This window comes from Ruegeria sp. AWH4_226, from assembly GCF_056159225.1.
The window spans coordinates 2,588,976-2,816,007 of sequence record NZ_JBSWUU010000001.1 but is presented as its reverse complement, the minus strand read 5'-3'; the positions used below and the strand labels follow the sequence as shown (position 1 = coordinate 2,816,007).

Sequence of the window (227,032 nt, the reverse complement as noted above, 5' to 3'; positions counted from 1 at the left end):
AGCCGCAGTTGGTGGTTCGCCCCATTTGACAAACTAAGGGCAAGGCACATCTCTGCGCCTTGCCCAATCCGTTTTCGATGGCGTTTGATTTTACTCTGGCGTCCAGCCGCCAACGGCTTTGACCTCAAGAAAATCCTCAAGACCCCAAACGCCGCCTTCTCGCCCATTGCCCGATTGCTTCATGCCGCCAAACGGCGACCCGGCGCTGCGTGACTGACCATTCATCTCGACCATGCCCGACCGCAGGTGACGCGCCATCCGGTTGGCCCGCGCGCCGTCCTGAGTCTGGACATAGTTGGTCAGGCCATACGGCGTGTCATTGGCGATCTCGATGGCTTCATCCTCGGTATCGAAGGGGATCATGGTCAAGACCGGACCAAAGATTTCCTCGCGCGCGATGGTCATCTGGTTGTTGGCATCTGCAAACACTGTAGGGCGCACGTAGTACCCTTTGTTCAGCCCCTCGGGCCGGCCTGTGCCACCTGCAACCAGACGCGCGCCTTCGTCGATGCCTTTCTGAATCAGATCCTGAATCTTGGTCCACTGAACCTCGTTCACGACCGGGCCGATATGGCGTCCTTCCTCGGACGCCGGTCCAACGGTGACCTTGCCAGCCACTTCGGCGGCGGTCTCGACCGCCTGATCATAGATTGGGCGCTGCACCAGCATACGGCTTGGGGCGTTGCAGCTTTGGCCGGTGTTCTGCATCATGTGCAACACGCCGCGCTTGACCGCCTTTTCGTCGGCATCGGCAAAGATCACGTTCGCGCCCTTACCGCCCAGTTCCAGATGCACCTTCTTCAACGTATCTGCAGCATTCTTGGAAATCGCAGTACCGGCGCGGGTCGAGCCGGTAAAGCTGACCATGTCCACGTCCGGATGGCCCGAAAGTTGTGACCCAACTCCGGCGCCATCACCGTTCACCAGATTGAACACTCCGGGTGGGAAACCGGCCGCATCCATCATCTCGGCAAAGATCATTGCGTTCAGCGGGCTCTGTTCGGACGGTTTCAGAACCATGGTGCATCCCGCAATCGCTGCAGCACCCACCTTGAGCGTGATCTGGTTCATCGGCCAGTTCCACGGCGTAATAAGAGCAGCTACCCCCACGGCCTCATGGATAATCCGGTCATTGGGGGCGTGATCACCCAGCGGGCGTTCGAACTGAAATTCACGCGCCGCGCGGATGAAGTTTTTCAGATGGTATATCCCCGCGCCCGATTGCGCCGTGCGCGACAGATCAATTGGTGCGCCCATCTCAAGCGACATGGCCTGCGCCAGATCTTCGGCGCGGGACTGGTAGATCTCGGCCAGTTTTTCGACCAGGGCAATCCGGTCCGCGACCGGGGTGGCCATCCACCCTGGCAAAGCCGCCTTTGCTGCAGCCACAGCAGCATCCGTATCGGCCTGCGTGCCGAGTGAGATGACCGCACATGGCTCTTCGGTCGAGGGGTTGATGACGTGAAAGTCATTGCCCGACGCGGGGGCCACCCACTGACCGTTGATGTAAAAATCGCGTTTTTCGATCATGGCGTATTCTCCTGTGCCCGCAGCCAAAATGGCGTAGTTGCGGCCACTCTGGCACCGGCAACAGGGCGCGGCAAGACATGATTTGATCAAATCATTCCGCGCGATTGCAAGGTTTAACAATCGCGGAAAGTGTTTAGGTTGACGGCAGCCGAATCGGGCTTTTACAGCAAAGGAGCTTCACAATGGGTTTGCGCATCAACGATACGGTTCCGAACTTCACCGCAGAGACGGACCAGGGCACCATCCAGTTTCACGACTGGATCGGCGACAGCTGGGCAATCCTGTTCTCGCACCCCAAGGATTTTACACCTGTCTGCACGACCGAATTCTCGGCCGTCGCGCAATTGAATGACGAATGGGCGGCCCGCAACACCAAGGTGTTGGGCGTGTCGGTGGACGGCGTCGAAGACCACAAAAAGTGGAAGAAAGACATCGAAGCCTATGGCAACGCCAATCCCGGCTTTCCCATCATCGCCGATGACGGGTTAGCGGTATCCAAGGCATTCGACATGCTGCCAGCCGAGGCATACCTGCCCGATGGCCGCACACCCGCAGACAGCGCCACCGTGCGGTCGGTCTTTATCATCGGGCCGGACAAGCGGCTGAAACTGTCTATGACCTATCCGATGACCGTGGGCCGGAACTTTGCCGAGATTCTACGCGCGCTGGACGGTTTGCAAATGTCGGCCAAGGGTGTGGCCACACCAGCAAACTGGATACCGGGCGAGGACGTGATCATCCCCCCTGCGGTGTCAAACGACGAAGCGAAAGAAAAGTTTGGGGAGTTCAAAACGGTCTTCCCGTATCTCCGCACGACGAAGGCACCGTCGTAAGACGAGTTTAGGTCTTGGGGGCTGACTTGGCCCCCAATCGCGCGGTCGGGCGCTTTTAGGCAAAGTTGTTATCCCGACGCAGCGGGCGGGCGCTGAGGGTGTAGGTGAAGCTGTGCCCGATAGGCGGCACGCTTGAACTCTCGGGTCAGTTTATCAGACAAAGGCGGCTTGCTCTGAATGGTCGAACCGCCAATTTCTCCCGCAATTTCCTGATTACCACTGCCTTGCAACGCATGGATGGGCTGGCCGGTCAGCCAGTGCATCTGAAGAAACGTATCCACGGGCCGGTCGATCTGAGTGGTGGCAGCCAGCAGACGGTTGGCCGCGCGTCGCCCCACCAGTTGACAGACACATTGCAGGCCGATCACCTTGGGCAGGATCAGACACAGCCCGTTTTGGTTTGCAAGGGTGTGGGCCGGGACTTCGCGCTGCTTCACGGGGATGCGGATGTAGTGATCCGGCGTGGCGATCGGTTCTAGCATCTCCAACGCCTCGGCCATACGCGGGGCGTCGATACGCAGGTCATCTTCGGTGATGATCGCCAGATCAATTTCTTCCTCGACCATCTTGCGCCAAATACGGCGGTGGCTTTCGAATACGCCGATCTCTGCCGGCTGCAACGCAAAGGGATAATGCGGTCGGTGCAGGTTACCAGGGTGAAGCTGAACTCCGGCAATCTGGCTGGGGTCGCGGCCATTTACTGCCTCGAAAAGCTCGGCATTGGGAAGGTCGGCGCAAAGCTGTTCGGCATTGGGCCGCCGGGCTGTACTTGAGGACATATGAATGACGAAAGATCGCATAACGCTTTGCATAGATCACAGATGCTTGCAGGGAAAGCGAAACTCTGCGCTGCGCGTTTTCAGAACCCGCAGGGCGAGCCGGATTTTAGGTGAAGGCACCGAAAGGCACGGACATCAGTTCGTGATTTGCCCCTTGTATGGTAGGGTAGCGGCGGCAGACTCGCATTCAGGCAGACCCTCGACCTCGGGCATACAGGCCGTGCAAGACAGGAGAGGACGATGGCATTCACAGATTGGTACGTTGAAGGCGACGCTTTCGGGAACTGCAATTGCGGCTATGCCTGCCCCTGCCAGTTCGAGGAATTGCCAACCCACGGTCATTGCCGCGGATTCGAGGTTTTAGAGATTTCACAAGGCCATTTCGGACGCACCGATCTGGCGGGCGCAAAGGCTGCTCTGATTTATGCTTGGCCGGGCCCAATTTTTGAGGGCGGTGGCGAGATGCAGGTGATTATCGACCCCAGCGCCTCTGCTCCTCAGCGGGTTGCACTGGAAAAGATCTTTCATGGGGAAGAGACCGAGGAAATGGCAACCCATTGGTTCGTCTTCCGTGCGATGTGCAAAACCGTTCACGAAACGCTGTTTCTGCCCATTGACTTTGAAATGGATATGGAGGGGCGCACCGCGAAGGTCGCAATCGGGGATGTCTTGAACTCGACCGGTCGCCCAATTCAGGCGCCCCACGGTGGTGGCGAACATCGCGTCCGGATCGACATCCCCGGCGGGATCGAGTTCACCCTGGCCGAAATCGGCAGCGCGTCGACCAAGGCGGATGCTGCGATCAAGCTGGACCTGACCGACAGCTACGGGCAATGGCACGTTATGAAGCACGGACCGTCAGGCGTGGCGCATTAGCGACGCACGTCATGACCGAAGCGTGCAAGACAGCGATGTTTTTGCGGAAGCTATCCGTCGACTGACGAGGCACCGTTAAAGTTTTCGAAACCGTCAGTGGTCTCAACCACCTCTGCCTCGAAATGGGCGATCATCGACATTGCGATTGGTTCGATCTGGTCATGCCAGACCTGCCCGCCGTAGAAATCGCCCTTTATCTTCTCTCGTGCCTCCAAAGAAGGAAAGGCGCGCATCCAGTGAACCTTGTCGGCGTCTTCCAAGTCCCGAAGCGGGCCGAAAACCAGCATACCAGCGTCGCGCAGTGCTGAGCGGTTATGCTTTTCAAAGAATGTGATAAACTCCTCTCGGCGTCCGGGCTTAAGGGTATAGTGACGTATTTCAAGGATCATGGAAGGGCCTCATAGAACAGTCCATTTACTGTCGGGGTCGCCCATCGACATTTCAAGAGGCGGCAAAAAAAGCCCTGACAAAAAAGACCCCGATCGAAACCGGGGCCTTTCGGGTTAAAAAGGCGTGCAGATTACTCTGCGCTTTCCTCTTTCTTTTCTTTCTTCTCAGGCACAACCTCTTCGCCGGTTTCCTGATCGACGACTTTCATCGACAGCCGGACCTTACCGCGGTCGTCAAAGCCCAGAAGCTTGACCTTTACTTCCTGACCTTCCTTCAGAACATCCGACGGATGATTCAGGCGGCGGTTTTCGATCTGGGACACGTGCACCAGACCGTCGCGCTTGCCAAAGAAGTTCACGAAAGCGCCGAAGTCGACGATCTTGACCACTTTACCGGTATAGATCTGACCTTCTTCCGGCTCGGCCACGATCGAATAGATCATGTCATAGGCCTTCTTGATCGATTCACCATCGGGCGAGGCGATCTTGATGACACCATCGTCGTTGATGTCGACCTTGGCGCCCGAGGTTTCCACGATCTCGCGGATAACCTTACCGCCCGAGCCGATCACTTCACGGATCTTGTCGGTCGGGATGTTCATGGTTTCGATGCGCGGGGCATGGACCGAGAATTCGTTGGTCTCGGACAGGGCTTTGCCCATCTCGCCCAGGATGTGCATCCGACCGTCCTTGGCTTGCGCCAGGGCTTTCTCCATGATCTCGGGCGTAATGCCTGCGACCTTGATGTCCATCTGCAGCGAGGTGATGCCGTTTTCGGTGCCAGCCACTTTGAAGTCCATGTCGCCCAGGTGGTCTTCGTCACCCAGAATGTCCGACAGGATCGCATAGTCGTCGTCATCTTCCAGGATCAGACCCATGGCCACACCGGCAACCGGTGCTTTCAGCGGAACGCCCGCATCCATCATCGACAGCGAACCGCCACAGACCGACGCCATCGAAGACGAGCCGTTGGATTCGGTGATCTCCGACACGATGCGGATCGTATATGGGAAGTCCGTCGCCGCAGGCAGAACCGCCTGAAGAGCGCGCCATGCCAGCTTGCCATGACCAATCTCACGACGGCCCGGGCCCCCCACGCGACCAACTTCACCAACCGAATAGGGGGGGAAGTTGTAGTGCAGCAGGAAGTTCGATTTGAAATTGCCATGCAGCGCGTCGATGAACTGCTCATCGTCACCGGTGCCCAGCGTGGTCACGGCCAGAGCCTGAGTTTCACCACGGGTGAACAGGGCGGAACCGTGTGTACGGGGCAGCAGCGAGGTTTCGGCTTCGATCGCGCGAACATCGGTGGTTGAACGACCGTCGATGCGCTTGCCGCCTTTGACGACATCACCGCGCAGAATGCCGGCTTCCAGCTTTTTCATCGCCGAACCAAGGTTGCTGTCTTCCAGCTGTTCCTCGGTCAGTGCTTCCTTGATCGCTTCACGGGCCGCAGCAACAGCGGCGGTGCGCTCTTGCTTGTCGGTGATCGCGAAGGCGGCGCGCATTTGCTCTTCACCGGCTGCTGCAACGGCAGCGTACAGGTCCGAGTAGTCGGGCGCTTGGAAATCGAACGGCTCTTTCGCGGCTTCTTCGGCCAAACCGATGATCAGATCGATGACCGGCTGAATCTGCTCATGCGCAAAGTTAACTGCGCCCAGCATTTCAGCCTCGGACAATTCGTAGGCTTCCGATTCCACCATCATCACGGCGTCTTTGGTGCCGGCAACAACCAGGTCCAGACGCTGTTCGGGGTTCAGGCGCAGGTCCTGCATGTCGTCCACGGTTGGGTTCAGGACGTACTCGCCATCCACGAAACCAACACGGGCACCGGCGATTGGGCCCATGAACGGCGCGCCGGAAATAGTCAGCGCAGCCGACGCCGCGATCATCGCAACGATGTCGGGATCGTTGACCAGATCGTGACTCAGCACGGTGCACATCACCAGCACTTCGTTCTTGAAACCATCGACGAATAGCGGGCGGATCGGACGGTCGATCAAACGCGCGGTCAGCGTTTCTTTCTCGGTCGGGCGCGCCTCGCGCTTGAAGAAGCCGCCCGGAACCTTACCGGCGGAATAGTATTTCTCTTGGTAGTGTACAGTCAGCGGGAAAAAGTCCTGGCCGGGCTTTTGCTCTTTGGCAAAGGTCACGTTTGCCATGACGCTGGTTTCGCCCAGCGTGGCAATCACGGTGCCGTCGGCCTGACGGGCAATCTTGCCGGTTTCCAGTGTAAGCGTTTCTTCGCCCCACTGCATTGATTTCTTTGTTACATCAAACATATGCGTATCCTAAAAGGGAGCACTCCCAGGCGCATCCCGGGTCTCCCGTTTGCTTGGCGGCCCCATTGCCGCCGACCCCACTTTATCTTCCATTCGAGTGCCGGGGTCGGGGCACAACGTCTCAGATGTCTGGCGCATACATGAGAATGGACCCAAAGGAAAGCGAAACCGAACGGCCAGACGGTCTTGCTCCGCTTGTGATTTCGTGATGATCCCGACGTGGACGCGCTGCGCCAAAACCCGCTAAGATACGGTGGAATTGAGCGTTTTGGGCAAGGTATGCGGACAAAAACTTGGGTGACAATCGCATTGCTGGCATGGCTAGGCCTTTTGGGTCCGACATTTGCCGCACCGGGCGCTTTGATTGATTGGACAGCTTTGCCGGATCCGGCGGCGCAGAGCTTTGACGACCCGTTTCGCGCGCTCACGCCGGAACAACGTGACGACATCTTGTTTGCAATCCGTCTGCGCGGTCGGTTGCAAACGGATGTTGGCAGTCCGGATGAGCGGCAAAGATGGCATATGCTCCTGGCCGAGACCGAACAGGCGCTAGCCGTCGATCAGATTGATATCGATGGGTTGCTCTCACAGCGCGAGGTCGTATCCCAGCTTCGCAATAAAGCCGACACCGCTGGAAACCCCAAACTGGACGGACAGGTCGTCACCGTGACAGGCTTTGCCCTTCCGGCACCCCCGGACAAAAACGGGCAGCATGTGGCCTATCTGGTACCCAAACCGGGAATGTGCAGTCATTTGCCACCCCCGCCACCAAATCAGATGATCCGGGTGAAACTCCACGACGCCTGGACGCCCGCCTACGACCACGAACTGGTACGTCTGACTGGACGATTGGTCATCGATCCATCGGATCACGTGGTGGATGTAGTAGACGGTATGATGCCGATGCACGCGACCTTTCGAATGGACGCAGAACTGGTCGAATCGCTGGAAGTGCTATCCGGTCAAGAGGCTTGGCCTTTGGCTCTGAAAGAACGTTTTCGCGCGGCGCACAACCGTAAAACGGGTGGCTTTAAAGCGCAGGATTAGAAGGCACGGGACGTTCAGACGCTCCGAAACATATTCTCTAATATGAATGAATTTTGCGAATTTATGGCGAAGGTGTAGAGTCCTCCCCTAAGACCCGCGGTCGAAATGACGGAAAACGCGCCAAGGGGAAACCGAAAACACAGCCGTCTCTCGACCGATTACCTTGGCGTTTGCTCGCAGCGAACAGAGGGAAAGTCGAATGGCACAAACAAAGAAGATGTTGGATCCGGACCCCCGGATTTATGATTTCGAAACCGAATACGAGTTGGGCCAGGACAATGTCCGACCACTCGGTCTGGACATCCACAACCCGGTTTTTCTGATCTCAAGCATACTGATTTTTGCGTTCGTTCTGATCGCATTGGCCAACCAAGAGGCTGCGGCTGCGTTTTTTGGCTGGCTCCGGCCCTGGCTGACCAGCACGTTTGACTGGTTTCTGGTCTTGTCCGTGGATCTGATAACGCTGTTCTGCCTTGTGTTGATCGTCCTACCCGTCGGTAAGGTACGCATCGGTGGCAAGGACGCCACACCCGACTACTCCTATGCCGGCTGGATCGCGATGATGTTTGCCGCCGGCATCGGTATTGGCTTGCTGTTTTTTGGCGTGATGGAGCCGGTCTATTACAACTTTGCAGAGGATGGTAACGCCCGCCCGCTGGGCATAGATATCGCTGTGCCCGGCAATGAGTATATTGGCATCGTCGGCACGATTCACCATTGGGGGCTTGAAGGCTGGGCGGTCTACGCTGCTGTTGGTCTGAGCCTGGCGATCTTCAGCTACAATCTCGGTCTGCCGCTGACGCTAAGGTCTGCGTTCTACCCACTATTGGGTGAACGCGTCTGGGGCTGGTGGGGCCACATCATCGATACGCTGGCGGTCTTTGCAACACTGTTTGGCCTGACCACCTCGTTGGGTCTGGGCGCTCAGCAGGTTGCGGCAGGACTGTACGAAGTGTTCGGCATCGAACCCAGCTCGACAGTTACGGTGTTTTTGATCATCGGGATCACGATGATCGCCTTGGGCTCGGTCTTGTTGGGCATGGATGCCGGCGTCAAACGCCTGAGCGAGATCAACATGATCATGGCTGTTGGTCTGTTCATCTTTGTCATCGTCGTGACCGGAGTCGGCACTGCCATCGCACGGTATTTTAACGTCATGGTGGACTACGTGTTCCACCTGCCCGCCTTATCCAATCCCTTCGGGCGCGAAGACACCAGCTACTTCCACGGTTGGACAACGTTCTACTGGGCATGGTGGATTGCATGGTCACCTTTTGTCGGCATGTTCATCGCCCGTATTTCCAAAGGTCGCACCGTGCGAGAGTTTGTTACATGCGCCCTGCTTGCCCCAACGGCGGTCTGTGCCCTGTGGATGTCCACCTTTGGCGGTGCGGCCATTGACATGCTGAACGCAGGCGGTGCCGAAGGCGTACGTGCAACGGTGATCGACAGCTATGCCCCCGAAGGCGCGCTGTTCGGCTTCCTGAAGGAGCTACCGCTTTATGGCATCATCGCGCCTATCGCGCTGATCCTGATCGTGGTGTTCTTTGTCACCTCGTCCGACTCGGGCTCGCTGGTGATCGACACCATTACCGCAGGCGGCAAAATGGACGCCCCGGTGATCCAGCGCGTATTCTGGTGCACATTGGAAGGTTTGGTTGCCATCGCACTGCTTTTGGGCGGCGGTCTTTCCGCCCTACAGGGCGCAGCCGTGTCAACTGGCATCCCCTTCACGTTGGTCGTTCTGATGATGTGCTATTGCCTCTGGCTGGCATTGAAGTCTGAAAAAGCGAAAATGTAGCCAAACCCCGAAACAGGCCAGGCGCCCGTATCATCACGGGCGCTTGGTTTTTTAGCTTATATGTCCAACATCATTAAGACTGTTCCTAGACGTTCTACTTTGGTAGGTGACGCGTTACCGAAAATCTAAACGTCATTGAAGTAATCGCGCCGGGAACAGGCAATGATAACGATTGAGCAAATGGCAGAGGCAACCGCGCTGCCAGAAATTAAAGGATTGAGTTTCAAGGCATTTTCCCACAAAGACGTGATAAACCTGATTATGCAGCGATCAGAGATTATTCACGATCAACCCAGATCAGCAAAAATCATCAGATCGTGGATAGCCGGGGACTCCGGCCCTGCCGCATCCCTGGTTGACCAGAACAGAGATGAACTTGTCCGACGTGCAGCTGCCATCATCTATCTGGAATACCAGCAACTGAGGCGCGCCATTGCGAATTGCGCACCGAAAGCAATTGCAGATATCGGCTGTGGCTATGCGATCTTTGACCTTTTCCTTTGGCGCGACACCGCTTGCAAATTGGTCCTGATCGACCTTGAAAAAACCGACGAAAGGCACTTTGGATTCACCAAAACTGGGGCGGCATATTCGAACCTTTCAACAGCCAAGGCGTTTCTGATCGAGAATGGTGTTGAACCCGGACAGATTCATTGCCGAAATCCAGCGGTGGATGATCTGAACACAGACGCGCCCGTTGATATTGCGTTCAGCTTTATCTCTTGCGGGTTTCACTACCCTGTTGAGACTTATCTTAGCTATTTCAAAGACGTTGTGGCCGAGGACGGGTCAATCATCCTCGATCTCAGGGCAAAAAAAGCGCACCAAGGCAAAAGACTTTTGGACAGTGTCGGCGACGTTTCCGATCTGGTGGATGCCGCGCGTGGCAATGCCAAACGTGTTCTCGTCCAGAAAGCGCATGGCTGATAACAGCGTTTCGCGATGCCCTGCCCGTCCGGCGATCAGAAAAAGCAAACGCCCGCCAAAATGACGGGCGTCAAACCGGAAAATCCAGTTTCAAGTCTTGTGCAAAAAGCGCTTAGCGGCGAATGCCCAGCTTTTTGATCAGGTCCTGGTAACGCGCTTCTTCCTTGCCCTTCAGGTAGTCCAGCAGCTTACGACGCTGGGCAACCATCTTCAGCAGACCGCGACGACCGTGGTTGTCTTTCTTGTGGGTTTTGAAGTGCTCGGTCAGGGTGTTGATGCGCGAAGTCAGGATGGCAACCTGGACTTCAGGCGAACCGGTGTCGCCGTCTTTGGTTGCGAATTCCTTCATGACGCGTGCTTTTTCAGCGGCAGTGATCGACATCGGGGTCTCCTTTAAAGGTTAGCGTGAATGGCGCAGGCCGGGATGTCGTCCAGCGCAGGCCCATGGAGAAAACCGCACCGATTCCGATGCGGATGGGCGCGTATAAGCGCATTTTCTTCGAATGGCAAAGGGATTCTTAAATCAGCTTAGCGCGGTCAGGTGCGCCAGTTCTGCACCAGAGATCAATTGAATGTCGTCTACGGTCAATCCTTCTGCACCAAGCAACTGCGCAACACCCTGCCCGTCAACAAATACATGGACCAGATTTTCGTTCTCGGTGTCGGTTTCAATCCGAATTTCCGGATCATCCTGACCATCCCAGGACACGAACAGCTTATCCTGACCAGGTTGGAAATCCATCACGGTCACCGCTTCATCCTCAGCATCCGGGTCAAGAATGATGTCATCTGCACCGTCGCCACCTGTAACGATATCGCCGCTGTCTGCCAGAATTTGATCCTCTCCGGCACCGCCGTTCAGAAAGTCGGGGGCGTGTTCGCCATAGGGGTCCTTACCGGTCAGCACATCATTGCCATCGCCGCCAAACAGAACGTCCTCGCCCGCGCTTCCGTCCAGGATATCGTCGCCGAAACCGCCATGCAGTGCGTCACGCCCGTCACCGCCAAGCAGAGTGTCATCGTCCTGCCCGCCGTAAAGGGTATCGTCGCCCGCCCCCCCTTCCATCTGATCCGCGCCGAAATGGCCGTAAAGCGTGTCTTCGCCTTCGTTCCCAGCCATCAGGTCGTCCCCATCCTCACCGTGAAGGATGTCATCTCCTTCACCGCCAAGAATAATGTCTAAACCTGCGCCCCCATGCAGCACATCATTGCCTTCGCAGCCGTGAATGACGTCATCGCCGGCAAAGCCATTGATCTGATCATTGCCATACTGCCCGGTTAAAATATCCGCGTCCGAAGTACCGGAAATGACCAGATCGCCTTGATACTCGGACACAATCGTTCCGGTTGAGGGCGTTCCGGTTGAGAAATCTACAGTTTCGGGCTGGTCTTCGGAGTCGAGCTGATCTTCGGTATCGGTCGGCTCTGCAGGTTCAATCTGCCCTGAAGGTTCGAGCGTGCCTTCCTCAGGCGTGTCGATTTCAAGGAAATTCCCTTCTGAGATTTCGTCGGGCTGGTCATCAATGCTGTCATCCTCTTCCGGCGCGTCATCTGCGACAAACGCGTCACTCAAGGCAAAAGCTGCACCACCCACAGCGGCAAGGCTCAGCAATCCGAACAGAAACATGGGAACCCTCCGTGAACGCATCGCCCCAAGGGTAAATATCTCATGCAATCAACCGCTTGGTCAAAGCCAAGCTGACCTTGTGGTTAACCCTTTGTCACCACGGTTCGGGTTGCTGAGTATACGCGATATAGAGCGGATGTTTCGGGTGCCCTTCCTTGGTCAATCCCAGATGAAACAACGGCAGACCCGTTCCACGCAAAAGGGTTTCGACCGCAGGGCCACGCTCCAGATGCGCGCCGTGGGTGCCCCAGGCGGCAATGATCTGATCGGCCCAATCTGCTCCGTCCAGAATGGCGGCATCGTTTTCCTGCCCCACCGGATCAGCCGCGGCGCGCATCTTGCGCGGGTCGGTGTCGCGCCAGGCAAAGATGTTGGTGACTTGAAACGCGCCGAACCCCAGCGCCCGCGCGCGCCGTTCACAGCGCTCGACGGTCGGGTCATTCTGCACCTCGGTCGCGGTCGATGGGTTCAGCATCACGAACAGCGCCTTGCGCCCCTCAGGGTCCCAGATACGGGTCAGGCTATAGCGATACTTCTCGCAGTCGGAATAGATGGCGGTCGAGGGCGCGTCGCCCTTGGTATGGGAGCGGGTGATCATGTCCTTCGCCTAACACGGAGTTCAGGTGACGAACACCCGGCTTGGGTGGAGCTCGCCAGATTTATATATGCCAACCGCAATGGCCTTGCCGTCGAGCGAAGCCCATGCCTCATCGCCATATTCCACGTTACCAGCCAGAACCATGCCCGGATTGCCATTGCGCAGACGGGTGGCGCCCTCGGGGGTGCACTTCAGCTCTGGCAGGTCGGTCAGGCCGGTTTCCAGCGGGTGTAGATACTCATCCAGCGCGGGTGTCTTGGCCATCTCGTCGATCTGCTCGATGCTCAGGCCATCTTCCGCCTCGAACGGGCCGGACCAGATGCGGCGCAGTTCTTTGACGTGGCCGTAGCACCCCAGTGCTTCGCCCAGATCGCGGGCAATCGAGCGGACATAGCCGCCTTTGCCGCAGGTCATCTCTAGCAGAATGTGGTCTTGATCAGGGCGGTCGACCAGAACCAGTTCCTCAACCCAAAGCGGGCGGGCGGACAGTTCCACATCCTCGCCATCGCGGGCCAGCTTGTAAGCACGCTGTCCGTCGATCTTCACGGCCGAGAACTTGGGCGGCACCTGCATGATGTCGCCCAGAAACGGGGCCAGCGCCTGCTTGATCTCGTCATCCGACGGGCGCGCATCGCTTTGCGCAATCACTTCGCCCTCGGCGTCATCGGTGTTGGTGGCCTGCCCCAGACGCACGGTGAAGGTGTAGGCTTTCAGCGCATCGGTGATGTAGGGGACGGTCTTGGTCGCCTCGCCGAGGGCCACGGCCAGAACACCGGTTGCCTCGGGGTCCAATGTACCTGCATGACCCGCTTTCCGGGCGTCCAACGCCCAGCGCACCTTGTTGACCACAGCGGTCGAGGTCATGCCCGCAGGCTTGTCGACCACCAGCCAACCGGAAATGTCGCGGCCCTTGCGTTTGCGTCCCATCTTGCACCTTGATCCTTGCTGAGGCGCGCGACCTAGCGGATCGCTCTGCCGCTGTCAATTTCAGGGCGCGTCTTCTACCACCCCCACAATGGGACCCAGCGAAAACCCGATGTCAGACCGATTGCTGGCCCGCTCGTACATTCGGGAAATATTGCCGTCGAGAAACAGCGCGTTCGGAGTTTTCAGCACATCGCGAAACAGGCTGCCAAACTCGTGGAAGGTGACATAATCGTCCGAGATTGCAAACACCGCCCGCGTCCCATCCGCGCTGGTACCCACGCCATTGCGCACATAGAGCGAGGTCGAATCGGGAAGAAAACGCGGGTGAAGTTCCCCATCGATGACCAGCATCGGGCCGGATTGGGTGGCAAAGCGGCACACGGGCGCCCGATCTACATAGTCCAGCGTTTCGAAAACGTCGGCGCGACCGTCGCGGATGCAGAACACACCGTTCGGCAGCAAGCCGAAATTGCCCGGCCCTGCATTGGGGATCACGCGCATCTGCTCGCGACCGTCTTCGACGTAATGGCCAACGGGTGAGCGGTCATCGTGGTACATGCCCGCGTTCATTGCGAAAGCGAGACGTTTGCCGTCGGCGGCCAGCACTTCGTTCACCGATGAGAAATGCCCCAGCACCTCGCCATTTTCATCCTTCAGAAACAGGCGAAGGTCTGCCTCGGACGCATCCACTTCGCAAACCGTGTAACGCTTTTCTTCATGGGTCACCTTTTCGCAGGTCACCGCAGCAGCTTGCGCGGCCCAAAGGAAGGCACCCAAGAAGATAAGTGCGCGTATCACTCGTCCAGATCGCGGCGCACCGCGTCCTGTTCAAACATGCGGCGTGTGTCGTCCAGACGGTCAAACGTGTCATCCAGACGGAACCGCAGATCGGGCGAGAATTTCAGGCCGACCTTCTTGCCAACCACGCGCCGCAATTCGCCCTTGTTGCGGGCCAGCAGTTCGATCACGTCCTCCTGCCCTTTGCCACCTAGGGGCAGCACATAGGCAGTGGCGATCTTCAAATCGGGCGAGGTGCGCACCTCGCCAACGGTGATGGACATACGGTTCAGGTCGGGGTCGTGGATATCCCCGCGCGCCAGAACCTCGGACAGGGTGCGACGGATCAGTTCGCCGACACGCAGTTGTCGTTGGGACGGACCGGGGCCATCGTGGAATTTGTTCTTTGCCATATCCCCGATCTAAGCCCAAAGCAGGGCTTTGCCAAGCGGGCGCGAACGGGGTAGGAGGCTTTGAGCCGACAAATGCGAAAGGACCAGCACAATGACCCATATTCCGGGGATCGTTATCACAGGGGCTTCGGGCCGCATGGGGCAGATGCTGATCAAGACCGTATCGGACAGCGATCAAGCCCGTCTTGTTGGTGTGGTCGAGCGTGAGGGCCACGATTGGGTCGGTCAGGACGTAGGCGAAGCAATGGGTGGTCAGGCGCTGGGTGTCAAAGTGACCGATGACCCGCTGGAGGCTTTCGCGCAGGCTCAGGCGGTGATTGATTTCACAGCGCCTGAGGCAACGCTGGGAATTGCTGCTCTGGCGGCACAGGCGCGTTGCGTGCACGTGATCGGCACAACCGGCATGACCGAGGACCAGATCGCAGCGCTGGAGCCTGCCGCGCGCCATGCCGTCATCGTACGAGCGGGGAACATGAGCCTTGGTGTCAACCTGTTGGTTCAATTGACCAAAAAGGTCGCCGCCGCGTTGGATGAGGATTTTGATATCGAGGTGATCGAAGGCCACCACCATCATAAGGTCGATGCGCCCTCGGGCACAGCCCTGATGCTGGGTGAGGCCGCCGCCGAAGGGCGCGGCGTCATGCTGGCAGATGTGGCCGACAGGGGCCGTGATGGCATCACCGGCGCGCGCAAAAGGGGCGACATCGGGTTTCACGCCATTCGCGGCGGTGACATCGTGGGTGAGCATGACGTTCTTTTTGCCGCCCCCGGTGAACGGATCGTGCTGCGCCACCTTGCCACTGACCGCGCCATCTTTGCTCGCGGCGCACTGAAAGCAGCGCTGTGGGGTCAAGGCAAGGCGCCCGGTCAGTACGATATGGTTGATGTGCTTGGGCTATGAACCGGTCACGGCACGGCCTGCACAACGGGCGGTGCGCGTTGACTCAAATGTACGACACGACCGGTTTAGCGTCTTTTTCGCGCGTCACCGGGTCAGAGGATCAGAAATCGATCGCGATGCCTTTTTTCTCCCAATCGCCATAGCGTGCAGGGTCGGGCCCATCGCGACCACCCAGTTCCTTCGGCATCTTTTTGGCTTCGGCCTCGGCCTTCTTGCGGCGCTCTTCCGCCTCGGCCAATGCGCGTTGGGCGGCAGGGGGCAGGTCTTTGCGGTCGTCACTCATGACATCGGGTTCCTTTCCGTGCATGGGCTTGATATACGCCTGCGTCCGCTGTTGGCAATGCGGACGCGTTTATAATCAAAGGCGGTTCTATGTCCGACAACGCAACGGCGGCGCGACGCAGCGCGATCTATCTGCTGGATCAAATACTGGGCGAAGGGCGGCTTTTGCCTGAATGCCTGGCCGCCGGCGCGTTAGACCGGCTGGCACCGGACGATCGCGCCCGGGCGCAACGTCTGACCTTGCAAACCCTTCGCGGGCTTGAACGCGCCGACCGGTTGCTGGACAACCATCTGAACCGTACGCCCGCTTTGACCGTGCAGAATGCGCTGCGTCTGGGCGCGGTTGAGCTCTGCTTGGGTGAAGCTGCACATGGCGTGGTCAATTCCATGGTCGAAATCGTGGGCCGGTCGCGCAAGCATGGGCGGCTCAAGGGTCTGGTGAATGCGGTTCTGCGTAAAGTGGCCGACGAAGGACCCGAGGCCTGGCCAAAAATGCGCGTTCCACGTTTGCCCGAATGGCTGCGCGAGCCATTGATCGCGGCCTGGGGGGCGGATGCCGTCGCAGAGATGGAACGGGCCCATTTCACAGGTGCTCCACTGGATATCACGCTCAAGCCGGGTGCAACCGGACCCGGAGAGGCGCTGCCGACCGGGTCACTACGTGTTCACGATGCGGGGCAAGTCTCGACCCTGCCGGGGTTCGCCAAGGGTGACTGGTGGGTGCAGGACGCCGCGGCGGCTTTGCCGGTGCGCATTCTGGCGCCACAGGCCGGGGAAACCGTACTGGATCTTTGCGCGGCGCCCGGTGGCAAGACGCTGCAACTGGCCGCTGCCGGGGCGACTGTCACAGCGCTGGATATCTCGGAATCGCGTCTGGAAAGAGTCCGCGAGAACCTCAAGCGCACAAATCTGCAGGCAAATGTTATTGCAGGCGATGCGCTAGAGCATCAGGGCCAGTACGACGCCGTCCTGCTTGACGCGCCCTGCTCTGCCACGGGCACGATTCGACGGCATCCGGATTTGCCCTTTGCCAAGGACGGATCGGAATTCGCCGAACTGATCGCGTTGCAGACGCAGATGCTTGCTCATGCCTGGACCTCACTGAAACCCGGTGGGCGGCTGGTCTACTGCACCTGCTCGCTGCTGCCGGACGAGGGGGAGGTACAGATTGAAGAGGCATTGGATCAACACCCCGACATGACGGTTGACCGCGATGCGCTGAAGATTGCCGGTGTGGATCAGGAATGGATTACGCAAGAGGGCGGCTTGCGCCTGCGGCCCGATTACTGGGCAGACCTCGGCGGGATGGATGGCTTCTATATCGCCGGCCTGAACAAATCCGCCTAACGGCACGCTTTTCGGTGACTTGACGACCAGCGCGGTCTATCGTTGGGTCTCAGGCGCCAGCAGAGCGCAAGGGGCAGAGTAACGAGCGTCATGTCGAATACAGATACCATGACAAACCGGTGGACGCGGTTTCAGAACCGCCTGTACGCGCGGCTCAGCCAGAGACGCAAGGCAGTCACCGGCTTCGTGACCGAGCCTGAACCCCGTACCGTTGGATCTTTTGCGCGCGGGCGGCAATTGGTTGCGGGCAATCTGCTGTTTGCCGGATATCTGGTCGAGGCAGAGGACACCAACCTCTGGGACGTAACCGCGCCTAGCACCGGGTTTGACAACGAGCGTCATGGGTTTGCCTGGCTGGATGATCTTGCCGCAGTCGGTGACATGCGGGCGCGCGACAAAGCGCAGCGTTGGGTTTGGGGCTGGATCGATGCGCATGGACGCGGGCAAGGGCCGGGATGGGTTCCTGATCTCACGGGGCGACGCGTAATGCGTTGGATCAACCACGCGGCCTTCCTGCTGCGGGGTGCGGATGAAAAGCGAACCCGTCTGTTCTTCCGCGCGTTGGCACAACAAACATGGTTCCTGTCAAAGCGCTGGCACGCAGCCACGCCGGGCCTGCCGCGATTCGAGGCGCTGGCCGGTTTGGTGCAGGCCGGTCTGGCGCTGAACGGGCTGGAACACATGTCAGACCCGGCCCTGCGCGCCCTTGCAAAGGAATGCGAGAAACAAGTTGACCGGCAGGGCGGGATTTCCACCCGCAATCCCGAAGAACTGTTAGAAGTTTTTACTTTGTTGTCCTGGACCTCGGCCGCGCTCAGCGCTTTGGGACGGGGGACGCCCGGCGCGCAGGCCGACGCGATCAAGCGCATCGCGCCCACCTTGCGCAGCTTGCGCCATTCCGATGGCGCCCTTGCCCGGTTTCACGGAGGGGGCCGCGGCGTCGAGGGACGGTTGGATCAGGCCTTGGCCCAAAGCGGCGTTCGACCCCAGCCCGCATCCGGTCTGGCAATGGGCTACGCACGCCTTTATGCGGGGCGCACCAGCGTGATTCTGGACGCCAGCGCGCCACCCACAGGGGCTGCATCTTACAATGCTCACGCGTCGACCCTTGCCTTTGAACTCACATCAGGCCGGCGGCCGTTGATTGTGAACTGCGGGTCCGGTGAAACTTTCGGTGCGGAATGGCGGCGGGCCGGACGGGCGACTCCGTCTCATTCGACGTTGTGCCTTGATGGGTATTCCAGTGCCCGTTTGGCGAATGCAGGACCCAGCAGCGACAGCGAGGCACTGGTGGACGCCCCCAAGGATGTACCGGTGGAGTTTGAAGAAGCGATGGAAGGCGCACGCTTCATGGCCGGGCATGACGGTTACACCAAGGTTTTCGGCCTGACCCACGCTCGCACGTTCGAACTGCGCTTCGACGGGCGCGAGCTGACGGGCGAGGATATTTTGCTGACCGCCAGCGACAAGGCCAAACGGCAATTTGACAGGGCGCTGGACGCGTCGGGCCTGAATGGGATTGGTTATGACATCCGGTTTCACCTGCATCCGGATGTCGATGCGGCTATTGATCTGGGCGGTGCGGCGGTGTCAATGGCGCTCAAAAGTGGGGAAATCTGGGTGTTCCGTCATGATGGTGCGGCAAAACTCACTGTTGAACCAAGCGTTTATCTCGAAAAAGGCCGGTTGAAGCCACGCGCGACAAAACAGATCGTTCTATCCGGGCGCGCAATGGAGTATGCGACGCGCATCCAGTGGACGTTGAGCAAGGCACAGGATACAGCCTATGCCGTGCGCGACCTGCACCGGGACGAGCCCGATTTCGACTGACGCCAAAAGGACCTTTGGACCCATGACTGATCTTCACCCCGTGCGCCGCGCGCTGCTTTCCGTTTCCGACAAGACCGGTCTGGTCGAACTGGGAAGGGCACTGGCCGATCGCGGGGTTGAGCTGTTGTCGACCGGCGGCACGGCCAAAGCGCTGCGCGATGCTGGGCTTGCGGTGAAGGACGTAAGCGAGATCACTGGCTTCCCCGAAATGATGGATGGCCGGGTCAAGACCCTGCACCCGATGGTGCATGGCGGGTTGCTGGCCCTGCGCGACAATGACACCCATGTTGCGGCGATGGAGGAACACCGAATTGGCGCGATCGACCTGCTGGTTGTGAACCTCTACCCGTTTGAGGCAACAGTGGCCAAAGGCGCGGGCTACGATGAATGCATAGAAAACATCGACATTGGCGGCCCGGCGATGATCCGCGCGGCCTCGAAAAACCACGCCTTTGTAAACGTGGTTGTTGATGTCGAGGATTACTCGTCCCTGCTGGATCAGTTGGAAGAGAATTACGGCAAGACATCGTATGGTTTCCGTCAATGGCTGGCGCAAAAGGCTTACGCGCGCACGGCTGCCTATGACACTGCCGTGTCGAACTGGATGGCTGATGCGCTGCAACTGGACACGCCCACCCGGCGCGCCTTTGCCGGAGAATTGAAGCAGCCCCTGCGCTATGGCGAGAACAGCCATCAACAGGCCGCGTTCTACACCGATGGAACCAACCGTCCCGGTGTGGCGACCGCCGTGCAGCATCAGGGTAAAGAGCTGAGCTACAACAACATCAACGACACCGATGCTGCGTTCGAGTTGGTTGCTGAGTTCGATCCGTCAGAAAGTGCAGCCTGTGCCATTATCAAACACGCCAACCCCTGCGGCGTGGCCAAGGGTGCGACCTTGCTTGAGGCGTATAAAGCCGCCTTCGACTGTGACCGGACCTCGGCCTTTGGTGGCATCGTTGCGTTGAATCAACCGCTTGACGCCGCAACCGCGCAAGAGATCACCGGTATCTTCACCGAGGTTGTGATCGCCCCCGGTGCATCGGATGAGGCAAAGGCGATCTTTGCCGCCAAGAAAAACCTGCGCCTGTTGACGACCGAGGGTTTACCGGATGTGACCGCAGGTGGCAAAACCGTGCGGCAGGTGGCCGGTGGCCTGCTGGTGCAGGACAAGGATAACGGCTTTGTTGGCTTGGATGATCTGAAAGTCGTCACCAAGAAAGCCCCGACAGACGAGCAGAAGCGCGATCTGCTGTTTGCCTGGAAAGTGGCGAAACACGTCAAGTCCAACGCCATCGTCTACGTTAAGGACGGCGCAACCGTCGGTGTGGGCGCGGGTCAGATGAGCCGGGTCGACTCGGCCCTGATCGCCGCCAAAAAGGCTGAACGCATGGCCGATGCGCTGGGATTGGCGCAACCTTTGACCATCGGCTCTGCCGTGGCGTCGGATGCATTCTTCCCCTTCCCCGATGGTTTGTTGGAGGCCGCCGAAGCCGGTGCTACTTGCGTGATTCAACCCGGTGGCTCGATGCGTGATGATGAGGTGATCGCCGCCGCGGACAAGGCAGGCCTTGCCATGGTCTTCACCGGCATGCGTCACTTCCGTCACTGATGCGTTATCGGCTTCTGCTCTGGGCGGCGCTGGCCGCATTCCTGATCGACCAGATCAGCAAGTATCTGGTCGTCCACGTTTTGCGCGTGGCCGAGGGCAATATCGACATTCTGCCGCCGCTTCTGGTGTTCAAATACGGCGAGAATCGGGGCATCAATTTCGGCCTGTTCCAAGGAAACTCCGAGGCTGCCCGCTGGATGCTGATCGGCATTTCGTTGGCAATCTCGGTCGGTGTTCTGGTATGGTTGATGCGGGCAGCACCCACGAAACTCATGCTTGTCTGCTGCGGGCTGTTGATTGGCGGCGCGCTTGGAAACGTGGTTGACCGGGTGCTCTACGGTTTTGTGCTGGATTTCCTGAACATGTCCTGCTGCGGCATCACCAACCCGTTTGTCTTTAATCTGGCCGATGTGTTCATCTTTGCCGGTGCCATCGGCCTTGTGGTGTTTGATGGGAAAAAGCCCTCGTGACCTCCTCCGAGAAATGGGATAAAAGCGCCACAAACAGGCTGGAGACTCTGATGCGGTTGCCGCGTTCCATACTTGCTGTGACATTGGCTTTGACGATTGCCGGATGCTCGAACATCGGCCTGCGCCATCTTGAGGCGCCCGGAGACGGCCCGGATGAGTTCTCGGTCATGCCAGTCAAACCGCTGACGCAGCCCAAGGATTACCAGTTCCTGCCTGCCCCAACGCCGGGCGGCGCCAACCTGACCGACCCGAACCCCAAAGCGGATGCCATCGTGGCATTGGGCGGCAGCGAGGCGGCTTTGAACCCCAATACGTCCATCCCATCCAGCGACGCCGCGCTGGTCACTGCCTCTAGCCGTTACGGCGTTCCCGCCAACACGCGGCAGGTCATTGAAACAGAAGATGCCGAGTTCCGCAGGAAACAAGGCCGTTTGACGCGTCTGCGCCTGTTCAAAGTCGATCGGTACGAGCAGGTGTATCGCCGCGAAGCACTTGATGCTGCCGCGCAGAACGAAGCCGCGCGCCGGGCCGGGCTCGAAACGCCTTCCGCGCCTCCGGCGAATGAATAAATCTTAACTTTCCGTCATCGGCCTTGAACCTGCGCCGCACCATCGTAGTTTGAATAGCACCAAACGAAACGGAGGATGCCCCATGGTTCGGGCTTTGGCATTATCTGCCGCCCTGCTCGCCGCCACCCCCCTGATTGCCAAAGAAGGGCATGAGGCGGTTACAACGTTCACGCTGGACAACGGCATGGATGTCGTCGTCATCGAAGATAACCGCGCACCCGTTGTGCAGCATATGGTCTGGTATCGCGTCGGATCGGCGGATGAGCCTGCGGGTACGTCCGGCATTGCACATTTCCTTGAACATTTGATGTTCAAAGGCACGGACACGCTTGCTCCGGGTGAGTTTTCGGGCACCGTCGCGGCCAATGGCGGGAATGACAACGCGTTCACGTCTTATGATTACACCGCTTACTTCCAACGTGTCGCTGCAGATCGATTGGAATTGATGATGCAGATGGAAGCGGACCGGATGCGCAATCTGAGTCTGACCGAAGAAGACATCACCACCGAGCGCGGCGTTATCCTCGAAGAGCGGAACCAGCGCACGGACAACAGCCCCCGCGCCCTCTTCGGCGAGCAGATGAACGCCGCGCAATACCTGAACCATGGCTACGCTGTGCCAATCATCGGCTGGCGGCATGAGATGGAGACATTGGGTATGGAAGATGTGCTTTCCTTCTACCGTGCTCACTATGCACCTAACAACGCCATTCTTGTGGTGACCGGTGATGTTAAACCCGATGACGTCAAAGCCCTGGCTGAGCAGTATTATGGTGTTATCCCGGCCAACCCGGATGTATCGCAACGGGACCGCGCGCAAGAGCCCCCGCAAACAGCAGCACGACGGCTAACATACAAAGATCCGCGTGTGGCGCAGCCGTATGTCCAACGAAGCTATCTTGCACCCGAGCGTGATCCGGGTGCGCAGGAAAAGGCTGCAGCGCTGTATCTGCTGTCTGAATTGTTGGGCGGCGGCACCACGTCGTATCTGAATGAAAAGCTTCAGTTCGAACAGCAAAAGGTTGTCTATGCTGGCGCGTTCTATCGCGGCGTTTCACTGGACGACACGACCTTTGACCTGTTGGTTGTTCCGGCGCAGGGCGTTTCGCTGCAAGAGGCCGAAGATGCCATGGATCAGGCCGTTGCCGATTTCATTGCCGAAGGCGTGAACCAAGACGATCTGGACCGGATCAAAATGCAGCTGCGCGCCGCGCAGATTTACGCGCGCGACAACGTGGACGGGATTGGCAACCGCTATGGCCGCGCTTTGACCAGTGGCCTGACGGTCGAAGACGTGCAAGCCTGGCCTGATATCCTGCAAGCCGTGACAGGGGATGAGATCATTGCAGCCGCGCGCGAGGTTCTGCAGCTTGAAACTTCTGTCACTGGCTGGTTGATGAAAGACGATGAGGTGACGCAATGAAACGGATCTTCGCAACCCTGATTGCCTTTGTCATCGCGCTGCCCGCTTGGGCCGCTATTGAGATCAAGGAAGTGACCTCGCCTGGTGGTATCACCGCTTGGCTGGTCGAGGATCATTCGATCCCGTTCACCGCTCTGGAACTGCGCTTTCGTGGCGGCACGTCGCTGGATGATCCGGACAAACGTGGCGCTGTTTACCTGATGAGCGGCCTTATCGAAGAAGGCGCGGGTGACATGGACGCCCAGACTTACGCGCGCGAAGTTGAAGCTTTGGCCGCTTCCTTTCGATATGATGCATCGGATGACTCGGTGTCGATCTCGGCGCAATTCCTGACCGAAAACCGCGACGAAGTGATCGACCTGCTGCGCACGACAATCCACGAACCGCGCTTTGACGAAGATGCTGTGGAGCGCGTAAAGGCGCAAATTTTGTCTGGCCTGCGGTCGGACCAGACCGATCCCAACGATATCGCGGGGCGTAACTTTGCACGGATGGCTTACGGCGATCACCCCTACGGATCCGAGGGCAAAGGCTCGATCGAAAGTGTCGGCGCGTTGACGCGCGATGACGTAGTGGCCGCTTATGACGGCGTTTTTGCCAAGGATAGGCTCTATGTTGGTGCCGTGGGCGACATCACTGCCGAAGAACTTGGCGCGCTGCTGGACACGTTGCTGGCCGATCTTCCCGAGACAGGCAAACCCATACCAGAGCGGGCCGAGGTAAACATCTCCGGTGGTGTAAGCGTGGTTGAGTTCGACACGCCGCAATCGGTTGCGCTGTTTGGTCATGCTGGAATTGATCGCGACGATCCTGATTTCTTTGCCGCCTTCATCCTGAACCACATTCTTGGTGGCGGTGGGTTCGAAAGCCGCCTGATGCAGGAAGTGCGCGAAAAACGCGGCCTGACCTATGGAATTGCAACCTACCTAGTGCCGAAAGATCTGGCTTCGGTCTATCTGGGGTCGGTCTCGTCCTCCAATGATCGTATTGCCGAAGCGGTTGAGGTGATCCGCACGGAATGGGCTCGCGCCGCGACCGAGGGCGTTACCCAGAAAGAGCTGGACGACGCCAAGACCTATCTGACTGGTGCTTATCCGCTGCGGTTTGACGGAAACGGTCGTATTGCCGGGATCATGGTCGGGATGCAGATGGAGAACCTGCCCATCGACTATATCGCCACGCGGAACGACAAGGTGAACGCGGTGACGCTGGAAGAGGTGAACCGCGTCGCCAGTGAATTGCTCAACCCCGACGGCCTGCATTTCACAATTGTCGGAAAGCCCGAGGGGCTGGACGGCTAACCCGTTCGCCCCGCAACGGGCTGCGATCTTCTCATCAAGTCACGCGAGTGACTTAAAAACATGTGCCGCGCGTTGAGAAATGTGCGGCACATGCTCTTTCTGCACAATCCTGGACCGAGAGCGTCATTCTGACCGATGAGCGCTGATTTTAGCGCAAAGGACTCGAAAAAGAACAAAACGTGAATATAATGTGGATTCGCCATGTATGCCGAGCTGTCGATCACATCGAACTTCACCTTTCTCACCGGGGCTTCACACCCCGAGGAGTATATGGAGCGTGCCGTCACTCTGGGCCTGCCCGCCATTGCCATTGCCGACGATAACTCGGTCGCCGGAATCGTCCGCGCCCACACCCAGGCGCGTGAGATCGCCCGCAAGGTTCGCGAACGTGTGGAATGGGAGGCCCAAAACACCTCGATTGGCCCACCCTGCCCCGCCCATATTCCCAAACCGTCCTCCTACCCCATTCATGCCGTACCACGGTTGATCCCGGCGGCGCGGCTGATCTTCACCGACGCGCCCACCATCACCGCCCTGCCGCTCAACCGTCAGGGCTGGGGTAACCTGTGCCGTATTCTCTCCGCCGGCCGTCTGCGCGCCGAGAAAGGTGACTGCATCCTGCACCTGTCGGACCTGATGGAATTCTCAGACGGTCTTCATCTGCTGCTCTGGCCACACGCGACCCGGTCCCCGAGCGGCGCGAACGCTTGGCGGACACAGGCGCAACAGCTGGCGCGCCGCTTTGCCGGACGGATGCATCTACTGATGCATCCGCGGTATGATGGGGCAGATACTGCATATTTCAGCTTATTAGAGACTGAATCGAAGCAACTTGGCATCCCCACGCTCGCCAGCGCCACGCCTATGATGCACCATGGCACCCGCCGCAAACTCGCCGACGTGCTGACCGCCATCCGCCTGCGGCGCAAGGTCGACGATCTGGGTCGTGAGGCGCTTGCCAATGGTGAACAGCGTCTCCGCTCTGAACCAGAGATGTTGCGCATTTTCAAAGGGCATGAGGGGGCCATCGCCCGCGCGCATGACCTTAGCGAACAGCTCACATTCTCGCTCGACGAACTGCGCTATGAATACCCCAGCGAGGGTAGCGAGCGGGAAAGCCCGACCGAACGTCTGCACCGTCTGGCACATGAGGGGTTGAAATGGCGTTACCCCGCAGGCGCGTCGGAAAAGGCCAAGAAGATGCTGGCCCATGAGCTCACCCTGATCGGCAAGCTCAAATACGAACCCTACTTCCTGACCGTCCGTGACATCGTCAAATTCGCACGGTCCCGCGATATCCTGTGCCAGGGGCGCGGCTCGGCGGCCAATTCGGTGGTCTGCTACTGCCTTGGCATCACCGAAGTCAGCCCCGAACTGGGCACGATGGTCTTTGAACGCTTCGTCTCCGAGGCCCGCGACGAACCCCCTGATATCGATGTGGATTTCGAACATGAACGCCGCGAAGAGGTGATCCAGCACATCTATGATCGCTACGGCCGGGACCGCGCGGGCCTCTGTGCTACGGTGGTGCATTACCGTGGTAAGCGCGCCATTCGCGAGGTTGGGCGCGCCATGGGCCTGACCGAAGACACGATCTCGGCCCTGTCATCGCAGCTATGGGGCTTCTTCTCGACCGTCGGACTCGAGGCGCACCGGATGCGCGAGATTGGCTTGGACCCCGAAGATCACCGCCTGAAACAGACTCTATCATTGGTCTATGAGATCGATGGCTTCCCCCGCCACCTCTCGCAGCACGTGGGCGGGTTCATTATCACCGAGGGGCGTTTGGACGAACTTGTCCCCATCGAAAACGCCACCATGGAAGACCGCACCGTCATCTGCTGGGACAAGGACGATATCGACTCTCTGGGCATTCTGAAGGTCGATGTTCTCAGCCTTGGCATGCTCACCTGCATTCGCAAGGCGTTCGATCTGATCGGACAGCATCATCAGACCCGCTATACCCTTGCCACCCTGCCGCCCGAAGATCCGAAGGTTTATGACATGCTGTGTAAGGCGGACTCGGTGGGCGTGTTTCAGGTGGAATCACGTGCACAGATGAATTTCCTGCCTCGGATGCGGCCGCGCAATTTCTATGATCTGGTGATCGAGGTCGCCATCATCCGCCCCGGCCCCATTCAGGGCGACATGGTCCACCCCTATATCCGGCGGCGAAATGGTGAGGAAGAGGTCAGCTTCCCCTCGGACGCGCTGGGCGAGGTGCTGGGCAAAACACTGGGCGTGCCGCTGTTTCAGGAGCAGGCGATGCAGATCGCCATTGTCGGTGCAGGATTCACCCCGGAACAGGCGGACCGGCTGCGGCGGTCTCTGGCGACCTTCAAGAAGCACGGCAATGTCAGCGAATTCCGCGCGCTTTTCTTACGCGGCATGAAGCGCAACGGCTATGACGACGATTTTGCCGAGCGTTGTTTCTCGCAGATCGAAGGGTTCGGGTCCTACGGATTTCCCGAAAGCCACGCGGCCAGCTTTGCGCTGCTGGTCTATGCTTCGGCCTGGATCAAATGCCACCATCCGGGCATTTTCGCCTGCGCGCTGCTGAACTCACAGCCGATGGGGTTCTACGCCCCTGCCCAGATCGTGCGGGATGCGCGCGAGCATGGCGTGCAGGTTCGCCCTGTCTGCATCAATGCCAGTTTCTGGGACAATGTGATGGAGCCTGACGGCCATGGCGGTCTGGCCCTGCGATTGGGGTTCCGCCAAATAAAGGGTCTCAGCGAGGAAGACGCCAGTTGGCTGACTGCCGCGCGCGGCAATGGCTACCATCAAGTCGATGACGTCTGGCGCCGTGCCGGGCTTGGTCCGGCGGTGATCGAACGGCTGGCCGAGGCCGATGCCTTCGCCGCCTGCGACCTGACCCGGCGCGAGGCTCTGTGGCAGGCCAAGGCGATTGCAACCGCCAAACCCTTGCCGCTGTTCTCGCAGGATCTGGAGGGCGAGGTGCTGGATGAACCCGAGGCCTATCTGCCCCAAATGACCCTGGGCGAACAGGTGGTCGAGGATTACGTTGCCACGCGCCTCAGCCTGCGGGCGCATCCGGTGGCCCTGCTGCGGCATCTTCTGACGCCGGACCCGCGCGACAAAACCACTCCTGTCGTGTGACCCCTGAACCGGATATGGCCCTGATCAGAGTCGAAAACCGAGAGCTTAATGACCAGACCCACCCTGCCGCCGCGCTTTCCTGCAACGCCGGACCAGATCAACGCACAAGTCCATGCGTTTTACGCCCGCGTGCGCAAGGACGCGGTGCTTGGCCCCGTTTTTAACACGCACGTCCACGACTGGCCCGCGCATGAGGACAAGATCGCCGCCTTCTGGCGAAACGCCATCCTGTTCGAGCGCTGCTATGACGGCAATCCGCAGCGGGTTCATATCGAACGCCCCGACGTGAAACCCGAGATGTTCGCCCATTGGCTGGACCTGTTCGAAGAAGTCGCCACTCAGACGTTGCCACCGGAAACGGCTACTCCGTGGAGTGCGCTAGCCCGTCGGATCGGGGCGGGCATGAAGGCGGGGGTTCAGTCTGCACGTCAGCCTAAAGACGCGCCGCCGGTCCTGCGATGATTCCGGTACATAGCGGGTATGCAATGTTAGCGGTAAATTAGGGGCTATGCGCCCCACTGAAATGTGTTTACTCAAAGACACGACAGCCGGACCCCCCCGCGCTGCGACAGTAACGCCGATACATCACTTGAGGCCGCAGCGATGAGCACTCAAAACACCACCCTTCGCGGCCTTGGCTATGCGTTTCTGGGTTTTGCTGTCTTTGCCAGCCATGACGCCCTGATCAAGGTATTGGGTGGCACGTATTCGGTGATGCAGATCATCTTTTTCGCCACGCTCTTTTCCTTTGTGCCGATGGCTGTGACGATCCTGACCGACCGGACAACGGGCAACTTCCTGCCGCATCACCCTTGGCTGGTTATGCTGCGTTCAGGCTTGATGGTGACGTCCATGGTCTGCGCGTTCTATGCGTTTTCAGTGCTTCCGCTGGCCGAGGTATACTCGCTGCTGTTCTCCTTCCCGCTTATCGTGACCGTCCTGTCGATTCCGGTTTTGGGAGAGGTGGTTCGCGGCCAACGCTGGGCGGCCGTTGGCGTCGGTATGATCGGTGTTCTGATCGTCCTGCGCCCCGGCGCAACCGAAATCACCCTGGGCCACCTTGCGGCGCTGACGGCTGCGTTTTGCAGCGCCTCTGCATCCGTTCTGGTGCGAAAAATCGGGAACGAGGAACGGTCGGCCGTGTTGATCCTGTATCCGATGCTGCTGGCGATCGCAGTCATGAGCCTGGCACAGCCCGCCGTCTATCAACCTCCGTCACTGCTACATCTGGCGATGATGGCATTGGTTGGAATCTTTTCGGTTGTCGCGCAACACCTGATCATTCTGGCCTACCGCGCGGCCCCTGCCGGGGTTGTCGCCCCCAGCCAGTACAGCCAGATCATCTGGGCAACGCTGTTCGGCATGATCTTTTTTGGCGAACGCCCGGACAGCTGGGTCGCCGTGGGGGCAAGCATAATCATCGCATCTGGTGTGTTTGTCGTCTGGCGTGAAAGCCGGTCGAACACGTCAGCGAATACGCCGGTCTTACGCGTGCGGTCACCGCGGTCGGATACGGGGGCATCAGCTCGACCAGAGTCTTAGCGCGGCCGCGATACGTAAACCCTTACCTGTCCTTTGGTCTGATCTTAAGGCCCCCGTTTTCGCTGGATTCTTCGAACTTCCCGGTTGCACGTACCAAGTCACTCAAGCGCTTGAATCCGTAGGTGCGCGTGTCGAAATCCGGGTAGTTCATGCCGAGTTGGCTACCAACCCCGCTGAGTCCGACCCAACCGTCCGGGTCTTCAGATTTGAGCACAACATTCCGGATCAGCTGATATGCGTGGTTCAGATCCTGTTTGACAGAAGGCTTCTTCGCTTTCCCTTCGGTGCCGCTGGTCTGCACTTCGTCTTTTTTGATATTCTCGATGTAGATAAACCGGTTGCAAGCCGCGACAAAAGCTTTGGGCGTCTTGCGCTCACCAATCCCGAATACGCTCAACCCTTGTTCGCGGATGCGACTGGCCAGCCGGGTGAAATCGCTGTCCGAGGACACCAGAACGAACCCGTCGAAGCGGCCAGAATGCATAATATCCATTGCATCGATCACCAGGGCAATGTCTCCGGCATTTTTGCCTGTGGTGTTGGCGAATTGCTGGTGAGGAACGATGGCGTATTCCGCCAGTTTCTCAGCGCTCCAGCCTTGCGGGGTGCCGCCCGAAAAGTCACCATAGATTCGGCGCAGGCTGGCCTCACCCAAAGTGGCGACTTCTTCAAATATCTCGGCAACATGTTTCGCCGGGACATTCTCGGCGTCAATCAGAACAGCCAAGCGTTCCGTTGTCTTGTTGGCCAATTTAGTCCCTCAATTCAGAAATTTACAATGACCTGAAGGTAAGAAACAAAAAGGGCGGGTCAAACCCCGCCCTGTCAAATTAGGGTTGTTAATACACAACAACCGACCGGATGCTTTCACCCCGGTGCATCAGATCGAACCCGTGGTTGATGTCCTCCAGCCCCATGGTGTGGGTGATCATCGGGTCGATCTCGATTTTGCCTTCCATGTACCAGTCGACGATCTTGGGCACATCGGTTCGGCCCCGCGCTCCGCCGAACGCGGTGCCGCGCCATGAGCGGCCAGTCACCAGCTGGAACGGACGGGTGGAAATCTCGGCACCAGCAGGCGCCACACCGATGATGATCGACTCACCCCAGCCCTTATGCGCCGATTCCAGCGCATCGCGCATCACACCAACATTGCCGGTGGCGTCGAATGTGTAATCCGCCCCGCCCTTGGTCAGGTTGACCAGATAGGGAACCAGATCGCCCTCGACCTCTTTGGGGTTCACGAAGTCGGTCATGCCGAACGCGGTCGCCATATTAACCTTCGACGGGTTCAGATCGACACCAACGATCTGATCGGCTCCGGCCAGACGCAGACCCTGGATCACGTTCAGGCCAATGCCGCCCAGACCGAACACGATGGCCCGGCTGCCAATTTCCACCTTGGCGGTATTGATCACCGCACCGATGCCCGTGGTCACACCGCAACCGATATAGCAGATCTTGTCGAACGGCGCGTCTTCACGCACCTTGGCCAGCGCAATTTCCGGCAGAACCGTGTGGTTCGAGAAGGTCGAGCAGCCCATGTAGTGCAGGATCGGGTCCCCATCCAGCGTCGAAAACCGCGAGGTGCCATCGGGCATCAGGCCCTTGCCCTGGGTTTCACGGATCGCCTGACACAGGTTTGTCTTGGGATGCAGGCAGTACTCACACTCACGACATTCGGGTGTGTAGAGCGGGATGACGTGATCGCCCGGCTTCAGGCTGGTCACACCAGCGCCGATCTCAAGCACAACGCCCGCACCTTCGTGGCCCAGAATGGCAGGAAACAAGCCTTCCGGGTCTGCACCTGACAGGGTGAATTCATCGGTGTGGCAAATGCCGGTCGCTTTTATTTCAACCAGAACCTCGCCCGCCTTGGGGCCTTCAAGGTTTACGTCCATCACTTCCAAAGGTTTGCCCGCCTGAACGGCAACGGCGGCACGGGTACGCATGGTGCTTGTCTCCCTGTCTTGTTTGACCCGACCCTGCGTCAAATACAGGGTATTTTCAACTGCACTTTCATGGCAGGCTCTGTAAGCTTTTGATATTTCAGAAACGACATTGTTCAAAAGAGGAGCGCCAATGCACCGGTTTATCCCGATCCTGATTGTCCTTGCCGCCTGCGCTGAAACCGACCTGCCCGAGCCCGGCCCTGCTGAGCCTGAAGCCGCCCCGGTGGACCTGGCCTTCTGCAAAGGGGAACCCTTTGCCGATTCCGTGGGCCAGCCGGTCTCGGCCATTCAGGCCAGCCTGCCGGAACGGACCCGCGTGCTGGGCCCCGATGACTTGGCCACGCAGGACTATCGCATCGACCGGCTGAACATCTATGTGAACGGCTCCGGGATCATTCAGCGGCTGACCTGCGGGTAAGTGCGGACTCGACTCAGGGCATGATTCTCATTTAGAACAAAGTAAGAACATTTTGATGTCTGCCCGATGCCAAAACGCCGAATATTATCCCTGTGGTTTCCCCGTTTGGGGGCTGAACGGCTGATCCGCGCTGCGCGGGGGCTGCAGGATGGGCCTTTGGCTGTGGTGGCGGAACAATCGAATATGCAGGTTGTCACGTCGCTGAACGCCGAAGCCCAAGCCGCTGGGTTGCGCGTGGGCCAGCCCGTGCGCGATGCCCATGCCATGTGCGCAAACCTTGTGACACGCCCCCGCAACACCCCGGCCGAGGCTGCATTTCTGACCGCGCTGCGCCGCTGGGCGGGCAAGTTCAGCCCGTGGGTTGCCGAAGAATCCCCAGATGGCCTGATCGTCGACCTGTCGGGCTGCGCGCATCTGTTTGGCGGGGAAGAGGCGCTGCTGAACGTTCTTGAGGTCGACTGCGCCGATATGGGTCTGAGCGTGCAGATGGGCATCGCCGACACGCTGGGTGCGGCCTGGGCTTTGGCGCGCTATGCCGGGCAAGAGGCCACATCCGACCGCAACGGCGACGCCATCAGCCAAGAGGCCCGCGCCACCCGCGCCCGGGCGGGCAAGCGGCGGCACTGGACCAAGGGTGGAACCGCACCACAGGTGATGACCTTGGGCGGTGGTGCACGGATTGCCGCGCCGGGGCAGTCCTATGGTGCGCTCAGCCCTCTACCTATCGCGGCGCTGCGGCTTGAAGATCAAGTGGTCGCGCAGTTGAACCGCCTGGGGCTGCGCCGGATCGGCGATCTGCTGGGCCAGCCGCGCGCGTCGTTGGCCCGCAGGTTTGGACGCGGGCTGGTCCTGCGGCTGGATCAGGCCATGGGCAGCGCGCCCGAGCCGATTTCGCCCGCGCGGCCCCCGCATCACTTTGCGGTGCGGATGACGCTGCCCAATCCGATCGGCCTGATCGACGACGTGATGGCCGCCATCGACCGGATGCTGCCGACGCTCTGCACCAAGCTGGAAGAAAAGGGGCGCGGCGTGCGGACATTACGGCTGGAGGCGCACCGCGCCGATCAGGCGGCTGAGATTGTCGAGGTCGGTCTGGCCCGTCCAACCTATGACAAACACCGCATTCGCCCTTTGTTAGAGATGAAGATCGACGAGATCGATGCGGGCTATGGTATCGACATGCTGCGGCTGGAGGCGATCCACTCCGAGCCCATCCACGCCCGTACCATGGCAGGCCATGCCGAGGCCCGCCGCGTGGCCCGCGAACGATTGGAGGGTAACAGAGCTGTCGATGACCTCATCGGCAAGCTGGGCGCACGGGTGGGGTTGGAGGCGATCACGCGGCATCATCCCGTGGCCTCTCATATTCCCGAAAAAACCGCGCAGACGCTGGCGGCTGCATGGTCGGAACCGGCACGCGACTGGCCCCCGTCGCCCCGCCCGCGACCCTTGCTGATGTGGCAACCCGAACCGGTCATGGCCCCGGAAACCCCGACAGTGCCCAGCGCCTTTCGCTGGCGTGGGCGTGACTGGCAACTGGCGCAGGCCACCGGCCCAGAGCGGATCGCACCGGAATGGTGGCTGGACGACCCCAATTGGCGCAGCGGCGTCCGGGATTACTGGGTGGTGGTGACGGAACAGGGGGAGCGGTTGTGGCTGTTCTACGGCCATGGCGGCACCATGTCGGCGGGCTGGTTCTGTCAGGGGCAGTTTGGTTAGAGTCTATTTTCCGCGATAGACCATCAGATCCGGCAGGTAATCCAGCAAGCGAATTCCCCAGGAAAACGGCGCTGGGAAGTCCGTGCGAAAGCGACGTCGTGACATCGCCTTGGCCACCCGCTCGGCTGCATCTTCGGGCGTCATTAGCATCGGCATCTTGAAATCGTTCTTCTCGGTCAGTCTGGTCTTGATAAAACCCGGGTTGACGATCCGCACGGTTACGCCAGTTCCGGCAAGATCGAACCGCATCGTCTCTGCCAGAGAAATCAGGGCTGCTTTGCTGGCCGCATACCCCACAGCTCCGGGCAACCCACGATAGCCTGAAAGCGATCCGATCAAGGTGATATCCCCCCGGCCCGAGCGCACAAACCCCGGCACTGTTTCACCCAGGACCCGCAACGCGCCAGTATAGTTCACGTCTGTCATCGACAATACCGCCTCGGTATCCCAATCAGCCGTGCGCATCGGCTCATAAGCGCCCGCATTGTAAACTAGCCCATCAACGTCAGCGACCTCGACCGCAGCGCGGCGCACGGCGTCCAGATCGGTGACGTCAAACGGTACGGATTGCGCATTGGGCAGCGTATCGCAGATTTCAGCCAGGCGGTCTGCATTCCGGGCAGACAGTATCAGCCGCGCGCCCTGACGGCTTAGCGTCTCAGCCAGCGCATGGCCCAGCCCTTCGCTGGCGCCAATAATCCAATAGGTTTTTCCGCTGAAACTGCTCATTACTCGTCCGTTTTCGTTGTGATGGGTGTTTTACGGTTGGGCAGAACGTCTGGATCACATCCCGGGCAACAGCGCATCAGCCCACCAAGAAAACATTCAACCCGATTGATCCATCCCCGCATACGATGCGTATGTTATTGTAAAATGTCGCATATAGAGGATGGCATGTTCGACGAAACCCGAGGCGTACGCAAGAAAATCGCAGTAGTAGGTGCAGGTATCTCCGGTCTGTCGGCTGCTTACTATCTTTCAGAAAACAACGATGTGACCGTGTTTGAGGCCGAGCCGCGCCTTGGTGGTCACGCGCGCACTGTTCTTGCTGGCAAGAACGGTGATCAGCCGGTCGATACCGGTTTTATCGTCTTCAACTATGTCACCTATCCGTATCTGACTCGTCTGTTTGACGAACTAAACGTGCCGGTGATCAAATCTGAAATGAGTTTTGGAGCCACGATTGACGACGGTCGTATCGAGTACGGCCTGAACAACCTGCGCACCCTGACAGCGCAGAAGCGCAATCTTGCACGGCCGGCTTACTACAAGATGATCGCGGACATCCTGCGGTTTGGAAAAGAAGCGCCCGAGGCCGCCAAGGATGATGACACCACGATCGGAGAGTTGGTCGATCAGCTTCGCCTTGGATATTGGTTCCGCCACAATTACCTGATGCCCATGTGCGGTGCCATCTGGTCCACCCCGGTGGAGTTTGTCGACCAGTTCCCGGCCCGCTCTTTGGTGCAGTTCTTCCGCAATCATGCCCTTCTGGCGAGCGGACGGGCCAATCAGCATCAGTGGTACACAGTAAAGGGCGGAAGTATCGAATATGTCCGCCGGATTGACGCTGCTTTGCGGGCGCGTGGCAGTGAAATACGCCTGGCCTGCCCGGTTGATCACATTCACCGGGACGAAACCGGCGTAACGGTACACAGCCAAGGACAGGCCGATCTGTTCGATGAGATCATTCTTGCCACCCATTCCGATCAATCGCTGTCGATTCTAGGCGAGGCCGCAACGGATGCAGAAAAGACCGCATTAGGGTCAATCCGTTATCAGCCAAACACCGCAATTTTGCACTGTGACCCGGGCCAGATGCCACGGCGGCGCGCCTGCTGGTCAAGTTGGACCTATCGGTCACAAGCCGGAAATGTCGGTGTGACATATTGGATGAACCGGCTGCAGAACATTCCGGACAGCGACCCGCTGTTCGTGACGCTGAATGCGTCATCGGAAATTCCCGCGGATAAAATCTATGACAAGGTCGAATTCGCCCATCCGGTGTTTGACAAAGCCGCCCTGAAAGCCCAGGGGCAAATCCGCGAGATGCAGGGACAGAACCGAACTTGGTTTGCCGGCGCCTACAATCGGCACGGCTTTCACGAAGATGGGATTGCCAGCGCGATGCATGTTGTTGAGCGTTTGAATGGCACCCCACAAACACTCGGAGCTGACAATGGAACGCTTGAAAAAGACCCGGTCATTCCTGCTTAGGCTGATACCTGACCTCCGCAGCGCGGCGCTGGTGTCAATTGTTGCCATGGCACCGGGCGTTGTGTCGGCGTCGCCTATCACGCAAACACTGTCGGACGCGCAGCTTAAGGGCAGCGCGACATTCCGCTTTTTGGGTGTGCCGGTTTACGACGCCAAGCTTTTCACCCCGCAGGGTGACGCGTTCAATTGGAATGAAGATTTTGGGATTCAACTGACCTACCGCAAGAATCTAAAACAAAAAGCCCTGGTAGAGTCGACGCTCGATGAGATGGCGCGTCAGGGCAATCCAGCGCCCACCGCAGGTCAATTGGAGCAGTGTTTCCAAGGCGTCAGCCGGGGCGATAATTACGTGGCCATCTCAGAAGGCGCGAACCAGGTTGGATTTTGGCGCAACGGCCAAAAAACCTGCACCCTGTCTTACCCGGGGGCCAAGCGGGCATTTATGTCCATCTTCCTTGGCAATGACACCAGATCAGCCAGCTTCACCCGGCAATTGAAAGGCCAGTGATGCTTTACCCCCGGGTCAGCCTATACGCCCTGATGTTGGCGGCAGCAGGTATTCCGCTGTATATCCATTTGCCACGATTTGCCGCCGTCAATCTGGGTATCGGATTGGCTGTGATCGGTACCGTTCTGCTGGTAATCCGACTGGTCGATCTGGTGCAGGATCCGTTGATCGGCTGGGCCATCGACCGTTGGCCGCGCGCGCAAGCCCTGTTTGCTGCTGTCGCTGCGTTTGGCCTGGCGCTGGGTTTTCCCTTGCTGTTTGGTTTACCCGAGGGGGCAAGTATCTCTGCATTAGTGTCTGTTTTGATCCTTTTGTTCTCGGCCTACAGCGTGGGCACCATATTGTTGTATGGCCGAAGCGCGACCTTGGCAAAACGCACTGACCCGAAAGAACTTATGACACTGGCCGCCTGGCGCGAAGGCGGACAATTGACCGGAGTTGTTCTTGCGGCAAGCGCCCCGGCCTTGTTGGTGGCATTGGGGGCCAGCGCACAAGGCTATCCCGCGTTTGGTCTGTTTCTGGGGGTACTGGCAATTTTTACCCTGATCATGACGCTTCCAATGTGGCGTCGCGCACCGATCACGGGTGAAGGACTTTCATTTGCGGGGCTTGGTCAAGCGGGCGCCTTGCGCCTTTTGTTTCTGGCGCTGATCAACAGCCTGCCAGTCGCCATCACATCAACTCTGTTTCTGTTCTTTGTTGAGGACCGCCTGCAACTGCCTGGTAAAGCCGGACCACTGCTGATCCTGTTTTTCCTAAGCGCCGGGGCGACCGTGCCGCTCTGGGCTAAACTCAGCAACCGAATTGGCGCGAAACAGACATTGATGATTGCCATGCCACTGTCGATCGCCGGTTTCGTCGGTGCAGCCATGTTGTCGGCGGGGAACCTGACAGGCTTTGCCCTGATCTGCCTCGCCTCAGGTGCAGCGCTTGGGGCGGATATGGTGGTGCTGCCCGCCATGTTTTCGGTCGTGCTGACGCGTGCGGGACTGAACGCCTCGGCCGCGTTTGGCATCTGGTCTTTTGCAGGCAAGCTGGGCCTTGCGCTGGCTGCCTTTTTCACCCTGCCGTTGCTGGAACGCAGCGGTTTCACGCCGGGGCAGGCGAATTCCGCCGAAGCCTTGCGGACGCTCACCATCGCGTATGCCGTACTGCCCTGCATCCTGAAACTTGGCGCGTTCGGGTTGGTCCTGACGTTGCCCACGGAGGTTACAGCCAAATGAATACGCTTGTTGTTTTCTTGCTCGCAATCCTCGTTCTTCTAGCCGTCAAGAACCGTTTCCTGAGCTTCAGATCGCAATCACCCACCGATTATTCCGGCACCGGCCCTGAGTTCAGAATGAAAGAGGTTCTGAACGGTGAAATCATGTCCGAAGGGTTGATCTATGGGCCCAATGGCAAAATGTCGAACAGCTTTGTGGCCCGCATGGTCGGGGAATGGAACGGAAATACCGGTACATTGGCCGAGTATTTCACCTATTCCAACGGCAAGAAAATGACCCGAAAATGGCATTTGACGCTTGGGACCGGCAACACGTTTACCGCCACGGCAGATGATATCGTTGGCGAAGGCAAAGGAACCATAGCGGGTTCGACCGTCAAGCTAACCTATCGCATAATCCTGCCGCAGGACGCGGGCGGGCACACGCTGGATGTCACCGATTGGATGTATCTGACTGAAAATGGCGTGATCATGAACCGGTCGGAAATGCGCAAGTTTGGCCTCAAGGTTGCTGAACTGGTCGCCACAATGCGTCCCGCACCGGACACCAAATCCGCCCATATCAGCGGTACCAACGGTTATGACGCGGCGGCGGAGCAGAGGACCGTTCAATGATTGCACGCCGCGTTCTGATCCTGGGTTTTGCCATCGCGGGGCTTGCGGCTTTGGCCGCCTGTTCCGCGAAACCGCGCGTCCCCAAGACATTTCTGTCCGACCGGCAACTGAACCTTGAAGAGTTCTTTGAAGGAAAAACTGTTGCCTACGGTCAGTTTCAGGATGTTCTGGGCAATGTACCCCGCCGCTTTACCGTCGACATCGACGGAACCTGGGATGGCGAAACCCTGACCTTGGTCGAGGACTTTGTCTATGACGACGGTGCTACCGAACAACGCATCTGGACATTGACCAAAACCGGCGAAGACACCTGGACTGGTACGGCACCCGGCGTGCTGGGCACCGCCAGCGGGGTCGAGCGTGGCGATACGTTCAACTGGAAATATAAGATCGACCTGCCGGTGAAAGACGGCACGATGCGCGTGAACTTTGATGATTGGATGTGGCTGCTGACCGATGATCGTCTGCTGAACCGCGCCTATGTCTCGCGCTTCGGCGTCCGTCTGGGCGAGGTCATCTTGTTTTTCGAAAAGAAATAGCCCGAAAAAAGGGCGGGTTCGAAAACCCGCCCGTTCAACTGATCAAGTCAGGTCAACTTAGAAGTTGAAGCGGACACCGAAGTCGGCACGGATAATACCATCCTCATCGCCTTCTTTGATCTCGCCAACACCGCCGCGCAGTGAGGCGCCGCCACCCAGATCATAGATTGCACCGGCACCGATGAAACGCTCATCATCTTCAGCCGAACCGTCACCGTATGCAAGTTCCAGCGTGGTCGCAGCACCTACGTTGTAGGCAACCGAGAAACCGTACGCCGTGCCGTTTTCGTCGTCATTGTCAACATCATCATCAGCCAGGAACAATGTGCCGTAGAAATCTCCCATATCTACACCCAGGGTGAAGAGGGCCAGGCTTTCGTCACCGCCAGTTGCCAAGTCGGTTTCACCGTAGAGCAACGATGCAGTAATGAAGTCGTTAAAAGTGTAGCTCGCGCCAACGTCCCAACGGTCTGTGCTGTCTTTTCGGCCATTCACACCAATCGTATTTTGGTCATACGATCCGTATACGGACAAATCACCGACGCTATATTCGACAAATACCGCGTTCGCGCCGGACCCTGTCGAGGTGTACTCGAGGAAGCTGTAGTTCACGCCTGAATACTGCCCCAGGAAGTCTTCCAGACCGATTTCGGTGCCGAAATAATCATCCAGATTGTCGAACGAACCGGCAACGTTACCGGCATCTACACGCAGGCCACCGTAGATGACCGAGAAGCGAGCGCCGTTCAGACCAGCCCTTTCCTGTTCGCCGATTGATGGGTTGTCATCAGCTTGCAAGCGAACACGGGCTTCAAAGCGAATGCCGCTGTCCGTCTCAGTGAAGCCGTCAATGCTCAGGCGGAACCGCGATATCAGGGCGGTGTTGTCGGTATCGACAGTGGCAGTATCAGTGGACGTGATCACACCACCAACTGTGTTGAAGTTTTCGACGGTGCCGGTACGGTCTTCCACGTAGCCAAGACCAAAACGGGCGTAGCCGCCAAAGTTGACGCCGGATTCAGCCGCTGCAACGCTTGCGGTCGCCATCAGAGCGGTCGATGCAATGAGAATCTTTTTCATGGTAGTTCCATTTAGTTTGAGAGGAGTCGCCACAGAGCGTGGCGATTGCCTAATCGAACAAACTCAGCGGCCAGACAACCGCATGGGAAAATCCGAACTTTCCAGTACAGTCTTGCGTTGCAGCTTTGCACACAGCTCTGAAAATGAGATTTCTTTGTTTGTTTGTTTTCAATTGTTTAAATAATTTCACGCCCGCTTAACAAAAAGTTGAATTCAGAAAAATGGCCGTTGGTCTTTAAATCTTTCAATCATTAACGTCCTGCCGCAACGCTCGCGTTTTTGTCCGTTACAAACACATCTGCGCGAGGTCTGGCCGCCCTGTTCGAAGACAAATGCCAAGTCGAATCAGTTTGAGACCAGTGCGTCCGATCAGTTGCTGGAATATACAAAAGAGAGTTTGCGGCTCACGCCTCCGGGTGGTTTTGGAAAGGGTGAGGCCGCGCGGACCTGCGCCTTGGCAGCGCGCTCGACATCCGGCGTGCCATTACTGTCAACGACATCAACCCAGGCAAGGGTTCCGTCCGGGTTGATTTCAAAAAACACTTTCGCAAACCCGCGTGCCGCCGTGTAGACGATCGGCGCGCGGTTCAGGTGGACCAGAACCCGCCCGGCATAATTGGTTCTGTCCGAGTTTCCGGGTCCGCGCCCGCCAGACCGGGTTCCACTATCGCCCGAGGTGAATGTATCGACACCCCGGCGTCTGTAGGTGGTCAGAGGCGATTCAATTTCACGGGACGGGAACCGAAGGGCACTAAAATCACGGGCTCCGTTCAGTGTTCCTTGTCGGTCAGGCTGCGAAGGGCGATCCAAACGCGGCGGGCGGATCGAAGAGGTTACGGCCAGCTCTGAGGTTTCAGTGTTCTCGGATGCGTCTGGCACTGGCTCGACCGGCGTCGCGGCAATTTCGGCCTCCTCCGTCTCGCTTTCCAACGGAACAACGGGAACAACTGATGGCACGGTTTCGTCGGTCGGGTCCGGTAGGGCGGCAAGCTGCTCGGTCTCGGCAGGTTGGGATGCGGCGGGGACCTCGTCGACCGGCTCGGTAACTTCAGGGTTGCCCTCGGGTGTTTCGACAGCCTCTGCGGTCTCGGGCGGTGTCTCGTCCGCGTCGTCACTGGCGCTCTGATCACCGTCGGTGGTGTCTTCGGATTCGGGAGTGTCAGCCTCCACCGGCTCGGGTGCGACAGGCTGCAATACCTCCGAGGTGCCTGTATCCGGCGCAAATGTGCGTTGTGGATTGTCCGAGGCCACGTGTACCTCGCTGGTCGGAATCTCAGCGGGTTCGGGCGCAGGTTCGGGCGGTTCGTCGACAGGCGGTTCAGGTGCTTCCACCGGTTGCGGTTCAACCGGTTCCGCAACAGCGTCGACCAGATCCTCAAAGCTGCTTCCAAGTTCAACCTTGTCTGGCGCACCGCTGGCGGTTGGCTGGTCTGCCAATCTGGGCGCGGTCAGACTTAGCCCCATCAGGTGCAGTAACAACGACAGCAGAGCAGCAAAGCCCGCAACGATCACGGACCCCCGGATCATTCCAGTGCCTTTTCTGTGACAACAAACACCGATGATGCACCAAGTCGGCGCAGCGCGCCTGTCACCTCCATCAGCCGGGCACCCGGTGCGTCACGATCAGGAACGATACGCACCGGCCCCGGGTCGCGCCCAGCCATGTAGGCTTCGGGGTCTACTGGCGTGCCCCGAAAGCTGAGCCGCCCATCCCGATGCAGCACCAGCGCGTCGGGCGGCTCGCGCCCCTCAAGTTCAGATGTATCGACAAGATTCAGGTCTGGGTCCAAAGGCGTCGCCACCGTACCCGCGATCAAGAAAAAGATCAGCATCAGAAACACGACATTGATCAGCGCGATAGTCGAGTCGCGTTTGCGGCGGGGGCGGCTATAGCGGATCATTCCAGCACCAAGACACTCAGACCTTCACGCCCGCGCAGCAGAACCAGCACGTCCACCAGCCGCTGTGCCGTTGTGTCGGGATCAAGGTCGATTAACACCTGACCTGTAGTCACCTGCGCCGTCAGATCGTCCAGTGTTACCGGCGCACCGTTCAGAACCAGCGTGTCAGCCCCCAACTGAACAAACGCCCGATCCTGAGGCACGTCAGATGTCGCACGCCCGCCTGTCGCGCCGCTCAACTCAATCTCACCATATTTGGAGAAGGTCGAGGTCAGCATGAAGAACAACAACAGCAGAAAGATCACGTCGATGAGCGGCGTCATCGCCAGCGGCCGTCTGACAAAGGGTGCGATGTTACGCATGTCCGGGCGTGGTCGCCAAGCTCTGCGCGTCTTCGGTCAACGAGATCGCTTGCCCCGGCACCAGAACGGTGCGCAACGCCTTATCGGCAAAAACCCGTTCGCGCGCGGTACGGCTTTCGAACCAGGACAACACCATCGAGGTTGGCATCGCCACAGCAAGGCCCACAGCGGTCGTTACCAGCGCCACCCATATTCCCCCTGCCAACAAAGACGGATCAACTGAGGAACCCGCAGCTTGCAGGCTACGGAATGCTTCGATCATGCCCAACACGGTTCCGAACAAACCCAGCAACGGCGCCAGTTGCGCCACCGTGTCCAGCAGGCGAAAGCCACGTTCAAGCCCGGCCAGCGCCAGCCCCGCCTCAGCGTCCAATCGCTGATCCAAACCGGGCGTGTCGGGCGCATCCATTGCAACACCGACGAGCGGCGCAAGATAGCTGTGGCTTTCTGCCAGCCGCGCGCGGGCGGTCTGTTTGTCCCCGGCGTCCCAGGCCTGCAACGCCTGCGATAGCACCCTGTGCCGCCCTACACCTGATGCGGCGAACTGCCAAAGCTTGTAAAACGTGACGGCCAGCGTCACCACTGACATCGCGATCAGGACTGCCACCACCGGCCCGCCCAGGGCCAGGATTTCGCGCAGGGCGTCAAGAAAACTCATCCCAAAAGCTCCACTTCTGTACGGCTGTTCAGGGTCGGTGTTTCGTCGCAGATATCGCTTTCTGCGCCTTCGACGGTACAGCCGCTTAGACCATTGATCAGAACCCGCCCTAGGTTTTCACAGGACAGGCCGCGCACATCGAATTGGCGCACGCGCGGACGCTGCGCCGGAAGATCCCTGAACCCAAAAAGGGTCAGGCGCTCAAACACACCCGAGGCATCGAAGATCACAACCTGGTAATCGGCCGTATCAATCGCGGTTTCAGTTTCGTTTTCGACCAGAAAAGTTAGCCGACAGGCACCTTCGACAGTCTCAACTGCGTTCAGCTCGATCATGAGCCCCGGCGTGTCTTGCGTGGATTGAGCTTGAACCGCAAAAGGCAGCGCGCAGAAAAGAGCTGCAAACACCGGACGACGATACTTCATGAATGCGCTCCTGGTTAACTGAGTCAGACTAAGCTCTGACGGCGCTGCAACCGTCTTATCCAAGACCGCTGGGGCGCGAAAGGGTTGCCGCTGCCTATATGATAAAGAGCGATTTTTGGCCCGTTCAACCCTGTAGGGGCAGCAGGGTCTGCGATGAAAAATATCACTGAGACGGTTCAGGACTTCCCGCGTTAACCATGGCGCAGGCCACCAGCCACTCCAACGCGTTGGACTTCACCCCATGTTCAGAGCAAATCGCAATGCTTTGGCTTTCGAAAATCTGCGCATAAATCGGCCAGTCGTCTTGATTGGGTGGGTAAATCGCACCCGACGTCTTGCGTTCTTCCCATTGGTGAAGCTTGCCGCCTGCAACGCCAAAGCTGATCTGCCCGGGTATCGGAGATTTGCCGTTTTCATCTGTCATCAGCGGGTCGGCGAAGTCCCGGTGCCCCAACCCTTGCACAAAACTGGTGTTCGACGGATTGCAACCCAGGCCGAACCACATCCCTTCGGTTACGGCATCCCACATTTCCGGTGACAACTGCTTGCTCATCGAGAAGAACATCGCGATTTCTCCGGCCCGCCAATTGGATCCGGGACCAAACCGCAGCCACCCCCGCCCCCACGGATAGGTGTCGGTATTGTGCAGGCCGAAATCAGCCCCCATGCGTTCCGAGCGTCTGGCGCGATACCTGATCCAGCCTTCGATTGCGTCAACGATTTCCGGATCTGCCAGCCTCCTCTCCCGCGCCGCCAGCACGTATTCGAGGTAAGCGTGGGAGTATATTCCCCTTTTGACCCCCTCTGCCGGGGATTCAGCCCGTGGTACAAAGGGGTTGTGCGCTTCGAACACATCGCGGGCCGCTGTATCGCCGCTGGCCCGATATACAACCGCAGCCGAAGCCACGCGCGACCGATTGATGACTTCGACCGCGTTGGGATCGCGCGGTTCGGCAGTGTCGGAGAGAAAATCCTGTTCTGCCCAGTGCCAGGCCCGCGTGGCCTCTTGTATCAAGGCGCCGCCCAGTGCGGAATCTCCGCAAATCTGTTTGATGACATGACCCAGCTTTGCCGCGCTCAGCGCGAAATTATATGCAGCCCAATCCTCGGGGGCGTAGGCATAGGTCAGTTGCACGGGGTTCCATGACACCGATCCGAAAATGCCTGGATTGGAATACTCCACGCCACCTATAATCGCCCCGTCTTCACCCTGGGTTCTACGCCACAATGAGATGCCCCATAGCGCTTCGTGTATAAGGTCAGGCAAAACAGTCATCCCGTCACCGCGATCAGTCGCGTCCTTGCGCGCCTTTACATCAGGGTGAGCGAACGGCTTGCCACTTTCGGGCAGGTTCAGGTGTAGCGCGCGGGTATAGTCGAAAGCCTCGATGATATTGGCCATGTGATAGACGACATCCATGTGTTGAATGCGCCGATCCCAGTCCCCGGCGTCATGCCATCCACCCCAGGCATCGGGATTGTCCTGCGCGCGTGCCGATACAGGAACATTGTCGAAACCAGTCACACCTACGGGCTGTTCAGACAAAAGCCCACTTGCCCCGGCCTTGCCATACCCTTCACCGGTGTTGCCCAAGCGAATTTCGGTTTGCCAAACGGTCAGGCCATCCTCGGGGTGGCCGTTGCGCGGACGGGTCCGGCCTTCGCCGAAGGGTTCGGCGATCTCGCACCCCGACCTTTGATGAAAATACCAACGTGCCGCAAGTCGCAGCGTTTCCGCATAGGGCGCGGCTGAGACCCGGAATGGAAACGACCGACCGAAACCGTCGACCTGAAGGATGAATTCTCCGTCCTCGTCCAGGTCCGAAAAATCCGCCTCGTATATGTCGCAGCCATTGAAATTCTGACCGTTCCGATGCGGCTCGGACGCGGGTTTGGCAAGGGTCAGTCTGCCGGTGCGAACCGTCGCGCCGTCTGCGATTGAAAGGACTGCCCATTCGGTATTCTGGGACAATAGCGCATCGGTGCTGCCCGACTGACCCACATTGTCGTGCCCCCACCATGCCCCAATGTAAGCTTTCTTCGGGCCTTTTAGCGGATACCCTGCGTGACACACATGCAGCGCTTCGTTGAAGACTTCGGGCGACTTGCGCTGACTGACCGCTGGCACCGATGGCCCCTCAAGCACAACTACTGCGCCCTCCGGGATGGAACGGTCCAGCATCAGGGTCAGGTTGTGCCGCTTGGTGCTGTCCCACTTGCGTTTGGCAACTGCCCTCGTGCGGATTGGTACGGATTTGCGATAGACCGACACGACGTTCGCCGGACTTCCGTCGATGGTAACGCGCCATTGGTCGGGTTGATCAACGGGGATATGCTTTTGAAACACTCCCGTGGTCATCTGGAACCCAGACCGCCGGGTGTCGCTGATCACCCTCGGCCATTCGGTAAAACCCTGCGGCAGCGCGGTATTGGCAAACCCCGAGAAATACCCTTCTACACCGTTGAGCTGCCCGAGCGATCCAAAACTATCCGTCGGATCGGGGTACCACGCCCGGTCATCCCGCTGGGTTACCGGACTCACAGGCGAGATTTCAAATAACGTATCAATGACGGTGAGCTGAACGATGTCCTCACCCACAAATCCGACCATGCCATCGGCGTCTGGCTCTGCCAGGGCCATCTGGTTCAGAAACGGAACGGACAGAGCAAGCGCTGTGCCCTGCAGCAAAACCGCACGTCGGGATATCCTCATTTGTCAGTGCCTCCCTTCGCTTTTACCGGGTGTAACGGTCCCTTGATTTGCGCGGCGGTCCAAACTTTTCAGGAACCGCCAGATCAGTTTTGGTCGCAGCAGGCTATCGGGATAAAGAACCGCGCCGCACAGGCCTTCGAAAACGGCGGTCGACTTGCGCCCATATTGGAATTGGTTGCGAACGCCTGACCAAAAGATATCAATCTGACGCTTGCGCAAAAGTCGACGCAGCCTTGACCCGTAGCGCGCCTTCATATCCGCATTGGCCGCAACCTTCTGAATGCTGGGCACACGGCGGGCAAAAACGGACCCGCGCGCCTGATGATTGGCCCCGCTGGCCACCTGTCGGTAACGCAGCAGCGGCGGCCCTTCGACCACGGCGAACTCTCCCAGCAGCGCGATACGGCACCAGAACTCCCAATCTTCGCCTTTTACAAGGCTTTCGTCATATCCGCCTACCCGCTTTGCACTGTCAGTCCGAAGCGCCAGAGCACCGCCATTCACCACAAAATTCTTGCACAACAGCGCGTCCAGCTGATCCTGAGCAGGAACCAGTGCCCTGTTATCCGTGCCGCGCATGACATGGCCGTCGACAGACATACGCTGCACACCGGCCAGCGCGCCCACTGCTTCGGTGCGTGTCAGAGTGTCATAGTAGCGCTGCAACGTTTCGGGGTGCAGCAGATCGTCAGCATCAAGAAACAGAACAAAGGCCGTATTCACGTGTGTTAGGCCCATGTTTCGCGCTGCGCTGACACCCTTTGACGGCCCTTTCACCACGCGAAAACGGACGTCGCGCCGGATAAAGTCTTCAATGATGCGGGCCGTTCGGTCAGTCGAGCCGTCATCGATGCAAATCACCTCGAATGCCCCAAAGCTCTGAGCGCTGACGCTGTCCAGCGTTTCAGCGATGTACGGCTCCATGTTTCGGGCCGGGATGATGATCGAAAACGTGGTGTGCTGCATGTTATCGGCCCCCGACCCGGTCGACCTTTACAGCTGTGTTGCTGTATTCAGCGAATTCAAACCGCAACAAGCCAGCTATCATGCCAGCGCCCCGAAATATCTCCAGCAGGCCGCGAAACCACCTGGCCTGCGAGCCGAAGCCAAGACACAGGCACATCGTGCACCCCCACCCCAAGGCGCCAAGGCTTTTGACCACCCGCATCCCAACAGCCTTGCGTCGGATCAGGGCAATGCGGCTCAGCGTGTTGCCCTTGCGAAACCAACGCCGCCCCAGCCACCGGATCGTGGTGCGGTTTTCGGGAACGTCATCCCAGACCAGAGCATCTGCCGCCGCGCGGATCGTGCCACCACCGTCGCGCAGACGGGTAAAGAACTCTTCGTCCTCACCGCCCGTGATGTTGAAACGCGGATCGAACCGCAGCTTTCGATCACGGATGACGGCCGCCCGCACCATCGAATTGTTGGTCGCCGCCGACACCAATTCCACCCCTTGATCATAGGGTCCCATACGAAACAAGCTCAGGGTATCAACCCAGGCTGGCGGGGCTTGCCTATAGCGCGGCTCAACCGGGCCCTGAACTGCGACCGTGTCGGGCAGGCGCATAGTTCTGAGCATTTCTGCCAGCCAGACTTGCGAAACCTCTTCGTCATCATCAAGGAAAGCAACAAAATCGGCATCCCGGGGTACTTCGGACAAAGTGCGATTCCGGGCCGCCACGATACCTCGAGTCGGCTCGGTCACATAGATCACCGGCCAGTTCGACAGGCTTTGGATATCCCCCAACGTTGCTTGAGCCGTGGCTTCGGGCGCGTTGTCGGCGATCACCAGCGTCACATGTACCCGTTCATCGATAATGCTTTGCGCGTTCAGGCTTTCGATCAATGCCCGCAGCCCCTGCGGACGCAGATACGTTGCGACGCAAATGGCCACATGCGGGCCGGGTTGTGTTCTGCGTTCACCGCTCATACCCGGCAAGCTCCAATGCGCGCCCTGCCAGCCTGTCGAACCGGGCTTTGTCTGCCTTCGACCAGGCCGCCCAGCGCTTGACCGGGTTAAAATCTGCGGCTTTTGCCTGCGGCTGCCACCGCGCGTCGTCTGACGCGTTTGACCGTGACGACCCGCGCACCGGCAACTGATCGACCCTATCCCAGGGGAAAACTTCCGGGTTCAGCCCGGTATGGGCCAGCATGTTCGTAACAAAAAGCTGCGGGTCAGCGACAATATCCTCATACCGCACAACCACCGCGTCTTCGGTCTCATTCGCGCCGCCTTCGGCGAAGGTTGTTATGGCCTCGGTTCCAAGTCGCCACTCATCCGCCAACTGGCGGAAGGTTTTGCGAGTCACGGAATACCGCGAAAAGGTATTGAGCGTTGAGTCCACCACATCGCGCCCATCCCTGAGACACAGGATCAGTTTGGCGTCCGGGAAGATATAGGGCGCGAGGGTCAGGTTATGCACATGTGGACATTTCAGCAGGATGTGCTTGTCCGGCGCCTGCGCCTGCAATTCCCGAAACCACGCCCCGGCCAACATCGCCAGAAGATCGTATTTCTCAAGAACCTCGCCGTTTCGCGGAAAATACCTGAGGAAATCCCGCCCAAACGCTACTGCATCATCCGCCGCATGCAGTAGTGGAAACTCATAAAGCCGTCCGGCATCCGCCGCCACATCCGGGTGCATGGCCACCAGATCGCGAACAAAATTCGTGCCCGAGCGCGGCATGACCCCGAGTACGAGGATCGGAGTGTTGATCTTGCCGCGTGCACTGCGTGCCAAGGCTGCAAGGCGCACGCCCTCATCCGGGGAAATCGGTGGCAAGAAGTCTTCGATGTCCAGAAACCGGGCACCGAGAAGGCGCCGCGCGATATGACCCATCTGGTTGATGCGCATCTCTCCGAAGGTCTGGGCGGCCTGACTCAATCGCATGGGTTACACGTCACCCTTCCGCTCGCGCCAAGTCTGCCAGGGCAATTCCGAACGGCCCGTGACCTGCGCCACAAACTCCATATCGGGAGTGAAGAGGTCGGTCAGCCTCTGGCGCGTCTCATCCTTTGGCGGTGCTATTTTGGTTTTCAGATGCTCTTTGTTCATGGACAATGCGTGTTTCAGGCCCGGCAAACCCTTCACCGTCCGAACAGCACTTCGCATTCCCAGGGACCGCATCATATCACCTCCACGGCGTAGAGTACGCTGCACAGCAGGGTTCCGATACGTTACGGTTTCATGTTGGCGATCAGACAGCGAAGCCGGGTTCGGGTCGGGTGCAATCGCAAGGTGGCGGCAGATTTGATCGTATGTTCGCTTGGGGTTTTCCGAAACATCCTCGGAAAACAGCAACAACAACGCGCTTCGGTCAAAACAGGCAAGCCAACGTTCAAGGTTCGTTTTATACTGGCTTTGCCGCGCATAGGCCGGATTCCTTGCCAGAGCGTCTTCGAACGAGATGGAGGATGCGATATGCCCTTTGCGGATTTCATGCAAATGGTTGGAATAAGCTCTTTCAACCGGATCGCGCAGGATGCAGATCAACTTTAGGTCTTTGTTGTAGTCCCTTGCCCGCTGCGGGGCGTCCAGACTGAAAAAATATGTCGGAGAGCACTCGCCCTTGATCGTACCGGCGGGGCCATCAGCGAAACAGCTTTCATACCAGATGTAGCCCCTGTCGTAATTTGCGGTAAAGAAGTTGAGCTCTTTGGTGTCGCCCATGGTCACGGCGGAATGATCCGACAGGACATGATGCAGCCAGGTCGTCGCAGCTTTCTGCGCACCGATTCCAATGAACTCGACCTTACTCACAGCGAACCTTTCAAAACACACCAACCGACCGCGGGTGGCGGTAAGACTCAAACCTATGGCGGCTGTCTGCCCCTACCTGCGGCCAAAACGACTGGGGACGTCCTTGCGCAACACAATGCTGAGCGCATGAGGCAGGGTCCGCATGTATCTGCGAGCCAGATGGCGCGGGCCTGTGGCGACACGGTGCAACCACTCCAATCCAAGGTTTTGCATCCATTCCGGAGCGCGTGCATAATCGCCAACAATATAGTGGAAACACCCGCCACAGGTCACGATCCAGGCACAATGCGTCAGTTTTGTCGCAACCCGTTCCGCAAAAAACTGTTCTTTCGGCTTACCCAGCCCGACCCACAGGATATCTGCACCGCTGGCATTGATGTCAGCCACGACTTCGTCTTCTTCGGACGGATCAAAATAGCCATGTCGCCGTCCGGCTATGGTCAGGTCAGGATACATCCGGGTCAGCTTTTCGGCACAGTCACGGTTGATTTCTTCAACACCGCCCAGCAGATAAAAACTCAGACCGTTCTTTGCAGCGACCTTGGCCGCCGAGTGGATGAAATCCGTTGTCGCGGTTCGTTCGGGGATGCCAAAACGGCCATATGACAAGCGCGACGCCCAGACAACAATCTGGCCGTCCGCATGGATAATATCGGCCAAATCCATTGTTTTGGCGAAATCTACATCGCTCTCATACAGCGAAATCGCCTGTGCGTTTGACGAAAAGACAGTCGTCGCACGATTGAGTTTACCGCACCGCCGCCGCTGCACGTCCTCAAGCATGACGTCTGTCAATTCGTCGGCACCCGCGATTGCAACTTGCATGCCCCCGACAAAGGCATGTGGTAGGCGTCTATCAAGGATCTTATTCATGTACAAAGCCAACTGGTAACAAACAACGAAAGTGAAATCAGGTTAACAGGCCCATCGATTCTTGCTAGGAAATTCATCGGTTCTAAGCCGGATTGTTTCGAATACTGTGTGTATTTGCGCGTTTTCTGTCAAACTTGCTTACTTTTCACCGTCAATTGTGGTTTGCTCTACGCATTGTTGAATTTTTCTGGCCCGCAGACTGATGGCGGTGACGCAATGTGTTGTCCGCCAGACGCGACCGGGCTGACCTGTACTATATCTGTGCCAAATGTTGTTATGAGTTATGACTGATCAGTATCGCAGAGGACTGGACGTAGAGTTATCGGGTGTAGGGCAAGCCGCTGCCGGCGATCCCGAGCTAAGAATGCTGTCCAATGTTGCCTGGGCCGTCCGCCGATCCATTCTGTGGATTCTGGCGCTGGCTTTTGGCGGTGGGGTTTTGGCATATCTATTCACCTACACGACCGACACACGCTTCACCTCAAGCGCCAAGGTCATGATCGAAACCCGTGTGCAGACGGAAACGGCGTTCACGCCGCAGGTCTCGGGCTTGCCGCTGTCGCTGACATCCCTGGAAAGCGAATTGCAGCTGCTGCGGTCCACAGACCTGATTGAAAGCGTAGTCGAACGCCTGAATTTGCAAAACGATCCCGAGTTTGCCGGAGAGGAAGGCGGAATTACCCTGAACCCGATCGCGCTGGCGCGCGGGTTAAAGAATGCTTTGGTCGATACGTTCTCGGGCGGTGACGATGCGGCTGCTGACGGCGATACACGTTCCGAGGAAGAGATACGCCGCGAGGCGGCCGTTGAAAACCTGCTAAGATCAAGGCGTATTGAACAGGTCGGGGACCTATCGGCCGTATACGAAATTCGAGTGACCGCCAAGTCGAAACACAAGGCCGCTGAGATCGCCAATAGCCTGGCATCGGAATACCTGACCGTTCTGACCAGAATGAAGCGCGAGGCGCTTGGGCAATCGCAAGGCTGGTTGGCCATACGCATAGGTCAGTTGCGGGAGGATTTGAACAAGCTCAGCTCGGACCTTGAGACGCACTCTATCGAAACGCCGTATTCCCCTGATGAGTATGCAACCATCAAGGCACAAAGAATCAAGGCGGAACGGCGATCTTCACTGGCCAACGCATCCCTGCTTGAGCTTCAAGAGCAAACAAACACGATCACCGAGTTGCGCAATCAGGGCAATCTGCGCGAAGCAGTTGATTATGCCGCCCAGGTCGGGCTGTTGTCACGCAGTGCCAGCAGCGACATCACAGACGATGCGGCCATCACCGCGCTGGATGCGATACAGCAATCCGCCGAACGGAATATAGATCAATTGAATGCCCAACTGGTCGGCCTGCAACAAAGTATCGAAACCTTCCGCGAACAGCAGGCTCGGCAAGTGCAGCACGACTCGGTCACCAAACGGATAGAAAACGAGATCCTGGTAACCGAAACTATCTACCGGGATTTCGTTTCACAGCTGGGCCGTAGGGCGGAACAGGCCGACTATCTGGATGCGGGCGCGCATATCATCGAACGGGCTCGGCCTGCTATTGATCCGTCGGAACCCAGACGCTCGCAAACAGCGATCCTTGCCATGTTCGCGATCGTCTTCTTTGGTCTGATCGGAGTCATTCTGCGTGAGGTCTTCCAGAAACGGCTCAGGACCACATATGAATACGAAAGCACAACCGGGGCCAAGCTGTCTGCGATTGTGCCCGAGGCCAAAGAAGACCCGCCGTTTGAGACCTTTTTTATCCATGACGGCAAGCTGGACCCGGAGATGCAGCATTTCGGTCGCAAGCTGCTTGCCAGCAGCGATGTGGGTCTTCGCGTTTCGAACACGCAAAGCGAGCCTGCGGCACAAACCAGCATGATTTTTTCGAACCGTTCGGATGGAAAGAACAAGCTTTCCAACTCAGACACGCAATGCGTGATCTTTTCGGGTGCTTCCGCGCTGCCGGACGAGGGCAAAACCTCATCACTTTTGTTGTTGGGCGCTGTCTGCGCCAAGGCGAATTACCGTACTCTGATTATAGATTGCGATACGCTGACCTCGGCCTATCGCGACTATTCCCGACTAACGCCCGACGCATTGCAACACGCCGGAACAGATCCGGAGTTTCTTTTGAACTATGTTGTCGGTAGCCCGCAGGCGGGGCTGGATATCCTGCCGCTGATCTGCGGCGAGGGAGAAGAGGCCCAAACAGTCGCCGCAGATTTTTTATGCTCACCGGCGTTCCTTGATCTACTGTATTCGCTGTCGAATATGTATGACGTCATTCTTCTGGATACCCCGCCGCTGCTATCGGCTGTGGAATCGGCTTATCTGTCGCAAATCTCCAACCGCGTCCTGTTGTTTACCCGATGGAACAGTACCCGCGAGAATTCGATGTTGCAGGCGATCCGAGAACTGGAAAATGTGGGCGTGCGACCATCCGCATTGGTGGCGACACGCGTCGACCTGAAGAAGGCAAAACTTTATGGCGACCCAAATTTCGGTTGAGGGGCTCATATCCTATCTTAGGTCTACCGACCCACCGTCTTTTGTGAGGATTGAGCACCTAAACCGGAAAAAATCATACGGTCGTTCAAAGGTATCGATTACCATTACGGCACCGCCGAACGACCGTTTTTTTGAAAAGTGAGTAACCAGTTTGCAGGTTTTAGCGAGTGAAGTAGATTTCGATACTTACGATGTGATTGTCGCGGGCTCCGGTCTTGCCGCCTATGCAATGGCACACCGTCTTGGTGTTCACGGCAAGACCGTCATCATGCTAGAGACCGGAGAAGCCGACTACAACGAAGACGTCCAGTCCAATTTCGCCAACATACGGGGTCGCGGGCATCTGGAAGGATCGCATTGGCCGTTGCATTGGGTGCGCGCATTGGGTGGGACGTCAGCCGTTTGGGCGGGCCACTGTTCGCCGATGACCGAGCGCAACTTTCAGCAATGGCCAATTGCGCGCAAGGACTTAGAGCCCTACTACGGTATCGCCGCAACGCTTTTGGGCAGGGCTGATCCGTTTCTGACCTATTCCTCTGCATTTGCGCCCGGTTTCATGTATCGGCCAAAGTCCACCGAGGAGGCTCTGCGCCTGATCCGGGAACCGCAGCTATATGAACAGCTTCCCACAGCGGATATGGCACTTGGAACGACGCTGAGTCAGTTGCACCCCAGGGGCGACCGCCGCGGGGTCGAGGCCATTTCGATCTACACGCTCGGGGGTGAGGTCAAGAAAATCAATCTTCGACCGGGACAAGCCGTTGTTCTGGCAGCCGGCGGCATGGGTAACGCCCAAATTCTTCTCAGCTCGCAACCTGAAAGCGGGCCTGCAGTCGGCAATGAGACCGATCAGGTTGGACGCTACTTAATGGAGCATCCTCATTTTCCGGATTGCGCAAAGCTAATCGTCAACAGCAACTTCCAGCTTCCGGCGGTTCCTGCTGGGTTTGGTGAGCGGCTGGATGTGCTTGAGGCTGACGAAGACCTGTATCAAAAAGTCGGCGGGCTGGACGTGTCCATCGCCCTGTACCAGGGACGTCTCAATTCCGACGATCCCGTCGAAGCGATGTTTGCCCGCAAATGGGGGGAAGACGCTGTTGCATACGGAACCATCGTTGTGGCGGAAATGGACCCCGAGCCGGAAAACAGAGTCACCGTGACGCAAGGAACTGATCCTTCAGGCTTGAAAAACCTGCGGACGTATTTCCATTTCGGCACACGCAGCTTCCGGGCCGCCGATACCTTTGTTGAGACCTTGGGCGAACGTCTGATTGCCTCTGATTTCGGGCGGCTCCGCATCTCAAACGAAAAGATCGTGTTCGGCGTTTCCGGGGGTGGCCATACGATGGGAACCACGCGGATGGGGGCCTCGCCGCGCACAAGCGTCGTTGATGCGGATTGCCGCGTACATGGTTATGAGAATTTGTTTGTGGCCGGTTCGTCGGTGTTTACGACCAGCGGCCACGTCAATCCAACGTTGACCCTGATGGCTCTTGCGGCGCGTTTGGGTGATAAACTGGGAGTGCCGAATGATGTTTGACAGGTTATCTCGCAGAAACCTTTTGTTTGGAGTTGGTGGCTTCGCCGTTGGCAGTGCCGTAACAGGTGTTGTTGGTTTTCGATTTCGCGACGAAGTTCGGAGACTTCTTGGCGTATCACGCCCGAATATCAATCAGCTTGCCTCGGCAATTCGGGAGGATGACGAATGGCTTCTGACCCCTGAAGACCGCGAAGAACTTGGACGTCAGATCGCGGAAAGGAAGGCATCTGAATAGACCGCCCCGAAACAGCGGCACAATCCTTATTTTGGGACGTCACCCTCATGCAGAATACGGCGTGAGAACAGAAAGTTGATGACCATCCCTGCAAGTGTCGACGGCACCAAAGCAAGCACAGGATAGGTGCTGGCGATATCATTCACCCTGATCACGGCGACAAAAACAGTATAGTTCACTGCCATCCCGAAACTCATCGCCAGAACATAGCTGATAAACTCTTTCACGGACGGGGACACCTTGGTCGCAAACGTATAGGTTCTGTTCAGATACCAGGTCGTGGTCACAGCCCCCAAAAAGGACAGCAGCCGTGCAACCTCTGGCGCCCAGTTCAAACCCTCTGTCGCGATGAGCAACAATCCGGCATCCACCACAAAGGCAACTGCACCCACGATCGCGAATTTTAAGAACTGGAACGAGGGCATCCTTGGAAATCCGCCTTTACACTCTGTTTTTTCGACGCACGTTCACGCCGACCGATGAAATCCCCCATATAATGAGGCTAAAGCCTTGCATCGGAGTTTTCATCGGAAGATTTGGTCGGAATCGGTTTAGTATGTTGAGTGCGTTGAAACACAAGCAATGTTGCCAGGAAAGGCAACAACCAGATGACCCGCGCCTGATATCGGTGGTGCGGGTCCGACAACACGCCGCAGATCACGGCGTTCATCAGCAGTGTTGCCAGGATCAACACGGTCAGCGCCACCGCCGTGTTTGATAATGAACGGCCACCAAACATGTACGCAATGGCGATCAGACTGACAACCGCAGACGCATAGACAAGCGTCGACAGGAATGTGAAGGGATAGCCACCACCAACGGCTAGCGATGCGCTAAATCTGCTCAGGCCAGAGCCAGTCATGAAGTACGGCGCGCTTTCAGCCAAGACCCGTTTGGCAGTGTCGAACTCGTACAAGCCGAACATGCCAAATTGTCTTGCCGCATTCCCAACCGAAGCCTTTATCTGCATCATCGGGTCTGCAAGCGCGGCAGTCAGGAAGACCGAGAAATCTTCGTCACTCAGCCTTCGCTTCGTAGCTTCATCCGCAGACTGGTAATAGCCGTTCCTGTCCCAAAGAAAGAGTTGCGAACTTCTGGTATCCAGAGGCGCGGCGTCGCAGATTGCAAACGCGTGCCCGCCGCAATCATTTGCTACCATCTCGGCCACCGGGCCATCCTCGATTCCTCGGGCTGTCAGGAACGGCAGGCTCTGCGGCCAACTGCCGAACACGACTTGCGAAACGACAGCAAAGACAAAGATTGCCGACACCCCGGTGCCCAAAGCCAAAACGGACATGAGCCAACCGGATAGCAGTGGCTTAACGCGTGGCCACAGCCACATGAGCGCCAACAGCACCAACAGACCGAAAGTCAAAAGAATGTGGCTGTTATGAATGGCAATCGCTGCAACCAGAATGACCCAGCAAACTGCAACTTGAACCCTCGTCAGGCTGCTTTTCGAAAAGCACAGCAGAAACAGGCACAGCGGCACCACTGCAGCAAACACATCAGGCATGGCATACGCCGTAAAATAGGGCAGAGGTGTTACTGCAGCACAGATTGCACCCGTAACCAAATAAGGTTTCGCGGGGTTTTCCGGACAAATTTGCCGCACCACAAGCCAAGCTACGTAGCCAACGATCAGCGATTGAATCAGCACCAGGAGGAATGCTTCGGCTTGCAAAGACACAAAGACCAAAGCGCCGTAGTAAGGTGATCGGTACATCGGAATGGCGCGCTGTTCGGGTGCGGCCGTTACAGTCTGTTCGACCGAAGTATCAACCTCCGGGGCGGCGGCCTTGGCAACCGGCGCATCATCGACCCACAGCTTTCCCGCTATGGTTTCTACCACCGCCTTGCCGGCATTGTTGTAACCGCGCGTATCGAAGAAAATAAAGGGGAAGCCATTTATCGCCGCAGGCACAGTCTGCATAACCGCAAAGCACAGCACCAAGATGCACGCCTTAAACGTCGTCAGGTTTGCGCCTTGCGAATGAGGCGCGGCCTTAGCTTTGAGATACGCCATTAAAAAACTTCACTTTTTTAAACCGCCTCAAAACCCGCAAAACACGCGGACCTTGGGCCAACTCTTTACTTACACATGACCTGATCCGTGCCGCAGGTCGTTACTCAGTCAATTGTGTTGTTTGCTGTATGGTCTGCTGTGTCACCTGCTCTACCGAGATTTCGACACTGTCGCCTGGAAGCAACTGAGTCATTTTCTCAGCCCGAAGTTCCTGCAGCTCACCGTCGACAACCCGGAATATCGTAACCGAGTAATCAATATCACTGATCAGGCTTTCGGTGCCGATCTCGCTGGACGCACCAGCCAAGTATTTTGCAATCGTATCCATTTGCAAGCTGGCATCGCGAAGGGCCAAATGCGCATCACGACGCTGCTGCAACAACACAAGGGATCGCTGCTGTTCGTACAGCTCACGGTCGCGTTTTAATCTGGTCAGAACCAGATTTGTGGCAGCCAGATCTTCTTCCACCTCCAACAAACGCGTAGCGGACAACACGGTGGTCCGGCGCGTATCGGCAATCCTTGATCCCGCGGCCAACCCACGTTCGATCAGGCTAATCACTCTGGCCTCTTCCTCTTCATCGGACGCCAAAGCCTTGGCCAATTCGACTTCCTGCTCTTTCAGGATTTCAATGCGTTGCTCGGCCTGATCCTCGGCATCTTCGAAATAGCGCCGCTCACCGGCTTCGTTCTCCTGATTGACGGCTCGGATCCTGATCTGCTCGGCAATCAACTCGTCCAGAACCGCGTTGGACACCGAGACTTGGGCGTGGGCCGGTGGCGGCATGTCCAGGTCCTGCCGCAACTCGGACGTTGTGCGCCAGACCTGAACGATTGCCTGAGCGTGTTGCAGCGCTGCTTGCCCATAGGTGGTTTGCCACCGCATCAATTGTATCGGGTCGATAGTGACATCATCTGCCAACAGCATGCTGCGGACACCGCCAGCAAGCGCCACAGCTTCACGTGCGGTGATGGCCGGACGGAAATCAATCTGCCCTGTGCGCGCGACATCGCCGCCGATTATGATGGGCCGATATCCGTTGCGGGCGACCTCAATCTCATCCCCATCCAGCTGAATGATATAGATTTCACCATTCGCATTATACTGTTTGACAATTTTGCCAGCCGCATCCAACCGAACGAGGCTTTCTAACTCATCAGCCAGCAAACCCTTAGCTTCAAAATGGCCCAACCATTTCAGATTTACGTTTCCATGCGCATCAACGACCGCATCGAAAGACAAGCCGTCGAGGCCGGTCAAGGACAAAGTAATCTGGTCTCCGGGCTCAAGCCTGTAGTCCGCAGCGGCAGGACCGTGCGTCAAAAAAAACAAGCAAACCCCTACACACAGGGTATGAACCCAGGATGAAAACCTGAACTTGGCAGGCTCGGAACAAAATACTCTTTTACTGGTCAACTTCATGATTCTAGCATCACTCTGTTAGTTTTAGCTGTGGCGCTACCGTTCAACGACCTGTGCCGTTGCAAACAGCGCCAACGGTTTGAAACAAGATCTTAACATCCACCCACAGACCAACCTTCTGCGCATATTCAGTGTCGAACACGGCGCGGTGCGAAAACTCGACATCGTTGCGTTCAGACACCTGCCACAATCCGGTGATCCCCGGTTTCATTAGGTTGTAGTCACTACCTGGATACAGCACCTGTTGCTGCGGAAGCATCGGGCGGGGGCCAACAAGGCTCATGTCACCGATCAAAACATTCCAGAGTTGCGGCAGTTCATCCAACGAGGACGCACGGATAAACCGCCCGACCTTGGTAACACGCGGATCGTTTTCTAGCTTTTGCCGGGCTTGCCATTCTTCGGCGGCAGCAGGGCATTCCCTGAGATGGTCCAGGAAAACCTGATCTGCGTCAGTCATCATGGATCTGAATTTTAGAAAATCGAACTCGCGCCCACCCAGGCCAACACGCCGTTGTCTGTAAATCGCCGGCCCGCCGTCCAGTTTCACGCAAATCGCAATCAAGAGCATGAGAGGCAGCACAAATGGCGCGCCTATCAAAACCAGTGCGATATCCAACAAACGCTTACCCTTGGCCGCATAGAAACCTTCGAGATTTGCGCGATTTTGTGAAGCAGGTATAAAATGTTGTCTTGTATTATATATTTCGGTCTCTTCTATCGGAAAAGAACCTCGATTGTGGTTCATAATGACCCCCAAACTTACGCACTGACTACTCAAAAAAACGCCTTAAACCAAGGCGCAGCATAACTTATTCACCCGCGCGCTTTCCCTGAAAGAGGCGAAAGCCGTGAGTTTGAAACTTCTTTTGCTCAATAGATCAACGGCGCAACGCCACCACTTCCGTTGCCCCGTTTTGTCTTGCTTCCCGACTCAATGCCATAAAACGGCCGGGTTTCTGCCACAAATATGTTTGCATTAATTGCCCGGGGTGACAACTTGTTTGTTAACTTTTCCACAAGCCTCACGCATTTGGCCTTGTTTGTGGAAAACCAATCAAACCCGATATTTGCCTATGTAATCATGACTGTAAGACGCGCCCGCGCGTCGCATTCCAACGGGGACGTCAAAATTTCACCGAAGCGCCTAAAAAAACAGCCCGTTACTGTCCGGTTTTGACAGGTAATTTGTTGATAATCTTCACACGCAACTTGCTTTTGGACGCAAGATACAGAAACGCAAGCAGGACGGGCGCACAGAAACCAGCAGCCAGGCCACCGGAAAGAGCCGCAATCGAGCTTGCATCGGAAATCGACAATGCCGCGAAGACGATAGCGGCAAAAAGAGGACCTGACAGTAAATAGAAAATTATCATTCCAGCCTCAATTCGCTTGGATAGCTCTCATCCACTTGTTTCACGCACTGTCCCGATTTTACGCATCATTGTGTCAGTTTTGGGGCAGCACCCTCTTGGTACATGCTAATCCTGGTCACCGACACAAAAAGAAACTCATTAAGAAGGCCTTAACCTTAACATCAATCAGTTCTGTCCACGATACATGGGCGCGCTTTTCCCGGATTTCCAGAACCTATCGGCGATTTAGCACCACCCGATTGGTAAAATCTTGCCCACGGACCCTCAAACTCTTGTTATATTTCGATGTTTTTCGCTCAGGTTTTTGCCCATGACACAAAGCCGCATGCCCTGTTCCATAGGTCGGCCGCCGCAACTTGCCCAAGCCGCACGAGCACCCAAAACATAAAAAACAAACCAGCCGCAAGAAACGTAAGTTGCAGCGTCAGATTCGCTGACGTCGCGGCGGCAATACAAAATGGCGCATATGCTATCGCACCAAGAATGCCGTATTTGAGCTCTGTCGATGACACCCTTAACGGGTCGACCTTTTGACCGATGTAGTAGTAAGCCGCAAAGCTAACGACACCACTGATCAGGAACGCAATCGGGGCACCGGGTGCGCCGAACAGATAGATGATGGCAAGCGACAACAAAGCGTGCACCACAAGTGACGCAACACTCACGCCAAGCTGCAACCCGGTTTTCTTGGACCGCATGAAGGCGTAGCTGAAATAGGCCCCCTGCAAGCCGACAATGAAAGCGGCAGGGGAAAGCAATCTTAGGTACAGTGTGGTTTCGTCGGCAAAGCTCTGTTCGAACAGCAGATGCGTGAACACGTCCGCAGCAAAGACGAGCGCAACAACAATTGGCATTGAAATCAATACGAGGAACGAGAAGTAACGCTCCAGCACGGCGTCGGATGATCGGAGCCCGTTGGTCTCATGCGCTTCGAAGACACTAGGGGCTACGACACGCGACAGTGTCGTCATCGGTAATTTCAGCGCTTTGGAAGCAAGCGTTTGTGCCGCTGCAAAGTATCCGGCCGCATCCATCCCCGCGAAGAGGGCCAGAAGGGACTGAGACGACATCGCAAAGAACGAGGCGCTGGACGACACCACCGCCAATGGGAATCCGAACCGGAAATATGTTCTGAGCGAACCAAGGGATGGCACCACGATGCCGGACCGGCGCAGCGCGAAGACAAGGGCATAGGCACCTGTAATCGCCGCGCCCATCGACATTCCAATCACCGCACTTGCATAGCCCCCGCCATAAACCACAAACGTCACGGCCAGTGACACGCCCAACGCCTGGCGCAGCAAGGTCACGGCGGCGAATTTCGGCCCCTCATTATATTGCCTGAGGCAAACCGTTCCCAGTTCATACATCGCGTGGCTGGTACAAAACACAACGGCCAGGAAGAAACTACTAACCCAATCCGCCGGCAGAACCATCCGAACCAGACCGACGAGACACAGAAGAAACACCCCCAGCAGAGCCGAAGCCCCAAGGACCGTCGCAATTGTCTGCCCCTCAAACTCTGGTGCGTGATGGAATCGCCCGACCGATATGGCCAGCCAATGGAATGTAAACGAAAACAGCAACATTCCAGACAAAAGCGTAAGATTGTATCGCCCGAAGTCCGCAGCGCCCAAAACGCGGGTCATGACGATAAGAATCACAATTGCGATAAACGCCGACAGCATTCTTGGAACAAAATACCATGTCATTTCGGATTGTATCCCATGGTCGGCAACTCAAAACTCACAAACGTTCAACATCCCGGATCAGGCTCGAACTCTCAAAAACTCACCAATTTTTTGCACGCTGGCAATCGTATTGGCAGCGCGCGTTTCCCAATTGGACATGCTGACACCTGTGCATGCCTGCGGAAAACAATACCCCTGATGACAGCCGTACAGCATCCCACTTAGCCGCGACAGGGCTTTTGATCGCATTTGACCTGTCGACGCGTGAGTCTGCTACATTATTATACAACAAGACGGCCTTGCTGCACCCCTACGCTCTGCCGAGATAGACAATCCACATATCGCTGCGTAAGCTTGGGGTGTCCGTATTTTCCGCAAGTCCGCTGGTTTGATCGTTCAACCCGGAGCATTTTCAATTGGTCTGACAGATTTAACAATGACCGCGCTGAGCCAGAATTACGTCCATCAAAACGCGTCGGACCTGCCGTTCCGACACATGATTCTTGCATTGAGTCTGATGCTATTGGTTTTTTTCGGTACGGATTTTTTCAACATTGTGCTGTGGCAGAATAATCTGGCAAACAAGCTGGAAATCCTGATGCTGCTGCCTGCGATGGCAATTACCGCATTGTATTACCGGCATCTTGTTCGAGGAGCGTTTGCAGCCCCAGAGCTTGCGATCCTTGTAATCTGGGCTCTGGTCTCGACCACATTAAGCAGCCTTCCGGCCTATTCATTCGAGCGATGCGTGCCTTTGGTCGTAACAACCGCTTTCGCTCTTTTTCTGGGTAGCATCATGTCGCTGCGTGGGTTGCTGTTGTTCATGGCATCGTTTTACGCGGTCGTAATGATACTAACCATGGGCGCCATTGCCGCCTTGCCACAAGCCCGCGGAATACCTCCCTGGGGTGATACGTGGAACGGGATTTTTCTTCACAAGAATGGCCTGGGTGCAGCCTGCGTGATGACTTTGTTGACTTCGTTTTATGCGATCGGTCAGGTGAAAGGAAAACTGAAGCTGGTGTTTCAGGTCACATTCTTCCTAGGCCTGCTGTTGCTGGTCGCCTCTGAATCCCGCACATCACAAGTGGTTGCCTTGGTCTCGATGAGTGCGTTGGTTGTCAGTCGAATCGTCCCTCGGTTTGAGGTCATCTGGGCGATCTGCTTTATTGTGTTTTCGGTCCTACTGGTTGGTTTAATCGCCTTTTTACTTTCCTCACCGTTGGCTGATCCGCTGTTTGCCCTGATAGGCCGCAAACCAACCCTGTCCGAGAGAATCCCTATATGGGAACTCACCTGGCCCTACGTTATGGACCGATTCTGGCTTGGTTGGGGCTATGGCGTGTTCTGGCACCCTGACTCCAGTCATCTCGCATTGTTTGCCAACAGGGCCAATCTGGGTTTTGCACCATTTTATTCCCATAACGGGTTGATCGAAACCTGGCTGAATACCGGCTTTCTGGGTGTTGTCCTGCTGGGCACCGCCATCGTGCGTTTTTTTATTTCTGCGTTTTATTCCATGCGGTTCGTCGAACACCGCGCCAGTCTTGTCTGCGCGCTGGCGCTGATGGTCACCTACATGCTGGCGAATATTACCGAAAGCACCTTACTAGGCCGTCTTGAGGCTAACTGGATGTTCTTTGTTGCCTACGTCACCAAAATGAACCTTGTGGCAAGGGCGATCAGAGACGATGGCAAGTTCCGGAATTCAACCGCCGCACGTGATGGCGGTACAGCCAAAACACTTGGTCCGGCACTCACCAATCGACCTGTGAATAGCTAAAATCAAAAATTTCTGCGTTTTCTGCGCCTGCCGTGACCACAAAGATTGACAGCAGCCGCCTGCGTAGTGTCGAATTTGAATGTTCCTACTTTTAATAGTTTTTGCAGTAATCAGTTCCGTTGGGAGGCACCATTGAAAACAGCCATATTTGCAGGTGGTAAGGGCTCTCGCCTGATCGAAGAGACCCGGGTCCGCCCCAAGCCTTTGGTTGAGATCGCCAACCGGCCGATCCTTTGGCATATCATGCAGCACTATTCGACCTACGGACATCACGAGTTTGTCCTGGCGCTTGGGTATATGGGTGATCTGATCAAGCGCTACATCTCAGAACTGTGCCAGTATCAGGGAAACCTGCGTATTGATTTCGATCAGCGCGAGCTGTTCGGCGAACCCGACTATGCCAACGGTGGGCCCGAGCCTGAGACGCCGCCCTGGACCGTGGATCTTATCGATACCGGCATGGACACTATGACGGGCGGGCGTCTGGCCCGGCTGCAACCTTACCTTGGCAATGAGACCTTCATGCTGACCTATGGCGATGGGGTTTCGAACGTCGACCTGGATGCGCTTATCGCCTTTCACAGGTCACATGGAAAACTCGCCACCATCACCATGGTGCGTCCGCTGACCACCTTTGGCCACCTTCAGGTGCGCGAGGATGGGTTAGTCGAAGGTTTCATGGAGAAACCTGAAACCGCGGCCGATTGGATCAATGGCGGCTTTTTCGTACTGGAACCCGGCGTTTTTGCCGCCGTCGCCAGCGTAAATGGCGATGAGATTATGTGGGAAGAAGGCCCCCTACCCAAACTGATGGAGATGGGTGAGTTGATGGCCTATCGCCATCCGGGATTCTGGTATTGCATGGATCACCTGGCGGACAAACGCCGACTTGAGGAGATGTGGAAAAATGGCAACCGTCCGTGGGCAACATGGGAACATTCAAAAAGTTCTGTTAACGGGTCATCTCGGCTACGTGGGGACGGTGACCGCCCCGGTATTGGCCGAGGCGGGAATCCAGGTGACTGGGTGCGATATAAATCTCTTTGACCGCGCGGACTTTGCCCCAGGCGGCTCTGTTCCGAACATCCCCAACCTGGGTAAAGACATTCGTGATCTGACGGTCGAAGACCTGAAAGGGTTTGACGCGGTCGTACATCTGGCGGCCCTTTCAAACGACCCCCTCGGCCAATTGCGGCCGGGTCTGACGCAACAGATAAACCACGAAGGCACGATTCACGTGGCAAAGCAGGCCAAGGCGGCGGGGGTGTCCCGGTTCGTCTTTGCCTCATCCTGCTCCAACTACGGTCGCGCGGGTGAGGGTTTCGTTGACGAAGAAGGCAAGTTAAACCCACAGACGGATTACGGCGTCTCAAAGGTTCTGGCCGAGCGCGACCTGAAACCGCTGGCCGATGATAGTTTCACACCCACTTTCCTGCGCTTTGCCACCGCATATGGCATCAGTCCCCGGATGCGGTTTGACATCGTGCTGAACAATCTGATCGCGCACGCCTATACCTCGGGGCGTATCCTCATGATGTCGGATGGCACGCCATGGCGACCGATCATCCATGTCGAGGATATGGCCCGCGCCTTTCTTGCCACGTTGGAAGCCGACCCAAAGGCCATTTCGGGTGAGGCCTTTAATGTCTGCCGGACCGAGAACAACTATCAGATTCGTGACCTGGCCGAGATTGTCGCCAAGACGGTGCCCGGTGCACATATAGACTACGCGGCGGACGCAGGACCAGACAACCGGTCATACCGTGTCAGCTCGGCCAAAATCGAAAAGTCCATTCCGGGGTTCAAGCCAAAATGGGACGCAGTCCGGGGCGCGCAGCAAATTTATGACGCGGTCAAAGCCTGTGACCTCAAGGTCGAGGATTTTGAGGGCCGCAAATACAAACGCCTTGCCCAGCTTGAAGCTCTGCTTCAGGAAAACCAACTAGACAAGGATTTCCGCCGGACCGAGCCTATCGTCTGACGGGGTTTAAAACGGGGCGCTTAAACCAGCGCCCCGATCTTTTCCAGCACGGTGCGGGCGCCGCGCTCACCTGATTTGAAGGCCTCGTCCGTCCACTGATATCCCCATTCCCCAAAGCGGCCAACATAATGGATACCGGCCTGATCCAGCCAGTCATGGACAATCGGCAACGCCTCTTCCCGGTCGAGGTCAAAGATGATGTTCGCATGGGTGATCAGGCGGGCATCGGTGTGCAGGATTTTCTCATCTTGCTCGATCAGACCAATCTTCACCAAATCGTCGATCACAGGTTGAATCAGGTCATCCGGTGACACATCCAGCGGGCGGTATTTGTGAGAATAATAGCATTCCGCCTGAATTGATCCGCAGCCCGGTGGACAGGTTTTTGTCGACATTTTGTGCGGAAAGCTGAGACGGGTAAAGACGATGTCCTCGTCATAGATATAGGTCCATGTGGCCGGAGTGAAATCATCCCGCGCGAGGCCGATATTCACCGTGATACAGGTGGTGCAGGCCAGCTTCGCCGCTGCCTTGCGCACATGATCCGGCGCGCCTTTGACCATCGGGATCAGGTCAGGCAGCGGGATCGAAGAAATCAGGTGGTCATAAGTCTCGGTCACACCGTTTTCGAATTGCACGGTGCGCGCTTCGGGGTCGATGGCGACAACTTTGTGATCCAGATGAAGATCGGTCTTTTCCATGAATGGCTTGAGGTACGAGATAAACCCGCCCTCGGTCGGATAGCGGAAATCCGTAATGTAATGTACATCGGGGGTCTCGGCAAAAATTGCGCCGCGGATGACCTCGTCCATCGAAGGCCGGTAAAGCCGGGGACCCATCCAGACGGTGCTCATCTGATCAGCATCGACCGTGTGGTATTTCTTGCCGTAGACTGCCGGAAAATGGGTGGCGAAGGTCTTACCAAAGACCGAGATCAGCCACTCAAGGTAATTTGCAGGCTTTTCCACCACATCCTGTTTCGAGGCCTCGATAAAATCCAAAATGCACTGTGTTTTCAGCTCGTCCGGCAGGTTGTGCAAATTGGCCTGCGCCGGGTGTTTGACCCATGCGCCATGATAATAGTTGTTCACATAGGCTTGGAGTTTTTCGTATTGGCCACCGACGTTTTCGGCGAACAGGTCTTGAATGCGCGGATCCTTCGAAAAGGAGATATGCGGCCCGTCATCGAAGATGAAACCACTATCATGGGTAAAGGTTGCTGTATGACCGCCGGGAAAGGCGTTCTTGTCATACATTCTGCTGGACACGCCGGCACCGTGCAGGTGATGGGCCGCGCCCAATCCGGACATGCCGGAGCCCAGGATAACAATATTTTTGTCACTCATATCAACGTTCTCTCACAATTTCGCGGCGCCACCAGGCGATGGTATCCGCAATTCCGGTTTTCAATGTAAATCTGGGAGTCCATTTCAGTTGGTCGTGCAGCCGGGTGATGTCGGCTTCGACCAACGGTGGATCGCCCGGGCGGGCTTCGCGGGCACCCAGACGGATCAGATCATCGGCCTTGGTCTGACGACCGATCTCATGGATCAGATCGGCCAGTGGGATTGCCGTTCCGCTGCCGATATTGACTGGCCCCTGCAGTTCGCTCAGCAGCAAGGCGACCATAGCGGTAGCAACGTCCTCAACATGCAGAAAATCGCGCTTCTGTTGCCCATGAGTGCAGAGCGCTTCTTGCCCCTGCAGCAGCGAGCGGATGACATCCGCCGCAAGCCGCCGCGGGTTCTCGCCCGGACCATAAAGGAAAAACGGCCGCGCCCATGACCCGGACAGGTCCAGCGCCTTGCACATAGGGCCAAAGGCTGTGAACAGCGCCGCCTTGGCTGCCCCATATTCAGTGGCCGGAGTCAACGGCGTGCTGTCTTCGCGCAGCTTGTCTGTGCCGGACCAATCATACTCCATACACGACCCGCAGAACGTTACACGTTTGCCGCCTGCGCTCGAGAAAGCGAACAAAAGGTCAATTGAATGCTGAATCCAGCGAAAATTCTCTGGCGACTGCTGGTTTCCTGGCCCCATGTACCAGGCCAAGGCCAGCAAGTGGCTGGGCCGGTGCAGATGGATGATTGCACTGACATCCGAGGCGTTTGTCACGTCAAGCTTGACCCAATGCACATCGCCGTAGATTTTGGGGCAAGGGTCGCTCCGGTATGTGGCGATCACGCGGTGCCCTTGGCGGGCAAGCGCTTGGACGGCAGCGCGACCGATGAAGCCGCCGGCCCCCGTGACCATTACCGTTGTTTTATGTTCTGTCGAACGTGTCATGCAAAGTTTGTCTGTCCTTGGATTCGCGGTCGGGAGTCGCGGTGGAGCTTAGCGCTGAATCAGCGGCCACCCCGCGTCTTTTTCAGAAACAATCGTTACAGGTTGCGGCCATTGTATACCAAGAGCCGGATCATCGTAGCGCAACCCATGCTCAACGCCGGGGGTGTAGAATTCGCTGGCTGAGTAATACGCCTGTGCGCCATCCGTCAGCGCCAGATAGCCGTGGGCGAACATTTCGGGCACGTAAAGCGCGCGCCGGTTTTCCACCGACAACTCTGTCCCGAAATGCTGAAGGTAGGTGTCGCTGTCCGGGCGCATGTCTACAATCACGTCGTAGATTGCGCCGTTGATACACCGCATGAACTTGGCCTCGGTCGCCGGGGCCTGCTGGTAATGCAGACCACGCATCGTGCCTTTTTTCTCGTTAGATGAAAGGTTTATCTGCGCGATTGCCGGTTTCAAACCATGCTTTTCAAACTCTTTTGCGCAAAAGGCCCTGGCAAAGAACCCACGATCGTCCGAGATTTCCTGCAAGTCTACCAGATAAGAGCCACGCAAATGCGTTTCTGTGAAAATCATTAAAACCCGCCTCTACTAGACCGCAACCAACTACACACACTGCGCCTTGTTCAAAAAATTCCGGCCCGGCAATGCTGGTCAAAATCAGCCATGCGTTATTTGGCTTTCGAAGGCACGCCGAAAGCTAACCAGACAATAGGTTCATTTTCCATGATTCTCGGTTTTTTCTGCACAAAACTGTGCCTTCGAACGGCGCAACGGACCGCGCTGCGGAAAAACTGTTTAAAATTTGACACTCTGTGTGTGTAATGCGGGCTGGTTTATTGCTGACAAAGGATAAGCACTTGGCGTCTTCAGACCGAAAAGTCCTGATTTTCTCGCAACGCAACCTCAATGACAATGTATCCCGCTGTTCAGGGTTCGAGTTCGAGGACGTCATTTCCGACATTGAAAATACGCAGCTTGTGGCACCCCACCTCAGGACCAGTGGCAAAATTCCATTGAACCCCAAACGGTGGCTGTCGCGGCGCAGCGCTCTGTTTCAGTACTGGCCATCCGGGGTGGAGAAAGCCCCACTGACGCGGAATTATGACCTGTTCTTCTGCAATGCACAAAAGCCTTTGGAGTTGCTGGCGTTGGATGCAATCCCAAATTGGCGTGACCGGTGTGGTCTTGCGGTCTGTGTGCTGGAAGAGGTCTGGAGCAGCGGTCTCGATCAGTATTTGCCGCTGATAAAGTCACTGTCGAAATTCGACCTGATTGCCAGCGCGTTTGCCGAATCCTGCGATGCATTACACCGGATCACCGGGAAACCCGTTATTCACCTGCCCGGAGCCGCCGACATGGTTCGGTTTGCGCCTTATGCTCTGACTGCGGACCGCCCGATTGACATATATTGCATGGGACGCCGCCGCCCCGAACTGCATGACAGGCTTTTGACCACATTGGCAGAGCGGCGCGGTTTCTATCTATATGACTCGGCGACCAAACCGCCGACCACGGCGCAGCACAAAGTTCACCGGGACTTACTGGCAAATCTGATCCAACACTCGAAACTATTCATGGTCGACATCGCCAAGATTGGCCACGACGATCAGAAAAAGGGCAATATTGCCTGGGGGCCCCGACATGTCGAAGGTCTCGCAGGTGGTGCCATTCAAGTTGGGTATGCGCCTGAAACAACGGATTATCTGCGCTATTTCGATTGGCCTGAGTCTGTAATCCGGCTGCCCGAAGACCCTGACAAAGCCTTGGACGCAATCGTTTCGATCCTTGACGACTCGGCTGAACAAGACCGTATGCGCAAGATCAACATGAAACACGCCCTTCTAAAACACGACTGGTTACACAGGTGGTCAGATATCCTGACGCATCTAAACCTGCCGGAAACCCCAAACATGCTTCGGCGGCGGGAAACCCTGTCACGCATGTCGTCTAACTTCGTCGAGACCCCTTAAGGGCGCAGCTTTGTAAAGCACAATGCAACCGGTGTTTCCGGCCTTCTCAGCGGCCGCGCTGCGTGTCCCTTGGGCTTAGCTCTCAAGTCGAATTGGCCGTGAAAAATCAAACAAATTTGATCACAAGTGATCCAAATCCGCTTTGCAGTCGAAAAAAGGCTAAGATCGAAACAGACTGCGACTGGGTTTGTGGCGCGACCGGTTACGCGCTGTATGGCCCGACCAAAGCGCCGGTGTGACCTATTGAACGATAGTTTTGAAATAAGCGATATTGATAAATCGCTCTGGCGTGCGTCCGAAAAATGGCCCGATCGCGTTGCATTCAGCTGCAACGGGCAATCCCTTTCTTGCGTTGAACTGCGCAGGAAAGCCGAGGCCATGGCCGTAACCTTGCGTTCAGCAGGTGTCAAACCCGGTGATCGTGTTGCATTGGCGTTGTTCAAAGGTCTGGAAATGCCCGTCGCCATCCACGCGGTTTGGATAGTTGGGGCAGCGTTCGTGCCGCTCGACCCCACTGCCCCTGTGGCGCGCTTGGTCCGGATCATTTCAGACTGCGCTATTTCGGTTGTGATTGGCGCCCCGCGAAGTGAGGCGTTGATAAAAAAGATTGTCGCCGAAAAGTCCGTTCATGTTGTTGGTTTAGAAATCCCTGGTTGCGACTGCTCGATGCCAGATGAGCAGGCGAACGGTTTTGAGTGTCATGAAAACAGACGGGATGATTTGGCCTATATCATCTTTACATCTGGCTCCACCGGCACGCCAAAAGGCATTTGTCACACATTTGCCTCGGGCAGCGCGTTTGCCCACGCTTGGATAAGGCACTATGGGTTAGGTCCTGACGACGTGTTCTTTAACACCGTACCGCTGCATTTTGATTTCTCTCTGGCCGATTTCTTTACCCCTGCAATGGTGGGCGCATCGACCGAACTTGTCCCAGAGCCAGCGCTGCTGTTCCCCGCAAGCCTTTCAAAACTTTTGGAAGACAGTGGCGGGACGGTTTGGAGCTCGGTTCCCTACACTTTCATGCAGCTTTGCCAGCGCGGCGCGCTTGATAAGCGGGATGTGTCTCGCCTGCGATGGCTGATTTATGGGGGCGAACCGATGCCGCCATCAGCGCTGCCGCTGTTGCGCGATGCTTTTTCTGCAAAAATATCAAATTCGTATGGACCGGCTGAGGTCAATCAGGTTTCGGAATACACCGTTCCTGACACCCACCCCGCCAACGAGCCAATACCGATCGGCCGCACTATGGATCACGCAACGTTTGTGCGCGCAAGCGACGGTGAACTGTTGGTGTCATCCAGTTCCATGATGACCGGGTACTGGAACAAGCCCGAACAGAATGCCCGATCATTTACGACATTGGACGGCAAGCGTTTCTATCGGACAGGGGACAGAGTCGAACAGGATCCATCCGGGCTATGGGTTTTCCTTGGCCGTGAAGATCGCCAGGCCAAGGTGCGGGGTTATCGTGTCGAACTTGATGAGGTTGAGTTGGCAATGAACTCTCATGCATCTGTTGCAGAGGCGGCAGCTGTTGTCTCGTCAGACGGTGCCAAAATTCTGGGGTTTGTCACTTTGCTGGAAAACCAGGAGTTAAGCGCGGCGGATTTGAAGTCATTTCTACAGTCCAAACTTCCTGGCTACATGGTTCCGGACGAAATAGAGTTCAGAACGGCGTTCACCAAAACAAGCACGGGCAAGATCAATCGAAGACAGCTATTGGAGGCTGACAATTGAGCAGCATGAGTGAGCAGGGTATCGCAAATTTTATCTCGGGCACCATTCTGGACGGTCGGCAGGTTACACCGACTGATGAGTTGCTTATGTCAGGGCTTTTGGATTCACTGGCCGTCATGACCCTTGTTGCGCATTTAGAAACGGAATTGCAGGTCGATATACCGGCAGACAAAATCACGTTCGAAAACTTCAGCAGCGTGCAAAATGTTATGAGTTTGTTGAAGACTCTCTGACCCCGCTCAAACAATAGGTGTGTTCCGATGCGACCGATTGGTGAAAAGTGCGAAAACTTCCGCAGCCTCGGTAAAGAGGTTCTGAGCGCTGATGTAGAAGAGCGCGACAAACGTGGCGCCAAAGACGTAGCTGATTGGCGGACCCTTTGGCGTGCGGCTGCCGACGCCGGGGTTCTGGCGTTAACCGTGCCAGAACAGTTCGGCGGCGAGGGTCGATCGTTTCTGGACGCTGTCCAGGCGCTGCACGCGCTCGGCGAAGGGTGTCGGGACAATGGCATGTTGCTTGGCCTGAACGGCCAGCTTTGGGCAATGCAGAAGTCCATTCTGGAGTTTGGCAGCGAGGAACAGAAATCGGCATGGTTGCCGATCCTGATCAACGGTGATGCAATCTGTGCGCATGCTGTGACCGAGACGAACAGCGGCTCAGACGTGACGGGAATTCGCGCGACGGCTCAAAAAACGCAAAACGGGTATGTTCTGAACGGTGAGAAGATTTGGATCGGGATGGCTCCTGCCGCCGACGTGGCCCAGGTTTTTGCACTAACCAACCCGGATCTCGGGGCTTGGGGAATGTCAGCGTTCTTAGTTGATCTGAACCTGCCCGGCATTTCGAGAAGCGCGCCGTACGAAAAGACTGGTCATCGAACCGTACCCACCGGGAAACTGACATTTGAAAACGTCGAAATTCCCCAAACCTCCCTTTTGGGGTCGGAAGGGTCCGGGCATGCTATCTTCAACCTTTCGATTGCGTGGGAACGAAGTTTCATTTTCTCAAGCCATGTCGGGGCGATGAAACGGCAGTTGGACGAAACGGTGTTGTTCGCCCGTGATCGCGCGCCGAACGGTAAGCCAATCATCAACAATCAAACCGTTTCCAATCGTCTGGCCGATATGCAGGTCCGCTATGAGATCGCCCGTCTGTTGATCGAAAACGCGGCGCGAGAATTGGATGCCGGCATTCAAGACCGCATGACCCCGTCAGTGGCAAAGCTGCAGGTTGCGGAATCTCTATTCCAGAATGCCCTGGACGCACAGCGGATCAGAGGCGCAAGCGGCTACTTGACCGGAGAATGCGAACGGATGGTTCGCGATATGGCAGGCACGATTACGCTGGGCGGAACGTCGGACATTCAACGCCTCCTTATTGCAGCCTACCAAAAAGGATCGGTAAAGGCCTGATAGCTGCGTCAGGTGATGCTGTACGGCTACAGGTCAAGTTTCAATTTGGTCCAAAACGGCCACCAGCCGTCCGACAGCACCGAATCTCGGCAAATATGCGCTGTCCACGAAGCGAGTTTCCGCAACGTAAACCGACCCTCCCTTTTCGAGATTCCGGATCTGATCTATCTGCACTGTATCGGGCATTTTGGTGGGGGCCATAATGAAACTAAGCGTGTGGGAAATAATTTGCATAACCCTGGCAAGCGCAGCCGCATTGGCCGGATTTGCGGGCGCCGCCAACGTTTTGATCTCTGTGCTGTAAGCTGCGCGAGGTGGAAATACTAAAGAGCTGTGCAAGAAATCCGGGTCACTACGCCGCTAATTGTCGTGACAATCTACCCAATAGGATACTATTGCGTCTGCGGATTTGCCTGACCAAATTCTGATGCAAATATATCTGTCGCTTGGCAGAACGTATCCAGCCTCTTCAACGCCCACCAAAGCTCAGGCAAGACCACCTGTCCCACCAGTTTCCCAACCTAGACCAAAGCCGCATCTACCGCAGGGCTTTGGTCATGAGAAAATCTTCGCCAAAATTCTCTCGCGTTCGTTCCGAAAGCGACCTCGCTGCGAAAGAAGGTAAACAACGACTGTAATAGGTTTTGTTTACATCCAAAAAGTGGTGAGCCGTGCAGGATTCGAACCTGCGACCCACTGATTAAAAGTCAGTTGCTCTACCAACTGAGCTAACGGCCCACTCTTTGTTCGATCTTTCGATCTTGAGCGCTCACTAAGACAGTTTCCCAAATGGGTTCAAGCCCTAAATCTGCGCATCGTTCTGCCGTTTCACAGCGTGTTTCCGGCGTCCCGATAGGCGGCCTAATTAGGCAGGTGGCGCGGGGGGGTCAACCCCTTTTTTCAGGAATCTTCACCGCAGGGTGGATTCCTTTCTGGCGCAAGGTTATATGCGCGCCATGCAAGGAATATTCACCTCTGGTTTGCCCTTCATGAAAATGCACGGGCTGGGCAACGACTTTGTTGTTGTGGATGCGCGCGCGCAAACGGTTGAGATTACGCCCGCTATCGCTCAGGCGGTCGGGCACCGGCATTTTGGTGTTGGCTTCGATCAGCTTGCCCTTATCGAAAACGGCTCTGCGGATGCGCATTTGGTGTTTTTCAATGCAGACGGTTCCTCCTCGGCCGCTTGTGGGAATGCGACCCGCTGTATCGCCCGCTTCCTGATGGAGGAAACTGGCAGGTCCGAACTAACCCTGACCACTGAGCGCGGCACGCTTCATGCGCGCGGTGCGGGAGATGGTCTGACCTCGGTCAACATGGGGCAGCCGCAAGTGGCCTGGCAGGACATTCCGCTGGCTGAAGAGACCGACACGCTGGAACTGCCGATCGAGGGCACACCAACTGCCACTGGGATGGGCAACCCCCACTGCACTTTCTTTGTGGAAGACGCCGAGGCGATCCCCCTGGCTGAGTTTGGGTCGCGGTATGAGCATCACCCGCTTTACCCCGAACGTACTAATGTTCAGGTGGCGCAGATCATCGGGCCGGATCACATCCGCATGCGCGTATGGGAACGTGGCGTCGGGATCACGCTGGCCTCTGGGTCATCGTCCTGCGCGACGGCAGTTGCTGCCGCTCGGCGTGGTCTGACCGGGCGCAAGGTACAGATTGATCTGGATGGCGGCACCATCTGGGTCGACTGGCGCGACGATGGCGTTTGGATGACCGGGCCCACCTGTCATGTCTTCTCGGGTACGCTGACACCCGAGTTTCTGAGGACGCTGGGATGAGTGCCCCGAAATTCACCACTCTGGGCTGCCGTCTGAACGCCTATGAAACTGAGGCGATGAAAGAGCTGTCGCAGCAAGCGGGTCTGTCCAACGCGGTTGTGGTGAACACCTGCGCAGTAACCGCCGAGGCCGTGCGGAAAGCCCGGCAAGAAATCCGCAAACTGCGCCGCGAAAACCCCGATGCCCGGCTGATCGTGACCGGCTGTGCCGCACAGACCGAGCCTGAGACGTTTTCAGCGATGACAGAGGTCGACGCTGTCATCGGCAATACCGAAAAGATGCAGCCTGACACCTGGAAAGGTATGGCTGCGGATTTCATTGGCGAGACTGAGGCCGTGCAGGTCGATGACATCATGTCGGTCACTGAAACTGCCGGTCATCTGATTGACGGGTTTGGAACGCGGTCCCGGGCCTATGTGCAGGTCCAGAATGGATGTGATCACCGCTGCACCTTCTGTATCATCCCTTATGGCCGTGGCAACTCGCGCAGCGTCCCTGCGGGCGTGGTGGTGGACCAAATCAAACGATTGGTGGACAAGGGATACAACGAGGTCGTGCTGACCGGTGTGGACCTGACCTCATGGGGTGCGGACCTGCCCGCACAGCCCAAGCTGGGCGATCTGGTAATGCGTATCCTCAAACTGGTTCCCGACCTGCCGCGCCTGCGGATCAGCTCGATCGACTCGATCGAGGTGGATGAGAACCTGATGCAGGCCATAGCAACCGAGCCGCGTCTGATGCCGCATCTGCACCTGTCACTGCAGCACGGCGACGACCTGATCCTGAAACGGATGAAACGCCGCCATTTGCGTGACGACGCCATCCGTTTCACCGAAGAGACGCGCAATCTGCGCCCTGAGATGACCTTCGGCGCCGACATCATCGCCGGTTTCCCGACCGAGTCTGAAGCGCATTTCGAGAATTCGTTAAAGCTGGTTTCTGAATGCGATTTAACCTGGCTGCACGTCTTTCCCTATTCCAAACGCGAAGGCACTCCGGCCGCCCGCATCCCGCAGCAGATCAACGGCAAGACTATCAAGGGTCGGGCAGCCCGCCTGCGCGCCGCCGGTGAGGCGCAGGTTACCAAACACCTGACCGCTCAGATTGGGAAAACCCATCACATCCTGATGGAGAACCCGCATATGGGCCGGACAGAGCAATTTACCGAAGTGGTATTTGCATCGCCTCAGCACGAGGGGCAAATCGTGACGGCAAAAGTGCTGGGCTCAAACAAAACGCAGTTGATTGCCTGAGGCAGCCTTATTCAGCCATGGCGGCGGCGACCGCAGCGGTATCGTAGAATTCATCATACTCGCAGATCAGACCATCGTGGAACCTGCATATAATCACGATGGGCGTTTCCATCGTCTTACGGGTGCCTCTATGCCTCCAGGCGCAGACACCGATGCCAACGACGCGGTCATCCTGTGCGATGGTGTCTTTTAGCGTCCAGTGCTGCATCTCGAATGTGGTTGTCAGCTCTGCAAGGTATTCCAGCATCTGGGTCTGGCCATCGCGTGCGCGGCTGAAATCCAGTCGGTTTTGCCCCTGACCCAAGGAGCGCAATCTCAGATCCGTGGTTGTGTATTTTTCCCACATCCTGATATCCGACGCCTTGCAGTCATTCCATTCTGTGAAGGCTTTCCGCATCGTTTCAACATTGCTTTGCGTGCTCATGATCAATCCTCCCAATGAATACAACTGAAATGCACCGACCCCAAAATAAGAAGGGACCGGACGAGTATAGCACCGGGAAACGGGCAAACAAAAAAGCCCGGTGCTGTGCACCGGGCCAATTAGGATTTATCGAGCTTCTCGATCAGCTGATCTTTTTGCCTTTATGCGGTGCCCACAGGCGCTTGTTCACCAGATACAGAAGCACCGACAGCACCGACAGGAAGATCACGCCGACAAAGCCTGAATACTTGCGCTCCATCATCTTTGGCTCGGCTGTCCACATCAGGAAAGCAGCGATATCCTCGGACATGGCTTCAACGGTTGCCGGATGACCATCAGCAAATTCCACCTGATCTTCGACCAGCGGCGGCGCCATCGAAATCCATCCACCGGGGAAGGCTGTGTTTTCGTACAGGATAGTGCCCGCCTCTTCCTTTTCCTCGCCGGTATAGCCATCCAGCAATGAGGCGATGTATTCCGGGCCACCCATGCCTTTGAGCAGCTGGTTTATGCCCAGACCGTAAGGGCCATGGAAACCAGCGCGAGCCTTGGCCATCAAACTTAGGTCAGGCGCGCCCAAGGCATCGTTTGCCGGGAAATGATCCGTCGGGATCGCCGGGCGGAAATCGTCCAGCTCAGGATCGAACACTTCGAAATTGTCCGCCGAGTAGGCGATCACTTCTTCTTCCGAATAGCCCAACGCTTCCAAATCGCGGAGCGGAACGTATCTCAGGCCGTGGCAGGCTGCGCAAACCTCGGTATAGACCTGAAGGCCACGCTGCAACTGGTTCTGATCCCAGGTGCCGAACGGTCCTTCGAACGAGAAATCGAAATCCTCGACATGGGTGTCTTCGGCCCCTGCCGCGAAAGACGCAGCAGGAGTAAAGGCCAGAGCAAACGCGGCGCCGATTGCAAGTTTCTTGAACATGTTTCCGGTCCCTCTTGTCATTCGGCCGGGGCCGCTGCGGGTGTGGCATCGGCGTCTGCCTTGCCATAGTGCGCGTTGAAGTCTTCTTCGATGGTCTCGGGCTGCGGCAGCGGCTTCTCGATGACGCCGAGGATCGGCAGGATCACCAGGAAGTAGGCGAACCAATAAGCCGAAGCGATGAGCGAGAAGGTTGCATAAGGCTCTTCCGCGGGCATCGCGCCCAGCCACATCAGCGCAAAGAAGTCGATGACCAACAGGTAGAACCACCACTTGAACATCGGGCGATACTTGCCCGAACGCACGGTCGATGTGTCCAGCCAAGGTGCCAGAGCCATCGCCAGGATCGCACCAAACATCGCCAGAACACCAAAGAACTTGGCATCGATGATACCGCCGGTGATGAAGCTGGCGAACTGTACAACCCAAACCTCGGACGTGAAGGCCCGCAGGATGGCATAGAACGGCAGGAAGTACCATTCAGGGACGATGTGTGCAGGCGTAACCAGCGGGTTAGCCTCAATGTAGTTGTCCGGGTGGCCCAGATAGTTCGGCATAAAGCCGACAATGGCCCAGAACACGACCAGGATTACGGCAAGCGCAAACAGATCCTTGATCACGAAGTACGGCCAAAACGGCAACGTGTCCTTCTCGGCCTCTGCTTTGGAGGTCCGACGCACTTCAACACCGGTTGGATTGTTATTGCCGGTGGTGTGGAAGGCCCAAATATGAACAATTACCAGTCCGGCAATGATGAACGGCAGCAGGTAGTGCAGCGAGAAAAAGCGGTTCAGCGTCGCGTTGTCCACGGCGGGTCCGCCCAACAGCCAGGTCTGGATCGCCTCGCCCACAAACGGGATTGCGCCAAACAGGCCGGTGATCACGGTCGCACCCCAGAAGGACATCTGACCCCAGGGCAGAACGTAGCCCATGAAGGCGGTGCCCATCATCATCAGGTAGATCAGCATGCCGATGATCCACGTGATTTCACGCGGGGCTTTGTATGAGCCGTAGAACAGGCCGCGGAAGATGTGGATATACACGGCGACAAAGAACAGAGACGCACCGTTTTGGTGCAGATAGCGGATCATATAGCCGCCATTCACGTTTCGCATGATGTGTTCAACGCTGGCAAAAGCCAGGTCAACATGCGGCGTGTAGTGCATCACCAGAACGATACCGGTGATAATTTGCAACGCCAGGCAGAATGTTAGGACGATGCCCCAGATCCACATCCAGTTCAGGTTTTTGGGGGTGGGAATCATGAGGGTGTCGTAAAGAAGGCCGACAATGGGCAAGCGGCTGTGCAACCACTTTTCGCCGTTTGTCTTCGGCTCGTAATGATCGTGGGGAATTCCGGACATGAGTTGGGTCTCCCTTAGCCGAGTCTGATGGTGGTTGAGTCAGTCCATTCCGCAGGCGGAACAGGCAGGTTCTCCGGGGCGGGGCCTTTGCGGATCCGCCCGGCCAAATCATAGTGCGATCCGTGGCAGGGGCAAAACCAGCCGCCAAAATCACCGGCATCGCCAAGCGGGACGCAACCAAGGTGGGTGCAGACGCCCATCTGGACCAGCCATGCGCCTGCCACTTCGCCTTCGGGCGACGGCATCACACGGTTCGCGTCGGTCGCGGGCGCATCTGCAGGCAGGTTCACGTTACGTGCCAGTGGGTCAGGCAGCGACTCTACACCGTCGGCGTCTTGCTCTTGCGCCGCCTGGATTTCGGCTTCGGTGCGGTGACGAATGAATACAGGTTTCCCCAGCCATTTCACCGTCAGCTGCGTACCCTGTTCGACGCCGCTGACATCCACGCGGATCGAGGACAGCGCCTGAACGTCTGCCGAGGGATTCATTTGGTTGATCAGGGGCCATACGGCTGCACCCGTGGCAACGACACCTGCGCCGCCAGCGACGTAGTAGAGGAAGTCTCTGCGGGTGCCTTCGTTGTCTTCTGCGTGGGACACGAGGTTCTCTCCGATTTGTAGCGCCCGAGCACGGGCATATAGCTCGCGCACCGCACGTGTGCGGTGTCTCAAAACGCGTATCTATCCGGCAGAAATCGGTTCGTCCAGCGGTCATAGGCGCGCACTACGCCGCATCTGGGCATTCATTTCAGTATTAGGCGCCAAATTTTCAATGCTTGGCCCGGTTTATCGAGGGAAATCCGGGGTTCAACCAGATTTGGGACCATTGTGATTCGGTGAAAAAATTCGCTGCCACAAACGCCTGAAACGGAACCTGCCGGCCAAGGCGGAGTGACCGGGCTTGAAATACCTGCCGCTCAGCGGCGCGCTTTCACGCATCGCCAATTCCAGCTGCCATACGAGATCTTTCGGCGTGCTGCCTAGCTTGGCGGGCGGGTGGCGACCATGCTGGGTCGTTCGCTGAATGCGGTATACCAAGCCGCCAGCGCATCATTGCCGGCGCGCCAACCTCGTGCATCATGGCGCAGGTCCAGATAGCCCAGTGCACAAGCCACCGCGATCTGACCCATATTCAGCGAACCTGACAAATGCGCCATCCAGCGCTGGTTCAGTGCAGCACAGGCGCGTTCAATCTTAACCCATTGCGCCTCGACCCACTCATCCCATTGCTTGTCCGCGGGGCGTAGGCGGGCTTCGTATGTCATCAACAAAGCAGCATCCAAGATGCCGTCGGCCAGGGCTTCAAGCGTCAGAACATCCCAACGCCGCGCGCTTTCCGGATAAAACCCCGCTTCGGCGCGCGCGTCGAAGAACGCGCAAATCACCCTGCTGTCAAACAGGGTTGGCCCGTCCGAGCGTTCCAACGCCGGAACTTTCGTCAACGGGTTTTTACCTTCCAGCGGCGCAGCGGGCGAGAGCGGCGTTCCCGCAACCGTTTCCAGCTCAACATCCTGCAACTGGTTCGTTTCGTGCAACAACACCATGACCTTGCGCACATATGGTGAAGTCTGGCTGTGATAGAGTTTCATTCGCGCTCTCCTTGGTTGGGCCGACCTTACAGCACGGCGGCTCAAACGAAACCCGCCATTTTGGCGCCGTATACCTCTTGCAGAAGCCCACCTACCTCGGCAAAGTCGCGGCGTTCTCAGGGCGGGGCGGAATTCCCCACCGGCGGTATGCGGGCGATGACCCGTAAGCCCGCGAGCGGCCTTGGACCTGTCCGAGGTGTCAGCAGATCTGGTGAGAGGCCAGAGCCGACGGTTACAGTCCGGATGAAAGAGAACGTGCAACGCGCCGTGGATGCGGCGTGTCTGCTCGTGATCGCCTTGGGTGACGTGTCTGTTTTGCTAAGGAGATCATAATGACACACACCCGCTATGCCTTCGTCAAAGCCAACTGGCATTCCGATATTGTCGACCGCGCGCTCGATGGGTTTCTGCAACTCATCCCCGCCGGGCAAGTCGATGTGTTCGACGTCCCGGGCGCGTTCGAGATGCCCCTGCTGGCGCGTGATCTGGCCCAAACCGGGCGCTATGCCGCTATTGCCTGTTCTGCTTTCGTGGTGGATGGCGGTATCTACCGGCACGACTTTGTGGCGCAGGCCGTGGTTGATGGCCTGATGCGGGCCGGATTGGATACAGGCGTACCGGTGCTGTCTGTGTCTTTGACCCCGCATCAGTATCAGGAAACCGATCACCACAACGCCATTTACCGCGATCACTTTGTGCAAAAGGGTCGCGAAGCAGCCCAAGCGGCGCTGCAAATCACCAAAACCCGCGCCGGATTGGCCGCTGCCGCGTGACGTGACCAAAGGTTGAGGCTGCAACGCCTCAACCGCAAATCCTCTTGAGGCCGCGGGCCTTGCCCGCTAATCACGACGCGCAAAGGAGCACGCCCCATGTCGATGAACAGTTTTGGACATCTTTTCCGCGTCACCACTTGGGGCGAAAGCCACGGACCCGCCTTGGGCGCCACGGTGGACGGCTGCCCGCCGGGCGTGGAAATTGACGAAAGCATGATTCAACACTGGCTGGATAAACGCAAACCGGGGCAAAACAAATTCACCACGCAGCGGCGAGAGCCCGATCAGGTGAAAGTCCTGTCCGGCGTGTTTGAGGGTCTGACCACCGGAACACCCGTCCAGCTGATGATCGAGAACACCGATCAGCGCTCGAAAGACTACGGCGATATCATGGACAAGTTCCGACCGGGCCATGCCGATATTACCTATTGGCAGAAATACGGCATCCGGGATTATCGCGGCGGCGGGCGCAGTTCGGCCCGCGAGACTGCGTCGCGGGTGGCGGCTGGTGGGCTGGCACGCGAGGCCATCAAACAGATCGCACCGAATGTTCAAATCACCGGCTACATGGTGCAAATGGGACCGCGCACAATTGACCGCGACAATTTCGACTGGTCGCAGATCGAACAAAACCCGTTCTGGACGCCCGACGCACAAGCTGCCGAAGACTGGGCGACCTATCTGGACGACCTGCGCAAATCCGGCAACTCGGTCGGCGCGGTCATCGAAGTGGTCGCGCGCGGTGTACCTGCCGGGATCGGAGCGCCCGTTTACGCCAAGTTAGACACTGATCTAGCCGCAGCGATGATGTCGATCAACGCCGTCAAAGGTGTTGAGATCGGCGAAGGTATGGCCGCCGCGGAACTGACGGGTGAGGCCAACGCAGACGAGATTTTCATGGGTCAGGACGGCCCGCAATACAGCTCGAACCACTCCGGCGGTATTCTGGGTGGGATTTCGACCGGGCAAGACATCGTCGTGCGGTTTGCTGTAAAACCGACCTCGTCCATCCTGACCACCCGCAGGACGATTACCAAATCGGGCGAGGAAACCGAAATCATCACCAAGGGCCGCCACGATCCCTGTGTCGGCATTCGCGCGGTGCCGGTCGGTGAGGCGATGATGGCCTGCGTAATCCTCGACCACCTGTTGCTGCATCGCGGCCAGATCGGAGAGAACCGTGGACGGATCGGCTGATCTGCGTTCACGCCTGCGCGCCGTGGTCGCGCAGCGGATGGAGACCGATCCAGCGCATGATCTGGCGCATTTGGATAGGGTTTGGGTGAACGCTCAGGCCATTGCAGACGCGCAGACCAATCTGCCGGTTTTGCTGGCGGCCAGCTATCTGCACGATTTGGTGAATCTGCCTAAGGATGATCCCCAGCGGCACCTGGCCTCTCGGCGCTCGGCTATAGAATCAGAGCCTATACTTAGCAAATTTGGCTATAGCGGGGATCAAATCCAGGCCATTCAGCACGCGATCGAAGCGCATAGCTTTTCGGCGAATATCATGCCTGTGTCACCCGAGGCCTGTATCCTGCGCGACGCGGACAAGCTGGATGCGCTGGGTGCGATTGGCATTGCGCGCAACTTTTCCGTCTCGGGCGCGTTGGGAAGGGCTTTGTACGACCCGGCCGATCCGTTTGCCGCGAATCGCGACTTGGATGACCTGACCTACTCTCTGGACCATTGGAAGGTAAAGCTGCTGGCGCTGCCCGGCGACATGCTGACAGACGGAGGCCGCGCAATCGCTCAGAGGCGTGTTCAACGCATGATCCGCTTTCTCGAAGAGTTTTCAGAAGAAATTGGCACCGTCTTGCCCACCGATTGGATCACGCGTTAAACCCGCGGACTTGCCGTTGATCTTTTACCCTTAAAGGCGCAGGGTCGCGCGCATGGTGAAATCGTTAACATCGCATCGACCTCTGTTGGCCGTCGCTCTTAAGGTGAGCGCGGTGTTTCTGTTCACCGTCATGGCCGCACTGATCAAAGCTCAGTCTGACCACTTCCCACCGGGTGAGATGGTGTTTTTTCGGTCTTTGTTTGCCATTCCGATCATCGTGATCTGGCTGGTCGCGCGCGGCGAGTTGGCGCAAGGCTTTGTCGTGCGCAAACCGATGGGGCATTTCTGGCGCGGTGTGCTGGGGACCACCGCGATGGGGCTGACATTTACTGGCTTGGGTCTGATCCCGCTGCCTGAAGCGACTGCCATTGGCTATGCCACCCCGATTTTCACCCTTGTTCTGGCAGCGATCATGCTGGGTGAGCGTATCCGCGCAATTCGGATCGCCGCGGTCTCAATCGGATTGCTCGGAGTTCTGATCATGATCTGGCCCCGTTTTGGCGGCGACACAATGCAGGCAGCAGCCACTCTGGGTGCCCTGTGTATTCTGTGTGCTACTGTTGCCCGCGCCTTTGTGCAAATCCACATCCGGCAACTGGTACAGTTCGACCATCCCGCGGCAATTGTATTCTATTTTTCCATGACGGCGACCATCCTGTCGGGGTTGACCGTCTTCTGGGGCTGGGTGTTGCCGACATGGGATCAAGCCGCCGTGCTGATTCTGGCCGGCCTGATCGGCGGGGTGGCGCAAATTCTTGTGACATCTTCCTACCGCTTTGGTCAGGCCTCGATGCTGGCGCCTTACGACTATACCTCGATGCTGTTTGCCATCGTGATCGGCTATGTCTGGTTCAGCGAGTTGCCAACCCTGGTCATGCTGGCCGGTGCAGCACTGGTGATCGCCGGCAATATCGTGGTGATCAGGCGCGAACATCAGTTGGGGCTTGAACGCGGCAAGGCCCGCGCCGTGACGGATCCCAAGGCGTGACTTTACCTTTGCCGAACTTTCCCTAGGGTGTGCCCAGCATAAGATGAGGGTTCCCCATGAGCAACGCACAGGATCACAAGGAAAAAATGCAGAAGGTGCAGGCCCAGCACCGCAAGAAAGTGTCCGAGGCGGTCGATCCGGAACGCGGACTGGTTCTGATCAATACCGGCAAGGGCAAGGGTAAGTCTTCGGCCGCCTTCGGCGTGGTGGTTCGGGCGCTGGGTTGGGGTCAGAAAGTGGCCGTGGTGCAATTCATCAAGGGCAAATGGAAAACCGGCGAACGTCGCTTTTTCCAGGAACGAGACCTGGTGACATGGCATACGATGGGCGAAGGTTTCACCTGGGACACGCAGGACCGTGAACGGGATATCGCAGCGGCCAATTCTGCGTTTGGTAAAGCCTGCGAATTGATGGCCAGCGGTGCGTATGATCTGGTGGTGCTGGACGAAATCAACATTGCGCTGCGCTATGAATATCTGTCGGCCGAACAGGTAACTGATGGCTTGAATGCACGTTCGGACAAAACCAGCGTGTTCCTGACCGGGCGGGACGCCCCGCAAGCCCTTCGCGATTATGCGGATCTCGTCACCGAAATGACCGAGGAAAAACACCCCTTCCAAGCGGGAATCAAAGCCCAGCGCGGTGTGGATTTCTAGAAACTGAACCCATGCAACGGTGACCGGGGCCGTTAGCGGCCCACGGTTTCTGAGCGATTCTCGTAAAGAAAACGAACGGAGCCGCGGCGACTGGCGGCGCTTTCTGGCAACCGGTCTGCGCGTTTGGTGTTGGCGTTGGTTTTTTTCTTGTCGAGATAGGCGCAGAAGTCGTCATCACAGCAACACCCGCAAGCGGTTGCTGCTTCGTACCGTGCCAGGATTTCATCCAGCGAATCGTCCATCTTCAAACTCTTACCTTGCCCAGTAGCTCATCGTTTCCGAGGCGGCGGCGCGCTCTCACCAATTTATGCGCTAAGCTCGCAAACCGCCTCGAAACTCTGTGCCGGATTGCTGTGCATCCGGCCTTTACGGTTATCTGACTGTTTTAGTCAGAAAATGCAAGCGCAAAGCGACCGCACCATAGCAAGGCATGGGTGAGATTTACGTGATCAAAGATCACGAAGTTGCGGGTCGAGCGTGACGGACCACAGTTCGGTATCGGCGCGGTCCATCAGACGCACCGTCATCTGCTGCGTCTCCCCGTCGATATCGACAAGGCCGAAGAATTGCAGCCCGGCGCTCGGGGGTAAATTAGGACCCTGCGCTCTGGTCGGTGCTTTGAAAAATTTTGCTTCGGGCCCAAAGGTTCCGTCAAGCACCCGCGGCCCAAATGTCCCTGCATGCAACGGACCCGAGACAAATTCCCAGAAAGGCTCAAAATCCTGAAATTGGGCTTTGTTAGGGTCATAGTAGTGCGCCGCGGTATAGTGAACATCCGCGCTGACCCAGACGGTGTTTACGATACTCTCAGTTTTGATAAACCGCAGCAGGTCCGCGATTTCCAACTCGCGGCCCATCGGTGGTCCGTTGTCCCCGTTCGATATCGCCTCAACCCATTTTTCTCCTTTCCAACGATCCCAAACGATCAACCCAATCGGCATATCCGACGCGATCACCTTCCAGGTGGCCTGCGAAGCAGCCAGCGCACGTTTCAACCAAGCCAGTTGTTCCGCCCCAAGAATACGGGACTGATCCGTAATCTCTGCTTCCATCGATGGCCCATTCGGCCCGCGATAGCTGCGCAGGTCCAGAAAGAACACATCGAGCATCGGACCGTAGGAAATTTTGCGGTAAACCCGACCCGGTTCAGCTGGGGTGAACCGTAAGGGTGTCATTTCATGGAATGCCCGGCTGGCACGAGATTGCAGCACGTGAACCGATTTCTCGTTGTATCGTTCATCCTCTGTCAGATCCTTGGCGTCAGACCAATTGTTGACTACCTCGTGATCGTCCCACTGGAAAAAGGTCGGACAGACAGCATTCATCGCGCGCACATGCTGGTCCATCATGTTGTATTTCCACTGGGCACGGAATTCGGGCAACGTCTCGGCCACCTTGCGTTTTTCGTCGATCAGGGTGGTGTTTTTCCAGATCAGTTGCCCCTCCTTTTCGACCTCGTCCTGCATAGGATTGTCGGCATAGATGGTGTCGCCGGAGTGGATGAAGAAATCTGGCCTGTGCTGCAACATTGTGGCATAGGTGCGCATCCCCTCGTCATCAATGCCCCAGCCCTGACCCGCCGTGTCGCCTGACCAAACGAAACGGATGTTTCTGCGGCTAGTGGGCGCGGTACGGAATTGGCCTGTAATAGGCTCTGACAGCACGTTTATGTTGCTCAGGTCCGCTGCAACGAACCGATAGAAGATATCCTGACCCGAGGGCAGCCCTTCGATTAGTCGTTTGACGGCAAAATCGCTGTTTGGGATAGCATCTATTGGGGCCAACTTGCGGGCATTGGCAAAGCTTTCGGTGGTCGACACCTCCATCATCACGCGGGCCGGACGGTCGGTTCGGGTCCAGATCATGCCGGTTGTCGTGTCAACATCTCCGGATTGTACGCCATGCGTAAACACCGGTCGCGCGCTGGCGCGACTGATCGCAGGCATAGACAGTGACACCCCAAGGGCGACGCTGCCGGTCAAAACGGCACGGCGGTTGGGGCGAAGAATTCGGCTCATTACTGCGCTCCTGTCTGGCGACCGTTTCCAGTCCCCGCGATTGGTGAGCGGCAGTGAGCCGCCTGTCAGACAACAGGCGGCCCATAATCATGAAAGTATCACGACGGTGAGGTGATACTGCTTGGAAAAACCACTCAGGCAGTTGCCCTTTGTTCCGGCGCACTGAGTGAGATAACGGCGACCACCGCCGCGCCGTTCAGCCAGTAGTATATCGCATCAATGCCCGAAAACCCAAACAGGCTGGGTGCGGCCAAGAATGTAAGCCCAACCAGCAGATCAACAGCTAGGTGGAATTTATAAGGCAGCACCCGCCACATTCCCAGGTGGTGATCGGTTAGAACGGTCAGTACAAACGCCGCCACACCGGTGACAACCGACAACCAGAAAGCCATCGGGTTCGAGTCCCCAAGACCCAGAACAAAAGGCAGCGCCATCAGCGCCACGGCCACTGGATAGTCCAGATAGGCATGAATGGTGCGGGTAACGAAACGAACGGACATTAAGATTTCCTTTCCTTGCTTGGCATGGCTTCAAGCTAGGTTAGGAGTTCCGTACGTTTAAGTCTGGATCGTCCAGAAAACCTTGCAGATCGTTCAGAGTTAAGTCCGATCAGTACATTGACCGGTATGCCGCCGGTGACAGGCCAATCTGTTTCTTGAAAACACGGGAAAAGGCGGCCTCGGACGCATAGCCAACCTCTGCCGCCGCATCAGCCACGTTCCAACGATTTTCGGTCAACCCGTGACAGGCGATCTGCATCCGCCAGTCGGTCAGGTATTGCATTGGCGTGGTTCCGATCTTCTCCGCAAACAATTGCGCGAAAGCCGTGCGCGACATGCCTGCTTCTCGCGCCAACGATTCGACGCTCCATTCCTGCGCCGGGGATTGGTGAAATGCAGTCAGCGCCCGTGAGACGCGGGGATCGGCAAAACCAGCAAGGGCAGTATCACTGGGGCTTTGACGCTCCAGATGTGCGCGGATGGCTTGTGCAAAAAGCACTTCGGACATTTTCATCGCGATCAGGTCGCCACCGATCCGCGCGCCGTTGATCTCCGACCCGATCATCCGCAAGGTGGCTTCGATCCAGATGCCTGCTTCTTCGCCATAGTTTTCGATCAAAATGTAGGGTGGCAGGCGGTCGATCAGCATATGCCCGGTGCCTTGCCGGCCCGGCGGGCTGGTGAACGAGAAATGGCCACAGATCAGTTGCGTATCACGGTCTTCGTCCCCGCCACCGTGGATCAGAACGCCGTCACCCTTGTAACCCGCGTCTTCCAGAACCTGCTCTAATGGCAGTGCATCCAGTGGCGTGACCTCGTTGCACAGCAATGCATGTGCCGATCCATGTGGGATCAGGATCAAGTCTCCTTGCTTCAGACGCAGTGTTTCCCCAGTGTTAGACACGTGCACCTTCAGCTCACCGCGTTGTACGAAATGGAAACGCGCTACGTTCTGAAAGGCCGGAACCTGAATACCGAAAGGCGGCGTAAAGGACGTTCGAAAATAGAACGTCCCACGCAGAGACAGGCGAGTCAGGATATCGCTGAGCAGGTCCAACATGAGAGTAACGTACACGCGGCTGCCCATTCGTCCAGCCGTTTGAACCATCTGCACAAAAGCTTGAACGGCTGGCAAAGAAAAACCCCCGCGGACAGCGGGGGTTTTGGGAAATTGCCGATATCGCAGATCAGGAGCGGACCAGCGCCTCGTAATCTGCGGCGATCTCGCGGGTGATATCACCCACCTCGAACGTGTAATCACCGATCTGACCGACGGGCGTGACCTCGGCTGCGGTACCGGTCAGCCAGCATTGTTCAAAGTCAGCCATCTCTTCGGGTTTGATGTGACGCTCGATCACGGTGATGCCCTTGTCTTTCAGCATCTGGATCACCGTCTGGCGCGTGATGCCATTCAGGAAGCAATCCGCCAGGGGTGTGTGAACCTCACCATCCTTGACGAAAAACACGTTGGCGCCCGTCGCCTCGGCGACGTAACCACGGTAGTCCATGAACAGAGCATCCGAACAGCCTTTGGCCTCGGCCTTGTGTTTCGAAATCGTGCAGATCATGTAAAGACCCGCCGCCTTGGCATGGACCGGGATGGTTTCGGGGCTGGGACGCTTCCATTCGGCGATGTCAAGCTTGGCACCCTGCATCTTGGCGTCGCCGTAATAGGCACCCCAAGGCCAGACCGCGATCGCCATATGCACCGGGTTTCGGGCGGACGCCACGCCCATATCCTCACCCGATCCGCGCCAGACCAGAGCGCGAACATACGCATCCTGCAAGCCGCTGGCTTCCAACGCCTCGTTCTTGGCAGTTTCGATCTGATCAATGGTGTAGGGTATCGGCATGTCCAGAGCCTCGGCCGACGCAATCAGCCGTTTGGAATGCTCACGGCTTTTGAAGATCTTGCCGTTATACGCACGCTCACCCTCGAAGACCGAGGATGCATAGTGCATTGCGTGGGTCAGGATGTGAACATTGGCTTCACGCCATGGCACCAACTTACCATCCATCCAGATCACGCCATCACGATCATCATACCCCGCCATCCGAAACCTCCTGAACCGGGTTGAATTTTTCGGTTGTTGCGCCATTTTACACGGTTGCGAAAGTAAAGTTGCGCAGAAATTGCGGCTCGATACCTGTCCACTCTTGGAATGTCAATAACGCTGACATAAAGTCGACTTATGCAACGAATGAGGCAAACTATGTCGGATACGCGCCCCGCCCAAGTCTTTGGCGGAGAAAGCCTTTTGTTTTTGACTGACGAACAGTTGCGACAAGGGATCGAGGCGATGTTTTTCGCTTACCGCGGGTTCACTGCCGACCCCGACCGTATTCTGGCGCAGATGGCCTATGGTAGGGCGCACCACAGGGCCGTTCATTTCATCAACCGCGCGCCCGGCACAACGGTCAACAACTTGCTGGCCATTCTCGGGGTTACGAAACAGTCGCTGAACCGCGTTCTGCGGACCCTTATCGAAGATGGCCTTGTCGAAAGCCGCGTGGGCACCACCGACAAGCGCGAGCGGCATCTGTTTCTGACTGAAAAGGGCAAAGCGCTTGAAGCTCGGCTATCTGAAGCCCAGCGTGTGCGGATGCGGGCCGCCTATAAGGAAGCCGGTCCCGAAGCCGTTTCGGGATTTCGCAAAGTGCTTGAAGCGATGATGGATGCTGATATGCGTCATGCCTATACAAAACTGCGGGACACGACCTCATGAGCGATATGGACGCCCATCTGCTGATCGTCGACGACGATGAGCGTATCCGTGATCTGCTCAAGAAATTCCTGATGAAAAACGGGTTTCTGGTGACGGCTGCCCGTGATGCCGCCCATGCACGGCGGGTCTTGTCCGGCCTGGATTTCGACATGATCGTTCTGGACGTGATGATGCCCGGTGAGGATGGCGTAAGTCTGACCAGAACGCTGCGCGAGACACATACGACGCCGATCCTTCTTTTGACCGCGCGCGGCGAGACCGAGCATCGCATAGCCGGGCTAGAGGCTGGGGCAGACGATTACCTTGCCAAACCGTTCGAGCCGAAAGAACTGCTTCTGCGGATCAACGCCATCCTCAGGCGCATGCCGGAAACGCCTGCGCAGGATGCCGCAAGCAAAATCCTGAACCTCGGCCCGATCCGCTATGATGTTGAGCGCGGCGAGATGTGGCAAGGCGAAGACCCTGTGCGCCTGACCGCAACCGAAAGCCAATTAATGAAGATTTTCTCGACCCAACCCGGTGAGCCGATCAGCCGGGCCAAGCTGGTCGAGGATTTGGGGCGCGACAAGGGTCAGGCGCAGGAGCGTGCCGTTGATGTCCAGATCACTCGCCTGCGTCGCAAGATCGAACAGGACCCAAAACAACCGCGATACCTTCAAACGGTGCGCGGCGCCGGATATATGCTGGCACCGGATTGATTTTGTTACCAAAGACGGTTTTATGTCCTCTGCATAAGTTTTTTACGCGAATGAACAGGGGATCGTGATGAAGACCGCGCTTTTGACCCATGCGGATTGTCTCAGGCATGTGACACCGGACGGGCATCCTGAACGGGTGGCGCGGCTGGAGCATGTATTGCACGCGCTGGAACCGCTGGACCTTCGCCGGACTACAGCGCCATTGGCCGCCGATGACGATCTGTTGCGGATACATCCGGAAAGCTACATCCGGGAAATTCGCGAGTCTTGCCCCATTGATGGTTTTGCCCAGATTGACGGCGATACATTCATGTCTGCCGGTTCGGTCGATGCCGCATATCGGGCAGCAGGGGCTGTGGTGCGCGCGGTGGATATGGTGCTGGGCGGAGAGGCTCCGAATGCGTTTTGTGCGATCCGGCCTCCCGGGCACCACGCTGAATCAGAGACTGCAATGGGTTTCTGCCTGTTCGGCAATGCAGCGCTGGCGGCCAAGCATGCGCTGGACCATCACGGGTTGAACCGGGTCGCGGTGGTTGATTTCGACGTACACCACGGCAACGGCACGCAGGATTTACTATGGGACGAACGTCGCGCGCTGCTGATCACCAGCCAACAGATGCCGCTTTGGCCCGGTTCCGGGCGAGCGGATGAGACAGGCGCGTATGAGACCGTACTCAACATACCACTATCACCGGGAACCGGCGGGGCCGAAATGCGTGCGGCCTATGAAAATCAGGCCTTCCCCCGCCTGCGTGCCTTCAAGCCCGAATTAATCATCATCTCTGCCGGTTTCGACGCGCATCAGGACGATCCGCTGGCAAATCTGAACTGGTCGACCGGCGATTTCGCCTGGATCACGGCCGAGCTGTGCAAGATCGCCGATGAGATGTGCGACGGACGTATCGTCTCGACTCTGGAAGGCGGGTATGATCTGAACGCATTGGCCGAGGCCACACGCGCCCATGTGGAAGAATTGATGAAGGCAGCCCGATGACCGATACCCCCGTAGACCAGATGACATTCGAACAGGCTATGAAAGAGCTTGAAGCCGTGGTTGGCCAGCTTGAGCGCGGCGACGTGGCGCTGGATCAGTCGATCGCTCTTTACGAGCGCGGTGCGGCGCTAAAAAAGCGATGCGAGGATGAGCTGAAGCGGGCCGAGGAAAAGGTCGCCGCGATCACCCTGGATGCCAATGGACAGCCAACCGGGACAACGCCTGTCGAAGGTCAGTAATGTTTCGCGAAAGACTGGCGCAGGATGCGGCACGGATTCAGAAGCAGTTTGATCTGATTCTGGGCGCGCTGAGCGACGTGGATGTCGCACAGGCGATGGCCTATGCCACGCAAGGGGGCAAGCGGTTGCGCGGGTTTCTGGTGCTTGAAAGCGCGCGCATGCATCAGGTGGACATCGACCGCGCGATCTGGCCCGCCACGGGGATTGAGGCATTGCACGCTTATTCGCTGGTGCATGACGATCTGCCCTGCATGGATGACGATGACCTGCGTCGTGGTCGACCAACTGTGCATATGAAATGGGATGAGGGCACGGCCGTTTTGGCGGGGGATGCGCTGCACACGCTGGCATTCGAACTTTGCACGCGGCCCGAAGTTGGCACAGCCGACGTGCGTGCTGATTTGGCCCTGACACTCGCCCAGGCCAGCGGCGCTCAGGGGATGGTGCTGGGGCAAGCCTTGGATATTGCCGCTGAGACGGCGGCGTCCCCGCTTACGCTGAGCGAGATCACGCGTTTGCAGGCCGGCAAGACCGGCGCATTGATCGAGTGGTCATCCTGCGCAGGCGCGAGGCTGGCACAGGCCGACCCTGCGCCGTTGCGCCAATATGCCCGGGCGCTTGGCCTTGCCTTTCAGATCGCAGACGACATTTTGGATGTCGAAGGTGATGCCGAAAAAGCCGGGAAGCGCCTGCAAAAAGACGCCAGGGCCGGTAAAGCCACTTTTGTTTCGTTACTGGGTTTGGATGCGGCCAAGGCCCGGGCTTCGGAACTTGTGGAAGAGGCCTGTGCCGCCGTTACAGACTATGGCGCATCGGCTGAAACCTTGAAGGATGCCGCCCGCTTCGTTATTGCCCGGGACAGCTAAGCCAGGATCGCCAATGACTGACCGCCCGAAAACGCCTCTGCTGGACCTTGTGAACCGACCTGCGGATCTCAAGCAATTTTCAGATGCGCAACTGACCCAGCTTGCACAGGAATTGCGGTCCGAGACGATCTCGGCCGTTTCGGTCACAGGTGGACATCTCGGCGCCGGGCTTGGCGTGGTGGAACTGACGACTGCGTTGCATGCCGTTTTTGATGCCCCGCGTGACAAGATCATCTGGGATGTGGGGCATCAGTGCTATCCCCACAAAATCCTGACCGGGCGGCGCGACCGTATTCGCACCCTACGCATGAAAGACGGCCTGAGCGGTTTCACCAAACGCAGCGAAAGCCCCTATGACCCGTTCGGCGCGGCACATAGCTCAACCTCGATCAGCGCAGCGCTTGGGTTTGCGGTTGCCCGCGATCTGGGCGGTGTCACATCGGAGGGGCTGGGTGACGCGATTGCCGTGATCGGCGATGGCTCAATGTCGGCGGGCATGGCTTTTGAGGCGATGAACAACGCAGGCCATCTGAAAAAGCGCCTGATCGTGATCCTGAACGACAACGACATGAGCATCGCCCCACCTGTTGGCGCGCTGTCGAACTACCTGTCACGTATCTATACCGAAGCCCCGTTCCACGAGTTGAAAGCCGCCGCCAAAGGCGCGGTGTCGCTGTTGCCCGAACCGTTCCGCGAGGGTGCCAAGCGTGCCAAGGAAATGCTGAAAGGTATGGCCGTGGGCGGTACATTGTTCGAAGAGTTGGGGTTTTCCTACATCGGCCCGCTTGACGGGCATGATATGGACCAGCTTCTGCCGGTGCTGCGCACGGTAAAGGCACGGGCGACCGGCCCGATTCTGATCCACGTGCTGACCAAAAAGGGCAAGGGCTATGCCCCGGCGGAGCAGGCCCGCGACAAGGGACATGCCACCGCGAAATTCGACGTGGTGACGGGTGAGCAGAAAAAGGCGCCGTCCAACGCGCCATCTTACACCTCAGTCTTTGGCAAGACGCTGGTTGAGGAAGCCGGACGCGACGACAAGATCGTTGCCGTCACCGCCGCAATGCCAGACGGAACCGGCCTGAATCTGTTTGCGGAACGCTACCCTTCACGCTGCTTCGACGTCGCGATTGCCGAGCAGCATGGCGTGACATTCGCCGCAGCGCTGGCTGCGGGAGGGATGAAGCCGTTCTGCGCGATCTATTCCACCTTCCTGCAACGCGGGTATGATCAAGTGGTTCATGATGTGGCCATTCAGCGCCTTCCGGTACGTTTTGCCATCGACCGCGCCGGTTTGGTCGGTGCCGATGGGGCAACCCATGCGGGGTCGTTCGATATCGCCTACCTGTCCAACCTGCCCGGTATGACAGTCATGGCGGCTGCGGATGAAGCCGAACTGATGCACATGGTCGCCACTGCGGCGGCTCATGATGCAGGCCCCATTGCCTTCCGCTACCCGCGCGGTGAAGGCGTGGGCGTCGATCTGCCCGAGCGTGGTGAGGTTCTTGAGATCGGCAAAGGCCGCCTGATTCAACAAGGCGCACGCGTGGCGATACTTTCGTTCGGAACCCGTCTGGCAGAAGTTCAGAAAGCGGCTGAGGCTCTTTCGGCCCGGGGCATAACCCCAACCATTGCCGATGCTCGGTTTGCCAAACCACTGGACCGCGATTTGATCCTTGATCTGGCCGCGAACCACGAGGCTCTGATAACCATCGAAGAAGGTGCCATTGGCGGTTTCGGCAGTCACGTCGCGCAGCTTTTGGCGGATGAGGGCGTATTCGATCGCGGGTTGAAATACCGCTCGATGGTGCTGCCGGATACTTTCATTGATCAGGCCAGCCCATCCGATATGTACACTGTTGCGGGCCTGAACGCCCAACAGATCGAGGCCAAGGTTTTGTCGGTGTTGGGCGTTGCGTCCCTGGATGAAAAACGCGCATGAGACGTCGGAACCGTCACGGATCAAAACGCAACTACTGTTGTGATTTCTTTCTCTGCTGCACCTCAGGTTGAGCGCCTGCCTTTGAGGCCCAACGCGCCGCTACGGCCCTGATTGCGGAGGCAGGCCGATTCCCTTCGGGTGAGTTATTGAGAACACAGGATTCTCTCATGTTTTTTGACAGCGTTTTTGCGTCCGGGTTTTTCTGCTACAGGTAGTCAAAACAAAAAACCACCCTTGAGCAGGCGGGCGGATGAGAAACATGATTGCGGCGCTGGTGGCATGCTTTCTGACGAGCGTGCCAGCGGCATCAAGAGATATACAGGTCGGCAACGATTCTGGCGGGCGTATCTTGGACCGTTTGGTCCAGATTGAGATCGCCAACCGAACCAATACACAGTTCCGGATAACCGGGGACTTTTGTCATTCCAGCTGCACCATGCTGCTGGGTGCGGATGATGTTTGCATTTCTCGCAAAACAGTATTTGGTTTTCACGGCCCCTACCGGATGAATCGCACGGAAATGACGGCCAGTGAATTCGAAAGAAAAAGCGCGTCTCTATCCAGCTACTACCCGACTCCGGTCAAAAACTGGTTTATGTCCAAAGCCAGATACGCCGGACCCAGCGAACTTTTCCTAGTTTCCGGTGACTATCTCATACGCCTTGGCGTGCAGGAATGTCTTTAGCCGCGGTTGCGCTTTGAGCCTTGGTAGACAGTTACCCACGTAAATTTTTCTCAAACTTGTGAAAATGGTGCCTCAAGAGGGACTCGAACCCCCGACCTTGTCCTTACGAAGGACCTGCTCTACCAGCTGAGCTATTGAGGCAGGCGATCGTTCTTTAGTCGGTCAGGTTGGAACACGCAAGCCTTCTTGTTCGGGTTTATGCAAGGTGTCGAAACAGGTCCTTGGAGACCGTCAAATACGACACAGCAATGTTGAAAGGCAAAAGCCCAGTCTACCCCGGTTTTGCATTTGTGAATTTTATGTAACGGAGCCGAACCGGTATTGAGGTATAATCTATATTTCGATATTTCATGAATTATGATAGAATCAATTGCAGACCAACTGGCCATTCTCGGCCACCCGCAACGTATTTCGGTGTTTCGCATGTTAATGCGACGCTTTCCTGACACTGTGCCTGCGGGCGAACTGTCAAACGAACTGGGCATCAAACCCAGTACGTTGTCGAACTATCTGAACGCGCTTCAACGCTCGGGCCTGGTAACGCAGGAACGGTCAGGAACCTCTCTGCTTTATTCGGTGGAAATGAAGAACGTGCAGCAGATGCTTGGCTTTCTGCTGAACGATTGCTGCCGGGGTCGCCCGGATATCTGTATGCCCTTACAGCAAGGAAAAGGCACAATGACAGATCGGAAGTTCAACGTATTGTTCATTTGCGTCGGGAACTCCGCGCGCTCCATCTTCGCTGAATCGCTTCTGCGGGATTTCGGCGGTGACCGGTTCAACGTCTACTCAGCCGGTACAAGGCCTTTTTCCGAACTGAACCCGTTTGCGGTGCAGGTTCTGGCGGACAAGGGGCACGACACGTCCTTGCTCCGGTCCAAGACAGTGTCAGAGTTTTCCGGCCCTGACGCGCCAGAAATGGATTTTGTGTTCACCGTCTGCAACAAGGCCGCAAATGAGGAATGCCCAGCGTGGCAAGGGCAGCCGATCAGCGGCCATTGGGGCATGGAAGATCCGGTGAAAGCTGAAGGCACGGATGCTGAAAAAAGCCTCGCGTTCCAAAGAGCCTATGGCGCACTCAAGCGCCGGATACAGGCCTTCACTGCACTTCCCGTCGAAAGCCTTGACCGGATCGCACTGCAATCCGCAGTCGATGACATCGGCAGAACACCTGTTGAGGACATCAAATGACGACGTTTGCGGTAAACGGTCTGGGCCGGATCGGAAAGCTGGCGTTGAAACCGTTGCTTGAAAAGGGTGCCAAGATCGCATGGATCAATGATGGTGTCGGCGATCCGGCGATGCATGCGCATCTATTTGAGTTCGACACAGTTCACGGCCGCTGGGATGCGTGCTTCGAACATGACACCAATAGCGTGACAATCAACGGAACCCGACTGCCTTTCATTGGCACGAAGGAACTTGGCCAGTTACCGCTGGACGGCGTCGACGTGGTGATCGATTGCACCGGTGTCTTCAAGACCGAGGCCAAGCTGGCCCCCTATTTCAAAGCCGGGGTGAAAAAGGTTGTGGTGTCGGCCCCGGTAAAGGACGGCCCGACCGCAAATATTGTCATGGGTGTTAATGATAGCATTTACGATCCTGCTGTTCATCACATCGTCACGGCAGCGTCCTGCACCACGAACTGTCTGGCGCCGGTGGTGAAAGTGATCCACGAAAACCTGGGCATCCGTCACGGGTCGATGACGACAATCCACGACGTGACCAACACCCAGACCATCGTAGACCGACCCGCGAAGGACCTGCGGCGCGCGCGATCAGCATTGAATTCTCTGATCCCGACCACCACGGGGTCAGCCACAGCGATTACATTGATTTACCCCGAACTCACCGGGCGTTTGAACGGTCATGCAGTGCGCGTGCCGCTGCTGAACGCCTCGCTGACGGATTGCGTGTTCGAGGTTGAACGGGAGACCAGTGTTGACGAGGTCAACACATTCTTCAAAGCCGCAGCCGAAGGTGAACTCAAGGGTATTCTGGGCTATGAGACGCGCCCGCTGGTCTCAACTGATTATACCAACGACGAACGGTCTTCGATCATCGACGCGCCCTCAACCATGGTGGTGAACGGGACGCAGGTGAAGGTTTATGCGTGGTATGACAACGAGATGGGCTATGCCCACCGCCTTGTCGACGTTGCGTTCATGGTTGGAAACACGCTGTGACACAAAGACCCGAAGGTCTGTCGGCCTATATCGCCGTTACCGCGGCGTACTGGGCGTTTATGCTGACCGACGGGGCCCTGCGCATGCTGGTGCTGCTGCATTTTCACACCCTGGGCTTCTCACCGGTGCAGCTGGCCTACCTGTTTGTGCTGTATGAGATCGCGGGTATGGTCACAAATCTTACCGCCGGATGGATCGCGGCTCGGTTCGGTTTGACCTCGACCCTGTATGCCGGTCTGGGGCTTCAGGTCGTGGCGCTTTTGGCGTTGACGCAATTAGACCCTAATTGGGCGATCGGCGCTTCTGTTACCTTTGTCATGCTTGTGCAGGGTGCCAGCGGAGTGGCGAAAGATCTGGCTAAAATGTCCTCAAAATCTGCCGTCAAACTCTTGGCCCCGCCCGAGGGCGGCGGACTGTTCCGCTGGGTCGCGATGCTGACCGGCTCAAAGAACGCGGTCAAAGGGCTGGGCTTTTTACTCGGGGCTGCGCTGTTGGCCACATTGGGTTTTGTCTGGGCTGTGCTGGTCATGGCGATTGTGCTGGCCGTCATCCTTGCGGCGGTCATTCTGTACATGCCACCTGGCCTGCCGAAAGGGCGTAAAGGTGCAAAGTTCTCAGAGGTGTTTTCGAAATCCGCCAACGTGAATTGGCTGTCGGCGGCGCGGGTTTTTCTTTTTGGCGCACGGGATGTGTGGTTCGTCGTTGGTATACCGATTTACTTTTATGCTGTGTTGTCAGACGGCACCGAAGATGGAAACCGCGCGGCGTTCTTCATGATCGGCACCTTCATGGCCGTCTGGGTCATCCTTTACGGCGCCATTCAGGCCATCGCACCTGGTATCCTTCGCGCATCCCGGCGCAGCGAAGGCGACCTGATCCGCGCCGCGCGTAAATGGGCCGCAATACTGTTTTGTGTTCCCGCCGCTTTGACGGTTGCAGTGCTTGCCTCATCTGGGCCCGAGGCATGGCTGACCATAACGCTTGTCATAGGTTTGCTGGTGTTCGGGGCAATTTTCGCTGTGAACTCATCTTTGCATTCCTATCTGATCCTGGCTTTCACCAAGTCTGAGCGTGTAACGATGGATGTAGGGTTCTACTACATGGCCAACGCGACAGGCCGCCTTGTGGGCACTGTTCTGTCTGGCCTGACCTACCAGATTGGCGGGCTTCCACTGGTTCTGGGCACGTCTGCTGTGATGATAGCATTGGCGGCACTGACATCCGGCAAGCTGACGGATCAAACAAATGAGGCCTATGCATGAGCATCTTCGAACGCTACCTGACCGTGTGGGTCGCTCTGGCTATGGTTGGTGGTATGCTGATCGGCCTCGCCGCACCCGGTTTCGTTCAACTGACTGCCTCGGCTGAGGTGGCCAGCGTCAATCTGGTGGTGGCCGTCCTGATCTGGGCGATGGTCTACCCGATGATGGTCGGTGTCGACTTTGGCGCAGTAGCGGGGGTCGCGCGCCAACCGAAAGGTCTGATCGTGACGCTCGTTGTCAACTGGCTGATCAAACCCTTCACCATGGCCTTTCTGGCCGTTGTGTTTTTCAACTATGTCTTTGCGCCCTGGATTCAGCCCGAAGACGCCGCACAATACATAGCCGGCCTGATCCTGCTGGGCGCGGCCCCCTGTACCGCGATGGTGTTTGTTTGGTCCCAACTTACCAAAGGGGATGCGACTTACACGCTGGTGCAGGTCTCGGTGAACGATCTGATTATGGTCGTGGCTTTTGCCCCAATAGTGGCGTTCCTGCTGGGCGTAACTGACATCGAGGTGCCATGGCAAACACTGGTTCTGGCGACGGTGCTTTATGTTGTGCTGCCGTTGATCGCCGGGCTGATCACGCGCCGCAAACTGGGTTCACAAGACGCCATTGATGCCTTTTCATCCCGCGTAAAGCCATGGTCGGTCATGGGCCTGATCGTCACAGTCGTTATCTTGTTCGGTCTTCAGGGTCAGACTATTCTGGCCAAGCCGTTGGTGATCGCGCTGATCGCGGTTCCGATCCTGATCCAGAGCTACGGCATTTTCGCGCTGGCCTACGGGGCGGCCTATGCTCTGAAAGTCCCCCATCGAATCGCAGCCCCATGCGCCATGATCGGTACGTCGAACTTCTTTGAGCTGGCCGTCGCTGTCGCCATCAGCCTGTTCGGCCTGAACTCAGGCGCTGCTTTGGCGACAGTCGTTGGGGTTCTGGTCGAGGTTCCGGTCATGCTGTCGCTTGTTGCTTTTGCCAATCGTACCCGCTCGCGGTTTCCCGAACCTGAAAGGTCAGGAGTGACCGGCACCAAGTCCTTGAGGTCTTAGAAAAGCCAACTCTCCTCTTACAAAATGATTAATTTTTACAGTTTGTTAACCATAAAACAGGGGAAGCGAAGAAAAATAAGGCTCACTTAGATTTTATTAAGAGCCAATCGTGCAGTGTCCGGTGGAATTTCGAAAACCACGGGAGAATACCAATGCTTCTTAAAAAGACGATGCTCGCCGCGGGCATCATGGCGACTCTGCCTTTTTTCGCTGCGGCTGAACAGGGTGTTACCCGCAACAGCGTTACATTTGCACAAGTTGCCGCATTCGAAGGACCCGCCTCGGCACTGGGCACCGGCATGCGGCTAGGCTTGACCGCCGCCTTTGAAGAGGTGAACGCAACCGGCGGTGTGCATGGCCGGAAGATCAAACTGGACAGTATGGATGACGGCTATGAGCCAGACCGCTCTGCAGATCTGGTGAAAACGGTTGTCGCAGACAATAAGCACATCGGCCTGATCGGTGCCGTCGGGACGCCAACCTCTTCTGCCACCCAGCCTATTGCCACCGAAGCCGGCCTTCCTTTTATCGGGCCGTTTACGGGTGCCGGGTTCCTCCGCGACGCGGGCCACGGCAATATCTTCAACGTGCGCGCCACGTATTCTGCCGAAACCGAAGCGTGGATTGAGTATCTCGTTGATCAGCAGGGCATGAAATCCATCGCGCTTCTATATCAGGATGACGGGTTTGGCCGCGTCGGTTTGAATGGGGTCACCGCCGCACTGGAAAAACGCGGCATGACGCTTGCCGCAGAAGGCACCTACACCAGAAACACCACGGCCGTGAAAAAAGCACTTTTGGCGATCCGCAAAGTCAAACCGGACGCCGTGGTCATGGTAGGCGCTTACAAGCCAGTTGCCGAATTCATCAAACTTGCGGGCAAAATGAACCTCGACGCAACTTACGTGAATATCTCATTTGTGGGATCAGACGCACTGGCGAAAGAACTTGGCGATGCGGGCGAAGGGGTGATCGTCAGCCAAGTGGTTCCATTCCCGTGGGATGATTCTAATCCGCTGGTTGCCCGCTACAAAACCGCGCTGAAGGCCGTCGATGCAGCGGCAGGACCTGGGTTTGTCTCGCTCGAAGGGTATATCGTGGGTCGCCTCGCGATTGAAGCGCTGGAAGATGCGGGCAAGAACCTGACGCGCGAAAACTTTTTGATGTCACTCGCTGCGCTGACCACGGTCGATCTAGGCGGTGTGACCCTCGACTATGGGCCGGACGATAACCAGGGCATGGATGAGGTCTTTCTGACACGCATCACCGCTGACGGCACGTTCGAGCCGGTCATATCCGGCGGCGGCTCATAGCGGATTGGTGGCACCGCGTGCCGCGCGTTGCCTGTCTGCAAACATCCTGCCCGCCAATCGGGCAGGACTAAATGCCATCCAGATAAATCACCAAGGATATGCATATGCTTCGCTTCAAAGGATCCGCTTTCTTGCGCCGCCTCAATCTACTTTCCAGCATTCGCGGCAAAATTACCTTCATCCTTGTTGCGCTGTCCGCTGTTGCAGGCGGAGCAGGCTACCTGACCTATCAATCCTTCAGCCGGGTGGCTGTCAGCGCAGACAACATGACGGCGCGGGACCTGCCGATGCTAAGCCAAAGCACTGCTCTGATTTCAGCCGCCAGCGCCACCAAAGACGCAATGATTCTCACCCTCATGCAACAGGATCTGGCCGGGTTAACCCAGGCAGAGGAAACCCTTGAGACGGCATCACAAGCCCTGACGAAAGCCGTTGCGGCGCAACCAGACGAGAGCCGGGCGGCGTTCAGCACCGATCTGGCACATGTCATGCAGACCCTGGATACGCTGGTCGCAGCGCGCCAGAGCGCCTTTGATTTCAATAGCCGCGCAGCAGAGATGACGCATGATCTGCAGGAAGAGGTTACCGCGCTGCAGACGATCCTGCTGCAAACTGCCGACGATGCCTATTTCAACATTGCGATCCAAGGCGAAGACACGATTGCCGCGATTGAAGACACGATGGCGGACCTCGTCGAAAATAAATTTACCGCCCTACAAGAGTTGCTTGAGATACGCGCTCAGCTGAACCTGATGTCCGGTGTGTCGCTCGCTCTGGCTTCAACCCAGGACAAGGCGATGCAGTCCATCCTTACGGATCTGGCCTCTTCCTATCAGAAACATCTTGCCAACGGCCTGGACGCGTTGGCTTCGCGGGATTACGGCGCCGAAATCGAAGCAGACCTCCAGAATACTCTTGGGATCCTTGACAAGGCCTTTGCCTTGGGACGGCTGGGCAGGCCTGTCGATCGGGCTGCGGTTCTGTCGGGGCGGCAGCAGGCAGATGCTGCGCTCTCTACAGCGATTGATGATATGGTTTTTGAACTGACTATTGCGGCCGAGGATGCAGCCTCTGGGAACCGGGATGCAATCCAGGGGCTTTTGGACAATGAAGTCGCTTATATGAACGACCTGCTCGAAATCAACTCCTGGCTGTCCGCCTATCAGATTGAGGCGCTGAAAATCGCCAGTGCCCAGACACTGGAACAGGCACGGATCGCCGGAGGCGCGTTGAATGCGGCGGCTGGCTCGTTGCTCAAATATGCCGATTTTGCTGAAGGTTCACTCGCAAATCCGCTTTCGCGCCTATCCGAAATGGCTTCTCCGGATCAGGGGCTGGCTTTCCTGCGGATGAAGTCTCTGGACTCTGACCGGGTTGCTGCCGATGCTGCAGAAAAAACGGTAAAGGCGGTTCTTAAGATCGCCGGCGCGGCATCGCTCCAAGGCATGACCAGCCAGCAAACAATCACTGACAATGCGCGGTCGATGGCTGCTGATGCCACCAAAGTTCAGAGCAATCTAGAGAAACTGGGAGTTTTTTCACTTGGCTTCGTGCTGCTGGCTTTGCTGATGAACCATTGGATGATCATTCGTCCGCTGAACGCAATTAGCCGCACAACCGAGCGACTGTCGCAAGGTGACATGACCCCCGTCACCGGGTTTGAGCGCGCGTCCGACGAGGTTCGCCGCATCGCAAACGCGCTGACGGTGTTTCGCGACGGGCTTGTTGAAAAGGAAGACATGGCCCGGATCGCCGAGGAGGAACGCATGGAAAACCACGCCAAGCAAACGGCAGCGGTTGATGCGATCGGTACCGGTCTTGCCCATTTCGCCAAAGGTGACCTGACCTATCGCATCACGCAGGAATTAACCGATGGTTACGCGAAACTGAAGGATGATTTCAACACGACCGCCAGCACATTGAACGCAACCGTTGTCGAGGTTTTTCAGGTTGCGGATTCGTTGCGCAGCGGTTCCGCCGAGATCAGGCAGGCGTCAGATGACCTTTCCCACCGGACGGAGAGCCAGGCCGCGACGCTTGAGGAAACAGCCGCCGCGATTGAGGAACTCACCGCCAGCGTTCGTTCCGCCGCAGACGGGTCGCGCGATGCGGAAAACACAACAAACGAAGCCCGCGACGAGGCAATTGCCAGCAGTCAAATCGTCGAGGAAACCGTCTCGGCGATGAAAGATATTGAAGACAGTTCTTCCCAGATATCACAAATTATCGGTGTGATCGACGACATCGCCTTCCAGACCAATCTGCTGGCGCTGAATGCGGGTGTCGAAGCTGCCCGCGCAGGCGACGCAGGCCGTGGCTTCGCCGTGGTCGCCTCAGAGGTTCGCGGTCTGTCCCAACGCACCGCCGACGCCGCGCGCGAAATCAAGGACCTGATTTCCAAGAGCACGCACCAGGTGGAATCCGGAGTAAACCTTGTGGGTCGGACAGGGGCGGCGCTGCGCAGCATCTCAGATCGCGTATCGCATATCTCGAACCTTGTCTCTGCAATCGCGGATTCGACATCGGAACAGGCAACGGGGCTAAGCGAAGCGAATATTGCTGTGTCTCAACTGGATCAGGTGACCCAACAGAACGCGGCCATGGTCGAGGAAACCAGCGCTGCCGGTCAATTGCTCAGCCAAGACGCAGAAAAACTGTCCGGGCTCATCGATGCGTTTACCATCGACACTCAAGACACAGGCAAAAACGATCGCATGAGAGGTTTTGTTGCGGATGAACCATTTACCAATTCAAAGCAATTCGTGGCCTAGGTCTTTTGCATCTTCAAGTCTTGTGAAGGTATAGTTCGCAGTTCAGAAATAGGTCCGCCGCGCATCTTCAGCGAGAAAGCTTACTGTGGATGTGGGCGGGTGACACGACCTCTTGCTTTTACAGATCGCCGAAATGATCGGCACAAAAGAGCGCTGTTTTTGTTGAAGGATCAGTTCGCGCAAAAGTCCGTCGGATAGGGTGGCCAAACGTCAGTCCGGGACTTGCATACTTATCCTTGTAACGCCAGCAGCCGGGTTTGATTTCTAGCGGCGAGTGGCAGTACGCAGCGCGGTCGCACTCGCTCCACCCTGCGATAGGCAGGGTTGTACCACCAGACGCGTTAGTCCAATCATTCGCCTCTCCGATTCATCTACTGTGCTCCTAACGCGGACTGTAGTCTTGTCGTCGGGCCATACGCTTTGTTTCCCGGGCAAATTGCTTCGCAAGATCTCCGCAATTAGTAGATACGGTCAGTAATTTCGCGCAGTGTACTGGACACGCGCAAAGGTCCTGTCACCGTCCGCGACCGAGGCATCCCCGCAGTCTCTCGCGACCAGACGCTATGCTATCTCGGCAGTCACTTTTTTAGTCTTCAGAGCCAAGGAGCTATCGAAACCGTTACACTGCACTTGGCATACACATATGGACGGCTGAGAAAAACTCGTGCTTGAGGCAAACGAAGCTCGACCATCCGCCAATTTGTGCAAAAAACCATGCAAATACGTCAAGCCCTCCAAAAGAAACTCGACCGCTCAAGAGCTTGAATGCCGGGCTTGTGCATTCTTATGCCAGGCTTGCAACACGACACCACTGGCGACCCCGGCAGGATTCGAACCTGCAACCTGCCCCTTAGGAGGGGGCTGCTCTATCCAGTTGAGCCACGGGGCCGCGCAAGGCATTCTCTACCTTGGTTTTTCAGGGATGTCATGGCCTATGTGCAACAGTTGTAAACAGCGCCCTGTTCACGCTACCATCGGTCAAAACAACAGTGCAGGTGCCCCCGGTGACCACAGAAACAAAACGCCCGCTTACCCTTCGTGATGTCTCGGAAGCGTCAGGAGTATCCGAAATGACGGTCAGCCGGGTTTTGCGGAACCGTGGCGATGTCTCGGACGCAACCCGCACCCGTGTTCTGGCTGCCGCGAAAGAGCTGGGATACGTGCCCAACAAGATCGCAGGTGCGCTGGCCTCAAGCCGGGTTAACCTTGTCGCGGTGATTATCCCGTCTTTGTCAAATATGGTCTTCCCCGAGGTTTTAACCGGCATCAATCAGGTTCTGGAAGACACCGAATTACAACCTGTGGTCGGCGTCACAGATTACCTGCCTGAGAAAGAAGAAAAAGTACTGTATGAGATGCTTTCGTGGCGACCTTCAGGCGTCATCATTGCGGGGCTGGAGCATACCGAAGCTGCACGCGCGATGCTGGACTCGGCTGGAATACCGGTGGTTGAGATCATGGACACCGACGGCAAGCCGGTTGATGCCATGGTGGGAATCTCACACCGCCGCGCCGGGCGCGAAATGGCCGAAGCAATTTTGAAGGCGGGCTACAGGCATATCGGATTTATGGGAACCAAAATGCCGCTGGACCACCGTGCCCGCAAACGGTTCGAAGGCTTCACCGAAGTGCTGGGCAAAAACGGGATCGAGATTGAAGACCGCGAGTTCTATTCCGGAGGCTCAGCGCTGGCCAAGGGGCGCGAGATGACGCAAGCCATGCTGGAACGGTCACCCGAGCTGGATTTCCTGTATTATTCCAACGATATGATTGGCGCCGGGGGCTTGTTGTACCTGTTGGAACAGGGGGTTGATATACCCGGGCAAATCGGGTTGGCGGGGTTTAACAATGTCGAACTGCTGCAAGGTCTTCCGCGCAAGTTGGCTACGATGGATGCGTGCCGATTGGAAATCGGGCGCAAGGCGGCTGAGATCATTGCCGCGCAACTGGCAGAGCCGGATGCCGATATCGAAACCCGCATCACCTTGACCCCGAAGATCAGCTATGGCGAAACGCTAAAGCGGCGCTGAATTAATGGTGCTTCCACGACTGGACAACAGGGCGGCCCGCGCCCTGTTCATGGATCGTCATGCGCTGGCCGAGAAACCTTCGGGCGGGGCCAGCGGAGCCGACTTGTTGGACTTGATCCAAAGGTTGGGTTTCGTACAGCTGGACAGCATCAATACTGTCGCCCGCGCACATGACATGATCCTGTTCTCCCGCAGGCCATCGTACCGAGCGAAAAACCTCAAGCGCTTGTATGAGCGTGACCGTGCGCTGTTCGAGCACTGGACACATGACGCCGCCGTTATTCCGATTGAATTCTACCCGCATTGGCATTTGCGGTTTCAACGCGACGCGGCACTGCTCAAATCCCGCTGGAAAAACTGGCGACGGGACGGGTTCGAAAAACAGTTCGAAACCGTTCTACAGCATATCCGCGATCATGGGCCGGTATCGTCGTCAGACGTGGGCAAGGATGAAGAAAAGGGATCTGGCGGATGGTGGGATTGGCATCCGTCCAAAACAGCGCTTGAGTTTCTGTGGCGGTCTGGTGCGTTGACCGTTATCGGGCGCAGCGGCTTTCAAAAGCGGTACGATCTGACCGAGCGGGTGATCGAAACGCACCTGTGTCCGGGCAATCTGCACTGTGATGTCGAGGAAACGGTAGCCTGGCTGTGCAACGCAGCACTGGACCGTTTAGGTTTCGCAACACCCAGAGAGCTGGCTGCATTCTGGGATACTGTCAGCGTTGCTGAAGCTCGGCAATGGTCAGAAAAGGCTCTAACAAACGGTCTTTTGCAGGAAATCGAAGTTACTTGCGCTGATGGCAAGCTGCGCAAATTGCTTGCCCGACCAGACTTTATCGAGGCTGAGGTGCCATCGGTTCCGGGGCGCATGAGGGTTCTTAGCCCCTTTGATCCGATGCTGCGTGACCGCAAGCGGGCCGAGCGGCTTTTTGGATTTCATTACCGCATTGAAGTGTTCGTTCCTGCCGCCAAGCGGACATATGGCTATTACGTCTTTCCCCTTTTAGAGGGCGATCGAATGATCGGGCGCATCGACATGAAAGCACAACGCGATCAAGGCGTTCTCAAGGTCAGCGCCCTGTGGCCGGAACGATCTGTGCGTTGGTCGGATGCCCGTATGAAACGGCTGCAATCAGAGCTGGATCGGGTTCGCCGTTTTGCGGATTTGGACGACGTGAAGTTCGCAACGGATTGGCTGAAAGACCCGAAATAGGGTCTATTCTGCGGCACACAGTGTAAGTTGAACTGGGTCCAGACCGTCAATTCCACCGTAAATCTGGTCCCCGGCTTGTACTGGACCCACGCCTGCGGGCGTGCCGGTTAGGATCAGGTCTCCGGGTCGTAGATGATAGAAACAGGACAGATGGCTGATGATCTCGTCAATTTTCCAGATCAGCTCATCCAGAGTAGCATCCTGACGAATTTCTCCATTCACATTCAAGAAAATGCGCGTTTCGTCTTTCGGCGACCAGTCCGCGGCCAATGTCAGCGGCGCAAACACGGCACCGGCCTCTAGGTCTTTGCCCAAATCCCACGGGCGCTGCTTGTTGCGCTCGCGAATTTGCAAATCGCGACGGGTCATGTCTAGGGCACAACCATAAGCGTAAACGGCATCCCAAGCTTGTTCACTGGTAGCCTGGAAGACAGGTTTTCCGATAGCAACCGCCAACTCCATCTCGTGATGGAAGTTTTCGGTTCCGGGAGGATATGGAACGGTTGCCCCTGTCAGCACGGCGTTTGGCGCGGACTTGGTGAAGTAGAATGGGGCTTCGCGATCAACCTCGTGGCCCATCTCGGCGGCATGTGCCGCATAGTTGCGGCCAACACAAAATATCCGACCTACCGGATAGACCGCAGCCTGCCCCTGCACCGGGATCGCTATCGGGTCGGAAAGAGAAAACAAAATGTCCGGCATTGGGGTCCCCGCTAATTTTCAGGCATCTTAGTATCGTGATCTGGGGGAGCAAGCCGCCCTTGTGGCTGGTCATCACATTCTGGTCGCCCTGTCTTGGAAATCTGCACACCTGCGCCTAGATCATATTCAGGACATCGGCCACAAACAGAGGTCGATTAGCACCGTCACTGCTCACGTGAAGAACGGACGTATTAATGCCGACCAAGTGTCGCGTCAAAGCATCGCGCGGCACACAGAGGTCAGGAAGTCACAATTTCAGAGAACCATGGCCTGAGACATAACCCCCAACACGTCTTTGCGTCACAGAGTCGGTTTTATTTCAAACCGGCGCGTTCTCTGAAACGCAGGTCGGACCGTTGGGCATATCTGACGCAACCGGCCTCGGGCCAGGCAAATAATCCAGTACCCGTCTGGCCGCCCCGTCAGGGATACAACTTGTCTCTGACGGGGTTCGAGGGACACCCCTTAGGTTTCCAAATCCCGCAATTCGTTGAGAAGGTCCAGCAGAGCTTCGTGACGTTCAGGACCCATTTTAGTGCGCAGATCCTCGGCCAATTGGATTGTTACCTGAATATTGTTCTTAATGATCTGGTTCCCTTTGTCAGAGATGTCGATAATCTGGCGGCGCCTGTCACCTGGATGCATGCGCCGCACGATCAGGTCCTTTGCCTCAAGCTTTTGCAGAATTCGTGTAAGGCTGGGCAGCAGTAGACAGGCCCGCTCTGCAATGTGGGTCGGTTCTTGCGGGCCTTCCTCGTTCAGGACACGCAATACGCGCCATTGTTGTTCGGTAACACCGGCATCTGCCAACATCTTCCGAATGGGTCCCATGACCCGTTCCCGAGCCCTCAGCAGCGCAATAGGCAATGAACGTGACGTCAATGGTACATCATTGGTCATACGAAAGTGTTGCCGAATTCCAACTGCACTGCAACGTTATTAACCTATTTTGGCGGCGTTTTTAGGGGCATATCAGGCTGGGTTTGTTTGCCTGCCCCAACTTAATTTGGCCCGCCCGCAGGAACGGACAGGCGCTGGAAGCAGTTTAACTTCCGATTAGCGCTACCTAACACTCAGATAATTTGGTGGTCTTCTCTTGGACCGGTCCGTTAAATAGCCGCGTGGATGCCGCTATAGCTGGCATTGCCCTCTGAACAACAGAAAGGTGCACGTATGCCCGCTGCAAAAAACACGTTTAAACAGGCTCTAACACAGGGCAACAGGCTGATCGGCTGCTGGAGCAGCTTTGGTGAGGCTGTCACCGCCGAGATCATGGGTACAGCAGGGTTCGACTGGCTGGTGATAGATGGCGAGCACGCGCCGAATGATATACGCTCGATCCGGGATCAGTTGATGGCCCTTGCGGCAAGCCCGACGCATCCGGTGGTGCGGGTGCCCGTGGGAGATACTGCGCTGATCAAGATGGTGCTGGATATTGGTGCACAGACCATCCTGGTCCCAATGGTGAACAGCGCCGACCAAGCGCGCGAACTGGTACGGGCGTGTCGATACCCTCCCGAAGGCCTGCGCGGTGTAGGTGCTGCCGCGGCGCGGGCGACGGGGTATGGGTCGATATCAGACTACGTGCAATCTGCAGATGAACAGATTTGCCTTTTGGTTCAGGTCGAAAACCGCGCCGGTCTGGCCGCGCTGGATGAAATCCTAGCGGTCGAAGGTGTAGATGGTGTCTTTATCGGCCCGGCGGACTTGTCTACAGATATGGGATTTCAAGGCAAAAGCGATGCCCCCGAGGTTCAAGCCGCGATTGCTGACGCGATCACGCGCATAAAGGCTGCAGGTAAAGCACCCGGAATTCTGGCCACCAATGACGCTGCTCGTCAGGCCTACATGGACATGGGCGCTCAGTTTCTTGCAGTGGGGATCGACGTAATGTTGCTGATACAGGCGGCCCGGGCGCTGGCCGCCGAGTGGACGGCAAAGTAGGACCTAGGCCTGCATCGCTGCCGCGGCCTGCGCATAACCGCCCGCGGCACCATCTACGAAATGCACATGATCATCGCGGGTGGCCGAGGGTACAAAACATGTCATCATCGCCTCATCCTGCGCGTGCACACCGTACCGGATCTTGCCCTGCGCGCGCGCCTGTTCCAGCATGATCTCAATCTGCGAGAATGTCGCTGAATCGCAATCCAGAGTCATTTTCAACCCATCGTCAAATTTTCGGAAATCGGCGTTACGGCTGACCATGTTTTTGTAGTGTTCAGGGTCGAATTGGCCGAGGCGTTTACCGGACTTGAACAGAGTAGCGATCAGCAGGTTTTGGACCAGCAGCTTAATCTTTTGTGTAAACAGATTTCGCCCGGACCTGGAAACACTTGCGTCAAGCGCCAAATTGGGCGGTGGCCACTTGATAGGCGGACCATTTTCCGGCACCGGATGGCCCGCACGCTCCAACGCTTCGGCTACTGAAAGGACTGACTGCGCCAGATCAGCAAAATCGCTCTCAGTTGCTTGCGGCGTTGGCTCAATTACAAGGGAAACGACCTTGCCATGCTGCGCCTTGATGTTGGACCACCGGCAGGACAGACCCGTCAAGTCGGGTTGAGCACCGGGGTCAGCAGGCGGGACCTGGAACTGCCCCTCTTTCATCATTGCCTCGGCCCAAGCCAGACCTCCGCCTGAAAACATGGCATAGTCCACGCCGTTCGAGGGTGCATAACGCGCGACACGCAGGTCACGCCCTGCCTGACGGAGCTCTGACACAGGCACCAAGGCCGCGCGCAACGCGATCGAGAATTCTTCCTTAGCCCAGCGCCGCAACTCGGCCAGGACCGTTCGGGCAATGTCCACAGCACTTGCAGGGATCGCAAATGCAGCACCGTCACCGCCGAAGACATAGGGAAAGGGTTGCCCTTTCAGGGCGTTGATCATGGCCGAGATCACAGCGGCACCAACCATATTGACCGTCTTGTATCGCCCATTGGCAATCTCACCGGTCGAATCGACAATGTCAGCGACACCCAGCGCCCAGTCGTCGGGCACGGCCGAAAACCGCGCGGGTTGCGCCAAACTCGTAAAGTCCCGCTGAAGGGGAAGGCTTTCGTAAAAAGCGGCCTGGGCGTCTTTCATTTGCACCTCGGGGTGATGTTCTTGATCTAACGATAGCCCAAATGTGAATACTGTCCGGTACAAACAGTGTAGCACACGCGCTTGTGTAATGCATTGCGACATGCCACTGCTTCCCGCGCTGGTGAAGAAGAAAGGCATTTCATGAAAACGGGACTGGTGGTTTTGTGTCTGGGCTATGTGCTCAGCCAGTTTTTTCGCGCTTTTCTGGCGGTGCTCAGCGTCGATCTGGGGCGCGATATCAACGCCACGCCCGAGGATCTGGCCTTTGCATCGGGGCTATGGTTCCTGATCTTTGCGGCAATGCAACTGCCGGTAGGATGGGCGCTGGACAGGATCGGACCGCGCCTGACAGCAGCCAGCCTGCTGCTGGTTGGCGGCGCAGGCGGCGCGGCCTTGTTTGCCGTTGCCAGTACGCCCTTTCACATCGCAATTGCGATGGGATTGATCGGTGTTGGGTGCTCACCGGTGCTTATGGCATCCTACTACATATTTGCGCGTGAATACCCGCCTGCGCGTTTTGCAACGCTGGCCGCGGTCATGCTGGGTGTCGGGTCCGTCGGCAATCTTGTGGCCTCGTACCCAACGGCCTTAGCGGTTGAGTTGATGGGGTGGCGGGCGACGATGTGGGTTCTGGCCTTGTTTTCGGGAGCCATCGCACTGGGGATCTGGAGCACGGTGAACGATCCCAAGAAGGTCGAGACCGAGCATCGAGGGTCCGTGCTGGACCTGCTGAAAGAACCTGCCTTGTGGGCGATCCTGCCGCTTATGCTGGTTGCCTATGCGCCATCGGCGGCCACGCGCGGCCTGTGGGCTGGGCCTTACCTGAGCGATATCTTCAACCTCAGCACAACCCAGATCGGAACCGCGACCCTCATTATGGGAGCGGCCATGATCGCCGGAACATTTGCCTACGGGCCGCTCGATCGGGTGCTTGGTACACGAAAATGGGTGATTTTTGGTGGCAACACGCTGGGCGCGGCAGCACTGGTCCTGCTGTGTCTGTGGATCGACAGCGCGGTTTGGCTGTCAGTGGTTCTGATGGCGGTGATCGGCTTCCTTGGGGCCAGCTTTCCGGTCATCATGGCGCATGGCCGGGCATTTGTGGCACCGCATCTGGTGGGGCGCGGCATGACCCTTTTGAACCTCTTTGGTATTGGCGGCGTCGGCCTTGCGCAATTCGTCACCGGGCGCATCCACGCGGCCACGGTGGACATCAGCCCAACCGCGCCTTACACAGCGATATTCGGCTTTTTCGCAATCACGCTTGCCCTTGGCTGTGTGATTTACCTGTTCAGCCGCGACAGCGTTGATTAGCGCTGAACCCGTCAGGAGCATTTATGTCTGACCCGCGCGTCATTGCACCCAATCTCAAACGCCGACTATCTGGCGTAACGGCAACGATTGCACGTCTGGTGCCGTTACAGGCGCAATGGATCGATATCGCGGCCACAGGACCGGGGTTGCCGTCGGATATCCCGCATATTCCTTTGGGTCGCCTGCCCTTTCTGTCGCGCAAGACCCTGCGCGTCTGGCATGCACGGCGCAATACCGAGATGCTGCTGGGCCTGATCCTGCGCGATATCCTGCGGTTGCGCCTGAAACTTCTGTTCACCAGCGCCTCGCAACGCGCCCATACGGGCTATACCAAATGGCTGATCGACAAGATGGATGCCGTGGTAGCCACCTCGCGCAAGACCGCAGGGTATCTGGAGCGAGACGCGCAGGTGATTATGCATGGCATCAACCTGCAGGATTTCGCTCCGCCCGAGGACAAGGCCGCTGTTCGGGCGCGACTGGGCCTGCCAGAAGGCCTGTTGCTGGGGTGTTATGGTCGCATCCGGCATCAGAAAGGCACCGACGCCTTCGTTGATGCGATGATCGATCTGTGCGGCCGCTTCGACGACGTCCACGGCATCGTCATGGGCCGCGCGACCGAGAAACACACCGGTTTTCTGGCCGAACTCAAGGACAAAGTCGCCAAGGCCGGTCTTTCTAAACGCATCTTGTTTATGCCCGAAGTGACCGTCGACCAGATCGCCGCGTGGTATCAGGTACTGGATCTGTTCATCGCCCCGCAGCGGTGGGAAGGGTTCGGCCTGACCCCGCTTGAGGCGATGGCCTGCGGCGTGCCGGTTGTTGCCACGGATGTCGGTGCGTTCTCCGAGATCGTGACGGATCCGTCGTTGGGTCGCGTAGTTACACCCGGTGATATCCCCGCGTTGATCAATGCCGCGGCTGAAATGTTATCAAACCCTGATTCCCTTTCACAATCCGGACTCGCCGCCCGCACCCATGTTGAGAGGAATTTCGATATCAACGGTGAGGCCAAGACCCTTGTGTCCCTGTACGAAGAGCTTCTGAGCAAAGCCTGACACGTGCTACTGCGGAAAATCGGCGTCATAGCAGCAAAAATCCCTGATAACCCTTTTTTCTTCGCTGCAACGCGGCTATGAACGCGCGTCCTTAACTTTGGAGACATGAAATGGGCTATCGCGTCGTTGTCGCCGGCGCCACGGGTAACGTGGGCCGCGAAATGCTGAACATCCTGGCGGAACGCCAGTTCCCGGTCGATGACCTTGCCGTACTGGCAAGCCGTCGCTCACTGGGAACCGAAGTAAGCTTTGGCGACAAGACACTGACGACCCAGGACATCGACACCTTTGATTTCACCGGCTGGGACATGGCGCTGTTTGCCATCGGTTCGGACGCGACCAAGACCTACGCGCCCAAGGCGGCGGCAGCGGGCTGCGTGGTGATCGATAACAGTTCGCTCTATCGCTACGACCCTGATATTCCGCTGATCGTGCCGGAATGTAATCCCGAGGCGATCCACGGCTATAAGAACAAGAACATCATCGCCAATCCCAACTGCTCGACCGCGCAGATGGTTGTTGCACTTAAACCGCTGCATGACCGCGCCAAGATCAAGCGTGTTGTTGTGTCGACGTATCAGTCGGTCTCGGGCGCCGGTAAGGAAGGCATGGATGAGCTTTGGGATCAGACCAAAGCGATCTACAACCCGACTACTGACGTAGAGCCGAAGAAATTCCAGAAACAGATCGCGTTTAACGTCATCCCTCAGATCGACGTCTTCATGGAGGACGGCTCGACCAAGGAAGAGTGGAAGATGGTTGTAGAGACCAAGAAGATCGTCGACCCGTCGATCAAGGTCACCGCAACCTGCGTCCGCGTGCCCGTGTTCGTCGGCCACTCTGAGGCTGTGAATATCGAGTTCGAGGAGTTCCTCGACGAAGATGAAGCCCGCGATATCCTGCGCGAAGCACCGGGCATCATGGTAATCGACAAGCGCGAAGCGGGCGGCTACGTCTCACCGGTTGAATGCGCGGGCGATTTCGCCACCTTTATCAGCCGTATCCGTCAGGATTCGACCGTTGAAAACGGCATCAACCTGTGGTGCGTTTCCGACAACTTGCGCAAGGGTGCGGCTCTGAACGCGGTACAGATCGCCGAATTGCTGGGCCGTGAGGTTCTGAAAAAGGGCTAAGCGTCAGCGCATTGAATTCTTGAAACCCCGTCGCATTTTCGGCGGGGTTTTTATGTACCGGTCAAGTTCTTCGGCGTCGATTGGACTGAGACGACCTATCATGTACCCGTCATTCAGACAGCCTCGAACCTTTTGTTGTGCGGGTCATAGCATTGCAGACCACCTTCGCCGATATCGGTCCACAGCCCATGCAGGCTGAGCGAACCGTCTTGCACTGCTGAAGACACAAACGGGAAGGTCATTAAGTTCTCAAGCGAAGCAACGACGGCGTAACGCTCAAACTGTCGCGCTTGCTCATGTGCATCTTCGATATCGGCGACCAGCGCGTATTTCGGTTTCAGAATATCCATCCAGCGGCCAACAAAGCTTTCCTTGGCTTCCAACTGAGGGGCGTGGCCCGTACACATATCGATGCATCCCTGCACACCGCCGCATTGCGAATGTCCCAACACGATCAGATGCGCCACTTTCAACGCGGTGACCGCATATTCGATCGCCGCACTGGTGCCGTGGTGATCACCATCGGGCGCGTAAGGCGGAACAAGGTTGGCGATGTTGCGGTGAATAAAAAACTCACCCTGATCTGCGCCAAAGATCGAGGTGACATGGACCCGGCTGTCGCAGCAGGAAATTACCATCGCGCGCGGGCGCTGCCCCTCGGTGGCCAGACGCCGATACCAGACCTGATTTTCCGTGTAAGTGGTGGCTTTCCAACCATGATACCGCTTTACCAGATAGGACGGCAGAGGTTTGGCATAGTCCATAAAGTTGTCCCTTGATCAGTCTTTGCCGGTCGCTCTAGCCTGAATTCGTCAAAAATTCGAGCAATTTTGCGGTCGGAAGGCAAGGTTTTGCAAAGGAATTTGTCGCCAATGTCGCCCTATGCCGTGGGGGCGTAAAGAATTAGGGTGAATGTGGTGGATAATATACTCACGCTTGAACACAAGGAAACCGTTCGGCTGGATCCGGATCGGCTGAATGGGCTTTATCGACAGATGGGCGACAAGGACGCACTGGATGTACTGTGCCGCACGGTCGAAGAACTGGCCGTTCGGCTGTCGAATTGCGAAAGGTTCTGGCGGCAGCGCGACTGGGCCGGTCTCAGGAAATGCGCCCGCTCGCTGGTGGCAATCGCCGAACAGATCGGTATGGTCGCGTTGGCCCGCGTTGCGGGGGATGTGGCGCAATCCGTCGATGCTGGGGATGCGGTGGCGACCGGTGCTACCCTGTGGCGTTTGATCCGCGTCGGGGAGAAATCTCTGACGGTGATCTGGGATCAGCAGGACCTTTCCATTTAACGGGGCTTGCGGACGGGCCGTGGGTGGTTAGGCTGGGCGCAAATCGAACTTACTGAGATCTCTATGACCCTGTCCTTCGCTTCGCCTTCTGATCCGACACTGCCGCTATATGTCATTGCGCAACCCGATCTGGACGACTGGCTGAATGATCAGCCGCAATCGTTGACTAATTGGCTGAAATCTTGTGATTTTACAGGTCGACTCGGTCAGGTTGCGCTTGTCCCTGGGCCGGATGGAACGCCTAGTTTTGCCGTCGCGGGTTATGGCAAGCCCGCAATCCGCAGGCGCAAGCGTTTCCCTCTGGCCGCCGCGGCCGAGGCGCTGCCTGAAGGGAATTATCAAATCGCGTCGGGTGTACCTGCGGACGCGCTGGAGACTGAGTGTTTGGGCTGGTTGTTGACGGGTTATACCTTCGATACCTATGCCAAGCAGTCCCCGGCCAAGGCCCGCCTTGTCGCACCCGACGGCATTGATGCCAAACGGATCGAGATACTGGCCCGGTCCGAGGCGCTGACACGCGACCTGGTCAACACACCAACGGCGGATATGGGGCCAGATCAGCTTCAGGCCGCCGTGGAGACGTTAGCGCAAGACTTCGGTGCCTCTTGCCAGGTGGTACGGGGGCAAACCCTGCTGGATCAGAATCTGCCAATGATTCACGCAGTTGGTCGCGCGGCCGCGCAGGACCCACGCCTTATTGAGATGAATTGGGGGAACTCTGGTCCCAAACTTACTCTGGTCGGCAAAGGTGTATGTTTCGACACCGGGGGTTTGAATCTGAAACCCGGAAACTCCATGGCCCTGATGAAGAAGGACATGGGCGGGGCAGCGAACGTGCTGGGTCTGGCGCAAATGATCATGGCGATGAACTTGCCGCTTCAACTGCGGGTTCTGATACCAGCGGTTGAGAATTCAGTGGCCGGAAATGCGTTTCGACCCGGCGATATCCTGACATCGCGCAAGGGTCTGACGGTCGAGATCAACAATACAGATGCCGAAGGCCGGCTCGTACTTGCAGATGCACTAGCGCTGGCGGATGAGGGCGAGCCGGATTTGGTGATCTCGATGGCCACCCTGACCGGCGCGGCGCGGGTGGCGGTCGGTGCCGATCTTGCGCCGTTTTACACTGACGATGAGTCTGCCGCCCAAGCACTGATGCAAGCCGGGCAGAAGGCTGCGGACCCGGTTTGGCGGATGCCCTTCCACGACCCTTACGAGACTATGATAGAGCCCGGCATCGCCGATCTCGACAATGCGCCATTGGGCGGGTTCGCGGGGTCTATCACTGCCGCGTTGTTCCTGCGCCGTTTTGTTGGGAAACGCCGCTATGTGCATTTTGACATCTATTCATGGCAACCCCGCAAAGCACCGGGGCGCAGTAAAGGTGGTCTTGGCCAAGGTCCGCGCGCCCTTCTGACCGCCTTGCCGGGGATTTTGAACCTATGAACCGCAAGCGCATCATAAACCCCGTGGTCAACCTGCTGCGCAGTCCAGACGGCCCGCGAGACCGGCAGCTATTGTTTGGTGACGCCGTGAACGTGACCGAAACGCAGAATGGTTGGAGCCGGATCATCGCAGACAAGGATGGTTACACGGGGTGGGTCGCCTCAGATCAACTGGGTGCAGAAGTATCCGACACGCACTGGATCACAGCGCCTGCAACTCATGCCTATGCCCAGCCGGACATGAAAAGCCCCGACCGGATATCGCTGAGTTTCGGCAGCAGGGTGCAGGTTCTGTCGGAACAGGGCAGGTTTCTGGAAACAGAACTCGGGTTCATCCCTTCCGTACACGCCAAGCGCCGTGAAACGCGGTTTTCGGATCCTGTGGCCGTGGCAGAGTTGTTTTTGGGTACACCCTACCTTTGGGGCGGCAACAGCCGGCTTGGGTTGGATTGCTCGGGTCTGGTACAGGCCGGACTGCTGGCCTGTGGGCTAGCCTGCCCCGGCGATAGCGGGGATCAAGAGCGTGAATTGGGCAAGGTCCTTCCTGCTGGCACGAAGCCGAAACGCGGCGACTTGCTGTTCTGGAAAGGTCATGTTGCATGGGTCTATGGCGACAACATGCTGTTGCACGCAAACGCCTATCATATGGATGTCACGTTCGAGCCTATGGACCAGGCGATAGCCAGAATTGATAAACAAGGCGACGGGCCGGTTACGTCGCACAAACGGCTCTAATCAAGGTCAACGGATCGGATCAGCTTGCGTTCCAGAACCCGAAGCACCGTCCGCAAATCGTGGCCGCGTTTCAGTATCCGGCCATCCATGCCGACGACTGAATACATCCCCTGCCTTTGGCGCAGACGCGGGTGCTTCTCGACCCGGTAAATCGGATGCTCAGCAGTGCGTCGAAAGATGGAGAAAACGGCCATGTCCCGCAGGTTGGAAATACCATAATCGCGCCATTCCCCGGCGGCGACCATCCGGCCATAGACGGACAGGATATGGGACATCTCGCGCCGGTCAAACGCGACGGGCATCTGTGCCGAATTTGCAGAAAACCGGCTTGGAGGCTGCATGTTCATAGAACCAGCCTTGCCGGAAAACGCGTTCGAATCAAGCCCGAGCACGCAGCTGTGTGATATTTTGGCCCATCACGCCTCAGCGACGACCGACCTGTCGACAGATCAAAATCACGGGCAAAAGCCCCACCGCCAGAATGACCAGAGACGGCACTGCCGCGCCCTCTAAACGCTCATCTGAAGCAAGACGATACGCCTGAACGGCCAAAGTATCAAAGTTGAACGGCCGCATGATCAGCGTAGCGGGCAGTTCCTTCATCACGTCAACAAAAACGATCAGCAGCGCAGTCAGCAGCGACGGCGTCAGTATTGGCAGATGAACCCGGCGTAGCGTACCCAGCGGTGTTTGCCCCAATGATCGTGCGGCCGCGTCCATATTGGCGTGAACTGTGCTCTGTCCGCCTTCATAGGCGCTCAGCGCGGCAGCCATAAAGCGTACCATGTAAGCCGCCACCAGCAACCAGATTGAACCCGTCAACAGCAATCCGGTCGAAATATCAAAAGTTTGCCGCATCCAGGAGTCCAAGGCGTTGTCGAGGCTGGCAAAAGGCACCAGCAGACCTACAGCAATCACTCCGCCGGGCACTGCATAGCCCAACCGCGCCAAATACCCGGCAGTTGCGGATCCCCGTCCGGGACGCAAACGCTGAAAGAAGCCAACACAGATCGCGGCACTTACAGTGACCACCGCCGCGGTTCCGGCAAGCGTCAGCGAGTTCTGGATAAACCCAATGTAGCGGCGCGAGAGCAGGTTCTGCTCTGACTCCAATCCCATCTCCACCAGAATGAAAACCGGCAGTAAAAAGCCCAGCAACACTGGGACAGCGCAGAGGCTGATCGCCATTCCAGATTTCCACCCCGTCAATTGCGCAACCGGCAGCGAGGCGTGGCTCTTACCGGCCTGATAGTATTTTGCCCTACCGCGCTGCGTTCTTTCGATTACGGCCAGCGCCAACGCAAAGCCCAATAGGCACAACGCCAACTGCGCAGCAGCGGCGCGATCCCCCATCGAAAACCAACTGGCGTAGATACCGGTGGCAAAAGTCTGTACGCCGAAATAAGCCACTGTGCCGAAATCCGCGATGGTTTCCATGATCGCCAACAATACGCCGCCAGCAATTGCCGGGCGCGCCATTGGGAGCGAAACGGTCCAGAATGCCTGTAGCGGGTTTTTTCCAAGCGCTCGGGCGGCCAGGAACGCACTGGCGCTTTGCTGCAAAAAGGCTGCGCGGGCCAGCAAATAAACATAAGGATAAAGGACCAGGATCAGCATCAAAGCCGCACCCTCGGTCGAACGGATCTCAGGGAACCAATAGTCCCTCGGCCCCCAGCCGGTCACGTCGCGCAAGGTGGACTGAACAATGCCGGGGTGATCCAACACAAACGTATAGGCGTAGGCCAGAACATAGGCTGGAAAAGCAAGCGGTAGCACAAGGGCGATCTCAAAGAAACGTACACCGGGAAACCGGGTCATCGTGACAAGCCAAGCTGCGCCCACACCGATGGCCAAGGTGCCGACGGCCACAAGCACGACCAGTATCAAGGTCGTCTTCACATAGCGCGGCAACACAGTCTCGAACAGATGCGAAATCGTGTCTGTTCCACCGGTGACTGCGGCCAGGAAGACCGCCACCATCGGCAACAGGCACGCACCAGCCACCAGATAGGCCGCAGTCGCCAGAAACCGCGTGCCTGACACGCCGCGATGACGCGGTCTTTGTTCTAAAGATTCGATATCGGCCATGGTTCCGATCGTGACAGGCAAACGCAGAATGCCTGCCTTTATTCGACCAAAACGCTCGGAAAAGCCAGTGGCTGAGCAAGAAAACTACGCCACAAAAGGCCGCAGCCCGTGATCAATTCATTCGTAAACGCGCTGATCCTCGATCACCAATCCGTCTTTTGGCAAAGTGCCAGGGGCTACGACCTCAATCGCGCCTTTCAGTTTCAGAACCTCAACCACGGACTTCACGTAGGCCGCATCATCACCACCAGAGCTTTCGATCTGAACGGTCATGGCGTCCATCTCACCCTGCCGCGATGCGATGACGCGGGCCTTCACGATCTCTGCGTGTTTGTCGACCAATGCAGCCACTTGCTCGGGCCGGACAAACATTCCTTTGATCTTGGTGGTCTGGTCAGCCCGGCCCATCCAGCCCTTGATCCGCATATTCGTGCGTCCACACGGGGATTGACCCGGCATGAGCGAAGACAAGTCTCCGGTTGCAAAGCGGATCAGCGGATAGTCAGGATTCAACGAGGTTACGACAACTTCGCCCACCTCTCCTTCGGCCACGGGGGTACCGGTTCCGGGGGTGACAATCTCGACAATAACGTGTTCGTCGATGATCATCCCTTCCATTGCAGGGCTTTCATAGGCGATATTGCCCAGATCGGCGGTTGCGTAACACTGCAGGCATGAGATTCCCCGGTCAGCATATTCCTGTCGCAATGACGGGAAAAGCGCCCCGCCACCGACAACCGCCGAGGTGAAGTTAAGCGACACGCCCATCTCATCGGCCTTGTCCAGAATGACCTTCAGGTAATCCGGCGTGCCAGCATACGCAGTACAGCCCACGTCACGCGCGGCCGTGACCTGCAATTCTGTCTGGCCCGTGCCAGCAGGCAGCACTGCGGCCCCCACCGCACGCGCACCGCTTTCAAAGATCATGCCTGCCGGCGTCAGGTGATAGCCGAAACAGTTATGGACAATATCGCCGGGACCAACACCGGCCGCATGCAAAAAGCGCCCCATACGCCACCAGTCTGGATCAATGCTGCCCGGTTCATAGATCGGGCCGGGGGATTGGAACACATGATGGAAATGCCGCGCTGGCTTGACCGTGAACCCCCCGAACGGAGGGCGGGTCGCCTGCGCCTGCGCCAGATCCGCCTTGCGCAGAACCGGCAGTTTTTGAAGATCTGCAATTTCAGAAACCTGGCCAATATCCGCCCCGGCAAGATGCGCCTCGAAGCCCGGCGCGGACTGCACCCGCTGAAGCTGAACCTTCAAAGCCTTCGCCTGATCCGAAGCCCGCTGATCGGCGGAGCGGGTCTCGAGCGCATCGTAGAAAGTGGTCATGGTTTGATCCTCCATCCGCTTACAGCCATCTCTTGCGGCGGCGATACGAACGCACATCCCGGAAGCTTTTACGCCCCTCGTCAGACATGCCCAGATAGAATTCCTTTACATCCGCATTCTCGCGCAGATCAGCGGCCGGCCCATCCATGACCACGCGGCCCGATTCCAGGATATAGCCGTAATGCGCGAACCTGAGGGCGACATTGGTGTTCTGTTCGGCCAACAGGAACGATACGCCCTCTTTCTCGTTCAAATCCTTAACGATACCGAAGATTTCTTCGACAAGCTGCGGGGCAAGCCCCATCGAGGGTTCGTCAAGCAGGATCGTTTCGGGTCGCGACATCAAAGCACGGCCCATCGCAACCATCTGCTGTTCACCGCCCGAGGTATATCCCGCCTGTGACCTGCGGCGCTCTTTCAGGCGTGGGAAATACGTATAAACAAGTTCAAGGTCCTGCTGGATTGCAGCCTTTCCATCTTTGCGAGTATAGGCGCCGGTCAACAGGTTTTCCTCAACCGTCAGATGCTCAAAGCAATGGCGGCCCTCCATAACCTGGATAACGCCCTTCTCAACAAGGTCAGCGGGGTCGCTTTCATGCACGCTGGTCCCGCGATACTTGATCGAGCCTTTTGTCACCTCGCCGCGTTCCGAGTGCAGCAGGTTCGACACGGCCTTAAGTGTCGTTGTTTTGCCCGCTCCGTTGCCACCCAGCAGCGCAGTGATGCCACCTTTGGGAACGGTCAGGCTGACCCCTTTGAGAACAAGGATAACGTGGTTGTAGATCACCTCGATATTATTGACTTCAAGCAGAGTTTCCGCCTGAACTTCGGTGTTTTGAGCCGCATCCAGCATCTGCGCATATCCTCAAGCGAGTGTGGTGTGCGGGGCGGCGCCGTCCGCCGCCCCGGTGTTCAAAAGCGCCCTATCAGCAGCGCGGTTCGATGTTGTTTTCCGCCGCGTAGGCCGCCGAATCCTCGGCGATCAGCGGGCCGATAACGTCGCTATCCGTCTGCTTGAACTCGGAAATCATGCTCCAGGTCTTGCTGGCCGCGTCCCACTGGGTCACGCCCACCAGAGCATCACCGCCGTGATTGTCACAGCTGACAGCGAACTCCGGACCAAAGTTTGGCAGACCCAGCTCGGTCATCTTGGCCTCGGTCATCTCCAGCGCTTCCATTCCATCGCGCATCATCGCAGGGGTAATCTCTGCAGTGCCGTGAATTTCCTGCGCAGTCTTGATGGCTTCGGCCGCCAGCATCGCGGCATAAAGACCACGGTTGTACAGAACCGTACCCACCTGATCACCGGCGCCGGCCGCTTTGCCCGAATCCACGACGTATTTCTGAATGTCGTCGAAGACCGGGAAATCCGTACCAACATTGTGGAAAGTCAGAGCTTTGTAGCCGTTGGCCGCATCACCAGCGGGCATCACGTCATGTTCAGCCCCGGACCACCAGATACCGATGAAGTTTTCCATCGGATAACGGATGTTGGCAGCTTCTTGTACCGCGACCTGGTTCATCACGCCCCAGCCCCACATCAGGACATAATCCGGACGATCGCGTCGAATTTGCAGCCACTGAGATTTCTGTTCCTGACCGGGGTGATCCACCGGCAGAGCGACCAGTTCAAAGCCGTGCTTCGCCGACAGCTCTTCCAGCGTGCGGATTGGTTCCTTACCATAGGCAGAGTTGTGATAGACCAGCGCTATTTTCTTTCCACTCAGGTCGCCGCCGTTTTCTTCCAGCAGATAGTTGACCGCGCCGGATGCACCATCCCAGTAGTTTGCCGGATAATTGAACGTATGACTGAACACACTGCCGTTCTTGGCCGAGGTCCGGCCATATCCCATCGTGTGCATCGGAATGTCGTCCGCGGTGGTTTTTGGGATCAGCTGATAGGTGATACCGGTCGACAGCGGCTGATAAACCAGTGCGCCTTCACCCTTGGTTGATTCATAGCATTCGACACCTTTTTCGGTGTTGTAGCCGGTTTCACATTCGACCATGCGAACGGGAACGCCACCGATGCCGCCATCGCGCTCGTTCAACAGAGTGAAATAGTCGTTATAGCCGTCCGAAAACGGGATGCCGCCGGCAGCGTACGGGCCGGTGCGATAGCTCAGGTCCGGGATCACAAGATCGGCGAATGCCGGCCCTGCGGCCATTACGGCGCCCAGCGCCATGGTTGCCAGTTTCAATTTCATCGGGTGTATCCTCCCTTGATTGATCCGATGTTGTGGGTCGGGCTTTACACCCGTTATCTGATTGGGCCGCGCCTAGTGCGGGAACGGCCAGAGTCTGAGTTTTTCCTTTGCCAACCGCCACAATTGCGCAAGGCCATGTGGTTCAAGGACAAGGAACATGATGATCAATGCACCCACGATCACCAACTGAAGATGGGCTACGATATCAGTGGGCCATCCCAGCCAGTCCGCTCCGACAACCTTGAGCACCACGGGCAGGGTTACAAGGAACGCCGCCCCGGCGAATGAGCCGAAGATTGAGCCTAACCCGCCGATAATGATCATAAAGAGGACAAGGAATGACTTCTGGATGCCAAACACCTCTCCGACTTCGACCGCCCCAAGGTATACCGAGAAGAACAACGCGCCAGAGATGCCAACAAAAAACGAGCTGACAGCGAACGCGGTGAGTTTAGCCTTGAGCGGGTTCACCCCGATGATTTCCGCCGCAATGTCCATATCGCGGATTGCCATCCAGGTCCGCCCCGTTGTGCCCCGCGTCAGGTTGCGTGCGATGACGGCGCATATGGTAAGGAAGATCAGGCAGAACAGATAAGTCGCCCAAGCCGGAGCATTCGGACCGGTGATGATGATACCGAACACGTCCCGTTCCGGCGCGTTGATTTGGCCCGAGGCGGAATAGTTGTAGAACCACGGAACCCGATTGAACAACCACACCAGGAAAAACTGCGCCGCCAGCGTGGCCACCGCTAAGTAAAACCCTTTGATCCGGAGGCTCGGCAGGCCGAACAGTACGCCGACGATTGCGGTAATTCCGCCCGCAAGGATCACATGAATGAACATGCTTACATCCGGGAAGGCCGTCATCAGCTTGTAGCAGGCATAAGCGCCAACAGCCATGAAGCCACCAGTACCCAGCGAGACCTGTCCGCAATATCCCACAAGGATATTCAAACCGATCGCAGCGATCGCATAAATCAGGAACGGCAAAAGGAGCGCGTTGGCCAGATAGTCATTCATCAAAAACGGGATGATCCCAAAGGCCACGGCAAGAACGATATAGTAGCGATATCGGTCGAACTTGATCGGAAAGGTTTGGCTGTCATCAATGTAGGAGGTTTTGAAATCCCCGGCCTCACGGTAGAACATAATTTACTTCTCCCACTCTTGCTGCGCCCGGTTGCGCGCTTCGGCATCCAGTTGGTTCGAACCTTTGGCGTATCCGCTCGCCTCGGAGCTGCGCACCAGTTTCATGTAGGCCAGTACCCCGGTCACAAGCCCCGCAAAGGCGAGAATCGCGGCCACGACCAGTTGGCTGTCGGTCAGATCGTCCGAGGTGAGTGCGATGTAGCCAAAGGCCCAGAACCCCGCCCACGCAACCACGTTGATGATGGCGATCAATTTCTGCACGGCTAGACCCTCTCAATGATCTTCTCGCCAAACAGACCCTGTGGCCGGAATACGAGGAAGATCAGAGCCAGCACATAGGCAAACCAGTTCTCGGTCGCGCCACCAACCAACGGGCCGATGGCAAACTCGAACAGCTTCTCGCCCACGCCGATGATCAGACCACCAACGATGGCGCCGGGGATTGAGGTGAAACCACCCAGCATCAGCACTGGCAGCGCCTTGAGCGCGATCAACGACAGCGAGAACTGCACGCCCGATTTGGTGCCCCACATGATCCCTGCGACCAGCGCCACGAACCCGGCCACCGACCACACCATGATCCAGATGAAGTTCAGCGAGATACCGACCGACAGTGCCGCCTGGTGATCATCCGCCACGGCGCGCATGGCACGGCCTTGTTTGGTATACTGGCTGAACGCCACCAAGCCCGCCACCAGCAGCGCCGCGATCACCGTGGCCACAATGTCCAGATTGTCGATAAAGAAACCATAGCCAAAGATGTTGAAGGTAGCCTCATCAATCCACAGGTTGATGCCCTGTGGCAGGCCGACATCCAGTGTCTTGATCTCGGACCCCCACATGAGGTCGGCCACACCTTCCAGGAAATAGGCCAGACCAATGGTGGCCATGAACAGGATGATCGGCTCTTGCCCGACCAGATGCCGCATAACGAACCGTTGGACGGCCCAGGCCAGAAACACCATGACGCCCATTGTCATCAAGATCGCCAACAGCGCAGGCACGTTCCAGCCAAAATAATGGATATGCGTGCCAAAAATAGCGTTGATCAAATGCGAAAAGGGCACCTGACCACTCATGATCCCAACCAGCGTCATCGCTGCGAACAGCGCCATAACCCCTTGGGCATAGTTAAAAATCCCCGAGGCTTTGTAGATCAGCACAAAACCCAGCGCGACCAGAGCGTAAAGCACCCCCGCCATCAGGCCGTTGAGGATGACCTCCATCGCGAAAACGAGTTGTTCAGGCATCTGCGCCTCTCCTCATGTCTGTCTGATGTTCAGTCATGGCTGACCCCCAGATAGGCGTCGATGACGTCTTGATTGCTGCGCACCTCGTCCGGGGTGCCGTCGCCGATCTTCTTGCCGTAATCCATCACCACCACTCGGTCGCTCAGGTCCATGACCACGCCCATATCGTGTTCAATCAATGCGATGGTGGTGCCAAATTCGTCGTTCACATCGAGGATAAAGCGGCTCATATCCTCTTTCTCTTCGACGTTCATTCCGGCCATCGGCTCATCGAGCAGCAACAGCTTGGGCTCGGCCGCCAGGGCACGGGCCAGTTCCACACGTTTTTTTAACCCGTAAGGCAGGCGTGACACCGGCGTCTTGCGGATGTGCTGGATTTCCAGAAAATCGATGATCTTCTCTACAGCCTCGCGATTTTCTACCTCTTCCGCCTCGGCCTTGCCCTTCCAAAACGCCTGCTGAAAGATGTTCGTCTTCATGAAGTTCAACCGCCCGGTCATGACGTTGTCCAGCACGCTCATACCTTCGAACAGAGCGATGTTCTGAAACGTCCGCGCAATCCCCTGACGCGCAACCTCATAAGGCCGCATCGGTGGGCGCTTTGACCCATGGAACCAGACCTCACCTTCCTGCGGGACATAAAAGCCCGAGATCACGTTGAGCATCGAGGACTTACCCGCACCGTTCGGTCCGATAATGGCGCGGATCTCACCCTCGCGAATGTCGAACGAGATGTCCTTGATCGCTACCACACCGCCAAATCGCAAGGTGATGTTCTTCATCTCCATCACCACACCGCCGATCTTTCGGCCGTCTTCGGTGACATATCCTTCGGTGTTATCCAGCATCTGTCACTCCTTGGTGTTCGCAAAAACGGGACGGTGGGCGGGGCGATGACCGCAGGTCAAGCGGCGCACGACCGGCGCTCATTCCGCGGCTACCTTACGCTGGTCGATTGAAACGACCGGCGCTTCCACAATCTCCAACGTCGCGCTGATCGACCCTTTTCGACCGTCTTCATAGGTCACCTCAGTCGTAGTCGATATGGTCTGCGACCCGTCGTAAAGCGCGTCGATAATATCCTGGAATTTGGTCTCAACGAACCCGCGGCGCACTTTTCGCGTGCGGGTCATTTCACCATCATCCGCATCCAGTTCTTTGTGCAGAACCACAAAGCGATGCACCTGACAGCCCGACAACATCTCGTCCGCAGCGACCGACTTGTTCACCTCTTCCACATGATTGCGAATGGTCTCTAACACACGGGTATGACCTGCCAATTCCTGATAGGACGCATAGGCAACGTTATTCCGTTCGGCCCAGTTTCCTACCGCTGTCAGGTCGATGTTGATGAAGGCAACGCAGTAATCCCGGCTATTGCCGAACAGGACGACCTCAAGAATATCCGGATAGAACTTCAGCTTGTTCTCGACGTATTTCGGCGCGAACATTGATCCGTCGGCCATTTTGCCGACATCCTTGGCGCGGTCGATAATACGCAGATGCCCTGTGTCTTCTTCGATGAACCCCGCATCCCCGGTTGCCACCCAGCCTTCGGCATCCTTGGTCGACGCTGTCGAGTCTGGATTTTTGAAATACTCGACAAACACACCGGGGGAGCGGTAGTGGATCTCGCCGTTTTCATCGATCTTCAGTTCAACGTCCGGGGCAGGAACGCCAACCGTGTCGGCCCGTACTTCGCCATCCGGCTGCACGGTGATGAACACGGTGGCTTCGGTCTGGCCGTAAAGCTGCTTCAGGTTAATCCCCAGCGAACGATAGAAATCGAAAATCTCGGGTCCGATCGCCTCGCCTGCGGTATAGCCAACCCGGAAACGACCATAGCCCAACGTATCTTTGAGCGGGCCGTAAACCAGCATGTTGCCCAGCGCGTATTTCATCCGGTCGCCAAAACTCACAGGTTTACCGTCCAGCAGCAATCCACCGACTTTTTTGGCATGGGCCATGAAATAGTGGAACATGCGTTGCTTCAGCTTGCCCGCGTCCTCCATCCGGATCATCACGTTGGTCAGCTGAGTTTCAAACACGCGCGGCGGAGCAAAGAAATAGGTCGGTCCGATTTCGCGCAGGTCGGTCATCATCGTGTCGGCGCTTTCGGGACAGTTCACACAGAAGCCGCACCAATAGGCCTGACCGATCGAGAAAATGAAATCACCCACCCACGCCATCGGTAGGTAGGACAGGATATCTTCATTGCGGGTCAGGTGATCGAACTCGGCCGAGTTTTTGGCGCTTTCAATGACGTTTCTGTTCGACAGCACAACGCCCTTGGGTTTGCCCGTGGTGCCGGAGGTATAAAGCATCACGCAGGTGTCGTCATAAGTGATGTCGGCGATGCGCTTATCCAGTTCCGCATCGAACCGCTGATGTCCTGCACGACCCTCAGCCATGATGTCGTCCAGCGCGTTCATCTGGGTATGGTCGTATTTCCGCATCCCGCGCTTGTCGGTATAGAGGATCTGATTGACCTGATGCAGGTTCTCCTGGATCTCGATGACTTTGTCGACCTGCTCCTGATCGCCGCAGACCACGTACTTGGCGCCGCAATGCTCCATCACATAGGCCATCTCTTCGGCCACGGCATCTTGATATAGCGGAACGGGTACGGCACCGACCATCTGTGCGGCCACCATTGACCAATAATGTGCCGGGCGGTTGCGACCGATCACGGCGATGTGGTCACCTTTTTCAACGCCAAGCTCCAGCAAGCCCAGCGCCAGGGCGCGCACCTCGGCGGCGGTCTCCGCCCAGGTCCAGCACTGCCAGATTCCGAATTCTTTTTCCCGATAGGCCGGGGCATCCCCGAACTGCGTCGCATTACGGTGTAGCAGCGCAGGAAGGGAAACGATCCCTTCAGCGCCCGACTGCGTCTGAGCCAATCTTTCTCTCCTCCCAATCCGGCCTCTCCTCTGGCCAGAAACGGCGGACCCGAGGAAGCCCCCGGACGCCAGCGCCCCGATTAAGGAACGCCTGCACGATCAGCGTCAACTATTTCCTGATGTTTTCTCAATTCTTACGAATTGTAACAGGAGAAAAGGGGGGTGTTCCTGTCTGCAGAAAATGTAGAAAATGGCGAACAAAACCGCGCCACTGTACATCGCACAAGTGTTTTGGTTGGAACCGACTCTTTTGCATCAAAGCCAAAAGTGTTGGATAAGCGGGTCGTGAAGCGAGGCATTGCAAATGGCCGAATCGGGCCTAAAAAGGTCAGCCAACTCGTGTCCAGAGATAGCTGCCTGTTTTGCTATCGGAAGTGGATGCCAGCATCCACTCCGATGCTCTGCCCTGTGATTGTCTGCGACTTGCACAGAAAAACAACCTGAGACGCGACATCGTCAATCTCGGTGAAGCGTTTCAAGGCAGCTCTACTCCGCCAGATATCATAGCCTTCGTTGTCGCCGCCAGGTGTAGGTCCACCACCCCCCAATGCCGTTTCGACCATTAATCCCGGCGCAACACAGTTTACTGTGACATCAGGCGCCAAGGCCGAGGCCAAAAAACGGGTGAGGGGGACGACGGAGGCTTTGCTGGGCGCAAATATTCGGTCCTGATACCAGTCACCATGCCCGAGCGTGGAACCAATATTCACGATGCGACCCCATTTCGAGGCCCGAAGGTGTTTAGCAGCCGCGCGCGCAACAAGGTATGGCCCTTTAACATTCACGGCCATCATTTCATCCCAGATTTCGGGGGTAAACGCATCAAGATCACCAAGCGCGACCGAGTGGCCACCTGACGCAATGGCCGCGTTGTTAACAACAATGTCCAGCGCGCCAAACTCGGCAAGAATTACAGATATGGCGTAGTCAACGGAAGCCGGATCGGTATGGTCGATATGAACGGTGATCGCAGAACCACCGGCAGCCTTGATGCGGGTCCTTACTTCTTCTGCGCGCTCTTCGCCCCGATTGTAACCAATCGCGATACAGACATTCTCGTCAGCAAGACAGGTGCAGATACGAGAGCCCAGCCCTCCACTGCCACCCGTTACAAACGCTATCGCACCGGAGATTTCCATTTTTCCACCCAATCCCTGCCTTTGGGTCAGGCTATACCAACAGCTGCTTCAAGTCGCTCCAGTATAGGCGGGTCTGATGCGGTCCACGACGAATTTGAAGGGTTCGCACGAAAATTTGGCACAGCCAACGTCAACATCCAGTCAGTTGGTCGAAATAGCCCTTTTCGGTTTTTACAGCCAATCTCGTAATATGGGTATCAGCGGCACATCCGCTGCAGGCATTGGATAGTTCCGTAAGTCATTCGCCCGCACCCATTTCAAAGCCTGACCCTCTTTCGACTGCGGGATGCCGTCCCATTTGCGGCAGGCAAAAAGCGGCATAAGCAGGTGGAAATTATCATAGCTGTGGCTCGCAAACGTCAGCGGGGCGAGGCAGGAAGCCCAGGTGTCGATCCCCAATTCCTCGTGCAATTCGCGGATCAGGGCGGCCTCGGGGGTTTCGCCGGGTTCGATTTTGCCGCCGGGGAACTCCCACAGGCCAGCCATGGATTTGCCCTCGGGACGCTGGGCCAGCAGCACCCGCCCCTCTACGTCGATCAGGGCAACGGCAGACACTAATACAGTTTTCACGAGCGGTAATCCGCGTTGATCTGAATGTAGCCGTGCGTCAAATCGCAGGTCCAAACCGTGGCACTGCCATCACCCAGCCCCAGATCGACCGAGATCATAAGATCCTGACCTTTCATGTAAGCAGCGGCGTCTTCCTCACGATACTCAGGGCTGACCCAGCCCTTTTCGGCCACCAGTATGTCCCCGAAACGAATGCTGAGCAGGTCGCGATCCGCCGCAGCGCCGGATTTGCCGATGGCCATGACAACACGACCCCAATTCGGGTCTTCGCCCGCGATGGCGGTTTTCACCAGCGGCGAATTTGCAATGGCAAGACCGTGCACCTTTGCATCCGCGTCCGAAGTCGCCCCCGTTACGCGGATTTCTACGAATTTTGTGGCCCCCTCACCGTCACGCACCACTTGCTGCGCAAGATCCAGCATCACGCGTTCCATCGCTTCGGCAAACGCCGAATTCCCGGTTGCGTCCACGCCAGATGCGCCGGTTGCGCACAGCAGTAATGTATCCGAAGTCGAGGTATCGCTGTCGACCGTGATACAGTTGAAGGTGCGATCCGTCTGCGCCGACAACATCGTCTGCAACGCCGATTGGTCGACCTGCGCATCGGTAAAGATGTAGACCAACATGGTCGCCATATCCGGCGCAATCATACCGGAACCCTTCGCAATCCCCGCAATAGAGACTGTTTTGCCTTCAATCTCGACTTGCGCCGACGCTCCTTTCGGAAACGTATCCGTCGTCATGATGGCCCGCGCGGCATCCTCGATCGCGTGGCGGCTGAGGCCCGTTTTCAAAGCGTCAAGCTGCGTCACGATACGCTCATGCGGCAAGGCTTCACCGATCACCCCGGTCGAGGAGGTAAAGACGCGCCCGACCGGGACGCCGGTTGCTTTGGACACGGCGCGCGTCAAATCCGCGACCGAGTTTTGACCGTAATGCCCGGTAAAGGCGTTGGCATTGCCCGAATTTACAAGAATAGCTGCCGGTCCGTCAGATGGCCCGCCGATCTTGTCCTGGCAGTCCAGAACCGGGGCTGCACGCGTGGCCGACCGCGTAAACACCCCAGCCACCGACGTTCCGGGGTCCAACACCGCAAGCATAACGTCAGTACGCCCTTGATAGCGTACGCCCGCTTCAACAGTCGCAAAGCGCACCCCGTCAATCGCGGGCAAGTCAGGAAATGCCGCTGGTGCCAGCGGGGAAACCTTTGTGATCGTCGCCACGGGGTTTACTCCTGAATCAGTTCGATCTGGCGCATCACTTCGGGGCCGGCCCCCTCAAGCGCGGGGCGCTCGATTTCGGCGGCTTGGGTCAGGTCGTCGATCTGGGCCTGGATCACGCCCTGTTGCAGAGTCTGGGTCAGTTCTGCGCGCACCTGATCCAATTCAGGCGCTTCGGTTTTGCGCTTGTCGTTCAGAGTGACAACATGCCAGCCAAATTGGGTTTGCACAGGCGCGGACACCTGACCTTTTTCCAGCGCAATCACCGCGGCCTCAAACTCAGGCACCATTTGACCGGGCCCGAACCAGCCCAATTCCCCGCCGTTTGGCCCGGAGGGACCAGTGGAATGCTCTTTGGCCAGCTCGGCAAAATCGGCCCCGCCATCCAGTTGTTCCTTAAGCTCAGTGGCTTTTTCTTCGGTCTCGACGAGGATATGGCTGGCATTGAATTCGTCTGCGCCCTCGAAATCCGCGTATTTCGCGTCATACGCGTCCTGTATTGCCTCATCGGTCAGGTTTTCCGCGATCAGCGCATTCACTGTCTGCACGGCACGTAATGAGCGCGCCTCGTTCTCTAGCGCCAAAGTGTTCAGCCTGGTCAACTCGTCCTGCTGCTGGCCAAGCAATTGCTGCTGAATAAGCTGGTCGATGATCAGTTCATACAAAACATCATCCTCGATCTGCTGATATTGCTCAGGCAGAGTGGCAGCAGTCGCGATGACGTGACCCAATGTGATCTCATCACCATTTACACGCGCGACCACGGTACTTGCGTCAGGTTTTGTTTCGGCGGCCAGCGGCAGGGCCATCACGGCAGCAAGCGCCACCGAGGGCAGAAAAGTGAGGCGTTTGGGCATGGAATCATCCTATTTCTTGGCCGCGACAGGGCACAGCGTTGACACTCTGGAACCTGCCGCTTACATCGCTTTGAAGCCTTGGACAGGGCCGCCTTTCACCCCCCGTATCTATGGGTTGCGCGCAAGGTGGGCAAGCCTGTCGCAACCAAGACAAGAACTGATCCGCTGGAGTGAACATGCTGGGACTCGGAACGCTCGCCAAAAAGGTGTTCGGAACACCGAACGACCGAAAGATCAAGGCGACCCGCCCGCTGATCGAAAAGATCAACGCGCTGGAGCCCGAGTTCGAGAAACTGTCAGATGAGGGCCTGATCGAAAAGACCGCCGAACTACGCCAACGTGCGCTGGACGGCGAAAGCCTGGATGCCCTGCTGCCCGAAGCCTTTGCCAATGTCCGTGAAGGCGCCAAGCGTGCGTTGGGTCTGCGGGCCTTTGACGTACAGCTGATGGGCGGGGCGTTTCTGCATCAGGGCAATATCTCGGAAATGAAAACGGGTGAGGGCAAGACACTGGTCGCGACCTTCCCCGCCTACCTGAACGCCCTGACCGGCAAGGGCGTGCATGTTGTCACGGTGAACGAATACCTGGCCAAGCGCGACTCGGAATGGATGGGCAAGGTTTTTGCTGCTGTCGGTATGACCACAGGCGTCATCTGGTCGGGCCAGCCCGATGCCGAGAAAAAGGCCGCCTATGCCTGTGACATTACCTATGCCACGAATAACGAGCTGGGTTTTGACTACCTGCGCGACAACATGAAGGCCGATCTGGCCGAGATTTACCAAAAATACCATAACTTCGCGATCGTGGACGAAGTTGATTCGATCCTGATCGACGAGGCGCGGACACCGCTGATCATCTCGGGCCCGTCGCAGGATCGCTCGGACTTGTATACTGCGATTGACGGCCTGATACCGTCGCTCAGCGATGATCACTTCACCCTGGATGAGAAGTCCCGCAATGTGACCTTCACGGATGAGGGCAATGAGTTTCTGGAAGAGCAACTGATTGCCGCCGGGCTGATCCCCGAAGGACACTCGCTTTACGATCCCGAAAGCACCACAGTCGTGCACCACGTCAACCAGGGTCTGCGCGCGCACAAGCTGTTCACGCGCGACAAGGATTACATCGTTCGCGATGGCAACGTTGTGCTGATCGACGAATTCACTGGCCGCATGATGCCGGGTCGCCGTCTGTCCGAAGGTCTGCACCAGGCCATCGAAGCCAAGGAAGGCGTGGCGATCCAGCCGGAAAACGTGACACTGGCCAGCGTGACGTTTCAGAATTACTTCCGCCTGTATGACAAGCTGGGCGGCATGACCGGCACGGCGCTGACCGAGGCAGAGGAATTTCAGGAAATCTATGGTCTGGGCGTCGTCGAGGTGCCGACCAATAAACCGATTGCCCGCGCGGACGAAGACGATCAGGTTTATCGTACCGCCGCCGAGAAATACGCAGCTATGATCGCGGAAACCAAAGAGGCGCAAGGCAAGGGCCAGCCTGTTTTGCTCGGCACCACTTCGATCGAAAAATCCGAGTTGCTGAGCCAGATGCTGCAAAAAGAAGGCATCGCGCACAATGTTCTGAATGCTCGCCAGCATGAACAAGAGGCGCAGATCGTCGCCGATGCGGGCCGTCTTGGGGCGGTTACGATTGCCACCAACATGGCAGGGCGCGGCACCGACATTCAGCTGGGCGGCAATGTCGAGATGAAGGTTCTGCAGGCGCTGGCCGAAAACCCCGAAGCCGACCCGGCAGAACTGCGCGCCGCGGAAGAAGCTCGTCACGCCGAAGAAAAAGAAAAGGTTCTGGCCGCTGGCGGCCTGTACGTGATGGCATCTGAGCGCCACGAAAGCCGCAGGATCGACAATCAGTTGCGGGGCCGTTCGGGCCGGCAGGGCGATCCGGGACGGACGGCCTTCTACCTCAGCCTTGAAGACGATCTGATGCGCATCTTCGGTTCGGAACGGCTCGATAAGGTGCTGACCACGCTGGGCATGAAAGAAGGCGAGGCGATTATCCACCCTTGGGTGAACAAGTCGTTGGAACGCGCGCAATCCAAGGTCGAAGGCCGTAACTTCGACATGCGCAAGAACGTTTTGAAATTCGACGATGTGATGAACGACCAGCGAAAGGTCGTGTTCAGCCAGCGGCGCGAGATCATGTCTTCTGATGACCTGTCCGAGATCGTCTCGGACATGCGTGAACAGGTGATCGACGATCTGATCGACGAGTACATGCCCCCAAAATCCTATGCCGACCAATGGGACACTGACGGTCTGTACGAGGCGATCAAAGACAAGCTGTCCATCGATGCCCCGGTTCAGGATTGGGCCGCTGAAGAGGGCGTGGATGACGAACAGGTGCGCGAGCGTCTGGTCAAAGCCGCAGACGAAATGATGGCGCAAAAGGCCGTGGCCTTTGGTCCCGAGAACATGCGTAACATCGAAAAACAGGTGCTGCTGCAAACCATCGACAGCAAATGGCGTGAACACTTGCTAACGCTGGAACATCTGCGTTCGGTGGTTGGCTTCCGTGGCTATGCCCAGCGCGACCCGCTTAACGAATACAAGAATGAGAGCTTCCAGCTTTTCGAAAGCATGCTGGATTCCTTGCGGGAAACCGTCACTCAGCAATTGTCTCGTGTGCGTCCTCTTACAGAAGAAGAACAGCGCGAGATGCTGGCCCAGATGGCAGCACAACAGGCGCAGGCCCAGAAAGCCGTTGATCAGGCAGCTGATAAGGCTGAAGCCGTGGCTGAGGCCAAGGCCTCGGGTGATGCGCGGCCCGGCTTTGTCGAAGATGACCCTTCAACCTGGGGTAACCCATCGCGCAACGATCCATGCCCCTGTGGATCGGGCAAGAAATTCAAACATTGCCACGGGCGTCTTATCTGACATTCAAACATTCGCGACACATTGAGTCCCCCTCACGGCCACATATTGGCCGTGATTCGATATCAACATGCGACTCGCTCCTTCAACTGGGGAGGGTGTTGTGTTTGTAATAAAGAACTACGTAACCACCGGTGGCACTGTCGTTTGCGCGCTGGCTATCGGTTACGTGATGCAGAATGGACTTCCTGCGTGGTCTGATCACGCGCAGGGTCCCGAAGATGTTGCCATCGATCAGAACGCGGATGTTTCCGGGCTTGAGGGTATTGTGCTGACCTCCTCGACCCCTGCCTACGAGACACGCGACCATACTACTTCATTGCCACGGACGCTGCAGCCAAATCGGTCGACCCCCTCGGACCGTGTAGATTGCAGCGTCAGCGCCCGGGCGTATGCCGTACCTGGCGCAGCCGCGAAGCTGAACGTCAAAGCCCCCTGCCACGGCAATCAGCGGATCGAAGTTCACCATAGCGGTCTGACCATAACCGAGATGACAGACGAAGATGGCGCACTGTCCCTGACGGTTCCGGCCCTGTCGGAATACGCGATCTTCCTGATCTCACTTGCGGACCAGAAAGGAACCGTTGCAACCACGCATGTGCCGGACATCGATCAATATTCGCGTGTTGCCATACAATGGCAGGGCAAGTCCGACTTGCAAATACATGCGTTGGAATTCGGTGCAAGCTATGGTGACGTCGGTCATGTGTCATCGGACGCTGATGCGCAGGGCACAGGGAACGTCGTACATATGGCTCAGCCCGCGTTTGCCGATGCTCGCAACGTCGAAATTTATTCCTTTCCCGCGGCACAGACAGACCGCTCCGGTTCGATAGAATTGACGGTCGAGGCCGAAGTTACTCCGGAAAACTGCGGCAGGGATCTGAATGTTCAACTGCTAGACTTACGGGGCGGTCAAGGCCTGCAGTCACGCGATCTGGTGTTGAATTTTCCGGACTGTTCCAGAACTGGTGAGTTTCTGGTGTTGAATAATCTGTTCCAAAACCTGACAATCGCGGCAAACTAAATCCGCAGGCAGGCTTGAACTTCAGATGACATTTCTTCGTGTGGTGGTAGCCGCACTTTTCTCGGCGACAATCACCACAGCCGTTCATGCTCAGGACATTTCGCTGACGTCACATGACGGCAAGATCGAAGTGACCGGTACCTTGCTGGCCTTTGACGGGGAATTCTATCGCATCGACACCCAGTTCGGAGAGCTTACGGTCGATGGGTCCGGGGTTACATGCGATGGTCCCGCCTGCCCAAGTCTTACAGATTTCGTTGCCGAAGTGCGGTTTTCAGGGTCATCGGTCATGGCAGAGAAAGTTATGCCAGCCCTGCTGATAGGATTTGCAGATCAGGAAGGTTTGACGATGAAGGCCGGTAACTCTGCGCCGGGTACTCTGACCTATGAACTGTACCGGGACGGGCGCGAAACACCGCTTGGGCGCTTCTTCTTCAATATCGGGAACACAAGCAAGGGCTTTACTGATTTCACCGCAGATAGGGCCGATATCGTGATGGCGTTACGCGAAATTCGCCCCGGCGAACAAAAGGCAGCCGAGCAGGCCGGGTTGGGTGATCTGACCCGCACACGACGGTCGCGCGTTGTGGCGTTAAACGCCTTGGTGCCTATCGTCGCGCCTGACAATCCGGTACCCCATATTTCACCGGTAGATTTGGCGCTTGTGCTGTCTGGCGCTATCAACAATTGGTCTGCTCTGGGCGGGCCGGACGCGCCCATAGCGCTGCACCTCCCCGATGCACAGTCAGGTTTGGCTCAGGGTATAGAGGATCATTTGCTATCGACGGCAAATGACGAACAGCCAAAGCATGCCCAGCGGCATGATCGCAGCAGCGATCTGGTTCTCGCTGTTGCCAACGACCCGTTTGCCCTTGGTATTGCCAGCCAGGCCGAAGCTGACGCAGCTCGCGCGCTGCCTTTGACCGGGGGTTGTGGACATGTCCTGAGGGCCACGCGGCAGGCGATAAAGACCGAAGATTACCCGCTGACATTTCCTATGTTTCTTTACCTGCCCGAGCGCCGCTTGCCCCGCATCGCACGGCAATTCTTGGCCTATACCCAAAGCGCCGATGCTCAGATGGTTATCCGCAGCGCGGGATTTGTGGATCAAGCCCCCGAAAGTCTGGGTATCGGCCTTCAAGGACATCGTTTGGCCAATGCCGTGGCATCCGGCGGTTCCGAGGTGGGGCTGGACGAGTTGCAGCGTATGATCAACACGCTTAGACCAATGTCTCGTCTATCCCTTTCTTTCCGGTTCGAGGCCGGTTCTTCCCGCCCCGATGCGCAATCGCGATCGAATATTCAACAACTTGCGCAACTGCTCGAGGCTGGAATGCTGGACATACGGCAGCTGGTCTTTGTCGGCTTCAGCGACGGTGACGGTGCGGCTGCTGCCAATAACAGGATCGCATTGCTGCGCGCCAAAACGGTGCGCAATGCTGTAGTTTCAGCAGTGGAAACCGCGATCCCAGAGCGTGTGAGTCTAGAGGTCGACGCCTTTGGAGAGGCAATGCCAATGGCTTGCGACGACACAAGCTGGGGCCGCAAAGTCAATCGCCGGGTCGAGGTCTGGGTAAGATAGCGATTACAGATACCCCTGCGAGCGAAAGCTCAGTTCGGTCGATTTGCCGATGATCAGATGGTCGTGCAACGTTAGCCCCAGCGCAAGACAAGCGTCCTGTATCCGGTTGGTCATGTCGATATCCGATTGTGACGGCGTCGGATCACCGGACGGGTGATTGTGAACGAGAATAAGCGCCGAAGCATTTAGTTCCAGCGCACGTTTTGCCACCTCGCGGGGATAGACCGGGACGTGATCGACTGTGCCTTTGGCTTGCTCCTCATCCGCGATTAACACGTTCTTGCGATCCAGATAGAAGACGCGGAACTGCTCAGTCTCGCGATGGGCCATCGTAGTATGGCAATAGTCCAGCAGCGCATCCCAACCCGAGATCACATGCCGCTGCATCACCCGTGCACGGGCCATGCGATGGGCACAAGCTTCGAGGATTTTCAGATCGGTGATAACCGTATCGCCGACACCCTTGATCTGGCGCAGCCGTTCTTCCGGCGCAGTCAAAACACGGTTGAAGTCGCCAAACGTGTCCATCAAAGCCCGTGCCAGCGGTTTTACATCCTGCCGGGGGATAGATCGAAACAACACAAGTTCGAGCAGCTCATAATCCGGCATCGCGGCAGACCCGCCTGACATGAACCTTTCTCGCAGACGTTTGCGATGGTCTTTGATGTACGACGGCAATCGCCCCGCGGGCAGCGGCGCCACCGGGGCTTCGTCGCTTTCGAACAATGAAGGGGCTTCGGCGAAGGCGTCCTTAGTCATGCGGCTAGATTGGCGCAGAATCGGTTGCTGAATGGTTAACGCGGCTGATCTTTGCTGTGCACCAGATCACGCCTTCATCGATGCTTGGGTATGATAGGGACTTCCCGGTCGGAAGTTTCTACAGAAACCAATGATCAGGCACTATTGAAGGGACCGTTGCCCTGCGTTTGAAACAAAACTGAGCCAATCCGTAAGGATCGGCTCAGTTTATTTGACTAAGGGATATGAAACTAACCCTTCATACCGTCCCAGAAAGACTTCACAGATGAGAAAAAGCTTTTTGATTCCGGGTGGTTGTCCTCACCCAGATCATCGAACTCTTTCAGCAGTTCTTTCTGACGGCTGGTCAGGTTGACCGGGGTTTCCACGGCCAGTTCTATGAACATATCACCGATGCCACCACCGCGAAGGGCAGGCATGCCCTTGCCGCGAAGCCGCATTTGACGGCCCGACTGGCTACCGGCCGGGATCTGTACGCGACCGCGCCCGCCGTCGATGGTGGGAACCTCAATCGAACCGCCAAGTGCCGCCTTGGCCATGCTGACCGGTACACGGCAATAGAGGTTCACGCTATCGCGTTCGAACAGCTTGTGATCGGATACTTCGACAAAGATGTACAAATCACCCGGAGGGCCACCGCGCATTCCGGCTTCACCCTCACCCGCCAAACGGATGCGGGTTCCTGTTTCGACACCGGCGGGAATATTGACAGACAGAGCGCGTTCTTTTTCAACGCGGCCTGCGCCACCGCAGACCTTACAAGGATTCTTGATGATCTGACCCAGCCCGGAACAGGTTGGGCAGGTGCGTTCCACGGTAAAGAAACCCTGTTGCGCGCGGACTTTGCCCATACCCGAACAGGTCGGACAGGTGGTTGGTTCCACCCCGCCTTCTGCCCCGGTACCATCACAGGCTGAACAGGCCACGGCAGCTGGTACGCTGATGGTTTTCTGAAGGCCCGAGAACGCCTCTTCCAGCGTTACGCGCAGGTTATAGCGCAGGTCGGACCCGCGCGCAGCACGTCGGCCGCCGCCGCCGCCACGCTGGCCGCCCATAAAATCACCAAAAAGGTCATCGAACACATCCGAAAAGGCGCTGGAGAAATCGCCCTGACCGAATCCACCGCCGGGACGCGCGCCAGCGCCGCCCATGCCGTTTTCAAACGCAGCATGGCCAAACCGGTCATATGCAGCCTTTTTTTCAGCATCGCGCAACACGTCATAGGCTTCGTTCGCTTCTTTGAACTGCGCCTCGGCATCCGGGTTGTCTGTGTTGCGGTCGGGATGCAGTTCTTTCGCTTTTCTACGAAAACCCTTTTTGATCTCGTCCGCCGATGCGCCCTTGGATACGCCGAGCACATCGTAGTAGTCGCGTTTTGACATCAGTGTTTCCTTCTGCCTCAACGTAATCGGGCCGGCCCGGCATCCGGACCGACCCGCATTGGCCCGGTTACCCGTTAGTTACGCTTGTCGTCGTCAAGATCTTCGAACTCGGCATCGACAATGTCGTCTTCACCCGCCTGAGCAGCGTCTGCCGCCGCAGGCTCATCCTCGGCCTCTTCGGACTGTGCCTTGTAAATGGCCTCACCCAGTTTCATTGCGGCTTCGGTGACATTCTGAATACCGGACTTGATCTTGTCGGCATTATCGGTCTCCAGCTCATCCTTCAGCGCGGCAATGGCCAGCTCGATGGCTTCGATGGTGGTCGGGTCGACCTTGTCGGCATGCTCTTCCATCGACTTCTCGGTCGAGTGGATGAGGCTTTCCGCCTGGTTCTTGGCGTCGACGAGCTCGCGGCGTTCCTTGTCGGCTTCCGCGTTCTCTTCGGCGTCCTTGACCATCTTTTCGATGTCATCGTCGGACAGACCGCCCGAGGCTTGAATTGTGATCTTCTGCTCTTTGCCGGTGCCTTTGTCCTTGGCCGAAACCGAGACAATGCCGTTGGCGTCGATATCGAAGGTCACCTCGATCTGAGGCATACCGCGCGGTGCAGGCGGGATGTCTTCAAGGTTGAATTGACCCAGGATCTTGTTGTCCGAGGCCATTTCACGCTCACCCTGGAACACGCGGATGGTCACGGCGTTCTGGTTGTCTTCGGCGGTCGAGAACACCTGAGACTTCTTCGTCGGGATCGTGGTGTTGCGGTCGATCAGACGGGTGAACACGCCACCCAGAGTTTCGATACCCAGCGACAGCGGGGTCACGTCCAGCAGTACCACGTCTTTGACATCGCCCTGCAGAACACCGGCCTGAATGGCGGCGCCCATGGCAACCACTTCGTCCGGGTTCACACCCTTGTGCGGCTCTTTGCCGAAGAATTTCGTGACCTCTTCGATCACTTTCGGCATCCGGGTCATACCACCGACCAGAACAACCTCGTCCACATCGCCCGCGGACAGGCCCGCGTCTTTCAGAGCGGCTTGGCAGGGCTTCATCGACTTCTTGATCAAGTCACCTACCAGCGATTCCAGCTTGGCGCGGGTCAGTTTCATGACCATGTGCAGCGGCTGACCATTCGAACCCATCGAGATGAACGGCTGGTTAATCTCGGTCTGCGAGGTCGAGGACAGTTCGATCTTGGCTTTTTCAGCGGCTTCTTTCAGACGCTGCAGGGCCATCTTGTCCTTCGACAGGTCGACACCGTGTTCCTTTTTGAACTCATCTGCCAGATAGTTGACGATGCGCATGTCAAAGTCTTCACCACCCAGGAAGGTGTCGCCATTGGTCGATTTGACCTCGAACAGGCCATCGTCGATTTCCAAGATGGTCACGTCGAAAGTACCGCCACCAAGGTCATAGACCGCGATGGTGTGGGTTTCTTGTTTGTCCAGACCATAGGCCAGAGCAGCCGCTGTCGGCTCGTTAATGATCCGCAGCACTTCCAGACCAGCGATTTTACCGGCGTCTTTGGTGGCCTGACGCTGCGCGTCATTGAAGTATGCGGGAACCGTGATAACGGCCTGTGTGACTTCCTCACCCAGATAGCTTTCCGCGGTTTCCTTCATCTTGCCCAGAGTGAAGGCCGAGATCTGGCTTGGGGAGTACTTTTCACCGCGGGCTTCCACCCACGCGTCGCCATTGCCGCCATCAACGATGGCGTAGGGTACCATTTTCTTATCTTTTTCGACTTCGGCGTCGTCAACCCGGCGACCGATCAGACGCTTAACACCAAAAATCGTGTTGTCGGGGTTGGTGACCGCCTGGCGTTTTGCAGGCTGACCGACCAGTCGCTCATCTTCGGTGAAGGCAACGATCGAGGGCGTGGTCCGCGCCCCTTCGGCGTTTTCGATGACCTTCGGCTGCGAGCCGTCCATGATAGCCACGCACGAGTTCGTGGTTCCAAGGTCAATCCCGATTACTTTTCCCATATGTTCAATCCCTTTCTCTTCAAGGCGATGTCCGAGGTCCGGACCCGTTATGGCACCCGGCCCCATCTGTTTTGCACTGTGGCTCTACACCATTGCGCGTCCCGGCGTATATAAGGGCGGGACGAATGGCCTGCAAGCATTGTAAAACGCAGGTTTTCGGGAATCTGTGGCCTTTTTCGGCAAGGTTTTGGCAAGGATTGGGGAATCTTGGATGACTCGGCTGCGTGTGCGCGGATTTGATATCAGAAAAGCGTGGCTGGACGGACCCGCGCAAACACGGATGATTGAATGCTTACGCCCGGTTCTGAAATCTGCGCCGCTATTCCGGCCGGTAACGCCCTCGGGCAAAGATATGTCGGTGCGCATGAGCTCAGCCGGGGTGCTGGGTTGGGTCAGCGACGAGACGGGTTACAGGTATCAGTCACAACACCCTAAAGGTATGAATTGGCCCGCGATTCCAGTACAAGTCATGGATATCTGGCGACAACTCGCCAGTCCCGACCGCGATCCCGATTGCTGCCTGATCAACTATTATGGCGAAGGCGCACGCATGGGGTTGCATCAAGATAAGGACGAGGCTGATTTTTCCTGGCCGGTCCTATCGATCTCATTGGGCGACGATGCCCTGTTCCGGATCGGCAATCCGACGAGGGGTGGCAAGACCGAGTCGATTTGGCTGAACTCGGGCGATGTCGTGGTCATGGGCGGCCCGGCCCGTCTGAGCTATCACGGTGTAGACCGCATTCGTTACGGCTCGTCAAAACTGCTGCCCAAGGGGGGACGGATCAACCTGACCCTGCGTGTCGCCCGCTAACGCCGCGCATCCCAGCTTTGTGATACATGCTGCCGAGAGAAGAAGATCCCCAGCAAACCTATCAGCAACAGGGCCAAGCCGACCCAAAGCGCATATTCCCAGCTTGTGTTGCGCGGGAAATAGTTTCGGAAGATAAAGCCGCGGCATTGGTCGATGATATGAAACAGCGGATTCCAGGCAAACATGGCCAATGTGGCCCCGCCCAGTGCGTTGGCCACAAACATCTTCCCCGAAAAGATCATGTTCATCCGCCGGTAGACATTGGACAGGATTGCAACCGTGGTTGGAAACCACGGTCGTAACGCCATGAAGACCACTCCGGTCGCGCAACCGGTGAACCAGGCCAGGATCAGCATGGCAAAAGCGCCGCCCGGATCCTGAAGCTCAATCGGTGAAACCGCTACGCTGTAGAGGAAAAGGATCACGATGATCGTCATCAGCTGGGTGTAAAGCATCCCAAAAGCAGTCGCCAAGAGCATAACCATCATGTTCATAGGCGAATGCAGCATCATTGGGTTGTTACCGGTGCTAACGCCAGCAATGGAACTGATGGATTTGATATGGGTCAGAAACAAGAACACACCGGACAGCAGGAATAAAATAAACTCCCCCCGGATTTTTGCGATACGCGGACCCATGAAAGACATGATCAGGTAGAACACGGCAACGAGGGCCAGAACCTGAAGGATGTTGATGAGAATGGCCAGAACGGCGTTGTGATGTTGCGACCGCACGCTGCGCACGACAGCATGGAAGATAAGCTCTGCCGTTGTGAACGCACTGCCCAGTAATGTGCGGTTTCGCCTGAAATAAAACACTTGACGCGTCTTTCTGTTTTTTCGCCTGCAATCTGTCACGAAATTCTTGCCGTTCCGTAACCATCACACCATAAGGCCGTCAGGCTATTCGATCAACAAAACACACGAACGGAGCATTTTTGTGACCTACGACGCCCTCATTCCCGTTATCCGACGTCTGGCTTTGGAAGCTGGCGACAAGATCATGGAGATTTATGAGGCGGATGATTTCGACGTCAAAGTGAAATCCGATGCCAGCCCCGTGACCGAAGCGGATGAGGCAGCCGATGCCCTGATCTCGGCGGGTCTGCGACAGGCGTTCCCCGACATTCTGCTGGTGACCGAAGAGCAAGCGGCCTCGCATTCCCAGAAAGGTGATACGTTCCTGATCGTTGACCCGTTGGATGGCACTAAGGAGTTCATCAACCGTCGCGGTGATTTCACAGTCAACATTGCGCTGGTTGAACACGGCGTTCCAACCCGCGGCGTCGTCTATGCCCCGGCCCGGGGGCGCATGTTCTATACCTTGCCAGATGGCCAGTCAGTTGAAGAAACCGGCGCGTTTGATAAGGCCCAAGCCGGGGAAATCCATCAGATTTCCGTCTCTAAACCGGACAATTCTGCGTTGATGATCGTTGCCTCAAAATCTCACCGGGACCAGGCGACCGAAGATTACATCAACAAGTACCAGGTTCAGGATAGTAAAAGCGCGGGCTCGTCCCTGAAATTCTGCCTCGTGGCCACAGGCGAAGCCGATCTGTATCCCCGTGTTGGCCGAACGATGGAGTGGGACACGGCCGCAGGTCATGCCGTATTGAGCGGAGCAGGCGGCAAGGTCGTGCGCTTTGATGACCATACTCCGCTGACTTATGGCAAGGACGGCTATGCAAACCCGTTCTTCATCGCATACGCTCCGGGTGTTGACCTGAAAGAAGCCTGATGTCCGTTCTGATTGCAATTCCCGCCCGGTATGCCTCGACCCGATATCCGGGAAAACCCCTTGTGCCGCTGACCGGAGCAAATGGCACCGCCATGACATTGATTGAGCGGTCGTGGCGGGCGGCTTGTTCGGTTTCAGGTGTCGACAAGGTGGTCGTCGCCACTGATGATGACCGCATTCGCGAAGTGGCCGAAGGCTTTGGTGCCGAAGTGGTGATGACTTCGGAAAGCTGCCAGAATGGTACCGAGCGCTGTGCCGAAACGCATGCTGTGATGGGCAAGGGTTACGACATCGTTGTGAACCTGCAAGGGGACGCGCCGCTGACGCCGCATTGGTTTGTCGAAGACCTGATCGCTGGACTGCGAGCCGCACCTCAGGCCGAGGTGGCCACACCCGTGTTGCAGTGCGACGGCGACGCGTTGAACAGCCTGCTGAACGATCGCAAACATGGGCGTGTCGGTGGTACCACTGCGGTCTTTGCCGCAGACCACAGCGCCCTGTATTTCTCGAAAGAGGTCGTGCCTTACACCGCCGAAACTTACCGGGGCGCTGATCCAACACCGGTGTTTCACCATGTTGGTGTCTACGCCTATCGTCCCGATGCGTTGGCTGCCTACCCCACATGGCCGGTTGGCCCGCTTGAGAAACTGGAAGGGCTGGAACAACTGCGCTTTATGGAGAACGGCCGCAAGGTTCTGTGCGTCGAAGTCGAAGCCCGAGGGCGCCAGTTCTGGGAGTTGAACAACCCGCAAGACGTTCCCAAGCTTGAGGAAATGATGGCAGCAATGGGGGTGGATTGATACCATGTCCAGCACCCCATATGCGCCTGACGAACGAGTTTTGTGCAATGTGTTTCTTCTGGAAGGCTAGATGACCAATATCCTTGTCACCGGCGGGGCCGGATATATCGGCTCTCATGCCTGCAAGGCACTGGCGCAATCGGGCTATACGCCGGTGACCTACGACAATCTGGTAACAGGCTGGCAGGATGCGGTAAAATTCGGACCATTCGAACAGGGTGATCTGCTGGATCGCGCCAGGTTGGACGAGGTTTTCGCCAAGTACCAGCCCGCCGCCGTAGTGCATTTTGCCGCCCTCAGCCAAGTGGGTGAGGCGATGTCCCAGCCCGGCAAATATTGGGCCAATAATGTTACCGGCTCACTTGCCTTGATCGAGGCTGCAGTAGCTGGGGGATGTATGAACTTTGTATTCTCATCGACATGCGCAACCTATGGCGAGCATGACAATGTGGTGCTGGATGAAGACACGCCGCAACTGCCGCTTAACGCTTACGGAGCCTCGAAACGTGCCATTGAAGATATCCTGCGTGATTTCGAGGCCGCGCATGGGCTGAACCATGTGATCTTTCGCTATTTCAATGTGGCCGGGGCCGATCCGGATGGCGAGGTCGGAGAGTTCCACCGCCCTGAAACTCATCTGGTGCCGCTAATGCTGGACGCAATCGATGGGAAGCGTGACGGGCTGACCGTGTTCGGCACCGATTACGATACGCCCGACGGCACCTGCATCCGCGACTATGTACATGTCTGCGATCTGGTGGATGCGCATGTGCTGGGGCTGAACTGGCTTGAACAGGGCAAAGGCAGTCGGGTGTTCAACCTTGGCACCGGCACCGGGTTTTCAGTGATGGAAGTGATCAGCCATTCCAAAGCTGTAACCAACCGCGTGGTTCCCTACTCCATCGGGCCTCGACGCGCAGGGGATTGCACCAAACTGGTGTCAGGTTCACACCGCGCACATGAAGAACTGGGTTGGACACCAAAAAGATCAACGTTAGAGACGATGATCAGCGACGCATGGCGCTGGCATCAAACCGGCAACTACGAAAAGTGAGCCGCATGTGACGGGTTACGCAACCGATACCCTTCCACACATCAATTGGGTCCAGAAGTACCGGTTGCGTCTCAAAAGACGGCGGTTGCTCTGGCGGTCTTTTCGCAGCCGCCACCAACTGACAGCGCTGAAAAACCGGACCGCGCGGATCACGCCGGGCGAGGTTCTGGCCTTCACGACCCTGCGCAATGAAATCACGCGGCTTCCGTGGTTCTTTCGCCACTATCGCGCGCTGGGGGTGGATCATTTTCTGGTGGTGGACAATGGCAGCGACGATGATTGTTTCGAGTTTCTTCTGGAACAACCCGATGTTTCGCTTTGGCAAACGCCTTCCAGCTATCGCGCAGCACGGTATGGGCTTGATTGGCTGACCTGGTTGCAGATGCGCTATGGGCACGGCCACTGGACCCTGATGGTGGATGCAGACGAGCTGCTGATCTATCCCGATCATGACCAAAAATCCTTACGACACCTAACCGCAGATTTGGAGCGGCGCGGCCAGATGGCACTTGGTGCACTGATGCTGGACCTTTATCCCAAAGGCCCGCTTGGCGCTCAGTCGTACGAACCCGGGACGGACCCGACGAAAGTTCTGGACTGGTTTGATTCCGGACCCTACCGCGCGCAGCGGCAAAGCCCGATGGGAAACCTGTGGGTGCAGGGCGGGGTACGAGAACGCATGTTCTTTACCGAGAAACCCAGCAAGTCGCCCACACTGAACAAAATACCACTGGTCCGGTGGTCGCGGCGCTATGCCTATGTAAACTCAACCCACTCGGCCCTGCCCCGGCACTTGAACGCGGCCTATGACGGGCCGGGCACCGACGCCCCTTCGGGCGTTCTGCTGCATACGAAATTTTTGCCCGAAGTGGTCGCGAAGTCTGAGTCTGAGAAAACACGGCGTCAGCACTTTCACGATCCCGACCAGTTCGAGGCGTATTATGATGCCATTTGCAGCAGCCCCGACATGTGGACACCGCAGTCAGTGCGTTATGCAGGGTGGTCGCAGCTTCAGAACTTGGGTCTGATGGGAAAAGCGTGCTGAAAATAGGCATAGGTGACGAACGTCTTTGAAATAAGTTGCCTTGAAAGATGCAAAGATGTCATAAATCGGTAATGTCCCGGCACCACTCTGGATCGTCCAGCCCCCGGGCATGCTCGCGTAAACAAAAAAAGGCTGAGCAGACGCGTGAGCCTGTTGGATTCATACCGGATGAGATTGCGGCGCAAGCGTCGTCTTGTGCGCTGCCTGCTGAAACGGCACCAGTTGAAGCCGTTGTCGGACAAGACCTCTGATATCCGGCGCAGCGACATATTGTTGATGAGCGTGCTTCGGAACGAGAAAATCCGTCTGCCCTATTTTTTGGAATACTACCGCAAGCTGGGCGTTGATCATTTCCTATTCGTTGATAACGACAGCGGCGATGGCTCGGGCGACTATCTTGCAAGCCAGCCTGATACCTCGGTGTGGCGCGCGAAGGCCAGCTACAAAAAGGCATCGTTTGGTTTGGACTGGTCGAATTGCCTGCTGCGGGAATTTGCGCATGGGCATTGGGTTCTGACAGTCGACCCGGATGAGTTCTTCATCTACCCGTTTTGCGACACCCGCCCGGTGCGGGCATTGACCGATTGGCTGGACGGCTGTGCGGTACGCAGTTTTGGCACCATGTTGATCGACATGTACCCGCAAGGACCGGTGGACCAACACCCCTATAGCGAAGGTCAGGACCCGTTTGAAATTGCCCGCTGGTTTGACGCGGGCAACTACATGATCACAAAGAACCCGGATTATAAGAACCTGTGGATTCAGGGCGGACCACGCGCGCGGGTGTTTTTCCGTGAAAACCCCGGCAAAGCACCGGCGCTGAACAAAATCCCTCTGGTCAAGTGGGATCGGCGCTACGTCTATGCCAGCTCGACCCATTCGCTGCTGCCGCGCGGGTTGAACCAAGTCTACGACGAATGGGGGGGTGAAAAAACCAGCGGCGCGTTGCTGCACGCAAAGCTGATCAGCACGTTAGGCGAAAAAGCCCGCGAAGAGATGCAGCGGGGTCAACACTATCGCCGCTCGGGCGAGTACCGCGCCTATGCCGAAGGGCTGGATGAGAAACCGATATTTTGGTGTGACCAGTCCGAGAAATACATCAACTGGCGGCAGCTTGAGATTCTCGGCCTCATGTCCAAGGGGAACTGGGCATGAGCAGACTGGGAATTGTCATGCTGGTTCACACCGCCCTGCACAGGGCCGAGCAAGTGGCGCGTCACTGGACGGCATCGGGTTGTCCTGTGGTGATCCATGTAGACGGCAAAGTGCCCGAGCGGGTTTATTCCGAGTTCGAAGCCTCGTGCGCCGATGATCCGTTGATCCGGTTTTCCGAGCGTCACATTTGTGATTGGGGGCGCTGGGGGATTGTCGCGGCCTCACAATCTGCGGCGGAAATGATGCTGGCAACGTTCCCAGAGGTGCACCACGTCTATCTGTCTTCGGGTGCGTGCCTTCCGTTACGACCAGTGCAGGAATTGGCTGATTATCTTGCGGACCGGCCGCGGGTGGATTTTATAGAAAGTGCCACAACCGCTGATGTCAGTTGGACGATCGGCGGGCTGGACCAAGAACGGTTCACGCTTAGATTTCCGTTCTCATGGCGCAACCACCGCAAATTGTTCGACCTTCACGTTAAGTTGCAGCGCACACTTGGCATGCGCCGCAAGATTCCCGAGGGCCTCGTGCCGCATATGGGAAGCCAATGGTGGTGCCTGACGCGACAGACCTTGTCAGCCATCTTGCAGGATCCGAAACGGCAGATTTATGATCGCTATTTCCGACATGTCTGGATCCCGGATGAGAGTTATTTCCAGACATTGGCGCGCTTGTATTCAACCCATATCGAAAGCCGCTCGCTGACGCTGTCGAAGTTCGACTATCAGGGACGACCCCATATTTTCTACGACGACCATCTACAGCTTTTGCGCCGGTCAGATTGCTTCGTGGCCAGAAAGATCTGGCCCCAGGCTGATCGTTTGTATCAGGCGTTCCTGACCGATCAGAACGGTGCCATGCGACCGACCGAACCCAATCCAAGCAAGATCGACCGGGTGTTTTCCAAGGCGGTCGAACGGCGAACCCGCGGACGCGACGGGCTTTACATGCAAAGCCGCTTTCCCCGCCACGGAAGCGAGAACGGGCTGACATCGTTCCCGTACTCGGTGTTTCAGGGCTTTACCGAGTTGTTCGAAGACTTTGAACCTTGGCTGGCCGAGGTCACAGGCGCCAGAGTGCACGGACATCTGTTCGACCCCGAACGGGTCGAATTCTCGGGCGGGGCCAAGATTGTTAACGGCGGGCTCAGCAATTGCGCCGTATTACGCGACTATAATCCTACGGCCTTTGTCTCGAATCTGATCTGGAACACACGGGGCGAGCGGCAGTGTTTTCAGTTTGGTCCCCGAGACACCCAAAAGATCAACTGGTTTCTGGCACGGGACAAGAACGCACAGATTTCAGTTATTACCGGGGCTTGGGCGATTCCGCTGTTCCGGTCGAACATGAACTTCGCCGACATTCGTTGCGAAGCCGCACGCCTGCAACAGATCGAGACCAAGCAGCTTGAAGTTTTAGGCTCGGTCTGGACCAAGGCGCGGGTTCGAACGTGGACACTGGCAGAGTTCGTCGAGTCCCCGATGGAACCCATGCAGAGCGTGATCGAAGAGATTGGCACCCCGCGCCCCACTCATCTGTCCGAAGCGCCGAAAATGGTAGATCTGTCCGGTTTTGGGAAATTCCTGCAAAACCTCAAGAACCAAGGAATGCATCCGTATCTGATGGGGGATTTCCCGACCGATGACCTATTTGGGGCACAGGTTCGGCCGTTCAAGAAACCCTATCTGGTGCAATAGCCCGCCATGTCGCCCAGGTTCGACTATTTCATCATCCTTGCGGCCATGCGCACCGGGTCCAACCTGCTGGAGTTCAACCTGAATGCACTGGATGGCGTTACCTGCCACGGAGAGGCGTTCAACCCGCATTTCATTGGTCGGCTTAAATCAGAAAACCTGCTGGGTGTAACGCTGGAGGACCGCGACACGGACCCGATGAAACTGGTGCGCGTGATCAAGGATGCTCCGGGCGTGTTGAACGGCTTTCGGTTCTTTCAGGGGCACGATACGCGCGTATTAGAGTCTGTCCTGATTGACCCCCGATGTGCCAAGATCATTCTGACGCGTAATCCGCTGGACAGCTATATCTCATTGAAAATCGCGCGGGAAACCAAGCAATGGCAGCTCAAGAACATCAAGCGCCGCCGCGAGGCGAAGGTTGAATTCGACGCTCAGGAGTTCCAGGCATATCTAAATCAGCAGCAGGCATTTCAGGCGCAAACTCTGAATACCCTCCAGAGAACCGGACAAAGCGGGTTTAACATCACGTATGACGACCTAACTGACCTGGATGTTCTGAACGGTCTGGCGGATTGGCTGGGTGTTTCTGCGCGGCTGTCTGCGATTGACGACACGATCAAGCCGCAGAATCCCGAACCACCCCTATCCAAAGTCACCAATCCCGAGGAAACTGAACGCGCCCTCACCCGGATCGACAGTTTCAACCTGTATCGCACACCAAATTTCGAACCCCGGCAGGGGCCAGACGTCAGCAATTACGTTGCTGCCTTTGATACCCCGTTGATGTACATGCCGCTGCGTGGTGGGCTAGCGCAGCCGGTTATTCAATGGCTGGCTGATCTTGACGCCGTCGACGTCGACGTCGACAGCCTGATCAGAAATCAGAGCCAGAAGGAAGTTCACCAATGGTTGCTGGCCAATCCCGGCCATCGGAAGTTTACTGTGCTGCAGCACCCTTTGGCACGGGCACATTTTGCTTTTTGTTCTAATGTCCTCAGCACTGGCCCGGGAACGGATCTTCAGCGGCGCAACCAACTGCGCAACCGTTTCAAAATCCCGATCCCCGGCCAGCTTCGCGACGGGAACTATCCGGTAGATCAGCATTATGAGGCCTTCGCGGCCTTTCTTGCCTTTCTGCACCACAACCTGGCCGGTCAAACGCCCGTGCCGGTGGATGCGATGTGGTGCAGCCAGTCTCAGGCGCTGGCTGGGATGGCTTCTTTCGCGTCGCCCGACCTGATCCTGCGCGAGGATGAGATCGCGACCGCCCTGCCGGATCTGGCCCGACGCATGGGGCATGAAAACCCACCAGAACCCAACCCTGTTGCGGCGGATGTTCCGTTCCTTCTGGCGGATATCTATGACGAAAAGTTAGAGGCGCTGGCGACCGATGCCTACCAGCGCGACTATATGCAATTCGGGTTCGAAAATTGGAAACCGATTACGCGCGCAGCGTGATCAACGTGCCTTTGCTGACCATCGCATAAATCTCTTCAATCTCATCGTTCTTGACGGCGATGCAACCCGCGGTCCAGTCAGGTGTTTTTCTTGCACGTTTCAGTTCCGACCGCTTTTCTGGCTGGCCGTGAATAAAAATGTCACCGCCCGGATCAACGCCGGCGGCTTCGGCCTGTGCAATATCTTCTGAGTTGGGATATGAAATACCCAGAGATAGGTGATAGCGGCTGTTGGGGTTGCGACGGTCGATCAAATAGCTGCCTTCAGGTGTGCGCCCATCGCCGCGCCGAGTTTTAGTGCCGGTCGGCGCAAAGCCAAGATCAACCTTGTATTCCGTTAGAACACTATCATTGTGCAGAAGATACAGCTTCCGCGCGCCCTTGTTTATGACCAACGAGGTCACCTGTGGGCCATCATAAGTCAGAAATCTCGGGCCAGCCGAGGCACAGGCCGAAAGACCCAAAGTTGCCATAGCGCCCATTCCAAATGCTCGACGATCCATGTTACACTGCCTGCTCACTTTTTTCGGCATTATGCCAGAATCGCGAAAAACTTAAAATCACTTTTTAGCGTTCTGCTGCTCGGTCAGGCGACGTTCGATGCTTTCCAGCCGTTCCAGCACTTCATCACGATAGGCGTCGGTTTTCACCTCATCCTCGGCATGGTGCGCGTCTTGCATCGAGTTCACGATCAGGCCAACCAACAGGTTCACCACCGCAAAGGTCGTGACCATGATAAACGGCACAAAGAACATCCAGGCATAGGGATAGACCTCCATCACCGGGCGTACGATTCCCATGGACCAGCTTTCCAGCGTCATGATCTGGAACAAGGTGTAGGCTGACAGACCCAGATCACCGAACCAGCCGGGAAACGACGCCGAGAACAGCTTGGTTGAGATCACCGCGCCGATATAGAACAGGATTGCCATCAGAAGGAATACGCTGGCCATACCCGGCAAGGCCGAGATGAAGCCTTCAACCACGCGACGCAGGCGCGGCGCGACCGAGATAACCCGAAGAACCCGCAAGATCCGAAGCGCCCGCAGAACCGACAGCCCGCCCGCAGTTGGAACCAAGGCAATGCCCACGACAACAAAATCGAAAATATTCCAGCCGTTGGTGAAGAACCGCCGTCCGGTGGCAACAAGCTTCATGGCGATTTCAGCCACGAAGATCGCAAGGCATATTCGGTCCAACGTCAAAATAAGTGGCCCGGCGGCCCCCATCAGCGTTGGCGACGTTTCCATCCCTAAGAGGACGGCATTGAAGATGATGACTGCGGTAATGAACCGGCTAAAATTGGGACTATCAATGACCCTCAGCAGGCGCTGATTAAATCCCATTGTGGCTGTCTCCTGTCTGGTCATGATGCGCGCTGGTGTATGAATCGTGCTGCAAGTTCAGTATGTGATGACCATCGAAATTGGTCGACCACCTGCACCCATTCAAGGGTGTAGCCCGCGTAAACCAGCATTTTTGCGTCCCGCGCGAAGGTCACGGGGTTGCATGAGACGTAGGCGATCACGGGCCGCTGCGCCTGTGCAAGCTCCGCGACCTGCGCTTCGGCACCCGCGCGGGGCGGGTCGATGACCACAGCGTCAAAGGACGTCAACTCATCGGGCATCAGCGGGCGGCGAAAAAGATCGCGTGCTTCAACCGTGACGCGCTTCAATCCCTGAGTGCGACGCCAACCCTGATCCAAGGCATCTGTCATCTCAGCTTCGCCTTCAACGGCATGCACCTCGGCTGTCTCGGCTAGGGGCAAAGCAAACGTGCCGCTTCCTGCGAACAGATCAACCACGCGCCGAGCGCCCTTCGTTGCCTGCAAAATAGCCTGTAACAGAGCCTGTTCGCCCTCTTTTGTGGCTTGCAGAAACGCACCGGGTGGCGGGACAACCCCGGCCAAGCCAAATCGCTGTACCGGGGGTTGGCGCATCGCAATCACCTCACCATCCCAGCTAAGCCGGGCCAGCCCGTGTTTCTCGGTCGCTTGGGCCAAAGCCAATTCCAACGGGCCATCCAAAGGTTTGCCACCTTTGACAGCGACATCCAGCCCGCCTTCGGACAAAGTCAGTGTCACGGCCAACAGACCCTTGCGGCTGCCCCCCAGAACAGCCAGTGCTTCGGCTACTGGAATGGCGGCGATCAAGGCCGGGTCCAGTAGGTGACAATCGGTAATTTCGGTGATCGTGCCCGAAGCGCGGCCGTGGAACCCGGCAAGCGTACCCTTTTTGGTCCGCCTGACAGCGATCGTTGCGCGGCGCCGGGAGTTTGGAGGAGAAGTGTGGATCGGGCGCATCTCTGCCTGTAACCCTTGCGCGGCCAGCGCATTTCGCACCACCTCGACCTTCCAGTTGGCAACAAACGCGTCCGAAGCATGCTGCAACTGGCACCCCCCGCAGGCTTTGTAATGGCGACACGGTGCCTTTATCCGTTGATCCGATGGTGTCTCAACCCGGATATCGGTCAGGTTTTGCCCTACTAACGTACCGCTGACTACCTCACCCGGTAGGGTGCGTGGCGCGTAAACGGGACCTTCGGCAATGCCGTCGCCCTGATGGCCCAGTCGGGTTATCGTGAACTGCTGCGTCATATGATGCCTGATAGCGGGGCTTAACCCCCAGCGAAACCCCGTTGCGCGCCTGGCACGCTATTCGGCGGCTTCGGCCTGGATAAAACCACCCGATTGGCGATGCCAGAACCGGGCATAAAGTCCGCCTTTGTCCAGCAACGCGTCGTGGGTTCCTGTCTCTACGATCCGGCCCTGATCCAGAACAATGATCCGATCCATCTCGCTTAGCGTCGACAAGCGATGGGCAATCGCCAGAACGGTCTTGCCTTGCATGACACGATGCAACGCTGTCTGAATCGAGGCTTCAACCTCTGAATCCAGTGCCGATGTCGCCTCATCCAGCACCAATATCGGCGAATCCTTCAGAATTGCGCGGGCCAACGCAATTCGCTGCCGCTGACCACCGCTGAGTTTTACGCCGCGTTCTCCCAAATGCGCGTCATAGCCCTTGCGGTCCCGGGCATCCTGAAGACTTAGGATAAAGTCGTGCGCTTCCGCCTTTTTTGCAGCGGCTATCATCTCTTCCTCGGATGCGTCGGGGCGGCCATACAAGATGTTCTCGCGCGCAGAGCGGTTAAACATCGCCGTTTCCTGCGTAACCATGCCGATATGACGGCGCAAACTGTCCTGCGTCACTTGCGAGATATCCTGCCCGTCAATACGAATGCTGCCTTCCTCACCGTCATAAAGCCTGAGAAGCAGCGAAACCAAGGTGGACTTACCGGCCCCTGATGCGCCGACGATCCCCAGCTTTTCGCCCGGATGTACGGTCATGGTGACATCCGACACGCCGCCTATGTCGCGACCGTATGAAAAGCTGACATTATCGAAATCAATCTGCCCTTTCTTCACGGACAGATCAGGTGCATCGTCCACATCTTCGACCCGGTCGGGTTTCGAGAGCGTCTTCATGCCGTTTTCGATCTCGCCAACATTGGCGTACAACCCCATCAACGTGAAACTGACCCATCCGGTCATCTGCGCGATCCGAATTGAAATCGCACCCGCAGCGACGATATCCCCCGCGGTTGCGCCGCCGCTCTGCCACAACAGCAGCGTCGCGCCCAGCAGCAACACAGGCAAAACCCCGGCCAGTACCATCAGGATAAAACGGAAACTCGCCGACAGGGCGCCAAAAGCCAGCATTTTTTCACGCAGATCGATCATCGAGTTGCGGGCGGCCTGATCTTCGAAATCGGAATGCGCAAACAGTTTGACGGTTTTGATATTGGTAATCGTATCAACCACCTGCCCTGACACCATTGCTCGCGCTCCGGCCCGAGCGGCCGAGCGCACGCGAATACGTGGCAGGTACCAGCGGATCAACAGAAAATAGACTGCCATCCAGGCCACGAAAGGCAGCATTACCAGCGGGTGTATAGACCCTAACAGAAGCAATGAGCCCGCAAGCGAGGCCAAGGCGAAGACAATCGCGCTGATCGTTTCGGACACGACCGAAGCCAGCGCATTCGATGTTTGCATCTGCTTCTGTGCAATCCGCCCGGCGAAATCGTCATCGAAGTAGGTCACCGACTGACCCAGCGTCCAACGGTTTAGTTTGGCCAGAACCAGCGGCGGGATGTTCGGCATGACGATGTAATTGTTCGTCACCGAAGACAGCCCGAAAAATGCGGGACGCAACAGCATAAAAAATGCCACTACGCCAAGGATCATCCACAGGTTCTGCGCACTCAGAAAGTTTTCAGGTCCGCTTTCCGTCGCAAGATCAATCACCAGTCCCAACATCCAGGCGGTCCCGGCCTCCATCGCCCCCGCCAAGGCCGAGAAACCGGCAGCAACAAAGATCATTGGCCAAGCGCCGGAAAGGCACCAGCGTATAAACGCCCCCAGTGTTTGCGGCGGGGGCGTTTCAATGGTCCTGAACGGGTTGATCAGGTCGGCAACCTTCATTCCGCGGCCTCCGGGTTTAAGAAGCCACCGGACTGCCGCGCCCAGAACTGCGCATAAAGCCCGCCTTGGGACAGCAGCTCGGAATGCCCGCCCTGTTCAACGATCCGACCGCCATCCATGACAAGAATCCGGTCCATTTGAGCAATGGTGCTGAGCCGGTGTGCAATGGCGATCACGGTTTTACCTTGCATCATTCCGTAAAGAGTTTCCTGAATCGACGCTTCAACCTCGGAATCTAGGGCGGATGTCGCCTCGTCCAACAACAAGATCGGCGCGTCCTTCAGGATGACCCGCGCCAACGTTACCCGTTGCCGTTGACCACCGCTGAGTTTCACACCGCGCTCACCCACATGCGCGTCATAGCCGGAACGCCCCTGCGGGTCCTGCAGATCAAGGATAAAATCATGCGCCTCGGCCTGTTTGGCAGCGGCAACCATCTGTTCCTCGGTGGCGTCTGGGCGACCATACAAGATGTTGTCACGCACCGACCGGTGCAGCAACGCGCTGTCCTGTTGAACCATGCCGATATGGCTGCGCAGACTGTCTTGCGTCACCTGCGCGATATTTTGATCATCAATCAGGATCGCGCCCTGTTCCACGTCATAAAACCGCAGAAGCAGTTTAACGAGGGTCGATTTCCCCGCGCCAGAGCGCCCGATCAACCCGATCTTTTCGCCGGGATGAATGGTCAGGTTGATATGATCCAGCCCGCCGGCTTTGCGGCCGTAGTGGTGCGACAGGTCGCGAATATCGATCTGACCTTTAGTCAGTTTCAACGGTTTCGCATTCGGGTCGTCCAGAAGGTCAATGGGCTGTGCAATCGTCTCCATCCCTTCGGCCACGACACCAAGCTGACGGAAGAAACTGGTAAGCGCCCACATGATCCAGCCCGTCATAGCGTTCAGTCGCAAGGTAAGGGCGGTTGCCGCGGCAACAACGCCTACAGACGCGCTGCCCTGCATCCACAAAGCAATCGCCCAACCAACAACGCCTACGATCAGTAAACCGTTCAACGTAACCAGAACCGAGTCCATGATGGTGAAGATCCGCATCTCGATCTGGAAGGTTCGGCGGGTTTCTTCGATGGCTTCGCGGGCATAGTCCAGCTCTTGCGCATCATGGGCGAACATCTTGACCGAATGGATATTGGTATAGCTGTCCACCACCCGCCCCGTCACGGCCGAGCGTGCATCGGACGCGGCCTGAGAGGCCGGACCAACCCTGGCCACCGTCCAACGCACCAAGAGCGCATAGAGCGCAAACCAGATCAACAAAGGTAACAGCAGACGGGGATCAGCTGCCATCAGCAGGATCGCAGCACCAAGCAGGTAAGCCAAAGAAAAAGAAATGGCGTCAAAGACCTGAAACACGGCTTCACCCGCAGCGGGCGGGGTTTGCATGATCCGGTTGGCGATACGACCCGCGAAATCATTTTCGAACCAGCCGACCGATTGCCGCAACACGTGCTTATGCGCGCGCCACCGGATGAGCGTACCAAAATTTGGCAGGATCGTATTGTTCAGCAACAGAACGTCGATCACATGCAGCATCGGGCGCAAAAGCAACACGAAGATGGCCACCAGGATCAGTTCGGTACCGTGGGCTTGCCAGACCTCAGCAGGCGGACCGGACAACAGATCAACGACACGCCCCATGTAGTAGATCAGCCCGACTTCGACTGCCGCGACGAGGATTGAGATCAGCGCAGCCCAAACGAACACCCGCTTGAAGGGGCGGGAATAGTCCAACATGAACGGCCACAAGCGTGTGGGTGGTGTGTCGGTTTCCTTGTAGGCAACAAAAGGATCAACGAGGTTTTCGAAATAGCGAAACATGGAGAGTGCTCCGGTTGAGCAGAAATTAGGTCATGCGAAGAAAGATGGCGCCAGAACACCACCCCTACGGGTCAAGGTGTCCCGGCTTTAGCCGAACCAGATCCCGTAATACATTCGCACCCCTCCATTCCATTAATGGGCGCACGTAATCACAACAAAGTTGATTTGTCACCCCTTTTAGAATTTCATTTCAATTGGTCAAAAGGTCTTCGCGTGTCAACGTGAAACCCGAGGCGATCCAGCGGGCCTCAAGCTCGGCCAGCTTTTGGCCCAGCGCCGGGCCGGTGAAATCGGGGATCAGGTCAGCGGCCCTGATGGGAAATTCGGCAGCAGCCCCTAAGTTAAGGGCGTTTCGCAAGTCATCGGTCCAGGGTTCTTCCAGAAACGCGCACCGCAACAACGTTTCATGCAACCCGCCCTCAGCGCCATAGCGGAACCCAAGTTCGGCAACGCTCGCGCTGCCGGATGCCTCATGGCGCATGCGGGTCAACCGCTGCAACTGCGCCTTGCTGAGGCGTAGGGTCTTGGCGATTTCGGGCGCAACAAGGGCGGCCAAACGGCGGATCGGTTCTGGTTCAGCACCGGCCTGCTGTTCCAGCGCGATCAAAGGTGCAAGGGCCTTGTCGTTCGCCCCGGGTAACAAGTGAGTTAAAACGCCCGTCTGACGCATCACAGCGACTGAGGGCGCGGGGTCATCCGCCGCCAGCAGTTTCAACAATTCCGCCCCCACCCGTTCGCGGGACAGGCCAGCCAAGCCATCCAGATTGGCGGCGATTGCCGCCAAAGCGTCAGGATCAAACCCCGCTTCGGCGTCCCCATACCACGCATGGAACCGGAAATAGCGCAGGGAGCGCAAGTAATCTTCTCGAATTCGGTTTTCGGCCGTTCCGATGAACCTCACACGCCGAGCTTGCAGGTCGGGCAACCCGTTCAAAGGGTCAAGGACGCTGCCATCGGGCTGCGCGTAGATCGCGTTCATGGTGAAATCACGCCGCGCGGCGTCCTCCTCCACCCTGTCCGAGAAGGCCACGACAGCTCTGCGGCCATCCGTTTCGACATCGCGGCGAAAGGTCGTGATCTCATGCGGGTTACCGCCGCTGACCACGGTAATAGTGCCGTGGTCGATACCGGTAGGAATAGCCTTTAGACCCGCAGCCCGCGCCAGTTCCATCACCTGTTCGGGCAACGCGTCTGTTGCAATATCGATATCCGAAACCGGTGCCCCCAGCAGCGCGTTCCGGACACATCCCCCGACGAACAGCGCTTGTGCGTTGGCGTCCGTCAGCGCCGCACATACCTTCTGTGTGGCGGGATCAGAAACCCAGGCCTCGGTAATCTGTGTCATTCATTCACCCGCGCGGCCAACCCGCGCAATATCCGAGCCGTCGCGCCCCAAATGTAATAGGGGCCGAAAGGCACGGTGAAATAATACCGTTTCTGTCCACGCCAACGGCGCGATTCAACGATATAATTCGCAGGGTCGAGCACATGTTCAAGCGGAACCGAAAATACCTCGTCCACTTCGCCCGGTTCGGGGATGGATTGGAACGGATCGCGCAAGACGGCCACAACCGGTGTGACACTGAACGAGGTGACCGTTTCATGGGACGGAAGGTGGCCCAATATTTCGGGCAGCTGTGCCGGCAGGCCGATTTCCTCGTGCGCTTCACGCAGAGCCGTCGCCGTGACATCCACGTCGCCCTCATCCTGCTTGCCGCCAGGAAAGGCGATCTGCCCCGGATGATGTTTCAAAGCGGATGAGCGTTTGGTCAGTATCAGCCGCGGCGTGCCCGCCGCCAGCGAGATTGGAACCAAAACGCCCGCGGGGCGCAGCTTGCGACCTTCTGGAAGGACAGTATCCGGGTTCAGATCAAAATCGCTCGACCCGGGGCCGGGGTGACTCAGGGCCACCCGCAGCCTTTCTGTGGGATCAGGTGTTGTCCGCATCAAAGCCGACCGTGGCTGGATCCAACACATAATGAGCACCGCAGAACTGGCAGTCAGCAGTCACTTTGCCATCGGAGGTCGTCATCTTCTCGATGTCCTTGGCAGAATAGATCGACAGGCTTTGCCGCACGCGGTCTTCTGAACATGTGCAACCGAATTGCACAGCCTGAGCATCATAGACCCGAGGCTGTTCCTCGTGAAACAGGCGGATCAACAGATCGGTCGGCGCCACTGACGGCCCGATCAGCTCAAGATCTTCGACCGTGTCCAACAGGATATTGACGCGGCTCCAGTTTTCACCCTCTTCGCCGTCAACCAGATCGGCGGCGGTCAGAATATCGCCAGAACCTTCCCCGGACGCCGCAAAGGGCGAGGCTTTGGGCATGTGCTGCAGCATAACCCCGCCTGCGCGCCAGTGCTCGTCCACGCCGGGCTCGGTTGATTTCCCGAAACTCAACGAGAACCGCGTTGGTAGCTGCTCGGACTGCGCAAAATACGCCTCAGCGCACGCGCTGATGGACTCACCAGCCAGTGGCGTAATGCCCTGATAGGGCTGCGTGCCTTTGCCCTGATCGATCATAATGGCGAAATACCCTTCACCAACCTGGTCAAACGCTGCGCCTTCGGTCAGCCGATCGCGGTCGAAACTCGCATAAGCGCGAATTCTCGCCGGTTCGCCCTCTTCCTTCGGAGCAAAGTAATCGGTTGCAATCATACGCACCGCACCCTTTGACTGAACCTGCAAAGACAGCTTCCAGCGCAACGAAACGGTTTGACCAATCAGCGCGGTCAACAAGGCCATCTCGGCCACCAGCGCTTCGACCCTTTCAGGATAGTCATGCTGCTTGAGAATACCGTCCAGAACACCGTCAAGACGCGCCACACGACCGCGCATATCGGATACATCGAGTTGAAAGGGCAAGACGGTATCGTCCCACGCGATTTTGGCTCCAAGAGACATGGGGTTTCCTTACACGCCACAGGTTGGCATACCGGGACCATATAGGTCGAAGAGATTGGGTTTTAAGGGGCCATACATGATCAGGCGGTTCGGTGAAACCCCGGAAACGGGGCGAACATACACACGCAGACCTGGTGTTTATGCCCTTTTACCGCAAGGAAAAGACCTTTTAGTGACATGGTATGACGATGGTCTGAACCCAGAGTTGCAGTTACCAGGCGGCGGTATTGATTCTGGCGAATCCCCTATCACGGCGCTGCACCGCGAGGTTTATGAGGAAACCGGCTGGCTCATTGCGGCCCCGCGTCGGATCGGTGCATTTCGGCGTTTCACATACATGCCCGAATATGACCTGTGGGCCGAGAAAATCTGTATGATCTACAGCGCCCGTCCTGTGCGCAGAATTGGACCACCCGGCGAAACTTGCCACGAAGCGCTTTGGATCGAAACCACCGCTGCAGTCCAGATGCTGGGAAACGACGGGGATCGCCACTTTGCCAGCAAACATCTGAACCGGCTTTAGAGTCAGTTGTATTCGAAGAACACGGCCGATACGTCGTCATCCATACCGCCCCCTGGCGCCATCTCCTGCGTCAAACGCCAGAACATGTCATCCAGAAACTCGCTACCGCTTCGACCGGCGACACAGTCAAGCGCCATTTTTCTTAGCCCGTCTTCTTCAAGCAGACTGCCATCTGAAAGACTGCACTCGGTAAAACCGTCTGAGTAAAGCAGCAGCTTGTCGCCGGGTTGCAGATATGTCTCAACTTTTTGAAATGAAGCATCCGGAAGCAAGCCGATGGGCAGCCCGCCCTCACCCAAAAACTCTGTGCTGCCATCACGGCGCAATACAAGAGGGTGTGGATGCCCGGCCTGCACCATATGTACAAGACCATTGCGCAGATCGATTGTCGCATAGGCCATGGTGAAATACTCTTCGACGGCTGCGTCCGACATCAGAAGGGAGTTGAGCTTTTCGGCCACCTGATCCGGGGGAAGCAGGGCGTAAAACTTTTCGCTCTGCTTTTGCAGGGCAACGTTCCGCTCAAAATGATTGCTGGACAGGTACCCCCCTAGTCGTGCCGTCATCATCGCAGAGGTGATTCCGTGACCCGACACATCAATGCTGTAGAACCCTAGCCGGTTGGCACCGGGCGAAAACATCCCAACCAGATCACCGCCAATATGGCCGCAGGGCTTGAGCAACATGCTGATATTCGATTTGCCAAACGCGCCGGTCAATTCGGGGACCAGCGATTCTTGCATTTTGCGGGCTTGGATCAGGTCCTTGTCGATGGCGTCATGTGCCACGCGAAGGTTCTTCAGGGCGGATTCGATGATCCTGTTTTTCTCGGACAACTCGCGCTGCATATCCAGAATGCGCGCCCCGGCCGAGATACGCGCGCGCAATTCTTCGGCCCCAAGTGGTTTTATCAGAAAATCATCTGCGCCGGCATCCAGCCCGCGCGCGACTTCTTGCTTTTCACTTTTTGACGTCAAAAGAATGAAATAGCTGTACTGATCATTGCCCAGCGCGCGGAACGCCCGGCAGAAATCCAGCCCGCTCATCCCCGGCATAACCCAATCGCTGAGCACAAGATCCGGTGGATCATTGATGCAGATTTCAATGGCTGCGTCACCGCTGTCGGCTTCAAGCACCTCAAAGCCCCACTTATTCAACGAAGCCTTCAATATCCGCCGTTGCAGACGGCTGTCATCAACGACCAGCACCTTTTGGATCGCGCCAAATTTCAGCTTAACACTTGCCTCTGCCTGACTCCCTTCCGCCACCTGAACCCTCTGCATTGTTACCATTGCGGAACACCTCGAAACTAGCGCGCGCGGGATTAACAATCCGTGAACACACATTTTCAATTCGATTTACCAGAAATTTACCAAACGCGGGCTACCCAAGTCAGGTCGCAAACTGTGTGGAGGCACCACGATGATCGACTGGTCGAGGGTCAGGTTGCTGCGGGATGAGCTGGGCACCGGAGAATTTGACGAGGTGGTGCAAATCTTTCTGGATGAAGTGCAGGAAACCATCGAACGTCTGCAAAAGGACACCAAGCGTGCGGAGTTTGAGCAGAACATGCACTTTCTGAAAGGCAGCGCGCTCAGCCTTGGGTTCGATTGCTTTTCGAAACTCTGCCAGGATGGAGAGCGCATCGCCGCAGCAGGAAAAGCCAATGAGATTGATCTGCCTTCAATCCTGAAAATGTATCAGGATTCCCGCGCCAAATTCCTTTCAGAAAAAGACGTTAACTTGGCCTAGATCACAAACTGCGCGAGCGTCTCGTCTTCGGTAATGTCGGTATAGGTGAAGCCGGCATCATCCAGATGGGCAAACAGACGGGCGAAGTTTTCGGGTTTGCCCGTTTCTATGCCAATAAGGACCGAGCCAAAATTGCGCGCCGATTTTTTCAGATATTCAAATCGCGCGATATCGTCTTCTGGTCCCAGAATACCCAGAAACTCTTTAAGCGCGCCGGGGCGCTGGGGCAGGCGCAAAATAAAGTACTTCTTGACACCTGAGTAGCGCTGCGCCCGTTCCTTGACCTCTGGCAAACGTTCAAAATCAAAGTTACCACCCGAGGTGACGCAGACAACGGTCTTACCTCGGATAAAGCTTTGTACATCGGCAATCGCCTCGATCGCCAACGCTCCGGCCGGTTCAAGAACGATGCCTTCCACATTCAGCATCTCGATCATCGTGGTGCAGATGCGATCTTCGGACAGAACAAGCACGTCGGACAGGTGGCGATCCTTCAACAGCTCAAACGGCTTTGTCCCGATTGTGCCAACCGCTGCGCCATCGACGAAATTATCTACCCGGCCCAGCGCCACCGGATGCCCTGCCGCCATGGCCGCGTGCAGACAGGCGCCCCCTTTGGGTTCGACAAACAGGCAATGGGCTCGGTCCCCGAACCACGTCGCCACACCCGAGGACATACCGCCCCCGCCCACAGGCAGGATCACGTGATCAGGTACACCGTCCAGTTGCTCTTCAATCTCAACCGCGAGTGAGGCCTGACCTTCAATCACATCTTCATCGTCAAACGGTGACAGAAAATAGCCGCCTTGCTGCGCGCACCACGCTTGCGCAGCGGCCAAAGTGTCATCGAAATAGTCGCCGCTCAGATGAATCTCGATATTGTCACCGCCAAAGATGCGCGTCTTTTGGATTTTCTGCTGCGGCGTGGTCACCGGCATGAAGATCACTCCCTTCACACCCAGATGCTTGCACATATAGGCCACACCCTGCGCATGATTGCCCGCGCTGGCGCAGACGAACAGCTCCTGCCCCTGCTGTTTGCGCATAGCGTTGAACGCGCCCCGGATTTTGTAGGACCGCACCGGGCTGAGATCTTCGCGCTTCAGCCAGATATCGGCCCCATAGCGATCAGACAGATGGGCATTCCGCTGCAACGGGGTTGGCGGAAATACAGTGCGCATCGCCTGTTCGGCGGCGCGGGCGCGGGTCATGAAATCAGTCATGCGCCTGTCAGTGGCCTATCCTGACTAAAAGAGCAAGGAATACATGTGTGTACGTGGGTTAGGAGAGTTGGCGATTTTCGACGAAAAACCCTTGTAGCGTCATCGCAATACTTAAACCAACAGTTGCTCCCATCCATTGATTGATGGTGTTGAGTAAGTGGCCTAGTGCAGGTGAAAAAGCTCCCGCAAATCCGGCTGTAAACAAGAACTCTAATTCAAGTTTGCCAGAAATCACCCCTTCCGGCATCAGCCCATATTTCAACCAATTCTTGTTATCTATCCGCCCAATTCATTTTCTTTCTGCCTTGCGTCAACGCAGATAACTTGCCCCCCGTTGCAAAACCCGCTAGGGGCCAATCGTTCTACGCATAAAGGGAAGTCAGATGTCCGCGCCCAAGAAAGTTGTTCTGGCCTATTCCGGTGGCCTTGATACCTCGATCATCCTGAAATGGCTGCAGACCGAGTATGGCTGTGAGGTCGTAACCTTCACCGCCGATCTGGGTCAGGGCGAGGAACTGGAGCCCGCGCGCCAAAAGGCCGAGCTGCTGGGGATCAAGCCCGAGAACATCTATATTGAGGACATCCGCGAAGAGTTCGTCCGCGATTTCGTTTTCCCCATGTTCCGCGCCAACGCACAGTACGAAGGCTTGTATCTGCTGGGCACCTCAATCGCGCGGCCGCTGATCTCGAAACGTCTGGTAGAGATTGCGCAGGCAACCGGTGCGGATGCCGTGGCCCATGGCGCGACCGGCAAGGGCAACGATCAGGTGCGGTTTGAACTGGCGGCCTACGCTCTGAATCCCGAAATCAAGGTTATCGCCCCTTGGCGCGAGTGGGATCTGACCAGCCGGACACGTCTGATCGAATGGGCCGAGGCACATCAGATTCCGATTGCAAAGGACAAACGTGGCGAGGCTCCGTTCTCGGTCGACGCCAACCTGTTGCACACCTCATCCGAGGGCAAGGTTCTGGAAGACCCTGCCGATATGGCGCCCGACTACGTCTATCAGCGCACCGTCCACCCCGAAGACGCGCCGAACGAGCCCGAGTTTATCGAGATCGGCTTTGAGAAAGGCGATGCGGTCAGCATCAATGGCGAGGCGATGAGCCCGGCCACCATCCTGACCAAGCTAAATGAATATGGCGGCAAGCACGGTATTGGCCGTCTCGACCTGGTCGAGGGCCGGTTCGTGGGCATGAAATCCCGCGGGATCTATGAGACCCCCGGTGGCACCATCCTGCTGGAAGCACACCGTGGCATCGAGTCGATCACCATGGACCGCGGCGCAATGCACCTGAAAGATCAGTTGATGCCGCAATATGCCGAGTTGATTTACAACGGTTTCTGGTACAGCCCCGAGCGTGAGATGCTGCAAGCCGCGATTGACAAGTCACAAGAGCACGTCACCGGCACCGTCCGCGTGAAGCTGTACAAAGGTTTGGCCTCAACCGTTGGCCGCTGGTCGGATCACTCGCTGTATTCCGAAGCGCATGTCACCTTTGAGGAAGACGCCGGTGCCTATGACCAGAAGGATGCAGCCGGGTTTATTCAGCTCAACGCACTGCGCCTCAAACTGCTGGCGGCACGCGATAAGCGGCTGTCCAAGTGACCGAGGACGACGGCATCAACGACGAACTTGATTTGTTCATCGAAGCGCAGGACACGGTTTGGCCTGATGTCCTGCGCGAATTGGAATTGGGGCAGAAAACCAGCCATTGGATGTGGTTTGTGTTTCCGCAACTGGCCGAACTTGGCCAGTCGCATATGGCCCAACTCTACGGGATCGAGGATCTGGACGAGGCGACTGCCTATCTGAAACACCCAGAACTGCGTCGCCGCCTGACCCAGGTGTGCCAATTGCTTTTAGTTCACAATGGCAGTGACCCAGAAAGCATATTGGGCAAAATTGATGCCAAGAAGCTTCGATCGTCGATGACGCTGTTCGCAGCCGTTCCAGATGCACCTGTTGAGTGTCGGGATGTCCTTGAAAGTTTTTACGGCGGCAGCGTCTGTAAACGAACCCAAGAGATTCTGAACCAGGGTTAACTCTTCAAGTTCCAGTTCGGTCATCCTTGCCCGAAACACCGTTTAGTCTTTACGCAGTCTTTGACTGTGCAAGGACATTCTATGCTGCAAGACATCGCCGACGGGATTCAAAATGGTTTGAATGGCAAAAGCTTTGAAGGCTCATTGAAGTTTGATTGCGGTGATGATGGCGTGATTGTTCTGGCCGACAACATCGCCTCAACCAATGATCGGGATACCGACTGCACCATCCGCATCTCACGTGAGAACCTGACCAAATTGCTGACCAGTAAGCTGAACCCAATGACCGGTGTGGCTTTGGGCAAGCTTAAGATTTCGGGCAATATGGGTGTGGCTATGAAGCTGGGGCAATTGCTTGGGTAGTTGGCGGTCATTGATAAACTCGCCTCACCAGCGCGTGACTAGTGATGTCAGCGGATTGCGCCGGTAGCATTGTCAGGGCAGCCTAGGCATGAAGGGAGATCTGCCATGACTCGGACTGCCAATCTCGGATTTTTGAAACCAGTGTTTTTGTCGGCACTGATTGTGCTGGCCCTTTTGCTGCGCGCCGCGCCGGCGGCGGCTGCAGAAACAGACACCCTGACGGTCGCCGGCGGATGTTTCTGGTGTGTCGAAGCCGATTTCGAATCCGTCTCGGGCGTAATCGGCGTGGTGTCGGGGTATACTGGCGGCACCACGGCAAATCCCACCTATGATCAGGTCACCCGAGGCGGCACCGGTCATTACGAAGCCGTTCAGATCACCTTTGATCCCGCCAGTGTCTCTCGTGAAACCCTTCTGAACATGTTTTTCCGCTCGATTGATCCAACGGATGCCGGAGGTCAGTTCTGTGATCGCGGCGACAGCTATCGTACGGCGATCTTCGTCTCTGACTCAGGGGAAAAAGCCTTGGCCGAGCAAGCGAAAGCTGACGCGCAGACAGCATTGAGTCAGAGCATTGTTACCCCGATCCTATCGCAAGAGACATTCTACCCGGCTGAGGCCTATCATCAGGATTACTACAAGGGCACCAAGCTGGTACTGACCCGCTTCGGACCCAAGCGCCAGCACAGTGCGTACAAGGCTTATCGAAACGCGTGCGGTCGGGATGCAAGGGTCAAGCAGCTTTGGGGCAGCGAGGCCTTGTTCGCCGGGTCCTAGTCAAACTGCGCCTCGTGAACCTCTTTCAGGTCAGGAATAACATCCGCCGTACCGTGCCGCGTAACCATCAGGGCCGCGGCGCGATTTGCCTGTGAAATTGCCTGCGCCATCGGCATACCGCGATCCATTCCCGCCAGAACGTACCCGGTGAACGTATCCCCAGCACCCGTGGTGTCCACGGCCTCTACCTTCTGCGCCGGAAAGTCAGAAGGCGCACCGCGATGATAATAGCGCGCGCCCTTGGATCCCAAAGTGACAATCACATGCTCAATCTCAAGTTCGGTCAAGGATTGCCCCGACGCCTTTTGCAATTGCTCAGCCTCAATCTCATTCAGGATCAGGAAATCAAGGTAGGGAAGAACAGCCTCAACAGCATCGGCCTGAAATGGCGCAGCTGCATAACAAACGGTTAGGCCCAGCTCGTGCCCCATCTGCGCGGCTTCGACCTGAAGGTTGGTTTCATTCTGCATCACCAGAAGATCGCCTTGCGATGCCGAAGACAGCGCCTGCCCCAGTTGATCGCGCGAAATGGCGTGGTTTGAACCGGGGAACAGAATAATGTTGTTTTCACCTTTCTTATCTACGGCAATGATGGCGTGACCGGTGGGTTCCTGGACCCCGGCAATATAGCGTGTATCAACGCCATACTCTGTCAGACGGTCCAAAGCCCAGCGCCCATCCGGCCCAACAGCACCGATATGCGCCACGCGGGCCCCGGCCCGTGCTGCCGCCACGGACATATTCGCGCCTTTTCCGCCAAGGAACCGATCCAGCCGATTGGCTGAAAGCGTCTCTCCCGGCGCGGGCAAATGCGGCACGTCATAGATCATGTCCGCATTGATCGAGCCAAGGTTCCAGATCGTCATGGTTTCCCCGAGATATCGCAAGAGGCCAGAATGGCCATGTTCAGAATGTCATTCGCCGTCGATACGGTGGAACAGATCTGGATCGGCTTGTCGATGCCGGAAAGGATCGGGCCGATTACCGTTGCACCTGCCATTTCCTGTATCAGCTTGGTCGAAATCGAAGCCGAGTGCCGGGCCGGAACGATCAGGATATTTGCCGGGCCAGTCAGGCGTTGGAACGGATAAGCCGCCTGCTGATCCACGTTCAGGGCTACATCCACAGTCATTTCGCCTTCGTACTCGAAATCAACCTTACGCTGGTCCAGTACCGCGGGGGCTCGGTGCATCTTTTCGGCCCGCTCTGAAACCGGATAGCCGAAGGTTGAGAAGCTGACGAAAGCAACGCGCGGCTCAAGCCCCATGTGTCGGGCCACGGCAGCCGCGCGTTCGGCGATATTGGCCAGGTCATTCTCATCAGGCCATTCATGTACCAGCGTATCACCAATCAGAACGATCCGCCCCTTATGCAGCAGCGCGGTAACACCCGCTGCGCCGTGGGCCGCATCAGCATCGAAAACGTGGTTTATCCGATCCAGCACATGCGCCGATTTCCGCGTTGCCCCGGTCACAAGACCATCGCCATGACCGTGCGCTAACATCAGGGATGAAAATACATGCCGATCCCGCGCCGCCAGTCGGTGAATATCCTTTCGATCGAACCCTTTGCGCTGCAAACGGTCATAAAGGAAGTTCGAATAGGTTTCGAGATGCGTGGTATTGGCGGCATTCACCACCTCAAGCTCACGCACGGCGTCGCCCAAACCGGCCTCTTCGAGTTTGGTTTTCACATCATCCTGGCGTCCAACAACCAGCGCTTTGCCAAATCCAGACCGCTGATACGTCACCGCCGCGCGCAACACGCGCGGGTCGTCGCCCTCGGCGAAGATCATCCGGCTTTGCGCCTGCCGCGCACGGGCGTTCAGACCGCGTAGAATGCTGGCGGTCGGATCCATGCGAGATTTCAGGCTCAGCTCATAAGCGTCCATGTCGATGATCGGACGCCGCGCCGCGCCAGTATCCATACCAGCCTTGGCAACGGCAGGCGGGATACGGTGAATCAGGCGGGGATCGAACGGTGTTGGAATAATATAGTCGCGGCCAAAGGTCAGTGATTTGCCATAGGCCATCGCAACCTCATCCGGCACATCTTCGCGCGCGAGATTGGCCAGCGCGTGGGCACAGGCAATCTTCATCTCGTCATTGATGGCACGGGCATGGATATCCAACGCGCCGCGGAACAGATAGGGGAAACCCAGTACGTTATTGACCTGATTTGGATAATCGCTGCGGCCAGTGGCGACAATGGCGTCAACACGAACCTCATGCGCCTCTTCCGGCGTGATCTCTGGATGCGGGTTGGCCATGGCAAAGATCACCGGGTTATCCGCCATGGAAGCGACCATATCCTGTGTGACCGCCCCTTTGACTGACACGCCCAGGAACACATCGGCACCTTTCATGGCATCTTCCAACGTGCGCAGGTCAGTGGTGATCGCGTGGGCCGATTTCCACTGGTTCATTCCCTCGGTCCGACCCTGATAGATCACGCCCTTGGTGTCACAGACGATGCAATTCTCATGCCGCGCCCCCATCGCCTTGAGCAATTCGATACAGGCGATGCCCGCCGCACCTGCCCCGTTCAGAACGATCTTTACATCCTCGATCTTCTTGCCCGAAATATGCAGCGCATTCAGCAGGCCCGCCGCGCAGATAACCGCCGTGCCGTGCTGATCATCGTGGAAGACCGGGATATCCATCTCTTCCTTCAGGCGCTGTTCGATGATGAAACACTCGGGCGCTTTGATGTCCTCCAGGTTGATGCCGCCAAAAGTCGGCCCCATCAGTTTGACCGCGTTGACGAAAGCATCGGTATCTTCGGTGTCCAGTTCGATATCGATTGAGTTCACGTCGGCGAACCGCTTGAACAGAACAGACTTGCCCTCCATCACCGGTTTGGACCCGAGCGCGCCCAGATTTCCAAGGCCCAATACAGCAGTCCCGTTTGAAATCACTGCAACCAGGTTGCCCTTGTTGGTATAGTCATAGGCCGTTTCCGGATTTGCCGCGATTGCTTCGCACGGAACTGCCACACCGGGGCTGTAGGCCAGCGACAGATCGCGTTGGGTGGTCATGGGAACGGTGGCCTGTACCTCCCATTTTCCGGGGGTTGGTTCCAGGTGAAAGGCAAGCGCCTCTTCGTCGGTGATCTTGGTTTTGGGCATGGCGGACGTCGTTTCTTTTTTGTTGGGTGCGCCTGCCTCATACCTCAGCGGTTGCGCGTTCTCAACGAGATTGCGTTTTCGCCTTTCGTCACGCGGGGGGGATTTGTAAGGTCGCGCCCGGAACACGCCAGAAAGGGTCCGCCTTGTCCACAGTCACGCCGATGATGGCGCAATATCTCGAGATCAAAGAGGCACATGCCGATGCTTTGCTGTTGTACCGCATGGGTGATTTCTACGAGATGTTCTTTGATGATGCGATCAACGCGGCCGAGGCGCTTGATATCGCCCTGACCAAGCGTGGCAAGCACAATGGCGACGATATCCCGATGTGTGGCGTTCCTGTGCATTCGGCGGAGGGTTATCTGCTCACCTTAATCAGAAAAGGCTTTCGCGTCGCCGTATGCGAGCAAATGGAAAGCCCGGCTGAAGCGAAGAAAAGAGGCTCTAAATCAGTCGTAAAGCGCGATGTTGTCCGGCTTGTGACACCCGGAACGCTAACCGAAGACGCCCTGTTAGAGGCACGCCGCCACAATTTTCTTGCTGCCTATGCAGAGATACGGGATGAGGCCGCTTTGGCCTGGGCCGATATCTCAACCGGGGCATTTCATGTGATGCCGTTGACCTCAGCGCGGCTCAGCCCCGAGTTGGCGCGACTGGCACCGTCCGAGTTGATCGTAGCTGACGGGTCCGAGCAAACATTGCACGAAACGACCCGTGATCTGGGCATCTCACTCACCCCGGTCAGCCGGGCCAGTTTTGACAGCACCGCGGCGGAAAAACGCGTCTGCGGCTTGTTTCACGTAGGCGCATTGGATGCGTTCGGCAGGTTTGGGCGGGCCGAGGTTTCCGCCATGGGTGCGCTGATCGACTATCTGGAGATTACGCAAAAGGGCAAACTGCCCCTGCTGCAAACACCCATGAAGGACTCCGAGGACCGCGTGGTTCAAATAGATGCCGCCACCCGGCGCAATCTGGAACTGACCCGGTCGCTTTCTGGCGGTCGGGCCGGATCATTGTTGTCGGTGGTCGACCGGACGGTGACTCCGGGTGGTGCGCGATTGCTTGAGCAACGCCTGTCCAGCCCATCGCGAGCTTTGGATGTCATCCATGCACGATTGGATGCGGTGGCTTTCTCGGTTGAGGACAGCCTAACCGCCTCAGACCTGCGCGACGCGTTGCGCAAAACCCCCGATCTGGATCGCGCCCTATCCCGTTTGTCTCTGGAACGGGGTGGGCCACGCGATCTGGCCGCAATTCGGAATGGTTTGGCACAGGCTGCGGCAATTGCAGCGCTTTGTGACAATCAAGAGCTTCCCGTTTTGCTGGCAACCGCCGTCCAAAACCTGGTTGGCTTCGACGACCTTTTGGCCCTGCTGGACGCGGCACTGGTTGCGGAACCACCCCTGCTGGCCCGTGATGGCGGCTTCATAGCGCCGGGATTTGACAGTGAACTGGATGAGGCCCGCACCCTGCGCGACGAAGGGCGATCTGTTATTGCAGGATTTCAGAAGAAATACGCGGACCACACCGGTATCTCCTCGCTCAAGATCAAGCACAATAACGTTCTGGGGTATTTCATCGAAACTACGGCAACCCATGCCGAGAAAATGTTGAACCCACCACTGAGCGAGACCTTTATCCACCGTCAAACCACCGCCAACCAGGTGCGCTTCACAACCGTGGAGCTTTCGGAAATCGAAACCCGTATTCTGAACGCGGGAAATCTCGCGCTTGAGATCGAAAAACGGCTCTATAAAAGGCTGTCTGACGAGATATTGGCCATGGCCGCCCGACTCAACCAGGCTGCCCGCGGGTTGGCTGAGCTGGATTTGACTACCTCTCTGGCCGACCTTGCGCGGGGCGAAAACTGGTGCCGCCCGCGGGTCGATGCATCCTGTGCCTTCAATGTCGAAGGGGGCCGCCATCCGGTTGTTGAACACGCGCTGCGTCAGCAAGACGGCGACGCCTTCATTGCCAATGATTGCGACCTGAGCGCCACTGACGGGGCCGCCATCTGGCTGCTGACTGGCCCCAATATGGCTGGTAAATCAACCTTTCTGCGTCAGAATGCGCTGATCGCCCTGCTGGCGCAGATGGGCAGCTATGTTCCCGCAGAACAGGCCCATATCGGAATTGTCAGCCAATTGTTCAGCCGGGTCGGCGCATCCGATGATCTGGCCCGAGGGCGATCAACCTTTATGGTGGAAATGGTGGAAACCGCCGCCATCCTCAATCAGGCGGATGACCGCGCGCTGGTGATTTTGGACGAAATAGGGCGCGGTACGGCCACCTATGATGGGTTATCGATCGCCTGGGCCACCTTGGAACACCTGCACGCAGCCAATAAATGCCGCGCCCTGTTTGCGACGCACTACCATGAACTGACAGCTTTGGCCGGAAAGCTTGAGGGTGTAGAGAATGCCACCGTCGCGGTAAAAGAGTGGGACGGTGAGGTGATCTTCCTGCACGAAGTCCACAAGGGCGCAGCAGACCGGTCCTATGGTGTACAGGTTGCACAGCTTGCCGGGCTGCCTGCTTCGGTGGTCGCGCGCGCGCGTGTGGTTCTGAACCAGTTGGAAAAAACCGAACGCGAAGGCGGCAAGCAAAAGGCGCTGATCGACGACCTGCCACTGTTTTCCGCAGCACCTCCCCCTCCACCCCCGGTGCCCAAGGCATCACCCGTCACGGAGATGCTGAAGGATGTGCTGCCCGATGAACTCACCCCGCGTGAAGCGCTTGATCTGATATACAAACTAAAAGAGGCGGCCAGATCCTGACCGCCCCAGTTTGTGATTTGCGCTGAATGCTTAACTTGCAGGCGTCGAAGACACACCAACCTGCGCCGGACGCAGAAGGCGATCGTGCAGCATAAAGCCCTCGGCAGAGACCTGAATAATGTCTCCGGCCTTAGTGCCCGGCACCGGTGCCTCGAACATCGCCTCGTGGATATTGGGGTCGAACCGATCACCGACTTCAGGCGTGATCACCTCGATCCCGTGTTTCTGAAACACATCCTTTAACGCGCGCATCGTCAGCTCCACACCCTCAATCAGACCAGCAGCAACCTCTTTCTGCTCATCAGTTGCGGCTTCAAGCGCGCGTTTCATGTTGTCATAAACCGGCAGCATGTCACGGGCCAGCTTTGACCCGCCATACTGTTCCGCATCGCGGCGCGCCTTATCGCCACGTTTTCGTGCGTTTTCGGCATCCGCAAGCGCACGCATGAACTTGTCTTTGTAATCGTCCCGCTCAGCGCGCAGTTCATCCAGTTCAAGCGCTTCGTCGCTGAACTCGGCAATTTCATCGGCCAGCTCTTCCGCTTCGGCCGTTGCGATATTGTCCAGGAAGTCTTCGTCTTTGGGTTCTGCCATTTCTTACCCTCTAGCTCCGGTCGGATATCAGCTTGCCGACCAGTTGCGCCGTATAATCCACGATCGGCACGATCCGTCCATAATTCAGACGCGTGGGCCCGATCACCCCGACCGCACCGATTATCTTTCGATCAGCGTTCATATAAGGAGACACCACCAAAGAGGAACCCGAAAGTGAGAAAAGTTTGTTCTCGGACCCGATAAAAATGCGCACACCCTCACCTTCTTCGGTTAATTCCAGAAATTCGGCAATGTCTCGCTTGCGTTCCAGATCGTCAAACAGGGTACGGATTCGCTCCAGTTCCTCGGCCTCACCCTGTTCGCCCAGCAGATTCGCCCTGCCGCGCACAATCAAACGTGCTGAGTCGCCCCCATCCCCGTCCCAGACCGCCATGCCGCTTTCGACCATTTCACGGGCCAGGACGTCGATCTCTTGCTTGCGGGCGTCAATCTGAGTTTGCATCTGACGGCGCACTTCGCGCAATGTGCGTCCTTCGATCAGCGCATTCAGGAAATTTGCGGCTTCGCGCATTGAGCTGGGCGTTTGTCCCGGGGGCGGTGTGAACAGGCGGTTTTCAACGTGACCATCAGCAAAAACCAGAACCACCAAGGCGCGGTCATGGGCCAAAGAGACAAACTCGATATGCTTGATCTCGGATTCTTGCTTGGGGGTTAAAACCAAAGATGCGCCATGTGTGACATGCGACAAGGCCGACCCCACACGGTCGAGCATTCCGCCAACATCACCTTTGTTAGAGCCTAAAGTCGCATCCAATTTCTGCCGGTCATCAGCACCCAGATCGCCAACTTCCAACAAACCGTCCACAAACATCCGCAAACCCATCTGCGTCGGAATACGTCCGGCAGAGACATGCGGGCTGTCGAGCAGGCCAAGAAACTCAAGGTCTTGCATTACATTTCGCACGGTTGCGGCGCTGACTTTTTCAGACAGAGTGCGAGTCAAAGTGCGGCTGCCAACGGGTTCACCGCTGTCCAGATAGCTTTCGACGATCAGCCGGAACACTTCGCGTGACCGGTCATTCATCTCATCCAGAATTTTACTCGCTTCGCTCATCGGCGGTCCCCTGCTGGGCGGTCATTAAATCGCAGGTACACGAAAGGTCAATCGGGGTTGCATCCTAGCGCCGCAGGGCGTTATCCCCAACCCAGCAAATAAAGGATTTTCGATGCGACCCTCAGGACGAGATTTAAGCGAAATGCGCTCCGTTTCAATCGAAACGGGGTTCACCAAACATGCCGAAGGTTCCTGCCTGATCAAAATGGGCGACACACATGTGCTGTGCAACGCAACGATCGAAGATCGCGTGCCGCCCTTTATCAAGGGCTCGGGCCTTGGATGGGTTACCGCCGAATACGGTATGTTGCCCCGCGCAACCAACACCCGGATGCGGCGTGAGGCGGCAAGCGGCAAACAAGGTGGCCGTACGGTAGAAATCCAGCGCCTGATTGGCCGTGCGCTGCGGGCCGGCGTAGACCGGGTCGCGCTGGGGGAACGCCAGATTACCGTGGATTGCGATGTGATCCAGGCCGATGGCGGTACCCGTTGCGCCTCGATCACCGGTGGTTGGGTTGCGCTGCGTCTGGCAGTCAACAAGCTGATGAAGGCCGGTGACGTGATTTCCGATCCACTGGTCGATCCGGTCGCGGCTGTGTCCTGTGGTATCTATGCCGGTCAACCGGTGCTGGACCTCGACTACCCGGAAGACAGCGAAGCCGGCGTTGACGGTAACTTTATCATGACGGGTTCGGGCAAACTGATCGAAGTGCAGATGAGCGCGGAAGGCTCGGTCTTTAGCCGTGCCCAGATGGATCAGCTGATGGATCTGGCTTCTAAAGGCGTTGGCGAATTGGCCGCTGCACAAAAGGCCGCCACCGCATGACACGCAAGTTCGACGGTGACAGGCTGCTGGTTGCCACGCACAACAAAGGCAAGCTGGAAGAGATGGCGCATCTCCTCGAACCCTTTGGCGTGACAGTTGTAGGTGCGGGCGAAATGAACCTGCCTGAACCGGAAGAGACCGAAGATACGTTCATCGGCAACGCCCGGATCAAAGCCCACGCTGCTGCTAAGGCAACGGGCCTGCCTGCCCTGTCGGATGACTCCGGTATCACGATCGACGCGTTGGACGGTGCACCCGGAGTTTACACCGCCGACTGGGCAGAAACGGACGATGGTCGCGATTTCATGATCGCCATGGCCCGTGCCCACAACGAACTTGAGGATAAAAACGCCGCCCACCCGCGTACGGCACAGTTTCGCTGCACGCTGGTTCTTGCCTGGCCCGATGGCCATGATGAGGTGTTTGAGGGCGTTGCGCCCGGACATCTAGTTTGGCCAATCCGTGGCAAGGATGGGTTCGGCTACGACCCGATGTTTGTGCCCGACGGTCACGACATTACCTACGCCGAGATGGACCGCTGGGAAAAGAACAAGATCAGCCATCGCGGTCGCGCGGTGGAGATGTTCGTGAAAGGCTGCTTTGGCGGATGATTGGCGCAACGGGGGCTTTGGCCTGTATGTACATTGGCCCTTTTGCGAGGCCAAATGTCCCTATTGCGACTTCAACAGTCATGTTTCTAAAAATATAAAGCAAAAACAATGGCTTAAATCCTATCTGAGGGAGCTGGAGCGCTCTGCTGCCGAAACCTCCAGCCGAGTGTTGAATACGATATTCTTTGGCGGCGGCACGCCATCTTTGATGGATCCTGACACCGTTGGTGCGGTGATTGATCAGGCCCGCGCCTTGTGGCATCCCGCCAACGACATGGAAATAACGCTGGAGGCCAACCCAAGCTCAGTCGAGGCTGAACGTTTCGCGGCCTATCACGACGCTGGCGTGAACCGTATCTCGATGGGCGTACAGGCGTTGAACGATGACGACCTGCGCCGTCTTGGGCGCATACATACAGTCGCCGAGGCGCGCGCTGCATTCGACATCGCGCGCGCTTGTTTCGATCGGGTCAGTTTTGACCTTATCTATGCACGCCAACACCAAACTCCGGATATGTGGCGCGCTGAGCTGAACGAAGCTCTGTCAATGGCCGTTGATCACCTGTCGCTCTACCAGCTGACGATTGAGGACGGTACTGCCTTTGGTGATCGCTATGCGGTTGGAAAACTTCGCGGCCTGCCCGAGGATGACAGCGCCGCCGACATGTATCTGGTCACTCAAGACGTCTGCGAGGCACATGGCCTCCCTGCCTATGAGGTTTCTAACCACGCGCGGCTCGGTGCCGAGTCACAACATAATCTGATCTACTGGAACTATGGTGATTATGTCGGCATTGGTCCCGGAGCGCATGGGCGGATCACGGTAAACGGCGAAAAGCTTGCCACCGAAACCCATTTGTCGCCTAACGCGTGGCTGACTGCCGTTGAGAACGGCAGCGGAGAGAAACTACGATCGACACTTTCACGGCAAGATCAGGCAAGCGAATACCTTATGATGTGTCTAAGAACCACAAAAGGTCTATATATGGATCGATTCAGTGAGTTGGCCGGGTATTCTTTACCGCAGAACAAGCTGTCCGACTTGATTGAACTTGGAATGATTGAGCAGACGGATCGTCGACTGGTTGCAACCAGAAACGGTCGCGCTGTTCTTAATGCGGTGATCCGGGAATTGTTGGGATAGGTGATGCAATACCTTTGGGCCGCTTTAGGGTTGATCTGCGTTGGGCTTGCGGTGGTCGGTATCGCCGTTCCATTGTTACCAACTGTTCCTTTTCTACTTTTGGCAGCGTTTTTCTTTGCACGCTCGTCTTCGCGTTTGCACAATTGGTTAATGACACATCGAACCTTCGGCCCACTGATCTTGGACTGGCAGACTGCTGGCGCCATACGACCGAACGCAAAAAGGGCGGCCACTTTCTCCGTCGCCGCCGTTTTCGGACTGTCGGTTCTGCTATCCTTACCGGTCTTTGTTCTGGCTATTCAGGCCGTCGTGTTGGGTGCTGTATTGGTCTTTATCTGGACGCGCCCTAGCGGCTGAGTTTGGCGCAGAGATCATCCAACTGATCCAGGTTTTCATATGTTAGAACCACCTGCCCGGTTTCTGATCCTGCCTTGTGATTAATCGTTACTTTCATCGCAAGAATGGCTGAAAGATCTTTTTCCAGTGCGCGCGTATCCGCATCCTTACCCGCATCCAAGTTTCTGGACCTCGGCGCAGTTTTTGCCGGACCTGCTTGCTGCTTCTTTACCAGCGCTTCGGTTGCACGCACCGACAGCTCGTCCCGTACGACAATTTTTGCCAATTCTGATGGGTTTTCCGCAGTAATCAGTGCCCGCGCGTGTCCCGCAGACAGTTTCCCTTGGATTACTAAGGTCTGCACATCCTGCGGCAGTGACAGCAGGCGCAGAAGATTGGCAATGTGACTGCGGCTTTTTCCCAGTGCTTCGGCCAGCTTTTCCTGCGTATGACCAAAGCGATCCATAAGCTGTTTATAGCCAGCCGCCTCTTCAACGGCATTCAGGTCAGCGCGCTGGATATTCTCGATAATGGCGACTTCCAATACTTCGGTATCATCGAAGTCACGCACGATAACCGGAATATCATGCAGTTGGGCCATCTGGGCCGCACGCCAACGCCTTTCGCCAGCGACAATTTCATAGTCGCCCGCCCTGACCTCACGCACGATCAGAGGCTGAATGATGCCCTTTTCCTTGATCGAAGCCGCAAGCTCATCCAATCGTTCCGCTGAAAATGTTCTGCGTGGCTGGTTGGGATTTGCGTGCAGTTTTTCTATGGGAACATTCATGTCCGGTCGGCGTGGTTCACTTGGGGCCAACCCTGCGGTTTCCTGCGTGACATCTGCCATCAAAGCTGACAGGCCCCGACCCAAACCTCTGGGTTTTGTTTTTTTTGTAGCCACTAACCCCTCCTCGCTGCCACTTAAGCGGCGACATTTTTGTTCTTGTGAATTACTTCGCGCGCCAGATGTCTATATGCCATCGCACCCAACGATCCCGAATCATATTGAAGTACCGGCAAAGCATAAGATGGTGCCTCGCTGACCCTGACATTCCTGGGTATCTTGGTTTTAAACACCATCTCACCCAAATTGTCACGTGCATCCTTTTCGACTTGGCGGGACAAGTTGTTGCGGTTGTCATACATAGTCAACACAACACCTTCGATTCTGAGCTCTGGATTTGCAGTTTGACGGACCTCGCGGATCGTCAGCATGAGTTGAGACAGACCCTCCAATGCAAAGAACTCACTTTGCAGTGGTACCAACACGGAATGCGCCGCAACCATTGCGTTCACGGTCAGTAGATTGAGTGACGGCGGACAGTCGATCAGAACAAAATCCAGGTTGAACTTGTCAATTGGTGTTTGCCGCAAGGCATCATGGAGCAAGTAGCTGCGCTTTTCATTCGAAATCAGTTCGATGTCGGCTGAACTCAGATCAACTGTGGCCGGTATGACTAGCAGGCCATCTATTTCTGTCTCCTGAATCACCGCCTCAAGTGGTGCGTCATCCAGCAAAAGATCGTAAGTTGTCCAATCTCGGTCCTCAACCCCAAGGCCGGTTGACGCGTTGCCCTGCGGATCCAGATCAACCACCAGAACGCGACACCCAGCTTCGGCTAATCCGGCGGCAAGGTTGATCGCTGTCGTTGTTTTCCCCACCCCGCCCTTTTGATTGGCAACCGCGATAATCCTGGGTCCTGAGGGACGAGACAGATCAACCACGCGATACTCCTTTGATCCTTAGGATAACTGCTTGGGGCTCAGTTAAACTTGTAATCGGCTCGTAAGTGAAATTCCATTCTTTGCGCGCGTCTTCCACCTCTTTTTTCCAGCTTACGCCTTTCGGCAACAGCGCGGTTCCGTTTCTTCCTAAATGCCTGTCGCAAAAGGACAATAACGTACGAAGATCAGACAAAGCTCGTGCTGACAAGATATCAGCGCTCATTGGGTTAACCATTTCAATTCTTTTCGGAATCACCGCACATTTTGCACCGCATTCCCGTGCGGCACTTCGCAGAAACGCAGCTTTCCGTTGATCGCTTTCTATAAGTGTAAACTGAGCGTTTGGTGCGTCTTCGATGGCCATGATGGCGCAAACCATACCGGGGAAACCACCTCCACTGCCGAGGTCCACCCAGGTATTGAACTGCGTCGCCAATCGGTAGACTTGTACAGAGTCAAGGATATGTCGCTCCCAAATATCTGATAAACTATTGCGCGAAACCAAGTTTATGCTGGGATTCCAGTGTTCAACCAATCGTACATAGGTTTCGAGGCGCTCAAGTGTTTCACGTGAAACATCCAAACCGTCGACAATCTGATAACTCATACTTTGCGAACCCTTTGCTCGCGACGCAACTTGGCCAACAACAAGGTCAAAGCGGCAGGTGTCACGCCTTCAACCCGGCCCGCTTGCGCGATGTTCAAAGGCTTTGCCGTCGTCAGCTTTTGCTTCATTTCTGATGACAGGCCTTCAAGAGATGAGTAGTCAAAATCCCGCGGAATTTCGTAGGATTCATCTCGTTTCATTGCTTCGACATCTTTGTTCTGTCGTAAGATATAGTTCGCGTACAGCGCATCTCGCTCAACCTGACGGCGGATATCTTCTTCGATGTCGCCCATGCCCGGAACAAGGGGGATTATGTCTTCAAAACCAACATCAGGAAATGCCAGCAGGGCCATGGCGTCACGGCGGTTTCCGTCTTGATTAATGTTAATTCCAACCGCGCGAACCTCTTTCGGGGTGAACGTTAGGTCAGTCAGTTTTGATTTAACTGCGGTCAGCTTTTTCAGCTTTTTATTGAAACTCGCCAAACGCTCTTGCCCGACACATCCCAACTTTATTCCCAACGGAGTCAGCCTCTGATCCGCGTTGTCTGCGCGTAAGGAAAGCCGGAATTCAGCCCGAGACGTAAACATACGGTAAGGTTCGGCAACACCACGTGTTGTCAGATCGTCGATCATCACACCAATGTAGCTGTCTGCGCGGGTAAAATGGACGGGCTCTCGTCCTTGAACGAACTGAGCGGCATTCAATCCTGCGACCAAACCTTGGGCAGCCGCTTCTTCATACCCTGTTGTTCCATTGATTTGGCCAGCAAGATACAGTCCCGGCGCTTCGGGTAAAGACAGCGAGGAGGACAAAACCCTTGGATCGACATAGTCATATTCTATCGCATAACCGGGTTGCAGTATTTCCGCTTTCTCAAGCCCTTTTATTGAATGGACATATTCAACCTGTACGTCCTGAGGTAACGACGTCGAAATACCGTTTGGATAAATGGTGTGATCATTGACACCCTCCGGCTCCAGAAAGATCTGATGCGAGTCCTTTTCTGCAAAGCGGACAATTTTGTCTTCGATCGACGGGCAATACCGCGGCCCAACCCCATCAATGTGCCCACCGTACATGGCTGATCGCGATAGGTTTTTCTCGATTATTTCATGCGTGCGAGCGTTTGTATGTGTGATCCCACACGAAATCTGCGGCGCAACGACCGACTTTGATAAGAACGAGAACAACGTTGGGGCTTCATCGCCATCCTGTCGTTCGAGATCTGACCAATCAATCGTACGCCCGTCCAACCTTGGCGGCGTGCCTGTTTTCAATCGCCCTAGCGGAAGCGCAAAGCTGTCCAGCCTTTCAGCAAGTTTTACAGACGGCCGATCACCCATTCGCCCCCCAGGGCGCGAAACGTCCCCGATATGAATGACTCCACGTAGGAACGTACCTGAAGTTAGAATCACAGCCTTGGCTTGAATTTCTGATTCATCTGCCAGTTTGATCCCGATAACTCGGCTGCCCTCCATCAGGAAATCAACGACTTCACCAACAACGACCGACAACCGCGGTTGCGCTTGCGTTTCTTTTTGCATAGCCGCTCGGTACAAAGCGCGGTCCGCCTGGGCTCTAGGTCCTTGTACTGCAGGTCCTTTGCGACGGTTGAGCAGCCTAAACTGGATACCTGCCCGGTCAGCAACGCGCCCCATAACGCCATCCAGCGCATCAATCTCGCGTACCAAATGACCTTTACCAAGACCTCCGATTGCGGGGTTGCAGGACATTACACCAATGTCCTGCGCAGACAGCGTTACCAAGGCGGTTTCAACCCCCATGCGCGCCGCAGCATGGGCCGCTTCAGTGCCGGCATGTCCGGCACCCACTACAACAACGTCAAAATTTGAATGTTTCACGTGAAACACTCCTTATTTTCCCAAGCAGAAACTGGCGAATATCTCATCTAATAAGTTTTCAACGCCAATTCTGCCAACTAGTGTTTCCAGCGCGCGGATTGCCGTTCGCAATTCTTCCGCCGCGATATCATACAAATCTGGTCCTGATTCCAGAACTGTCATCGCGTCAGCTAATGCAGAATTGGCATCGTTCAGCGCTACCCTGTGACGTTCGCGGGTAGCTATACCATGACTAGTAGTTCTTTGGGCAAGGACACGCGATATGTGGGAAATAAGCTGATCGATACCTTGACCGGTTTTCCCAGAAATTCCCCCCTCAGCATCTGCGCGAAGATCCGATTTTGGCAAAACCGTGATATCACCTTCGATCATCGGGACACCAAGCTCGGCCGGATTCTCCGCTAAAAATACTCGTAAGTCCGCCGCCTCTGCTCTCTTCCGAGCAAGTTTAACCCCAAGGTTTTCGACATGATCTTCGGTCTCGCGTAGTCCGGCTGTATCTAAAAGTGTTACCGGCAATCCGCCCAAATCCATGCGAACTTCAATCACATCGCGCGTTGTGCCTGCATATTCTGACGTAATCGCTGCCTCTCGCCCGGCCAAGGCGTTCAGCAAAGTCGACTTGCCCGCATTTGGAAGCCCTACAATAGCAACTTCAAAACCGCTCCGGATCCGCTCAGCGATCTTTACACCTTCTGCTTCACGTTGAAGGTCTTGCATTACGCCAGACACCAGCGCGCGGACCTCCGGTGACACATCCGTCGGCACCTCTTCGTCGGCAAAATCAATCACCGCCTCCAGTAACGATGCGGCGCGGATCAGATCGCGGCGCCAACGTTCTGCCAAACCACCCAATTGGCCAGCCAATATGGCCTGCGCTTGTTTCCGCTGCGCCTCGGTTTCGGCATCGATGAGATCAGCCAAACCTTCGACCTGCGTCAAATCCATCTTGCCATTCTCAAGCGCACGGCGCGTAAACTCACCTGGTTCGGCCAAACGCAATCCGTTTGTATCCGAAAGGCTGCGCATCACCGCGTTGACCGCAGCCGTGCTACCATGGATTTGAAGCTCGGCCACGTCCTCACCGGTGAAACTCGCCGGACCTTGGAAGGTTAAAACCAATCCATCATCAAGGCGTGATCCGTCACTTGCATGCAAAGACCTGACCCGCATACCGCGGGGCGGCAGCAGGCTTCCGGTCAGATCGGCCGCAGCTGAATGCGCCAAAGGGCCAGAGAGGCGGATCACCGCCACCCCTGCTTTGCCTTGTGCGCTGGCCAAGGCGAATATCGTATCCATTCGAAGGCCTCGCGTCAGTTAAGACCTGTGTCAGGTGTTCATCGAATCGAAGAACTCTCCGTTTGTCTTGGTCTGTTTCAACTTCGACAACAGGAATTCGATTGCGTCGGTCGTCCCCATCGGATTGAGGATACGGCGCAAGACGAAGGTCTTGGCCAAATCGCCTTTGTCGACCAGCAAATCCTCTTTCCGGGTGCCGGATTTGAGGATGTCGATCGCCGGGAACACGCGCTTGTCCGCGATCTTGCGGTCCAGAACGATTTCCGAGTTACCGGTGCCTTTGAATTCTTCGAAGATCACTTCGTCCATCCGGCTGCCGGTATCGATCAGCGCGGTGGCGATGATGGTCAGCGAACCGCCTTCTTCGATGTTTCGCGCGGCACCAAAGAACCGTTTGGGCCGTTGCAGTGCGTTTGCGTCCACACCACCGGTCAGGACTTTACCCGAGGATGGGACCACAGTGTTGAACGCCCTACCAAGTCTTGTGATCGAGTCGAGAAGAATAACAACATCTCGTTTATGCTCGACCAAACGCTTGGCTTTTTCGATGACCATTTCCGACACGGCCACGTGCCGCGTCGCAGGTTCGTCGAAGGTCGAGGACACAACCTCACCCTTCACCGAACGCTGCATGTCGGTCACCTCTTCCGGCCGTTCGTCGATCAGCAGGACGATCAGATAACACTCGGGGTGGTTCTGTTCGATCGAGTGCGCGATGTTCTGCAGGATCACCGTTTTACCGGTCCGCGGCGGCGCAACGATCAGAGACCGCTGGCCTTTACCGATCGGAGCCACCAGATCAATCACACGCGCCGACTTGTCTTTGATCGTCGGATCTTCAATCTCCATTTTCAGACGCTGATCCGGGTACAGTGGCGTAAGGTTGTCAAAGAGGATCTTGTGTTTGGCTTTTTCGGGATCCTCAAAGTTGATCTTTGTCACCTTGATCAGCGCAAAGTACCGCTCATTCTCATCCGGTGCTTTGATCTCACCCTCAACGGTGTCCCCCGTACGCAGCGAATATTGGCGGATCATGTCAGGTGAGACGTAAATGTCGTCGGGACCCGGCAGATAGTTCGCCTCGGGTGAGCGCAGAAAGCCGAAGCCATCCTGCAGCACTTCCAGAACGCCGTCGCCGCCAACGGTCCACCCATCATCCGCGCGTTCACGCAGGATCTGGAACATCATCTCGCCTTTACGCATGGTCGAGGCGTTTTCGATTTCCAGCTCTTCGGCCATTGCCAGAAGGTCTTTGGGGCTTTTGGCCTTTAGATCGGCCAGATTCAGAGCTTCAGTTGTCATGATACATACCTTCACCGCTGACAGCGCGGCACGAAGTGGAATTTTAGTGCGGAAAATACGCCGCCCGGACGGGCGTGTTGATCCCTACATATGCGCGACAGGCATCGGAGTCAAACAGGCTGTCAGAGCATTTTTACGTTTGCGTTGAATCGGAACACGCTGCCTTTCTCTTCGGTCGACCGCGCGTTTCGATCCATTTCTCCTGCCTAAAACGAGAAGTGCCTAGAACTTCAGAATGACCGCCAGAACGATGAAAACCATCAAAACGGTCGGAACCTCGTTCATTAGGCGAAACTGCCGCCCAGTGAGCTTATTTCGCCCCTCTAAGAAGTCCTTGCGCCGTGCGACCAGCCAGTGATGGAACCATGTCATCGCAATCACAGCTGCGCCTTTGATCCAGGGCCAAGCAAAATCCCATCCGACGATTCCCGGTGTCACCACCATGATCAGCCCGCAAACCCAGGCAACGATCATTGCAGGGCTCATGATCACGCGCAGCAGCTTTTCTTCCATTTCAAAGAAAATGGTTTCTGCGCCGTCGACGGCCTGTGCTTTTTCGACGTGATAAACAAACAGCCGTGGCAAGTAGAATAAGCCTGCCATCCAGGCGATCACAGCCATGATGTGCAGAGACTTCACCCACGGGTAAATCGTGAAAAGAAGATCAGTCATTCTGGCTCCGCGCGTTGTTGGGATCTTTCCCTAATCAATAAATAAGAAAAGAGAAAGGATGATGGTTTTGTAGGCAGAGCAAAATCCGTGGATTACTTTTTTACACATATGTTTTCCACACGTGGACAGAATTTGAATTTTCCAGGCTGATTCTGTGAATTCAAAATTTTCCTCTTTTAAAACAATGGATTAATATAGTTTCATCAAGAGTGATCTGAGGATAACTCATTGGGTAAGTCAGGAGTGCACGATAATCCCAGCCTTGAAACTTATTCTTGTCCCAGATGGATAGAGTTCGGGCGACTCAGGTAAGTTTTGCACGAAATTCCCGGGCTTGCGTGTCAATCTGAAAACCATACAAAGCGTTCAAGAAGCTTCAACGACTTGCACACGGGGTTTTCCACATGTCTGTCCCCTTCATTCTGGCCTCGGGCTCATCTATCCGCGCAAAGCTACTAACGAACGCGGGCGTGCCGTTCTCGGTACAGATTGCGCGTGTGGACGAAGAGACCGTAAAACGCGCGCTATTGGCTGAAAAGGCATCCCCCCGCGATATCGCTGATGCTTTGGCCGAAATGAAGGCGCGTAAAATAAGTGACAAGACCCCCGGAGCGATGGTTCTGGGCTGTGATCAAGTTCTTGATTTCGATGGACATTTATTATCAAAATCGGCAACACCCGAAGACGCGTTGGCCCAACTTAAGGCGATGCGCGGCAAACGGCATATGCTGTTGTCGGCCGCAGTGATCTATCAGGATGGTCAGCCGCTCTGGCGTCATGTCGGGCAGGTACGATTGCGCATGCGGATGAGTTCTGATGCCTATCTGCGCGGGTATATTGATCGCAACTGGGACAGCATCCAGCATGCCGTCGGGGGTTACAAACTGGAAGAGGAAGGCGTCCGGCTGTTTGCAACCATTGACGGCGACTATTTTAATGTTTTGGGTATGCCCCTATTGGAACTGCTTAATTATTTGAGTGTTAAAGGGGTGATTGATCAATGACGCAGCACAGAATTCCGTTAGCCGGGGTGATTGGGCACCCGATTGCGCATTCGAAATCACCGCAGCTCCATGGGTACTGGCTCAAGACATATGGGCTTGCCGGCCACTATGTCCCCATGGACGTCGCACCTGAAGATTTACATGTGGTGCTTCGGTCTCTGCCGAAAGCTGGGTTTGTTGGGGCAAATGTCACCGTCCCCCATAAAGAAGCGGCTTTGCGCCTGGCGGATTTCGTCTCCAAGCGTGCCAAATTGATCGGTGCTGCAAATACCTTGTTTTTTGGGGAAGACGGCAAGATTTATGCCGACAATACCGACGGCTTTGGGTTTATGCAGAATCTTCGCGAAGGCGCACCGGATTGGTCGCCCTCAGATGGTCCGGCTGTGGTGTTTGGGGCTGGTGGTGCATCGCGCGCGGTATTGCAGGGCTTACTTGAGGCAGGCGTACCCAAGATCATGCTGACCAACCGCACCCAGGCCAGAGCTGATCAACTGAGAGAAGAATTTGGCGACCGCATAACTGTTGTTGACTGGATTCAGGCCGGCAATGTCATTGAAGAGGCCGAGCTGGTGGTGAACACGACCTCTTTGGGGATGCAAGGACAGCCGGAACTACGGGTTCCTTTGGACGGGCTGCAGCCGGGTGCCGTTGTGACAGATTTGGTTTATGCCCCGTTAAAGACAAAGCTGCTGCAAACAGCGGAAGAGGCTGGCTGCACCACCGTCGACGGGTTGGGTATGTTGCTGTACCAAGCTCTGCCCGGGTTCGAACGCTGGTTTGGCACGCGACCCGAGGTGACAGATGAGTTGCGCGCGGCGGTTTTGGGATGAGTTTTGCCCTTGGACTGACAGGTTCGATCGGCATGGGCAAAAGCACCACGGCGCAAATGTTCCTCGATGAAGGCTGCGCGCTGTGGGATGCGGATGCGGCTGTACACAGGCTCTATTCAACAGGAGGAGCGGCTGTTGAGCCCATGAGGGCCGCGTTTCCAGAGGCAATTATAGACGGCGTTGTAAGTCGAATAGCCCTGAAAGAAATCATCGCACGGAACCCCGACGTATTGAAAAAGATTGAGGCCATCGTTCACCCGCTTGTGGCCGTGGACCGGGCCGCTTTCCGCAGCCGAGCAGCTGCAGATATTTTGGTGTTCGACATTCCCCTCCTCTTTGAAACGGGTGGAGACGCGGCGATGGACGCGGTGGCCTGTGTTTCAATTCCGGCCGACGAACAGAAACGCCGCGTCTTAGCACGCGGAACGATGACCGAGGCACAGTTCGAACAGATCCGTGCCAAGCAAATGCTAAACGATGAAAAATGTGCGCGAGCGGATTATGTGATTGTCACCGATACGCTGGACCATGCCCGCGCGCAGGTGCAGGATGTTGTCAGGCAGATACGGGCAGGAATGGCAGATGCGTGAGATCGTACTTGATACTGAAACCACAGGGTTTGATCCCGATAGCGGCGACCGGATTGTCGAAATCGGTGCGGTTGAGCTTTGGAACCATGTAGCGACGGGTGAAACGTACCACGTCTACATTAATCCCGAACGCTCAATGCCTGAAGAGGCGTTTGGTGTGCATGGCATTGGACCTGACCTGTTGGAAAACCCGCGCCCGCCGGAAAAAGGCGAGGTCACGCTGAAAGATAAACCAGTTTTTGCGAAAGTTGGGCAGGGATTCCGTGACTTCGTCGGTGATGCCAAGCTGGTGATCCACAACGCGTCCTTCGACATGAAGTTCCTGAACGCCGAGCTTAAATGGATGGGTCTGCCGCCGATCCCGATGGATCAGGCGCTGGACACATTGGCAATTGCGCGCAAACGATTTCCAGGGTCGCCAGCTTCGTTGGATGCGTTGTGTCGGCGGTTCAGTATCGACAATTCGAACCGGGTGCTGCACGGGGCGTTGCTCGACTCGGAAATTCTGGCTGAGGTTTATCTGGAACTGATCGGTGGACGACAACCGGATTTTGGGTTGTCTACAGCCGTGTCTTCGGTCGCAGGCGGTCAAGAGGAATGGCGCCCGACAGCTCGGTCGACCCCTTTGGCGTCAAAACTTACCGAAGAAGAACAAGCGGCGCACGACGCTTTTGTGCAGAAACTGGGCGAAAACGCATTGTGGACCCGCGCCTGAAGCTTGTCGCGACGCGGGTCAAACCACTCAGGCTTCGGTTTTTTGCGCTTCGGCCTGACGGCGCATCAGTTCGTTGCGGTACAGCGCAACAAAATCGATATTGTCCAGGTTCACTGGCGGGTAACCACCGTCACGAGTGATGTCGCTGACGATACGGCGCAGGAACGGGAACAACATGCGGGGGCATTCGATCAGAAGGAACGGGTGCAGTTGGTCTTCGGCAACACCTTCTACGTGGAACAGGCCACAATAGTCGATTTCGCAAAGGAATAGGATATCCTCCAATCCTTTGGCTTTCGACTTGAGGTTCAGCTTGATCGCAACTTCGTATTGATGTTCAGCCGAACGTTTTTTTGCGTCTAGGTTGACCTGAACGGAAATCTCGGGCTGTACGTCACCGGACACGCCCTTTTGTGCCATAACGTTTTCAAAGGACATATCGCGGATGAATTGTCCCAGAACGCGCATCTGGACTTGGGGGGCAGCTTGGGCTGCAGTGTTTTCTGCAGCTTTTTCTTCGGCCATGGATCTACTCCAAAAATGAAATTTGCCACTGCTTAGCAAGTTGGGCGCGGCACCTCAATGCCGGTCCGGACCCTCTACCCATTTCGACGGCTTCGAGGGGTTCTGGCGTGGCCTTACTTCAGTAAACTCACCGTCAATCACATCGCCCTGATCGGACCCTGAAGATCCGGGTCGCGATTGTGGCCCGGGACCCATCTGAAACTGCGTGATAGTTACTTTGGACCGCAAGTAACGGAACACTGACAGTCTCACCGCCGGAACAAGCAGTGCAAATCCAACCGCATCCGTGAAAAACCCGGGCGTCAGCAGCAGAACACCTGACAGCAGGATCATCGCCCCATGGGCCAGCGGTTCGGTCGGGTCGTCCAGTTCAGCAAAGGAACGTTGTAGATTAGCCAATGCCATGCGACCTTGTGTCCTGACCAAAATGGTGCCCATCACGGCAGTAAGAACTACAATCGCCAAGGTTGGCCACAGGCCAATCAAACCACCGACCTGAATGAACAGGGCGATTTCGATAATCGGAACCAATAAAAATGCCAAGAACAGGTACATCTGCGCTATCCTATGCTAAAGGCCGGGCGGTGGACTTGCCACGAACTGTCACCTACATAGTGGCAGGAGGCCGCGCATACAAAGCGGCGGTCTGAAAAGAGGATGAAATGAACGAACCGATGATCCAGTTGCTGGTCCTTGCCGGAATTGCCGTTTTCCTGATCCTACGTTTGAGAAGTGTGCTGGGCACGCGTGAGGGTTTTGAAAAGCCCCCTGTGCAACAACAACCAGAAACACACAAGGCCCGCAGCGGGTTCGAGGTGATCGAAGGCGGTCCGGATCACGACATCACCGACCACGTTGCCGAGGATAGTGAACAGGCACAAACCCTTGCCGCGATGAAGCGGATTGAGCCGAGTTTTTCGGTAAGCGAATTTGTGCAGGGTGCGCGCGGCGCGTATGAAATGATCGTCATGGGGTTTGAAAAAGGAAACCTGGACGAAATACAGCCTTTCCTTTCCGAAGAGGTTTTCGAAACATTCGTGTCTGTCGTCGCCGCCCGCGAAGATCAGGGTTTAACGATCGAGGCTGAGTTCATCGGTGTCCGTGAAACCACGCTGGCTGATGTGTCTTTTGACAAAGATACCAACCAGGCCGAAATAACGATGAAATTCGTGGCTGAACTGACCTCGGTCGTGCGGGATCGCGGCGGTGACATCATCGAAGGCAGTCCAAACACGGTCAAACGTCAGAAAGACAGCTGGACCTTTGCCCGCGTGATGGCCTCGGATGATCCGAACTGGCTGCTTGTTGCAACGGACGCATGATTGCCAAGCTCCGGTCGCTCTTTCTTGTGGGCGCGATGACCGCCGCAAGCGCCGCCGGGGCTGAGACGACGCGATCCATACTGTCGTTTGATGAGCTGGAAGGCTGGGCCGCCGACGATCATGGGGCGGCCCTTTCGGTTTTTCTGAATACCTGTAGTGATTTGAATGATCCGGACTGGCGCGCCTTGTGTGGCGTTGCCCGGACCTATGAGGCTGATGCCGCGCGATCATTCTTTGAGTTATTCTTTCGCCCGGTTTTGGTGGAAGATGGTCAGGACGCCTTGTTCACGGGGTATTTCGAACCCGAATTACAAGGGTCTCGGACCCGGACGGATCGCTTCAAATACCCACTCTACAAGATGCCCCCCGAAGCACGAGCAGACGGACCTTGGCTGAGTCGCCGGGAAATCCTGAGCGGCGGTGCGATGGCAGGCCGGGGCCTGGAGCTTGCGTGGGTCGATGACCCGGTTGAATTGTTTTTCTTACAGATCCAAGGCTCGGGCCGCATTCGTTTACCAGATGGAAGCACCCTGCGCGTGGGTTATGGCGGGGCAAATGGGCATCCCTATCGCTCAATCGGTGCCGAGTTGATACGGCAGGGCCTGTTGGGCGCGCATGAGGTCAGCGCCCAAATGATCCGTGCCTGGGTGCGTAAAAACCCCGAAGCAGGGGCAGAATTGCTGTTTCACAACCCCTCCTATGTGTTCTTTCGTGAAGTCACTCGGGTCGCTCCGGAACTTGGACCGTTGGGGGCGATGAACCGGTCCGTTACGAAAATGCGAAGTATTGCCGCCGATCCGACTTACACGCCGCTCGGTGCTCCGGTCTGGATCGAAAAGGACGGTAAAACGCCGATGCGTCGATTGATGATCGCGCAGGACACTGGCGCAGCGATCAAAGGGGCGCAGCGAGCGGATATCTTCTTTGGCACCGGCGACGCTGCTGGGCAGGCGGCTGGACGCTTGAAAGACCCGGGCCGGATGGTCCTGTTGTTGCCGATCCAGCGGGCCTATGCCCTGATCCCGGATGAATACTGATGACCCGGCGCAAACTGACCGAAGAAGAGATCGAGCTGTGGCGCAAGGTCACCAAACAGGCTGAGCGTCTGCACCCTGAGCTACCGAAATCTGTGCATCCCACCACGTTACCCAAACCAAAACCAACCAAAACACCCCGGATGCGGCTTGAGGATTTTGAGATAGGGCAGAATGTTCCGGTCAAACCACAGCACCACAGGTTGAAACCTTCGGTTACGGACAGCTTATGGGCCAGCCCGGTACAGATGGACACCAAGGCATTTGGCCGGATGAAACGCGGCAAGCTGAAGCCGGAAAGCAAGCTGGACTTGCATGGTTTGCGCGTTGACACCGCGCACCCTGCCCTGATCCGGTTTATCCTGACAGCGCAAGCGCAAGGCAAGCGTCTGGTTCTGGTGGTGACAGGCAAAGGCAAAGACCGCGACGAACCCGGCCCGATTCCGACGCCGCGGGGCGTGCTACGCAATCAGGTTCCGCACTGGCTTTCTATTCCACCGCTGGCGCAGGCCGTGTTGCAAGTTGCACCTGCCCATATCAGCCATGGTGGTGACGGTGCTTACTATGTCTACTTGCGCCGCAACCGTTAGACCTCGGCCCGGGCGCGGCGGATACCTATCCAGACCAGACCGCAGACAAAAACAAAAAACCCCGAGATCCACAGAAACTGCGTGCCAAGCGAAACATGGTAGTCGATCAGGATGCCGGTCAGCGCCGGGCCTATGGCTGACCCCAGCACCATGAGTGCCGTTGCAAGGGCTTTGATCGCGCCGATATGGCGGGTACCGTAAAACTCGGCCCAAAAGGCGCTGGGCAATGTGCTGTGTGCACCGACAGTAAGGGCCAGAAAGATCAGACCGATCAATGCGCCGCTAATGGTATCGGCAACCGAAAGACAAGCGAAACCAACGGCCATCGGCAGTTGATAGAAGGGCATCATCCGCGCAGTCCCCCATTTGTCCAGCGCCCAGCCCGCGATAAACATCGATAGAATTGCCACTGCGGTAAATACCGGAAACAGGGCGACCAATTGGATATGCGGCCAATCCTTGACCTGTGCCAAGTGCACCTGGTGAAAGAAAAACGCGGTGATGAAAGCCGATGGCGCAAGGATTGACGGCGCCATGAACCAGAACAAGGGATTCAACAGCGCTTCGCGCCGGGTCCAATGACGATCGCGCATGCCGGTTGCAGTGTGTTCTGCCGAAAGACTTTGGGGGGTGCGTTCCTGACGTAGCAGCCTTATCAAAAGCGGGATGCCCAAAAGCGTTATTCCTGCGGCCACCACCCACAACAGACGCCAATCAACCAGCGCCATAGCAGCGACAAAAACCACTGGCAGCAGCGATTCCCCAATCGCATACCCCAGTGACGCGATTGACAAAGCCTTACCGCGCGTCGTGGTAAACCAGCGCGCCATGGCGACCTGTGCCAGATGAATGCTCATCCCCTGCCCGAATAGTCGCAGCAGAAAGATCACAACAGGCAACAGGAAAAGCACGGTGTTCATCGCCATCGCCAAAGTTGCAAATGCGAGACCAGTCAACACGACCGGCCCAAGGTTGCGAACGCGAAAAATGTCCGTCAGACTTCCGGCCCAGATCATCACGATGGCGGATACGGTCGTGCCCAGCGAGTAAAGCCCGCCCCAAGCCCCGTGACTTAACCCATAGGCCTCGCGTATCTCACCGGCAAAGATCGAGATGAAAAAGGTCTGCCCAAAGCTGGACAGAAACGTCAAAAGCACACCGGCGCTGAGCCAAGTTGCGTTCTGGATCAGAAAGCCGCGCAGTTTTGACGAATTCACGGATTAGACACCTGGGCCTGTCCCGTCTCTGTCAGGATGATTTCAGTTGCGCCATCGGGATTTCGTTCATTGGGCGGCACCAGAATGTCGATGGGCCGTTCATCTGACCCGAACGTATTGCTGACGCGTCGAACCGAGTTGAGGATGGCCAGCAAAGCAGGTGAAGTGGCCGCAACGAAATGCGAAGATTCAGCATCCCTGTTGAATGCCGTTGTGTCGATCACGTTGATCGGAAATTCCTCTAACATGCTGATCGAACTTATATTTCCCAGCCTCTCACCCTCATCTGTACCCCTGAGGCGGGCAGAGACATTCAGGATCTTGTCCTTTTTGGAAACCATGACAAGGAAAGGATCAGGCGGAGTTTTTATCCGTTCCATCTGCGACCGGAATAGATCAACATCCAGGTCCGGGGAAATCAGAACGAGGCCTTCGATGTTTTTGTTGGCCCATCCTGGTTCCCGTAACTCGGCCTGGCGCATCATCTCCATCGTAAGGGCGCTGCCCATGGAATGTGCCACGATGATGACGCGCTTGACGCCCATGGATTTCAATTCTCGAATGGTTTGCTCCAAGCCATCGCGGGCGAACAGCATGCTGTCCAGATCGTAGGCATATCCAAAACCGGTCGCGCGACTGGGCCAGGAATAGACCAGTGTCGCGCCCGGAATACCAACATCATGAGTCAGTTGAGCGGCGCGGAAAATGGTTTCAGTCTGGGTGGAATTGTAGCCATGAACAAAGATCGTTACATCGTCTTGACCGCGCAAACGCTGCCGCAAACCCTGCGGTCCGCTCAAGTCAGTCTCATTTGCGAGAACAAACTCCTTTTGCGGGTTCGGGTTCGCGTACGAAAACTTCAGGGTTCCCGGTGTATGCGTCGGCGGAATGGAAACCGTGGTTTCTAAAAACTGCAGTTTTTCAGCGCGTCTGAAACCGTAAGATCCATCAAGTTCACGCGCCCGCGTTGTGCTTGCAAACACTGTTTTTGGCGTTCCAACAGACGCGGCCGAAGGCACGATTTCAGTTACCGTCCTGTCAGTGCAGGCACCGAGGGAAAGCGAAAAAAACAGAATTATCAGATAGCGCATCAAACAGGGTCCTTGCGACCTTTTGCGACAAGCTATCGTATTCTCGGCTCACGTCTAGCGACATGAGCAGAAAACCGTTCAGGGGCGTTACAAAACGTACCGGCTCAGATCCGCCGAGCGTGTTAGCTCGCCCAGATTATCCTCAACAAATTGGGCATTCACCGTGATCTCTGCCCCGGCCTGATCGGGCGCGGTAAAGGATAATTCTTCGAACACCCGTTCCATCACGGTGTAAAGTCGCCGTGCACCGATATTCTCAACGCTTTGGTTTACGTCTGCAGCAATGCGGGCCAGCGCGGCGATGCCGTCTTCGGTGAAACTGACGGTGACGTTTTCTGTTCCCATCAGCGCGGTGTATTGCAGCGTCAGCGCGTTGTCGGTTTCGGTCAGGATGCGAACGAAATCTTGCTCGGTCAGGGCGCGCAATTCCACGCGGATCGGCAGGCGGCCCTGAAGTTCGGGCAACAAATCCGAAGGCTTGGCGATATGGAACGCACCTGATGCAATAAACAGGATGTGGTCGGTTTTCACCGGGCCGTGTTTGGTGGACACTGTGGTGCCCTCGATCAAAGGCAGCAGGTCACGCTGGACGCCTTCGCGGCTAACATCACCGCCCCGCGCGTCCGAGCGGGCACAGACCTTGTCGATCTCGTCCAAGAACACGATGCCGTTCTGTTCCACCGACTCCAGCGCAACGCGGTTGACGGTTTCATCGTCCAGCAGTTTGTCGGCCTCTTCTCCGATCAGCGCGTCATAGCTTTCTGCCACGGTCATGCGTTTTTTGACGGTCCGCCCGCCAAAGGCTTTGCCGAAGATATCGCCAAGATTCATCATGCCCATCTGACTGCCCGGCTGGCCGGGAATGTCGAACATCGGCATGGGGTTTGACGTATCGGACAGCTCAAGCTCGATTATTGTATCGTCCAGCTCACCGGCTTTCAGCTTTTTGCGGAACATATCACGCGTACCTTCGCGGGCGTCGGTGCCTGCGATGGCTTCGATGACGCGGTCTTCGGCGGCTTGATGGGCCTTGGCCTTGACGTCCTCGCGCATATACTCGCGAGTCTGGATAATGGCGGCGTCAGCCAGATCGCGCACGATCTGTTCCACATCCCGACCGACATAGCCGACCTCGGTGAATTTGGTGGCCTCGACCTTGATAAAAGGTGCGCGGGCCAGTTTCGCCAGACGGCGGCTGATCTCGGTTTTGCCGACACCAGTGGGGCCGATCATCAGAATGTTTTTTGGATAGACCTCGTCCCTGATATCGTCGGCCAGTTGCTTACGCCGCCAGCGGTTGCGCAGCGCCACGGCCACGGCGCGTTTGGCATCCTTTTGGCCGATGATGAAGCGGTCCAGTTCCGAGACAATCTCGCGCGGGGTCAGGTCGGTCATATGTGTTCTATCCGTCTGTTTCGAAGCGGAACCTAATCATACGTCGCGAAAACACAAGCCGATCACGCAAACATCACGGCAACTCGCGGAAAGCACACGAGAATACTTACGGATGTGAATCGCCTTTCGCGCTGCGTCTCCTCCATAAATTTCAGCGACGGGCAAACGGGCCCGCGTCTTTGCTATGGAGAAAGCATATCATGATGACTCGTCGTTCGCTTTTTGTGAAAGCTGCAGCCACCGGCGCGGCCCTGACGCTGGCCGGTACCACCACGGCCCTGGCTGGTGGTGCCAAAAAGAAAGGTACGTTTGAAGGCCGCTCGAACCATGTCACCACCGGTTCGGTGAAACTAGTCAAAGATGGCGAGCGTTTCGTCGTGGAATTGGGCGAGGACTTTTCCCTGGACAACGGTCCCGACCCACGTGTGGCGTTTGGTAAAGACGGTGAATATGCTCCGGACACCAAACTGGGCGCGCTGCTGCACCTGACCGGCAAGCAATCCTATGCCGTGCCGCCAACCATGGATGTGTCGGGCTACAACGAGGTTTACATCTGGTGCGAGGTAGCCGGCGTGCCGCTGGGTGTCGCTTCGCTGAAGTAAACACAACGGCCAGAGGTCGGTTTGTCCGACCTCTGGCGCGACGTTAGGTAACAGGGCAACAGTCTGTTACACTCGCCCCAAGGTATTAGAACCGAGGGCGCATTTTTGACGAAGATTTCCAAGATCACCCTGCTATTCGTAGTGTTCGTGGATCTGATCGGGCAGGGGTTGGTTTTTCCCATCATCAACTCGCTGATCATGGAAACGAAATCCGGGTTCCTTCCCGAAAATACACCTGAAGGGCGCCGCCATTTCTACTACGGCCTGGTGATTGGTTGCTTTTTTCTGTCGTGGTTTCTGGGCGTTGTCTATGTCTCGAAAGTCTCGGACTCGATCGGCCGAAAGAACGCTCTGTTGGTCTGCCTGGGTGGTGCGCTGATCGGTTATGCGCTGACCATTGCGGCGCTGTTTCTCAACAGCCTTCTGCTGCTGATCGTCGGAAGATCAATCACAGGTTTTACGGCTGGAAACCAACCCATTGCGCAGGCTGCCATGATTGATGGCAGTACGGACGCGGCCGACCGTGATCGCAATATGGGGTATATTGTCACTGGCGTCAGCTTTGGCTTGGTGGGCGGACCGATCATCGGGGCCGTTTTGTCTGACGCTGCGTTGCTGGGCAGTATCGCCACGTTGAAAACCCCGTTCTACGGCGCATTTGTTTTGGTAGTGATCGCCATTTTGCTGGTGCTGTTCTTTTTCAAGGACACGCGCACGCAGCGTGCCGCATTTGTTTTCCGTCCCCGCGATATCACCGACAGTCTGATCGCGGTGCGCGAACATCCGATGGTTCTGAAAATACTGCCGGTCTATGCGTTGTTCATGATCGCCAACGTGACGTTCTATGTCTTTGTCGATAACTTCCTGACCAGCCGGTTCGGCTATGGCGTGATCGGCGGCAGCATGGCGATGGTGGTCATCGGGGTTGCATTGGCATTTTCCAGCACATTTCTTGTGAAACCCGCGCAGGAAAGATTTGGTAAGCACCAGATTATCTATGTTTCACTGGTTACGATGGTCATATGTGGCTTTGCCTTCGCCTTCAGCCCCAGCGGGGTTCTCAGCTATGTTCCAGTCTTCTTTTTCTATTTCTTTTTTGGCGTATCTTACCCGACCCTGTTGGGCTTGTTCTCATCCTCTGTCAGTGAGGCCGATCAGGGCTGGGCCATGGGCGTCACCACCGCCGTGTTCTGTCTGGCCGGGGGGGTCATGTCGTTGATCGGCGGCGGGTTGATGAGCATCGACATCCGTGTGCCCTACTACATCGTGATCATTGCAGCGATCATGGGGCTGATCGGTATGCACCTGCGTTGGAAGGGAAAAGAGATCAAAGCGCTGTTAGCCTGAGATCGTCTCGACCGTCAGTTTACCGTTGGTGTAGACGCAGATATCGGCCGCAATGGCCATCGCCTCACGCGCGACCTCTTCGGCCGATTTGTCGCTGTCCATCATCGCGCGGGCTGCGGCGAGGGCAAAGTTGCCGCCGGACCCAATGGCCGCCACATTGTGTTCAGGTTCCAGCACGTCCCCTGCCCCGGTGATCACCAACAAATCCGAACCATCGGTAACGATCAGCATCGCCTCAAGCTTTTGCAGATACTTGTCGGTGCGCCAGTCCTTGGCCAACTCAACCGAGGCGCGGGCCAGTTGGCCGGGCGTTGCCTCAAGCTTGGCTTCCAGCCGCTCGAGCAGGGTAAAGGCGTCAGCTGTCGATCCGGCGAAACCGGCAACAACTTCGAAACCGCCTGGCGACAGGCGACGGACCTTGCGGGCGGTACCCTTGATCACGGTTTGGCCAAGGCTGACCTGTCCGTCGCCGGCAATGACCACATGACCACCTTTTTTAACGCCAATGATGGTCGTGCCGTGCCAACCGGGAAAATCGCTATCCGCCATGAAAGTCTCCGTTTTCGTCTGCCGCTCTATATGGGCCGGACCCGCCCGCAGCGCAACAGTTCTCAAACCGCCCAAAAGATATGCAAGAATCGCAATTCGGGGTTACCGGACGAGCAATTGTGAGTCTTGCACCAAGATCCTAAATGAGAGTTGCAACCGACAAAGGGTCGGCTGTTTCAGTTAGAAGGAATGCGCAAATGGCTACTACCGCAAATATCCATGCGCCGCTCGGAGCAGCTACCATCCTGCACGTAGTGGACGCATTTGTCTCCACGTTTGAAAAAGCTGTCGCTTGGAATGAAACCCGTAAAACACGTGCAGCCCTATCACAGCTTAGCGATGCACAGCTTGACGACATCGGTCTGACTCGCGCGGATATCAAATACGTCTGACCCGCGATCAGTACGACCCCAAAGAATGGCCGCTCACTCGAGCGGCTTTTTCTTTGTTTGGACAGCTTGTTCTGACCAGACGACCCGTACCGATAGGCCACAAACCTGGCTGAACGATATGCCGGACACCGGCCTTGGTACAATTTATGTACCGCAAGGGCTTTCCCAATCCGGGTTCCATCAGAACCTGAGGTTTGGATATTCGGTCTTACAAAGAAAAACGCGCCTGGTGTCAGGCGCGTTTGATCTTCTGTGCATCCATTTGGATCAGATGGATTCGTCGATCCAGCTTTGCAGCGCTGCTTTCGGTGCCGCGCCCGCACGGTTTGAAACTACCTGACCGTCCTTGAAAATGAACAGTGCCGGGATGCCACGAACGCCCATTGCAGCCGCAGAGTTTGGGTTGCTGTCGACGTCGACCTTGGCGATTTTGATCTTGTCGCCATATTCAGCGGCCAGCTCTTCCAGTGCGGGGCCGATCTGCTTACACGGGCCACACCACTCGGCCCAGAAATCGACAACAACGGGGATGTCGGAATTCTTGACTTCGGCGTCAAAGGTATCGTCGGTTACGGCTACGGTCGACATTTTCTGTCTCCTGAATGGGGTAAACTTGGGAAACGAACGTAGGGACGGGTCAGACTAAGGTCAAGATATCTGGGTACGGGCCAGTGCATCCGTCACAAGATCGTGTGGCAACCACATCAAGTCGGCAGTGCGCGTCCACAGGATCGCCGTCCGAATGTTCCGACCGGGGTAGATTTGTGTCAACGCCTGACGGTATGCACCCATCTGGCGCAGCACGCCTTCGGGGCAGGCCGCAGGGTCGTCAGGGACGATGATATTGGTTTTGAAATCAATTACCTGAACCTCGGTCTCGGATATGATCAGCCGGTCGATGACCCCATGGATACGCCGCTCGTTCAAGTTGGCTGTTACCGGGACTTCGGCCAGGGTATCGGTCGCAAAAACGGGCTTTAGATGAACTGCCGTCAGGACATTTTGCGCTTCGTTCAGAAGCGTCTGCCGTTCCGTATCTTGCATATCGGGCAGAACCCGAGCGCAGAGCTGCGGCCAGTTTTCTTGCGGGACCATGGGTAAGTGTTCAAGCAGCAAGTGTAGACGCGTGCCGCGCAGCTTGGCGGCCTCGTCATCCTGACCGGGATCACCGGGCAAGGCCTTCGCCCCACCCAGATCAGACGGGCTGAGCGTCTCAAGCGGTGGTTCTGGGGTAGCGGCTGCGGTGAAGAACTGCTCGGGTAACGGCGTTGGCTCTGCCGTGGTTTCTGAGTGCTGTTCAAGCGGCAACGCGGTCCAATCCCCATGTGCCAAACGCAGTGTTTCCGAACCGGGGATCTGCGTGGCCCCTGCCCGTTTGATTGCGTCCTCAACCATCTGATACCAACTGGTTCCGTCTTTGCCGACATCCCCTGCGGCGCCCACGATTAACCACTTTTCCGCGCGTGTCAGAGCCACATAGAGTAGGCGAAGCCGCTCATTCTCTTCCCGCTGCCGCGCCTCAGCCCGTGCTTGTGCGATCAAGGTGGGTGAGGTATCGGCAGAGACTTTCCACAGCGGCGTTCCCTCGGCCACCATGATTTCTGAATCGCGTGGTGCTTGCCGCTTGCCCGTGTCAGGCAGGATCACGATTGGCGCTTCAAGCCCTTTGGAGCCATGCACCGTCATCACCCGGATCATATTGCCGACGCCGCTCATCTGCCGTTTGATTTCCAGATCGTCGGTCTGCATCCAAACCAGAAACCCGGTCAGGCTGGGAATATCTGTCCTTTCATACGCAAGGGCTTGAGACAGCAGCGCGTTTATTCCGTCTTCGGCTTCGGCCCCAAGTCGCCCCAACAGCTTTCGGCGTCCGTCATGACGGGTCAGGATTCGTTCAATCAGGTCATAGGGTCGTAAAAAGTCGATCTGTCCGCGCAAATCGTTCAGGATCGCCAGCGTTTCCGGAAATTCAGCAGCACGGCGACGCAGCGCGGCCCATAAGAACGGCTCTTGCCTGCGATGGGCAAGATCAAAAAGCTGTTGCTCACTCCAACCGAACAGAGGTGACTTTAACACTGTGGCCAGCGAAAGACTGTCTTCGGGCGTAGCCAGAAAACTCAGCAGGGCCGCAAGATCTTTTACTGCTAGCTCTGCCCCCACCTTCAAACGGTCGGCCCCGGCGATGGGCAGACCTTCGGCCTTACAGGCGCGGATGATCTCAGCAAACAGGTCCGAGCGACGCTGGACGAGGATCAGGAAATCACCCGGCTTCACCCTGCGCCGGACGAAGCTTCCCGGAGCTTTGCCATCTTCGGGAATCGTTTCGCCGCTGTTGATCATGTCCTTGATCGACTTGGCCACCTTCTCGGCCAGAAGGACGGTGTGATGCCGCGCACCGGGGCGATCTACCGGGTCTGTCCAGTCCCCGTCGTCGTCCTCATCGACCTTTTCGATCACTGGCCACAGGTCGACACGACCCGGCAAATCCGACTTAAACGCACGATGCAAACTGTCCTTGTGAAATCCGGCATCGGTGCGGTTTTCGAACAGGATATCGACCAAAGACAGGATCGCGCTGGAGGAGCGGAAGGAATACTCCAATGTCGAATCCCACAATTTAGAGCCTGATTCCGTCAATCTGCGCCCAAATTCCTGTTGCATCCGGTCAAAGGCCTGCGGATCGGCACCCTGAAAGGAATAGATCGATTGTTTCTTGTCACCCACTACGAAAATCGTGCGCTCAACCCCGGATCGGGCCCCTTCCCCGCTGGTGAATTCCTGCGCCAGCTTTTCGATGACATCCCATTGATCGGGGCTGGTATCCTGCGCCTCGTCCACCAAAATGTGATCGATACCGCCATCCAGACGGTACAGCACCCATTCCGCCACTGCCGGATCGTTCAGGACCTGCCGCGCGCGAAGGATCAGATCATCGAAGTCCAGCCAACCGCGCATTTGCTTGCGTCGTTCATATTCAGGCAGGAAGGCCGCAGCCAAACGGTGCAGCACATGCGTTTTGCGTGCCGCGATTAGTGCCAGGCGGAGTTCGCGCGCGGCTTCAATGCGCTGCATAAACGCTTCAAGCTGAGGCATCTGATCAGCCAGCGGCCCCTCACGCAGGGCTTTGGTCGGAAAGCCGTTGATCTTGGCAGAGAAAGGTTCTTTTGCGGATTTTCCAGTTAAAAGAACGCTTTCCAACAAGGGTAAACTGCCGATCTGCGTATCCGTGAACATGGACAGCTTGGTGGCGGCCTTGGCGTTGTTCCCGCCGCTTTCGGTCAGCGCGGGCAGCATTGAGCGGATCAGTTCGACCTCACCTCCAAGGAAAACCTGGGCGTGAAGGGTGTTTTCGTCAAAACCATCGGGCAGATTGAACCGTTGCAACAGATGGGGCCACGCCATCGGATGCGCAAACAGACTGCGCTTGTGCGTGAGCGCAGCAGTAAGGTTCTCAAACCCGGTATCGGTAACGAAGCGTGCAACATCCTCAATCAACGCAGCCTGAGGACCCTCGGCAAAATCTTCGACAATTTCTTCGCGCAACAGGGCTGCCGCGCGGTCTTCCATTTCGGAAAACTGTGGGCTGACCCCAGCCTCCAACGGAAACCGCCGCAGCAATGAGGCGCAGAACGAATGGATCGTTTGAATCTTCAACCCGCCCGGCGTTTCGATGGCGCGGGCAAACAGGGTACGCGCCTGCGCGAGTCGATCCGGGTCGATTGCACCTTGCACACCCAGATCGGTAAGCTCTTCTGATAACTGATCATCCGCCAGCATGGCCCATGCACCAAGCCGCTTGAACAGCCGGTTCTGCATCTCGCTGGCGGCTGCCTTGGTGTAGGTCAGGCAGAGGATATGTTGCGGCTGTACCCCACCCAGCAGCAGCCGCGCCACCCGGTCGGTCAGAACCCGCGTTTTGCCCGAACCCGCATTGGCCGCCAACCAGGTCGAGGCATCAGGCCGCGCCGCCTGCACCTGCCGTTCAGTTGCATCATTGCGGGGGCTCATTCCAGAACCTCAGGTGTTGTGTCGTCAGTCCGATCCCATTCACCAAAGCGGGCAAGATGGTCAAAGTCACCGATGTCCGAGTCCTTGTGCAGCATCCGACGGGATGTGAACCCCTGATCAGGCTCTAAATAGGCTGAAATCAGTTCTTTTAACTCGGCAAGAACCTTGTCTGGTGGCTCTTTTGTCAGCGGGGCCGCTACCTCCTTGTAGGTGCCGCCCATACCGATAAAGACCGCTTCGGCCACCGGCATGGGGTCAAACCCTTGGATGGCGCCCTGCTCGGCCATTGCGGCTTCGATCAAAAGCTGTTTGTCAAATTTGGCTTGCTGGGTTTCACTCGGTGGAATGCCGGTCTTGTAATCCACTATCCGCAATGCGCCGCGGCTGTTGTGGTCAATACGGTCTGCCCGACCAGCGATTGTGAATTCCAGAGGGGTCAGCTCCAGTTTCATCATCGCCTCGAAGGCAACAGGCCCTCCGTCGCTGCGCCGCGCGATCTCGGCACTGAGGAAGTCATCGGTGATCCGTTCCAGCCGCGCAAGCCACAGCTTGCGGGCCGTGGGCCATGCGACGTGTTTGTTCAACAGGGCGTCGGCGCGTTTCAGAAAGTTTTCTCGGGTCAACAAAGCTGGGTCGAGGACGCTGTCCTTGACGAAGTGTTCGAGGACCTCATGGATAACGATACCGCGCAGCAAAGCATCGGGCGCTTGTACCAGCGGGTCCAGTGGCCGCAGCCGTAACACATGCTTGGCGTAGATTGCATAAGGATCGCGGATCAGACGTTTTATCTCAGTTACGCTCAGGCGTCGCGGGCGGGCCGCAACCGGTGGTCGGGGCGACGGGCGCGGTGCCGGGTCTATGCGTGGCGCGGCCTCAAGCTGTTCCGACCATTGCATCCACTGCCGCCCACGGGCGCGCATCGCTGACAAAGCCTCGGGGCCACCCTGCCCCGGCAAGCCCTGCAACAGGTTCGTTATGCGGTTTAGCCAGCGCGATGGGACAGTTTCGGCATCATCCGACCGTGTGGCGCGGGTCAGCCAGACCTCGGGCGCGCCGACAGCCTGCTGGAAATCATGCGCCGACAGTCCGATGCGACGTTCGGGCAGCAACAGCCCGGCTTTGGCGCGCATCTGCCGGTTCAGCCAAGGATCTGGTGCGGCGGCTTCGGGCCAACTGCCTTCGTTCAAACCGCCAAGAATCAGCAGATCAGCGCCCTGGACCCGAGCCTCAAGCGTGCCCCAGATCATGATATGCGGATGCGGGGCGTCACGGTCGCGGACCTCTTCCCCTGCCAGGAGTGCCCCGAGAAGATCGGCGAAATCATGGGCGGTCATCGGACCGCCGTATTCGGCCTCATCCTCTAGCGTGGTGAGAACTGCCAAGGCCTTTTGGCCGGCATTCTTGTCCCATAGCGTTCCGGTTTCACCTTCGCTGCTGGCTGAGATCGCCTCGGCCAGATTGCTCAGGCGCGTCACCCAATCCGACAAGGGTAATTCACCAGCAACCTGTTGGTCGCAAAACTGCGTGATCACCCAGCGGACCCAGCCCTCTGGCACCTCTTTGCGGATGGTAAAGGCGGTCAGACTGGCACTGTCAGGGAACGGAGGGCCATGGCGGCGCAAATCCAGTTCAAGATCGCGCGTGTGCAGCAAATGCGCGCCGCGATCGCCGCCGCTGTGGCAAAGCGGGTGCTTCAACAAGGTCAGCAACGCCTCACCCCCTAGCCGCCGTGCGAACAGGCCCGCCACGTGGCGCAGGAACCGCCCCGGAGGTGATAGTTGCAGCGGCAGACCGGCACTGTCATCGGGCAGGATGTTCCACCGATCCAGCGCTGCGCTGACTTGCCGGGTCAGCATCCGGTCGGGCGTGATCAAAGCAGCGGTTTGCCCGGTTTCGGCGGCTTCGCGCAAACGTAAGGCAATGGCCAGCGCCTCGGACCGGGGGGATTGCGCCTCGACCAATGTCAGGTCTTTGGTTGCATCGTCCAGATCGGTCAGCCGGGGACCTTCGGACATCCAGGCGTCGGTGATTGGTGCTGGGCGCAACGCTAGAGATATCAGACGGTTACGCGCAGGCGACGGGGCCTTGTCGTCAGTCCAGCGCCTGATTTCGTTGGGCTGTATCCCAAGCCGGGTCATCAGCTTGCGGAATCGATATTGCGGGTGATCTTCCGAAGCCAGTGCGTCGTCTAAACTCTGCCAGACATGATCCGGTTGATCGAAATCGTAGCCGGGCAGGATCAGCGCTCCTTGCGGCAGTCGGGCAACGGCCTCCATCAACAACAGCGTTGTGCCACGTGACCCGGTTGAGCCTGCAAGAACAACCGGATGCTGCGGTGGTGCAGCCTGCCAACCGTCAATCAGGTTCTCCACCACGCGTCGTTGCCGCGCCTGCGCGTCCAGTGCATCGGGACCGGAGTCAATGAAATGATCTGCAATCCCGATAAACGCCTGCGCACGCGCCCAGTGACCGGACATATCGCTGACATCCAGCTGTCGGATCGCATCAGGTGAAACACCTTCGCCCTGCATCTCGTCAATCAGTGCGGCCAGACTATCGGACAGGTCAAACAGGGATGACCGCGCGGCCAGATCAGGCTGTTGTTCCAGTAGCTTGGCAATAAGTTGGGTCAGCTCCAGCCTGCGTCGTAGCGCAGGTATTGCGGGCGGAAGCTGCGCCAAATCCAAGCCTTCGCCCAAATCCGTCACCAGCGACAGACGGGGCAGCAGACAGGCTGGGCCCTGATCGAACAGCTCGCGAACCCGGCGCGCCATGCGGCGGGTGTTCACCACGAGTTGCACCCGCGCCAGAGCTTCGGGCGGATGATCTTTTACACGCAAACGCAGACCGTCTACCAATGCCTTTGGAAAATCGGTGCCAGGAGGCACGGCATATACACGGGGCACAGTGCTGCTTTCAAACATCAGCGATCAAACCCTCGGCCAAAGCAATCCCTTCGGGGTGGCCCACGTCGCACCAGCGACCGGGATAGATGGCTGCGAACAAGCGACCTTGAGCGTGCATCTGGTCCCAAAGGACATTCAATGAAAACGCCCTCTCAGACACAGTCATCAGCGTGTCCGTTTTCATGATCTGCGCGCCACCAAATATCAAGCCGGGTCCGCGCGTGATCAGGCCCTCGGCATCTGCTGTAAAATCACCTTTGCCCGAATGCCCAAGGGTTCGTTCGATCGGTACGCACATCAGCAGCGCGTCCATCCGGTCAGGATTCCACGCTTCACGCAACAGCGTCAGGGGGTTTGGCCCGGACCAGATTGCATCCGTATTCAGCGTATAAACAGGACCGCTCCCCAGCAAAGGCAAGGCGGCACGCAACCCGCCACCGGTTTCCAGGATGTCAGGCTCTTCACGCGATATCAGCACGCCTTTCGGTGCCAGATACGCCTCAAGCTGATCTGGCAGATAGTGCAGGTTGGCCACCACGCGGCGCGGTTGCAAATCGCCTGTCAAACCCAGAGCATAATCGATCAGCGGACGACCGGCGATTTCGATCAATGGCTTGGGCCTGTCTTTGGTCAGCACCCCCATACGAGTGCCAAACCCGGCAGCAAACATCATTACGGCTTCGGGGTTTCGGGTCATTTCTGCCTGAGCCTGCCCAAGTTCTCAGGGGTCGGGGCGGGCAGGGAAGTCCGCAGCAGGTCTGAGACGGTTGCCAGCGCGGGGTGTTCCAGATTATGCATCAGATGCGCCCACGCGGCCGGTATCAAGTTCGCATAGCGTGGCTTTCCGTATTCTGTCGCTAAACGGGCAAAGCCGCCGATGATACGCAGGTTCCGTTGTGCCCCAAGTACTGCATACGCGGTCCGGAAAGCGTGATCATTAACCTTTGTTGCGGCGATGTAGCGGTTCAACATCCGCATTTCGGTACCGGGTGACACATCGCGGCGTACATCTTGCAACATTGACATAAGGTCATAAGCAGGGTGGCCCAGCATTGCGGTCTGGAAGTCCAGCAAACCGACGCGTTTTATCCCGTGTCGGTCCGGCAACCAGATCATGTTTTCGGCGTGGTAGTCGCGTTGAATGACCACTTTGGTGCCGGAAGTTTCCCGATGCAGAACATCCGCGAACCGAAGTTCGAAACGAACCCGTGCGTCCTCATCGTGATCCCCAAGCACGGCTTGTGCGTATTTGGTGAAGGATAACGCTGCCAATTCGGTCATAAGCGCCGGATCGTAGGAAGGCAGCGAAAGGGTGGGTGCCGCGTGCAATTCGACAAGCACGTCAGTCGCGGCCTCGTACAGTTCGCGTTCCATTTTCGGGTTCTTTTCCAAAACGCGGGCGAACAGGTCGTCGCCAAGGTCTTCAAGCAACAAGAAGCCGAATTCCGTATCCTCGGCGTAAATTTCAGGCGCGCTAAGGCCGATTTTCCGCAGATACTCGGCCATGCGTACGAAGTTTTCGACCGGTTCGGCCTTATCGGGCGGCGAGTCCATAAAAACCGCGGTGCGGCCGGTAATGGGGTCGGTCAAGCGTTCATACCGGCGGTTCGATGCATCCCCCGCCAAAGGTACGCGTTCTGCATTCGACCACGGTGTTTGAGCAATCAGGGCTTCGGCCAGAACAGCCCGGTTTGTCATATAATATTCTCCAGTTTCTGCGACCATTTCTCATCCGACCATGTCAGCGTCAAATGACGAGAAACTAACGTATTAGAGTCTGTTTTCAGGTGGATGGATAAGGCTGTAGCAGGCGTCAGCGGGCCCAGCTTTTCTGGCCATTCAATCAGGCAGATCGCCGAGTCGAAAGCATCGCTCAAACCCAGTTCTTCAATCTCATCGACGGCGCTAAGCCGGTACAGATCGCAATGCCACACCTCACCGGTCGGGGTGTCGTAAGCTTGAACCAATGTAAAGGTCGGTGAGGGCACATCCTCTGGTTCTGACATGAGCGATTGGATCAGGCTGCGGGCGAAATGGGTTTTGCCGCTGCCGATCTCACCGGCAAGAAGAATGCTGTCGCCGGGACGCAGTTTGGCACCCAACCGGGTGGCAAATGCAGATGTTTCTTCCGGCGAAGTCAGGGTGATCGAACGGGCGTGCAACGTCATGACGCCACAATGGCCTTATGCCTGAGCGGCTGCAACCCGGTTCAGGCGCTGATTTGATGACTTTGCAAGACTTTAGGCATGTCCTCGACACCGAACCGGACAATCGTTGCACCGTTCTGCATTGGACTGACCGTACAGGTCAGATTGGTGCCGTTTCGCAACCGAAGACCGCTGGTCCATTCGGCGCGGTTGTCCCGCATTTCCACAAAATCCCGGATCTCACCCAAAATGGGTGTGGCTGCGCAGTGTTCCTGCCATTTGCGCGTCACGTCCAACACCGTGTCAGGTTCAAACCCGGCCTCACCGGAGTCGTCCCACAGCTTTTGATAGGCACGGTTCGTAAACGCAAGCGTTCCGTCATCTCCGAACACAGCTATGGCATCAGCCAACTTGTCCAGAACCGATTGCATCAGGTCCATCTCTGAACGGAAACGGCGGGTCAAAGTGATTTCGGCCGTAATATCCTCGAATAAAAACGCCACCGCCCCATCGGGATGCGGTCGTCCGCTGACCGAATAGACCGAGCCCGATGGCAGAGACCACGTTTCCTGATAATTTCCGTCCTCGGCGGCCTCAAGCAGGTCGTTCATCTGGTTGCGCCAACTGCGATAGTTCTTTGGTTCCGGCATCATGTGCTGGTCACGCAACCGATCAAAAAAGCTGGACAGGCTGGGGCGACAGCTCAGGAAACTGGCGGGCAGGGTGGTCAGCTCGGTCAATGCCGGGTTGAACAGCGCCAGTTGTCTATTGCGATCGAATATCGCCAGACCGATGGATAACTGAGCAAAGGTTTTCGTCATGGTCTGGACGAATTTTCGCTGGGCGGTTTCCGCAGCTACGATGGCGTTGATATCAACGGCATAACACATGCACCCATCTGGGTGATTGACCACGGCCAAGTCAAACCAGAGCTTGTTGTCGCTGTCATCGGACGAAATTGAGATCCGGGTTTTTGCGCCCATCCGCGTTTCTTCTTGAATACCGGCGAACAATGGCGCAGTCAGATCCGTATCCTGTCCGCGCACTTTACGAACCAAGGCAACATAAGCGGCGTTGCACGAGCGTACGTTACCTTGATGATCCAGCAACCAGACCGGGTAGGGCGCTTGTTCCATCGCAAGGCGTATCGGGTGCTGCGTGTCGCCCTGTGCTGGTCTGATGCGGTCGACGCGGTCACGCAGATGCACTCGGACCACACCGTCGATCCATTCGCAAAGCACGTCTCTTTCAACTGTGCAATCAATGGCGGGAACAACCAACGCGCCTTCCTGCCGGACCGCGTCGGGCGTTTCCGGAAATGTCGGGAAATCCCGATGCAAAAGTCGACGCAGGTCAGACCAATCGCGGACGGACTCAAACCCATCCAGAGCGATGTCGGAATGGCTGATGAGCCTGTCACCGTCGAATAAGAAGACTGCATCGAACAGCGATACGCCTGAGGACAGCCCAAAATTGTCGACCTGTGGCCTGCGGCGAGGCAAGAGCCACTGCACCGCCAGGCTGGCGGAAACCAGGCTGATCGCGGCGAGAATGATCCAGTCGACCATGCGTACCTCAGGACTGACACGAAGAAAGGGGAAGATACATAAACCCAGGACTATGCGTCGAAATGGTTAACGAGGTCTTAACTCAGACCTGAATGCGTTGGTTTGCACCTGATAGGACTGGCGTATCACCGGTTTGCGCATCAATCAGGTTTCGCGGCCACGAGACCTGAACAATCGCGCCCCGGCGTTCGGGGTTGTCGCACAGGTTCTGATAAGGGTCAGATCCGTTGGCGAAATAAAGCGCGGCACCGCTGCGCTCTAAAAGAGTTTTGGCGATGAACAGTCCCAAGCCCATACCTTCGTATTCCGGGCGGGTTCGCACGTCAGTCTCGGCCCTTCGACGTCGCATGAACGGGTCTCCGATCCGGCCAATCATCTGAACAGGATATCCAAGCCCGTCATCCATGATCTTGATCGTGATTGTATCGGTGGTCCATTCGGCCTCGACCCAAACATTGTTCCGCGCGAAATCCACGGCGTTCTGGATCAGGTTGCGCAACCCATGAATGATTTCGGGTTTGCGCAAGATCGAGGGCTGTTGCACATCGCCATCCCCGGTCGGACCTTCGACAAAATGCACGGTCTTGCCCCTGTGGATATGCGGCTCGGCGGACTCATGCACAACGGTGGACAGTGGTGCCTGCCGCAGATGCAGGTCGTCTTTGCCGGCCCGGCCCATATCGCGCAGGATATCGCGGCAGCGGTTGGCCTGCTCACGAATAAGCGCCGCGTCCTCTTTCAGGTCGGGTCTGTCATCCAACTCTTCTATCAGCTCTGAACTCGTCAGCTTGATCGTGGCCAGTGGCGTGCCCAGCTCGTGCGCTGCGGCTGCGACAACGCCCCCCAGATCCGTTAACTTCTGCTCACGCGCGAGGGCCAGATGCGTGGCGGCTAATGCTTCGGACATTGATCGGACTTCAGCACTTACGCGGTGCGAGTACGCGCCAATAAACACGATGGCAATGACAACTGCGGCCCAGTTTCCAAACACCAGCATTTCAGGGATATCCAGCATCTGGCCCTGTTCTGTCCGCAGGGGAATATGGAACTCTGCCAGCAAAGTGGTCAGAACAATCGCAACCCCGCCCACGATCAGGGTCGAACGCGTGCTCATGACATTGGCCGAAATCGTCACCGGACCCAGCAGCAAAAGGGCAAACGGGTTGTTCAACCCCCCGGTAAGATACAGCAATACGGCCAGTTGCATCAGATCGAACAACACCATCAGAAAGTTTTCAAATTCCGTCAGGCGTTTGTTTTGTGGAAACAGCAAGATGGCCGTCATGTTGCCCATGACCGAAACACCGATGGCCAGATAACACAGCGCCAGTTCCAACTTCACATTGAAATACTGCTGAGCGACCGTGATGGCGGTGAATTGCCCGATAATGGCAACCCAACGCAACAGGATCAGCGTACGCAACCTTATCCAGTTGCTGCGTTCCTGACCGCTCCAAAATGTGAGGTTGGAATTCGCCATCGGTTCACTTTGTCCTGTTGCATCGGCTGGTCATCTTGATAGGTGTGTCGCCCGAAACGATCAACAACCCCTTTCGTTTAAGGAATGACTTCATGGTCCGTCTTTATGCCATCCTCGCAACCGTTGTTCTGGCCGTTGGTCTGGGTGCCATTTGGTTGCTGACGCTGGGTGGGCGATCAGATGATCAGTTCGCGCAATGCCGCTCGGGGCAGATCGCAGGCGGCTCCGCGGCCATTGGCGGCCCGTTCGAGCTGGTCAACGGCAAGGGTGAGACCGTCACCGACACAGATGTTATCACCGAACCGACCTTGGTTTACTTCGGCTATACGTTCTGTCCTGACGTATGCCCGTTCGACATGTCCCGCAATGTTGAGGCCGTGGATATCCTTGCCGAACGGGGCCAGTCGGTGACGCCGCTTTTCATCTCGATCGATCCGGACCGTGACACGCCCGAGGTGATGGACGACTATGCGTTCAACATGGGTGGCAAGACCATTGCGCTGACCGGATCACCCGAACAGGTGAAAGCCGCAAGCCAGGCTTACAAGACCTATTACAAGGCGCATGACAAGAGTGACGAGTTCTATCTGGTGGATCATTCCACCTTTACGTACCTGATGTCGCCCGAGCATGGGTTCCTTGAATTCTTCAACCGCGACGACACTGCCGAGCAGATGGCGGACAAGGTTGGATGCTTTCTGGATCAGCTCTAAGCGACATGGTCGATTTGACCTTTGAAATGGCGCTGCTAAGACTCATGTTTAGCGCAAAGGCATGACATAGCGGAAAGAACGGTACATGGCGGACATTTCTGACCTTGATATAGGTCCCGATAAATCCTTGCTATTGGTGGATGATGATGAGCCGTTTTTGCGGCGATTGGCCAAAGCAATGGAAAAGCGCGGCTTCGAAGTTGAGACCGCCGGATCAGTCGCGGCAGGCCGCGCCATCTCGACCGCCCGCCCACCTGCTTATGCTGTCGTCGATCTGCGTCTTGAGGATGGAAACGGGTTGGATGTGGTCGAAGTGCTGCGCGAAAAACGCCCCGACAGCCGGGTTGTGGTTCTGACCGGATACGGCGCGATTGCCACCGCTGTGGCCGCCGTTAAAATCGGCGCGACGGATTACCTGTCAAAACCCGCCGACGCCACCGACATCACCAGCGCATTGCTGGCCAAGGGCGACGAACTGCCTCCACCGCCTGAGAATCCCATGAGCGCGGACCGCGTGCGCTGGGAGCATATTCAGAGGGTTTACGAGCTGTGCGACCGCAACGTCTCCGAAACCGCCCGCCGCCTGAACATGCACCGCCGGACGTTGCAACGGATTTTGGCAAAGCGTAGTCCGCGGTGAAGGGCTGCGAATTGGGATCAAACTGAATCAGGATTCTGTATCAGACGATACTCATTAAGGCTGTAATGCGGACAAAGAAGACGTCAGTTCCAAACAATCATGGGGATTTGGTCCGACGAAATAACCATTGCTTCTGGACTGTGGTAATCTTCATCTGCAATGCCCACCTTCAGCTTTCGACCACCTGAAAAAACTAGAATGAAGGCAACGTCAGAAGTTTGGGTCTTTTCAACTGTTTCATCGATGAAGTCTTTGCCTTCAGCTCCGATGAACTCGTAGTTGTTATTTATTGTCAGGCACATATCGCCGAAGACAACCTGTAGATAATCGTGGACGAAGCAGACCTGAGTTACCTGCCGACCCGGAAGCAATTCATCAAATAAGTTCATCGTAATTCACCGTTTTCGCACGTGATTGATGTCCAATTTCTTGACGCACGCTATCACCACGGCTAATCGCAAGCTACAACGAGTGGTCAGGCTTTTATGTCGGCATTGGGCTCAGAGCCGCCATTGGATGAAATTGGTAATCTAGAGAGAATTTATCAACATGTTATGTCGCGCCATATACGCTCGCCTTACCTGAACCGGCGGGCGCAAGGTAATCTCCAACCCCTCCATCACCGCCTTGTCCGGCCGCCCAAAGAATTTGGTCGCCTCGGCCTCTGAAAACCCGGCAATCTGCGTTGCCTCCATCCAGGCGCTGATCTTGTCGGCCTTTTTGATCTGCCGTTTCACAGTTTTCGGCACCGCAGCGGGCAGACCAAACCGGATGTGGATCGCCGCACTCAGACGGTCATCCAGAGCGCCATAGTCGGGTCCGACGGCGGATTTTACGGGTGAGATCATATCTCCGATCACGTATTCCGGCGCGTCATGTAACAATGCCGCCAGCCGCCATTTAACCGGTGCCTTCGGGGCAATCCGAGAAAACAGCTGCTCAACCAGAAGGGAATGTTCAGCTACGGAATAGGCAAAATCACCCGCTGTTTGACCATTCCAACGGGCCACAAATGCCAGTCCATGCGCGATATCTTCGATTTCGATATCCACAGGCGTTGGATCCAGTAAATCCAGCCGGCGGCCAGACAGCATCCGCTGCCATGCTCTGGGTTGTGTTGCCATTCTGCCATGCCCCTCGGATCGGCCCGCGACGAACGGGTATTTTTGTGGTATCGTTTACCTGTCGAGATCACCAGCTGCCAACATTTTCTTGACCAGTCGTGCTTTGAACCGGCGCTTGGTGGTTCCGACATTTGTGCTGAGGGGGGTGCATGCTCCTCCTGGTGTGCCCCTCTCGGAACGTAACGCGTATCGAAAGGAGCTAGCTATGTTTCAGCGACTGATTGGAATTTCCCTGGCCTTTGGAATGGCCGCTACTGCCCCCCCTGCATTTGCCAAAAACTGTGCGCAGCGAGAGCACGTGATCGCCAAGCTGCAAAACAGTTATTCCGAAGAACTGGTTTTTGGCGGATTGCAGAAAACCCGCGGCGCGCAGGCGGTGATGGAGGTCTGGACCTCGAAAGAAACCGGAAGCTACACGGTTCTGGTGACCCATGCGAATGGCCTGACCTGTATCGTTGCAGTGGGTACCGATTTTTTTGAAGCGATCCCAAAGATTAAACTCAAAGGCGAACCCAGCTGAATTTTACAGCGGAGTAATCTGTTCCAGGTCATCCGAGTTGCCACCTGCCCCGTAGAATGTTAGGGGCAGCGCGGATCTGTTTACCGGAATGGAGCATACGATGGCCGGGGACTATATTGTTAAAGACATTGCGCTTGCCGGGTTCGGCCGCAAAGAGCTGGACATTGCCGAAACCGAAATGCCGGGGCTGATGGCCCTGCGTGCGGAATATGGTGAGACCAAGCCCCTTCAAGGTGCCCGGATCGTCGGGTCTTTGCATATGACCATCCAGACCGCTGTTCTGATCGAAACACTGGTGGCATTGGGCGCGGATGTGCGCTGGGCGTCGTGCAACATCTTCTCAACCCAGGATCACGCGGCAGCCGCAATTGCCGAGGCCGGCATTCCCGTTTTTGCGATCAAGGGCCAGACGCTTGAGGAACACTGGGACTATCTGGATAAGTCCTTCCTGTTCGAGGACGGCCCGAACATGATCCTGGACGATGGCGGCGACGCGACGCTGTACATCCTTTTGGGGGCCCGCGCCGAAGCAGGTGAGGACATCATTCCTGTTCCTACTTCTGAAGAGGAAGAGGTCATAAAGAAGCAGATTGCCAAACGGATGGAAGCATCCCCCGGATGGTTCACCAAGATGCGCGACCAGATTCAGGGCGTGTCCGAAGAAACCACCACTGGCGTTAACCGTCTGTATCAACTGGTGAAAGACGGCCACCTTCCGTTCCCTGCGATCAATGTGAATGACTCGGTCACCAAGTCGAAATTCGACAACAAGTACGGCTGCAAGGAATCGCTGGTCGACGGTATCCGCCGCGCCACGGACACCATGATGGCAGGCAAGGTCGCCGTGGTCTGCGGTTACGGGGATGTCGGCAAAGGCTCGGCCGCGTCGCTGCGCGGTGCTGGTGCCCGTGTGAAAGTGACCGAAGTGGACCCGATCTGCGCGTTGCAAGCCGCGATGGACGGGTTCGAGGTCACGCTGCTGGAAGACGAAGTTGCGACGGCGGATATCTTCATCACCACCACCGGCAACAAGGACGTGATCCGTATCGAGCACATGCGCGACATGAAGGACATGGCCATCGTCGGCAATATCGGTCACTTCGACAACGAAATCCAGGTGGCCAGTCTGAAGAACCACAAATGGACCAACATCAAGGAACAAGTGGATATGATCGAGATGCCCTCGGGCAACCGGATCATTCTGCTGTCCGAAGGCCGTTTGCTGAACCTGGGCAATGCGACCGGGCACCCGTCATTCGTGATGTCAGCCTCGTTCACCAACCAGGTGCTGGCACAGATCGAGCTGTTCACCAAGGGCGACCAATACGAAAACAAGGTCTACATCCTGCCTAAGCATCTGGATGAGAAGGTGGCCCGCCTGCATCTGGATCGGATCGGTGTGAAACTGACCAAGATGGACAGTGAACAGGCCGCTTACATCGGGGTTAAGCCGGAAGGTCCGTTTAAACCCGAGCATTACCGCTACTGATTTCAGAGTTGATAGACATTAACGTATGGGGCGCCGCCGGTTATGCAACTGGCGGCGTTTTTTGTGCCGGTTGCTATGCTCATCGCCGTGGGTTGTGGCGTGTGGTAGATCCTCAGACGCGACGCTGTTTGCCGTGAACCACTGGGATGGGCGGTTATCGCCGACCTAGATAAGATTGGGGGGAGAAATCCCATAAATTTTTCCTTTCGGAAAATTTGCCGTCGCGGCTAACCTTGATGAAGACGGTAATTTGGGCCGTTGCATCACAACAATGGGAGACTGCGACATGGGAAAACGCGACGAGCTGATCGCCAAATATGCTGATGATCTGAAAAACAAATGCGGGATGGACCCCGATATGGATCTGCTGACCAAGGTCACGATCGGCTGTGGTCCGGCGATCTATGACGCCGACGCGTCGACCGTAGCTGCGACACAGGAGTCCGAGCTTGAGACGGTCAAAGACAATTTCCTTGTCAAAAAGCTGGGTCTGCCCGACGGGCCGGAATTGATCGAAGCCATCCATACAGCGTTGGACAAATACGGAAAGTCCGAACGCAACAAGTATCGTGCGGTTGTCTACTACATGCTGACCAAGCATTTCGGAAAAGAGTCGGTCTACGGCTGATTAATTTGGCTATGCGCCCATGAAGGAACTTCCGGGCGATTCCAATTTTAAGCATGTGGTATTTGCACTGACCGGCAGACTTCGATACTTATCAGAGTGTGACCAGGACGGTCAGAGCCAAAAAAATCCATACGCGTGTGGTGAGTTGGGAGCACGCGGGGAAGGGAAGGTTCTGTATTCGTCAGGGCCTTCCCTTATTTTCGGGTTGCAGAAGCTGTGTGGCCAAGCACGTGTTCCAGTCCGCGCAACCCTCAATATCTTGCACTTGGCTAGACCGCTCCGGCGCGGCTAAAGGGTGATTACACCACAGTTCTGACGTGCGCTGGCCAATGGTGGTCCTGACTTGGATCGAACAGGCTGGCTAACCCGCCTGCGTGTTCCCCATATCGCAAATCACACGCCATTCCGCATCGGTGACCGGCTGTACGGACAGGCGAGAGTTTTTGACCAGAACCATCTCGGCCAGACGTTCCTCTGCCTTGATGTCATCCAGCGTTACTGGTGTTGCGAACGGCCGCACCGCCTTGATATCCACGCAGTCCCAGCGCTCATCATCGGTTGTGCTGTCGGGATGCGCCTCGGCGCAGACCTCGACGATGCCAACGATCGCCTTGTCCTTTTGCGAATGGTAGAAGAATCCGCGATCACCGATCTTCATCTGTCGCATGAAATTGCGCGCCTGATAATTACGCACGCCGTCCCATTCTTCCCCTGCTTCGCCTTTGGCAACCTGTTGGTCCCAACTCCAAGTCGAGGGTTCGGATTTGAACAGCCAGTATGCCATCACCCGATGACCTTCTTCCACGGGATCAGCTCGACCGATTTGAACAGCCCTGCCTTGGCATACGGATCATTCTCCGCCCAGGTTTGCGCTGCTGTCATGTCCTCGACTTCGAGGATGACAAGCGACCCGATCATATCGTCCCCGTCCAATAGCGGTCCGGCTTGCGATACGACACCGGTTTGCTCGATATATGCAAGGTGATCGGCGCGGTTGTCCTTGCGGGTTTGCAGGGCGCCATCCTTGTCTTTGGCGATCAGGGCTATCAGCATTTATTCCTCCTTCAGGGGGCGGTTGAGCAGGGATTGAATGGCTTGAGGCACACTATAGGTACCATGGCTCAGGTCAGCCACCGTAACGCTTATGGGCATGTCCAGCCCTTCGGCAACAGCAATTTCAGCCATGGCGCGCGCGGTGGCGACCCCTTCGACTGTGGTATGGCTATCAAACGGACGATTTTGACCCAAACACACGCCAAAACGATAGTTTCTGGACAGTTCGGATGAACAGGTCAGAACCAGATCGCCAAGACCTGACAGACCCATCAGGGTATCTGTCTTTGCGCCGCGCATCAGGGCAATGCGCTGCATCTCGGCAAATCCGCGGGTCAGCAAAGCAGCGCGGGCGCTATCGCCCAGCCCGGCGCCAATCGCGGCGCCGCATCCAATGGCGATCACGTTTTTTAATGCACCCCCCAGTTCCGCGCCGATAACATCGGTGGTGCGATAAAGACGCAGGTTGGCGGTGGTGAGTTCGGTTTGCAGCGTCCTACCCAGATCGGCATCCCCACAAGCCAGAGTGAGCGCGGTCGGCAATCCGCGTGCAATGTCGTCGGCAAAACTGGGCCCGGTCAGCAACGCCGGACGCGCATCCGGGATCGTCTGGCGCACCACCGAGATGGGCCCCAGACCCGTGGTCAGTTCGATCCCCTTGCAGCAGGCGACCAGCGTTTTTCCGGTAAGGTTCGACGTGTGCTCAGTAAGGGCCGCGCGCAGTTTCTGCATGGGCACCGCCAGCAGCACGATATCGGCGGCCTCTACGTCCTTGATATCGGACGTCACCGAAATGGCCGGCGGCAGGGGGACATTTGGCAGACGGGCGGAGTTTTCTCGACTGTTCATCATGCGGCTGGCATGCTCGGCGCTGCGTGCCCAAAGGGTAACGGATTCGTTCCCGGACAACGAAATGGCCAGCGCCGTGCCGAACGCACCTGCCCCCAGGACGGCGACGCTCATGCTTTGGCGCCCTTCTTGCCGCTGCCCAACATGGCCGGGCTGGATTGATCCAGCGGCCAGCGGGGTCTGGCGGTCAGATCAAGACCGTCACGCCCCCCTGCACGAAAACGCTCGATCCCGGCATAGGCGATCATTGCCGCGTTATCGGTGCATAGATTCAGCGGTGGAGCGATAAAGCGCGCACCCTTGTCACAACAAACAGTCTCTAACACAGATCGAATCGCTGCATTGGCAGCGACACCACCCGCCACAGCAATCACCGGATCCGAGGGCTGAAGTTCCAGGTACTGATCTATCGCCCGTCGCGTTTTCTCGGCCAAAGTGTCCACTATGGCCTGCTGAAACCCGGCGCAGAGATCAGCGCGATCCTGCCGGGTCAAACCGCCCTTTTCAGCGACAATCTGGTCGCGCATCCGCATCAAAGCCGTCTTGAGCCCCGAAAAAGACAGGTCACACCCTGGCCGATCCAGCAGTGGCCGGGGAAAACGAAAACGGTCGGGATCGCCTGAACGCGCCTCAGCCTCAACCGAGGGGCCACCGGGTTGCGACAGGCCCAGAAGGCGTGCGGTTTTGTCAAACGCCTCACCCGGCGCATCGTCGATCGTGCCGCCCAGTCGGGTGAACTTTTCCGGCCCATGCGCAATCAGGTATTGGCAATGCCCGCCTGACACCAGCAGCATCAGGTACGGAAACGCAATTCCGTCGGTCAGGCGTGGTGTCAAGGCATGGCCCGCCAGATGGTTTACACCGATCAAGGGCAGGCCGGTTGCCGCGCTAAGACCCTTGGCGCACATGACACCGGACATGACCCCGCCAATAAGACCCGGCCCTGCGGTAACGGCGATGGCATCGATCCCGGCAAGGGTCAGGTTTGCGGCTTCAAGCGCCTGCACAACGCACATATCCAGTTTCTCTGCGTGGGCACGGGCAGCAATTTCAGGTACGACGCCTCCAAAGGCGCTGTGCAGGTCTGTCTGTCCGTACACGATTGAAGACAAAACCTCGGCCCTGGTGCCAACGGTTTGGCGCACGACCGCAGCAGCCGTGTCATCACAGCTGCTTTCCAACCCGAGTACGGTAAGTGTTTGCACCATTGGCCTGATCCGCTACACACATAAGTGTCAAGCGGGGTATCACCCTGCGCGGATGCAAACAATCCCAAGGCGGAAGGCGCCGACTGTTGTATTTGTTGATGACCCGCCCGCGCGCTGCTTCGCAGAGGTTTGTCGCGCAGCTGCCAACCCGTGTGAGATCTCGGGTCGAGGTCATCTATTCCCCGATACTTGAAATCAAACCGCTACCGGTCAAGATCGACACCAGCGGCGTGCGGGGTGTGATTTTTACCTCGGCAAATGCGGTGAATGCGGCTGTTTCGCTGGGCGTTTCGCGTCACTTGCCTGCCTTTTGTGTGGGTCCCGCCACCACCGGCACCGCGAAGGGCGCCGGCTGGAAGGCAAAGATGGTTGGCGCAACCGCTGAAGAACTGGTGGCGTTTTTGCTGAAACACCGGCCCGAAAGTCCGCTTTTGCACCTGCGCGGTGAACACACGCGGGGAAATATCGCCCTCCGCCTGACCGAGTCGGGCCTGACAGTGCGCGAACAGGCTGTGTATCAACAGCGATTGTTACCGCTGACACCCGAGGCAGAAGCCGCCGCGATTGGCTTTTTACCGGTGATTGCGCCTTTGTTCTCCCCTCGAACAGCGCGACAATTTGCCGATATCTGGACCGGATCGGCGCCGCTTTGGCTGGCCGCGATTAGCCAAGTAACAGCGGACCCCCTTTATTCCTTGGACTACGCGCGATTGAAAATCGCCAAAGAGCCGACTCCGAAGAAAATGCAGAAAGCCGTGAAAAAGCTTGTGAAACATGCGATGCGGGTTGAGGGCAACGTGACCACCGACTAACTTAGACCCTGCTGTTATTCATGTGAAATCGGATTCGATAAGGGGAATGTAGCGGTGGCGCGTAAGAAAAAGACCGATCAAAAGCCGGTAGATGACCCTAAGCCAGAAGAAACAGTGGCGTTTACCTCTGCACGCGAAACTGCGGCTGTTGACGCGAAGAAGCAGGTAGAAGAGGTCCTTTCCGAAGCCGAAGCCGAAGCCGAAGCCGAAGCCGAAGCCGAAGCCGAAGCCGAAGCCGAAGCCGAAGCCGAAGCCGAAGCCGAAGCCGAAGCCGAAGCCGAAGCCGAAGCCGAAGCCGAAGCTGCTGTGGAACACGAGCAGGAAGCGCCTGCGCGCCCGGAAGACGCGGAAAACGCGCCGCGCGAAGACGCGCAAAAAGAAGAAAACCGCGGCGGATTTATACCGGCTTTGCTTGGCGGTGTGCTGGCAGCGGGGATCGGTTTTGCAGCAGGCAGTGCAGGTCTGTTCGGCTCAGAAGATACCAATGAGCTTGCGGCGCTTGAAGCACAGCTGAACGATCAGTCCAACCGGATTGAGACGCTGACGAATTCTCTGGCCGACACCTCGGGTATAGACAGCAAAATCGCCGCTCTGACAGATCAGGTCACGCCAGTGACTGCGGAGCTGGAGACCTTGAAGTCCAGCTTCGAAGAGCTGGCGGGCAAAATCGATCCTCTGGCAAGCCGCCTGACCGATCTGGAAGGCAGTGCCCTGACGCAAGGCGCGTCTGCTGAGGTTTCTGCTGCGTTCGAGGCCGAGCTAAAGAAACTTCAGGACTCGCTTGCAACGCAGCGCGCCGAAGTTGAAAAAATGGTGTCAGACGCACAAGCGCTAGAGGCGCAAGCTGCCGCTAAGGCTCAGGCTGCGACCAATGCATCAATCCTGACCCAGCTTCGCAGTCAACTGGATGCGGGCCAGCCCTATGGTGATCTGTTGGCCGAGTTGACGGCGGGTGGCCTGACGGTGCCCGAAGCCCTGTCAGCCCCTGCGGATAAAGGCGTTGAGACGTTGACCGAATTGCGCGCGTCGTTTGCGCCCGCTGCGCGCACTGCGTTGGCTGATGCGCGTGACGCTGACAAGACCACTGGGTTGGTTGCCTTTCTTCAGAGACAAACCGGGGCACGCTCGGTGACACCACAAGATGGTGACAGCCCCGACGCGATCTTGTCTCGGGCAGAGGCCGCGTTGGCAGATGGTGACGTTGCCGCCGCATTAACCGAACTTGATTCCCTGCCTGATGAAGCAAAGGCGGCACTGATGGACTGGGAGCAGGCGGCATTGACACGGGTGGCTGCCGTTGATGCCGCAAACGCGCTGCAATCCAGCGTAAACTCGAACTGAAGGACCTGCCATGCTGTGGTCATTGTTTAAGATTGTAGTTTTCGTAGCGATTATCGGCTTGCTGGCCGTGGGCGCCATGTTCCTGATGGAAACCAGTGGCGGTGTGCAGGTCACGGCGGGTGGAGTGGAATATACGCTGGGTCCGTTGCAATCTGTGATCGCGCTGGGCGTTCTGATCCTGGCTATTTGGGTATTCTTCAAGCTGCTGACCTTGCTGATTGCGACCCTGAAGTTCCTGAACGGCGATGAAACCGCGCTGTCGCGTTACTTCGACCGCAACCGGGAACAGCGCGGCTATCAAGCACTGGCCGATGGTTTGATGGCGCTGGCCTCGGGCGAGGGGCGCGTGGCGATGAACAAGGCCAACAAGGCTGAAAAGCTGTTGAACAAGCCGGAACTGACCAACCTTTTGGTTGCCCAGGCAGCCGAGATGAACGGCGATACCAAAAAGGCGTCCGAGACCTATAAAAAGCTGGTCACGAACAACGCCACGCGATTTGTGGGCGTGCGCGGGATCATGAAGCAGAAACTGGTCGAGGGTGATGACGACACGGCCCGAAAACTGGCCGAAAAAGCGCTGGCAATCAAACCGCGCCATGCCGAAACGCAGGATATCCTGCTGGGTTTGCAGACCAAGTCGCAGGATTGGGCCGGCGCCCGTTCGACTCTGACGGCCAAGCTCAAGGCCGGCCATCTGCCGCGCGACGTGTTCAAGCGCCGTGACGCTGTGCTGGCTTTGTCCGAGGCCAAGGGCATCCTTGATGAAAGTGCCACGCTGGAACAGCGGGAGCTTGCGATTGAAGCCAATCGGTTATCGCCAGATCTGGTGCCCGCCGCAGCCTTGGCTGCACGCGCCTATATCAAAAAGGGCAAACCGCGTGCCGCCAGTAAGATCCTGAAAAAAGCATGGGAGGTTCAGCCGCACCCGGACCTAGCCCATGCCTTCGCTGAAATAGCGCCAAATGAAACGCCGTCAGAACGGATCAAGCGCTTTACAACGTTGACGCGCATTCAACCTGAAAACCCCGAAACGCGTCTGATCCTGGCTGAGTTGAACATCGTGGCCGAGGATTTCCCGGAAGCCCGCCGCGCCCTGGGCGATGTCGTTGAAAAGCAGGCCGACGCACGGGCTTACACCTTGATGGCGGCTATCGAGCGTGGTGAGGGCGCTTCGGACGCCGTGGTGCAGGGTTGGCTTGCAAAGGCATTGAACGCGCCGCGCGGACCGCAATGGGTATGCGACAATTGCCACGACATTCAGCCTGAATGGGCTCCGGTTTGTCAGAACTGCGGCAGTTTCGATACGCTGACCTGGCAAACGCCCATGACACCCGAGATTGCCACGGCGACGGGCGTGCACATGCTGCCCCTGATCGTCGGTGCACTTGAAGATAAAACCAACTCTGACGCTGAGCCGGAAGAGGCTGAACAGGAAGAAACAGCGGAGGTGATCGAGATGGAGGCGGAGGCCGTCCAATCCGATGCCGGACCTGTTGCTGAAAAACAGGCTTAGATGCGCCGTTTGCCGCACTGCTCCCGCCAGCACTGGGTTCTATGCGGAAGAACAGATTGGACGGGCACGGTTCGAGTCGTCAGACGACCAGACGGTTTGGTGCTTAGTTGGCCAACCTGCAAACTTACTTTTTGCCGCTGTGGTGCTTTGTCATCTGGGTCCCGATACGTTCTGCGGAATGCAGACAATTAAGTGAATTGGCACAATCAAATCCGTTTGCTAACGTCGCCCTCGCGTCAGGGGAGGGCGCGAAACTCCAAATGCTGGACTATTCGCATAACGCGTGGCTTGTGGCGGCCTCATTGGCCGTGGCACTTATGGCCGGTTTTACTGGCCTTTACCTGACTCATGGCGCGTCGAGCCAAGATACACAACGCCGCAAGTTCTTAGTGGCCTTAGCCGCAATTATTCTGGGCGGCGGCATTTGGTCCATGCATTTCGTGGCGATGCTGGGCCTGCAATTGCCAATTCTGTTTTACTATGATGCGTTGATCACCCTAATCTCGGCTCTTGTCGCAATCCTGATGGTGGGGCTTGCCTTGCTGCTATTGCACTTTCGACCGCGTACAATGCGGACCATTGTTGCGGCAGGCATAATCGTGGGTCTTGGTATCGTTGTGATGCACTATGTTGGCATGGCGGGTATGGAACTGTGCCGCCCCGTATACACGATCTGGGATGTAGCGATTGCGACACTTGCATCCGTGGTTCTGTCAACACTTGCAATTTGGGCGGCTTACGACAAACGCTCTCAACGCAATATTCTGTTGGGGACGGCGTGTTTTGGATTGGCCGTGTTTACCGTGCATTTCGTTGCTACCGGTTTGACCGACTTTGTCGCCAGTGAAACTGCCGGGCGCGCGGGACCTGCGTTGAACAATCAGATGCTGGCGATGGGGGTCACTGTCGCGGTCTTCATGATCTGTGGCGCGTTCCTGCTGACGGGGATTACCTTTTTTGCGCCTGACCCTGACCCGGTTGATATCCCGATGCCCAAACCAGCTGCGTTTCGGGCGGGGGTGCCGTACGAGCGCGAGGGACAGACCTTCTTTGCCGAACCCGACAAGATTGCCGCCATCCGGGCCGAGGGGCATTACACCGTTCTTTACATCGGTGCCGAAAAACTCTTTTGCCCGTGGTCTATCACAGTGGCCGAGTCCCGCCTGAAACAGGATGGCTTTTTGCGCGCGCACCGCAGTTATCTGGTCAATCCGACCCATGTCTCCAGCTTTGAACGACACAAGGACAATGGCACCTGTTATTTTGGTGGCGTGGAAGCGTTAACCAAAGTGCCCGTAAGTCGCACCCGTCTTACAGCCATCCGTGATGCGCTGGGCGTTTAATCGCCGTTCGTGCAGCCAGTTCGCATTTCGTGAAACAAGATACGCGCCCTGTTCCACTTGGCTGGATCGGTTGGACCTGCCGTCTTTTCCTGCGGTTAGGTCCCCCAAGGCAAATGAGTCCGGACCCAGGGAGGAAAAGCATGATACCAGCCGGTTTCGAGTATCACCGGCCAGGCGACATCGCCTCGGCCATCGGCATTCTTCAGGAACACGGAGACGAGGCGCGGGTTATCGCGGGTGGGCACAGCCTGATCCCGATGATGAAACTACGCATGGCCGAGATGGGTCATCTTGTCGATCTACAAGCCATTGATGAACTCAAGGGCATTGAGATTGGCAGTGAAACCGTTTCGCTGGGTGCAATGGTTACACAGCATGAGCTGATCACCCATGACGGTTTAGCAAAGTCAATTCCGTTGATCCGAGAGGCCGCGTTGCAGATCGCCGACCCTCAGGTGCGTTACATGGGGACGGTAGGTGGCAACGTTGCCAATGGCGATCCGGGCAATGACATGCCGGGGCTGATGCAATGCCTGAACGCGGTGTTTGAATTGTCCGGCCCGGATGGGTCGCGCAGCGTAGCTGCGCGCGATTTCTATGAGGCTGCATATTTCACGGCCCGTGAGGATGAGGAAATCCTGACCCGCATCACGATCCCAGTACCGGGATCGGGCGTAGGGCAAGCGTATGAAAAGCAGAAACGTAAGATTGGTGATTATGCCACTGCAGCTGCTGCAGTCATGGTTGGCAACGGAACGGCATCGGTCGCGATGACCAATTTGGCCGACACGCCGGTCTGGTCTGAAAGCGCCAGCAGCGCTTTGGCGGATGGCAATGTTGAGGGCTGCGTGGCTGCGATGTTGGGTGACATCGACCCGGTGGCCGACAACCGCGGGCCTGTTGAGTTCAAGAAACACGTGGCCGCCGTGATGCTGCGCCGCGCCATCGGCCGTGCGCAAAGCCGCGCGGGTTGAGGGGAGAAAGAAATGTCGAAAATGCATGTCAAACTCACCGTGAACGGCAAAGAGGTCGAAGGACTGGCCGAGCCGCGCACGCTGTTGATCCACTTCCTGCGGGAAGATCTGAAAATTACCGGTCCTCATATCGGCTGTGAGACCAGCCACTGCGGGGCCTGCACTGTGGATATAGACGGTAAGTCCGTCAAATCCTGTACGACCTTCGTGGCGCAGGTGAACGGGGCCGATATCACCACCGTCGAAGGGTTAGCCAATGACGATGGTAGCCTTGGGGTGTTGCAAGAAATGTTCCGCGAACATCACGGGCTTCAGTGCGGTTTCTGCACGCCGGGCATGATCACTCGCGCGCATCGCCTGCTGCAGGAAAACCCGAACCCGACCGAAGAAGACATTCGCTTTGGCATGGCCGGGAATCTGTGCCGCTGCACCGGATACCAAAACATCGTCAAGGCGATCTCGGCCTCGGCTGACATTCTGAACGCTCAAGAGCCCTCAGGTAGCGAAGCGGTAGGGCAAACAAAAGTGGAGGCCGCGGAATGAACGACCAGACTTTGACCCCCGAAGAACGCACTGCCAACCTCAAAGGGATGGGCTGCGCCCGAAAGCGTGTCGAAGACGTGCGCTTTACCCAAGGCAAGGGAAATTATGTCGATGACATTAAGCTGGACGGGATGCTGTTCGGCGACTTTGTCCGCTCGCCCTATGCGCACGCCCGCGTGGTCAGCGTGAACAAAGAGGCAGCGCTGGCATTGCCCGGTGTTGTTGCGGTTTTGACCGCCGAAGATCTGGCGCCGTTGGGTTTGCACTGGATGCCTACTCTGGCAGGTGACAAGCAGATGGTACTTGCGGATGGTAAAGTGTTGTTCCAAGGCCAGGAGGTGGCTTATGTGGTCGCCGAAGACCGATACATCGCGGCGGACGCGGTCGAGCTGGTCGAGGTCGAATACGAGGAACTGCCGGTTCTGACCGACCCGTTCGAGGCGTTGAAGTCAGACGTGGTGTTGCGCGAAGACCTTGAAGGCCAGACCGAAGGCGCGCACGGCCCGCGTAAGCATCACAATCACATCTTCACTTGGGAACAGGGCGACAAGGACGCGACCGAAGCCATTCTGGCTGAGGCCGATGTGGTCGCCGAGGAAATGGTTTACTACCACCGCACTCACCCCTGTCCGCTGGAGACCTGCGGCTGCGTGGCCTCGATGGACAAGGTGACGGGTAAGCTGACCCTCTATGGCACATTTCAGGCGCCGCACGCGATCCGAACGGTTGTGTCTCTGATCTCAGGCATCGCCGAGCACAATATCCGTGTCATAAGCCCCGATATCGGTGGTGGGTTCGGTAACAAGGTCGGCGCCTATGCGGGCTATGTTTGCTCGGTCGTGGCCTCGATCGTGACCGGTAAGCCGGTGAAATGGGTCGAGGATCGGATGGAGAACCTGATGACCACCGCCTTTGCTCGCGACTACTGGATGCAGGGTAAGATCGCGGCCACCAAGGATGGCAAGATCACGGGGCTGTGGTGCCATACAACAGCGGATCATGGCGGGTTCGATGCCTGCGCTGATCCGACCAAGTTTCCAGCTGGGTTCATGAATATCTGCACCGGATCCTATGATATTCCCACCGCTTATCTGGCTGTGGACGGCGTTTATACTAACAAGGCTCCGGGCGGGGTTGCCTATCGCTGTTCCTTCCGCGTCACCGAGGCGGCCTATTTCATCGAACGCATGATCGAGGTTCTGGCCATCAAGCTGAACATGGACGCGGCCGAGCTGCGCCGGATCAACTTCATCAAGGCCGATCAGTTCCCTTACCAGTCTGCGCTGGGTTGGGAATATGACTCGGGCGATTATCATACCGCGTGGGACAAGGCGTTGAAGGCGGTCGATTATGAAGGTCTGCGGGCGGAGCAAGCGCAGCGGATCGAGGATTTCAAAGCTGGCAACACTCGTAAACTGTTGGGCATTGGCCTGACGCATTTCACGGAAATCGTGGGCGCTGGGCCGGTAAAGAACTGCGACATCCTTGGGCTGGGCATGTTTGACAGTTGCGAGATTCGCATCCACCCAACAGGGTCGGCCATCGCGCGGCTGGGGACGATCAGCCAGGGTCAGGGCCATGCCACGACCTTTGCCCAGATCATCGCGAGTGAGATCGGCCTGCCCGCCGATGACATCACGCTGGAGGAAGGCGACACCGACACCGCGCCTTATGGGCTTGGCACATATGGGTCTCGGTCCACGCCTGTGGCCGGAGCGGCAACGGCCATGGCGGCACGCAAAATCCGCGCCAAGGCACAGATGATCGCGGCCTATCTGCTTGAGGTGCATGACGACGATGTTGAATGGGACGTGGATCGGTTCGCCGTCAAAGGCGCGCCCGAGCGGTTCAAGACCATGAAGGACATCGCCTTCGCTGCCTACAATCAGGCTATTCCAGGGCTTGAGCCGGGTTTGGAGGCCGTCAGCTACTATGATCCGCCGAACATGACCTATCCGTTCGGAGCTTATAT

216 protein-coding genes, 3 tRNA genes and 1 riboswitch (2 of these 220 only partly in view) are annotated in these 227,032 nt (G+C 56.9%); of the genes, 107 read left to right on the top strand and 112 right to left on the bottom strand.

Translation table 11 applies throughout. The features are described from left to right. On the top strand, positions 1-29 hold the final stretch of the coding sequence (locus ACXAET_RS13920) for a glyoxalase superfamily protein (RefSeq protein WP_475186121.1). It extends 406 nt beyond the left edge of the window; 29 of the gene's 435 nt are visible here — the last part of the coding sequence; its start codon lies beyond the left edge, outside the window; its stop codon occupies positions 27-29. Between the two features lie 61 nt (positions 30-90). Here the strand turns inward: ACXAET_RS13920 and ACXAET_RS13915 are convergent, their stop codons facing one another. After that, on the bottom strand, positions 91-1,530 hold the full coding sequence (locus tag ACXAET_RS13915; protein WP_475186117.1) for an aldehyde dehydrogenase family protein: 1,440 nt from the start codon (positions 1,528-1,530) through the stop codon (positions 91-93). A gap of 182 nt (positions 1,531-1,712) precedes the next feature. On the opposite strand from ACXAET_RS13915, the gene ACXAET_RS13910 reads away from it, so the two are divergent. After that, positions 1,713-2,363 carry a peroxiredoxin gene (locus ACXAET_RS13910; RefSeq protein WP_475186114.1) on the top strand — a complete coding sequence of 217 codons (651 nt, stop codon included), beginning with the start codon at positions 1,713-1,715 and terminating at the stop codon, positions 2,361-2,363. A 68-nt stretch (positions 2,364-2,431) separates the two neighbouring features. Here ACXAET_RS13910 and ACXAET_RS13905 read toward each other — a convergent pair whose 3' ends face one another. Continuing rightward, positions 2,432-3,163 (bottom strand): glycosyltransferase family 25 protein, encoded by a 732-nt coding sequence (locus tag ACXAET_RS13905; protein ID WP_475186112.1) that lies wholly within the window; start codon positions 3,161-3,163, stop codon positions 2,432-2,434. Between the two features lie 219 nt (positions 3,164-3,382). Here ACXAET_RS13905 and ACXAET_RS13900 point away from each other — a divergent pair, with 219 nt between their 5' ends. Continuing rightward, positions 3,383-4,018, top strand: coding sequence for a DUF1326 domain-containing protein (locus ACXAET_RS13900; RefSeq protein ID WP_475186110.1), 636 nt, complete (start codon positions 3,383-3,385; stop codon positions 4,016-4,018). A gap of 50 nt (positions 4,019-4,068) precedes the next feature. Here the strand turns inward: ACXAET_RS13900 and ACXAET_RS13895 are convergent, their stop codons facing one another. After that, a complete protein-coding gene (locus tag ACXAET_RS13895; RefSeq protein WP_475186104.1) occupies positions 4,069-4,407 on the bottom strand; it encodes a putative quinol monooxygenase in 339 nt (112 codons plus the stop codon). 131 nt (positions 4,408-4,538) lie between these two features. After that, the gene (pnp, locus tag ACXAET_RS13890; protein ID WP_475186100.1) at positions 4,539-6,689 is read right to left on the bottom strand and encodes a polyribonucleotide nucleotidyltransferase; all 2,151 of its coding nucleotides are present in this window, start codon (positions 6,687-6,689) and stop codon (positions 4,539-4,541) included. Positions 6,690-6,986: 297 nt separating this feature from the next. Between pnp and ACXAET_RS13885 the strand changes: the two genes are divergently transcribed. The 3 genes from ACXAET_RS13885 to ACXAET_RS13875 all read left to right on the top strand — a co-directional run bounded on the left by ACXAET_RS13885 (position 6,987) and on the right by ACXAET_RS13875 (position 10,464). Further along, positions 6,987-7,736: a DUF3299 domain-containing protein gene (locus tag ACXAET_RS13885; RefSeq protein WP_475186096.1), complete on the top strand. Its 750-nt coding sequence runs from the start codon at positions 6,987-6,989 to the stop codon at positions 7,734-7,736. Positions 7,737-7,935: 199 nt separating this feature from the next. Then, on the top strand, positions 7,936-9,537 hold the full coding sequence (locus ACXAET_RS13880) for a BCCT family transporter (protein WP_475186094.1): 1,602 nt from the start codon (positions 7,936-7,938) through the stop codon (positions 9,535-9,537). Between the two features lie 162 nt (positions 9,538-9,699). Continuing rightward, the gene (locus ACXAET_RS13875) at positions 9,700-10,464 is read left to right on the top strand and encodes a class I SAM-dependent methyltransferase (protein ID WP_475186090.1); all 765 of its coding nucleotides are present in this window, start codon (positions 9,700-9,702) and stop codon (positions 10,462-10,464) included. 112 nt (positions 10,465-10,576) lie between these two features. Here the strand turns inward: ACXAET_RS13875 and rpsO are convergent, their stop codons facing one another. From rpsO to rbfA, 6 genes are all read right to left on the bottom strand, one after another. Continuing rightward, a complete protein-coding gene (gene rpsO / locus ACXAET_RS13870) occupies positions 10,577-10,846 on the bottom strand; it encodes a 30S ribosomal protein S15 (protein WP_068336567.1) in 270 nt (89 codons plus the stop codon). A 141-nt stretch (positions 10,847-10,987) separates the two neighbouring features. After that, positions 10,988-12,091, bottom strand: coding sequence for a calcium-binding protein (locus tag ACXAET_RS13865; protein ID WP_475186083.1), 1,104 nt, complete (start codon positions 12,089-12,091; stop codon positions 10,988-10,990). A gap of 94 nt (positions 12,092-12,185) precedes the next feature. Continuing rightward, a complete protein-coding gene (locus tag ACXAET_RS13860) occupies positions 12,186-12,689 on the bottom strand; it encodes a DUF1643 domain-containing protein (RefSeq protein ID WP_475186080.1) in 504 nt (167 codons plus the stop codon). Positions 12,690-12,710: 21 nt separating this feature from the next. Further along, entirely contained in the window at positions 12,711-13,616 is a 906-nt protein-coding gene (gene truB / locus ACXAET_RS13855) for a tRNA pseudouridine(55) synthase TruB (RefSeq protein ID WP_475186075.1), read from the bottom strand. 60 nt (positions 13,617-13,676) lie between these two features. Then, positions 13,677-14,414, bottom strand: coding sequence for a phosphodiester glycosidase family protein (locus ACXAET_RS13850; protein WP_475186071.1), 738 nt, complete (start codon positions 14,412-14,414; stop codon positions 13,677-13,679). Continuing rightward, positions 14,411-14,806: a 30S ribosome-binding factor RbfA gene (rbfA, locus tag ACXAET_RS13845; protein ID WP_475186066.1), complete on the bottom strand. Its 396-nt coding sequence runs from the start codon at positions 14,804-14,806 to the stop codon at positions 14,411-14,413. Before rbfA ends, ACXAET_RS13850 begins: the two co-directional genes overlap by 4 nt. A 91-nt stretch (positions 14,807-14,897) precedes the next feature. Between rbfA and dapB the strand changes: the two genes are divergently transcribed. Further along, positions 14,898-15,707 carry a 4-hydroxy-tetrahydrodipicolinate reductase gene (gene dapB, locus ACXAET_RS13840; RefSeq protein WP_475186061.1) on the top strand — a complete coding sequence of 270 codons (810 nt, stop codon included), beginning with the start codon at positions 14,898-14,900 and terminating at the stop codon, positions 15,705-15,707. Between the two features lie 100 nt (positions 15,708-15,807). On the opposite strand, the gene ACXAET_RS13835 is transcribed toward dapB, so the two are convergent. Continuing rightward, on the bottom strand, positions 15,808-15,990 hold the full coding sequence (locus ACXAET_RS13835) for a DUF1674 domain-containing protein (protein ID WP_113791212.1): 183 nt from the start codon (positions 15,988-15,990) through the stop codon (positions 15,808-15,810). 89 nt (positions 15,991-16,079) lie between these two features. On the opposite strand from ACXAET_RS13835, the gene ACXAET_RS13830 reads away from it, so the two are divergent. From ACXAET_RS13830 to ACXAET_RS13785, 10 genes are all read left to right on the top strand, one after another. After that, a complete protein-coding gene (locus ACXAET_RS13830; RefSeq protein ID WP_475186057.1) occupies positions 16,080-17,336 on the top strand; it encodes an RsmB/NOP family class I SAM-dependent RNA methyltransferase in 1,257 nt (418 codons plus the stop codon). A 90-nt stretch (positions 17,337-17,426) separates the two neighbouring features. Then, entirely contained in the window at positions 17,427-19,166 is a 1,740-nt protein-coding gene (locus tag ACXAET_RS13825) for a heparinase II/III family protein (protein ID WP_475186055.1), read from the top strand. 22 nt (positions 19,167-19,188) lie between these two features. After that, a complete protein-coding gene (gene purH / locus ACXAET_RS13820) occupies positions 19,189-20,778 on the top strand; it encodes a bifunctional phosphoribosylaminoimidazolecarboxamide formyltransferase/IMP cyclohydrolase (protein WP_475186052.1) in 1,590 nt (529 codons plus the stop codon). Further along, positions 20,778-21,248 (top strand): signal peptidase II, encoded by a 471-nt coding sequence (gene lspA / locus ACXAET_RS13815; RefSeq protein ID WP_475186050.1) that lies wholly within the window; start codon positions 20,778-20,780, stop codon positions 21,246-21,248. The genes purH and lspA overlap by 1 nt, the downstream gene beginning before the upstream one ends. A gap of 50 nt (positions 21,249-21,298) precedes the next feature. Continuing rightward, complete coding sequence (locus ACXAET_RS13810; protein ID WP_475186047.1) at positions 21,299-21,817, top strand: DUF3035 domain-containing protein; 519 nt, start codon at positions 21,299-21,301, stop codon at positions 21,815-21,817. An 82-nt stretch (positions 21,818-21,899) separates the two neighbouring features. Continuing rightward, positions 21,900-23,240 carry a M16 family metallopeptidase gene (locus tag ACXAET_RS13805; protein ID WP_475186044.1) on the top strand — a complete coding sequence of 447 codons (1,341 nt, stop codon included), beginning with the start codon at positions 21,900-21,902 and terminating at the stop codon, positions 23,238-23,240. Then, positions 23,237-24,541, top strand: a complete 1,305-nt coding sequence (locus ACXAET_RS13800; RefSeq protein ID WP_475186040.1) for a M16 family metallopeptidase — start codon at positions 23,237-23,239, stop codon at positions 24,539-24,541. Before ACXAET_RS13805 ends, ACXAET_RS13800 begins: the two co-directional genes overlap by 4 nt. 201 nt (positions 24,542-24,742) lie before the next feature. Continuing rightward, positions 24,743-27,661, top strand: a complete 2,919-nt coding sequence (locus ACXAET_RS13795; RefSeq protein ID WP_475186037.1) for an error-prone DNA polymerase — start codon at positions 24,743-24,745, stop codon at positions 27,659-27,661. Between the two features lie 48 nt (positions 27,662-27,709). After that, complete coding sequence (locus tag ACXAET_RS13790) at positions 27,710-28,123, top strand: group III truncated hemoglobin (RefSeq protein WP_475186033.1); 414 nt, start codon at positions 27,710-27,712, stop codon at positions 28,121-28,123. Positions 28,124-28,264: 141 nt separating this feature from the next. Continuing rightward, positions 28,265-29,203: a DMT family transporter gene (locus ACXAET_RS13785; RefSeq protein ID WP_475186029.1), complete on the top strand. Its 939-nt coding sequence runs from the start codon at positions 28,265-28,267 to the stop codon at positions 29,201-29,203. Between the two features lie 22 nt (positions 29,204-29,225). Here ACXAET_RS13785 and ACXAET_RS13780 read toward each other — a convergent pair whose 3' ends face one another. Together ACXAET_RS13780 and ACXAET_RS13775 are read right to left on the bottom strand one after the other, a co-directional pair. Further along, complete coding sequence (locus tag ACXAET_RS13780) at positions 29,226-29,954, bottom strand: NYN domain-containing protein (RefSeq protein ID WP_475186024.1); 729 nt, start codon at positions 29,952-29,954, stop codon at positions 29,226-29,228. A gap of 88 nt (positions 29,955-30,042) precedes the next feature. Beyond that, positions 30,043-31,155 (bottom strand): S-(hydroxymethyl)glutathione dehydrogenase/class III alcohol dehydrogenase, encoded by a 1,113-nt coding sequence (locus tag ACXAET_RS13775; protein ID WP_475186020.1) that lies wholly within the window; start codon positions 31,153-31,155, stop codon positions 30,043-30,045. Between the two features lie 130 nt (positions 31,156-31,285). Between ACXAET_RS13775 and ACXAET_RS13770 the strand changes: the two genes are divergently transcribed. Together ACXAET_RS13770 and ACXAET_RS13765 are read left to right on the top strand one after the other, a co-directional pair. After that, a complete protein-coding gene (locus ACXAET_RS13770) occupies positions 31,286-31,573 on the top strand; it encodes an I78 family peptidase inhibitor (RefSeq protein ID WP_475186018.1) in 288 nt (95 codons plus the stop codon). A 66-nt stretch (positions 31,574-31,639) separates the two neighbouring features. Then, entirely contained in the window at positions 31,640-33,292 is a 1,653-nt protein-coding gene (locus tag ACXAET_RS13765; protein WP_475186014.1) for a DUF6504 family protein, read from the top strand. A 3-nt stretch (positions 33,293-33,295) separates the two neighbouring features. Here the strand turns inward: ACXAET_RS13765 and ACXAET_RS13760 are convergent, their stop codons facing one another. Continuing rightward, positions 33,296-34,021 carry an SDR family NAD(P)-dependent oxidoreductase gene (locus tag ACXAET_RS13760; RefSeq protein ID WP_475186009.1) on the bottom strand — a complete coding sequence of 242 codons (726 nt, stop codon included), beginning with the start codon at positions 34,019-34,021 and terminating at the stop codon, positions 33,296-33,298. 165 nt (positions 34,022-34,186) lie between these two features. On the opposite strand from ACXAET_RS13760, the gene ACXAET_RS13755 reads away from it, so the two are divergent. Genes ACXAET_RS13755 through ACXAET_RS13735 form a run of 5 tightly spaced genes read left to right on the top strand, consistent with a single transcriptional unit; the run spans position 34,187 to position 38,393 of the window. Beyond that, positions 34,187-35,509, top strand: coding sequence for an NAD(P)/FAD-dependent oxidoreductase (locus ACXAET_RS13755; RefSeq protein ID WP_475186005.1), 1,323 nt, complete (start codon positions 34,187-34,189; stop codon positions 35,507-35,509). Beyond that, positions 35,472-36,017 (top strand): hypothetical protein, encoded by a 546-nt coding sequence (locus ACXAET_RS13750; protein WP_475186002.1) that lies wholly within the window; start codon positions 35,472-35,474, stop codon positions 36,015-36,017. Before ACXAET_RS13755 ends, ACXAET_RS13750 begins: the two co-directional genes overlap by 38 nt. Beyond that, the gene (locus ACXAET_RS13745; RefSeq protein ID WP_475185998.1) at positions 36,017-37,240 is read left to right on the top strand and encodes an MFS transporter; all 1,224 of its coding nucleotides are present in this window, start codon (positions 36,017-36,019) and stop codon (positions 37,238-37,240) included. The genes ACXAET_RS13750 and ACXAET_RS13745 overlap by 1 nt, the downstream gene beginning before the upstream one ends. Next, complete coding sequence (locus ACXAET_RS13740) at positions 37,237-37,854, top strand: DUF3833 domain-containing protein (protein ID WP_475185994.1); 618 nt, start codon at positions 37,237-37,239, stop codon at positions 37,852-37,854. Before ACXAET_RS13745 ends, ACXAET_RS13740 begins: the two co-directional genes overlap by 4 nt. Next, positions 37,851-38,393 (top strand): DUF3833 domain-containing protein, encoded by a 543-nt coding sequence (locus ACXAET_RS13735; protein WP_475185991.1) that lies wholly within the window; start codon positions 37,851-37,853, stop codon positions 38,391-38,393. The genes ACXAET_RS13740 and ACXAET_RS13735 overlap by 4 nt, the downstream gene beginning before the upstream one ends. 57 nt (positions 38,394-38,450) lie before the next feature. Here ACXAET_RS13735 and ACXAET_RS13730 read toward each other — a convergent pair whose 3' ends face one another. The 12 genes from ACXAET_RS13730 to ACXAET_RS13675 form a co-directional block, all read right to left on the bottom strand. Further along, the gene (locus ACXAET_RS13730; protein ID WP_475185989.1) at positions 38,451-39,473 is read right to left on the bottom strand and encodes a porin; all 1,023 of its coding nucleotides are present in this window, start codon (positions 39,471-39,473) and stop codon (positions 38,451-38,453) included. Positions 39,474-39,842: 369 nt separating this feature from the next. After that, complete coding sequence (locus ACXAET_RS13725; RefSeq protein WP_475185987.1) at positions 39,843-41,000, bottom strand: energy transducer TonB family protein; 1,158 nt, start codon at positions 40,998-41,000, stop codon at positions 39,843-39,845. Beyond that, positions 40,997-41,374: an ExbD/TolR family protein gene (locus ACXAET_RS13720; RefSeq protein ID WP_475185985.1), complete on the bottom strand. Its 378-nt coding sequence runs from the start codon at positions 41,372-41,374 to the stop codon at positions 40,997-40,999. The genes ACXAET_RS13725 and ACXAET_RS13720 overlap by 4 nt, the downstream gene beginning before the upstream one ends. Beyond that, positions 41,371-41,697, bottom strand: a complete 327-nt coding sequence (locus tag ACXAET_RS13715) for an ExbD/TolR family protein (RefSeq protein ID WP_475185983.1) — start codon at positions 41,695-41,697, stop codon at positions 41,371-41,373. Before ACXAET_RS13715 ends, ACXAET_RS13720 begins: the two co-directional genes overlap by 4 nt. A 31-nt stretch (positions 41,698-41,728) precedes the next feature. Further along, positions 41,729-42,394, bottom strand: coding sequence for a MotA/TolQ/ExbB proton channel family protein (locus ACXAET_RS13710; protein ID WP_475185980.1), 666 nt, complete (start codon positions 42,392-42,394; stop codon positions 41,729-41,731). Next, positions 42,391-42,819, bottom strand: a complete 429-nt coding sequence (locus ACXAET_RS13705) for a hypothetical protein (protein WP_475185978.1) — start codon at positions 42,817-42,819, stop codon at positions 42,391-42,393. The genes ACXAET_RS13710 and ACXAET_RS13705 overlap by 4 nt, the downstream gene beginning before the upstream one ends. A gap of 163 nt (positions 42,820-42,982) precedes the next feature. Next, positions 42,983-45,532, bottom strand: coding sequence for a glycoside hydrolase family 9 protein (locus tag ACXAET_RS13700; RefSeq protein ID WP_475185976.1), 2,550 nt, complete (start codon positions 45,530-45,532; stop codon positions 42,983-42,985). A 3-nt stretch (positions 45,533-45,535) separates the two neighbouring features. Then, a complete protein-coding gene (locus ACXAET_RS13695) occupies positions 45,536-46,498 on the bottom strand; it encodes a glycosyltransferase family 2 protein (RefSeq protein ID WP_475185974.1) in 963 nt (320 codons plus the stop codon). A 1-nt stretch (position 46,499) separates the two neighbouring features. Continuing rightward, positions 46,500-47,465 carry a glycosyltransferase family 2 protein gene (locus ACXAET_RS13690; protein WP_475185973.1) on the bottom strand — a complete coding sequence of 322 codons (966 nt, stop codon included), beginning with the start codon at positions 47,463-47,465 and terminating at the stop codon, positions 46,500-46,502. After that, the gene (locus ACXAET_RS13685) at positions 47,455-48,426 is read right to left on the bottom strand and encodes a sulfotransferase family protein (RefSeq protein ID WP_475185971.1); all 972 of its coding nucleotides are present in this window, start codon (positions 48,424-48,426) and stop codon (positions 47,455-47,457) included. Before ACXAET_RS13685 ends, ACXAET_RS13690 begins: the two co-directional genes overlap by 11 nt. A gap of 3 nt (positions 48,427-48,429) precedes the next feature. After that, positions 48,430-49,296, bottom strand: a complete 867-nt coding sequence (locus tag ACXAET_RS13680) for a sulfotransferase domain-containing protein (RefSeq protein ID WP_475185968.1) — start codon at positions 49,294-49,296, stop codon at positions 48,430-48,432. Positions 49,297-49,368: 72 nt separating this feature from the next. After that, positions 49,369-50,169: a WecB/TagA/CpsF family glycosyltransferase gene (locus ACXAET_RS13675; protein ID WP_475185965.1), complete on the bottom strand. Its 801-nt coding sequence runs from the start codon at positions 50,167-50,169 to the stop codon at positions 49,369-49,371. 283 nt (positions 50,170-50,452) lie between these two features. On the opposite strand from ACXAET_RS13675, the gene ACXAET_RS13670 reads away from it, so the two are divergent. From ACXAET_RS13670 to ACXAET_RS13660, 3 genes are all read left to right on the top strand, one after another. Beyond that, entirely contained in the window at positions 50,453-52,678 is a 2,226-nt protein-coding gene (locus ACXAET_RS13670; RefSeq protein WP_475185961.1) for a GumC family protein, read from the top strand. A gap of 151 nt (positions 52,679-52,829) precedes the next feature. Beyond that, positions 52,830-54,218: a GMC oxidoreductase gene (locus ACXAET_RS13665; RefSeq protein ID WP_475185960.1), complete on the top strand. Its 1,389-nt coding sequence runs from the start codon at positions 52,830-52,832 to the stop codon at positions 54,216-54,218. Beyond that, positions 54,208-54,453, top strand: a complete 246-nt coding sequence (locus tag ACXAET_RS13660) for a hypothetical protein (protein ID WP_475185958.1) — start codon at positions 54,208-54,210, stop codon at positions 54,451-54,453. Before ACXAET_RS13665 ends, ACXAET_RS13660 begins: the two co-directional genes overlap by 11 nt. A 26-nt stretch (positions 54,454-54,479) precedes the next feature. Here ACXAET_RS13660 and ACXAET_RS13655 read toward each other — a convergent pair whose 3' ends face one another. From ACXAET_RS13655 to ACXAET_RS13630, 6 genes are all read right to left on the bottom strand, one after another. Further along, positions 54,480-54,878, bottom strand: coding sequence for a GtrA family protein (locus ACXAET_RS13655; RefSeq protein WP_475185955.1), 399 nt, complete (start codon positions 54,876-54,878; stop codon positions 54,480-54,482). A 77-nt stretch (positions 54,879-54,955) separates the two neighbouring features. Continuing rightward, positions 54,956-56,479 carry a hypothetical protein gene (locus tag ACXAET_RS13650; protein ID WP_475185954.1) on the bottom strand — a complete coding sequence of 508 codons (1,524 nt, stop codon included), beginning with the start codon at positions 56,477-56,479 and terminating at the stop codon, positions 54,956-54,958. Between the two features lie 100 nt (positions 56,480-56,579). Continuing rightward, the gene (locus ACXAET_RS13645) at positions 56,580-57,812 is read right to left on the bottom strand and encodes a polysaccharide biosynthesis/export family protein (protein ID WP_475185953.1); all 1,233 of its coding nucleotides are present in this window, start codon (positions 57,810-57,812) and stop codon (positions 56,580-56,582) included. Between the two features lie 133 nt (positions 57,813-57,945). Then, complete coding sequence (locus ACXAET_RS13640; RefSeq protein WP_475185948.1) at positions 57,946-58,521, bottom strand: sugar transferase; 576 nt, start codon at positions 58,519-58,521, stop codon at positions 57,946-57,948. 544 nt (positions 58,522-59,065) lie between these two features. Beyond that, on the bottom strand, positions 59,066-59,278 hold the full coding sequence (locus ACXAET_RS13635; protein ID WP_475185945.1) for a hypothetical protein: 213 nt from the start codon (positions 59,276-59,278) through the stop codon (positions 59,066-59,068). A 296-nt stretch (positions 59,279-59,574) separates the two neighbouring features. Then, positions 59,575-60,990, bottom strand: a complete 1,416-nt coding sequence (locus tag ACXAET_RS13630) for an oligosaccharide flippase family protein (RefSeq protein ID WP_475185943.1) — start codon at positions 60,988-60,990, stop codon at positions 59,575-59,577. A 415-nt stretch (positions 60,991-61,405) separates the two neighbouring features. On the opposite strand from ACXAET_RS13630, the gene ACXAET_RS13625 reads away from it, so the two are divergent. The 3 genes from ACXAET_RS13625 (at position 61,406) to ACXAET_RS13615 (ending at position 64,733) form a co-directional block, all read left to right on the top strand. Then, on the top strand, positions 61,406-62,752 hold the full coding sequence (locus tag ACXAET_RS13625) for an O-antigen ligase family protein (RefSeq protein WP_475185941.1): 1,347 nt from the start codon (positions 61,406-61,408) through the stop codon (positions 62,750-62,752). Between the two features lie 132 nt (positions 62,753-62,884). Further along, the gene (locus ACXAET_RS13620; protein ID WP_475185937.1) at positions 62,885-63,799 is read left to right on the top strand and encodes a sugar phosphate nucleotidyltransferase; all 915 of its coding nucleotides are present in this window, start codon (positions 62,885-62,887) and stop codon (positions 63,797-63,799) included. After that, positions 63,726-64,733: an NAD-dependent epimerase/dehydratase family protein gene (locus ACXAET_RS13615; protein ID WP_475187225.1), complete on the top strand. Its 1,008-nt coding sequence runs from the start codon at positions 63,726-63,728 to the stop codon at positions 64,731-64,733. The genes ACXAET_RS13620 and ACXAET_RS13615 overlap by 74 nt, the downstream gene beginning before the upstream one ends. A 20-nt stretch (positions 64,734-64,753) precedes the next feature. On the opposite strand, the gene ACXAET_RS13610 is transcribed toward ACXAET_RS13615, so the two are convergent. The 3 genes from ACXAET_RS13610 to rfbC are packed head-to-tail and all read right to left on the bottom strand — an operon-like array spanning position 64,754 to position 67,598. Further along, positions 64,754-66,079, bottom strand: coding sequence for a protoporphyrinogen/coproporphyrinogen oxidase (locus ACXAET_RS13610; protein WP_475185934.1), 1,326 nt, complete (start codon positions 66,077-66,079; stop codon positions 64,754-64,756). Between the two features lies 1 nt (position 66,080). Then, entirely contained in the window at positions 66,081-67,019 is a 939-nt protein-coding gene (locus ACXAET_RS13605) for an NAD-dependent epimerase/dehydratase family protein (protein WP_475185929.1), read from the bottom strand. Positions 67,020-67,067: 48 nt separating this feature from the next. Next, positions 67,068-67,598, bottom strand: a complete 531-nt coding sequence (gene rfbC, locus ACXAET_RS13600) for a dTDP-4-dehydrorhamnose 3,5-epimerase (protein WP_475185925.1) — start codon at positions 67,596-67,598, stop codon at positions 67,068-67,070. A 284-nt stretch (positions 67,599-67,882) separates the two neighbouring features. Between rfbC and ACXAET_RS13595 the strand changes: the two genes are divergently transcribed. The 4 genes from ACXAET_RS13595 (at position 67,883) to ACXAET_RS13580 (ending at position 72,147) form a co-directional block, all read left to right on the top strand. After that, positions 67,883-68,995: a glycosyltransferase family protein gene (locus tag ACXAET_RS13595; RefSeq protein ID WP_475185921.1), complete on the top strand. Its 1,113-nt coding sequence runs from the start codon at positions 67,883-67,885 to the stop codon at positions 68,993-68,995. Between the two features lie 213 nt (positions 68,996-69,208). After that, positions 69,209-70,735, top strand: a complete 1,527-nt coding sequence (locus ACXAET_RS13590) for an amino acid adenylation domain-containing protein (protein ID WP_475185918.1) — start codon at positions 69,209-69,211, stop codon at positions 70,733-70,735. A gap of 5 nt (positions 70,736-70,740) precedes the next feature. Further along, positions 70,741-70,968, top strand: coding sequence for a phosphopantetheine-binding protein (locus ACXAET_RS13585; protein ID WP_475187223.1), 228 nt, complete (start codon positions 70,741-70,743; stop codon positions 70,966-70,968). 27 nt (positions 70,969-70,995) lie between these two features. Beyond that, the gene (locus tag ACXAET_RS13580) at positions 70,996-72,147 is read left to right on the top strand and encodes an acyl-CoA dehydrogenase family protein (protein WP_475185916.1); all 1,152 of its coding nucleotides are present in this window, start codon (positions 70,996-70,998) and stop codon (positions 72,145-72,147) included. A 662-nt stretch (positions 72,148-72,809) separates the two neighbouring features. Here ACXAET_RS13580 and ACXAET_RS13575 read toward each other — a convergent pair. Continuing rightward, positions 72,810-72,885: transfer RNA gene (locus ACXAET_RS13575), tRNA-Lys, on the bottom strand. Positions 72,886-73,094: 209 nt separating this feature from the next. Between ACXAET_RS13575 and dapF the strand changes: the two genes are divergently transcribed. Then, complete coding sequence (gene dapF, locus ACXAET_RS13570; protein WP_475185913.1) at positions 73,095-73,937, top strand: diaminopimelate epimerase; 843 nt, start codon at positions 73,095-73,097, stop codon at positions 73,935-73,937. Next, entirely contained in the window at positions 73,934-75,190 is a 1,257-nt protein-coding gene (gene mtaB / locus ACXAET_RS13565) for a tRNA (N(6)-L-threonylcarbamoyladenosine(37)-C(2))-methylthiotransferase MtaB (RefSeq protein WP_475185910.1), read from the top strand. Before dapF ends, mtaB begins: the two co-directional genes overlap by 4 nt. 7 nt (positions 75,191-75,197) lie before the next feature. Here mtaB and ACXAET_RS13560 read toward each other — a convergent pair whose 3' ends face one another. The 5 genes from ACXAET_RS13560 to ACXAET_RS13540 all read right to left on the bottom strand — a co-directional run bounded on the left by ACXAET_RS13560 (position 75,198) and on the right by ACXAET_RS13540 (position 79,491). Further along, positions 75,198-75,614, bottom strand: coding sequence for a nuclear transport factor 2 family protein (locus ACXAET_RS13560; protein WP_475185907.1), 417 nt, complete (start codon positions 75,612-75,614; stop codon positions 75,198-75,200). A gap of 142 nt (positions 75,615-75,756) precedes the next feature. Then, positions 75,757-76,542: a cytochrome c1 gene (locus tag ACXAET_RS13555; RefSeq protein ID WP_475185903.1), complete on the bottom strand. Its 786-nt coding sequence runs from the start codon at positions 76,540-76,542 to the stop codon at positions 75,757-75,759. Positions 76,543-76,559: 17 nt separating this feature from the next. After that, positions 76,560-77,903 carry a cytochrome b gene (gene petB, locus ACXAET_RS13550; protein ID WP_475185901.1) on the bottom strand — a complete coding sequence of 448 codons (1,344 nt, stop codon included), beginning with the start codon at positions 77,901-77,903 and terminating at the stop codon, positions 76,560-76,562. 14 nt (positions 77,904-77,917) lie between these two features. Beyond that, the gene (gene petA, locus ACXAET_RS13545; RefSeq protein ID WP_475185898.1) at positions 77,918-78,502 is read right to left on the bottom strand and encodes a ubiquinol-cytochrome c reductase iron-sulfur subunit; all 585 of its coding nucleotides are present in this window, start codon (positions 78,500-78,502) and stop codon (positions 77,918-77,920) included. A 380-nt stretch (positions 78,503-78,882) separates the two neighbouring features. Beyond that, the gene (locus ACXAET_RS13540; RefSeq protein ID WP_475185894.1) at positions 78,883-79,491 is read right to left on the bottom strand and encodes a glutathione S-transferase; all 609 of its coding nucleotides are present in this window, start codon (positions 79,489-79,491) and stop codon (positions 78,883-78,885) included. 108 nt (positions 79,492-79,599) lie between these two features. Continuing rightward, positions 79,600-79,750: riboswitch (FMN riboswitch) on the top strand. Between the two features lie 73 nt (positions 79,751-79,823). Here ACXAET_RS13540 and ACXAET_RS13535 point away from each other — a divergent pair. The 5 genes from ACXAET_RS13535 to cobO all read left to right on the top strand — a co-directional run bounded on the left by ACXAET_RS13535 (position 79,824) and on the right by cobO (position 83,751). Beyond that, entirely contained in the window at positions 79,824-80,264 is a 441-nt protein-coding gene (locus ACXAET_RS13535) for a 6,7-dimethyl-8-ribityllumazine synthase (RefSeq protein ID WP_475185891.1), read from the top strand. 96 nt (positions 80,265-80,360) lie between these two features. Then, complete coding sequence (gene aroC / locus ACXAET_RS13530) at positions 80,361-81,461, top strand: chorismate synthase (RefSeq protein WP_475185889.1); 1,101 nt, start codon at positions 80,361-80,363, stop codon at positions 81,459-81,461. Further along, positions 81,445-82,107: an HD domain-containing protein gene (locus ACXAET_RS13525; protein WP_475185886.1), complete on the top strand. Its 663-nt coding sequence runs from the start codon at positions 81,445-81,447 to the stop codon at positions 82,105-82,107. Before aroC ends, ACXAET_RS13525 begins: the two co-directional genes overlap by 17 nt. A 52-nt stretch (positions 82,108-82,159) precedes the next feature. Next, a complete protein-coding gene (locus ACXAET_RS13520) occupies positions 82,160-83,095 on the top strand; it encodes a DMT family transporter (protein WP_475185883.1) in 936 nt (311 codons plus the stop codon). Between the two features lie 56 nt (positions 83,096-83,151). Further along, positions 83,152-83,751, top strand: coding sequence for a cob(I)yrinic acid a,c-diamide adenosyltransferase (gene cobO, locus ACXAET_RS13515; RefSeq protein WP_475185880.1), 600 nt, complete (start codon positions 83,152-83,154; stop codon positions 83,749-83,751). Between the two features lie 32 nt (positions 83,752-83,783). On the opposite strand, the gene ACXAET_RS13510 is transcribed toward cobO, so the two are convergent. The 5 genes from ACXAET_RS13510 to ACXAET_RS13490 form a co-directional block, all read right to left on the bottom strand. Beyond that, positions 83,784-83,993, bottom strand: coding sequence for a hypothetical protein (locus ACXAET_RS13510; RefSeq protein ID WP_475185878.1), 210 nt, complete (start codon positions 83,991-83,993; stop codon positions 83,784-83,786). 207 nt (positions 83,994-84,200) lie between these two features. After that, complete coding sequence (locus ACXAET_RS13505; RefSeq protein ID WP_475185877.1) at positions 84,201-85,769, bottom strand: alkaline phosphatase D family protein; 1,569 nt, start codon at positions 85,767-85,769, stop codon at positions 84,201-84,203. A gap of 134 nt (positions 85,770-85,903) precedes the next feature. Further along, positions 85,904-86,269 carry an SPW repeat domain-containing protein gene (locus tag ACXAET_RS13500; protein WP_068339612.1) on the bottom strand — a complete coding sequence of 122 codons (366 nt, stop codon included), beginning with the start codon at positions 86,267-86,269 and terminating at the stop codon, positions 85,904-85,906. A gap of 109 nt (positions 86,270-86,378) precedes the next feature. Next, a complete protein-coding gene (locus ACXAET_RS13495) occupies positions 86,379-87,329 on the bottom strand; it encodes an AraC family transcriptional regulator (RefSeq protein ID WP_475187222.1) in 951 nt (316 codons plus the stop codon). 127 nt (positions 87,330-87,456) lie between these two features. After that, on the bottom strand, positions 87,457-88,323 hold the full coding sequence (locus tag ACXAET_RS13490) for a branched-chain amino acid aminotransferase (RefSeq protein WP_475185875.1): 867 nt from the start codon (positions 88,321-88,323) through the stop codon (positions 87,457-87,459). Positions 88,324-88,482: 159 nt separating this feature from the next. On the opposite strand from ACXAET_RS13490, the gene ACXAET_RS13485 reads away from it, so the two are divergent. From ACXAET_RS13485 to ACXAET_RS13455, 7 genes are all read left to right on the top strand, one after another. After that, complete coding sequence (locus ACXAET_RS13485) at positions 88,483-88,995, top strand: MarR family winged helix-turn-helix transcriptional regulator (protein WP_475185874.1); 513 nt, start codon at positions 88,483-88,485, stop codon at positions 88,993-88,995. Then, entirely contained in the window at positions 88,992-89,693 is a 702-nt protein-coding gene (locus tag ACXAET_RS13480; protein WP_475185871.1) for a response regulator, read from the top strand. Before ACXAET_RS13485 ends, ACXAET_RS13480 begins: the two co-directional genes overlap by 4 nt. A gap of 67 nt (positions 89,694-89,760) precedes the next feature. Next, positions 89,761-90,687, top strand: coding sequence for a histone deacetylase family protein (locus ACXAET_RS13475; RefSeq protein WP_475185868.1), 927 nt, complete (start codon positions 89,761-89,763; stop codon positions 90,685-90,687). Then, on the top strand, positions 90,684-90,926 hold the full coding sequence (locus ACXAET_RS13470) for an exodeoxyribonuclease VII small subunit (RefSeq protein ID WP_058272726.1): 243 nt from the start codon (positions 90,684-90,686) through the stop codon (positions 90,924-90,926). Before ACXAET_RS13475 ends, ACXAET_RS13470 begins: the two co-directional genes overlap by 4 nt. Continuing rightward, entirely contained in the window at positions 90,926-91,792 is an 867-nt protein-coding gene (locus ACXAET_RS13465) for a polyprenyl synthetase family protein (protein WP_475185867.1), read from the top strand. The genes ACXAET_RS13470 and ACXAET_RS13465 overlap by 1 nt, the downstream gene beginning before the upstream one ends. A 13-nt stretch (positions 91,793-91,805) precedes the next feature. Then, positions 91,806-93,734: a 1-deoxy-D-xylulose-5-phosphate synthase gene (gene dxs, locus ACXAET_RS13460; protein WP_475185865.1), complete on the top strand. Its 1,929-nt coding sequence runs from the start codon at positions 91,806-91,808 to the stop codon at positions 93,732-93,734. A gap of 259 nt (positions 93,735-93,993) precedes the next feature. Next, the gene (locus tag ACXAET_RS13455; protein WP_475185862.1) at positions 93,994-94,419 is read left to right on the top strand and encodes a hypothetical protein; all 426 of its coding nucleotides are present in this window, start codon (positions 93,994-93,996) and stop codon (positions 94,417-94,419) included. Positions 94,420-94,484: 65 nt separating this feature from the next. Here ACXAET_RS13455 and ACXAET_RS13450 read toward each other — a convergent pair. Then, positions 94,485-94,560 (bottom strand) — tRNA-Thr (locus ACXAET_RS13450). Positions 94,561-94,776: 216 nt separating this feature from the next. Here ACXAET_RS13450 and ACXAET_RS13445 point away from each other — a divergent pair. The 6 genes from ACXAET_RS13445 to ACXAET_RS13420 all read left to right on the top strand — a co-directional run bounded on the left by ACXAET_RS13445 (position 94,777) and on the right by ACXAET_RS13420 (position 103,000). Then, positions 94,777-95,610, top strand: coding sequence for an arsenate reductase/protein-tyrosine-phosphatase family protein (locus tag ACXAET_RS13445; protein WP_475185860.1), 834 nt, complete (start codon positions 94,777-94,779; stop codon positions 95,608-95,610). Continuing rightward, positions 95,607-96,605: an ArsJ-associated glyceraldehyde-3-phosphate dehydrogenase gene (locus tag ACXAET_RS13440; RefSeq protein ID WP_475185858.1), complete on the top strand. Its 999-nt coding sequence runs from the start codon at positions 95,607-95,609 to the stop codon at positions 96,603-96,605. The genes ACXAET_RS13445 and ACXAET_RS13440 overlap by 4 nt, the downstream gene beginning before the upstream one ends. Next, positions 96,602-97,867, top strand: a complete 1,266-nt coding sequence (gene arsJ, locus ACXAET_RS13435) for an organoarsenical effux MFS transporter ArsJ (protein WP_475185854.1) — start codon at positions 96,602-96,604, stop codon at positions 97,865-97,867. The genes ACXAET_RS13440 and arsJ overlap by 4 nt, the downstream gene beginning before the upstream one ends. Further along, positions 97,864-98,916 (top strand): ACR3 family arsenite efflux transporter, encoded by a 1,053-nt coding sequence (gene arsB, locus ACXAET_RS13430; RefSeq protein ID WP_475185851.1) that lies wholly within the window; start codon positions 97,864-97,866, stop codon positions 98,914-98,916. The genes arsJ and arsB overlap by 4 nt, the downstream gene beginning before the upstream one ends. Positions 98,917-99,068: 152 nt before the next feature. Further along, on the top strand, positions 99,069-100,229 hold the full coding sequence (locus tag ACXAET_RS13425) for an ABC transporter substrate-binding protein (RefSeq protein ID WP_475185850.1): 1,161 nt from the start codon (positions 99,069-99,071) through the stop codon (positions 100,227-100,229). A gap of 104 nt (positions 100,230-100,333) precedes the next feature. Then, positions 100,334-103,000 carry a methyl-accepting chemotaxis protein gene (locus tag ACXAET_RS13420; protein ID WP_475185845.1) on the top strand — a complete coding sequence of 889 codons (2,667 nt, stop codon included), beginning with the start codon at positions 100,334-100,336 and terminating at the stop codon, positions 102,998-103,000. 812 nt (positions 103,001-103,812) lie between these two features. On the opposite strand, the gene ACXAET_RS13415 is transcribed toward ACXAET_RS13420, so the two are convergent. After that, a tRNA-Arg gene (locus ACXAET_RS13415) sits at positions 103,813-103,889 on the bottom strand. A gap of 115 nt (positions 103,890-104,004) precedes the next feature. Between ACXAET_RS13415 and ACXAET_RS13410 the strand changes: the two genes are divergently transcribed. Together ACXAET_RS13410 and ACXAET_RS13405 are read left to right on the top strand one after the other, a co-directional pair. Further along, positions 104,005-105,030: a LacI family DNA-binding transcriptional regulator gene (locus ACXAET_RS13410; protein ID WP_475185842.1), complete on the top strand. Its 1,026-nt coding sequence runs from the start codon at positions 104,005-104,007 to the stop codon at positions 105,028-105,030. Positions 105,031-105,034: 4 nt separating this feature from the next. Then, on the top strand, positions 105,035-106,243 hold the full coding sequence (locus tag ACXAET_RS13405) for a winged helix-turn-helix domain-containing protein (RefSeq protein WP_475185839.1): 1,209 nt from the start codon (positions 105,035-105,037) through the stop codon (positions 106,241-106,243). A gap of 3 nt (positions 106,244-106,246) precedes the next feature. Here ACXAET_RS13405 and ACXAET_RS13400 read toward each other — a convergent pair whose 3' ends face one another. Both ACXAET_RS13400 and hpaR read right to left on the bottom strand, forming a co-directional pair. Then, the gene (locus ACXAET_RS13400; protein ID WP_475185838.1) at positions 106,247-106,945 is read right to left on the bottom strand and encodes a fumarylacetoacetate hydrolase family protein; all 699 of its coding nucleotides are present in this window, start codon (positions 106,943-106,945) and stop codon (positions 106,247-106,249) included. A 465-nt stretch (positions 106,946-107,410) separates the two neighbouring features. Further along, a complete protein-coding gene (hpaR, locus tag ACXAET_RS13395) occupies positions 107,411-107,845 on the bottom strand; it encodes a homoprotocatechuate degradation operon regulator HpaR (protein ID WP_475185835.1) in 435 nt (144 codons plus the stop codon). Positions 107,846-108,118: 273 nt separating this feature from the next. Here hpaR and ACXAET_RS13390 point away from each other — a divergent pair, with 273 nt between their 5' ends. Then, positions 108,119-108,889, top strand: a complete 771-nt coding sequence (locus ACXAET_RS13390; protein WP_475185832.1) for an HpcH/HpaI aldolase family protein — start codon at positions 108,119-108,121, stop codon at positions 108,887-108,889. Between the two features lie 3 nt (positions 108,890-108,892). Here the strand turns inward: ACXAET_RS13390 and ACXAET_RS13385 are convergent, their stop codons facing one another. Continuing rightward, complete coding sequence (locus ACXAET_RS13385; RefSeq protein WP_475185829.1) at positions 108,893-110,035, bottom strand: DUF3095 domain-containing protein; 1,143 nt, start codon at positions 110,033-110,035, stop codon at positions 108,893-108,895. 141 nt (positions 110,036-110,176) lie between these two features. Here ACXAET_RS13385 and ACXAET_RS13380 point away from each other — a divergent pair, with 141 nt between their 5' ends. The 3 genes from ACXAET_RS13380 (at position 110,177) to ACXAET_RS13370 (ending at position 113,540) form a co-directional block, all read left to right on the top strand. Next, positions 110,177-111,349, top strand: coding sequence for an MFS transporter (locus ACXAET_RS13380; protein ID WP_475185826.1), 1,173 nt, complete (start codon positions 110,177-110,179; stop codon positions 111,347-111,349). 23 nt (positions 111,350-111,372) lie between these two features. Next, positions 111,373-112,407, top strand: a complete 1,035-nt coding sequence (locus tag ACXAET_RS13375; protein WP_475185824.1) for a glycosyltransferase family 4 protein — start codon at positions 111,373-111,375, stop codon at positions 112,405-112,407. 110 nt (positions 112,408-112,517) lie between these two features. Beyond that, the gene (locus tag ACXAET_RS13370; protein ID WP_475185822.1) at positions 112,518-113,540 is read left to right on the top strand and encodes an aspartate-semialdehyde dehydrogenase; all 1,023 of its coding nucleotides are present in this window, start codon (positions 112,518-112,520) and stop codon (positions 113,538-113,540) included. Positions 113,541-113,653: 113 nt separating this feature from the next. Here the strand turns inward: ACXAET_RS13370 and ACXAET_RS13365 are convergent, their stop codons facing one another. Beyond that, positions 113,654-114,304 (bottom strand): carbonic anhydrase, encoded by a 651-nt coding sequence (locus ACXAET_RS13365; protein ID WP_475185820.1) that lies wholly within the window; start codon positions 114,302-114,304, stop codon positions 113,654-113,656. A 144-nt stretch (positions 114,305-114,448) separates the two neighbouring features. Here ACXAET_RS13365 and ACXAET_RS13360 point away from each other — a divergent pair, with 144 nt between their 5' ends. The 3 genes from ACXAET_RS13360 to ACXAET_RS13350 all read left to right on the top strand — a co-directional run bounded on the left by ACXAET_RS13360 (position 114,449) and on the right by ACXAET_RS13350 (position 117,018). Further along, the gene (locus ACXAET_RS13360) at positions 114,449-114,838 is read left to right on the top strand and encodes a hypothetical protein (protein WP_475185817.1); all 390 of its coding nucleotides are present in this window, start codon (positions 114,449-114,451) and stop codon (positions 114,836-114,838) included. 63 nt (positions 114,839-114,901) lie between these two features. Next, entirely contained in the window at positions 114,902-116,284 is a 1,383-nt protein-coding gene (locus ACXAET_RS13355) for a leucyl aminopeptidase family protein (protein ID WP_475185815.1), read from the top strand. Next, complete coding sequence (locus ACXAET_RS13350) at positions 116,281-117,018, top strand: C40 family peptidase (protein ID WP_475185813.1); 738 nt, start codon at positions 116,281-116,283, stop codon at positions 117,016-117,018. The genes ACXAET_RS13355 and ACXAET_RS13350 overlap by 4 nt, the downstream gene beginning before the upstream one ends. Here the strand turns inward: ACXAET_RS13350 and ACXAET_RS13345 are convergent. The 14 genes from ACXAET_RS13345 to ACXAET_RS13280 form a co-directional block, all read right to left on the bottom strand. Further along, positions 117,015-117,365: a DUF2794 domain-containing protein gene (locus ACXAET_RS13345; protein WP_475185811.1), complete on the bottom strand. Its 351-nt coding sequence runs from the start codon at positions 117,363-117,365 to the stop codon at positions 117,015-117,017. The genes ACXAET_RS13350 and ACXAET_RS13345 overlap by 4 nt on opposite strands. Positions 117,366-117,441: 76 nt before the next feature. Beyond that, a complete protein-coding gene (locus ACXAET_RS13340) occupies positions 117,442-119,106 on the bottom strand; it encodes an ABC transporter permease (protein WP_475185809.1) in 1,665 nt (554 codons plus the stop codon). Positions 119,107-119,223: 117 nt separating this feature from the next. Further along, the gene (locus ACXAET_RS13335) at positions 119,224-120,444 is read right to left on the bottom strand and encodes a phenylacetate--CoA ligase family protein (protein ID WP_475185807.1); all 1,221 of its coding nucleotides are present in this window, start codon (positions 120,442-120,444) and stop codon (positions 119,224-119,226) included. 19 nt (positions 120,445-120,463) lie between these two features. Further along, positions 120,464-121,297, bottom strand: coding sequence for an ABC transporter ATP-binding protein (locus ACXAET_RS13330; RefSeq protein WP_475185805.1), 834 nt, complete (start codon positions 121,295-121,297; stop codon positions 120,464-120,466). 73 nt (positions 121,298-121,370) lie between these two features. Then, on the bottom strand, positions 121,371-122,651 hold the full coding sequence (locus tag ACXAET_RS13325; protein ID WP_475185803.1) for an ABC transporter substrate-binding protein: 1,281 nt from the start codon (positions 122,649-122,651) through the stop codon (positions 121,371-121,373). Positions 122,652-122,723: 72 nt separating this feature from the next. After that, complete coding sequence (locus ACXAET_RS13320) at positions 122,724-123,800, bottom strand: branched-chain amino acid ABC transporter permease (protein WP_475185800.1); 1,077 nt, start codon at positions 123,798-123,800, stop codon at positions 122,724-122,726. Positions 123,801-123,803: 3 nt separating this feature from the next. Continuing rightward, positions 123,804-124,061: a hypothetical protein gene (locus tag ACXAET_RS13315; RefSeq protein ID WP_068339714.1), complete on the bottom strand. Its 258-nt coding sequence runs from the start codon at positions 124,059-124,061 to the stop codon at positions 123,804-123,806. 2 nt (positions 124,062-124,063) lie between these two features. Beyond that, positions 124,064-125,050 carry a branched-chain amino acid ABC transporter permease gene (locus ACXAET_RS13310; protein WP_475185794.1) on the bottom strand — a complete coding sequence of 329 codons (987 nt, stop codon included), beginning with the start codon at positions 125,048-125,050 and terminating at the stop codon, positions 124,064-124,066. Positions 125,051-125,079: 29 nt separating this feature from the next. Further along, positions 125,080-125,898, bottom strand: a complete 819-nt coding sequence (locus ACXAET_RS13305; protein WP_475185792.1) for an ABC transporter ATP-binding protein — start codon at positions 125,896-125,898, stop codon at positions 125,080-125,082. Positions 125,899-125,976: 78 nt separating this feature from the next. Continuing rightward, complete coding sequence (locus tag ACXAET_RS13300) at positions 125,977-127,950, bottom strand: AMP-binding protein (protein WP_475185789.1); 1,974 nt, start codon at positions 127,948-127,950, stop codon at positions 125,977-125,979. A gap of 365 nt (positions 127,951-128,315) precedes the next feature. Next, the gene (locus ACXAET_RS13295; protein WP_475185783.1) at positions 128,316-129,089 is read right to left on the bottom strand and encodes an SDR family NAD(P)-dependent oxidoreductase; all 774 of its coding nucleotides are present in this window, start codon (positions 129,087-129,089) and stop codon (positions 128,316-128,318) included. Between the two features lie 171 nt (positions 129,090-129,260). After that, the gene (gene mutT, locus ACXAET_RS13290; RefSeq protein WP_068339728.1) at positions 129,261-129,659 is read right to left on the bottom strand and encodes an 8-oxo-dGTP diphosphatase MutT; all 399 of its coding nucleotides are present in this window, start codon (positions 129,657-129,659) and stop codon (positions 129,261-129,263) included. Continuing rightward, positions 129,656-130,882, bottom strand: a complete 1,227-nt coding sequence (gene argJ / locus ACXAET_RS13285; protein WP_475185780.1) for a bifunctional glutamate N-acetyltransferase/amino-acid acetyltransferase ArgJ — start codon at positions 130,880-130,882, stop codon at positions 129,656-129,658. Before argJ ends, mutT begins: the two co-directional genes overlap by 4 nt. 5 nt (positions 130,883-130,887) lie before the next feature. After that, on the bottom strand, positions 130,888-131,736 hold the full coding sequence (locus ACXAET_RS13280; RefSeq protein ID WP_475185775.1) for a peptidylprolyl isomerase: 849 nt from the start codon (positions 131,734-131,736) through the stop codon (positions 130,888-130,890). A gap of 176 nt (positions 131,737-131,912) precedes the next feature. On the opposite strand from ACXAET_RS13280, the gene secA reads away from it, so the two are divergent. The 3 genes from secA (at position 131,913) to ACXAET_RS13265 (ending at position 137,236) form a co-directional block, all read left to right on the top strand. Beyond that, positions 131,913-134,630 (top strand): preprotein translocase subunit SecA, encoded by a 2,718-nt coding sequence (secA, locus tag ACXAET_RS13275; protein ID WP_475185772.1) that lies wholly within the window; start codon positions 131,913-131,915, stop codon positions 134,628-134,630. Positions 134,631-134,730: 100 nt separating this feature from the next. Continuing rightward, positions 134,731-135,654 carry a hypothetical protein gene (locus ACXAET_RS13270; RefSeq protein WP_475185771.1) on the top strand — a complete coding sequence of 308 codons (924 nt, stop codon included), beginning with the start codon at positions 134,731-134,733 and terminating at the stop codon, positions 135,652-135,654. Between the two features lie 25 nt (positions 135,655-135,679). After that, positions 135,680-137,236 carry a phosphate ABC transporter substrate-binding/OmpA family protein gene (locus ACXAET_RS13265; protein WP_475185768.1) on the top strand — a complete coding sequence of 519 codons (1,557 nt, stop codon included), beginning with the start codon at positions 135,680-135,682 and terminating at the stop codon, positions 137,234-137,236. Between the two features lie 3 nt (positions 137,237-137,239). Here the strand turns inward: ACXAET_RS13265 and radC are convergent, their stop codons facing one another. The 3 genes from radC to dnaK all read right to left on the bottom strand — a co-directional run bounded on the left by radC (position 137,240) and on the right by dnaK (position 141,362). Beyond that, the gene (gene radC / locus ACXAET_RS13260; protein WP_475185765.1) at positions 137,240-137,995 is read right to left on the bottom strand and encodes a RadC family protein; all 756 of its coding nucleotides are present in this window, start codon (positions 137,993-137,995) and stop codon (positions 137,240-137,242) included. Positions 137,996-138,225: 230 nt separating this feature from the next. Continuing rightward, entirely contained in the window at positions 138,226-139,377 is a 1,152-nt protein-coding gene (dnaJ, locus tag ACXAET_RS13255; protein WP_068339750.1) for a molecular chaperone DnaJ, read from the bottom strand. Between the two features lie 74 nt (positions 139,378-139,451). After that, positions 139,452-141,362 (bottom strand): molecular chaperone DnaK, encoded by a 1,911-nt coding sequence (dnaK, locus tag ACXAET_RS13250; RefSeq protein ID WP_475185761.1) that lies wholly within the window; start codon positions 141,360-141,362, stop codon positions 139,452-139,454. Between the two features lie 211 nt (positions 141,363-141,573). On the opposite strand from dnaK, the gene ACXAET_RS13245 reads away from it, so the two are divergent. Next, positions 141,574-142,176, top strand: a complete 603-nt coding sequence (locus ACXAET_RS13245) for an alpha-ketoglutarate-dependent dioxygenase AlkB family protein (protein WP_475185757.1) — start codon at positions 141,574-141,576, stop codon at positions 142,174-142,176. Here ACXAET_RS13245 and ACXAET_RS13240 read toward each other — a convergent pair. After that, a complete protein-coding gene (locus ACXAET_RS13240; protein WP_475185755.1) occupies positions 142,173-142,994 on the bottom strand; it encodes an ABC transporter permease in 822 nt (273 codons plus the stop codon). The genes ACXAET_RS13245 and ACXAET_RS13240 overlap by 4 nt on opposite strands. A 121-nt stretch (positions 142,995-143,115) precedes the next feature. Between ACXAET_RS13240 and cysQ the strand changes: the two genes are divergently transcribed. The 7 genes from cysQ to ACXAET_RS13205 all read left to right on the top strand — a co-directional run bounded on the left by cysQ (position 143,116) and on the right by ACXAET_RS13205 (position 151,122). After that, on the top strand, positions 143,116-143,913 hold the full coding sequence (gene cysQ, locus ACXAET_RS13235) for a 3'(2'),5'-bisphosphate nucleotidase CysQ (protein WP_475185752.1): 798 nt from the start codon (positions 143,116-143,118) through the stop codon (positions 143,911-143,913). Further along, positions 143,913-144,713, top strand: coding sequence for a 3-deoxy-manno-octulosonate cytidylyltransferase (locus ACXAET_RS13230; protein ID WP_475185748.1), 801 nt, complete (start codon positions 143,913-143,915; stop codon positions 144,711-144,713). Before cysQ ends, ACXAET_RS13230 begins: the two co-directional genes overlap by 1 nt. 70 nt (positions 144,714-144,783) lie before the next feature. Then, positions 144,784-145,767 (top strand): UDP-glucose 4-epimerase GalE, encoded by a 984-nt coding sequence (galE, locus tag ACXAET_RS13225; protein ID WP_475185746.1) that lies wholly within the window; start codon positions 144,784-144,786, stop codon positions 145,765-145,767. A gap of 7 nt (positions 145,768-145,774) precedes the next feature. After that, positions 145,775-146,812 (top strand): glycosyltransferase family 2 protein, encoded by a 1,038-nt coding sequence (locus ACXAET_RS13220; RefSeq protein WP_475185745.1) that lies wholly within the window; start codon positions 145,775-145,777, stop codon positions 146,810-146,812. Positions 146,813-146,980: 168 nt separating this feature from the next. Continuing rightward, on the top strand, positions 146,981-147,967 hold the full coding sequence (locus ACXAET_RS13215; protein WP_475187220.1) for a glycosyltransferase family 2 protein: 987 nt from the start codon (positions 146,981-146,983) through the stop codon (positions 147,965-147,967). After that, entirely contained in the window at positions 147,964-149,664 is a 1,701-nt protein-coding gene (locus tag ACXAET_RS13210; RefSeq protein ID WP_475185741.1) for a DUF5927 domain-containing protein, read from the top strand. Before ACXAET_RS13215 ends, ACXAET_RS13210 begins: the two co-directional genes overlap by 4 nt. Positions 149,665-149,670: 6 nt before the next feature. Continuing rightward, entirely contained in the window at positions 149,671-151,122 is a 1,452-nt protein-coding gene (locus ACXAET_RS13205; RefSeq protein ID WP_475185736.1) for a nodulation protein NodH, read from the top strand. On the opposite strand, the gene ACXAET_RS13200 is transcribed toward ACXAET_RS13205, so the two are convergent. The 8 genes from ACXAET_RS13200 to hslO form a co-directional block, all read right to left on the bottom strand. Next, the gene (locus ACXAET_RS13200; protein ID WP_475185735.1) at positions 151,106-151,624 is read right to left on the bottom strand and encodes a L,D-transpeptidase family protein; all 519 of its coding nucleotides are present in this window, start codon (positions 151,622-151,624) and stop codon (positions 151,106-151,108) included. The two genes, ACXAET_RS13205 and ACXAET_RS13200, sit on opposite strands and share 17 nt — an antisense overlap. Positions 151,625-151,681: 57 nt before the next feature. Then, positions 151,682-152,467, bottom strand: coding sequence for an ion transporter (locus tag ACXAET_RS13195; protein ID WP_475185732.1), 786 nt, complete (start codon positions 152,465-152,467; stop codon positions 151,682-151,684). Positions 152,468-152,487: 20 nt separating this feature from the next. Continuing rightward, positions 152,488-153,717, bottom strand: coding sequence for a class I SAM-dependent RNA methyltransferase (locus ACXAET_RS13190; RefSeq protein ID WP_475185729.1), 1,230 nt, complete (start codon positions 153,715-153,717; stop codon positions 152,488-152,490). 57 nt (positions 153,718-153,774) lie between these two features. Then, entirely contained in the window at positions 153,775-155,607 is a 1,833-nt protein-coding gene (locus tag ACXAET_RS13185) for an ABC transporter ATP-binding protein (RefSeq protein ID WP_475185726.1), read from the bottom strand. Then, on the bottom strand, positions 155,604-157,442 hold the full coding sequence (locus ACXAET_RS13180; protein WP_475185722.1) for an ABC transporter ATP-binding protein: 1,839 nt from the start codon (positions 157,440-157,442) through the stop codon (positions 155,604-155,606). The genes ACXAET_RS13185 and ACXAET_RS13180 overlap by 4 nt, the downstream gene beginning before the upstream one ends. Positions 157,443-157,632: 190 nt before the next feature. After that, the gene (locus ACXAET_RS13175; protein ID WP_475185717.1) at positions 157,633-158,787 is read right to left on the bottom strand and encodes a CCA tRNA nucleotidyltransferase; all 1,155 of its coding nucleotides are present in this window, start codon (positions 158,785-158,787) and stop codon (positions 157,633-157,635) included. Beyond that, positions 158,784-159,389 (bottom strand): CoA pyrophosphatase, encoded by a 606-nt coding sequence (locus tag ACXAET_RS13170; protein ID WP_475185715.1) that lies wholly within the window; start codon positions 159,387-159,389, stop codon positions 158,784-158,786. Before ACXAET_RS13170 ends, ACXAET_RS13175 begins: the two co-directional genes overlap by 4 nt. After that, positions 159,373-160,350 carry an Hsp33 family molecular chaperone HslO gene (hslO, locus tag ACXAET_RS13165; protein ID WP_475185712.1) on the bottom strand — a complete coding sequence of 326 codons (978 nt, stop codon included), beginning with the start codon at positions 160,348-160,350 and terminating at the stop codon, positions 159,373-159,375. Before hslO ends, ACXAET_RS13170 begins: the two co-directional genes overlap by 17 nt. Before the next feature lie 76 nt (positions 160,351-160,426). Here hslO and ACXAET_RS13160 point away from each other — a divergent pair, with 76 nt between their 5' ends. After that, positions 160,427-160,873, top strand: a complete 447-nt coding sequence (locus ACXAET_RS13160; protein WP_475185708.1) for an NUDIX domain-containing protein — start codon at positions 160,427-160,429, stop codon at positions 160,871-160,873. A gap of 2 nt (positions 160,874-160,875) precedes the next feature. On the opposite strand, the gene ACXAET_RS13155 is transcribed toward ACXAET_RS13160, so the two are convergent. Next, positions 160,876-162,156, bottom strand: coding sequence for a PP2C family protein-serine/threonine phosphatase (locus ACXAET_RS13155; RefSeq protein WP_475187218.1), 1,281 nt, complete (start codon positions 162,154-162,156; stop codon positions 160,876-160,878). 139 nt (positions 162,157-162,295) lie between these two features. Here ACXAET_RS13155 and ACXAET_RS13150 point away from each other — a divergent pair, with 139 nt between their 5' ends. Further along, a complete protein-coding gene (locus ACXAET_RS13150; RefSeq protein WP_475185706.1) occupies positions 162,296-162,625 on the top strand; it encodes an Hpt domain-containing protein in 330 nt (109 codons plus the stop codon). Here the strand turns inward: ACXAET_RS13150 and ilvA are convergent. Then, positions 162,622-163,848 carry a threonine ammonia-lyase IlvA gene (gene ilvA, locus ACXAET_RS13145; protein WP_475185703.1) on the bottom strand — a complete coding sequence of 409 codons (1,227 nt, stop codon included), beginning with the start codon at positions 163,846-163,848 and terminating at the stop codon, positions 162,622-162,624. The genes ACXAET_RS13150 and ilvA overlap by 4 nt on opposite strands. Positions 163,849-163,906: 58 nt before the next feature. Beyond that, positions 163,907-164,110 carry a hypothetical protein gene (locus ACXAET_RS13140; protein ID WP_475185699.1) on the bottom strand — a complete coding sequence of 68 codons (204 nt, stop codon included), beginning with the start codon at positions 164,108-164,110 and terminating at the stop codon, positions 163,907-163,909. A 121-nt stretch (positions 164,111-164,231) separates the two neighbouring features. On the opposite strand from ACXAET_RS13140, the gene ACXAET_RS13135 reads away from it, so the two are divergent. From ACXAET_RS13135 to msrA, 4 genes are all read left to right on the top strand, one after another. Beyond that, positions 164,232-165,458: an argininosuccinate synthase gene (locus ACXAET_RS13135; protein ID WP_475185697.1), complete on the top strand. Its 1,227-nt coding sequence runs from the start codon at positions 164,232-164,234 to the stop codon at positions 165,456-165,458. Beyond that, complete coding sequence (locus ACXAET_RS13130) at positions 165,455-165,895, top strand: DUF1810 domain-containing protein (RefSeq protein ID WP_475185692.1); 441 nt, start codon at positions 165,455-165,457, stop codon at positions 165,893-165,895. The genes ACXAET_RS13135 and ACXAET_RS13130 overlap by 4 nt, the downstream gene beginning before the upstream one ends. Positions 165,896-165,976: 81 nt before the next feature. Then, a complete protein-coding gene (locus ACXAET_RS13125) occupies positions 165,977-166,258 on the top strand; it encodes an SCP2 sterol-binding domain-containing protein (protein WP_475185688.1) in 282 nt (93 codons plus the stop codon). Between the two features lie 105 nt (positions 166,259-166,363). Beyond that, positions 166,364-167,035 carry a peptide-methionine (S)-S-oxide reductase MsrA gene (msrA, locus tag ACXAET_RS13120; RefSeq protein WP_475185685.1) on the top strand — a complete coding sequence of 224 codons (672 nt, stop codon included), beginning with the start codon at positions 166,364-166,366 and terminating at the stop codon, positions 167,033-167,035. Here msrA and ACXAET_RS13115 read toward each other — a convergent pair. Further along, complete coding sequence (locus ACXAET_RS13115) at positions 167,032-167,901, bottom strand: ribokinase (RefSeq protein WP_475185682.1); 870 nt, start codon at positions 167,899-167,901, stop codon at positions 167,032-167,034. The two genes, msrA and ACXAET_RS13115, sit on opposite strands and share 4 nt — an antisense overlap. Continuing rightward, positions 167,898-170,162, bottom strand: a complete 2,265-nt coding sequence (locus ACXAET_RS13110; RefSeq protein WP_475185679.1) for an NADP-dependent malic enzyme — start codon at positions 170,160-170,162, stop codon at positions 167,898-167,900. The genes ACXAET_RS13115 and ACXAET_RS13110 overlap by 4 nt, the downstream gene beginning before the upstream one ends. Before the next feature lie 161 nt (positions 170,163-170,323). Between ACXAET_RS13110 and mutS the strand changes: the two genes are divergently transcribed. Beyond that, positions 170,324-172,939, top strand: coding sequence for a DNA mismatch repair protein MutS (mutS, locus tag ACXAET_RS13105; protein ID WP_475187216.1), 2,616 nt, complete (start codon positions 170,324-170,326; stop codon positions 172,937-172,939). Positions 172,940-172,969: 30 nt separating this feature from the next. On the opposite strand, the gene ACXAET_RS13100 is transcribed toward mutS, so the two are convergent. Together ACXAET_RS13100 and hrcA are read right to left on the bottom strand one after the other, a co-directional pair. After that, positions 172,970-173,533 (bottom strand): nucleotide exchange factor GrpE, encoded by a 564-nt coding sequence (locus ACXAET_RS13100; RefSeq protein ID WP_475185676.1) that lies wholly within the window; start codon positions 173,531-173,533, stop codon positions 172,970-172,972. A gap of 10 nt (positions 173,534-173,543) precedes the next feature. Continuing rightward, positions 173,544-174,608: a heat-inducible transcriptional repressor HrcA gene (hrcA, locus tag ACXAET_RS13095; RefSeq protein ID WP_224891307.1), complete on the bottom strand. Its 1,065-nt coding sequence runs from the start codon at positions 174,606-174,608 to the stop codon at positions 173,544-173,546. Positions 174,609-174,720: 112 nt separating this feature from the next. Here hrcA and rph point away from each other — a divergent pair, with 112 nt between their 5' ends. Genes rph through ACXAET_RS13075 form a run of 4 tightly spaced genes read left to right on the top strand, consistent with a single transcriptional unit; the run spans position 174,721 to position 177,546 of the window. Continuing rightward, on the top strand, positions 174,721-175,434 hold the full coding sequence (rph, locus tag ACXAET_RS13090; RefSeq protein ID WP_475185671.1) for a ribonuclease PH: 714 nt from the start codon (positions 174,721-174,723) through the stop codon (positions 175,432-175,434). Next, complete coding sequence (gene rdgB, locus ACXAET_RS13085) at positions 175,431-176,045, top strand: RdgB/HAM1 family non-canonical purine NTP pyrophosphatase (protein ID WP_475185668.1); 615 nt, start codon at positions 175,431-175,433, stop codon at positions 176,043-176,045. The genes rph and rdgB overlap by 4 nt, the downstream gene beginning before the upstream one ends. Then, positions 176,035-177,189, top strand: a complete 1,155-nt coding sequence (gene hemW / locus ACXAET_RS13080) for a radical SAM family heme chaperone HemW (RefSeq protein WP_475185663.1) — start codon at positions 176,035-176,037, stop codon at positions 177,187-177,189. Before rdgB ends, hemW begins: the two co-directional genes overlap by 11 nt. A gap of 3 nt (positions 177,190-177,192) precedes the next feature. Further along, complete coding sequence (locus tag ACXAET_RS13075; protein ID WP_475185661.1) at positions 177,193-177,546, top strand: YbaN family protein; 354 nt, start codon at positions 177,193-177,195, stop codon at positions 177,544-177,546. Here the strand turns inward: ACXAET_RS13075 and ACXAET_RS13070 are convergent. The 7 genes from ACXAET_RS13070 to ACXAET_RS13040 all read right to left on the bottom strand — a co-directional run bounded on the left by ACXAET_RS13070 (position 177,536) and on the right by ACXAET_RS13040 (position 184,998). Beyond that, entirely contained in the window at positions 177,536-178,429 is an 894-nt protein-coding gene (locus ACXAET_RS13070) for a ParB/RepB/Spo0J family partition protein (protein ID WP_475185658.1), read from the bottom strand. The two genes, ACXAET_RS13075 and ACXAET_RS13070, sit on opposite strands and share 11 nt — an antisense overlap. Positions 178,430-178,449: 20 nt before the next feature. After that, positions 178,450-179,253, bottom strand: a complete 804-nt coding sequence (locus ACXAET_RS13065) for a ParA family protein (protein WP_475185656.1) — start codon at positions 179,251-179,253, stop codon at positions 178,450-178,452. Next, positions 179,246-179,860 (bottom strand): 16S rRNA (guanine(527)-N(7))-methyltransferase RsmG, encoded by a 615-nt coding sequence (rsmG, locus tag ACXAET_RS13060; RefSeq protein ID WP_475185654.1) that lies wholly within the window; start codon positions 179,858-179,860, stop codon positions 179,246-179,248. Before rsmG ends, ACXAET_RS13065 begins: the two co-directional genes overlap by 8 nt. Continuing rightward, complete coding sequence (gene mnmG / locus ACXAET_RS13055) at positions 179,857-181,725, bottom strand: tRNA uridine-5-carboxymethylaminomethyl(34) synthesis enzyme MnmG (RefSeq protein ID WP_475185651.1); 1,869 nt, start codon at positions 181,723-181,725, stop codon at positions 179,857-179,859. The genes rsmG and mnmG overlap by 4 nt, the downstream gene beginning before the upstream one ends. Before the next feature lie 12 nt (positions 181,726-181,737). Then, positions 181,738-183,024, bottom strand: a complete 1,287-nt coding sequence (gene mnmE / locus ACXAET_RS13050; protein WP_475185649.1) for a tRNA uridine-5-carboxymethylaminomethyl(34) synthesis GTPase MnmE — start codon at positions 183,022-183,024, stop codon at positions 181,738-181,740. Between the two features lie 30 nt (positions 183,025-183,054). After that, positions 183,055-184,326, bottom strand: a complete 1,272-nt coding sequence (gene rho, locus ACXAET_RS13045; protein ID WP_475185646.1) for a transcription termination factor Rho — start codon at positions 184,324-184,326, stop codon at positions 183,055-183,057. A gap of 222 nt (positions 184,327-184,548) precedes the next feature. Next, the gene (locus ACXAET_RS13040) at positions 184,549-184,998 is read right to left on the bottom strand and encodes a CopD family protein (RefSeq protein ID WP_475185643.1); all 450 of its coding nucleotides are present in this window, start codon (positions 184,996-184,998) and stop codon (positions 184,549-184,551) included. Between the two features lie 404 nt (positions 184,999-185,402). On the opposite strand from ACXAET_RS13040, the gene ACXAET_RS13035 reads away from it, so the two are divergent. The 4 genes from ACXAET_RS13035 to dnaQ are packed head-to-tail and all read left to right on the top strand — an operon-like array spanning position 185,403 to position 188,137. Continuing rightward, a complete protein-coding gene (locus tag ACXAET_RS13035; RefSeq protein WP_475185641.1) occupies positions 185,403-186,002 on the top strand; it encodes a Maf family protein in 600 nt (199 codons plus the stop codon). Continuing rightward, a complete protein-coding gene (locus tag ACXAET_RS13030) occupies positions 185,999-186,832 on the top strand; it encodes a shikimate dehydrogenase (protein WP_475185640.1) in 834 nt (277 codons plus the stop codon). Before ACXAET_RS13035 ends, ACXAET_RS13030 begins: the two co-directional genes overlap by 4 nt. Next, positions 186,829-187,422 (top strand): dephospho-CoA kinase, encoded by a 594-nt coding sequence (gene coaE / locus ACXAET_RS13025; RefSeq protein ID WP_475185639.1) that lies wholly within the window; start codon positions 186,829-186,831, stop codon positions 187,420-187,422. Before ACXAET_RS13030 ends, coaE begins: the two co-directional genes overlap by 4 nt. Further along, complete coding sequence (gene dnaQ / locus ACXAET_RS13020) at positions 187,415-188,137, top strand: DNA polymerase III subunit epsilon (RefSeq protein ID WP_475185637.1); 723 nt, start codon at positions 187,415-187,417, stop codon at positions 188,135-188,137. Before coaE ends, dnaQ begins: the two co-directional genes overlap by 8 nt. A 27-nt stretch (positions 188,138-188,164) precedes the next feature. Here the strand turns inward: dnaQ and secB are convergent, their stop codons facing one another. Then, positions 188,165-188,662 (bottom strand): protein-export chaperone SecB, encoded by a 498-nt coding sequence (secB, locus tag ACXAET_RS13015; protein WP_475185636.1) that lies wholly within the window; start codon positions 188,660-188,662, stop codon positions 188,165-188,167. A gap of 54 nt (positions 188,663-188,716) precedes the next feature. Further along, positions 188,717-189,217: an FxsA family protein gene (locus ACXAET_RS13010; RefSeq protein ID WP_475185634.1), complete on the bottom strand. Its 501-nt coding sequence runs from the start codon at positions 189,215-189,217 to the stop codon at positions 188,717-188,719. A 107-nt stretch (positions 189,218-189,324) separates the two neighbouring features. On the opposite strand from ACXAET_RS13010, the gene ACXAET_RS13005 reads away from it, so the two are divergent. The 3 genes from ACXAET_RS13005 to ACXAET_RS12995 are packed head-to-tail and all read left to right on the top strand — an operon-like array spanning position 189,325 to position 191,608. Beyond that, positions 189,325-189,984, top strand: coding sequence for a Tim44/TimA family putative adaptor protein (locus ACXAET_RS13005; RefSeq protein WP_475185633.1), 660 nt, complete (start codon positions 189,325-189,327; stop codon positions 189,982-189,984). After that, positions 189,981-191,021, top strand: a complete 1,041-nt coding sequence (gene mltA / locus ACXAET_RS13000) for a murein transglycosylase A (RefSeq protein ID WP_475185631.1) — start codon at positions 189,981-189,983, stop codon at positions 191,019-191,021. The genes ACXAET_RS13005 and mltA overlap by 4 nt, the downstream gene beginning before the upstream one ends. Continuing rightward, the gene (locus ACXAET_RS12995) at positions 191,021-191,608 is read left to right on the top strand and encodes a Smr/MutS family protein (RefSeq protein WP_475185629.1); all 588 of its coding nucleotides are present in this window, start codon (positions 191,021-191,023) and stop codon (positions 191,606-191,608) included. The genes mltA and ACXAET_RS12995 overlap by 1 nt, the downstream gene beginning before the upstream one ends. On the opposite strand, the gene ACXAET_RS12990 is transcribed toward ACXAET_RS12995, so the two are convergent. The 3 genes from ACXAET_RS12990 to hslU all read right to left on the bottom strand — a co-directional run bounded on the left by ACXAET_RS12990 (position 191,605) and on the right by hslU (position 195,311). Continuing rightward, positions 191,605-192,825 (bottom strand): MFS transporter, encoded by a 1,221-nt coding sequence (locus ACXAET_RS12990; protein WP_475185627.1) that lies wholly within the window; start codon positions 192,823-192,825, stop codon positions 191,605-191,607. The two genes, ACXAET_RS12995 and ACXAET_RS12990, sit on opposite strands and share 4 nt — an antisense overlap. Then, a complete protein-coding gene (locus ACXAET_RS12985; protein WP_475185625.1) occupies positions 192,822-193,625 on the bottom strand; it encodes an alpha/beta hydrolase in 804 nt (267 codons plus the stop codon). Before ACXAET_RS12985 ends, ACXAET_RS12990 begins: the two co-directional genes overlap by 4 nt. 378 nt (positions 193,626-194,003) lie before the next feature. Continuing rightward, a complete protein-coding gene (gene hslU, locus ACXAET_RS12980; protein ID WP_475185622.1) occupies positions 194,004-195,311 on the bottom strand; it encodes an ATP-dependent protease ATPase subunit HslU in 1,308 nt (435 codons plus the stop codon). A gap of 200 nt (positions 195,312-195,511) precedes the next feature. Here hslU and ACXAET_RS12975 point away from each other — a divergent pair, with 200 nt between their 5' ends. Next, the gene (locus ACXAET_RS12975; RefSeq protein WP_475185620.1) at positions 195,512-195,913 is read left to right on the top strand and encodes a DM13 domain-containing protein; all 402 of its coding nucleotides are present in this window, start codon (positions 195,512-195,514) and stop codon (positions 195,911-195,913) included. A gap of 105 nt (positions 195,914-196,018) precedes the next feature. Then, positions 196,019-197,260, top strand: coding sequence for an MFS transporter (locus tag ACXAET_RS12970; RefSeq protein ID WP_475185616.1), 1,242 nt, complete (start codon positions 196,019-196,021; stop codon positions 197,258-197,260). On the opposite strand, the gene hslV is transcribed toward ACXAET_RS12970, so the two are convergent. Further along, positions 197,252-197,809, bottom strand: coding sequence for an ATP-dependent protease subunit HslV (gene hslV, locus ACXAET_RS12965; RefSeq protein WP_475185614.1), 558 nt, complete (start codon positions 197,807-197,809; stop codon positions 197,252-197,254). The genes ACXAET_RS12970 and hslV overlap by 9 nt on opposite strands. A gap of 197 nt (positions 197,810-198,006) precedes the next feature. On the opposite strand from hslV, the gene ACXAET_RS12960 reads away from it, so the two are divergent. Next, on the top strand, positions 198,007-198,201 hold the full coding sequence (locus ACXAET_RS12960) for a DUF1127 domain-containing protein (RefSeq protein ID WP_475185613.1): 195 nt from the start codon (positions 198,007-198,009) through the stop codon (positions 198,199-198,201). 267 nt (positions 198,202-198,468) lie between these two features. Here ACXAET_RS12960 and trxA read toward each other — a convergent pair whose 3' ends face one another. The 8 genes from trxA to regB all read right to left on the bottom strand — a co-directional run bounded on the left by trxA (position 198,469) and on the right by regB (position 210,310). Continuing rightward, a complete protein-coding gene (gene trxA / locus ACXAET_RS12955) occupies positions 198,469-198,789 on the bottom strand; it encodes a thioredoxin (RefSeq protein ID WP_068339912.1) in 321 nt (106 codons plus the stop codon). 60 nt (positions 198,790-198,849) lie between these two features. Then, positions 198,850-202,209 carry a double-strand break repair helicase AddA gene (gene addA / locus ACXAET_RS12950; protein WP_475185610.1) on the bottom strand — a complete coding sequence of 1,120 codons (3,360 nt, stop codon included), beginning with the start codon at positions 202,207-202,209 and terminating at the stop codon, positions 198,850-198,852. Beyond that, positions 202,206-205,133, bottom strand: a complete 2,928-nt coding sequence (addB, locus tag ACXAET_RS12945) for a double-strand break repair protein AddB (RefSeq protein ID WP_475185608.1) — start codon at positions 205,131-205,133, stop codon at positions 202,206-202,208. The genes addA and addB overlap by 4 nt, the downstream gene beginning before the upstream one ends. Continuing rightward, positions 205,126-205,812: a nucleotidyltransferase family protein gene (locus ACXAET_RS12940; RefSeq protein ID WP_475185605.1), complete on the bottom strand. Its 687-nt coding sequence runs from the start codon at positions 205,810-205,812 to the stop codon at positions 205,126-205,128. The genes addB and ACXAET_RS12940 overlap by 8 nt, the downstream gene beginning before the upstream one ends. Beyond that, entirely contained in the window at positions 205,809-206,813 is a 1,005-nt protein-coding gene (locus ACXAET_RS12935; protein ID WP_475185602.1) for an aminoglycoside phosphotransferase family protein, read from the bottom strand. Before ACXAET_RS12935 ends, ACXAET_RS12940 begins: the two co-directional genes overlap by 4 nt. After that, complete coding sequence (gene tsaE / locus ACXAET_RS12930; protein ID WP_475185598.1) at positions 206,810-207,283, bottom strand: tRNA (adenosine(37)-N6)-threonylcarbamoyltransferase complex ATPase subunit type 1 TsaE; 474 nt, start codon at positions 207,281-207,283, stop codon at positions 206,810-206,812. Before tsaE ends, ACXAET_RS12935 begins: the two co-directional genes overlap by 4 nt. Before the next feature lie 41 nt (positions 207,284-207,324). Then, on the bottom strand, positions 207,325-208,830 hold the full coding sequence (locus ACXAET_RS12925) for a PAS-domain containing protein (RefSeq protein ID WP_475185596.1): 1,506 nt from the start codon (positions 208,828-208,830) through the stop codon (positions 207,325-207,327). A gap of 82 nt (positions 208,831-208,912) precedes the next feature. Then, positions 208,913-210,310: a sensor histidine kinase RegB gene (gene regB / locus ACXAET_RS12920; RefSeq protein ID WP_475185594.1), complete on the bottom strand. Its 1,398-nt coding sequence runs from the start codon at positions 210,308-210,310 to the stop codon at positions 208,913-208,915. Between the two features lie 92 nt (positions 210,311-210,402). Between regB and ACXAET_RS12915 the strand changes: the two genes are divergently transcribed. Together ACXAET_RS12915 and ACXAET_RS12910 are read left to right on the top strand one after the other, a co-directional pair. After that, the gene (locus tag ACXAET_RS12915; RefSeq protein WP_475185589.1) at positions 210,403-211,023 is read left to right on the top strand and encodes an SCO family protein; all 621 of its coding nucleotides are present in this window, start codon (positions 210,403-210,405) and stop codon (positions 211,021-211,023) included. Positions 211,024-211,108: 85 nt separating this feature from the next. Then, a complete protein-coding gene (locus tag ACXAET_RS12910) occupies positions 211,109-211,663 on the top strand; it encodes an ActR/PrrA/RegA family redox response regulator transcription factor (protein WP_068339942.1) in 555 nt (184 codons plus the stop codon). An 83-nt stretch (positions 211,664-211,746) separates the two neighbouring features. Here the strand turns inward: ACXAET_RS12910 and ACXAET_RS12905 are convergent, their stop codons facing one another. Together ACXAET_RS12905 and ACXAET_RS12900 are read right to left on the bottom strand one after the other, a co-directional pair. Further along, on the bottom strand, positions 211,747-212,052 hold the full coding sequence (locus ACXAET_RS12905) for a hypothetical protein (RefSeq protein ID WP_475185585.1): 306 nt from the start codon (positions 212,050-212,052) through the stop codon (positions 211,747-211,749). 141 nt (positions 212,053-212,193) lie between these two features. Continuing rightward, a complete protein-coding gene (locus ACXAET_RS12900; RefSeq protein ID WP_475185582.1) occupies positions 212,194-212,787 on the bottom strand; it encodes an HD domain-containing protein in 594 nt (197 codons plus the stop codon). Positions 212,788-212,992: 205 nt separating this feature from the next. Here ACXAET_RS12900 and ACXAET_RS12895 point away from each other — a divergent pair, with 205 nt between their 5' ends. The 3 genes from ACXAET_RS12895 to ACXAET_RS12885 all read left to right on the top strand — a co-directional run bounded on the left by ACXAET_RS12895 (position 212,993) and on the right by ACXAET_RS12885 (position 215,424). Then, complete coding sequence (locus ACXAET_RS12895) at positions 212,993-213,307, top strand: hypothetical protein (protein ID WP_475185581.1); 315 nt, start codon at positions 212,993-212,995, stop codon at positions 213,305-213,307. A 100-nt stretch (positions 213,308-213,407) separates the two neighbouring features. Next, on the top strand, positions 213,408-214,796 hold the full coding sequence (gene ahcY, locus ACXAET_RS12890; protein WP_475185575.1) for an adenosylhomocysteinase: 1,389 nt from the start codon (positions 213,408-213,410) through the stop codon (positions 214,794-214,796). A 286-nt stretch (positions 214,797-215,082) separates the two neighbouring features. Then, positions 215,083-215,424: a DUF2853 family protein gene (locus tag ACXAET_RS12885; protein ID WP_475185573.1), complete on the top strand. Its 342-nt coding sequence runs from the start codon at positions 215,083-215,085 to the stop codon at positions 215,422-215,424. 361 nt (positions 215,425-215,785) lie between these two features. Here the strand turns inward: ACXAET_RS12885 and ACXAET_RS12880 are convergent, their stop codons facing one another. From ACXAET_RS12880 to tsaD, 4 genes are read right to left on the bottom strand one after another with little or no spacing between them, the layout of a single operon-like run. Beyond that, positions 215,786-216,208, bottom strand: a complete 423-nt coding sequence (locus ACXAET_RS12880) for an EVE domain-containing protein (RefSeq protein WP_475185570.1) — start codon at positions 216,206-216,208, stop codon at positions 215,786-215,788. Further along, the gene (locus tag ACXAET_RS12875) at positions 216,208-216,477 is read right to left on the bottom strand and encodes a YciI family protein (protein ID WP_475185566.1); all 270 of its coding nucleotides are present in this window, start codon (positions 216,475-216,477) and stop codon (positions 216,208-216,210) included. The genes ACXAET_RS12880 and ACXAET_RS12875 overlap by 1 nt, the downstream gene beginning before the upstream one ends. Further along, the gene (locus ACXAET_RS12870) at positions 216,478-217,440 is read right to left on the bottom strand and encodes an NAD(P)H-dependent glycerol-3-phosphate dehydrogenase (RefSeq protein ID WP_475185561.1); all 963 of its coding nucleotides are present in this window, start codon (positions 217,438-217,440) and stop codon (positions 216,478-216,480) included. It abuts the gene before it with no gap. Beyond that, positions 217,437-218,534: a tRNA (adenosine(37)-N6)-threonylcarbamoyltransferase complex transferase subunit TsaD gene (tsaD, locus tag ACXAET_RS12865; protein ID WP_475185556.1), complete on the bottom strand. Its 1,098-nt coding sequence runs from the start codon at positions 218,532-218,534 to the stop codon at positions 217,437-217,439. Before tsaD ends, ACXAET_RS12870 begins: the two co-directional genes overlap by 4 nt. Positions 218,535-218,632: 98 nt before the next feature. On the opposite strand from tsaD, the gene ACXAET_RS12860 reads away from it, so the two are divergent. From ACXAET_RS12860 to ACXAET_RS12830, 7 genes are all read left to right on the top strand, one after another. Further along, the gene (locus ACXAET_RS12860) at positions 218,633-219,346 is read left to right on the top strand and encodes a uroporphyrinogen-III synthase (protein WP_475185552.1); all 714 of its coding nucleotides are present in this window, start codon (positions 218,633-218,635) and stop codon (positions 219,344-219,346) included. 54 nt (positions 219,347-219,400) lie between these two features. Beyond that, positions 219,401-220,687: a COG4223 family protein gene (locus ACXAET_RS12855; protein WP_475185550.1), complete on the top strand. Its 1,287-nt coding sequence runs from the start codon at positions 219,401-219,403 to the stop codon at positions 220,685-220,687. A gap of 10 nt (positions 220,688-220,697) precedes the next feature. Then, positions 220,698-222,200 (top strand): heme biosynthesis HemY N-terminal domain-containing protein, encoded by a 1,503-nt coding sequence (locus ACXAET_RS12850; protein WP_475185547.1) that lies wholly within the window; start codon positions 220,698-220,700, stop codon positions 222,198-222,200. Positions 222,201-222,460: 260 nt separating this feature from the next. Further along, positions 222,461-223,543, top strand: a complete 1,083-nt coding sequence (locus ACXAET_RS12845) for an MHYT domain-containing protein (RefSeq protein ID WP_475185546.1) — start codon at positions 222,461-222,463, stop codon at positions 223,541-223,543. A 140-nt stretch (positions 223,544-223,683) separates the two neighbouring features. Then, positions 223,684-224,517, top strand: coding sequence for an FAD binding domain-containing protein (locus ACXAET_RS12840; RefSeq protein WP_475185544.1), 834 nt, complete (start codon positions 223,684-223,686; stop codon positions 224,515-224,517). Positions 224,518-224,529: 12 nt separating this feature from the next. Next, entirely contained in the window at positions 224,530-225,060 is a 531-nt protein-coding gene (locus ACXAET_RS12835; RefSeq protein WP_475185541.1) for a (2Fe-2S)-binding protein, read from the top strand. Beyond that, positions 225,057-227,032 carry the 5' portion of an aerobic carbon-monoxide dehydrogenase large subunit gene (locus ACXAET_RS12830; protein WP_475185540.1) on the top strand. The gene runs 442 nt beyond the window's last position, so only the first 1,976 of its 2,418 coding nucleotides appear in the window; it begins with the start codon at positions 225,057-225,059; its stop codon lies off the right edge, out of view. Before ACXAET_RS12835 ends, ACXAET_RS12830 begins: the two co-directional genes overlap by 4 nt.

What these genes read in the sequence shown, in the direction of transcription:
- ACXAET_RS13915 (WP_475186117.1), bottom strand. Translation starts at nt 1,530, where the DNA reads ATGATCGAAAAACGCGATTTTTACATCAACGGTCAGTGGGTGGCCCCC.
- ACXAET_RS13910 (WP_475186114.1), top strand. Translation starts at nt 1,713, where the DNA reads ATGGGTTTGCGCATCAACGATACGGTTCCGAACTTCACCGCAGAGACG.
- ACXAET_RS13905 (WP_475186112.1), bottom strand. Translation starts at nt 3,163, where the DNA reads ATGCGATCTTTCGTCATTCATATGTCCTCAAGTACAGCCCGGCGGCCC.
- ACXAET_RS13900 (WP_475186110.1), top strand. Translation starts at nt 3,383, where the DNA reads ATGGCATTCACAGATTGGTACGTTGAAGGCGACGCTTTCGGGAACTGC.
- ACXAET_RS13895 (WP_475186104.1), bottom strand. Translation starts at nt 4,407, where the DNA reads ATGATCCTTGAAATACGTCACTATACCCTTAAGCCCGGACGCCGAGAG.
- pnp (WP_475186100.1), bottom strand. Translation starts at nt 6,689, where the DNA reads ATGTTTGATGTAACAAAGAAATCAATGCAGTGGGGCGAAGAAACGCTT.
- ACXAET_RS13880 (WP_475186094.1), top strand. Translation starts at nt 7,936, where the DNA reads ATGGCACAAACAAAGAAGATGTTGGATCCGGACCCCCGGATTTATGAT.
- ACXAET_RS13875 (WP_475186090.1), top strand. Translation starts at nt 9,700, where the DNA reads ATGATAACGATTGAGCAAATGGCAGAGGCAACCGCGCTGCCAGAAATT.
- rpsO (WP_068336567.1), bottom strand. Translation starts at nt 10,846, where the DNA reads ATGTCGATCACTGCCGCTGAAAAAGCACGCGTCATGAAGGAATTCGCA.
- ACXAET_RS13865 (WP_475186083.1), bottom strand. Translation starts at nt 12,091, where the DNA reads ATGTTTCTGTTCGGATTGCTGAGCCTTGCCGCTGTGGGTGGTGCAGCT.
- ACXAET_RS13860 (WP_475186080.1), bottom strand. Translation starts at nt 12,689, where the DNA reads ATGATCACCCGCTCCCATACCAAGGGCGACGCGCCCTCGACCGCCATC.
- truB (WP_475186075.1), bottom strand. Translation starts at nt 13,616, where the DNA reads ATGGGACGCAAACGCAAGGGCCGCGACATTTCCGGTTGGCTGGTGGTC.
- rbfA (WP_475186066.1), bottom strand. Translation starts at nt 14,806, where the DNA reads ATGGCAAAGAACAAATTCCACGATGGCCCCGGTCCGTCCCAACGACAA.
- dapB (WP_475186061.1), top strand. Translation starts at nt 14,898, where the DNA reads ATGACCCATATTCCGGGGATCGTTATCACAGGGGCTTCGGGCCGCATG.
- ACXAET_RS13835 (WP_113791212.1), bottom strand. Translation starts at nt 15,990, where the DNA reads ATGAGTGACGACCGCAAAGACCTGCCCCCTGCCGCCCAACGCGCATTG.
- ACXAET_RS13830 (WP_475186057.1), top strand. Translation starts at nt 16,080, where the DNA reads ATGTCCGACAACGCAACGGCGGCGCGACGCAGCGCGATCTATCTGCTG.
- ACXAET_RS13825 (WP_475186055.1), top strand. Translation starts at nt 17,427, where the DNA reads ATGTCGAATACAGATACCATGACAAACCGGTGGACGCGGTTTCAGAAC.
- purH (WP_475186052.1), top strand. Translation starts at nt 19,189, where the DNA reads ATGACTGATCTTCACCCCGTGCGCCGCGCGCTGCTTTCCGTTTCCGAC.
- lspA (WP_475186050.1), top strand. Translation starts at nt 20,778, where the DNA reads ATGCGTTATCGGCTTCTGCTCTGGGCGGCGCTGGCCGCATTCCTGATC.
- ACXAET_RS13810 (WP_475186047.1), top strand. Translation starts at nt 21,299, where the DNA reads ATGCGGTTGCCGCGTTCCATACTTGCTGTGACATTGGCTTTGACGATT.
- ACXAET_RS13805 (WP_475186044.1), top strand. Translation starts at nt 21,900, where the DNA reads ATGGTTCGGGCTTTGGCATTATCTGCCGCCCTGCTCGCCGCCACCCCC.
- ACXAET_RS13800 (WP_475186040.1), top strand. Translation starts at nt 23,237, where the DNA reads ATGAAACGGATCTTCGCAACCCTGATTGCCTTTGTCATCGCGCTGCCC.
- ACXAET_RS13795 (WP_475186037.1), top strand. Translation starts at nt 24,743, where the DNA reads ATGTATGCCGAGCTGTCGATCACATCGAACTTCACCTTTCTCACCGGG.
- ACXAET_RS13790 (WP_475186033.1), top strand. Translation starts at nt 27,710, where the DNA reads ATGACCAGACCCACCCTGCCGCCGCGCTTTCCTGCAACGCCGGACCAG.
- ACXAET_RS13785 (WP_475186029.1), top strand. Translation starts at nt 28,265, where the DNA reads ATGAGCACTCAAAACACCACCCTTCGCGGCCTTGGCTATGCGTTTCTG.
- ACXAET_RS13775 (WP_475186020.1), bottom strand. Translation starts at nt 31,155, where the DNA reads ATGCGTACCCGTGCCGCCGTTGCCGTTCAGGCGGGCAAACCTTTGGAA.
- ACXAET_RS13770 (WP_475186018.1), top strand. Translation starts at nt 31,286, where the DNA reads ATGCACCGGTTTATCCCGATCCTGATTGTCCTTGCCGCCTGCGCTGAA.
- ACXAET_RS13765 (WP_475186014.1), top strand. Translation starts at nt 31,640, where the DNA reads ATGCCAAAACGCCGAATATTATCCCTGTGGTTTCCCCGTTTGGGGGCT.
- ACXAET_RS13760 (WP_475186009.1), bottom strand. Translation starts at nt 34,021, where the DNA reads ATGAGCAGTTTCAGCGGAAAAACCTATTGGATTATTGGCGCCAGCGAA.
- ACXAET_RS13755 (WP_475186005.1), top strand. Translation starts at nt 34,187, where the DNA reads ATGTTCGACGAAACCCGAGGCGTACGCAAGAAAATCGCAGTAGTAGGT.
- ACXAET_RS13750 (WP_475186002.1), top strand. Translation starts at nt 35,472, where the DNA reads ATGGAACGCTTGAAAAAGACCCGGTCATTCCTGCTTAGGCTGATACCT.
- ACXAET_RS13745 (WP_475185998.1), top strand. Translation starts at nt 36,017, where the DNA reads ATGCTTTACCCCCGGGTCAGCCTATACGCCCTGATGTTGGCGGCAGCA.
- ACXAET_RS13740 (WP_475185994.1), top strand. Translation starts at nt 37,237, where the DNA reads ATGAATACGCTTGTTGTTTTCTTGCTCGCAATCCTCGTTCTTCTAGCC.
- ACXAET_RS13735 (WP_475185991.1), top strand. Translation starts at nt 37,851, where the DNA reads ATGATTGCACGCCGCGTTCTGATCCTGGGTTTTGCCATCGCGGGGCTT.
- ACXAET_RS13730 (WP_475185989.1), bottom strand. Translation starts at nt 39,473, where the DNA reads ATGAAAAAGATTCTCATTGCATCGACCGCTCTGATGGCGACCGCAAGC.
- ACXAET_RS13725 (WP_475185987.1), bottom strand. Translation starts at nt 41,000, where the DNA reads ATGATCCGGGGGTCCGTGATCGTTGCGGGCTTTGCTGCTCTGCTGTCG.
- ACXAET_RS13720 (WP_475185985.1), bottom strand. Translation starts at nt 41,374, where the DNA reads ATGATCCGCTATAGCCGCCCCCGCCGCAAACGCGACTCGACTATCGCG.
- ACXAET_RS13715 (WP_475185983.1), bottom strand. Translation starts at nt 41,697, where the DNA reads ATGACGCCGCTCATCGACGTGATCTTTCTGCTGTTGTTGTTCTTCATG.
- ACXAET_RS13710 (WP_475185980.1), bottom strand. Translation starts at nt 42,394, where the DNA reads ATGAGTTTTCTTGACGCCCTGCGCGAAATCCTGGCCCTGGGCGGGCCG.
- ACXAET_RS13705 (WP_475185978.1), bottom strand. Translation starts at nt 42,819, where the DNA reads ATGAAGTATCGTCGTCCGGTGTTTGCAGCTCTTTTCTGCGCGCTGCCT.
- ACXAET_RS13700 (WP_475185976.1), bottom strand. Translation starts at nt 45,532, where the DNA reads ATGAGGATATCCCGACGTGCGGTTTTGCTGCAGGGCACAGCGCTTGCT.
- ACXAET_RS13695 (WP_475185974.1), bottom strand. Translation starts at nt 46,498, where the DNA reads ATGCAGCACACCACGTTTTCGATCATCATCCCGGCCCGAAACATGGAG.
- ACXAET_RS13690 (WP_475185973.1), bottom strand. Translation starts at nt 47,465, where the DNA reads ATGAGCGGTGAACGCAGAACACAACCCGGCCCGCATGTGGCCATTTGC.
- ACXAET_RS13685 (WP_475185971.1), bottom strand. Translation starts at nt 48,426, where the DNA reads ATGCGATTGAGTCAGGCCGCCCAGACCTTCGGAGAGATGCGCATCAAC.
- ACXAET_RS13675 (WP_475185965.1), bottom strand. Translation starts at nt 50,169, where the DNA reads ATGAATAAGATCCTTGATAGACGCCTACCACATGCCTTTGTCGGGGGC.
- ACXAET_RS13670 (WP_475185961.1), top strand. Translation starts at nt 50,453, where the DNA reads ATGACTGATCAGTATCGCAGAGGACTGGACGTAGAGTTATCGGGTGTA.
- ACXAET_RS13660 (WP_475185958.1), top strand. Translation starts at nt 54,208, where the DNA reads ATGATGTTTGACAGGTTATCTCGCAGAAACCTTTTGTTTGGAGTTGGT.
- ACXAET_RS13655 (WP_475185955.1), bottom strand. Translation starts at nt 54,878, where the DNA reads ATGCCCTCGTTCCAGTTCTTAAAATTCGCGATCGTGGGTGCAGTTGCC.
- ACXAET_RS13650 (WP_475185954.1), bottom strand. Translation starts at nt 56,479, where the DNA reads ATGGCGTATCTCAAAGCTAAGGCCGCGCCTCATTCGCAAGGCGCAAAC.
- ACXAET_RS13635 (WP_475185945.1), bottom strand. Translation starts at nt 59,278, where the DNA reads ATGATAATTTTCTATTTACTGTCAGGTCCTCTTTTTGCCGCTATCGTC.
- ACXAET_RS13630 (WP_475185943.1), bottom strand. Translation starts at nt 60,990, where the DNA reads ATGACATGGTATTTTGTTCCAAGAATGCTGTCGGCGTTTATCGCAATT.
- ACXAET_RS13625 (WP_475185941.1), top strand. Translation starts at nt 61,406, where the DNA reads ATGACCGCGCTGAGCCAGAATTACGTCCATCAAAACGCGTCGGACCTG.
- ACXAET_RS13610 (WP_475185934.1), bottom strand. Translation starts at nt 66,079, where the DNA reads ATGAGTGACAAAAATATTGTTATCCTGGGCTCCGGCATGTCCGGATTG.
- ACXAET_RS13605 (WP_475185929.1), bottom strand. Translation starts at nt 67,019, where the DNA reads ATGACACGTTCGACAGAACATAAAACAACGGTAATGGTCACGGGGGCC.
- rfbC (WP_475185925.1), bottom strand. Translation starts at nt 67,598, where the DNA reads ATGATTTTCACAGAAACGCATTTGCGTGGCTCTTATCTGGTAGACTTG.
- ACXAET_RS13590 (WP_475185918.1), top strand. Translation starts at nt 69,209, where the DNA reads ATGGCCCGACCAAAGCGCCGGTGTGACCTATTGAACGATAGTTTTGAA.
- ACXAET_RS13585 (WP_475187223.1), top strand. Translation starts at nt 70,741, where the DNA reads ATGAGTGAGCAGGGTATCGCAAATTTTATCTCGGGCACCATTCTGGAC.
- ACXAET_RS13580 (WP_475185916.1), top strand. Translation starts at nt 70,996, where the DNA reads ATGCGACCGATTGGTGAAAAGTGCGAAAACTTCCGCAGCCTCGGTAAA.
- dapF (WP_475185913.1), top strand. Translation starts at nt 73,095, where the DNA reads ATGCGCGCCATGCAAGGAATATTCACCTCTGGTTTGCCCTTCATGAAA.
- mtaB (WP_475185910.1), top strand. Translation starts at nt 73,934, where the DNA reads ATGAGTGCCCCGAAATTCACCACTCTGGGCTGCCGTCTGAACGCCTAT.
- ACXAET_RS13560 (WP_475185907.1), bottom strand. Translation starts at nt 75,614, where the DNA reads ATGAGCACGCAAAGCAATGTTGAAACGATGCGGAAAGCCTTCACAGAA.
- ACXAET_RS13555 (WP_475185903.1), bottom strand. Translation starts at nt 76,542, where the DNA reads ATGTTCAAGAAACTTGCAATCGGCGCCGCGTTTGCTCTGGCCTTTACT.
- petB (WP_475185901.1), bottom strand. Translation starts at nt 77,903, where the DNA reads ATGTCCGGAATTCCCCACGATCATTACGAGCCGAAGACAAACGGCGAA.
- ACXAET_RS13540 (WP_475185894.1), bottom strand. Translation starts at nt 79,491, where the DNA reads ATGAAACTCTATCACAGCCAGACTTCACCATATGTGCGCAAGGTCATG.
- ACXAET_RS13535 (WP_475185891.1), top strand. Translation starts at nt 79,824, where the DNA reads ATGACACACACCCGCTATGCCTTCGTCAAAGCCAACTGGCATTCCGAT.
- aroC (WP_475185889.1), top strand. Translation starts at nt 80,361, where the DNA reads ATGTCGATGAACAGTTTTGGACATCTTTTCCGCGTCACCACTTGGGGC.
- ACXAET_RS13520 (WP_475185883.1), top strand. Translation starts at nt 82,160, where the DNA reads ATGGTGAAATCGTTAACATCGCATCGACCTCTGTTGGCCGTCGCTCTT.
- cobO (WP_475185880.1), top strand. Translation starts at nt 83,152, where the DNA reads ATGAGCAACGCACAGGATCACAAGGAAAAAATGCAGAAGGTGCAGGCC.
- ACXAET_RS13510 (WP_475185878.1), bottom strand. Translation starts at nt 83,993, where the DNA reads ATGGACGATTCGCTGGATGAAATCCTGGCACGGTACGAAGCAGCAACC.
- ACXAET_RS13505 (WP_475185877.1), bottom strand. Translation starts at nt 85,769, where the DNA reads ATGAGCCGAATTCTTCGCCCCAACCGCCGTGCCGTTTTGACCGGCAGC.
- ACXAET_RS13500 (WP_068339612.1), bottom strand. Translation starts at nt 86,269, where the DNA reads ATGTCCGTTCGTTTCGTTACCCGCACCATTCATGCCTATCTGGACTAT.
- ACXAET_RS13495 (WP_475187222.1), bottom strand. Translation starts at nt 87,329, where the DNA reads ATGTTGGACCTGCTCAGCGATATCCTGACTCGCCTGTCTCTGCGTGGG.
- ACXAET_RS13490 (WP_475185875.1), bottom strand. Translation starts at nt 88,323, where the DNA reads ATGGCGGGGTATGATGATCGTGATGGCGTGATCTGGATGGATGGTAAG.
- ACXAET_RS13485 (WP_475185874.1), top strand. Translation starts at nt 88,483, where the DNA reads ATGTCGGATACGCGCCCCGCCCAAGTCTTTGGCGGAGAAAGCCTTTTG.
- ACXAET_RS13480 (WP_475185871.1), top strand. Translation starts at nt 88,992, where the DNA reads ATGAGCGATATGGACGCCCATCTGCTGATCGTCGACGACGATGAGCGT.
- ACXAET_RS13475 (WP_475185868.1), top strand. Translation starts at nt 89,761, where the DNA reads ATGAAGACCGCGCTTTTGACCCATGCGGATTGTCTCAGGCATGTGACA.
- ACXAET_RS13470 (WP_058272726.1), top strand. Translation starts at nt 90,684, where the DNA reads ATGACCGATACCCCCGTAGACCAGATGACATTCGAACAGGCTATGAAA.
- ACXAET_RS13465 (WP_475185867.1), top strand. Translation starts at nt 90,926, where the DNA reads ATGTTTCGCGAAAGACTGGCGCAGGATGCGGCACGGATTCAGAAGCAG.
- dxs (WP_475185865.1), top strand. Translation starts at nt 91,806, where the DNA reads ATGACTGACCGCCCGAAAACGCCTCTGCTGGACCTTGTGAACCGACCT.
- ACXAET_RS13455 (WP_475185862.1), top strand. Translation starts at nt 93,994, where the DNA reads ATGATTGCGGCGCTGGTGGCATGCTTTCTGACGAGCGTGCCAGCGGCA.
- ACXAET_RS13445 (WP_475185860.1), top strand. Translation starts at nt 94,777, where the DNA reads ATGATAGAATCAATTGCAGACCAACTGGCCATTCTCGGCCACCCGCAA.
- ACXAET_RS13440 (WP_475185858.1), top strand. Translation starts at nt 95,607, where the DNA reads ATGACGACGTTTGCGGTAAACGGTCTGGGCCGGATCGGAAAGCTGGCG.
- arsB (WP_475185851.1), top strand. Translation starts at nt 97,864, where the DNA reads ATGAGCATCTTCGAACGCTACCTGACCGTGTGGGTCGCTCTGGCTATG.
- ACXAET_RS13425 (WP_475185850.1), top strand. Translation starts at nt 99,069, where the DNA reads ATGCTTCTTAAAAAGACGATGCTCGCCGCGGGCATCATGGCGACTCTG.
- ACXAET_RS13420 (WP_475185845.1), top strand. Translation starts at nt 100,334, where the DNA reads ATGCTTCGCTTCAAAGGATCCGCTTTCTTGCGCCGCCTCAATCTACTT.
- ACXAET_RS13405 (WP_475185839.1), top strand. Translation starts at nt 105,035, where the DNA reads ATGGTGCTTCCACGACTGGACAACAGGGCGGCCCGCGCCCTGTTCATG.
- ACXAET_RS13400 (WP_475185838.1), bottom strand. Translation starts at nt 106,945, where the DNA reads ATGCCGGACATTTTGTTTTCTCTTTCCGACCCGATAGCGATCCCGGTG.
- hpaR (WP_475185835.1), bottom strand. Translation starts at nt 107,845, where the DNA reads ATGACCAATGATGTACCATTGACGTCACGTTCATTGCCTATTGCGCTG.
- ACXAET_RS13390 (WP_475185832.1), top strand. Translation starts at nt 108,119, where the DNA reads ATGCCCGCTGCAAAAAACACGTTTAAACAGGCTCTAACACAGGGCAAC.
- ACXAET_RS13385 (WP_475185829.1), bottom strand. Translation starts at nt 110,035, where the DNA reads ATGAAAGACGCCCAGGCCGCTTTTTACGAAAGCCTTCCCCTTCAGCGG.
- ACXAET_RS13380 (WP_475185826.1), top strand. Translation starts at nt 110,177, where the DNA reads ATGAAAACGGGACTGGTGGTTTTGTGTCTGGGCTATGTGCTCAGCCAG.
- ACXAET_RS13375 (WP_475185824.1), top strand. Translation starts at nt 111,373, where the DNA reads ATGTCTGACCCGCGCGTCATTGCACCCAATCTCAAACGCCGACTATCT.
- ACXAET_RS13370 (WP_475185822.1), top strand. Translation starts at nt 112,518, where the DNA reads ATGGGCTATCGCGTCGTTGTCGCCGGCGCCACGGGTAACGTGGGCCGC.
- ACXAET_RS13365 (WP_475185820.1), bottom strand. Translation starts at nt 114,304, where the DNA reads ATGGACTATGCCAAACCTCTGCCGTCCTATCTGGTAAAGCGGTATCAT.
- ACXAET_RS13355 (WP_475185815.1), top strand. Translation starts at nt 114,902, where the DNA reads ATGACCCTGTCCTTCGCTTCGCCTTCTGATCCGACACTGCCGCTATAT.
- ACXAET_RS13350 (WP_475185813.1), top strand. Translation starts at nt 116,281, where the DNA reads ATGAACCGCAAGCGCATCATAAACCCCGTGGTCAACCTGCTGCGCAGT.
- ACXAET_RS13345 (WP_475185811.1), bottom strand. Translation starts at nt 117,365, where the DNA reads ATGAACATGCAGCCTCCAAGCCGGTTTTCTGCAAATTCGGCACAGATG.
- ACXAET_RS13340 (WP_475185809.1), bottom strand. Translation starts at nt 119,106, where the DNA reads ATGGCCGATATCGAATCTTTAGAACAAAGACCGCGTCATCGCGGCGTG.
- ACXAET_RS13335 (WP_475185807.1), bottom strand. Translation starts at nt 120,444, where the DNA reads ATGACCACTTTCTACGATGCGCTCGAGACCCGCTCCGCCGATCAGCGG.
- ACXAET_RS13330 (WP_475185805.1), bottom strand. Translation starts at nt 121,297, where the DNA reads ATGCTGGATGCGGCTCAAAACACCGAAGTTCAGGCGGAAACTCTGCTT.
- ACXAET_RS13325 (WP_475185803.1), bottom strand. Translation starts at nt 122,651, where the DNA reads ATGAAATTGAAACTGGCAACCATGGCGCTGGGCGCCGTAATGGCCGCA.
- ACXAET_RS13320 (WP_475185800.1), bottom strand. Translation starts at nt 123,800, where the DNA reads ATGTTCTACCGTGAGGCCGGGGATTTCAAAACCTCCTACATTGATGAC.
- ACXAET_RS13310 (WP_475185794.1), bottom strand. Translation starts at nt 125,050, where the DNA reads ATGCCTGAACAACTCGTTTTCGCGATGGAGGTCATCCTCAACGGCCTG.
- ACXAET_RS13305 (WP_475185792.1), bottom strand. Translation starts at nt 125,898, where the DNA reads ATGCTGGATAACACCGAAGGATATGTCACCGAAGACGGCCGAAAGATC.
- ACXAET_RS13295 (WP_475185783.1), bottom strand. Translation starts at nt 129,089, where the DNA reads ATGGAAATCTCCGGTGCGATAGCGTTTGTAACGGGTGGCAGTGGAGGG.
- ACXAET_RS13280 (WP_475185775.1), bottom strand. Translation starts at nt 131,736, where the DNA reads ATGCCCAAACGCCTCACTTTTCTGCCCTCGGTGGCGCTTGCTGCCGTG.
- secA (WP_475185772.1), top strand. Translation starts at nt 131,913, where the DNA reads ATGCTGGGACTCGGAACGCTCGCCAAAAAGGTGTTCGGAACACCGAAC.
- ACXAET_RS13265 (WP_475185768.1), top strand. Translation starts at nt 135,680, where the DNA reads ATGACATTTCTTCGTGTGGTGGTAGCCGCACTTTTCTCGGCGACAATC.
- radC (WP_475185765.1), bottom strand. Translation starts at nt 137,995, where the DNA reads ATGACTAAGGACGCCTTCGCCGAAGCCCCTTCATTGTTCGAAAGCGAC.
- dnaJ (WP_068339750.1), bottom strand. Translation starts at nt 139,377, where the DNA reads ATGTCAAAACGCGACTACTACGATGTGCTCGGCGTATCCAAGGGCGCA.
- dnaK (WP_475185761.1), bottom strand. Translation starts at nt 141,362, where the DNA reads ATGGGAAAAGTAATCGGGATTGACCTTGGAACCACGAACTCGTGCGTG.
- ACXAET_RS13245 (WP_475185757.1), top strand. Translation starts at nt 141,574, where the DNA reads ATGACTCGGCTGCGTGTGCGCGGATTTGATATCAGAAAAGCGTGGCTG.
- ACXAET_RS13230 (WP_475185748.1), top strand. Translation starts at nt 143,913, where the DNA reads ATGTCCGTTCTGATTGCAATTCCCGCCCGGTATGCCTCGACCCGATAT.
- galE (WP_475185746.1), top strand. Translation starts at nt 144,784, where the DNA reads ATGACCAATATCCTTGTCACCGGCGGGGCCGGATATATCGGCTCTCAT.
- ACXAET_RS13215 (WP_475187220.1), top strand. Translation starts at nt 146,981, where the DNA reads ATGAGATTGCGGCGCAAGCGTCGTCTTGTGCGCTGCCTGCTGAAACGG.
- ACXAET_RS13210 (WP_475185741.1), top strand. Translation starts at nt 147,964, where the DNA reads ATGAGCAGACTGGGAATTGTCATGCTGGTTCACACCGCCCTGCACAGG.
- ACXAET_RS13205 (WP_475185736.1), top strand. Translation starts at nt 149,671, where the DNA reads ATGTCGCCCAGGTTCGACTATTTCATCATCCTTGCGGCCATGCGCACC.
- ACXAET_RS13200 (WP_475185735.1), bottom strand. Translation starts at nt 151,624, where the DNA reads ATGGATCGTCGAGCATTTGGAATGGGCGCTATGGCAACTTTGGGTCTT.
- ACXAET_RS13195 (WP_475185732.1), bottom strand. Translation starts at nt 152,467, where the DNA reads ATGGGATTTAATCAGCGCCTGCTGAGGGTCATTGATAGTCCCAATTTT.
- ACXAET_RS13190 (WP_475185729.1), bottom strand. Translation starts at nt 153,717, where the DNA reads ATGACGCAGCAGTTCACGATAACCCGACTGGGCCATCAGGGCGACGGC.
- ACXAET_RS13185 (WP_475185726.1), bottom strand. Translation starts at nt 155,607, where the DNA reads ATGAAGGTTGCCGACCTGATCAACCCGTTCAGGACCATTGAAACGCCC.
- ACXAET_RS13180 (WP_475185722.1), bottom strand. Translation starts at nt 157,442, where the DNA reads ATGTTTCGCTATTTCGAAAACCTCGTTGATCCTTTTGTTGCCTACAAG.
- ACXAET_RS13175 (WP_475185717.1), bottom strand. Translation starts at nt 158,787, where the DNA reads ATGACACAGATTACCGAGGCCTGGGTTTCTGATCCCGCCACACAGAAG.
- ACXAET_RS13170 (WP_475185715.1), bottom strand. Translation starts at nt 159,389, where the DNA reads ATGCGGACAACACCTGATCCCACAGAAAGGCTGCGGGTGGCCCTGAGT.
- hslO (WP_475185712.1), bottom strand. Translation starts at nt 160,350, where the DNA reads ATGTCTCTTGGAGCCAAAATCGCGTGGGACGATACCGTCTTGCCCTTT.
- ACXAET_RS13160 (WP_475185708.1), top strand. Translation starts at nt 160,427, where the DNA reads ATGATCAGGCGGTTCGGTGAAACCCCGGAAACGGGGCGAACATACACA.
- ACXAET_RS13155 (WP_475187218.1), bottom strand. Translation starts at nt 162,156, where the DNA reads ATGCAGAGGGTTCAGGTGGCGGAAGGGAGTCAGGCAGAGGCAAGTGTT.
- ACXAET_RS13150 (WP_475185706.1), top strand. Translation starts at nt 162,296, where the DNA reads ATGATCGACTGGTCGAGGGTCAGGTTGCTGCGGGATGAGCTGGGCACC.
- ilvA (WP_475185703.1), bottom strand. Translation starts at nt 163,848, where the DNA reads ATGACTGATTTCATGACCCGCGCCCGCGCCGCCGAACAGGCGATGCGC.
- ACXAET_RS13135 (WP_475185697.1), top strand. Translation starts at nt 164,232, where the DNA reads ATGTCCGCGCCCAAGAAAGTTGTTCTGGCCTATTCCGGTGGCCTTGAT.
- ACXAET_RS13125 (WP_475185688.1), top strand. Translation starts at nt 165,977, where the DNA reads ATGCTGCAAGACATCGCCGACGGGATTCAAAATGGTTTGAATGGCAAA.
- msrA (WP_475185685.1), top strand. Translation starts at nt 166,364, where the DNA reads ATGACTCGGACTGCCAATCTCGGATTTTTGAAACCAGTGTTTTTGTCG.
- ACXAET_RS13115 (WP_475185682.1), bottom strand. Translation starts at nt 167,901, where the DNA reads ATGACGATCTGGAACCTTGGCTCGATCAATGCGGACATGATCTATGAC.
- ACXAET_RS13110 (WP_475185679.1), bottom strand. Translation starts at nt 170,162, where the DNA reads ATGCCCAAAACCAAGATCACCGACGAAGAGGCGCTTGCCTTTCACCTG.
- mutS (WP_475187216.1), top strand. Translation starts at nt 170,324, where the DNA reads ATGATGGCGCAATATCTCGAGATCAAAGAGGCACATGCCGATGCTTTG.
- ACXAET_RS13100 (WP_475185676.1), bottom strand. Translation starts at nt 173,533, where the DNA reads ATGGCAGAACCCAAAGACGAAGACTTCCTGGACAATATCGCAACGGCC.
- hrcA (WP_224891307.1), bottom strand. Translation starts at nt 174,608, where the DNA reads ATGAGCGAAGCGAGTAAAATTCTGGATGAGATGAATGACCGGTCACGC.
- rph (WP_475185671.1), top strand. Translation starts at nt 174,721, where the DNA reads ATGCGACCCTCAGGACGAGATTTAAGCGAAATGCGCTCCGTTTCAATC.
- rdgB (WP_475185668.1), top strand. Translation starts at nt 175,431, where the DNA reads ATGACACGCAAGTTCGACGGTGACAGGCTGCTGGTTGCCACGCACAAC.
- ACXAET_RS13075 (WP_475185661.1), top strand. Translation starts at nt 177,193, where the DNA reads ATGCAATACCTTTGGGCCGCTTTAGGGTTGATCTGCGTTGGGCTTGCG.
- rsmG (WP_475185654.1), bottom strand. Translation starts at nt 179,860, where the DNA reads ATGAGTTATCAGATTGTCGACGGTTTGGATGTTTCACGTGAAACACTT.
- mnmE (WP_475185649.1), bottom strand. Translation starts at nt 183,024, where the DNA reads ATGGATACGATATTCGCCTTGGCCAGCGCACAAGGCAAAGCAGGGGTG.
- rho (WP_475185646.1), bottom strand. Translation starts at nt 184,326, where the DNA reads ATGACAACTGAAGCTCTGAATCTGGCCGATCTAAAGGCCAAAAGCCCC.
- ACXAET_RS13040 (WP_475185643.1), bottom strand. Translation starts at nt 184,998, where the DNA reads ATGACTGATCTTCTTTTCACGATTTACCCGTGGGTGAAGTCTCTGCAC.
- ACXAET_RS13035 (WP_475185641.1), top strand. Translation starts at nt 185,403, where the DNA reads ATGTCTGTCCCCTTCATTCTGGCCTCGGGCTCATCTATCCGCGCAAAG.
- ACXAET_RS13030 (WP_475185640.1), top strand. Translation starts at nt 185,999, where the DNA reads ATGACGCAGCACAGAATTCCGTTAGCCGGGGTGATTGGGCACCCGATT.
- coaE (WP_475185639.1), top strand. Translation starts at nt 186,829, where the DNA reads ATGAGTTTTGCCCTTGGACTGACAGGTTCGATCGGCATGGGCAAAAGC.
- dnaQ (WP_475185637.1), top strand. Translation starts at nt 187,415, where the DNA reads ATGCGTGAGATCGTACTTGATACTGAAACCACAGGGTTTGATCCCGAT.
- secB (WP_475185636.1), bottom strand. Translation starts at nt 188,662, where the DNA reads ATGGCCGAAGAAAAAGCTGCAGAAAACACTGCAGCCCAAGCTGCCCCC.
- ACXAET_RS13010 (WP_475185634.1), bottom strand. Translation starts at nt 189,217, where the DNA reads ATGTACCTGTTCTTGGCATTTTTATTGGTTCCGATTATCGAAATCGCC.
- ACXAET_RS13005 (WP_475185633.1), top strand. Translation starts at nt 189,325, where the DNA reads ATGAACGAACCGATGATCCAGTTGCTGGTCCTTGCCGGAATTGCCGTT.
- mltA (WP_475185631.1), top strand. Translation starts at nt 189,981, where the DNA reads ATGATTGCCAAGCTCCGGTCGCTCTTTCTTGTGGGCGCGATGACCGCC.
- ACXAET_RS12995 (WP_475185629.1), top strand. Translation starts at nt 191,021, where the DNA reads ATGACCCGGCGCAAACTGACCGAAGAAGAGATCGAGCTGTGGCGCAAG.
- hslU (WP_475185622.1), bottom strand. Translation starts at nt 195,311, where the DNA reads ATGACCGACCTGACCCCGCGCGAGATTGTCTCGGAACTGGACCGCTTC.
- ACXAET_RS12975 (WP_475185620.1), top strand. Translation starts at nt 195,512, where the DNA reads ATGATGACTCGTCGTTCGCTTTTTGTGAAAGCTGCAGCCACCGGCGCG.
- hslV (WP_475185614.1), bottom strand. Translation starts at nt 197,809, where the DNA reads ATGGCGGATAGCGATTTTCCCGGTTGGCACGGCACGACCATCATTGGC.
- ACXAET_RS12960 (WP_475185613.1), top strand. Translation starts at nt 198,007, where the DNA reads ATGGCTACTACCGCAAATATCCATGCGCCGCTCGGAGCAGCTACCATC.
- trxA (WP_068339912.1), bottom strand. Translation starts at nt 198,789, where the DNA reads ATGTCGACCGTAGCCGTAACCGACGATACCTTTGACGCCGAAGTCAAG.
- addA (WP_475185610.1), bottom strand. Translation starts at nt 202,209, where the DNA reads ATGAGCCCCCGCAATGATGCAACTGAACGGCAGGTGCAGGCGGCGCGG.
- addB (WP_475185608.1), bottom strand. Translation starts at nt 205,133, where the DNA reads ATGTTTGAAAGCAGCACTGTGCCCCGTGTATATGCCGTGCCTCCTGGC.
- ACXAET_RS12940 (WP_475185605.1), bottom strand. Translation starts at nt 205,812, where the DNA reads ATGACCCGAAACCCCGAAGCCGTAATGATGTTTGCTGCCGGGTTTGGC.
- ACXAET_RS12935 (WP_475185602.1), bottom strand. Translation starts at nt 206,813, where the DNA reads ATGACAAACCGGGCTGTTCTGGCCGAAGCCCTGATTGCTCAAACACCG.
- tsaE (WP_475185598.1), bottom strand. Translation starts at nt 207,283, where the DNA reads ATGACGTTGCACGCCCGTTCGATCACCCTGACTTCGCCGGAAGAAACA.
- ACXAET_RS12925 (WP_475185596.1), bottom strand. Translation starts at nt 208,830, where the DNA reads ATGGTCGACTGGATCATTCTCGCCGCGATCAGCCTGGTTTCCGCCAGC.
- regB (WP_475185594.1), bottom strand. Translation starts at nt 210,310, where the DNA reads ATGGCGAATTCCAACCTCACATTTTGGAGCGGTCAGGAACGCAGCAAC.
- ACXAET_RS12915 (WP_475185589.1), top strand. Translation starts at nt 210,403, where the DNA reads ATGGTCCGTCTTTATGCCATCCTCGCAACCGTTGTTCTGGCCGTTGGT.
- ACXAET_RS12910 (WP_068339942.1), top strand. Translation starts at nt 211,109, where the DNA reads ATGGCGGACATTTCTGACCTTGATATAGGTCCCGATAAATCCTTGCTA.
- ACXAET_RS12905 (WP_475185585.1), bottom strand. Translation starts at nt 212,052, where the DNA reads ATGAACTTATTTGATGAATTGCTTCCGGGTCGGCAGGTAACTCAGGTC.
- ACXAET_RS12900 (WP_475185582.1), bottom strand. Translation starts at nt 212,787, where the DNA reads ATGGCAACACAACCCAGAGCATGGCAGCGGATGCTGTCTGGCCGCCGG.
- ACXAET_RS12895 (WP_475185581.1), top strand. Translation starts at nt 212,993, where the DNA reads ATGTTTCAGCGACTGATTGGAATTTCCCTGGCCTTTGGAATGGCCGCT.
- ahcY (WP_475185575.1), top strand. Translation starts at nt 213,408, where the DNA reads ATGGCCGGGGACTATATTGTTAAAGACATTGCGCTTGCCGGGTTCGGC.
- ACXAET_RS12885 (WP_475185573.1), top strand. Translation starts at nt 215,083, where the DNA reads ATGGGAAAACGCGACGAGCTGATCGCCAAATATGCTGATGATCTGAAA.
- ACXAET_RS12880 (WP_475185570.1), bottom strand. Translation starts at nt 216,208, where the DNA reads ATGGCATACTGGCTGTTCAAATCCGAACCCTCGACTTGGAGTTGGGAC.
- ACXAET_RS12875 (WP_475185566.1), bottom strand. Translation starts at nt 216,477, where the DNA reads ATGCTGATAGCCCTGATCGCCAAAGACAAGGATGGCGCCCTGCAAACC.
- ACXAET_RS12870 (WP_475185561.1), bottom strand. Translation starts at nt 217,440, where the DNA reads ATGAGCGTCGCCGTCCTGGGGGCAGGTGCGTTCGGCACGGCGCTGGCC.
- tsaD (WP_475185556.1), bottom strand. Translation starts at nt 218,534, where the DNA reads ATGGTGCAAACACTTACCGTACTCGGGTTGGAAAGCAGCTGTGATGAC.
- ACXAET_RS12860 (WP_475185552.1), top strand. Translation starts at nt 218,633, where the DNA reads ATGACCCGCCCGCGCGCTGCTTCGCAGAGGTTTGTCGCGCAGCTGCCA.
- ACXAET_RS12850 (WP_475185547.1), top strand. Translation starts at nt 220,698, where the DNA reads ATGCTGTGGTCATTGTTTAAGATTGTAGTTTTCGTAGCGATTATCGGC.
- ACXAET_RS12845 (WP_475185546.1), top strand. Translation starts at nt 222,461, where the DNA reads ATGCTGGACTATTCGCATAACGCGTGGCTTGTGGCGGCCTCATTGGCC.
- ACXAET_RS12840 (WP_475185544.1), top strand. Translation starts at nt 223,684, where the DNA reads ATGATACCAGCCGGTTTCGAGTATCACCGGCCAGGCGACATCGCCTCG.
- ACXAET_RS12835 (WP_475185541.1), top strand. Translation starts at nt 224,530, where the DNA reads ATGTCGAAAATGCATGTCAAACTCACCGTGAACGGCAAAGAGGTCGAA.